Origin of the sequence: Sphingomonas sp. (genome assembly GCF_041661885.1) — a bacterium.
GTDB lineage: Bacteria > Pseudomonadota > Alphaproteobacteria > Sphingomonadales > Sphingomonadaceae > Sphingomonas.
The window spans coordinates 285055-511064 of record NZ_JBAZTL010000001.1 but is presented as its reverse complement, the minus strand read 5'-3'; the positions used below and the strand labels follow the sequence as shown (position 1 = coordinate 511064).

Genomic DNA, 226010 nt, shown 5'->3' with positions numbered 1-226010 from the left:
TTCCGGTCGGGCGACGACCGATTCCGGCGCTTACCGCACGTTGCAGCAGCGCACCGACACGCTCCGGCTCGATGGGACGATCGGGTCTCCGCTCGGGAAGAAGCTGGATGGGTCGCTCAATCTCTCGCTCCAGACCGATCGCAATGCCGGGCTGAACGGGCTGGCCTCGGGCGTATTGCAGGTGCCGGGCGGCACGCCGGCGCTGCCCTTCCCGGGGCCAACGCTCGTCTATCGCGCCTTTCCGGGCGCGGTGCTGCATCAAAAGAGCAGCGCGCTGACGGCCCATGCCGGCCTGACGCTCCAGGGTAGCGTCAGGCGCTGGGCCTGGAATGTCACTACCGGCTACGACCGCATCCTCAACCGGACGCAATCCGAAAATGGCGTTCCGCTGGAAGCGCTCCAGGCGGCGATCACCGGCGGTGGCGATCCTTTGACGCCGCTCGATCCGGCAAGCGCCGGACAGCGTACGACCAACAACAGCCGCACCGTGACCAACACGGTTGCCACCAAAGCCGTGGTCAACGGGCCGCTGGCCCGCCTGCCCGCGGGCGATGCGCAGCTCGTCGTGTCGGCGGACTATAGCCGATCAAGCAGCGGCGTGCGTGGCAGCGGCGCACCGACCGTCCCCGGTGCGCTCGCGCGGTCGATCGGCGGGGCCAGCGTCAACACCGTTATCCCCATCGCATCGGCGCAGGATGGGGTATTGCCCTTTTTGGGGCAGCTTTCGGTAAACGGCATGGTCGGCGTATCGAACGTATCACGATACGGGCGGCTGGTTAGCGCCAATTACGGCTTCGCCTGGTCTCCCGCGCGCGCCGTTCAGCTCACCGGCTCGATTACCGAAACGCGGTCGCCACCGGCGATCGCGCTGTTGGTCAGCCCGACCTTTACGACGCCGAACACGCCGTTTTTCGATTTTACGGCGGGCACCAGCGTGCTCGTCTCCACGTTGGTCGGCGGCAATCCCGCCTTGATGCCGGAACGGCGGCGGACCACGACGTTGGGCGTGGCGGTACAACCTTTCAAAAACAAGGAATTCCGCCTGAGTGTCGACTATCTCGACACCAAGATCGACGATCAATCCGCATTGCTGGGGAGCCTGACACCGGCCTTCCAGGCGGCGTTTTCGGGCTTGTTCGTTCGCGACGCGGCGGGATTGCTGGTCAGCGTCGACCTCCGCCCGGTCAATCTGGCAAGGGAAAGCGAGCGCAAGCTGCGGATGACGCTCAACCTGCAAGGCCCGATCGGTCGCGCTCCGCCGCCCCCGCCGCCACCGGCCAAAGACGCTCCTCCACCGCGAGCGCCCAAGCCGCGCCCGTTCCTGTTCGTCAGCTTAACCACCAATTATCGGCTTCAGGACCGGTTGGTCTTGCGGAACGGGTCGCCGTCGCTCGATCTGCTGGACGGTGCCACGATCGATGGCACCGGCGGACGTCCACGGTGGGATGTCGATGGAACGATCGGCGGGAGTTATGGGCCGCTCAACCTGGGGGTTTACAGCAGGCTGCAAGGGCCCACGCGTATCCGCAGCGAGCTTGCCACCTCCGATTTGCGGTTCTCCGCGAGAACCTGGCTCGTATTTTACAGCTCCCTCGATATCGGCAAAATTTCGCAGCGCCCGTGGGCCAAACAAATGTCGGCGCAATTCACGGTGGAAAATGTGCTGAACAACCGTATTCAGGTACGCGACCGGACTGGGGCCACGCCCAATCGTTTTCAATCCGCTTACCTTGATCCGCTCGGGCGGTCGGTGCGGTTGGGGCTTCGCAAATTGTTCTGACGCATTTTCAGGATGCGCCACAGCAGCGCAAAACGCGGGATACGCCGCTCGTTATTGCGGCATCGCGCGCGCCGTCGGGAATCCCGCCTCTTTCCATCCATCGAGACCATCGGCGAACCAGCGAACGTCCCGCAATCCGGCGCGGTGCAGGCGCAACGCCGCATTCCAGCTCATCCAGCAATCGGCTTGGCAAAAAACGACGATCGGCCGGTGCGACTTGACCTTGGCCAGACGCCGCACCCCACGCAGAAAGGTTGCCGTCATCGCCTCCGCCATGTCGCCGCGCCCGCTTTCGGCGAACCAATATGCGCCCGGGATCGAATCATGCGGCTCGGCGAGCAGCCAGCGCCCGCTCCGTGCATCGCGGACTGCGCCCGGCGCGGGATTGACGTCGAGAAAGAGCGCGCGCTTGCGCCACAAAGCCCGCGCCGCACCGGCATCAATCCGCACGACACCCTCTGGCGGAGCGTGGATAACGCCGCGATAGTGCGCCAGGCGATAGCCGGTAACCGGATCGAGCAGCGGCGCTTCCGGCGCCGGCGCTTCCGCCTGTGCAAGGGCGACCGTCGGCATTTGCAGCAACAGTGCCGCTACGATCGCCCTTCGCATATACTGTGCGCTCCACCTTGATCCAAAGTCGCATGGTAGCAGGCAACGCCGTGCTGCTAAGATGTGCTTTGGGAGAAGATGATGAAACTGCGCGCCGTATCCGTGGCCGTTGCGTGTTTGCTGGCGTGGCTGCCCGCCGCTGCCGTAGCGAAGCTGCCGGTCGATCCGCTGGCGTCACCGATGTGGCAGCCGCTTGGTGCGATCTTTTTTGGCGACGACGTCGTCCGCTTTGATGACCGCGTTCGCGTCATCTTCCCGGCCATTGCCGAGGATCAGCACAGTTTCCCCGTGACGATCGACGCGCGCGGGATCAAGGGCGTCAAACGCATTTTGCTGTTCGCCGATCTCAACCCGATTCCGCTCGCCATCGACTATACGCCCGATGCCGCCCAGCCCTTCCTCGCCACCCGTATCAAGCTCGACCAGCGCACGCCGGTGCGCGGCGCGGTGCAGCTTGAGGATGGCAGTTGGCTGGTCAGCGGTGGCTGGATCGACGCAGCCGGTGGCGGATGCTCTGCTCCCCCGGCAAGCCGGGTGAAAGGCGATTGGGCCGAACATTTGGGCCAAGTGCGCGGTGTCGCACTGCGCCAGGCGGACGGCACGCATGTCCGGCTGGCGTTCCGGCATCCGATGGACACGGGCTTTGTCGCGAACATCCCCACTTATAACCTCGATGAGGTCTCGCTGAGCGGGGCGAACGGCAAAAGCTATGGGACCATGCACGTCGAGGCATCGGTTTCGGAAGACCCGGCAATCGCCATCATTACCGATGCGACGGCGGGCGAGACGATCGTGCTGCGCGGCGGTGACACCAATGGCATCCGTTATGACGGATCGCTCGCGGTGCGCGATGGGGCCGCCAATGCCGCGCTTGCCGCGCGCTAAATGATCCATCGTCGCCATGCGCTCGCCGGGATGCTCGGCGCCCTGGCCGTGCCCGCCTGGGCGCAGGCACTGACCTATCGCATCATGCCCGAGCCGGTGGGCGATGGCATCTGGGTCGTGCGCGGTGCCGACGGGCCCATCGCCCAGGATAATGGCGGGGCGATCGCCAACATCACCATCATCGCCACCTCCGCTGGCACGGTGCTGGTCGATTGTGGCCCCTCGCTGCGCTACGGCACCGCGCTCAAAAGCGCCGCCGAAGCGTTGACCGGCCAGCCTGTGGTGCGCGTCTATCTGACGCATTTGCATCCCGATCACATTTATGGCGCCGGGGCGTTCGCGCCGGGCGTGGTCGCGGCGACACCGCAACTGGCATCCCTGCTCAAAAGCGAGGGGGCCGGATTTTCGGACGGTATGTACCGCTTGCTCGGGGATTGGATGCGCGGCACCGAATTTACGCCGCCAAGCGTACTGCTGACCGCCCCGCAGGAAACATTCGGCACGCGGCGGCTGCGCCTGCTGCCGCTCGCCGGGCATAGCGCGGCGGATCTCGCGATTCTCGATGAGACGACCGGCACACTGATCGCGGGGGACCTTGTCTTCCATAACCGCGCGCCCGCCACCCCACATGCCAATCTGGCCACATGGCAGGCCTCGCTCGCAACGCTCCGCGCGCTACCACATCGCCGCGTGATACCGGGGCATGGCCCGCTCGACCCGACACCCACCACCGCCATCGACCAGACGCGCGACTGGCTTGGCTGGATCGCGCAGGCGTTGCGCGATGCGGTTCTGGCGGGCGACGACAATGTTGCGGCAGGCAACATGCCGATCCCGCCACGCTTCGCCAGCATGAAGGCGGCGCGCTATGAGCTGCAGCGGACAGTCTCGCACCTTTATCCGGGGCTGGAGGCGGACCTCCTGCCCCGGATCGACACCAAGCGTTAACCGATACGGTGGGCGATCAAATCGTCCACCACCGAGGGATCGGCGAGCGTGCTCGTGTCGCCCAGCGACGAGAAGTCGCCCTCGGCAATTTTGCGCAGGATACGACGCATGATCTTGCCCGAACGCGTCTTGGGCAGGCCGGGCGTGAACTGAATCGCGTCGGGCGTCGCAATCGGCCCGATTTCACTGCGAACCCATGCAACCAGCTCCTTGCGCAGCGCATCGCTGGCAATATCGCCCGTATTCAGCGTTACATAGGCGTAAATGCCCTGCCCTTTGATTTCATGCGGGAACCCCACGACGGCGGCCTCTGCCACGTTGCGGTGCAGCACCAGCGCCGATTCCACCTCGGCCGTGCCCATGCGGTGGCCGGAGACATTGATGACGTCATCGACGCGGCCCGTGATCCACCAATAGCCATCAGAATCGCGCCGTGCGCCATCGCCGGTGAAATAATAGCCGGGATAGGTTGAAAAATAAGTCTGGAAGAAGCGCTCATGATCGCCCCAGACGGTGCGCATCTGCCCCGGCCAACTCCGCGCGATGACGAGATTGCCTTCGTTCGCCCCCTCAAGCTCCTGCCCATCGGCGTTGAGCAATTTGGGTTCGACACCAAAGAACGGGACCGTCGCCGAACCGGGTTTGAGCGCGGTCGCGCCGGGCAAGGGCGTAATCATGTGCCCGCCGGTTTCGGTCTGCCACCAGGTATCGACGATCGGGCAGCGCCCCTCGCCGACCACGTCATGATACCAGCGCCAGGCCTCGGGATTGATCGGTTCCCCGACCGAGCCGAGCAAGCGCAGCGATGCGCGGCTGGTCCCCGTCACATGCGCGTCGCCCTCCCGCATCAGCGCGCGCAGCGCGGTTGGCGCGGTGTAGAGTTGTGTCACCTGGTGGCGATCCACCACTTCCCAAATGCGCGCCGGGCTGGGCCAATTGGGTACGCCCTCGAACATCAACGTGGTCACGCCATTGGCGAGCGGGCCATAGACGATATAGCTGTGTCCGGTGACCCAGCCGACATCCGCCGCGCACCAATAAGTATCGCCCTCGCGGCAATCGAACACACAGGCATGGGTGTAGCTGGCCCATAACAGATAGCCGCCGGTCGTATGCAGCACGCCCTTGGGCTTGCCGGTGCTGCCCGAGGTGTAGAGCAGGAACAACGGGTCTTCCGCCTGCATCGGTTCGGGTGCGCACGCATCGTCCACGGTGGCGACGGCCGCATCGTACCAGATGTCACGACCGTCTTGCATGGCGACGTCGGCACCGGTTACCCGCACGACGATAACGGTTTCGAGGCAGGTTGTCAGCTTGGCGGCGGCATCGACATTGGCCTTGAGCGGCACGCATTTGCCACCGCGACGGCCTTCATCGGCGGTAACCAGCACGCGGCTGTCGCAATCGGTGATCCGGCCCGCCAGCGCATCCGCCGAAAAGCCCGCGAACACGATCGAATGGATCGCCCCAATGCGCGCGCACGCCAGCATCGCAATCGCCGCGTCGGGGATCATCGGCAGATACAGCGTGACACGGTCGCCTTTGCGCACGCCCTGCGCCTTCAACACATTGGCGAAGCGACACACCGCGACGTGCAGCTCGGCATAGGTGATGCGCTGCGGTTCGGCGTCGGGGGCGTCGGGTTCCCACACGATGGCGACCTGATCCGCGCGCGTCGGCAAGTGCCGGTCGATGCAATTGACCGACACGTTCAGCACACCGTCGCCAAACCAGCGGATGCCGAACGAGGCTTCCTCAAAGCTCGATTCGCTCGCCACCGTCGGGGGTGTAATCCAGTCGAGCCGCGCCGCTTGTTCGAGCCAGAAGCGATCGGCATCGTCAAGCGAACGGGCATGGTCCGCCGCGTAGCGATCCGCCGTGATCGTTGCCGTCGTCGCCCATGCGTCCGGCACCGGATAAAGCTCATCAGCCATAAAATGTCCCCATCATTTCAATCGCACGCCAATCCACAGCGTGCGCGGTGTGCCAAGATCGATCGACCCGCCGGCATTGCGCGTGATAACCGTCTGGTCGAACAGATTTTCCGCCCGCCCAATGATCGTTACGTGCTTGCCGATGGGAACTCTTGCGACCGCATCCACCGTCGTCACTGCGGGCAGGACATCGGTTTGCAGGTCGTCTTCATATTGCTTGCCGACATAGCGTGCGGTCAGCGACGCGCCGAAGCCATGCGCATCCCATGCCAGTGTTGCACTGGCGCTATGCCGCGGGCTCTGCGCCGGGCTGAAACCGTTGAGCTGCGCCGAAGTGCCCGAGGCGTGTACCGTGCTGTCGCTAAAGGCATAGGAGCCGTCGAACGAAACCGCGCCGTGCGTCGCGTGCGCTGTCACCTCCACTCCCTTGGCGACGATCGCATCGACATTCTGACGCTGGCGCAGGTTGGTGGCGATGGTGACGTTGGCAATTGCCCCTTCAAGCCGGTTGTAGAAGCCGGTCACCCCAAGGCGAACGCCCTCGATCGGGCTAAGGTCGATACCGCCCTCCACGCCGCGCAAACGCTCCAGCCCGAGCGCGGCATTGGCCTGTGTCGTGATCGGGAAGACAACGAACGGTCGATAGAGTTCGTTGAGCGTCGGCAGGCGGAAACCGGTATAACCGGCCACGCGCAACGCAACGGCGTTGCTGGCATGAAACAGCGCACCCGCGCGGCCCGTTGCTTCAAACCCGTCACGATTGGCATAGCGCGTATCGGTCGTGATCCGCCCGGTCGCATTCGCTTCACGCAGAAAACCGCTGGTGATCGTCCAGCGATCGCCCCGCACCCCCGCCGTCAACACCAGCCGACCGAGCGTCCAGTCATCTTCCACGAACACGCCCGTCGTGCTGGTATGGCCGCCCGCCGTGCGGCGCGTAGTCACCAGCCCGGACGCGGCATAGGCATCTTCGTACAATTGCCCGTCGCCCAACCGCGCATCGACGCCAACGCGCAGGACATGGTCGGGCCCGACCGGTGGCCGCAACTCGATCTTGCCGCCAAGCCCGGTGGCGGGGGTATTGCGCTGGTCGAGCGTCAGCTTCAGCGTGGTGGCGCTGATGACGCGATTGGTGAAGTTGCGGGCCTGCACATAAGCCAGCACATCAAACGCCCATCCGCCGCGATGCACCAGCCGAACGCTCGCATCCTCCCCTTCCGAACTGCTGTCGGCGCCACGGAAGCGCAGGGTACGGTTGTCGCGGAACAGCACGCCGCGCGCCTGGATTTCGGTCTCGGCATCGACGGGAACGACCGCGCGCACATTGCCCGACCAATCGCGATACCGCGCCGGAACCGTGGCTGCGGTAAATTGAGCGGCGGGCGTGGTGTAGAAACCATCGCCGCGTTCGAATTTGCCCGACAGGCTGACATAGCCGCCGCCGACATCGGGTGTGACGCTCGCCGAGGTTTCGACCGCATTGCGGCTGCCATAGAACAGCTCGCCCGCCGCGCCGGGCAAATCCGCCCGCGTTGCGCTGGCCAGCTCAATCGTACCGGCGACGGCGCCGGCACCGAACGCCCCCGCGCCGCCACCACGCGTCACCCGCACCCCGGCCAACCGATCCGGGGCCAGTGCGTTGAACGGGATATAGCCAAAAAACGGGTCGGCCAGCGGCACGCCGTCGAGCAACACCAGCGCCCGGCTGGAGGCATTGCCGCCCAGCGCGCGCAGCGTGACGCCCTGCGCGCTCGGATTGGCCGAGCGACTGTCCGAGCGGCGAAATTGTTGAAACCCGGCGACGTCGGCGAGAACATCCTCAACCCGCCCCGAAGCATCGTTGGTCAGCCGCGCACGGTCGATCGTCACCGCCGCATAAGCCGGCACCCCCGGCGGCAACGGCAGCGGCGTGCCGAGCACGACGATGTCCCCCTCCTCCGAAGGCGGAGTGATGGCAACTTGCGTCCGGCTCTGTTGGGCCTGCGCAGGAAGCGGCGCGGCCAGCGCGATCAGCGGGACGAAGCGGAAACGGTGCATATACGGACGTGTGCTTTCGAAAAGTGAGCAACAACGGGGCGGCTGGAACCGGGCCGCCCCGTTGTCATTGCCGTATCTGTCTTAGAAGAAAAGGATCGATCCGATCGCCAGGGTATTGGACGCCGCAGAATTCGGTCCCTGCGCCTCAGCCTTGGTGTGCGTATATTCTCCCAACAACGTCACCCAGCTCGTCAGACCATAGCGCGCCTGCCCGACCCAACTGCTGTTCTTGCGCAACAGCGTGGGGTTGATCTCGCCCCGCGCCAGCTTCAGGCTGCTTTCGCCATAGCTGCCGGCAAGGGTGAACTTGTTGAACGTCACGCTGGCCTGGCCGTAAAAGCCGTTGCTATCGCGCTTGCGGCCAAGCGCATCGGTCGAGAAGACGAACAACCCGGTCGTACCAATCCCCGATCCGTCATAATAATAACCAAGGACGCTGAGCGGGCCATAGGTCAGCTTGCTGCCGATATCGAACCCGCTGCCGGTATAGCTTGGCGTTCCCCCAAACCCGTCATGCTTTTGCGAAATGCCCGACAGCCAGGCGTGTCCGGAGAATTTGTCCACGGTAAAGTCATAAGTCACCTTGCCCTGGAAACCCGGCGTACCGTTGACTTCGGCCCCGCCGGTCAGCGTGCCAAGCGGCTGGAAGATACCGAACGACGCTTGCAACCCGGCGAACTTCGGCGTGGTATAGGTGATCTGCGGCTGGAAATCGGTGTAAACATACCCAATGCCGATGCGGCCAAGCGACGTGTTGGACGGCCCGGCATTGCTGCCCGGCGAACCGACCGAAAGCAGGGTAATGTCGTTCAGGATCGCATCGGACCCGAACAGCCCGATATCGCGACCGAGCTTCAGCGTCCCCAGATGCGGTTTGCCAAAAGTGAGGTAGGTCTGGCGTGCATCGATACCCGACGTGGCCAGCGCCACCGGCGCACCGGGCGCATTGGCGCCGTTGCCGCTATAGGAATTGCTGTTCACGCCCGGATAGAAGCCGAAATGCGCCGCCACGTCCCAGCCGCCCTGGTTGGTCGACACATCGACGCCGAAGATGCCCGGCAGCAAGCCGTTCCGGATGGCTGAGGTATTCTGCGTTCCTACATTGGCCAGCCCGCCAACCACCGTTGTTCCGGTGGTGCGCTTGTCAGGCGAGTCATGCGTGTAGAAAGCATTGACCGATCCCGAAAACTTCACCGTGACACCGGCAAACTCCATACCGACGCCGCTGCTGGTCATCCGCACGAGCCGCTTGTCGTCAAGCTGGCTGGCCGCAGCCGCCTGTGGTTCGGTGCCCGGATTGGTCGCGACCGAGGCAGGCTGCGCCGCCGGGGCGGGTGCCGCCGCTGGCGGTGCCTTGCGGGCGATGAGGTCGTTATATTCGGCTTCGGTCAGGATTCCCTTTTCCTTCAGCCGCAACAGCAGCGCACTGGTCGTATCCTCTTGTGCGAAGGCCGGTGTCGCCCCCGCCAGCAATGCGACGACGCACGCCCCCTGCAACAATTTCGTGATGCCCCTCATAGCTATCCTCCCCGCTCACGGCCCGCCTTTTGCGGTGCCTTGCGATACAGAGGCTGGAACCAGCAGACTTTTTGGGGAATTGGACTTTGGTGGTGTTGAATGCGTGCCTTATCAGGGCGCGATGACGACGCCCCAAGGCGCACGCCCCGCAGGAATGGTCGCAATCACCTTTTGCGAGGGCAGATCGACCACCGAGACATTGTCCGAAAGTCCATTGGCCGAAAAGACACGCGTGCCCGCTGCGTTGATCGCCGTATGCCATACGCGGCGCCCGACCGGGACATAGGCCAGCACCGTTGCGCTTGCGACATCGACGATCGCGAGATGGTCGGCGCGGCCAAGCGCCACCACCGCCTGCTTGCGATCGGGCGTAAAGCGGATGCCGACCGGCATGATCTTGTCCTTGAAAACGCCAGGCGGGGCAAATTCGATCGTCTTGGTTACCTTATGGGTGGCGGTGTCGATGATTTGCACGCCGCCACCAATTTCCGAACTGACCCACAACGCCGCCCCGTCGGCGGTGAATTCGGCATGGCGTGGCCGCATCCCCACCGCCGTTTGCGCAATGTCTATATGCGTCGTGCTATCGATCCAATGGACCGCGTCGTCCGTCTCCGAGGTCGAGACCACGGTCTTGCCGTCCGGGCTGACCGCCATCCCCTCCGGTTCGACCCCGACATCGACTTGCCACGCGACGACATGTTTGGCGACATCGATCGCGGTGACCGCGGCATCGCGCTCATTCGCCGCGAACAGTATCGTGCCATCGGGCGACAAGGCGAACTGCTCGGGGTCTTCGCCCGAAGGCAAATCGGCGACGACCTTGCCGGTCGCGCGGTCGATCACCTGCACGGCATTGTCGTCGCTTGCACAAACGTAGAGATATTTGCCGTCATGCGACAGCACGATCCCACGCGGACGTTTGCCGATTGGCCAGGTCGCGGTGACGCTCAGCGTCGCGGCGTCGATCACCGTGATGCTGTTGCCTTTTTCGTTGGAAACATAAACGGTTTCGGCCCGAGCCATTGCCGGAACAGCCACCGCTGCCGCAGAGCCGAGAAGAACCGAGAGTTCGGTGAAAAAAGCGCGCATGAACAGTGTCTAACCCAAGCGGCGACGGGCGCATGCTGTACCTAAGTGCAATAGGGAAAACCGGCCCCAACCGCCTACACCTTGGTCCAATCGCGCCCGTTGCGAAATAAATGCCGTGGAGAGTATGCACATGAAATCACCTCGCCTGTCGACCCTTGCTTGTCTTGCTGCGGCGGGAATTGCTGGCGTCTCGATCGGCAATGCCGTCTTCGCACATGGCAATGTTCTCCCGCAGCCCGTCGACACGTCGGCGCTTCCCGATATCGGCGAGGCGTGGCTGACCAAAAACCCGTATCGCGGCAATGCGGTCGCCATCAAGATCGGCGAATCGGCCTATGGCCAGAACTGCGCGCGCTGCCACGGACTGGAGGCGATTTCGGGCGGAATCGCACCCGATTTACGGTATCTCGATGTGGGCGAAGCCGGCGATGAGTGGTTTGCCGATCGTTACCAACACGGCTCCGCGCGCGACGGCAAGGTCTATATGCCGCCGCTGGGCGAAGTGCTCGGACAAAAGGCAGGCTGGGCAATCCGGTCCTGGCTCGACACCAAGCATCAGGATTGAGCGGATGACCGGAGGCCGCTTCACGCGTCGCGCGGTGCTGGCCGGGATCGGTGCGGCGGCGGTGTTGCCGGCGGTTCCGGCACGCGCGCTGTCGCTCGAAAAAATCCACGCCACGGGTATTTTGCGCATCGCGGTCTATCGCGATTTTGAACCCTGGGCCTGGTATGAAGGCACCACACTGCGCGGGATCGACGTCGATCTGGGCGCTGCGATCGCGCAAAAACTTGGCGTGAAAGCGGAGTTCCGGGATTTCCTGGCCGGTGACGATGTCGACGACGATTTGCGCAACATGGTGTGGAAGGGCCCCGCCACCGGCGGCACGCTCTCCGACATCATGATGCACGCGCCGTTCGACCGTGCTTTCGCGCTGCGCAACGACCGGGTGGTGATCGTCGCGCCATATTATCGCGAAGGTTTTGCGCTCGGTTGCAGCCGCGCCACGGTCGATTGCGAAGCCCCGCCCGTACAATTCAAGGGCCACCACATCGCGGTCGAGCTCAACAGCATTCCCGACATCTATATGAGCGGATCGTTTGGCGGTGCGCTGCGCAGCGATGTCGAGCATGTGACGAGCGGCATGGCCGCGCTCGACGCCGTGCGCGCGGGCAAGAGCGAGGTCGCGATGGCGACCCGCGCGCAGGTTGAACATGCCCTCGCCAAGGGTGGCGAAACATTGATCGCCCGCAAGGGGCCGATCCCGGCGCTGACCAGCCCGGGCTGGGATATCGGTCTTGCCGTAAAGGATGACAGCCGCGACCTTGGCGACCGACTCGACACGCTCATTCCCGAAATGGTCGCCGACAAAACGATCCCGGCGATCTTTGAGCGGTACGGCGTGACGCTGCGCGCGCCGCTCGCTTCCTGAACGGGGCCTCCAGCTAGGTCGAAGGTCCAATTGGCGCGACCGATGGTGCTGCTACCTTGGCGCAACCGCACGGCTTCTGTGACGGTCATCGATCACAGCGCGTGCTCGTAAAGAATAATCAGGGGAGAAGATGATGAAGCGCTTTCTGCGACACACGTCAATTTTCGCAATGGGGAGCGCGCTTATCGCGACTCCGCTCGTCGCGGCGCCCGATGGTGGGCAAGCTGCGCCCGCCGCGCCTGCGGCAGCCGGTCCTACCGACGCCGATTTGATGAACGACGCCGACACCCCGGGCGACGTGCTTACCTATGGCATGGGCCCGCGCGCGCAGCGCTTCAGCTCGATCACGCAGATCAACGCCGACAATGTGTCGAAGCTCGTCCCCGCATTTTCCTCCTCGCTCGGCGGAGAAAAGCAGCGCGGCCAGGAAGCGCAACCGCTCGTGTATGACGGCACGATCTACGTGACCGGCTCTTATTCGCGCCTGTTCGCGTTCGACGCCCGGACCGGTGAAGAAAAGTGGCAATATGATGCCCGCCTGCCCGACGCGATCGTGCCGTGCTGCGACGTCGTCAATCGCGGTGCCGCGATTTATGGCGACAAGATCATCTTCGGTACGCTCGACGCGCGGCTCGTTGCGCTCAACCGCAAGACCGGCAAGGTCATCTGGAACAAGATGATCGCCGACTACAAATCGGGCTACAGCTTCACCGCCGCCCCCATGATCGTCCACGGCAAGATCATCGTCGGCAACTCCGGCGGCGAGTTCGGCGTGATCGGCGAGATTCAGGCGCGCGACGTCAACACCGGCGAACTGATCTGGACGCGCCCGACGATCGAAGGGAACATGGGCACCCTCAACGGCAAGGACAACGGCATTACCGGCAAGCTGAACGCCACCTGGCAGGGCGATCAGTATAAGCAGGGTGGCGGCGCGACCTGGCTGGGCGGCACGTATGACCCCGATACCAACCTGATCTATATGGGCACCGGCAACCCGGCCCCGTGGAACAGCCATCTGCGCCCCGGTGACAATCTCTACACCGCCTCGACGCTGGGTATCGACCCCGACACCGGCCAGATCAAATGGCATTATCAGACCACGCCGCATGACGGCTGGGACTTTGACGGCGTCAACGAACTGATCCCGTTCGATGCGATGCGTGGCGGCAAGATGATGAAGCTCGGCGCCAAGGCCGATCGCAATGGCTATTTCTTCATCCTCGACCGCACCAATGGCAAGATGCTGCAAGCGACCCCGTTCGTGTCGAAGACGACCTGGACGACCGGTTTCAACCTGAAGACGGGTCGACCCAATTATGTCGACGCCAACCGCCCCGGCCCGCCCACTGCGGAAAAGGGCAGCACGGTGTTCGCGGCTCCTGCCTTCCTCGGCGCCAAAAACTGGATGCCGATGTCGTACAGCCAGCAGACCGGCCTGTTCTACGTGCCCAGCAACGAATGGGGCATGGACATCTGGAACGAACCGATCGCCTATAAGAAGGGTGCCGCCTATCTCGGTGCCGGCTTCACGATCAAGCCGCTCTATGAAGATCATATCGGCGTGCTCCGCGCGATCGATCCGGCGACCGGCAAGATCATGTGGGAATATAACAACAAGGCACCGCTGTGGGGCGGCGTGTTGAGCACCGCCGGTAACCTGGTCTTCACCGGCACGCCTGAGGGGTATCTGAAAGCGTTCGACGCGAAAACCGGCAAGGAACTGTGGAAGTTCAATACCGGGTCGGGCGTGGTGGGCACGCCGATCACCTGGGAGCAGGATGGCGAACAATATGTTGCCGTCATGTCCGGCTGGGGCGGCGCGGTGCCGCTTTGGGGTGGCGAAGTCGCAAAGGCGGTGCAGCATATCAACCAGGGCGGAGCGCTCTGGGTGTTCAAGCTTCCCAAATCCTGATGCAACCGGCGCGTCCCGCAATCACGGGCAGCCAGATGGCGGGGGCGGCGGTTGCCGCCCCCGTTTCCGTATCACGCCAATTCGGCGTACGCTTGGGGAGCGGAACCGTCCAACAGGGAGACCGGGACTACGTGGAGCGGGTACTGATTGCCGATGACCATCCAATGGTCCGCGATGGCCTGCGCACCGTCATCGCGGTGGCGTTCGACCAATGCGAATTGTTCGAAGCCTCCTCGCTCGACGAGGTGACCGCCGTGATCGAACGCGAAGGCGATTTCGATCTGGTGCTGCTCGACCTCCATATGCCGGGCGCGGTTGGTTTTTCAGGGCTGATCGAGCTGCGCGAACGTTTTCCGTCCGTGCCGGTGGTGATCGTTTCGGCCGCGCAGGAACGCGGCCTCGCTCGCGCCGCGCTCGCCGCCGGCGCGGCCGGGTTCATCCCCAAATCGCTGCGCCGGAGCGTGATCGTCGATGCGATCAAGACGGTGCTGGCCGGCGATTTCTACGCGCCCGAGATGGATGAGCTTGAAGCGGCGGAAACGATCGAGGATGCCGATATCCAGCGCCGCATCGACAGCCTGACACCGCAACAAAAGGTCGTGTTGCGGCTCGTCATCGCGGGTAAGCTCAACAAGCAGATCGCTTACGAACTCGACGTTTCGATGACGACCGTGAAAGCGCACGTCTCGGCAATTTTGAGCAAGCTGAACGTGTTTAGCCGCACGCAAGCGGTCATTCTGGTTAACAAGGTCAAATTCGGCAGCAAGGACTGAGCGCGCTTACTTTGTCAGCCGCGAGATCAACGCGCGCAATTGCGCGGGCTTGACCGGTTTTTGCAGGATGTGGAACCCGGCCTGCACCAGCCCTTCGCGCAATTCGGGCGTGCGGTCGGCGGTGATGACGATGGCGGGGATCTCGATACCAGCCGCCGCGCGCACCGCGCCGATCGCAGCGACACCGGTTTTTCCGTCATCCAGGTGATAATCGGCGATGATGATATCGGGCGCGTGCTCGCCGCACGGGATGATACCCTGTGCCGCGTCCCGCGCGCACAACACGGTACACCCCCACCCCTCCAGCAGCGCGCGCATACCCTCCAGAATCGACGCCTCATTGTCGATCACCAGCACGATCTGATCGTCCAGCCGCCCGCGCCGCGAGGGTTGCGCGACATAGTCGGTGCGTATCGTCGCCGTGCCCAGCGGCACACACACGCCAAAGCGCGAGCCCTCGCCCAGCGCCGATTGCAGGGTCAAGGCGTGCCCGAGCATACGCCCGGCGCGCTGCACAATCGCAAGGCCCAGCCCCATGCCACGGTCGCGACCATGTTCGCCCACCCGCCGGAACTCTTCGAAAATCTCGAGATGGTGTTCGGGCGCAATGCCGGGGCCGGTATCGATGACTTCGAGGTGCAGCACATCCCCCTCGGTTCGCGTCGAAACCGCGACCGAACCGACCTGGGTATATCGCAGCGCATTCCCGATCAGATTTTGCAAAATGCGCCGCAGCAAGCGCGGGTCGGACCGGACCCATAGCCCGGATTCCTCGATCCGCAGGGTAAGGCCCCGCTCGCGCGCCACCGGTGCGAATTCAGCCTTCATGCTGCGCAACATTTCATCGATCGCGAAGTCGACCGGTTCGACGACGATCGCGCCCGCATCGAGCCGTGAAATCTCGAGCAACGCTTCGAGCAGATCCTCAACCGAATCGAGTGCGGACCCGGCCTGTCGCACCAACGCGCGCGTCGGCAAGGCCAGCCGACGATCCCCAAGCGCCGCGACGAACAGGCGCGCCGCATTGAGCGGCTGCAGCAAATCGTGGCTGGCCGCCGCCAGAAAGCGGGTCTTGGAAATGTTGGCTTGCTCGGCCGCAGTCTTGGCGTCGCGCAGTGCAGCCTCGACCGCGAGACGCTCGGCATTCTCCCGGCTCAATTGACGGTTGACGGCGTTGATCGCGGCGGTGCGTTCCTCAACCCGGCGTTCCAGCGTCTCGTTGGTCTCGCGCAACGCATCCGCGGCGCGCAGGCTCTCGGTGATGTCGCCGAAGCTCATCACCATTCCGCCATCGGGCATACGCGCGCGGTGGACCTCGACGATTTTGCCATTGCGGTGCTGGCGCCGGGATACCGCGTCCCCGACGCCATCGTCGAGCCAGGCAAGCGGTGCGTCGGGCTGCATCGGTCCATTCAGGTGTTCGCACGCCGCGACCAACCCGTCATGCGTCGCGATGCTGGAGAGCCCGTCTCTCGGCAATCCGATGACAGTGAGCAGTGGGCCATTCCACGCCACCAGCCTGCGCTCAGCATCATACACGCACACGCCCTGCGCAATGGTATCGAGTGTCGCCTGCAGGATGGCGCTTTTTTCCGCCATTTCACGCGCACGCAGGCGCGCATCCTCCGCCTTGACCTCGGTAATGTCGGTATAGACGCCAACGATGCCGCCTTCGCTGGTCCGCAATTCGTTGATCTGAATCCAGCGACCGTCCGCCAGGGCATGAACATGCCCTCCACTTGCGACCATCCGCTGAGCCAAGCGTTCGGATACCCAACGGTCCCGCGCGACCATCGCGCCGAGCATCGAGCCATCCTTGCCGATCATGTCGGCAATTTCCGAAAAGGCGATCCCAGGCACGATCCGGTCGGCAATCTTTGGCCACAAACCGAGATAAGTCTGGTTGCACAACACCAGCCGATCATCGGCATCGAAGATCGCAAACCCCTCGTTGATACTCTCGATCGCGTCGCGCAGGCGCCGTTGCGCATCGTCCGCGACTTCCTTCGCCACCGCCAGCGCGGCATTGCTCTGCGCGAGAGCGCCCAGCGCCTGTTCAAGATCGGCGGTCCGTTCGCGAATTTTCCCCTCAAGCGAAATCGCGGTTTCGAACAGGGAAAATGCGTTACCCTGCAAATCCGTCGCGCGCTCGACCCGGTCGATCAACGCCGCATTGATACGTTTGAGTTTGGTGTTCTCTGCTTCAAGCGCGGCGATACGCACGGAATCGTCGTCGAAACGGGGAATGCTGCGCGTGGCCACTACCCCCTCCCCCAACCGATCGCGAGGCCGCTGAACGTCTGGTTTACATGCAAGGCGTGGAACTGCTCACCATAGGTGTTGAAGCCGGTTACCCGATTTTTCACAAAGATTCTGGAGACCTGGCGCGTCAACTGGCGCTGCTCCGCCTCGATCTTGTTGAGCACGCAATCGAAGCCGAGGATGTGGTCGATTCCCCCCACGCTGTGCTCAAGATCGGCGAACAGCGTCCCGAGCCCCTCCAGAATGTTACGCGCCTCTCCCAATGTCAGGACGACGCCCTCATCGATTGCGCAGTAGAAGGTTAGGCTGCCATCGGGGTTGGCCGACTGGATCGATCGGACATAATATTCGCCGCCGGCGCGCACCATCGGCGGGTGCGACGCAAAGACACTGGGGCCGAGTTCGCCGATCGCGGTCCCGGTCAGCCTGGCATATTCCTCGGCCGCCGGTTCAGCATTGATTTCGGAGACGACGCGCCCGACCGGATCGGCGCCCGTAATCACCATCTTGATCTTGCCCGGCGCGTAGTGCTGCGATCGGAATACCTTCATTGGCCGTGACGAGCACAACACTGCCACCACCGCAGCGTCGCGCCGAAACGCGCCACCTTCAAAGATAAACGTCTCTTTGAAATCGAGCCCATCGCCGGACGATCCACCGATCAACGGGATGTCGCCCAGCGCATCCTGTACCGTAACGGTCAACATTTCCTCGCGATGGGACAGGCCATCGACCAGAAAAATGGCGACGCGCGACACGGTTTCGCCCAAACCGCGCGACCCCTCGACCGCATCGGCGACGAGACCCCGGACCACGCTTTGCGCCTGGCTCGCGTCAAACTGGTCGAGATGATCGAAGCGCACGCCGTGCAACGTGAAATCGCTCGCCGGAAAGCCGATTGCGGTGATCGTCCCCTCGGAGCTTCCTTCGGTGCTAATTTCGCCGGATGACGTGCATCCGACGACGCACAGTCCCTCGCTCCGCTGGCGGATTGCCGCCGCGAGCGCGTCAAGATCATAGCAACTCGAACAAAAGATGATGACCCCGGCAAGGGTAAGCGGGTCAAGTTCGCCGAACAGGGCCTGCACCGCAGCATCGGGGTCCGCGATCCGCGTCGTGGCGGTGCGGACGGGCGTGTCGAGGCGGGTGGCCGGGCGTTCGTCGATCATGACTTGCATCATGTCACGCCCTTGCCTTGCCGTCGATCACTCCAAATCACGCAGCCCCCCGTTCGGGCTCTCCCGCGGCTTCCAGGGCATCGACTTCGTCATCGGTGAACACGCGGCTCCGCACGATGAACCGCAACCCCTCGGGCCCTTCCAGCGAAAATCCCGCCCCACGCCCGGGGACGGCATCGATCGTGACTTGCGTATGCCGCCAATAATCGAATTGCGCGGCACCGATCCACACCGGCACATCGTCGCCAATCCGGCCGAGCAAAATGTCCTGCGTGCCGACAAGAAATTCCCCGGCGGGGTAACACATCGGGGCGGACCCATCGCAACAACCGCCCGATTGATGAAACATCACCGGACCATGTTGATGCTGCAACCGCTCGACCAGCGAAACGGCGGCCTCGGTTGCAAGAATACGCGCTGGCACTTCCATCATGATTTTCCTGAAGCAGAAATTGCAGCAGCCATTGTAATCCGCTGCCCGCTCGACGGCGCGCGTTGGGCCGCGCGCCGCCGGATCCGGCCTCGGATCAGAAGAAGCCCATCGGCTTCGGGCTGTAGCTGACCAGCAGGTTCTTGGTCTGCTGATAGTGATCGAGCATCATGCGGTGGTTTTCACGACCGATGCCCGACTGCTTATAGCCACCGAACGCCGCATGGGCGGGATACAGATGGTAGCAATTGGTCCACACGCGCCCGGCCTGAATGCCGCGACCCATGCGATAGGCACGCGTGCCGTCGCGCGTCCATACGCCCGCGCCAAGGCCGTACAGCGTGTCATTGGCGATCGCGAGCGCGTCGGCATCGTCCTTGAACGGAGTCACCGCAACAACCGGTCCGAAAATCTCTTCCTGGAACACCCGCATCGAGTTGTTGCCCGAAATGATCGTCGGCTCGACATAATAGCCCCCGCCGAGCTCGTCGGGGTGCTGCGCGCGCTTGCCACCGGTCAATATCTTCGCCCCTTCGCCATTCGCGATGTCGAAATAGGACAGGATCTTCTCGAGCTGATCGTTCGATGCCTGCGCGCCGATCATCGTGCTCGGGTCGAGCGGGTTGCCCATCTTGATCTTCTCGACGCGAGCGATCGCCTTTTCCATGAAGCGATCGTAGATGCTTTCATGGACCAAAGCGCGGCTCGGGCACGTGCAGACTTCACCCTGGTTGAGCGCGAACATGGCAAAGCCTTCGAGCGCCTTGTCGAGGAAATCGTCGTCCTGGTCCATCACATCGGCAAAGAAGATGTTGGGCGATTTGCCGCCGAGTTCGAGCGTGACGGGGATCAGGTTCTCGGTCGCATATTGCATAATCAACCGGCCGGTGGTCGTTTCCCCGGTGAACGCGATTTTCGCAATGCGCGGGCTCTGAGCGAGCGGCTTGCCAGCCTCGACGCCGAAGCCGTTGACGATATTCAATACGCCCGGCGGCAACAGATCCCCGATCACGTCCATCAGCACCATGATCGACATCGGCGTCTGCTCAGCCGGCTTCAGCACCACGCAGTTGCCCGCCGCAAGCGCCGGGGCCAGCTTCCACACCGCCATCAGGATCGGGAAATTCCACGGAATGATCTGCCCGACGACACCCAGCGGCTCGTGATAGTGATACGCCACCGTATCATGGTCGATCTCGGAAATGCCGCCTTCCTGCGCGCGGATGCAGCCCGCAAAGTAGCGGAAATGGTCGATGGCGAGCGGAAGGTCCGCCGCTGTCGTCTCGCGGATCGGCTTGCCGTTATCGATCGTCTCGACCATCGCCAGCAGAGGCAATTTCGCTTCCATCCGGTCCGCGATCTTGTTCAGGATGTTGGCGCGCTCTGCATAAGAGGCGCGGCCCCAGGCATCCTTGGCCTTGTGCGCTGCATCCAGCGCCAGGTCGATGTCTTCCTTGGTTGAGCGCGCAATTTGGCAAACGCTCTGCCCGGTGACCGGCGACACATTGTCGAAATACCGCCCCTGCACCGGCGCGACCCACTGCCCACCAATGAAGTTATCATATTTCGGACGAATGGCGATGTTACCCGCCAACCCTTCTAGCGCCTGATGAAGCATGTCGACATCTCCTGAAATGCTGGGGCCCATCACCGGTTGTGGCGTGGACCTTCAGCGTGCATTCTGCCGATTGCTGGCGGTTACGCCATTGCACCAAAGGGTAATTGGCTGGGATGGCGTCGAACGGCATGATCGGCAGACGCGATCATATCGTCGAAGACTCCGGGGTGACGCACCGCTTGGCGTGGCTCCGGCGTCGGGGCGGAAATAACAGATAAAATCAGGAGAGAGCCATGTCCCGAAAAATCGCAATCTGCCTGTTCGCGGCGATGGTCGGCGCCACCGCCCTGGCCACGACGCTACCGTTGACCGCGTCGGTCGCAGCCAAGGCCGCCCCGGCCAAGACGATCGTTGTCGAAATGAAGGACAGCGGTCCAGAAGGCGCGATGGTGTTCGTCCCTTCCTTCATCAAGGCGATGCCGGGGGACACCATTCGCTTCGTGCCCACCAACCCGGTCCACAATGCCGAATTGATTCCGACGATGGTCCCAGTCGGCGTGGGGCCCGCCAAAGGGGCGATCGGCAAGCAGTTCGATCTCGTCGTCACGGCGCCTGGCGTTTACGGGATCAAATGCGCGCCTCATTATTCTTTGGGAATGGTTGCGCTGGTCCAGGTGGGTAACGGCCCGTCCGCGAACCTGGCTGCGGCACGCACGGTCAAGCTCGCGCCATTCGCTATGAAGCGTATGACCTCCTATCTTGCCAAGGCGAAATGATATGACCACCCTGCTCGTCACTTATCCCTCGCGCGACAATGCAACGTTTGATGTCGCCTATTACCTTGCCGAGCACATGCCGCTCGTGCGGGCGCAATGGACGCAATATGGCCTGACCAGCGCCAAGGCCCTGATCCCGCAGGAACCGACCCCAGCCTATGCGGCGGTGGCGGTGCTCGAATTCACCGATGACGCAGCGCTCGACACCGCGCTCGGTTCGCCCGAGGCAAAGCTGGTGTTCGACGATGTCGCCAGGTTCACCGACATCGCCTCCGTCGCGCTGCGGTGCGAGGCACGCTAATCAGCCAACAGCACCGTTATTGTTCCCGCATCGGCTTGATGGCGGTGCGGTTGGAAACGTGTGTGGCCGCTAACCGAGAACGATAGGGCACATCGATATGACACTCGATATAACGGGCGCGCGTTGGCTGGCGGGGGTCGCGCTTGCGGCTGTGGTGTTACCGAACGCCGCACAAGGACAGGCACTGCAAGCCGAGCAAACCGGGCCTGATATCGTCGTAACCGCCGCCACGCCGCTGCTCGACATCGGCGAAGGATCACTGCGCGCGCCTGCTCAATCGGTGAGCGACGAGGATCTTCAGCGCATCCATGCGACCGACCTGACCGACTATCTCAAGCGAATCGCCGGGGGTGTCTTCGTCAACGATACGCAGAACAATCCGCTGCAACCCGACATCAACTATCGCGGTTTCACCGCGTCGCCGCTGCTGGGCACGCCGCAGGGCCTGTCGGTGTATATGGACGGCGTCCGGCTCAACCAGCCGTTCGGCGATGTCGTCAGTTGGGATCTCATCCCGAAATCGGCGATTCGCTCGATCAGCCTGGTTCCTGCGTCCAACCCCTTGTTCGGGCGCAACTCCCTGGGTGGCGCATTGTCAATCCGGACCAAGGACGGGTTATCCGATCCTGGCTATCAGTTGGCGGCAAGCGTCGGCTCTTTCCGCCGCCATACCGTTGAAGCGCAGGCGGGTGGTGCAATTGGGCACGGCTTCCACTGGTTTGCGAGCGGCAATTATTTCAACGAACGCGGCTGGCGCGCGTTTTCGCCCTCCACCGCCTATCAGGGCTTCGCCAAATTCGGCTGGTCCGATGCGACGACGAGCGTTGCGCTGTCCACCAGCTATGCCGACACCGATTTGAACGGCAACGGGTTGCAGGAACAGCGCTTGCTCGCGGCCGACCGCAGCAGTGTCTATACCCAGCCCGACACCACGCGAAACCGCGCCGGGCTGGTCAATTTGACCGCGCGCTACCACCCCACGAACGACCTGTCCTTTTCCGGCAACGTCTATTGGCGGCGGATCAAGACGCGAACCTATAATGGCGACGTCAATGATGCCGCGCTCGGGGAGAGTTTGTACCAGCCCAATGCCGCCGAGCGTGCCGCACTCACCGCCGCCGGGATCACCGGTTTTCCGCTGAGCGGCGAAACCCAGGCCAACACCCCCTTCCCGCGCTTTCGCTGCATCGCCAACGCCTTGCTGAACAGCGAACCCAATGAGAAGTGTAACGGGCTTATCAATCGCTCCTCGACCGATCAGGACGAATGGGGCGCGACGCTGGAAGGCACGCTGGCATCCGTGGTCGCCGGGGTGCACAATACGCTGACGCTCGGCCTCAGCCTGTCCGACAGCCGTGCCGATTTCCAGCAATCCGCCCAATTCGGGTATCTCACGCCCAATCGCGGGGTGGTTGGCGTAAGCGGCCCCGGTGCCTTCGCCGATGGATCGCAAGATTCGGAAAATGCCTTCGATGCCCGCGTCGACCTTCACGGCCGCACCACGAGCTTCAGCGCTTACGGCACCGATTCGCTTGAGATTAGCCCGACATTACGCGCCGATATCTCCGCAAGATTCGATCATACAACGATCCATAATCGCGACCGGATCAGCCCGGGCGGCGGCACCGGATCGCTTGATGGCGATCACCATTTCAGCGCGTTCAACCCTGCGGTGGCGATTGCGTGGACGCCCTCCAAGGCGCTGGGTTTCGATGCCGCCATCGCGCAAACCAGCCGCGCGCCCTCGGCGATCGAACTCGGCTGCTCCGATCCGGCCAGCCCGTGTCGCCTGCCCAACGCGCTTGCCGGTGATCCGCCGCTCGACCAAGTGCTCGCCACCACCTTCGAAGCCGGGGTGCATGGCGGATCGAGCCAGCATTTCGGCTGGCGCGTCGGCGCCTTCCGCACCGACAGCCGCCACGACATTCTGTTCGTGTCCGACACCGCCTCGGGCTTCGGCTATTTCCGCAACTTCGGTCGCACACGGCGGCAGGGCGTCGAAGTCGATGCCAATGCGACCTTTGGCCGGGTCCACCTGTCCGGCCACTATACCTGGCTCGATGCGACCTATCGCAGCGCCGAGACGGTCGGCGGATCGGGCAATAGCAGCAATGACGGTGTCGCCCCCGGTTTCGACGGTGCGATCGCAATTCGCGCCGGCAACCATATTCCGCTGATCCCGCGCAACATCTTCAAGGCCGCGCTCGACTGGACACCGATCAACCTGCTGGCCTTCAACCTCGACATGATTGCGGTCTCGGGGGCCTATGCGCGCGGCAATGAGAACAATGCGCACCGCCCGGACGGGGTTTATTATCTCGGCGAAGGCAGCACGCGGCCTTATGCGGTCGTCAATTTCGGTATGGAACTTCATCCCGACAAACGCGTGACGGTGGCGCTACAAATTAACAATCTGCTCGACAAACGTTATTCGACCGCCGCGCAATTGGCGGCCACCGCTTTCGATGGCAACGGCAATTACGTCGCGCGCCCCTTTGCGGGACCCATCATCGACGGGGAACGTCCGCTCCTTTCGTCCACCTTCTACGCCCCCGGCGCTCCGCGATCGGTCGAATTCAGCGTGCGGCTGCGACTGTAACGCGGGCCAGGCTCGGTGCGGTTCGACTGCACCGCCCCGGCATTCTCGACGCGAAAGCAGACCCTTGGCGAAATGGGGCCCCGCATAATTCCGTGATCCGAAAAATTGGCGGGTGATTTTTCCCAAGTCTGCCGATGGATTTTCTTTGCACCGCAGCGCGGCATGATCTGCCATTGTCTCCTATCGGGCACGCGACATGTCGCGCCGTGACGTCAAAAAAATATCGAAACGATAAAGGGACCGCACCATGAACACCCCAAGGGTTCTTCTCTCGATTGCCGCCTCTACGCTGGCGCTCGCTTCGGCTTCCGCCGGTTTTGCGCAGGCAGCCCCCGATACCACGGCGGCGGAATCGCAAGCACAACCCACGGATATCGTCGTCACCGGCACACGCACCGCCGGTCGCTCGCGGCTCGACAGTACTTCGCCAATCGACGTGCTGAGCGCGACGACGCTGCAGCGGCAGGGAACGACCGAACTCGCCACCGCGCTTGCCAATGTCGTGCCGTCGATCGATTTTCCGCGCTCATCCGCCGTTGACGGGACCGACTCGGTGCGCCCGGCAACATTACGCGGCCTATCGCCCGATCAGACGCTGGTTCTCATCAACGGCGTGCGTGCGCACACATCGGCTTTGGTCAACACCAACGGCTCGGTCGGACGTGGCTCGGCTTCGGTCGATCTCAACACGATTCCCTCGGTCGCGCTCGACCGGATCGAAGTTCTGCGCGACGGTGCCGCCGCGCAATATGGTTCCGATGCCATCGCAGGCGTCGTCAACCTGCGCCTGCGTGAAGCCCGCAGCGGAGGCGGCGCCACGGTGACGTATGGTGAGTATATTACCGACGTGAATACCGCGCGCGGTTCGCGCAGCGAGCGTGATGGCGAAACGGTGACGGTTGCCGGCTGGCAAGGCCTTGAGCTTGGATCGGACGGGTTTCTCACCGTCTCCGCCGAATATCTCAACCGCAACCCGACCAGTCGCGGGGACTTTGATCCGCGCAAGACGCCGATCCGCGTTCGCTCGCGCTTTGGCGACCCCGATGTCGAACAATATAGCATCTACCTCAACGCCGGTAAGCCACTCGGCGACACCGGTTGGACGCTTTATGGCTTCGGCGGCTACCAGCACCGCGACAGCACGAGTGCGGCCACCCCGCGCATCGCCGGCGGCCTGCCCGGCAGCGTCAATGCCAGCGCCGATGCGCTCGCCGCGTTGTATCCGGATGGTTTTACACCGCTGATCGCGGTCAAATCGGACGATCTCACCGCAACCGGCGGCCTGCGCGGCGAAGTTTCGGGGTGGAAGGTCGATCTAAACCTGTCCTACGGTCGCAACCAGCTCGCTTTCTATACGCGCAGATCGGGCAACGCGACCTATGGCGCAGCCTCGCAGACCAATTTCTACGACGGCAAATTGACCTATGACCAGCTCGTCAGCGGCGTGGACGTGTCGAAGGAACTGCCCATCGGCGGCGGCACGATCAACGTCGCCTGGGGCGGTGAATATCGTCGTGAGGGCTTTCAGATCGCGGCGGGTGAGCTGACCTCCTATAACCGCCTTACCGGTGCCGCTTCGTCGCTCGGCTCGGGCGCGCAGGGGTTTCCGGGCTTTCAGCCCTCGAACGTGGTCGACAAGCATCGCGACAACGTGTCGGGCTATATCGATCTTGAGGCGAAACCGCTCGAGGGCTTGACGCTTGGCGCGGCGGGCCGGGTCGAGCATTATTCGGACTTCGGCACCACCGCGAACGGCAAACTGTCCGCACGGTTCGATTTTGCCCCGTGGATCGCGCTGCGTGGCACGGCGTCCACGGGTTTCCGCGCGCCCTCGCTGCAACAGCAGTATTTCACCTCCACCGCCTCGGTGCTGACCAATGGCGCTATCGTGGAAACCGGCCTGTTCCCCTCGACCAGCCCCGTCGGGATTGCGCTCGGCGGCAAGCCATTGCGAGCGGAAAAGGCAACCAACCTTTCGGCGGGTATCGTGTTGCGCCACGGCGGGTTCGATTTGTCGGTCGATGCCTATAGCATTCGCGTTCGCGATCAGATCGCGCTGTCCGAAAATCTGAGCGGCACCGTGGTCGCCGCCTTGCTCGCCGCCAATCCCACCACCGCGACGGTCACTGCGGGACGGTATTTCCTCAACGGTATTCGCTCGACCACCCGGGGTATCGACGTGGTTGCGCACTATCGCAAAGCGACGCCGAGCCTGGGCACCGTGGACCTGACGGTTGCCGCCAACTTCAACGATATCAAGGTGACCAGGGCCCCCGATCCCGCCACGATTACCGCCGTTGTCAACGGAACCTCGACGAGCGTCACGCTGCCGATCTTCAGCCGTCAGCGCATCATCTCGTTCCAGGAAGGCACCCCGCGTGAGAAGGTGGTCGGCACGATCGACTGGTCGCTGGACAAACTCGGCGTTACCGCTCGTGGCTCTTATTATGGCGACGTTACCCAGCCGAGCGGCAACGGTTTTGCCGCCGACGATATCCACACCGGTCGACGCACCATTTTCGATCTCGAGGCGCGCTACAAGGTTGTCCGCAACATCAATGTTGCGGTCGGCGCGAACAATCTGTTCGATACCTATCCGCGTGCCGTGCCCCTGACTTCGTCACGCGGCACGACGCTCAACGGGACGGGCCTTGTCGCCTTCCCGTATTACTCGCCCTTCGGCTTCAACGGCCGGTATGTTTATGGCCGTATCGGGGTGAGCTGGTAAGGTGTTGCGGCGGGGGGCTGCTCGACAGCTCCCCGCCACCCGGCATCACGCGGTGCCCATCACCTGCGCGGCAAAGCGCTCCATTTCTTCCGCCTGCGGGCTCATTTGCAGCAACAGCAGATCGAGCCCCGCCCCTTCATAATCGGCGATACGTTGCCGGATCTGTTCGGGTGTGCCCACAAGATTGGGGCGCAGCCCCCGGTTGGACACCGAATATTCCTGAATCTTCAGCTCGCGCTCCAACTGCGTTCCCGACAACCACTGGTCGAAATTGTCGTAACCGGCCGGCAAATCCGTCACGGCGGTGATCCGCTCCAGCTCCCGTCGCGCTTCCGCTTCGCTGTCGCGGACGATGGCATAAGCCGCCATTCCGAAGTGCATCGGCGTTCCCCCGGCTGCCGCGCGCCGCGCCTGCATGTCGGCGATCTTGGGCGCGATCGCGGTAACGGGATCGCCGTGCATGACATAGGCATCGCACTGCGCGGCGATCATCGTCTTGGCCTTCTCGCTCTCCCCGCCAGCATAGACGGTCGGCCGCTTGGTTGGCTTGGGCGCGCAAATCGCGTCCTTGGTGCTGTAGAATTGCCCGGTGAAGTTGAACCGTTCCTCGCTCCACAGCCCATCCACGACCTGCAACCATTCCTCGGTGCGCGCATAGCGATCGTCATGCTCGTCAAACTGCAGGCCATATTGTGTCGCCTCGTCCGCCCACCACGACGACACGACGTTGAGCGCCAATCTGCCGCCCGCGATGCGATCGATATTGGCGGCGGCCTTGGCGAACAGTGCCGGATGATGGAAATTCGGGCGCACCGCGACCATCAGCTCGATCGTCTCGGTCACGGCGGCGAGTGCGGCGGCGGTCGACCACGCATCCAGCGCAGGCTGTTCGATGCCCTTGATGTCATTGAGGTTAAGCTCGGCGATCAGGGTCAGGTCATAGCCGAGCCGCTCGGCCCGCTGGGTCAGCCGCTTGGTATAATCCCAGCTCGCCTCCATGCCCTCATCCGGCACGTTGCGGAGCCAGCCGCCAAATACCGGAGTCCAATAGCCATACCGCATCAGCGTGTTTCCTCGAGAATGTGGATCAAATAGTCGACCAGGCGATCGTGCGGATCCCAGCCCAACACATCGAGCGGCTTTGCCACGAAATTGGACAGGGCATTGATGTCGTAAAAGCGCGCAACGCCGTCGCGATCGTCGATCATCACTTCAATCCCCCCGACATCAAGGCCGACCGCACGCGCAATGGCCTCTGCCGCTTCGCGCAACGCCGTATCTGGGGTGCTGGCGACCATTGGAATCGGCGCGCCCGGTATCTGACAGGCATCCGCCGGGCAAAGGTCGAACGCCCCGCCACCGGCAATGTCGAGCGCATAGAGATAGGCCCGGTCGAGCGTTTCGATCCGGGTGATGGTGCCGTTACGCGCCGGCACATAATCCTGCACCAGCAGAACGCCGTCGACGCTGGTGGGCAAGAAGCGATCCGCAATCGCGGCGCGCAATTGCTCCATAGAATCGTAGCGCGCGATCCCCGCGCCCGACCCGCCGATATTTGCCTTTACCACCAGCGGGAAAGCCAGCGTCGCGGCAGCGGCTTCGATATCGGCAATGCGATGCACCACCCGCGTCGCCGGAATCGCGAGACCGAGGCCGGCAATCAGCGACAATTGGCGCGCCTTGGACGAATCGATCGCCAGCACTTCAGGCCCGTTGAGAACGCGCGCACCCGCACGCCGCCAGTGATCGAGCAGCGCAACGCCGTGGAAAATCGGATGCTCATCGCTGCGCAGGAAGCTCGACATCGCAATCCGGTTGAACACCACACGGGCAGGCGGAGTAAAATCTGCCGGATCGAAATGGCCGTCGGGCCTGCGCGCGATGTAATCGACACCGCGGCGCTCAAGCGCTTCGAACAGCGGCTTGAACCACGCGGGATGTTCATAAAGCAAAGCGAGGTCGGTCATGCCATCTCTTTCAAAAAAGGCCGCATTCCGGCACTTTCCCACGCTGGGTAGCGAAGGACCCGGCCCTGTCGCAAGTGCGTGAGAGCCTATGCAACCATCGGGAGCGCCCCTCATCACGCAATCGCGGTCCCTTATCGAACCGATATGACCGCGCGATCAAACGCGGCCTGTTCCAGGATCATGCCACGCTTTGGTACGGACGTCGGCAAACACAGGCTTGCGGCACTCGAAGCATTTCTTTTATTTCATACTCAAAGAGTAGGATATCCTGGCGACAGGAGGCCCGGTGACCACTCTTTTTTCCAACACGCGCCACGACAACGACGTTCCAACCCTACCGCCGCGCACCGTTGGCGACGCCATCGCCGATTTGCGCCACGCGCGCGCGGAATGGCGGTCGCGGCAGGACGAGGCCCGCGACGTGGAAAGCTTCCCATCGCGCGACGCACTGGAACGCATCGTGTCGCTGCTGGCCGCCGCATTGTATCCACGACGCCTTGGCCATTTTCGCGGGCCCGCAGTGGAAGAAGACACGTTCGTCGTCGCCAAGCTACTCGCCGCGCTGACCGAGCTGGAGTGGGAAATCGGCCACGAACTCGGCTATTGGCAGCGCGAAGCCGGTGCCTTCGAAGCCGATCACGCGGCCACCATCGTGCGTTTGTTCACCGCCACACTCGGCGATATCCGGCGGTTGATCGACAGCGATGTCGAGGCCGCTTTCCTCGGCGACCCCGCCGCGCACAGCGTGGACGAGATCCTGGTCTGCTATCCCGGCGCGATCGCCAGCCTGCACCACCGCATCGCACACGAACTCAACAACCTGGGTGCCCCGATCGTCGCGCGGCTCATTTCGGAAATCGCTAACGAGCGCACTGGCATCGATATCCACCCTGGCGCGCAGATCGGCCCGCGCTTCTTCATCGATCACGGAACCGGAGTGGTGATCGGCGAGACTGCGATCATCGGTGCGCGGGTGCGGCTTTACCAGCATGTCACGCTCGGTGCGCGCAGCCCTGTCGGGGCGACACGCGACGACGTGCGCCACCGCCATGCCCGCCACCCGATCATCGGGGACGATGTCGTCATCTATGCCGGTGCCACGATTTTGGGTCGGGTGACGATCGGCGCGCGATCGACCATTGGCGGCAATGTCTGGCTGCTGTCAGACGTGCCCGAGGACAGTGTGCTGGTGCAACCCGAGGCGATGCGGCTGGATCGCAGCGCCGGGCTCGACCTGCGCGATACACTGCTCGGGCAATCGACATGACGGTGGCGGCGCGCCCGGTCATCGGCGTCCTGTGCTGCAACGAAACGCTGGGGCGGCCCGTGCAGACGGTCGCCACCCGTTTTGTCGCACCGCTCGCGCGCTTTTCGGACAGTACGGTAATGCTGGTGCCCGCCGTGCGCGATGCGGTCGATATCACCGTGCTCGCCACGCTGCTCGATGGTGTGTTGTTGACAGGGTCGCGCTCCAACGTCGCGCCCGAACGCTATGGCGGCGCCATACTCCCCACGGGCCAACAGATCGATCACGAGCGCGATGAGGTGGCGCTCGCTTTGGCGGGGCGGATGATCGAAGCGGGCAAGCCCGTGTTCGGCATCTGCCGCGGCCTTCAGGAGATCAACGTGCTGTTTGGCGGCACCTTGTCGACCGATTCATGCCGCGGTCGACATCATCGCGGATCGTGGGATGGGTGTTTCGACACGCTGTTCGGCCACCGCCACGATGTCGAGCTCAACGATGGCGGCCTGCTCGCCTCCGCGACCGGACGTCGGCGGATGTCGGTCAACTCGGTCCATGAACAGGGCATCGACCGGCTTGGCAGCGGACTGTCGGTCGAGGCGGTTGCCGCCGATGATGGCCTGATCGAGGCGATCCGTGCCCAACCGTGCGGGGCCGAGGTGCTGGCGGTGCAATGGCATCCGGAATGGGATGTCGACCATTCTCCGGAAAGCCGCGCCTTCTTCGCCGTGGTCGGCCATTCGCTGCGCGCGGCTGCCGACGCGCGATAGCCGATGCACCGCGCCATATCATGGGCTCCATGTCGATCCGGCGCGAGCAGGATGCGTTCTGGCGCAGTCCCATTGCCTAGTACAGAGATAGGAATAGCTTGCGAGGCCGGAAACGTAATCCGACTCGATGTCGGTGAAGGGTACGCAAGCGACCACCAAGCGTTGAGAGGAGAGCAGTCATGGTCTTTGTTACCGACGTGCTGACCGAGAATCCGCTACCCATTCTGGTCTCGGTACGGGGCGAATCGCCGTTGTCGATACCGATCGCTCAAGTCGAACTCGACCTTTCGAAATTCCACAATGGCCGCTGGGCGGTGCAACTCGACGCCACCTTTTCGCGCCGCGATGCGCCCGTGGTGATCGTGGCGCGGGGTGTTGCCTGCCTCGCAATCTCATGGTGGGCGCAGCTTTCACCGCGCAGTTACTTGCGGTCAGTGCGCGGTGCGGTGTTCGATTCGCCGCTTGCCGTCGAGATCGGCCAGGTCGCGGTCGCGGCTGCGATCAGGACCGGGCCGACCTATCGCCTCCCCTTCCCCTCGCTTGTCGTCAGCGATGCGTCGTTCCGCATCGAAGAGGTGCTGAAACTCGCCGACAAATGGGGCAGCCGCTTTGTCGAAAAGGGCGCGTCACAAACTGGCCAACCCAGTAACCGGCATGGCCCCTTTTCCGACGCCGAGGGCGCCTTGCTGGCATATTTGAACCTGCTCGACCGGGACCGGGTTGCTCCGCAATCGCACGCGGCGGAGCATGTCGAAGCCCCTGTCCTCGTCCCGCAAGAGTAATGGTCGCTGGGCTGCGCCAGGTTCCGGTCCCGGAATAGATCCAGGGACCGGAAGCTCAAACTGGCCTGTCAGCCGCCTTTGCGGCCTGATCCGCCAACAAGCGGCGGTTGCGGCGCAGCGGGAGCGGTCCATGTGTTCATCCAGCCGAGCACTTGCGCATACCATTGCCGGCTTTCGCGTGGCTTCACCACCCAGTGGCTGCCGCCCGGGAACACCACCAGCCGCGACGGAATCTCGCGCCGCTGGAGCGCGGTGAAGGCGGCGATGCCCTGCGTATAGGGAATGCGGTAATCGCCTTCGCTGGTAAGGACGAGCTGCGGCGTCTTCCACGCGGTGACGTGATTGACCGGGTTCCATTTCTCGAAAGCGGCGGGGTCCTCATAATAAGGGTGTCCGCCATGCTCCCATTCGTCGAACCACAGTTCCTCGGTTTCATAGGCCATCGCACGGGCATCGAACACGCCGTCATGCTGCACGATGCACTTGAAGCGATCGGGCCAATTGCCCTCGATCCAGTTCATCATATAGCCGCCATAAGAGGCACCCAACGCGCAGGCATTGTCGGCGTCGAGCCACGCGAACTTGTCGGTTGCGGCCTTCAGCCCGGTTTTCAGATCCTCCAGCGGCCAGCCGCCCCAATTGTTACGGATCGCATCGGTAAAGCCCTGCCCGTATCCAGTCGAGCCGTGGAAATCGACCGCGACCAGGCCATAGCCCGCGCCTGCAAACACCGCCGGATTCCAGCGATACGACCAGCTATTGTTGCTCGACCCTTGCGGCCCGCCATGCACCATGAACGCGATCGGCACCTTGCCGGTGCTGCCCGCAGGCTTCACCGCATAGCCCCATACCGTGTCGTTATTGGCGCCGGTGAAGCTGAACTTGGTGACGTTCGGCATCTCGACACCGGCCAGCTTTGCGGCGTTGACCGAGGTCAGCCGCACCGCGCTCTTGCCAATCAAGCGATAGAAATCGTCGGGCGCAGTCAGCGAATTCATCGCATAGACCAGCCCGGTTGGCGTCGGCACGACCGCCGACACGCTGCCTTCCCCGGTCAACCGTGCAACCGTGCCGGTCACCGGCGAGACCGACCAAATCGGCGTTTCCTGTGTATCTTCGGCGGTGACGAAGATCGTCTTGCTGTCCGGGCTCCACGCGATCGACGCGACCGAGCGATCCCAACCTTCGGTCAGCGCGCGCACCGCGCCGCTTTTCAGGTCACGCAGCATCAACACTTGCCGATCGGCCTCATAGCCGGGCCGCTTCATCGCGAACCAGGCGAGATATTTGCCGTCGGGCGATGCCGTCGGGAGGTTGTCCATCCCGTCATTGGCTTGCGTGAGATTGACCGGCGCGGTCGATCCGTCCGCAGGTGCCGCGAAGATATCGAGATTGGTCGAAAGCGATTCGATCCGGCCCGCCTCGCGCAGCGCGAAGTAGATGGTCTTGCCATCGGCGCTCCACGACACTTCCTCACCACCGCCAAGCGGTTTGGAAGGTGCGTCGCCAATCAGCGCAGCTTCGATCGGCACGCCACTGCCCGTCGCGCCCGCTGCGGTCAGCGGCAGGACGAACAATTGCGAGCGCGTGCCATCGGCCCAGCTTGCCCAATGCCGCACGAACATCTGGTCATAAACGCGCCCGTTGCCAGCATTGGCATCCTTCTTGACCATCGCCGGTTCGAGGCTGGGCGCACCCGGCAAGCGATCCGCCCATACCAGCAGCTTGTCGTCCTGTGGCGAAACCTTGAAGCCGCCCATCCCGCCGGTGAAATGGGTCACTTGCAGCGGCGCGCCGCCAGCGATGCCGATCGACCAGACCGCGTCCTCGCCGCCTTTGTCGGACTGGAAATACACGGTTTTGCCATCGTGCGAGAATTGCGGCGCGGTTTCGTTGACATCCGCCTCGGCAATCAGCTTTTCCGGGGTGGCACCTTTGCGCGTCAAGTCGAGCCGCCAGAGGTCGAACCGCCCACCGTCGATGGTCAGGTCGGTTTCGCGCTGCTGCCACACCAGCCAATGCCCATCGGGCGAAACGGCGGGCGCAGCGACGCGCGACAGCGTCGAAACATCGTCGATCGTCAGTTGGCGGGCGACCGCAGGCGCGGCGACGAAAGCGGCCGTCAGGGCGGTCGCGGCAAGCAATGTTTTCATGAACGCAGGTTACAGCAGAACCACGCCGTTGCCGCAATCGCCCCCGCCCCGGTTATTTGCCGGTAATGCGCTCGATTTCCTTGGCAACCATCGCCTCGACGATCGCGGGCAAATTAGCATCGAGCCAGTCGCGCAACATCGGGCGCAGCATATCGCGGACCATGCCTTCCAGCGTATCCGCCCCACTCACCTCAGGCTTCACCACCAGCCGCGACAAAACATCCAGCGGCCCGCGCGATGCTTCGGCGGTGCGCGGCGAAACAATCGAATCGGGTGCCGCCGCTTCCTGTTCCGGTTTCGCAGCGACAGGGGCCGGTGCGCGAACGGGCTCGGGTGCCGGTTCTTCGCGCGCCGCCACCGCGCGTGCGATCCGCGGCGATTGCGGCTGAGGTTCGGGCTGCGGGCGACGATCAAGCTCGGGCGCCGGCTGGCTCAGCTCCAGAATTTCGTCGTCACTATAAGGGGTTGGCTCTGACCGCGCAGGCAAGGCGCGCGCAGGCCGTTTGGCACGCGCCGGGGCCGCGTCATTCTCTTCCGCGATGATCCGCTTGATCGATGAAAGGATGTCCTCCATCGATGGCTCCGCGCTCAAATCCCCCATCGACAACCCCTGAAAAGTGCGTCGACCCGCCGATTAGCGGTTCTTCGTTGCTTCACCTGCGGTAATTGGGGCACTTCTGTCAACTGGCGCGTCCAGAATTGGGTCCAGCGGGCGCGTGACTTGTGCGCCTTGCGGGCGGGTCGCCGTAGTGCGGGTGCCGGTAACCGGCGGGTCCGCATCGAAGGAGAGATCCCAGATCCGCCCGCGCACGCTCTTGTAATGCACCATCGGATCATACAGCGCACCGCCGTCAAGCCCGAGATCGCGCGCCTCCGCCCGCCCCATCGCCGCCAACAACGCGAAGCCCGCAACATAGGCATCGCGCCGCGCGGTTACCAAGGTGACCTGCGAATTGAGCAATTCCTGCTCGGCGTTGAGAATGTCGAGAATGGTACGGTTACCGACGCTGTTCTCGGCGCGGACGCCCTCCAGCGACAATTTGTTGGCGTTGACCGCCACTTCGCTCGACGCAATCACTTCGAGCGAGGATTTCCACACGGCATAAGCCGACCGCGCCTGTGCGATCACGCCGCGCTCGGTTTCGGTTACGCGTTCGATCGCTTGCAGCCGCGCATCCTGCGCCTGCCGGACTTGCGCCGCCGGACGCCCACCCTGATAGAGCGGCACTGTCAGCCCCAGGCTAACCGTGGACGACTTTCCCGACTGCCCAACCGCGAAGCCCGTGCCCGAGCCAAGCGACCCCAGATAATTGTAATAATTGCCACCGACATTGACGCTTACCTTGGGCAATACGTTCGATCGCGCAACGCCGATGTCATAGCCTGCCGCATCGCGCGCTTTGGCTGCGGCAAGCAGGGTCGGATTGTCCTTCAACGCGACGTCGACCGCCGTATCGGGATCTGCGGGAAGATTGGGCAGTTCCGGCGGCGGCTCCAACGCGTCGGGCGCACTCCCGACAAAGCGGATATAGCTTTCCCGGCTTGAAATCAGCCGTGCTTGCGCCGTCTGGAGTTGCCCGCGAGCCAGCGCCAATCGCGCTTCGGATTGCGCAACGTCGGTGCGCGTCAGGTCCCCGACCTGGAAGCGATCGCGGCTGGCCTGCAAATTGACCTCGAGCACCTTCACATTCTGTGTGTTGAGCCCGACGATCGCCTCATCGCGGATAACATCCATATAGGCGCCGACGACGGTCGTGAACAAATCGGCCTCGGTTCCGCGCAGGCTCAACCGGCCGCCTTCGACCCGTGTCTCCGCAGCGCGCACGCCGTTGCGAACCCCACCGCCCGCATAGATCGGCACCGACAGCGTCGCGCTCGCCGTGGCACTACGGTCCGGCGATACAAAGCTGTTGGAGGATTTGACGACATCCTCGGTATAGGCGCTTTGCAGATTGACGGCGGGAAGACCCTGCGAGCGCGCGATCGGCACGTTCTCGTCATTGGCGCGCACATTGGCGCGCTGCGCGGCGAGCGTCGGGTTGGTGTTATACGCCTTGGCCAGCGCCTCGCGCAGCGTCTCCGCCGAAAGCGGGGTCGCCGCGAGCCCAAGCAGCGCAACGCCGGCCAGAAGGTGTATCGATCGCATGGGTCGCGGGTCTTTTCTGCTCAGAACGTGAAAGTGCGCGGCTGCGCAAAACCGGGAAGCGGCACGCATTCGATATCGGCAAAGGCGAGCAAGCCGAACCCGCCCGCGCTGCGCCGTCCGGCGGCAAGCCGCGTGATGCCACGGTCGATGATCCCGCCAACCGCGCGTCCGCCAATCGCGACTTGCTCGACCAACGCATCGGACACGCCTTCGACCGCGCCATCGATGACGAGCACGTCATAGGGCCCACCAGCGGCGTGCCCCTTTTCCAGCGGCCCTTCGACCAGCGTGACATTGGCGATCCCGGTCAACGCGGACCGGGCATGGGCGGCAAGCGCCGGGTCGCACTCGACCGCGACAACCGACGCCGCCAATTCGGCGAGAACCGCAGCGGTGTAGCCGCCCGCCGCGCCGATCAGCAGCACGCGGTCGGTCGGGAGCAATTCGGCCTGCGTCAGCAGGCGGCCTGTGGCGATCGGTACGTTTTGCGCACGGCCATGCCCAAGCGGCACCGCCGTATCGCGATAGGCAAGCGCCGCCGCCTCGCCGGGCAGGAACGCCTCACGCGGGACCGAGTCCATCGCCGCCACGACGCGCGCGTCGCTCACGGCGTTGGTGCGAAGCTGGCTTGCCACCATTGCGTGGCGCATCGCGAGCATATCCGAATCGTGCGTATTCAAGTTCATCGTGCCACCCTTGTCGGACACCCGGTTTTGCACAACTGTTGTAGTTGCACAATACACTAGTTGAGAGGCACCACCTCTATCGTGGCGAACCGGGTTCGCCAAGCGACGCGTATCGGCATTTTTGCAAGCGCGTGGTTGACAGCGAGCGCAGACGCTTGCATCTGCGCCGCTCTTCGGCCCGATGGCGGAGTGGTGACGCAGAGGACTGCAAATCCTTGCACCCGGGTTCGATTCCCGGTCGGGCCTCCACTCTTTGCGGAAAAACGGTAATTTTCAGCCGGTTTCCGTAGAGAGAGTGTCTAACCTTGAAGGTTAGGCGGGACTTTTCGCGGACGCGCGCCGGGAACATCGATCCGATAGGGGCATTTTGCCCGGGTGACATCGTGAAATACCGCGCATAAGCATCAATTGTGCAACGCGTCCGCAATCATATCCAGCGACATGGCGCCCTCGCGGCGTGGTTATTGGCGCTTACACTGTTGCTGAAGATCGCCGTCCCCAATGGCTACATGCTCGACACCAGCGGGGGTGCGATTCGCATCACAATCTGTCCAGCTATGGGCCCGATGACGACGATGGCGATGCCCGGCATGGCCGATTCCGCGTCACACAATCATCACAAGGGCAGCGAAAAAGCCGACCAGCCCTGCGCCTTTGCCGGCCTGAACGCGCATTCGGTCGCGGCGACCGACCCGGTCCTCCTCGCGCTCGCCATTGTTTTTGTGATGGCGCTCATCTCCCGACGGATCGCGCCGCCGCTGATCGGACTGCGCCTCCATCTCCGCCCCCCGCTCCGCGGACCACCTGCCACGCTGTAACGATCGCCAGAGCCGCAACGCGCTGATCCAGCGCAGTCGCAGAGGCCCGCACGGCTCCCGCCGCTCTTGCCGCCGCGTCGGTGCTGATAAGCACGACCGGATCTTGCGCGCGGGCCAGCCGCATACCGTCCATGTCGGCCTTAAGGGCCGCGTTCAAGGAGGCTGTAATGGCCAACCCCATTCGCCCGCAATTCAGCTACAACGCCGTCTGGCGCTGGCATTTTTATGCCGGCCTGTTCTGTGTACCCTTCGTGATCTGGCTGGCGCTGACTGGCTCCCTCTATCTGTGGAAACCGCAGATAGAGGCGTGGCTCGACCAGCCCTATACCCATTTGGCGACCACTGGTCCGACGGCATCGCCCGATGCGCAAGTTGCGGCGGCGCTGCGCGCGGTGCCCGGATCGACGCTCCACAAATATGTGCTGCCCGAACAGCCCGACGAAGCCGTGCGCATCCTGGTCACCAAGGGCCATCAGGACCGGCGCGTTTATGTCGATCCGCGCTCGCTCGCCATCCTCGCCATCGTCAACGAGGAGCGGCGCCCGATGCGGCTGATTTTCCATCTGCACGGTGAATTGCTGGCGGGTGCGTTCGGCAGTTACATGGTGGAAATCGCCGCCTGCTGGACGATCGTGATGCTGCTGACCGGCCTGTATTTGTGGTGGCCGCGCGGACGCTCCGGCCTTGCCGGGGTGTTGTATCCGCGCCTCCGGGGCGGAAGCCGGGTGTTCTGGCGCGATCTCCACGCGGTTTCCGGCATCTGGGTGTCGCTGTTCGCGCTCGCGCTGATCGTCACCGGGCTGCCCTGGGCCAAGGGTTGGGGCAATTACCTCATTGAAATCCGTCAAATCACCGGCACGGCGCGCGGGCCGGTCGACTGGACAATCGGCGGGAAGGCCCCGCAGGCGGATGCCCTGTTGGGGGACCATGCCGGGCATGGCGGCATGGCGATGCCGTCCGCCCCGCTTGCACCGGGCGAGCTCGCCCGCGTCATCGCCACCGCGCGTCCGCTGGCGGTTGCGCCACCGGTGCTGATTTCACCGCCGAAGCGGCCCGGTGACCCGTGGTCGGTCACATCCGATGCCGCCAATCGCCCGTTGCGCAGCGACCTGAAAATCGACGGCAGGACCGGCAGGCTGGTTAGCCGCATCGACTTTGCGCAGCGTCACTGGATCGACCGGACGATCGGCTATGGCGTCGCCGGACATGAAGGTGCCCTGTTCGGGCTTGCCAATCAGATACTGGGCACCGCGACGGCGCTGCTTCTGGTCGTTCTCGCGGTATCGGGCGTGGTGATGTGGTGGCGGCGGCGTCGGATCGGGCTGGGCGCGCCGCTCGCGCTTTCGCGACCGCGCCTTGGGGCGGGGTTGGTCGCCGCGATCCTCGCGCTGGCGCTCTATCTGCCGTTGTTCGGCGTGACGCTGGCACTGGTGGCCGTGGCGGAGGCAGGGGTACGGCGCTGGATGCCGGGGGCCGCGCTATGGCTGGGATTGCGGCCGCAGACAGCATATTGATCGGCAAGGCAAAGGACGCAGGCGCGAATGCGTCTGCGTCACCCCGCGCGCAATGCCGCTTCCAGCGCCGCGATGAAGGGCAAATCGGCGGGCGGCATCTCCAGCCCCTGCAAGGCGGTGGGGGTGTGCCAGGCGAGCGCGCTCGCATCCAGCGCTTGCGGCTCGCCCTGCCAAGCATGGCACAAATACAGCAACAACAGCAGATGCCGGTCCGCCAACGGTTCGCTGGCAAAGGTTACCGGCGCAAGCGCGGCAGGTGCCACCGCGATACCCAGTTCCTCCTCCAGTTCGCGCACCAGCGCCGCTTCGGGCGTTTCCCCCGATTCGACCTTGCCGCCCGGAAATTCCCATAGCCCGGCCAATGCCTTGCCCAGCGGGCGGCGCTGCACCAGCACGCGCCCGGCGGCATCCACCAATGCGGCGGCGACCACCAGCATCACCGGGTTTCGACCCTGCCGGGCCGCGCGCAACCGCGTTGGTCGATGACGGCTTTAGCCATATATTAAGGCTCCTGCTGCAGAGATGGGGAAACCAGCCACTCTTCCGGTAGCCCGAGCCCTTATGATCGTTGAAACGCTGAAACGACTGTGGGGCAACCAAAAAGGCGGCACCGCGATCGAATATGGCCTGATCGCGGCGCTGGTTATCATCACCATGATCGGCGCCTTCATCCAGGTTGCCAACTCCACCACCGCGATGTGGGGCAACGTCAACAGCAAGGTGTCCGCCGCGACGGCGGGCAATTAAAAGGCGCAACGCCGCGAAAAGTTGCGGCTGACTTAAACCTTTCTCAACCCTGCCTCCCTAGAATCACCAGTGTTGGTCCGGTTTCTCCGGTCCGACCGGGTACTGAAGCATTCACCAACGGAGACCGGAACCATGAAGACCATCCGCAATTTCATCAAGAATTCCAAGGGCGCGACCGCCATCGAATACGGCCTGATCGCAGCGCTGATCGCGGTTGCAGCCATTGCAGCGATGCAGGGCCTGGGCAACCAGCTCAAGACCACGTTCCAGAACGTGTCGTCGAACATGAAGGCTTCGTAATTTAATACGAACCCTTTCTTACCGGGGCGGCAAGAACCGATCTTGCCGCCCTTTTTCTTGACCGGGAACATAAAATGCTCAAGAAAATGGTAACCTTGCTGCGTCACAGCCGCGGTGCAACCGCGATTGAATATGGTTTGATCGCCGCATTGATTGCGGTTGCGGCCATTGCTGCGATGCAAGGACTTGGCAACAAGATGAAAACGACGTTTACCAACATCTCCAGCAATATGAAGGCGACCTGAGCGGCTTAAAGCCGCCCCATCGCCAAAAATTTCTCGCGGCGTGCGCGGCGCAGTTCGGTGGACGGGCTACCGGCCAGCTTCGCCAGCGCCGCTTCGATCGCATCGCCAAGCGTGGCGATCGCCGCCGCAGGAGCGCGATGCGCGCCACCCAGCGGCTCCGGCACGATCGTGTCGATTACGCCCAGCCCTTTCAGGTCCTGCGCGGTGACTTTCATCGCCTCGGCGGCATCTGCCGCCTTGTCTGCCGTGCGCCACAGGATGGACGCACAGCCTTCGGGTGAAATCACCGAATAGACGGCATGTTCGAACATCAGCACGATGTTTCCCGCCGCCAACGCAATCGCGCCGCCCGATCCGCCTTCACCCACCACCGCCGCGACCATCGGCACGCCGAGCGACAGGCACATTTCGGTCGATCGTGCGATCGCCTCGGCCTGACCGCGTTCTTCGGCCTGCACGCCCGGAAACGCACCCGATGTGTCAACCAGCGTCACCACCGGCAGGCCGAAGCGGTCGGCCAATTGCATCAGGCGAATCGCCTTGCGATAGCCCTCGGGCTTCCCCATGCCGAAATTGTGGCGCAGTCGGCTGGCGGTATCGTCGCCCTTTTCATGGCCGATCACCAGCACGCGCCGCCCGCGCAACGTGGCGAAACCGCCCAGGATCGCCTGATCGTCGCCAAAGGCACGATCACCCGCCAGCGGGATGAAATCCTCGAACAGCCCGGCGACATAATCCTTGAAATGCGGCCGCTCGCCGTGGCGCGCGACCTGCGTTTTTTGCCACGGCGTCAATTTGGCATAGGTGTCGCGCAACAGCTTGTCGGATTTGGCCTGCAGCCGCCCGACCTCCGCGTCGATATCGACCGTGCCTTCAGCCGCAGTTTCACGCAATTCATCGATCCGCGCTTGCAGTTCGGCGATCGGTTTTTCGAAATCGAGGAAAGTTGCCATAGGTTGGGCCGGTTAAGCCCCACGCTTCCTTGCGTCAACGCGTGCCGTGGCTTCGGCGAGCGGATGACGCGCGTTGACCAGCTCGACCAGTCGGCTGGCATCGACATGGGTATAGATTTCGGTCGTCGCGATATCGGCATGGCCGAGCATTGCCTGCAACGCGCGCAAATCGGCACCTCCCGCCAGCAAATGCGTGGCAAAGGCGTGCCGCAGCACGTGCGGGCTCACACGATCGGGCGGAATCCCCGCCTCCGCCGCCAGCGCCTTCAAAATCTGGTAAAGCCGGATGCGGCTCAAATGCCCTTTGCCGGAAGGGAACAGCCACACGCTGTCCTCGGGTACATGCAGCCGCCACAGCGCAACGGCGGCGCGCGCGCGATCGGATAGCGGCACCAGTCGTTCCTTGTCGCCCTTGCCGCGCAGGATAAGGTAGGGCCGGTCAGGCGCAATCGCGCGACGCGGCAGCGACACCAATTCGGTCGCGCGCAACCCCGATCCGTAGAGCAGCTCGACCAACGCCGCCATGCGCAGGTCGTTGGGGTCGGCGGGGACACGTGCGATCCGCTCGGCGATCGCGGCGAACAAGCGGTCGATATCAGTATGGTCGAGCACCTTGGGCAAGCCACGCGATGCGCCCGGACGCGGCAAGGCACCGCCGGGATCATCCGCCCGCAACCCCTCATCTGCCAGAAACGCGAAGAAGCGCCGCAGCGCCGCCGATTTACGCGCCACGCTTGCCTTGGACAGCGTAAGCCATTCACCGCCCAGCCGGGCAAGATCATCGGGCGTGGCGCTGCTCAACCGTCCGCCAAGCACGTCCGACGCCAGCCCCAGATCGCTGCGATACGCGGCAATGGTGTTCTTCGCTGCCCCGGCTTCCGCCGCCAGCATTTCGAGAAAGCGATCGATCAACGCGCGATCCTCGCGCGGTGCATCGGGCGCGGTGGTGCGCTCGGTCAAAGCCGCGAGATCGCCTCGACGGCGATCATCCGCGCCTCGCCCGCCATGCCGACCGCGTGCAGCGCCGCCGTAATGTGATAAACCGTCTCGGGCGAGACGCCGTGCCACTGCCGCGTCTGCATACCGATTGCGGCAAGCAGCACCACCGTGCCGGGTTCATGGTCGCGCGCCGCCTTGGCGATCGCACGCGTCCAGCTATTTTCCTGCGCAATCCGCAGCCCCAGCGCCTGCGCGCCACGCTGCACCTCGCCCCCAGACATCCGCCCCAGCCCCGCCATTGCCGCAAAGAACATCCGACGCTTCAGCCCCTCGGCATCGTTTGCGCCGGAATACGCGCTGATGTCGCCATAACTCAGCACGGGCATCGCCGGATCGACCAGCGCCAGCATCGCCCAGGCGTTGCTGCCGCGCGACGCCTTGTCGCGCCAGCGCAGCGCCGGAACATCGAGCCCCGCACTCAACATCGCAGCGACCAGCCGATCGATATCGGGCTGTTCCAGCGTGGTCGGAATGCGCGCGGCGGCACCGGCGGTCAGCACCAAGCGGGCATAACGCCCTTCGCCAGTCTTGGGTTCATCCCACAACCGTGCCAGCGCATCGGCGCGCGTCTTGGCGTCAGGCCCGTCATAGGCTGCACGCAAATCGCGCGCGATCCCGGCCTCGGCACCGGTCTGATCGTCCCCGGCATCGATCGCGCTATACAGATCGACCAGCGCCGCGCTCGACAGAATGCCACGTGCCGCAGCCAGTTCGGCAACGGCTGCGCGCGCGCGCGGATCGAGCGTCGGCGACAAGGCGCGCCAGCCCTGCACGGCGGGCGATGCATTCACCAGCAGCGACTCGGGGATCTCGACCCCGGTTGCCGTGGCCATGCCGTACCGCCACGCGGTCAGGTGATCGACACTGTCCCACTCGATCGTCACCGCCTGCCGCCCGCTTTGCCCGGCACCCGCCACCTTTTGCGCCAGCAAAAAGTCAATGCCGCCGGCAACCCCGGTCCGGCGCGCCTGCGCCAATAACGGCTGCGCGCGCGCGGGCGTGCCCGACAGCCCCGCGCAAATCGCCCGCGCCATGATCCAGCCGCGTTCCCGGCCAAGCTCGGCTCCGGCCTCCGCCGCCGGGCACAGAGCCGCCGCATCGCCGGTCGCGAGCGCGGCCTGCATCGCGGCCTCGAACATCTTGGGCGTATAATCTTCGGTGTCCACCGCTTGCGCCATCGCGCGTGCCGCCGTCGATTCGCCCATGCGCGTCAGCAACCACGATCGTTCCGCCGCAAAATCGGCGCCGCCAACGCCGCGCGGCGTATCGACCCGCGCCAGCAGTGCGCGGCGCAGCACGATCGACACCCACCGCGACGCGACCGGCGCGTTCAGCCGCTGCATCAGCACTTCGAGGAAGCGCCCGTCGGCGCGGCCAAAGGCGCTCGGGCCCATTGCGCCCTCAGGCGGGCCAGCGACACCAACCCGCGCCAGCGACCGGCGCGCGTAAACGGGCATGTCGGCGCGCACGAAGGCGGCAAAGTTCGTCGGGGCCGGAGGCGTGACCGTCGGGCTCGGCGCGGTCGTCGGCGTCGCGTCGGGCGCGGCAAGCCCCGCCGGTGCGAGCGATGGAGCCTGCGTTGGCGGTGGCACCGCCTGGCTTGGCTGCGCGGGTGCCTGCTGCACGGGCTTGGGCCGCGCCGCCGCCGGGGATGGCGCGGGCGTTGGGTCGCCAAAGCCGGGCGGCAGAATCGATTCGGGGCGTTGCTGCCCCAGCGCCGGGATCGCCAGCACCACCGCGAGCGCAGTGCCGATGCGCAGCGCCACGGTCAGCTTGCGCGCGGTCGCGCCGGACACCCCGCTACTTCTGGAGATTCGCAAGCGGGACGGCCTTTTCGACATGCTTCAGCGGCTTTTCGCGCGCAATCGAGGAGAGTCCGAACAGGACACCCACCACTACGACCACGATGACGAGGAGGATTACGAGCGAGCGGGACATGGGCCAGGACCTGTGACAGAACAATTTGGGCTGCGCCCGCAAGGCCTTTTGCCCGAGACGCCCGTGCGCTGTATAGCCCTCGCTTCGATGTTGCAAAGCCCAGCCCCCACTCCACCCCAACCGCCGAAATGGACCGGCCAGCCCATCGTGCTGGTCGGGCTGATGGGCGCTGGCAAATCCACCGTTGGCCGCCGCCTGGCGGTGCGCCTTGGCCTGCCCTTTGTCGATGCCGATACCGAGATTGAAACGGCGGCCGGCATGTCGATCCCCGATATTTTCGATCGCTTCGGCGAAGCCTATTTTCGCGATGGCGAACGCCGCGTGATCGCGCGGTTGATGGAGGGTGAAAACCGCGTCATCGCCACGGGCGGCGGCGCGTTCGTCGATCCGCAGACGCGCGCGGCGATCCTCGATCGCGGTTATGCGATCTGGCTCGATGCCAAGCCATCGGTGCTGGTCGAGCGCGTCTCGCGCCGTGACACCCGCCCGCTGCTGCGCGGACGCGATCCGCTCACCGTGCTCGAAGAACTGGCGCGCGTCCGCAACCCGTTCTACGCGACCGCGCATCTCCGCGTCTCCAGCCACCGCGCGCCGCACGACGCGACCGTCAACGCCATTCTGAAAGCGCTCAACCAACCATGACGACCATTCCCGTTGCGCTCGGCGCGCGCAGTTACGATGTGGTGATCGAGGCCGGGCTGCTCGCGCGCGCTGCCGACTGGCTCGCGCCGCTGTCGCGCGGGCGGCGGATGGCGATCGTCACCGACGAGAATGTCCTGCCGCATCTGGCGACCGTTCAGGCGTCGCTGACCGCAGCAGGCGTGGCGAGCGAGGCGGCCGTGCTGCCGCCGGGCGAGGCGACCAAGAGCTGGGCGATGCTCGAAGAGTTGACCGATCGCTTGCTCGATCTCGGCGTCGAGCGTGGCGACCATGTCGTGGCGCTGGGCGGCGGGGTGATCGGCGATCTTGTCGGCTTTGCGTGCAGCATCCTCAAGCGCGGTTGTGGCTTCGTGCAGATCCCGACGACCTTGCTGGCGCAAGTCGATTCGTCGGTGGGTGGCAAAACCGCGATCAATTCCAGGGCCGGCAAGAATTTGATCGGCGCGTTCCATCAGCCGGCGCTGGTGCTGATCGATCCTGACGTGCTCGATACGCTGCCCGAGCGCCATGTCCGCGCAGGTTATGCCGAGGTGGTGAAATACGGCTTGATCGACGATCCCGACTTCTTCGCGTGGTGCGAGGAGAACGCCGCCGCACTGATCGCGGGTGATGCCGACGCCCGGCTCTATGCAATCGCGCATTCCGTCGCCGCCAAGGCGCGCATCGTCGCCGAGGACGAACGCGAGACCACCGGCGCAAGAGCGCTGCTCAACCTCGGCCATACCTTTGGCCATGCACTGGAGGCCGAAGCGGGCTTTTCCGACCGGCTACTGCACGGCGAAGGCGTCGCGGCGGGAATGGCGTTGGCGTATGGCTATTCGGCAGCGCGCGGCCTTGCCGCACAGGGCGATGCCGACCGCGTCGCGACGCACCTCCGCGCGATCGGCCTTCCGGATGGCGTGGCGGCGGCGGGGATCACCGCCAATGGCGAAACGCTGGTCGCGCACATGCTGCACGACAAGAAGATGGACGCCGGCACCCTGCCCTTTCTGCTCGCGCGCGGGATTGGCGGCACCTTCCTCGACAAATCGGTCGATCTGGCGGACGTGCGTGCGTTTCTGGACCACGCGACCGCCTGAATGCCGAGCGGCGTCGCCAAGGCCAACCTGCCCGAAAAGACCTGCCCGGTCTGCCAACGGCCATTCGCCTGGCGCAAGAAATGGGCGCGCGACTGGGACAGCGTCGTTTATTGTTCCGAACGCTGCAAGCGCACGCGGATCAGCGCCACTTGAAGCGTCATCGCAATCCTGCGACCGCTCAATGGCCGGAACCGCCATCCTCATAGATGACCCGCCGGAACTTGCCGATCAGGGTCCGCATATGCGCCTGGACCGCATCGAACTCCGCACTGCCATCCAGCACCTTATTGTCGGCGGCGCGGGAAGCTGCGTCGGGATAATCGCATTCCCAGACGACATCGGCGAAATCATCACGCCCGCCATCCTCCAGCCCGCGCTTGATCTTCAAGACACGGCCCGGACGCAAGCCCAGTTTCACGCGCACATCGCTGGCATGGAGCCGCCATCGATAGACTTCCTCGGCCTTGCCGGGCAGCGCGTAATAGAAATTCTGCACGACGATATGCTGAACCGGCTCCGCCGATGCCGCATCGCCGGCCTGCGCGACACATCCCAGGGCGAGCATCAGGCAAAGGATATAACTGCGCGCGCGCGTGGCGATCATGCGGGGGATCCTTAAGCCGATATTTCCCATATGAAACTCGCTCGACCGAGTCTGCCGCCGGACGATACCGTGTTCCGCATAGTGGCGGAAGAACCCTGGCTTGCCGCCGGTTCGATGGACACCGGGATAAGGTGGTTCACCTATTGCAGGTCATCAATGCAGAGCAGGAAGTTCCCCCACGCGTTCAAGCTTGAGGCGGTGCGATTGGTCCGCGAGCGTGGCGGACGCGGCGCGCGCTTGCCCTTGGTCCGGCTGGTCAAATGAAACGCCCCGCAGCGATCGCAACGATAGGGCCGCAACACAAGCCCGCTCGCCTGTGCCCGCACCAGTGCATCCGCTTCCGATCCGAACCGCATTTTTCGGCGACAGACGCTCAGTTTGGTGCGCGGCACGCAACAGCTCCCAGCGCGAGCGTTACGCCGCGCGCGCCGCCACCCAGGCCAGCCACAACCACCCGGCGATCAACAACACGCCCCCGATTGGCGTCACCGCGCCCAGCCAGCGGGGCGCGCCCAGCGCCATCAGATACAGCGTGCCGGCGAATATCGCACCGCCACCGATGAACAACCAGGCCGGCCCGCGCGCCGCCATCCGCCATGCCACCAGCGCCACGACCGCGTGGATCAACTGATAGTGCGCGCCGGTCTTCAGCCATTCGGCGGCCTGACCACTTGCGCCATGCGCGCCGAACGCGCCCGCTCCAACCGCAATCGCGCCCGACAGCGCCGCCAGAAGGGCGATCCAGTTCATCCTGCCTGCTCCTCGCTTAGCCCGGTGCGTTGATCTTGCGTAATCATGATACCGCGCGCCGCACGAATATCGCCTGACTCATACTGCACGCGCAGGCGTTCCTTGTCATTGCGGCGATAAATATCCTCGGTACGGTCGATCTCGGCATGGTCCACGCCGATGCTCTCCAGCGCCATGCGCCCCATCTTCACCGCCGATTCGAGCACTTCGCGCACCACGCCATCGACCGGGGAGCCCTTCAGCTTGATCACCGCGCGGCGATCGAACGCGCGCACATAGATCGACGCTTTGGGAAAGGCGTTGTGGACGCCTGCCACGAGATCGGGCGAAATCTGGTCACCATCCATGCAAAACAGGATCAGCTCCGCCTCGCCCGCGCCCGCCTGGCGCAGCAAATCCAGCCGCGTGCCATCGCCATAATAGACCTTGGCGCCAAACTCGCTGGCAACATCGATCATCTCGATATCGGTATCGATCAGCGTGACCGGCACGCCTTGCGCGATCAGCATTTGCGCCACCGTCTGGCCGAAGCGGCCATAGCCGACGATCAGCGCATTGGCGCCGTCGGCCTTGGGGCCGTCGCGTTCGCCCGCAACAATCGGCTCTTCGCGGATGCGCTGCGTAATCCTCATCAGGAACGGCGTCGTCGCCATTGAGAGCGTGACGATCGCACCGAACAGGCTCGCCGCCTCGGGCGCGATCAGGAAAGCGCGTTGCGCCTGCGCGAACAGCACGAAGCCGAACTCGCCGCCCTGGCTGAGCAGCAAGCCGAGCGCGAGCGCGGCGCGCCACTTCATGCGGAACGCCATGCCGATACCGAAGATAATCACCGCCTTGGTCGCAATCAGCGCCAGCGCCATGCCGATCACGAACAACGGCCGCTCGGCGATCGCGTGCAAGTCGAGCATCATGCCCACCGCGAGGAAGAACAGGCCGAGCAGGATCGAGCGGAACGGCTCGACATCGGCCTCCAGCTCATGGCGATACGGGCTGTCCGCCAGCATCACGCCGGCGACGAACGCGCCAAGCGCGGTCGACAGGCCCAGCGCTTCCATGATCGCAGCCGCCGCCACCACCGTGAACAAGGCGGCGAACACGAACATCTCGCGCTCCCCCAGATTGCCGATGATGCGGAACAGCGGCCGCAGCAGGAAGCGACCCGCCAGCACCAGCCCGGCCACCGCCAGCACGGTCGACAGGAACAATTGCCAGCCCGGGGGCCCATGCGTATCCGCCGGATTGCGCGACAGCACCGTCACCAACGTGATGAGCGGCACGATCGACAAATCCTGGAACAACAGGATCGAAAAGGCGCGTTCGCCAAAGGGCGTGCGCAGGCGCCCCGCCGATTGCAGCATCGGCAGCACCTGCGCGGTCGAGGATAAGGCCAGCGGCAGACCGAGAACCAGCGCCGCCGACCAGGAGAAATGCACCGCCGCGACGAGGCCGGTCACCGCCAGCCCGCACAGCACCACCTGCAACAGCCCGAGCCCGAAGATTTCCTTCTTGAGCGCCCACAACCGCGACGGATTGAGCTCCAGCCCGACGATGAACAGCAGCAGCGTGATGCCGAGTTCCGCAACGCCGATCTTGGATTCGGCATTGCCGACCAGATGCAGCACTTGCGGGCCCGCGACCGCGCCGGCGACGAGATAGCCAAGCGTCGCGCCGAGGCCGAAACGGCGGAAGATCAGGACGAAAACGAGCGCAAAGCCACCGAGGATGACGCCATCGAGCAGCAGCGATTCGTTCATGCCCGGGCCTTTGCGGCGGCAGCGGTTGCGTCGGCGGCAGCTTCGAAGGCCAGCCGGATCGAGGCATGACGCGCGCTGTGCGGCAGCGCGGGCGTGAACAGTTCGAAACCGGGCCAATCGGGCAATGGCCCCTGCCCTGCCAGCCACGCGGCCAGCGCATCGCGCGCCACGGCGATCTCGGCGGCGGACTTGCCGATCACCGCCGCGCCCATCAGCGACGACGACGCCTGCCCCAGCGCACAGGCGCGCACCAGCAGACCAAGCTCGGATACGCGCGCCTCAGCATCGACATTGACATCGACCGTCACCCGGCTCCCGCAGATCGGTGAGCGCTTTTCCGAGGTGCCCATCGGCTCCGCCAAGCGTTGATGATGCGGGATCGTCGCGGCGAGCCGCAAGATCTCGGTGTTGTAGAGCGGCGCGTTCATGCAGTGGATGTAGGATATGCCGGGGGATTCGTCACCCCGACGTTGGTGTGTTCCGCGCGGCTTTGCTAGGCCCCTAGCAACGGAATGCGCTATTCGCCCGTGCGATCCGCCTCGTTCGCGTTCGCGCCATGCCCAAACACCGGCTCGCCCTTGCGGCGGCGATCGACGAAATCGGCGATGCTGGCGCTGGTGCTGTTGAGCAGCGGATAGACCTTGGCCGAGGTCAGCCATTCCGGACGATGCGCGGGGCCGCCGCTGACGGTGTCGGTCATCAGCACCACCAGCAAGAACGCCAGGCTGGCAAGGATCAGGCCCTTCAGCGCGCCAAAGCCAAAACCGAGCGCGCGATCGACCGGCCCCAGCACCGAATCGCGCGTCCGCGCGCCAATCGCCCGTGCGACCATGCGCCCGCCATAATACATGCCCCCGGCGAGGATCGCGAAGGCCAGCACCGCCGCGCCCGTTGTCGTGCCAACCACGCCGGTCAGCGCGTGCGTCAGCGGCACATGGAACAGCTTGATCGCAAACACGATTCCAACCCAGGCAAAGAGCGAAAGCACTTCGGTGACGAAGCCGCGTGTGATGCCGAGCGTGGCGGACCCGCCAACCGCGAGCAGAACCAGAATATCAAGGGCAGTAAGATGCATGGTACGCGTCTTACAGGCGTGGGACGGTGGAAGTCGAGGGGGTGGGCGCGGGGTTGGCGGGGGTTTACGGAGTGCGGGCCTCGCCTGCGACTCTATTCTTGCCCGTATGACTTCCCCCTCTTTTCCTTCCCCGGCGAAGGCCGGGGCCCAGGAGTAGAAGGTTTGCTTGAGGGCCAATCGCCTGCTTGCCCCTGTCATCACGACCAGGCCCCGGCCTTCGCCGGGGAAGGAAGAATGGGAAGCAGATAAGGAGAACTCACCGCCCCAGCATATGCTCCACGAAGCTCGCCAGCGTGCCGAACCCGGTCAGCTTCAACCCGCTCTTGTCATCCGTCACCGCAGCCGGCAGCAGCGCGCGTTCGAAGCCAAGCTTGCCCGCCTCTTTTAATCGCAATGCCCCGTGCGCGACCGGGCGAATCTCGCCCGACAAAGCCAGTTCCCCGAACACCACCGCATCGGCGGGCACCGGTCGCTCCGACAGCGCCGAGACCAACGCCGCCGCGACCGCCAGATCAGCCGCCGGGTCCTGCACGCGGTAGCCGCCCGCAATGTTGAGATAGACTTCGCTCGACGAGAAACTGAGCCCGCAGCGCGCCTCCAGCACCGCCAGCACCATCGCGAGGCGCCCGCTGTCCCAGCCGACCACCGCGCGTCGTGGCGTCGCCCCGCTCGCCAACCGCACCACCAGCGCCTGGATTTCGACCAACACCGGTCGCGTTCCCTCCAGCGCGGGGAAGACGGTGGTGCCGGTCACACCTTCCTCGCGCTGCGTCAAAAACAAGGCGCTCGGATTGCCGACTTCCGCCAGCCCTTCCGCCACCATCGCGAACACGCCGATTTCGTCGGTGCCGCCAAAGCGGTTCTTGATCGCGCGCAGGATGCGATATTGATGGCTGCGCTCGCCTTCAAAGCTCAGCACCGTATCGACCATATGTTCGAGCACGCGCGGGCCCGCGATGCTGCCATCCTTGGTGACATGGCCGACCAACACCACCGCCGTGCCGCGTTCCTTGGCGAAGCGAATCAGCTCCTGCGCCGAGGCGCGCACCTGGCTGACCGTGCCCGGCGCGCCCTCGATCAAATCGCTGTGCATTGTCTGGATCGAATCGATCACGAGCAAAGCGGGCGGCGTCGCCTGCCCAAGCGTGGTGAGAATATCGCGCGTCGAAGACGCCGCCGCCAGCATCACCGGCGCATGGCCCAGCCCCAGCCGCCGCGCGCGCAAGCGCACCTGATCCGCCGCTTCCTCGCCCGATACATAAGCGACCGGGAGGCCGGCCAGCGCCATCTTCGCCGCCGCTTGCAACAACAGCGTCGATTTGCCGATGCCGGGATCGCCACCGATCAGCGTCGCGGACCCTTCGACAAACCCGCCGCCGAGCGCGCGATCGAGCTCGGCAATGCCCGAGGCAAGCCGGTCGGGCAGCGTAATTTCGGCATCAAGGCTGACAAGCTGAAACGCCCGCCCGCCACCTTGCAAATTGTGCTTGGCCTGAAACGGGGTGACGGTGGCGGGAGCCTCCTCGACCAGCGTGTTCCATTCCGCACAATCGGCACACTGCCCTTGCCAGCGGTGCGACACCGATCCACAGGACTGACAGACATAGCGCTTCTGGGGTTTTGCCATAGGCGATCTAATAGACCGCGAACGAATGCAGAACAATATGGCTTGCGGAAACTATGCTGGACGAACGGCTCGCCCAGCATGGTTCCAAGTTTTGCAGGCTATCCGCGCGCCGGAATCGCCAGGCCGCGCTGCACCGCCGGGCGGGCAAGGCCACGCTCCAGCCACGCCTGCACATGGGGAAACCGGTCGAACTCGACCAACTCGCCCGCGCCGTAGAAATCGACCAGACCCCGCACCCAGCCAAGCATCGAGATATCGGCGATGGTATAATCGTCGCCCAGAAACCAGGTCTTGCCGGCCAGCACGCCATCCATCACGGCCAGAAGGCGCTTGACCTCGGTGAGGTAGCGGTCGCGCGGGCGCTTGTCCTCAAAGTCCTTGCCAGCGAACTTCACGAAAAAGCCAAGCTGGCCGAACATCGGGCCGACGCCCCCCATCTGAAACATCACCCACTGGATCGCGTGCCACCGTGCGGCTGGATCACTCGGCAGGAATTTTCCGGTCTTCTCGGCGAGATACAACAGGATCGCGCCCGATTCGAACAGGGCAAGTGGCTTCCCGCCCGGGCCATCTGGGTCGAGGATCGCCGGGATCTTGCCATTGGGGTTGAGCGATTCGAAGGCGGGCGTGTGCTGGTCGTCCTTGGCGAAATCGACGAGGTGTGGTTCGTAAGCGAGCCCCGTTTCCTCCAGCATGATCGACACTTTCACGCCGTTGGGCGTGGGCAGCGAATAGAGCTGCAGCCGGTCGGGATGGGCAGCGGGCCAACGCGTGGTGATGGAAAAAGCGGAAAGATCGGTCATAGGTGCAAAACTCCTTCGTCGCGGGAGATAGTCATCCGCGTACACCTTCGCTATGGCCCCGCATGATGGAAGCTTCCGATCTCCGTGTGGCCCTGTTCAGCGGCAATTATAACTATACGCGCGATGGCGCGAACCAGACCCTCAACCTGCTTGTCGGCCATCTGCTCGGTCGGGGGGTGAAGGTGCGAATCTACGCGCCCACCAGCCGCACGCCCGCCTTCCCGCCAACGGGCGATCTGGTCAGCGCGCCCTCGATCAAGATCCCCTTGCGCGGTGAATATAAGCTCACGCGCGGCATGGGAAACCGCGTGCGGCGCGATCTCGATGCCTTCGCGCCCAACATGATCCACGTCTCGGCACCCGACAGGCTGGGCCACAAGGCGCTCAATTATGCCGAAAAGCATAACATTGCCCGCGTCGCGTCCTACCATACGCGCTTCGAGACCTATATGAGCTATTATGGCCTGGGTTTCCTGGTGCCGCCGATGATCGGCATCCAGAAACGCTTCTACAGCCGGGTCGACGAAGTGCTCGCCCCCAGCCAGATCATGGGGGAAATCCTTCATGACTGGGGTGTGCCGACACCGGTGACGCGCTGGTCGCGCGGGGTCAATCACGATCGCTTCAATCCGGCCAAGCGCGATCTTGCCTGGCGCCGCAGCCTAGGGATCGGCGATGACGAGATTGCGGTCGGCTTCCTCGGGCGGCTGGTCAAGGAAAAGGGCCTCGACGTGTTCGCCTCCGCGCTGCGTGCGCTCGAGGCGCGCGGCGTGAAGCACAAGACGCTGGTGATCGGAGAGGGCCCCGCACGCGACTGGTTCGCCAAGGAGGTGCCCGATGCGGTGTTCGCCGGGTTCCAGTCGGGCGACGATCTTGGCCGCGCGGTTGCCTCTATGGATGTGTTCTTCAACCCCAGCCTGACCGAAACCTTCGGCAACGTCACGCTGGAGGCGATGGCGGCGGGCGTGCCCGTCGTTGCCGCCCGCGCCAGTGGTGCCGTTGGCCTGATCGCCGACGGCGTTACCGGGTTGATTGTCCCTCCGACCGATATCGAGGGCTATGCCGATGCCTTGCAGCGTTTCTGCGAAGACGATGCGTTCCGCCGCAGCGCGGGGGCGGCCGGCCACGCCGAGGCGGCCACCTATCAATGGGACCGCATCAATCAGGTCGTGCTCGATACCTATCTGAAGGTGCTCGCCCGGCGCGCGGCCACCCTTCCCGCGGGAGAGGGGCAAGGCGCTTAAAGCGCCGCACCGCCAGTCATACGTCAGCGGGCCTTCGCGAAAGGCGAAGGAATGGCAAGGCACCGGCGCAAAAGCTGGAGCCGTGTCATGGCTACAGTCGCTCGATCTTCTGCGCGGCCTGATCGATCAACGCGACCACCTCGTGCAGTGTTTCCTGTGCCAGATCTTCACTGCGGAGCTTGTGCAGCAGGACCTCGCGCAAGTTTCCCATCGCGCGCCGTACCGACGCGCTGTCGGTCCGCGCGCGTTCGGCCCCGACCTCGGCCAGCCGCGCGAACAGCGCCTCGACCAATGCGGCATTCTCGGCGAGATGCGTGGTGCCAGCCTCGGTCGCCGCGAACAGCTTTTTTGCGCCCTCGGCCTGATGCGCCTCGATCAGCCCCATGTCGTCGAGCAGCGTCAGCGTTGGATAGATAACCCCCGGGCTCGGCGCATAGGCCCCGCCCGTCAATTCCTCGATCGAGCGGATCAGGTCGTAGCCGTGGCGCGCTTCATCCGCGATCAGCTTGAGCAGCACCAGCCGCAGTTCGCCACTGTCGAACATTCGCCGACCGCGCGGCCCACCGCGCCCTTCGCCATCGCCCCGGCCATGCCCGTGACCACGCCCGAAACCGCCGCCAAAGCGTCCGCCCAACCCCATGCCCATTCGGCCTGGATGGCGGCCATGCGCGCCGCGCTCCCCGCAGCCGCCCCGTTCTACAAATACAAACATATCGCTTCTTTCTTATAACAAGATAGCACTAAGATATATCTTTATCGCATCGATGCAAGGGGCGGGATGGAAATTCCTTGTGATGGGTATGACACTGCGATCCCGCGCGGTCGGCGCGCGACTTTCCTCCGCCCGACACGCCGCCGAGCGAGACCGGTTTTACGCCTAACTCTTCCCTAACGGCCCAAGGCTGAGCCTGGGCTGCTCAACCCTCGCGAAACCCTGCGGCCAGAAACCGTTCCGGCAACGGCGCCTTGGCGACGATCGGCTCCTTGCCCGCGCGCGGCACGGTCAGCTCGGCGGCGTGGAGCAGGGTCGCGCCCACGCCCTTGCCGTAAATCGGGTCGCCCATCACCGGCGCGCCCAGCGCCTCGGCGGCATGAACGCGGATCTGGTGCGTGCGCCCGGTTTCGGGAATGAACTCGACGAAACTGCGCCCGTCCCTCACTTCGATCACCCGCCACGCGGTCCGCGAGGGCTTGCTGCCTTTGGCACCCAGCGGATCGCCAACCATCCGCCAACCCGTCTCGATCGTGCTGACCTTGGCCAGCGCCAGGTCGATCAACCCGCTCTCGCCCCCGACGACGCCATCGAGCACCGCGAGATAGCGTTTGCGCACCAGCCCCTGTTCGAAGGCCTGTTGCAGCTTGGCATGGGCCTTCGGGTTGCGCGACAGCAGCAGGCAGCCGGAAGTATCACGGTCGAGCCGATGTACCGGCACCGGCCAGCGCTTGAACCCGAAGGTCAGGCCGTCAAGATGGTTTTCGAGGGACAGCGACCCGTCGCGCGGACGGTCGACCGGGAGGCCGGCGGGCTTGTCGATGACAAGCGCTTCGCCGTCGAGGAAAAGAACATGATTTGCGAGCATGTGCGCCTCTTGCCACCGCGAGCGCCGACATGCCAGACATTGTGCCGATGGTGAGTGGCGGGATATCGGGGATTCAGCTCGCAGCGCGGAGGCGTGTCCTGCTGCCCGCGCTTACATTCATCGCCACCGCCGCCCCGGCCAGCGACCTTCCCCCACCAATGCCCGATGGGCGAATGCTCGGCCACTTGCCTTATTCCGAAGCGGCGCGGATCGATCTGGTCGCAACACCGCCGGGTTTCGCGCTTGGGCTGCCGTGCCTGGTGCATCGCGACGTTGCGCCTGACCTTGCCCGCCTGTTGACAGCAGCTTCCCTTGCCCCCGGGGTCGGCAAGGCGTTGCGCGGAGTGTCGTGCTTCCGCGCCATCGCGCACCAACGCTCGGTCTTCTGTCGCAATGCCCTGCCTGGTGTGTGCGGTGATCCGCCGCAGCGCGCGCGCTTTGTCGGGCCGCCGGGCTATAGCGAACACGCCACCGGCTATGCGATCGACTTTGGCGTCCGCCCCTCATCGCCCGGCTGCGCGGACGTGGATGCCTGCGTCTCGGCGACGGCGGCGGGCCGTTGGTTGCTGGCCCATGCCGCCGACTATGGCTTCGAACTGTCCTTCCCCTATGGCAATGCACAGGGTGTGACGTGGGAACCCTGGCACTGGCGCTGGGTCGGCGCGCACGTCAATGTGCCGGGGGCCGCGCGTGCGCGCCTCGCTTTCGCGCGCGCACGCGCGTCGTATCCGGCAAGTCCGGGTGTGATGGACGTCTCCGATGCGTGGCTCACCGCCTCGGCACCGACAGCGCGCCCCGCCATCGCCGAAAAATTCCCCGCGATGCCGCCAGCGCCGCTTCTCGGCCCGGCAGCATCACGGGGAACAGAGCTCACGCGCTGAGTTTGGCGGCTGTTTCGGCGATGCGCTTACCCTGATAGCGCGCGCCGGCCAGTTCTTCCGCTTCGGGCTGGCGGTTGCCGTCACCTGCCGAGATCGTGGTTGCGCCATAAGGCGACCCACCGCGAACCTTGTCGACGCCCATCTGATCCTGGAAGCCATAGTCAAGGCCGACGATGGTCATGCCGTGGTGCAGCAGGTTGGTGATGATCGAGAACAGCGTCGTTTCCTGTCCGCCATGCTGGCTGGCGGTCGAGGTGAAGGCACCACCGACCTTGCCGATCAGCTTGCCCTGGAACCACACGCCGCCGGTGGTATCCAGGAACGAGGCCATCTGACTCGGCATCCGGCCAAAGCGCGTCGGTGCGCCAACGACGATCGCGTCATAGTCGGCGAGCGCCTCCGGGCCCTCAATTACCGGATACGCGCTATCGGTCTTGAAATGGGCGGCTTCGATCACCGCCTGCGGGGCGGTTTCGGGTACGCGGCGGATGTCCACCTCTGCCCCACCCGAGCGCGCGCCTTCGGCGACAGCCTCCGCCATCTGTTCGATATGGCCGTAGGACGAATAATAGAGAACGAGAACCTTGGTCATTGAGCAGTCCTTCTTGGTTAGTCCCCTCCCGCGTGCGGGAAGAGCTGGGGAGAGAGAAATCGGTTATTCCGAATCGACGAGCACCAGTTCCGCATCTTCGAGCGCGGTGATCGTCACCGTCTGGCCGCCATTCATTGCGGCACCGTCGCGGGCCTTGAAGGCTTCGCCATTGATCTCGATCGATCCGGTCGCGGGCACCAGATAAGCGTGCCGGCCAGGCAGAACCTCGTGCGTGACGCTCTCGCCTGCCCGTACCATCGCGGCGAGCACGCGGGCGTCGGCGCGGATCGGCAATGCCTCAACATCCTCGGCAAAACCGCTGGCGAGCGTCACGAACCTGCCCGACCGGTCATCCTTCGGGAACGGCTTTGCCCCCCAACTGGGTGCCCCCCCGGTCCGCGTCGGCTCAATCCAGATCTGGAACAGCGTCGTCGTTTCGTGTTCGAGGTTATATTCAGCGTGGCGCACGCCCGTACCCGCGCTCATCACCTGCACGTCGCCCGCACCGGTGCGCCCCTGATTGCCCATCGAATCCTGATGCGTAATCGCGCCCGTGCGAACATAGGTCACAATTTCCATGTCGCGGTGCGGGTGCGGCGGAAAGCCGCTGTTCGCGGCGATTTCATCGTCATTCCATACCCGGATCGCACCCCAGCTCATGCGGGCAGGATCATAATAATCGGCAAAGGAAAAATGGTGGTGTGCATTGAGCCAGCCATGATCGGCATGGCCCAGACTCTCGAAAGATCGCTTCTCGATCATGACCGGTCTCCAGCGGAGGAAGGATGTTGCGGCCAAGATAGGGCCTGCGATCGATCGGTAAATGGAAACGCTGGAAACCTATCGTTTCACCACCTAGGTTATGGCGCGCCGCTTTGGAGGGATTTCACATGCGCCTGCCCGACCTCGAAGCCTGGGCGATCTTCGCCAGCGTCGTCGAGCATCGCTCCTTCAGCGGCGCAGCAGATGCGATCGGCGTGTCCAAGGCAACCGTGTCCAAGGCGGTGACACGGCTCGAAACGCATCTTGGCCAGTCCTTGTTTCACCGCACCTCGCGCCGCCTTTCGCTTACCGAAAATGGCAAGGCGCTGGCCGAACATGCCGCCCGTATCCTGGCCGAAGCCAATGCCGCCGAAGAAGCCGCGCACGCCGCCGCCACTGCGCCGACCGGCCTGGTCCGCGTCGCCGCGCCGATGTCGCTCGGCCTGATCGCCATTGCGCCTGTGATTGCCGACTTTCTCGTGCTGCATCCCGGCATCACGATCGACCTGCACCTGTCGGATGCACGCGTCGATATTGTTGCGGAAGGCATCGACATTGCCCTGCGCATCGCCTCCCTGCCCGACAGTTCGCTGCGCGCGCGCAAGCTGGCCGATATCCGGATCAACCTTGTCGCGGCCCCCGCTTATCTCGCCGAACATGGCCGACCGACGCACCCTGGTCAGCTCGGCGAGCATCGCTGCTTTGCCTATACCAACGTCACCGCGCCGTGGCGCTTCGTTGGCCCGGACGGGACCGAGGTGTCGGTGCGTCTGCAAGGTCCGCTCGCCACCAATAGCGGCGAGGCCATGCTTCCGGCGCTACGGCGTGGCCTGGGTATCGCGATGCTGCCCGACTTCATCGTCGATGAAGACATCGCGACCGGTCGGCTTGAAACGATCCTGGAAGACTGGACACCCAATGGCGGCGCACTCCACCTGATGACGCCGCCCGGCACGTTGCGTCCGGCCCGGGTCGAGGTGCTGATCGCCTATCTGACCGAGCATTTGAAGACGCTGTGTTCCGTAAAATCCCGTAAGTGATTCCCCACGACTCGTGGATTAAGGCCGCTTAATGTGAAATTAACCTTTTGCCTTCATCACTGATGAGGTTAATGGATTGTGAGGCAAGTCGGACCGCAGGGGGTGCCGAACGCCTGACGAAAAACGGGGAACGCCCAGATGCGCGTATTGCTGATCGAGGACGAGCCGACGACCGCCTTGGCGATTGAGCTCATGCTGACCACCGAAGGTTTCAACGTCTATAAGACGGATCTGGGCGAAGAAGGCCTCGATCTCGGCAAGCTGTATGATTACGACATCATCCTGCTCGACCTCAATTTGCCCGACATGCACGGCTATGACGTGCTCAAGAAGCTGCGCGTCGCCCGGGTGCAGACCCCGGTGCTGATCCTGTCTGGGATCAACGAGATGGACTCGAAGGTGCGCAGCTTCGGCTTCGGTGCCGATGATTACGTAACCAAGCCGTTCCACCGCGAAGAGCTGACCGCGCGCATCCACGCCGTCGTTCGCCGCTCAAAGGGCCATAGCCAGTCGGTCATCCGTACCGGCAAGCTCGCGGTCAATCTCGACGCGAAGACGGTCGAAGTCGATGGCGCGCGCGTGCATTTGACCGGCAAGGAATATGCGATGCTCGAGCTGCTGAGCCTGCGCAAGGGCACCACGCTGACCAAGGAAATGTTCCTCAACCACCTGTATGGCGGCATGGACGAGCCCGAACTCAAGATTATCGACGTGTTCATCTGCAAGCTGCGCAAGAAGCTGTCGATGGCGTGCGACGGTGAAAATTACATCGAAACCGTCTGGGGTCGCGGCTACGTCCTGCGCGAACCCGAAGACATGCTGACCTCTGCCGAAGTCGCCTGATTTCGAAAGCTTTCCCGGCTTGTCCGGGAAACGGGCCGCGACATTGGGGGTGTCGCGGCCTTTTTATTGATCTCACCCGGACCAGCCAAGACCGCGGCGCGTCACTTCCGCACCCACACTTTCTCCCCGCCGACCCAGGTCTGCTCGACCTTGGTCGCCCGCAATTCACTCGGCGAAGCGAGCAAGGGATCGCGGTCGACGATAATGAAATCGGCGCGCTGCCCAACGCCCAGACGCCCGAACTTGTCCTCGGCAAACCCGGCATAAGCTGCCGCGCCGGTAAACGCCCACCAGGCCTGTTCGCGCGTAACCCGTTCCTCCGGGCGCCAGCCGCCGAATGGCTGACCATCGCCATCCTGCCGGGTAAACGCCGCTGCCCAGCCCGCGAACGGATCGGGCTTTTCAACCGGATAATCCGACCCAAAGGCGAGCGGCGCGCCATTCTTCAGCATCGAGGCCCAGGCATAAGCCCCCGTCAGCCGGTCGGAACCCAGCCGCGCTTCGGCCATCGTGCGGTCGCTCGTCTGATGGATCGGCTGCATCGAGGCGATGATGCCGTTTTTGCCGAAGCGCGAAAGATCGGCCGGATCGACAATCTGCGCATGTTCGATCCGCCAGCGTCGATCGCCCTTATAGGTCCCGACCAAGTCGTCGATCGCGTCCAAGACTTCGGCATTGGCACGATCGCCAATCGCATGGACCGCGACCTGATAATGGTCGAGCGCGGCGCGGCTCATGTAATTGCGCAGCACGTCGTCGGACAGGAAGCCCGCGCCCGATTGGCCCGGCGCGTCGCTATACGGCTTTTTCAGCCATGCCCCGCGCGACCCGAGCGCGCCATCGGCATAGAGCTTCACCCCGCCCATGTGCAGCTTGTCGCCATAAAGCCACGGCGTCGGCCCGGTGCCGCCAATCCGCACCGCCGTATCCACCCCCATCGCATAGCTCATGACGCGGACGCGCAAATTCCCCGCGTCACCCGTGCGACGATAGGCAAGCCAGTCATCCAGACTGCTGCCCATGTCGGCGGTCGCGGTAATGCCGTAGCTCAGCAGAATTTCCTGCGCTTTCAGGAACGCGAAATCGCGGTCCTTGGGCGAAGGCTGTGGCACCACCTTTTCGACCAGCGCCTGCGCCGCATCGACGAACACGCCGTTGGGCTGGATGCCGGTTTTCTCGATCCGCCCACCGGGAGGTGCGACCGATTTGGCGGAGATGCCCGCCGCCTTCAGCGCCGCACTGTTCCCCCAACTGGCGTGACCATCGGCACGCTCAAGCCATACCGGGCGATCGCTAACCACCGAGTCGAGATCAGTCGCGGTCGGGAAGCGGCCAAGGTTCCACACTTCCTGATTCCATCCGCCACCGATGATCCATTTCTTGTCCGGATTGGCCGCAGCATAGGCCGCAATCTGCGCCTTCGCCTCGTCGAGCGACTTGGTTTCCGATAAATCCAGCTCAAGCGCACGGAAGCCCAGGTCCACCACATGCCCGTGTGCATCGACGAAACCGGGCAACAACACCTTGCCATGTTCGTCGGCGCGCCAGTCGAGCTTCACCGGTCGCTTCTCATTTTCCGCCAGCAGTTTGACGACCCTGCCATCGGGCGAAATCACGAGCCCGGTAAAGCGCACAACCTTCCCATCCTGGTCGAGCGTGATTCCGTTGACATTGTCGACCAGCGCATCGGCAAACGCCGTCGTCGGCAGCGAAAAAGCGGCGAGAAGAAGCACCGCACGGCGGGAGAAGGATAAGCTTTGCATGGACAAAGCGATAAGCAATGTTCCTTCGTCGCGCCAGATGGTCTAGGCGCGCTGCCAACTCCAATCGTGCCGCGCGGATTGCGGCGCCGTCATTCGCATGACGCGGAGCAAAGCAGATCAGCCCGTGGACACCTCCAGGGCAAACGGAAGATAGAATGGCCACGCACACTCGCCCCGCGCCCGAAACCCTCCCCGTCACGCTGGCCGATGTTCAGGCCGCCCATGCGCGCATTGCCGACCAGATCGTGCGCACGCCGACCTTCATCAGCAAGACGCTGTCGGAGCTGACCGGTGCGACGGTGTATCTGAAGTTCGAGAATTTGCAGTTCACCGCGGCTTATAAAGAACGCGGCGCACTCAACACGCTGCTGCAATTGCCGGCTGGAACCAGCGGTGTCATCGCCGCCTCGGCTGGCAATCATGCGCAGGGCCTGGCCTATCATGCCAACCGGCTCGGCATCCCCGCCACCATCGTGATGCCGACCAACACGCCGACGGTAAAGGTGACGCAGACCGAAGGGCACGGCGCCACCGTCGTGCTGTTCGGCGATACCTTCGACGCCGCTTATGCCCATGCCCGCGAGCTGGAGGTGGCGCGCGGGCTTACCTTCGTCCACCCGTTTGACGATGCGCGCGTCATTGCGGGGCAAGGCACCGTCGCCATCGAAATGCTGCACGATGTGCCCGTCATCGACACCTTTCTCACCCCGATTGGCGGTGGCGGGCTGATTTCGGGCATGGCCGTTGTGGCTGCCGCCGCCGATCATCCGGTCGAGGTCATCGGCGTCGAGGCGGAACTGTTTCCGTCAATGTACAACCGCATCAACGGCACCGACATGCCCTGCGCGGGCGACACTCTGGCCGAGGGCATCGCGGTGAAGGAACCCGGCGCGATCACCTCCAATATGGTGCGCGCGCTGGTCGATGACATCGTGTTGGTCAGCGAACGCAGCCTGGAGCAAGCCGTCAGCCTGTTGCTGCAAATCGAAAAGACCGTGGTCGAAGGCGCGGGCGCTGCGGGGCTTGCCGCCTTGTTGCAACACCCCGAGCGGTTCGCGGGCAAGACCGTGGGCGTTGTGCTCTGTGGTGGGAATATCGACACCCGTCTGCTGGCGAACGTGTTGCTGCGCGACCTGGCGCGGTCCGGGCGGCTGGCACGGCTGCGGATTCGGTTGCAGGATCAACCCGGCGCATTGTTCAACGTCGCGCGGATTTTCGATGCAGAACGCGTCAACATCATCGAAATCTATCATCAGCGCGTGTTCACCACCCTGCCCGCCAAGGGCCTGATTACCGATGTCGAATGCGAAACGCGCGACCGTGCGCATCTCGACCGGTTGATCGCAGCATTGCAGGCCGGCGGTTATGAAGTGAGCCCGGTCGAACTGGCGTGACGAAGTGAATCGGGCGTGCGACCAACCGCACGCCCCGGTCTTCCGGAATGGATTGCAACGCTGCATTATAGATGGATCGTGAACGATCCGTCGTTTTCGGCGTCGCGTTAACCACCAATGTTGGTAAAGCGGCTTTTCATCACGTTCCATCCGATTCATAACAGGGCCACGAGCCGCCACAGCGACGGCGCACTCCAAGGTTCAAGGAACGATACGCGGTGACAGCGCCATTTCGCTTTCCAAGGTTCTTCGTAACAAGTCCGTCGCCATGCCCGTATTTGCCGGATCGGCAGGAGCGGAAGGTGTTTACGGAATTGCGCGGCGAGCAGGCCAGCGACTTGAACGACGCGCTCGGTCGCATCGGCTTTCGCCGCAGCCAGTCGGTCGCTTACCGGCCAAGCTGTGCTGGATGTTCGGCGTGCGTGTCGGTCCGTGTCGTAGCCGCCGATTTCGTGCCCAATGCCACGCAGCGCAAACAAGTCCGCAAGAATGCCGATCTGGAAGTATCCGCTTGCCGCCCCTGGGCGACCGACGAACAGTTCCAGTTGCTCCGCCGCTATCTCGCCGCGCGTCATCCGGGCGGCGGCATGGCGGACATGGACGAGGGCGATTATGCCGACATGGTCGAACATTCCCCGGTCAACAGCTTCATCGTTGAATATCGCGAACCCTCGCGGCACGGCGAGCGCGGCAAACTGGTCGGCGCCTGCCTGACCGACCAGCAAGCCGACGGCCTGTCGATGATCTACAGCTTTTTCGATTCCGAGCACGCCGAGCGTCCGGGGCTCGGCAACATCATCATCATGGACCATATTCTGCGCGCCCGCGCGGTCGGCCTGCCTTATGTCTATCTCGGCTATTGGGTGAAGGGCTCCCCGCGCATGGCCTATAAGGTCCGCTATCGCCCGATCGAGGCACTGGGGCCAACCGGCTGGGCATTGCTGGTCGATGAGGATGCAAGTTACAGCCCACCGACCGAAAAATATGAGGTGGTTGCCGAGCAGATGGTCAGCCTGCGCTAACCCACTCGCTTGCGTGTTGTGCCGTTATTGCCCCGAACGATCGACGTGAAGGTCGACGTCGAGCATCTCCTCCCCCTCCCCGAGCCGGGATCCGGCAACGGGGGCTGCCCCCGCCGAATCGAGCGCCACCGCAACGCGGACATAGGCTTCGTCCGCGCTTAGTCCGGTGCAAGGGTCGAACGCCACCCAGCCGAGCCCGGCAACGTGCGCCTCGGCCCAGCCATGCGGCGCGGGGCGGCCGTCCCCCACGACGCAAGCGGGGCTGTACCCGGAAATATAGCGCGCGGGCACGCGCAGCGAGCGCGCTGCCGCGATGAAGACCTGCGCCATATCGCGCGCGCTGGCCGCCCCTTGGGAAAAGGCCCCGACCGCAGTCCGCCCCGCTACCGCGCGCCCGCGGTCGAGCGCAAACCGGCGATGCACCGCAAGATTGAGCGCATGGAGCCGCGCGATCAGATCGCTTTCCGTAACGGCGCGCGCGAAGCTTGCAATCTCGGCATCCGCCGCCGTCAAGGGCGTGTCGCGCAGGAATATCTCGGGCGGCAACGGCTCCTGCGCGCCGTGGACGATGCCGTTGGACGGATTGGTCAACACCTCGCCCGACACCGCGATTTCGATGCTCTGGATCGGCCCCTCGACATAGAGCATCGTGGTTCGGTTGCCGAAGCCATCGCGACTATGCCGCAATCGCGCATCACAATCGACGTGCAGGTTCCAGCTCGCCACCGATTGATCGTGCGTCCCATCGGGGATCAATCGCAGCAATTGCGTCAGCCGCGCCTGCGGGCTGGAAAAGCGATAGGTCGTGCGGTGATCGATCGACAGCCGCATCAGGTGAACTTGAACTGGCGACCGACCGCCATGTGCAATTGGTCGTTTTCGGCGATGAACCCCTGCAGAAACTGGTGCAGCCCCTGTGCGATCACGTCGCCCGAGCGCAGCCGCTGCAAGCGCTGCTGCCGCGCCCGCGCCATGCGATCAGCCTCGCCATGCAGGCCGGTGCGTTTGGCAAGCAGATTGAGAATCTCCACTGCCTCCTCGACCGAAGCGGCCAGGCTGCGGGGCAATTCGGGGCGCGCGATCAGCAAATCGATGACGTTCGCTGGCCGCAATCCTTCGGAATAGAGCCAGCGATAAGCGGTGACAGCCGACACGGTCTGCAAAATCGTGGTCCATTGGTCGCGATCGACCACACCGCCCACGCGTTCGCCCTCGGGCAGCAGGATGTGATACTTCACATCGAGCAGGCGCGCCGTATTGTCGGCACGCTCGATCGCCTGCCCGAGACGAATGAACCAGGTCGTCTGGTTGCGCAGCATACGGTGAACCGCGCCTTCAAACCCCCGCGTCTCCGCCTTGATGGCCTCGACCAGGTTAAGCGTCGCCATCGCGCCACCCGGGCTGGCGCGGTTATCGAAGATCAACCAGGCGCGGTTGATCCCAGTCCATGCTTCCTTGGTCAGGGCGGTCCGCACCGCGCGAGCGTTGTTGCGCGCCATGTCGATCGATCGCACCATCGAGCCGGGATGGCTCGAATCAAGCGTGAGGAAGCGCGCGACATGGCTTTGCGTGATCGATTGCCCGGTCTGGGCAAAGGCAGTGTCGGTTTCGGTCACCGCCAGTGCGGAGGCCCAGGCGGCTTCCCCCGCAGGACGCGGCGAGAGCACGTCAAGCCGAACGGTCGCTTCGACCAGCCGCGCAATGAAATCCGTCCGCTCGACATAACGACCGAGCCAATAGAGCGAAGACGCGGTGCGGCTCAGCATCCGATCGCTCCGTACTGGAAGACGGGAAGCGCTCCGCTCACGACACTTGCCCCTGGGATTGCTGCTGCGGCTGCGCTGGCAGGGCCCCGTTGTCCATCAGCACGAAACTGTCCTTCGTCCCGCCGCCTTGCGAGGAATTTACCACCAGCGAACCCTCTTTCAACGCCACCCGCGTCAGCCCGCCTGGCACCACTTGCACCCCCTTCGACCCTGTCAAAACGAACGGGCGGAAATCGACATGGCGCGGTGCGAGCCCGGCCTCGGTCAAGGTCGGCACCGTCGACAGCGCCAGCGTCGGTTGCGCGATATAGCGATGCGGCTCCGCGATCAGCGCGGCGCGAAACGCTTCGATCTCGGCCTTGGTCGCGGTCGGCCCAACCAACATGCCATAGCCGCCTGACCCATCGACCAGTTTGACCACCAGATCCGGCAGATTATCGAGCACATATTTCAGCGCTTGCGGCTCGCGACATCGCCAGGTCTCGACATTAGGCAGCTTTGGCGCGCCACCCGAATAGAATTTCACGATCTCCGGCATGTACGAATAGATCGCCTTGTCATCGGCAATGCCGTTGCCCGGCGCGTTGAGAATAGCGACATTCCCTGCAGCATAAGCCGCAATCAGCCCCGGCACGCCGAGCATCGAATCCGGACGGAACACCAGCGGGTCCAGATAATCATCGTCGATCCGGCGATAGATGACATCGACCTTAACCCGCCCCGCGATCGTGCGCATCCACACCACATCGTCATCGACGACAAGATCGGCTGCCTCGACCAATTCGACCCCCATCGAATCGGCGAGGAAACTGTGTTCGTAATAGGCCGAATTGTAATGGCCGGGGGTCAGCACGACGCACACCGGCGCGGAGACGCCGACCGGCGCGACCGACTTCATCGTTTCGAGCAGGCGATCCGGATAGGAATCGACCGCCGCCACCCGAAAATCGCGGAACAATTCTGGGCACAGTCGCAACATCGCCTCGCGATTTTCCAGCATATAGCTGACGCCCGATGGCGTGCGGGCATTATCCTCCAGCACGAAGAAATCGTCCGGCCCCGTCCGCACCAGATCGATCCCGCAAATATGCGCCCAGATGTCGTGTGGCGGCCGTATTCCGGCGATTTCGGGCCGGAATTGCGGATTTCCAAAGATCAGGTCGGGTGGCAACACACCCTCGGCAAGAATGCGGCGTTCGCCGTAAATGTCGTGCAAAAACGCGTTGATCGCCTCGACCCGCTGCACCAGCCCTTCCGAAAGACGAGTCCACTCATCCGCCAGGAAGATACGCGGAACAATGTCGAACGGGATGATGCGTTCGCTCGCGTCACTGTCGCCATAGACGGCAAAGGTAATACCGAGTTGCCGAAAGGTGGCCTCCGCCGAATGCTGCCGACGGCGCAATTCTGCATCCGGCGTGCTTTCGATCCATGTCCCCAGCGCGGCCAATGCGGGGCGCGGTGTCACCGAACCCGCCTCACCCATGATTTCGTCAAACGCCGGTCGTGTCCCCATCGAATAGTAAAACCCCAAAAACTCTGCGGGTTCCATGCTGCGACGGATTGCTGCGCCGCACAAGGGGCCAAAACGACGGCAATCTCGATTGCATCCCCCCTTCGGCATGGTCGTCCAAATTGAGTATAACGAACCTCATGCTAAATTTAGTTTTTCATGTTAATTAGCACAATAACGACATGAGGTAACAATGCCTCGTCATTTGGGTCAGCGACAACGGTGCCAGATGTGATGTTTTTCGATGAACAGCGCCGATTTGATGATCGGTCAAATTCTCTTGAAGACACGTCTCCGAAAAAGGGGCGTTCTGCGCTCGAACAACGATTCGATGACATCGCATATATGGCGGTTACTTTACTTGACTGTAGCTTGGCGATGATCGCAGACGCCGCCCCAGAAAAACGGGTAATTGCACTCGCGACGCAGGGCCATCCAGATAAGCGCGTTTCCATCGAAGAAATGCCGCACCGAATGCTGGACCCCATCGAAGCCGAACGACTCGGCCTGCTCTTCTATTGCGGTTTTCCGTTACGCGATTCGACCGGCAGGAATATCGGTCATCTGGGTGTTTATGATGTCGCGCACCGCAAGGTGGCGCAAATTGAGCTCGACATGATGTTACGGCTTTCTCGGATCACCGCCGCGCTGCTGGAAGCGAGAAGTTAATCAGGCCGATTAACAGCCAACCTTGTCGATCAATCCCAGAAGATGCTGGCCGCGACGCGTAATCAATGCCCCAATAACACGCGGCTCCGGCTCAACGCCCAATAACATCGCATCATACGAAATGAAGCCGTGATCGTTCAGATATTGTACCGTATGAACAAAATCTCTGTCGGTTACTCTATCCGCCAAATGCGTAAGTCCGGTCGGCAACAAGATCGCGGATTCGGGCCATTGCAGCGTTAACGTACTCAGAACCTCCCGCGCATAGGGCGCGTCATCATGAATTGATGTCAGGTCCCCGGTCACGCTAAAACCTCAAACCTCCCGCCTTTGTCGGAGCAATACGACCGATCAAACTCCGTAAAAATGCGGCGAAAGAGTTAACAAATGGTTAATTTATCGTAAATTGAAGATCGTTATCTCTGCTCCAGACTAGATCTATACGTAACTTGCAAAGTGAATTGCGGCGATGCAAAATAACCTACAAAATAATAGGAAAAATACGACCAAGTCATTTCGCAAGTGCGTAAGGCTACTTGCCCGCAAACTCAGCCAAAAGGCCCGGGGTTAAAACCTGCGGGAGGACGTTTGGCTCCGCCATCCCAGGTACATAGTATAAATATAGCGGCACACCGGCACGGTTATGCGCCTCGATAAAGCGGCCCATCACCGGATCGCCATTGGTCCAATCCCCGATCAGCACGGCCACATTGTGCGCAGCGAAGGCTGCGCGGGTTGCGTCAGTTTCGATCGCGGCGCGTTCATTGACCTTGCAAGTCAGGCACCAGTCGGCCGTAAAATACACAAAAACGGGCCGTCCTGATTTACGCAAACTTTGCAGCCGCGCTTCGCTAAACGGTTCGGCACCGCCCGACTCTGCCGCGATATTCGCGACGTGGTCCGGATGGCGCCCCGCGACCGACCACATTCCTGCCCCGGCGATGACCAGCAATGCTATGCCCACGACCAATCCAAGGCCGAGCCCCGCACGCTGACGCTGCCCCGCCACCCACAGCACAATCGCCAGCGCGAGCGCTGCGACAAGCCCGAGCGTAAGCCCGTCGACCCCGGCCTCCTTGCCCAATACCCACGCCAGCGCGATCGCGGTCAGCCACATCGGGATCGACAGGATACGACGGAACGTCTCCATCCACACGCCCGGCTTGGGCAACCGCTTGCGCAGCGCAGGCACGAAGCCGAGTGCCAGAAACGGCACCGCCAGCCCCAGACCAAGCCCGGCAAAAACCGCGAGGGCGGCAGGCCACGGCAAGACCAATGCCGCCCCCAATGCCGCACCCATGAACGGCCCGGTACACGGTGTGGCAATAAACGCAGCCAATGCCCCCGTGGCAAACGCTCCCCCCGCTCCACCGCTACGATTGACGAAGGCGGGCGTCGGAATTTCAAACATGCCGCCCAGATTGAGCGACAGCGCCACGGTGAGCAGCAGCAGCAAAACGATCGCGCGTGGGTCCTGTAGCTGGAACGCCCAGCCAACAGCGGTGCCGCCGGCCCGCAAGGCCAGGATCGCCGCCCCCAAACCGACGCACACCGCAACCACACCGGCGGTATAGGCCAGCGCCTCCCGCCGCGCCGCACCTTCATCCAAATGCCCGCGCGCGAGGCTCAGGGCCTTCAAACTGAGGATGGGAAACACGCACGGCATGATATTGAGGATCAGGCCACCCAGCATCGCGCCGGCAAAAGCGATCAGGGTCGCCATCAAAACGCCGTCGCCTGGCAAAGGCGATGCGTTACCCGCAGGCGCAACGATGCCTGCCGCCGCCGTCACCAACAGGCCCTGCTGCTCGCCAATCTGCAGCACGCCCTGCAACGACCCGACACCACCAGCGCCGCCTGCCTTGGTTTCCACCACGAGCCGATCGCCATCGCGTGCGACGGTCTGCGGTTGGGCATAGTCGACCACGCCGGTGGTGATGGGGTAAAAATACGCAGCCTTCGGCATCGCAGCGCCCGCCGGATACGGAATCGCGATGCGAATCTTGCCGTCCTTGATCTGGAATGTCCCCTTGCCATCAAGAGAACGTGGCACTGCGCGACGCCACGCATCGAAGCGGGCCTGCGAATCCGGAGCAATCGCCCCGTCGCCGACAGTCAGGTCCACCGCCAGATCCGCCGTTTCCGGCACACATACCGTCGCCGAACACACCAGGTAATTGATGTGCAGCTTCACCGGCAATGCCGTGCCTGCAGGCAACCCCGCAGGCACGTTGAGCGTCACCAGCGGCGCATAGGGCTTGTCGAACACATAGTTCATCAAATCCGCGACGACGAGCCGCCCCGGCACCGGGTAGGCCGGGGCGCCGGCTCGCACGCCCTTGGGCAGGGTCCAGTCCAGCTTCGCCGGGAAGCCCGCGTCCCCGGGATTCTCCCAATACCCATGCCAGCCCGGTTGCGGCACCGTTGCCAGCGCCAGCGTGACGTTCGATCCAGCGGCAGGGTGCTGTGTCTCCGCCGCCAGCGTTATCGAGAGATGCCGCCCCGCTCCGCCCGCATCGGGCGAAACCGATTCCGCGCGCGCCACGCCGCCCAGCAGCAGCGCCAACACCGTCACCATCCCGTAATGAAACCAGCGCATCGACCATCCTTGTAGCTCGCGCGCACCAAGGCCATAGCAGCGGGCGCGGTCAAGCCTGTCGACAGCGGAGATTATCATGAAACGGTTCGTATCAAGCCTTGCCCTGTCGATCGCGCTGCTCAGCGCACCAGTCACAGCCCAGGACGCACCATCGACCCCGAAAGCGACCAGCGCCGCCGCGCCCAAGCTGATCGTCGTCATCTCGGTCGACCAGTTTTCGGCCGATCTGTTCGGAGAATATCGCGCCTCCTTCACCGGCGGGCTCGCTCGCTTGCAGCAGGGCGGCGTGTTCCCCAGCGGCTATCAAAGCCATGCCGCGACCGAAACATGCCCGGGCCATTCGACGATTCTCACCGGTTTCCGCCCCGAACATACCGGTATCATCGCCAATAACTGGACCGACCTGTCGGTCACCCGCGCCGACAAGCAAGTCTATTGCGCCGAAGACGAGACGGCTCCCGGTTCAACCTCAGCAAATTATACCGTGTCCGACAAACACCTTCTCGTCCCAACGCTTGGTGAGCGCATGAAGGCCGCCAACCCCGCCGTGCGCGTCGTCTCGGTTGCGGGCAAGGACCGTGCGGCGGTGATGATGGGCGGCCACAATGTCGATGAGCTGTGGTGGTGGAACGGCAAGGCGTTTGTCAGCTATGCCGGTCGCGCCACGCCCGCCGTCGTCGCGCGCGCCAATGCAGCGACCGCCGCCAATATCGCGGCACCGCAGGCCGCGCTGGACGTGCCAGAGGTTTGCAAGGCGCATGACCGCGCCATCCCCATTGGTGCAGGGAAAACCGTTGGCGCCGGCCATTTCGAGCGGGCCGCAGGGAGTGCGGGCGCCTTCCGCGCCTCGCCCGCTTTTGACGGGGCGATCGTGGCGCTCGCCGCGGGGCTGGTGCAGGACATGAAGCTCGGTCAGGGGTCAACCACCGACATTATCGACGTCGGCGCTTCTGCCACCGATTATATCGGGCACACCTATGGCACCGAGGGCGCGGAAATGTGCATCCAGCTCCAGCAGCTCGATGCGACGCTCGGCTCGTTCTTCTCGCTGCTCGATTCGACCGGGGTCGATTATGAGGTGGTGCTGACTGCCGACCACGGCGGCAACGACATTCCCGAGCGTGAGGTCGACGCTGGCCTGCCCAATGCGGGTCGCGCGACCGTCGCGCTTGCTCCTGCTGTCGTCGGCAAGGAGATTGCTACCAAGCTCGGCATCGCCAAGCCGGTGCTGTTGGGCGACATCCCCAATGGCGATATCTATATCGCGCAGGACATTACCCCAGCCGAGCGTAGTGCGGTTCAGAAGGCGGCGATCGCCTATTACAAGGCCAACCCGCAAGTGGCCGAAGTGTTCACCGCCGCCCAGATCCTCGCCGTGCCCAGCCCCAAGGGGCCGCCCGAAAAATGGACGATGCTCGAACGCGCGCGCGCCTCGTATAAGGCCGGTCGCTCGGGCGACCTGATCGTGTTCCTGAAGCCACGCATCACCCCGATCCCCGATCCGACCAAGGGCTATGTCGCGACCCACGGCAGCCCGTATGACTATGATCGCCGCGTGCCGATCCTGTTCTGGCGCAAGGGCATGGCCGGTTTTGAACAACCGACCGGGATCGAGACCGTCGATATTATGCCAACGCTCGCGCACCAGATCGGCCTGAGGCTGACCGGTGCCAAGATCGACGGGAAATGTCTCGATCTGACAAAGGGTGGAGTGCCCTGCCGCTGATGGAAAGCTACGGCCCTTTGCTGACGACGGTCCGCGATCTCGAAACCTTTTGGGCACAAGCGACCTTTCGCACGCCCAAAAGGTTGCCCGATATGCAGGCGCGGATTCTGCTCGATGTGCTTGGCCTCGGCCTTGAGCAGACCACCGGCTATCTCAGCGCGCGGCCCGATTATGAGACCTTCCAGGCGTGGATCGTGGCAGTGGCGGGGTTGCCCGATCCCGAAAAAGTGGCGCGCTATCACGCATGGCTCGACCGGGCGCCGCCGCCGCCCGCGACCGCGCGGCGCCTGGCCGAGATTACCGCTGCACCAGATGTGCTCGACACCGCCGACCTCGCGCAGTGGGAGGAGCACGGCTTCGTGATCCTGCGCGGCGCGATTACCCCCGCCGAGGCGAAGGCGTGCGAAGTGTTGTTGTGGCAACAAGCCAATGCCACGCCAGACGACCCCTCAACCTGGTACACGCGCCGCAAGAACGGCATCATGGTACAGTATTTCCAGCATCCCTCGCTGGAAGTCGCGCGCACTTCGCCGCGTATCCACAAGGCCTTCGCGCAACTTTGGGGCACCGCCGACCTGTGGATGACGGTCGACCGGATGAGCTTCAATCCGCCCGAACGCCCCGACTATCGCTTTCCCGGCCCCGATTTGCATTGGGACGTCAGCCTGGCCCAGCCGATCCCCTTCGCGACGCAAGGCATTCTGTATCTGACCGACACAAGGGCCGATCAGGGCGCGTTGCAACTGGTGCCGGGCTTCCATCACCGCTTGTCCGCTTGGCTCGATATGCTGGGGGATGCCGATCCGCGGCAGATCGACCTCCACGGCGAAGCGATCACGATTCCGGCGGGCGCAGGCGACCTCGTGATCTGGCGGCAGGATCTGCCGCACGGTGCCAGCCCCAATGCGAGCGACCGCCCGCGCATGGCGCATTATGTGAACATGTATTCGCCGGAGCTCACCGCGCATCCCGTGTGGCGCTGAGCGCAGGGGTTCAGCGCACCTCGTAGAGCCGGATGCCCGTCCCCAGCCGGTTGGCGCCCACTGCAAGCTGCTCGCCACTCATGTTCGCGACGAAGGCGGGGTTGGCCGGGGCCCTCGGCGCCAGGCTTGCATCATTATCCTCCACCCGCAGGCCTGCCGAACGATAGGTCCTGGCCTCCGCCGACACCACAATCAGCCCCGAATGGTTCTCCTTGTTCGGCCCCTGGACGAAGGTGTTGCGGGTGATGAGCCCGGTCGCGCCCTCGGGCAGGTCGATCATGTAATTGGTCTTGCGACCCTGCGTATCGTCAAAGCTGTTGTCGGTGATGGTAACCTTGGGCACGCGCAATTTGACATAATGCCCGCCCGTGCCGCGTTCGAAGCGCGAATTGGTGACCACCACCGATCCCTGATTGGCGAGATAGATGCTGTGCGAACAGCTCGGGCTCTCATCGCATTGGCCGAGCCCGGCAAAGGTCGAATGGTCGATCGAAATCTTCTGCGCGGTCGGCTCCCCGCCGAGAATGCCCTCCTGGCTGTCGAGGAACATCGCATTGCGCACCACCAGATCACCCAATTCGGTGCGGATGCCCGCGCCATTGCCGTCGGCCACGCGCATCCCGCGAAACACGATGCCATCGACGGTCGAGCCCTGCCCGCGTAGCACGAACGCCGCCTTGCCCTCGCACGTCGTGCCCTCGAAGATCGCGGTGCCCGGCGTCACCGCCTTGAAGGTGATATGCCCGCCCGCCTGCACGGTGCATTGGTGATAGACGCCTGGCGCGATCAGGATCGTCGCCGTCCCCATCCGCACCGATTGCACCGCCTCGTCGATCGTCTGGAAACCCTGCCCGGTCTCGGCAATGGTAAACGGCGCGCGCGCCTGTTGCGCTGCGGCGGGGGCCGCGAGGGCGATGGCGACGAGCGGAAGAATGCGGCGCATGAGGCAAGGCTCCTTTGCGGGGTGGGATGCCCGCCGGCCCGCCGCAGGGGAAGGTATATTGAGGGTTAACCAGCGAGAGAGGACTGGTTTCCGTCGGGCTGGTGAGGAAACCCGGTTTGACGCCCCTATAGCTAGATCAATCCAGATTAGGCCGCAGCCAGCGCGTTGCGGTCGCCAGATCCACCCCGCGCCGCTCGGCATAGTCCTCCAACTGATCCGGCCCGACGCGCGCCACACCGAAATATTCGGCTTGCGGGTGCCCGAAATAGAAGCCCGACACCGCCGCCGTCGGCAGCATGGCAAAGCTGTCGGTCAGCGTGATGCCCGTGGCCTCGGTCGCGCCGAGAAGCTCGAACAGCATCGGCTTTTCGCTATGGTCGGGGCAGGCCGGATAACCCGGTGCCGGACGGATGCCGCGATATTGCTCGCGGATCAGCGCTTCATTGGTCAATTGCTCGCCCTCGGCATAGCCCCATAAAGTGGTGCGGACATGCTGGTGCATGCGCTCGGCAAAGGCCTCGGCCAGGCGGTCGGCCAGCGCCTTTAGCAGGATGTCCGAATAATCGTCATTGTCGGCCTTGAAGCGCTTGAGGTGCGCCTCGATGCCGTGGCCTGTGGTGACCGCGAAACCGCCGATCCAGTCGCCTGCGGGGTCGATGAAATCGGCCAGGCACATATTGGCACGCCCCTCGCGCTTGGCGATCTGCTGGCGCAGGAAGGGCATACGCACAGCTTCTCCCCTCCCGCTTGCGGGAGGGGTTGGGGGAGGGGCTGATGTGCCATCGGACGGCCCGTTCGCGGACAGCCCCTCCCCTAGCCCCTCCCGCAAGCGGGAGGGGAACACAATAACATCATCGCCCTCGCGCCGGCACGGCCACAGCCCCGCCACGCCCTTCGCCGTCAGCCATTTCTCGGCAATGATCTGGTCGAGCATCTTCTGCGCATCCTCGAACAGGTTGCGCGCGCTTTCGCCCACAATCTCATCATCGAGGATCGCTGGATAATTGCCCGCCAATTCCCAAGCGCGGAAGAACGGCGTCCAGTCGATCAGCGCGCGCAGGTCGGCCAAATCCCAATCCTCGAACACATGCACGCCGGGCTGCTTGGGCGCCCCCGGTTTCAACGTCATGTCCGCGACAAAGCCATTCGCGCGCGCGGTCTCGATCGGGATCAGCTCGCTCTGCCCCTTATTGGCGCGCGCGATGCGGACGGCTTCATATTCGTCCGAGGTCTTCTGCACGAATTCATCGCGGATCGTGTCGCTGACCAAGGTCGAGGCGACGCCGACCGCACGGCTCGCGTCGAGCACGTGCACCACTGGCCCCTTATAGGCAGGCGCGATGCGCAGCGCGGTGTGCACCTTGGAGGTGGTCGCCCCGCCGATCAGCAGCGGCATCGTCATGCCAGCGCGCTGCATTTCCTCCGCCACCGTCACCATTTCGTCCAGCGACGGCGTGATCAGCCCCGACAGGCCGATCATATCGGCATCATTCTCGTTCGCGGCCTTAAGGATGTCCGACCAGGGCACCATCACGCCCATATCGACCACGTCGAAGCCGTTGCACTGCAACACCACCCCGACGATGTTCTTGCCGATGTCATGCACGTCGCCCTTGACGGTCGCCATGATGATCTTGCCCTTGCCGCGCGCGCCGGGCTCTTTCGCCGCCTCGATGAAGGGCAGCAGATGCGCCACCGCCTTCTTCATCACGCGGGCCGATTTCACCACTTGCGGCAGGAACATCTTACCCGAACCGAACAGGTCGCCGACGACGTTCATCCCGTCCATCAGCGGCCCTTCGATCACCTCGATCGGGCGCGCGAAACCCTGGCGGGCTTCCTCGGTATCCTCGACCACATGCAAGTCGATGCCCTTGACCAGCGCATATTCGAGCCGCTTGTTCACCGGCAGGCCACGCCACTCCGCCGCCGCTTTCTCGGCCACCGCATCGGTGCCCTTGAAGCTTTCCGCCATCGCGATCAGCCGCTCGGTCGCGCCCTCGTCGCGGTTGAGGATGACATCCTCGCACGCTTCGCGCAGCTTGGGGTCGATCGCGTCGTAAATGTCGAGTTGCCCGGCATTGACGATCGCCATGTCGAGCCCGGCGGGAATCGCATAATAGAGGAACACCGAGTGCATCGCGCGGCGCACCGGCTCATTGCCACGGAAGCTGAACGACAGGTTGGAGAGGCCACCCGAGATATGCGCGTGCGGGCAGCGCGCCTTGATGTCGCGACACGCCTCGATGAAGTCGACCGCGTAATTATTATGCTCCTCAATCCCCGTCGCCACCGCGAAGATGTTGGGATCGAAGATGATGTCCTCCGGTGGGAAGCCGATGCCCATCAGCAAATCATAGGCCCGCGCGCAAATCTCGAGCTTGCGCGCGCGCGTATCGGCCTGGCCGACGGTGTCAAACGCCATGACGACGACGGCGGCACCGTATTGCATGACCTTCTTGGCCTGGGCGAGGAACTGCTCTTCCCCCTCCTTCATGCTGATCGAATTGACGATCGGCTTGCCGCTGACGCACTTCAACCCGGCCTCGATCACCGACCATTTCGAGCTGTCGACCATGAATGGGATGCGCGCAATGTCGGGCTCGGCGGCGATCAGCTTGAGGAAGGTGACCATCGCATATTCGGCGTCGAGCAGGCCCTCGTCCATGTTGATGTCGAGCACCTGCGCGCCGCTCTCGACCTGCTGCCGCGCGACTTCCACCGCCGCCGGATAATCCCCCGCCATGATAAGCTTCTTGAAGCGCGCCGAGCCGGTAACGTTGGTGCGCTCGCCAATGTTGACGAACTGGGCGGTGGAGGTGGTGGTCATTGTGCTTCTTTTCCCCCCTCCCGCTTGCGGGAGGGGTTGGGGGAGGGACTGTTCAACAAACCGGGCGGGCGCGGGAGGAAAACCCCTCCCCCAGCCCCTCCCGCAAGCGGGAGGGGAGTTATGCCGCCATCGTCATCGGCTCCAGCCCGGCCAGCCGGGTCACCACCGGCGGCACCGGCAGTACGCGCGGCGTCAACCCACGCACACCCTCGGCAATCGCCTTGATATGCGCCGGCGTCGATCCGCAGCAACCGCCCAGGATATTGACTTGCCCGGCGCTCGCCCATTCGCCGACCAGCCCCGCCGTCGTCTCCGGCATTTCGTCATATTCGCCGAGTTCGTTGGGCAGCCCGGCATTGGGATAGACCATGATGAGCGTGTCGGCGATGCCCGCCAGCGTGCGCACATGCGGGCGCAACTGCTCCGCGCCGAACGAGCAATTGAGCCCGATCGTCACCGGCCGCGCGTGCCGCACCGCATGCCAGAACGCCTCGACCGTATGCCCAGACAAATTGCGGCCAGACAGGTCGGTCAGCGTCATCGACAGCATGATCGGCACGTCGCGCCCCAGCGCCTCGCCCGCTTCCAGCGCCGCCATGATCGCGGCCTTGGCGTTGAGCGTGTCGAACACCGTCTCGACCAGGATGAAGTCCGCCCCGCCCTCGATCAGCGCATCGGTCTGTTCGCGGTAGACGTCCTTCAAATAATCGAAGTCGATCTCGCGAAAGCCCGGGTCGTTGACATCGGGGCTGAGCGACAGCGTCTTGTTGGTGGGCCCAACGGCCCCTGCAACAAAGCGCGGGCGGCCATCCTTGGCCTGATATTCATCCGCCAGCCGCCGCGCGAGCCGCGCGCTCTCGACATTGATCTCGCGCACCAGATGCTCGGCGGCGTAATCGGCTTGGCTGATGCGGTTGGCCGAGAAGGTGTTGGTCTCGGCAATGTCCGCGCCTGCCTCGAAATAGGCGCGGTGGATCGCCTCGGGCACCGCCGGCTTGGTCAGCGCGAGGATGTCGTTATTGCCCTTCTGGTCCTTGGTCAGGCCCAGGTCGCCGGCATAATCCGCCTCGGACAGCTTCCAATTCTGGATCTCGGTGCCGAACGCGCCATCGGTGATGAGGATGCGCTTGGCCGCTTCGGCCAACAGGGTTTCTCGTGCCGTCATCTTCTAATCCTTCTCCCCTCCCGCTTGCGGGAGGGGAATGTGTTACGCCGCCGCAGCCGCCGCCACGGGCTTAGCGCGCAGGCCCAGCAAGTGACAGATCGCAAAGCTGAGTTCGGCGCGGTTGAGCGTGTAGAAATGGAAATTGCGTACATCGCCCGCATACAGCTTGCGGCACAATTCGGCGGCGAGCGTCGCGGCGATCAACTGGCGGCTGGCGGGATGATCGTCGAGCCCCTCGAACAGGCGCCCCATCCAGGCCGGCACCACCGTGCCGCACATCCCCGCCATCCGCACGATGCTCTGGAAATTGGTGACGGGCATGATGCCGGGCACCATCTCCGCTGAAATCCCCGCAGCCGCCGCGCGATCGCGGAAGCGGAAGAAGGTTTCGGGCTCGAAGAAGAATTGCGTGATCCCGCGCGTTGCGCCTGCATCCAGCTTGCGCTTGAGATTGTCGAGATCATCGGCCTGATCGCGCGAATCCGGGTGGCATTCGGGGTAAGCCGCGACGGAAATCTCGAACGGATGGAGGCGCTTCAACCCGGCGACCAGATCGGCGGCATTGGTATAGCCCTCGGGATGCGGGACAAAGCCCCCTGCCCCCGGCGCATCGCCGCGAAGTGCCACGATATGGCGCACGCCCGCCGCCCAATAGTGTTCGGCAATCTCGTCAATTTCGGCGCGCGAGGCTTCAACGCACGTCAGGTGCGCCGCCGCGGCCATGCTCGTTTCACGCTGGATGCGGGCAACGGTGGCGTGCGTACGGTCGCGCGTGGTGCCGCCCGCACCGTAGGTGACCGACACGAAGCTCGGGCCGAACGGTTCGAGCGTGCGCACCGTTTCCCACAGCGCCTCCTCCATCTTCTCGGTCTTGGGCGGGAAGAATTCGAACGACACCGCCGCATCGCCCGCCAGATCCGCAAACAGCGGGGCCTCGAGCGCGCGGCGCGCCTCCTCAAGCTGGTTCACCGAAATCGTCATGCCGCCATCGCCTTGTGTATCCCGGAACGCTCGGCATCGCGTTTACGCGCGAGCCATAATTTTACCGTCAGTTCGCCGCCTTCGAGCCGCTCGGTCCTCTCGGGCGCGAGATCGGCGGCGGCGAACCATGTCGCCATCTGTTCATCGGCAAAGCCCAGGCGGGTATGCCCGTCCTTCGTCCGCAATTCTTCACGGTCGTGCGCCGCAAAATCGGCGATCAGCAATCGCCCGCCCGCCTTCAGCACCCGCGCCGCCTCGGCGATCGCGGCACCCGGCTGCTGCGCGAAGTGCAGCACATGGTGTACGATCGCCACGTCCGCCGCACCGTCGGCCAAAGGAAGCGCGTACAGATCGGCCTGGCGCAATTCGGTATTGAGCAGCCCGCGTTCGGACAGTTTCACGCGCGCCAGCCGAAGCATTTCGGACGAACGATCGATCCCAAGTGCTTGCTCGGCACGCCCCGCAAACAATTCCAGCATCCGCCCGGTGCCCGTGCCGATGTCGATCAACTGCCCGATCGGCGCATCGCCCAGCACCGCCGAAATCGCCGCCTCGACCTCGCTTTCGGCGATGTGGAGCGATCGGATCGCGTCCCATTGCCCGGCATTCGCTTCGAACCACAGCGCCGCCGACGCGGCCCGGTCAGCCCGCACCGCCGCCAACCGCGCGGCATCGGCCACCGCCCAATGGTCGGGCTGCAAAACGGCCCAGGCATCCAGTGCCGCCAGCACCGGGCCGACGGTCGTGCCGCCGCCCAACGCAACGAATACCCAACTGCCCTCCTTGCGGCGCTCGGCGAGACCAGCGTCGCAGAGAATCTTTACATGCCGACTGACGCGCGGCTGGCTTTGCCCGAGCACCTGCGCCAATTCCCCAACCGACAGCTCCATCGAGCGCAGCAGCGCCACGATGCGCAGTCGCGTCGCATCGGCAAGCGCGCGAAAAATGTCGAGGGCGATGGTCATGTTCGGTCAACATATAAAGATATCTTTATATGAGGTCAACGCGCTTCGCGTCTCGTCGAGACCCTTTGCGTCCAAACATGATCGCCGCGTGCAACAAGATACGGCTGGCGGAGTTGAAGGCGACACCCCCATCCTCTACCCTTCGCCGGTATCTTTCCCAAAGCCAAGGATCGTCCAAATGACCAAATCGCTCGCCATCGTGCCGCTGACCGTCCTTGTGGCACTTGGGCTTTGCGCCTGCACCCCCAAGGCACAAAATGAAGTGTCCGAAGCCGCCAATGCCGTTGCCGCCGATGCGAACGCAACCGCAGCACAGGCGGTCGATGATACTGATGCCGCGCTTGGGGCCGCGGAATCGCGGATCGACAATGCCGGTGCCGTGCTCGGCGACAAGGCCGACCGCATCACCGACAAGACCGGTGCCGCGCTGAAGGACGTCGGCAACGAGATTGAAGACTGATGCGCGCCACGGCCCTCCTTGCACTCCTGCTGCTGGCGGCCTGCTCGGGGAAATCGCCTTCGGGGGCCTCGGTGAGCGAGGACAAGGCGCTCGACTCCGCCGCTGCCTCGCTCGAGGCCAATAGCGCCGACGCCAATGCCGCGATCATCGTCGACGATGATGAAGGCGGCAACGAATCCGATTCCGGAGAACAGTGACCATGACCACTCTACGCCGCCTTGGCGCGACGGACCTCCACATCGCGCCGTTGGTGCTGGGCGGAAACGTGTTCGGCTGGACTGCCGACCAGGACACCAGCTTTGCGGTGCTCGACGCCTTTATCGCCGGCGGCGGCACGATGATCGACACCGCCGATGTCTATTCCGCCTGGGTTCCCGGCCACAAAGGCGGAGAATCCGAAAGCGTGATCGGCGCCTGGCTCAAGACCAGCGGCAAGCGCGACCAGGTTCAAATTGCGACCAAGGTCGGCATGTTGCCGGGCGAAGGCGGCGAAAAACTCGCGCCAGCACGCATCGCCGCGGCCTGTGACGCGTCGTTGAAACGGCTGGGCGTCGACACGATCGACCTGTATTTCGCGCATCAGGATGACGATGCCGTCGCGCAAGAGGACGCACTGGCCGCATTTGCCAAGCTGATCGACGCGGGCAAGGTGCGCGCGCTCGGGGCCTCCAACTTCCACGCGGCTCGGCTGAAGTCAGCTAACGACGCCGCCACTGCACAGGGCTTGCCGCATTATCATGTGTTGCAACCCGAATATAATCTGGTCAGCCGCCATAAGTTCGAAGGGCAGCTCCAGGATTATTGCGTCGAACATAATATCGGCGTGGTGCCTTATTACGGCCTCGCATCGGGCTATCTCACCGGAAAATATCGCAGCGCCGCCGATTTCGGCAAAAGCGTGCGCGGCGGGCGGATGCAGGCGTTCATCGACGGCACCGGCCCTGCCGTGCTCGCTGCGATGGACGCAATTGCCGAGGAAACGGGGGCCTCGCTCGCGCAAATCGCGCTGGCGTGGCTGGCCGCGCAGCCCGGCATCACCGCACCAATCGCGAGCGCGACCAGCGTCGCGCAAGTCGAGGAGCTGATCGGGGCGATGGGGCTGCGGCTCAGCACCGATCAAATCAACCGGCTGACCAACGCCGGGGCGTGACGCCAACCCTCCACCCGCTTCGGCCAAGAACGCGGGTGGAGGCGGAGTTCGCCGCGGCAAAGCCGCGTCGTCGGTCGGGGCTGCTAGCCCCGCCGCCCGCGCTTGATGCGGGCGCGGCGGAGCTTTCGCTCCGCCTGCTGCATCAAGCGGCGAACTGGTTCATCGTATTGTGCGCGCCACCGGCCTTCAGCGCCGCTTCGCCCGCGAAATACTCCTTGTGATCGTCGCCAATGTCACTGCCCGACATGTTCTGGTGCTTCACACAAGCGATGCCTTCGCGGATTTCCTTGCGCTGCACGCCCTTCACATAGCCGAGCATCCCCGCTTCGCCGAAATACTCCTTGGCGAGATTGTCGGTCGACAGCGCCGCCGTGTGATAGGTCGGCAACGTGATGAGGTGGTGGAAGATCCCGGCACGCGCCGCCGCATCCTTCTGGAAGGTGCGAATGCGCTCATCGGCTTCATCGGCCAGCGGCGTGCCGTCATAATCAACCGACATCAGCTTCGCGCGGTCATACGCCGACACATCCTTGCCCTCACCCGCCCAGGCATCGAACACTTGCTGGCGGAAGTTGAGCGTCCAGTTGAACGACGGCGAATTGTTATAGACCAGCTTGGCATTGGGCACGACTTCACGGATGCGGTCGACCATGCCCGCAATCTGCGCGATGTGCGGCTTCTCGGTCTCGATCCACAACAAATCGGCACCATGCTGGAGCGAGGTGATGCAGTCGAGCACGCAGCGGTCTTCGCCGGTTCCGGCGCGGAACTGGAACAGGTTGGACGGCAGACGCTTCGGTCGCAGCAGCTTGCCATCGCGGTTGAGGATGACGTCGCCATTGCGCGCAGTGGCGGGGTCGATCTCCTCGCAATCGAGGAAGCTGTTATACAGGTCGCCAAGGTCGCCCGGCTCCTTCGACACCGCGATTTGCTTGGTCAGGCCTGCACCGAGCGAGTCGGTGCGCGTGACGATGATGCCATCCTCAACGCCGAGTTCGAGAAAGGCATACCGGCAGGCGCGGACCTTGGCGAGGAAGTCCTCATGCGGCACCGTGACCTTGCCGTCCTGATGGCCGCACTGCTTTTCGTCCGAAACCTGATTTTCGATCTGCAGCGCGCAGGCCCCCGCCTCGATCATCTTCTTGGCGAGCAGGTAGGTCGCCTCGGCATTGCCGAAGCCCGCGTCGATGTCGGCGATGATCGGCACGACATGCGTCTGATAGCCGTCGATCGCGTTGAGCAAACGATGCTCGTTGACTTCGTCCCCGGCGGCGCGTGCCGCATCAAGTTCACGGAACATCATGCCCAATTCACGCGCATCGGCCTGGCGCAGAAAGGTGTACAGTTCCTCGATCAGCGCCGGAACGCTGGTCTTTTCATGCATCGACTGGTCAGGCAGCGGCCCGAATTCGCTGCGCAATGCGGCAACCATCCAGCCCGAGAGATACAGATAGCGACGCTCGGTCGATCCAAAATGCTTCTTGATGCTGATCATCTTCTGCTGGCCGATGAAGCCATGCCAGCAGCCGAGCGATTGCGTGTAATTGGCCGGATCAGCATCATAAGCCGCCATGTCGCGGCGCATGATCGCGGCGGTGTAGCGCGCAATGTCGAGCCCGGTCTGGAAACGGTTCTGCACCCGCATCCGCGCGACGCTCTCGGCATCGATGCCATCCCAGGTGCCATTCTGGCTCTGGATGAGTTTGGCGGTTTCGGCGATGGCGGTCTGGTAGGTCACGGCAAACATCCTTATCGGCTACGATGCTTGCAATGTAGGCAAGTTTACAGATAACTTCGACGTATATCCGTCATAAATTGGGGTTTCCTTGTTAATTGTCGCCCATTAATTTTGTAATTATGAAATATATTTACAATTCTGCCGGACGATTGGCGCGAAGGCTCTAAACCTGTCGAAATCGCCATCAAACGCCCACAGCCCCGCCATGACGTTGCGGGAGAGAGCCCCCCCTCAGTCTCCGCCAAAGGTGAAGGCACTCACGCCGCGCTCGCGTTCGTTGATGGCGAGCGCGCGGCCAACCGGGGGCAAGGACCGCTGCGGACAGCCACTGCGCCCACACGCCCGGCACCCAAGCCCGATTGGCGCCGCCTCCGCTTTCAGGTCCAGCCCGCGCGCCACTGCCAGCGTGCCCGCATGTTCCGCCGCCACGCCGAGCCCGACTGCGAACTCCGCCGGCACCGCGCCGTGGCGCCGCCCTTGCGGGGTAACCGTGCGCGCCATCGTCAACCAGCGTGCGCCACCTTCCAGTTCCACCAATTGCACCGCCAGGGCCCCCGGACGATCAAACGCCGCGTGCAACCGCCACAACGGACACCGGCCATCGGCCTCCGCTAACGGCGAACCGCTTGCCCCGGAAAAGCGTTTCGACGCCTGACCTGCGCGATCGATCCGTACCAGGAAGAACGGCAAGCCGCGCGCGCCGATCCGCTGCAGCGTAGTCAGCCGATGCGCCACCTGCTCAAACCCCGCGCCAAAGCGCCGCTGCAACAGCTCGATGTCATAGCCGGTTGCCTCGCACGCCCGCAGGAAGCGCGCATAGGGCATCATCAACGCCGCCGCGAAATAACTGGCGAGATGGCGACGATACAACCGTTCTGCATCGCGGTCGGTAAAGCCCGCGCCCTTGGCAAGGCCATCGATCTCCCCGCGCGCCTCGATCTGCGCGAGTTGATATGCGGCCCCGAACACGCGTGAGGCCGGGTCGAGCATTTCGGACAATTGCAATTGGCGGGCGTGCAAATCGGTCCGTCGCAGCAGATCGGGCATGACATCGACCGGCAGCACGCGAATGGTCAGTTGGTGTTTCACCCGCAACCGCTCGGCAATTGCGCCATAAAGATCACCCGCCCCCAGCCGCAATTCATCGGCCAGTCCCTCGGCCAGAGCATCAAGGTCGGCGAAGTGACCGCGCCACCGCTCGATCTCGCGCCGAACCTCGGCAATCGGGTCCGCAGCCCCGGCCTCGGCCGCGCCGCCCGCCCCGATCCGATCGAAAGCGCGTGCAAACGCCTCCGCCCCGCCCGGCGCACCCGCGAGCCACTCCTCGATTTCGTTGCGGTCGATTTCGAGATCGGCGAACATCGGATCGGCAAGCCGCCGCCGCAACGCCGCCTCCCCGCCCCCCGGCTCCCCCGCCGCCAGCGCCCGCGGATCGAAATCGAAACTCTCGGCCAGTTTGACGATCAGCGACGCCGACAGGGGGCGCTGATTCTTTTCGACCAGATTGAGATAGCTCGGGCTGATCGTCAGCGCCTCCGCCATCGCCGCCTGGGTCAGCCCCGCCTGCCGCCGCAAGCGACGAATGGCGTGCCCGGCGAACAGTTTGCGATCGGCCATGCGGTTGCGTCCTTAGATGTTGCGCGGTGCCCGGAGCGAATCGCGATACCCGTCATGCCGTATCCTGTCACATCTTTACAAGGCCACGATCAATCTACGCAGATAAGTAACGCCTTTACCGAATGGCAAGCTCATGCCCCCTGTTCGGGTCGACCGTTTCGTCCCTATTGCGCCGTCAACGGATGGGTCGCTTGTCGAAAAGCTCGACCGTTCGCAAAGGCTTTGAAGGTTTCCTGGGGAGGAAAGGATGCCCGCCACGCACATGCGTGGCGGGCATTTCCTTATTCTACGCGTTCACCGAACGGAGCGACCGAAACGTGCAAGCGCGCCCTCGCTCCGCCCGCCACCTATGCGGTGGGGCCTTTCCCGCTTCCAAAAGGGAATGAGGAACTGCGCCAAAGCCGCCACAGCGTAACAATGCCAATCGTCGCCCAGGCGACGTTGAGCGTGGTCGAGGGCCACGCGCCGTGCCAGCCGCTGTTCAAAACAAATCCGGCCGCGCCGACGACGTTCATCCATTGGAACGCCGCCGACTGGCCGGACAATTTACCCGTTGAAACCAGCAGATAGGAAGCGAGGATGAGCAGCGCCGCTGCCCATCCAATCGCCTCGATCGCCATCGTCAAGACAGCATCGGCATTACGCCGCGAGCTTGCGCAGCACGTACTGCAGGATGCCGCCGTTGAGGAAATATTCCAGCTCGTTGACGGTATCGATGCGGCAGCGCGTCAGGAAGGTTTCAACCGTGCCGTCGGCGCGAGTCATCACGACTTCAACATCCTGGCGCGGGCGGATTCCGGCGACCTTCATGATGGTGAAGCTTTCCGAACCGTCGAGCTTCAGGGTCTTGCGATCGACACCTTCGGCGAACTGCAACGGCAGCACGCCCATGCCGACCAGGTTCGAGCGGTGGATGCGCTCGAAGCTCTCGGTAATGACGACACGCACGCCGAGCAGATTGGTGCCCTTCGCCGCCCAGTCGCGCGACGAGCCGGTGCCATATTCCTTGCCCGCGATGACGATCAACGGAACGCCGTCGGCCTTGAAGCGCATCGCCGCGTCATAGATCGGCATCGTCTCGCCCTTGTACGAGGACATGCCGCCCTCGATGCCCGGGACCATCTCGTTCTTGATGCGGATGTTGGCGAAGGTGCCGCGCACCATGACATTGTCGTTGCCGCGACGTGCGCCATAGGAGTTGAAGTCGGCACGCGCGACCTGACGCTCCATCAGCCATGCACCAGCGGGGCTATCAGCCTTGATCGACCCTGCCGGCGAAATGTGGTCGGTGGTGATCGAGTCGCCCAGGATCGCGAGCGGACGCGCCTCGACAATGTCCTGCACCGGTGCCGGGGTCATCGACATGCCCTCGAAATACGGCGGGTTGGCGATGTAGGTCGAGGCGGGCGGCCACGCATAGGTGTCCGAACCAACCACGTCGATCGCCTGCCACTTCTTGTCGCCAAGGAACACGCTGGCATAGCGCGACTGGAACATGCCACGATCGATGTTGGCGTCCATCACTTCGCGGACTTCGGCGTTGGTCGGCCAGATGTCCTTGAGGTAAACGTCGGTGCCGTCGGTCGCCTGGCCGATCGGGGTGGTGGTGAAGTCCTCGGTCACCGTGCCCTTGAGCGCATAGGCCACGACCAGCGGCGGCGAGGCGAGGAAGTTGGCGCGCACGTCGGGCGAAACGCGACCCTCGAAGTTGCGGTTGCCCGACAGCACCGAGGCAGCGACGATGTCATTGCCGTTGATCGCCGCCGAAATCGGCGCGGCGAGCGGGCCCGAATTGCCGATGCAGGTGGTGCAGCCATAGCCGACGAGGTTGAAGCCGACCGCGTTGAGGTCCTCGGTCAAGCCAGCCTTGTCGAGATAGTCGGTCACGACCTGCGAGCCAGGTGCCAGCGAGGTCTTCACCCACGGCTTGGGCTTGAGACCGAAGGCATTCGCCTTGCGCGCGACCAGACCGGCGGCGACCAGCACCGACGGGTTGGAGGTGTTGGTGCAGCTCGTAATCGCGGCGATCACCACGTCGCCATCGCCGATGTCATGGTCACGGCCTTCGACCGGAACGCGCTTGGCGGTGGCGTGGCTGTAGACCTTGGCGAGATCGGCGTTGAAGGTATCATCGACCTCGGTGAGGATAACCTTGTCCTGCGGGCGCTTGGGGCCGGCGAGCGACGGCACGACGCTCGACATGTCGAGTTCGAGCGTGTCGGTAAACACCGGGTCGGGCGCGTCGGCCAGACGCCACATGCCCTGCGCCTTGGCATAGGCCTCTACCAGCGCGATCTGTTCATCGCTGCGGCCGGTCAGGCGCAGATAGGTGAGCGTCGCGTCATCGACCGGGAAGAAGCCGCAAGTCGCGCCATATTCCGGTGCCATGTTGGCGATCGTCGCGCGATCGGCGAGCGACAACGCATCGAGGCCGGGGCCATAAAATTCGACGAAACGACCGACCACACCCTTGGCACGCAGCATCTGCGTTACGGTGAGCACGAGATCGGTCGCGGTGATGCCCTCGGCGAGGCCGCCGTGGAGCTTGAAGCCGACGACTTCCGGAATCAGCATCGAAACAGGCTGGCCGAGCATCGCGGCTTCCGCCTCGATCCCGCCAACGCCCCAACCGAGCACGCCGAGGCCGTTGACCATCGTCGTGTGGCTGTCGGTGCCAACGCAAGTGTCGGGATAAGCGATCGTCTTGCCGTCGGGCGAGACCGACGACCACACCGCCTGCGCGATGTTTTCCAAATTCACCTGGTGGCAGATGCCGGTGCCGGGGGGTACGACCTTGAAGTTATCAAGCGCCTTGGAACCCCATTTCAGGAACTCATAGCGCTCGTTATTGCGCTGATATTCGAGCTCGACGTTATCCTCGAACGCCTTGGGCGTGCCGAATTCGTCGACCATCACCGAGTGATCGATCACCAGATGCACCGGCACCAGCGGGTTGATCTTCGCCGCATCCCCACCAAGCTTGGTGATCGCATCGCGCATCGCCGCGAGATCGACGACGCACGGAACGCCGGTGAAATCCTGCATCAGCACGCGCGCCGGGCGATACTGGACTTCGCGGTCGGACTTGCGTTCCTGCTGCCAGTCGATGATCGCCTGCAGGTCTTCAGTGGTGACGGTGACGCCGTCTTCGAAGCGCAGCAGGTTTTCGAGCAGCACCTTCATCGAGAAGGGCAAGCGGCTGATGTCGCCTAGTTTCGCCGCAGCGGTCGCGAGGCTGAAATAATCATACTGCGTACCGTTCACGTCGAGCGTGGTGCGAGTGCCGAGGGTATCCTGGCCAATGGCGGTCATATGCAGCGGGTCCTTCCCTATGGGGCCTAACGGGGCGCGGCGGGGAGGCGGCGAAAAGCCGCGCGGGCGCGCCCTATATGGGCGAATGCAAGAGTCGAATGGGGCGATAGCAGCGAGGGGAAGCTTGGGAAAGGGCGCGAGGCCGATATCACGGGCGAAAAGGGCACAACACGTACCGCGAATCAACGACGGTGCGCCATCTGGCGTGCCGAATGGTCTTATGATGAATCATGGCCCCACCCCTATTTTGCTGGTAGGGACTCGTGTGCGAAACAAGCACATCGGTGTGCCTGGATCGAGAGTGGGGTAAAGGTGTGACAGAGGATTTTCTCGTCATAGGCGATCACGCACCTCCATCCGATAATCCGCCCGAAATCACCAAGGCTGCCGCGCTTTCGAGCACTTCGATGGCAGCACTCGCGGCGACGCTGACGCTGGCGGGATGCGGCGATGGCGGCGGCGGCGGGGCGACCGGCGGTTCCCCGACCCCCTCGCCTTCCACGCCCACACCGATTGCCGCGGCGGCTGCCAGCCGGTTCCTCGGCCAGGCAACGCTGGGCGCGACCAAAGCGGAAATCGCGAATGTACAGGCGCTCAGCTATGATGGCTGGATAAGCCAGCAATTCGCCTTGCCGCGCACGACCAGCCATTGGGACTGGCTGGTCGCCAATGGCTATTCGGCCGCAAGCTTCATCAATGCGCTGTCGGGCTTCGACCAGACGATCTGGCGGCAAATGATTGTCGAGCCGGATCAATTGCGCCAACGCGTCGGCATCGCCTTGTCCGAGATGCTGGTGATCGGGGTCGACGGCCTCAACCTCAACTGGAGGCAGTTTGCGGGTGCCGCCTATTTCGACCTGCTGCTCGACAATGCCTTCGGCAATTTCCGCACACTGATGGGCACCATCACCACCAACGCCGCGATGGCGACCTTCCTGACCTTCCTTGCAACCGGAAGGCCAATCCCACCACGGGCGCGCAGCCAGACGAGAATTATGCGCGCGAACTGATGCAATTGTTCACGCTCGGCCTGTATCAGCTCAACCCCGACGGATCGATCAAGACCAACGCGGGCACGCCGCTCGAAACCTATGGCCCGACGGATGTATCCGGGTTGGCGCGGGTGTTTACGGGGCTCAACCTAGCATCCTCGGTCAGCACCACGCCGGATCGCTACCGCGTACCGCTGGTGATGACGGCGTCGCAGCACGAAAGCGGCGCCTCGACCTTCCTCGGCACGACGATCCCCGCCGGAACCGAAGGGATGGCCGCGATCAACCTCGCGCTCGATGCGATTTTCGCGCACCCTAACGTGCCGCCCTTCATCTCCAAACAGTTGATCCAGCGGCTGGTGACCTCCAACCCCTCGCCAGCCTATATCGGGCGCGTATCCGCGGTATTTGCCAATAACGGTGCCGGGGTACGCGGCGATATGAAGGCGGTCATCCGCGCGATTCTGCTCGATACCGAAGCGCGCGATACCGCTGCACTCACCAGCACCACAGCGGGCAAGTTGCGCGAACCGGTGGCCCGGCTGGTCGGCTGGGCACGCGCCTTTTCGGCAACATCGCCCTCCAATGCGTGGGCGATTGGGGACACATCGAGTTCCAGTTCCCGGCTCGCGCAATCGATTGGACACAGCGCAACGGTCTTCAATTTCTTTCGTCCGGGCTATGCGCCGCCCAACACCGCCATCGCCAATGCCGGGCTGGTCGCGCCGGAATTCCAGATCACCAATGAACTGAGCGTTGTCGCCTATATCAATTACATGCAGGCACTGATCGCCAACGGCACCGGCGACTTCAAGGCCGATTATACCACGATCCTGACGCTCGCGGCGGACAGCCAGGCGTTGATCGACGAAATCAACCTCGTGCTCGCGAACGGGCAATTGAGCAGCGCCACCGTCGCGGCGATCAAGGCGGCGGTCGACAGTATCGCCAATACCGGGGCAAGCGGACCCAGCAACCGCGTGATGACCGCGATTTTGCTGACAATGGCCTCACCCGATTATCTGACCTTCAAGTGAGGATCGCGTCATGACCAGCGACCAATCCCGCCGCGCCTTCCTCAAACGCTCCGCCGCGCTCGGTCTGGCGGGCAGCGCGATGCCGTTCGTCACCAGCCTTGCCGCGATCGGCGAAGCGGCGGCGGCGGTTACCAGCGATTACAAGGCGCTGGTCTGCGTGTTCCTGTATGGCGGCAACGATTACGCCAACACGCTGCCGCCCTATGACCAGGCGAGCCATGCGCTCTATCAGGCCGCGCGCAGCAACATCGCGCTCGATCGCGCGGCACTCGCGGCAACCGTGCTGAACCCTGCGACCGCGCTGGCCGGCGGCAGGCAATATGCGCTGGCTCCGACGCTGTCGCCGCTGCTGCCGCTGTTCAACGCGGGGAAGATGGCGGTCGCGCTGAATGTCGGCACGCTGGTCCAGCCGACGACCAAGGCGCAATATAGCGCCAACTCGGTTCCGCTGCCGCCCAAGCTGTTCAGCCACAATGACCAGCAAAGCTATTGGCAGGCCTCCAGTCCCGAAGGCGCCACCTCGGGCTGGGGCGGACGGATCGGCGACCTGTTCCAGAGCGGCAACGGATCGGCCACGCTGACCTGCATCAACGCCACCGGCAATACCGTGTTCCTGACCGGCAAGACCGCGATCCAATATGCGGTTGGCACCGGCGGCCCGATCGCCTTGTTGAACAACGCCTCGACGCTGTTCGGGTCGAGCACGGGCGCGAGCACACTGCGCACGCTGATCGCCGCATCGCAAACCAACATTTTCCAGGACGAGCACGCCAAGATCAGCAAGCGCGCGCTCGACACCTATGCCCAGGTCAACACCGCGCTCGCCAGCGCGCCTGCCGCCAATTTCCCGCTTTTTCCCACGCCCAACAGCCTTGCCGATCAGCTCAAGATCGTCGCGCGGCTCATTTCGGTGTCATCACAACTGGGCGCGCGGCGGCAAGTGTTCTTCGTGTCGCTCGGCGGATGGGACATGCACGACGCGCTGGTCGCCAACCATCCAACCCAGACCGCGCTGCTCGCCAATGCGATGCGCGCCTTTTACGATACCACGGTCGCGATGGGCGTTGCCGACAAGGTCACCACCTTCACCGCTTCCGATTTCGGGCGAACCCTCCAGTCGAATGACGACGGGTCCGATCATGGCTGGGGCAGTATGCACTTCGTGATGGGCGATGCGGTGCGCGGCCAGCGCTTTTATGGGACCCCGCCTGCGATCGGCAACGGCACACCCGACGATGTCGGCCAGGGTCGCCTGTTACCGACGATCGCGGTCGACCAATATGCCGCGACGCTCGCCAATTGGTTCGGCGTTTCCGCCACCGACATGCGCACGGTGTTGCCCAATATCGGCAATTACAATGCCTCGACCTGGAACCTGGGCTTCGTTTGACGGATGCCGAAGCGTTGACCAGAGGACGAACACAAGGCACCGCTTGCGCGTTGGGTGAGGAGCGCGCAGCAACGGCGCGGCGGCAATAGGAGATTCCCATGCGCACATTCGTGATCGCGGCAACCGCATTGACGACGTTGGGCCTCACCGGCTGCGACACACAAAAGACGGTTGCGGTCGGCGCGCCAGTGGCGGAGGGCGCGCACGCGGTTGCGCAAATCCGCACGCCGGATGGCGCCGATGTCGGCCGCGCGACCGCAACCGAGGTGACGGGCGGCCTGCGGCTAACCCTCGACCTACACGATCTCACCCCTGGCACGCACGGCGCGCATGTCCACACCGTCGGACGCTGCGATGCGCCCGATTTTGCGAGTGCCGGTGGCCATTGGAACCCGGCTGGCACCAAACACGGGTCGATGAACCCGCAAGGCCCGCATGGGGGCGATCTGCCCAATCTCATCGTCAGCGCTGGTGGGCGCGGGACGATCGGCATCCTGCTGCCCGGCGCGACAATGGCGGCGCTGCTCGACACCGATGGTGCCGCCATCGTCGTCCATGCCAAGCCCGACGATCTGATGACCGATCCGTCGGGCAATAGCGGGGCGCGGATCGCCTGCGGGGTGTTCGGCGCGGGCTGAGCCCGGCGCGTTCAGGCGATCGTTTCCCCGGCAGCACGCGCCCGCGCCTCGCGATTGGCCTCGGCACGCGGCACCAGGCGATAGGCTGCGATGGCCGCCGCGATCGTGACCGGCGCGGTGAGCAGCAGCGAAAGCACGCCGGTGGTGAGGCTGCCCGAGACGGTCGAGACGCGCCCGGCGATGTATGGCCCCATCGCAAGGCCGAGCAACGTCGTGCCAATGAAGAAAGCGCCCGTCGCGGTGCCGCGCATCCGCGGCAGCACGAGATCCTGCATTGTTGCCCCGGCAGCGCCCAGCGCCGTGCTCGCGCAGGTCGCCGCCACCAGTAACGACGAGACGAACACCGACACGTCACCACTGCGAAACGCGATGACGATGAACGGCAAAGGCACGATCGCGCCGAACAGGATGACCATGATCCGCCCCGCCGCAAAGCGCCGCCGCAGCCGGTCCGCGACAATACCGCCGACCGTCACCCCGACAAAACCACCAAAGGCCAGCGTCCCACCAATCCATCCGCCCGCCTGCTGGATCGTCACCCCCAGCGTGCGCATCGCATAGGGTGCCGCCCACAAGCTGACGCCGTAGCTGACAAACGCATTCAGGCCATAAGCCACGACGACGCAGAGAAACGCCGGATTGGCGATTACGAGCGTATAGGTCGGCAAATCACGGCGTTTCAGCGCGCTGGCCCAGGAAAACACCGCATAAGCCCCCAGCCCGACTGCGGTCCATTGCGGCCACGGTTCGCCAAAATGGCGCAACAGCGCGACTGCCCCCGCCACCACACCAAGTGCAAGAAGGTTGACTGCCAACGCCCGAACCCCGCCGCGCGCCGCGCCAATCAGCGTGAAGGGCGGCACGATCGTGAGCAGATCCGCCAGAAGGGCGCGGAACGGTGCCGGATGCCGCTCGGGTGCGGGCAGGCCTTCCACTGCACCCCGAACGGGCTCGCGCAGTGTCGCGACCAACAGCGCAATCAACAATCCCGGCAGCCCGACGGCAATGAACGCCGCCTGCCATCCATGCAGGCCCAGCGGCCCACCGTTCGGATAGGCCATGTTCCAGCGATGCACGACCAGGCCCGCAATGCTGAGCGAAATTCCACCGCCAACATACAGGCCGGACGAATAAATCGCGAGCGCGGTCGCCCGCAGCTTTTTAGGGAAATAGTCCGAAATCAGGGAATAAGCCGACGGACTTGCCGTCGCTTCCCCGATACCCACCCCGATCCGCGCACCGACCAGCATCCCACCGGAGCGCGCAAAGCCGGAAAGCGCGGTCATGCTCGACCACAGCACCAGGCCCGCCGTCATTAACCGTACCCGGTGCCAATTGTCGGCGAGCCGACCAAGCGGGATTCCGAACAGCGAATAGAACACCCCGAACGCGGTGCCATAAAGGAAACCGAGATCCTCATCTTTCAAATGCAGATCGCGCTTAATGTCCTCGGCGAGGATCGAAATGATCTGCCGGTCGACGAAGTTGAGCACATATACGAGGAACAGAACCCCTAAAACGTACCATGCATAAGCAGAAGCACGCGGCGGCGCGGTGCCCAAAGGGGTCGCCATTCGATCAATCCTCTCGGCAGTTTCTGCTCTGGCACCGAGCCTAGCAGAGCATACCGAAATTACGAAAGCGATTTTACCGCCGCATCGCCGTTCGGTTCAGCCCCCTCCCCTTCAGGCTCGCGGGTCCATTGGCGTCGGTGGAGTGGATTGGGTCAGATCGACCGAAAAATACTGCTTGCGCCCGCGCGAACGCGCCCGCTTGCGACGTCTCACAGAGGCGTACACGGCCACGGCCCCGCCTATTATAACGATTGCAACCACCACCACCGTCATCGGTTGCTCCCTTTTTGCCAATCGCAAACGTATGCTGCAGTGCCGTAAGCGTGCCAAATTGACCAGTGAAAACGATGTCATGTCAACCACTGCATCAACCGACATTCTTTTTTGCCCGGCGAGCGAGCATCCGACAGAAAGCGGATTCGCTTGAAAACCGGTTCAATCACGCCGATATTAAGGGGTAACCGGCACTCGGCCGGTCTTTAGGAGCTTTTCGCAATGGCAAACTGGTCTGATCCCCGTCCGAATGCCTCGGCGTTCCCGGCGGCAGGGTCCGTCGGCACGGCGACGTTCGATGCCGGGCTGCGCAGTTATATGCTCTCGGTTTACAACTATATGCTCTCGGGCATTTTGCTGACTGGCCTTGTCGCGATGTTCTTTTCGTGGGGCGGGCTCGATTCGCCCGCCGCGCACATCCTCGGCGGGGGCGGTCCGCTCGCCTGGATCATCACGCTCGCCCCGTTGGGCTTCGTCTTCGGCATGAGCTTTGGCGCCGCACGCATGGCGCCGGGCACGCTGCAGGCGATGTTCTGGGGCTTCGCGGTCGCGATGGGCCTGTCGTTGTCGACGGTGTTTCTGCGTTATACCGGCAGCTCGGTTGCGCAGGCTTTCTTTGCAACCTCGGCGGCGTTCGCGGGTCTCAGCCTGTACGGCTACACCACCAAGCGCGACCTGTCGGCGTTCGGCACGTTCCTGATTATGGGCTTGGTCGGCTTGATCGTTGCAAGCCTGCTCAACCTGTTCTTCCAGTCCGGTCCGCTCACGCTGGTAATCAGCTTCGTCGGCGTTCTGTTGTTCGCTGGCCTCACCGCCTATGACACGCAACGGACCAAGAGCATCTATGCCCATGTCGCCGGGACGGAAGACGAACCGCGCATGGTCATCATGTCGGCACTCAACCTCTATCTCGACTTCATCAACATGTTCCTGTTCATCCTGCGGATTTTCGGCAACCGCAACTGATCGGCACGAGACGCTACACACCGGATCTTTCCGGTCTGGGCCCGATAGAATCTCTATCGGGCCCTTTCTTTTGTCCAAAGGACGACGATGCGCCTCTCGATCGATGTGATGCTGGACTATGCGATCGACGGTACAGCCGATGTGCTGTTGCTGATCGAAGCCGCCAAGGGCGCCGACCAAATACTCTTGCTGCAAGACCTGAAAGTCTGGAGCAACTCGCCCTTGCGCGCGGTGCCAGGCGAAGACGGTATCGGCCAGCGATGCTGGGCACGCGGCGAAGGATCCATCCACGCCGAATATCGCGCGACCGTCGAAATCCAGCGCCAAGCCCATGATTTTGCGAAGCTGGGCAACACCCCGATCCGCTCGATGCCGCCCGAAACAATCCCGTATTTGTTACCCAGCCGCTATTGCGAGTCCGATCGCCTCGAAGGTTTTGTCGAACAGAAGTTTGGGGGGATGGCAGCGGGACCGCTGGCCAGCGCGCTGGTCGACTGGGTGGCAAACCACCTCACTTATGCCAGCGGCACCTCCAGCGGCACCACGACCGCGTTGATGACCTTTGCCGAGCGGCGCGGCGTGTGCCGCGATTATGCTCATCTGCTGGTCGCACTCGCGCGCGCAGGCGGCATCCCCGCACGCTGTGTATCGGCCTATGCACCAGGCGTTGATCCGCCCGATTTCCATGCCGTGGCCGAATTGTGGATCGACGGCGATTGGCACTTGATCGACGCCACGCACATGGCGTCCAGCGCGGAACTCGTGCGCGTGGCCGTCGGGCGTGATGCCACCGATATCGCTTTCATGACCGTATTCGGCAGCGCCACGCTGAACCAGCAGCGCGTCAGCGTCACCCGCCTCCCCTAAACGGAACACTGTACGCGCTTTGCTCGTTCTATGGTCGCTACAGCCAGGAGAGCAATGATGTCGCAGGATACCAAGCCGATCGACGAAATGGCGCTCGACAGCCAGTCGGTCACCCCCGGCAGCCCCGAAGAGAATGAACAAATCCACCACCCGCGCCAAAACGCAGGACAGGACGAATCGATCGCCAAGCGGCTGGAGCGAGACCCGACAAGCCCGGACGCGGTTCTGGACAATGCGCTCGATGAATCGATGGACGCGTCCGATCCGCCCGCGGCGACGCAACCGGGCGACAGCACGAAACCGCCCAAATCATCCGGGTATGACCAGGATGCCGAGGCTGCGATCACCGCCAATCGTAAATAGTACCACGTCCGGCGATCGCGTCATGTTGCGCGATCGCCGCACCCTTCGAAATATTCCATCACGCCGCAAAATTCACCGCGCATGATGTTGCGTTGCAGCAAAATCTGTGGTCGCTTGCTACTATTGGACGATCGCGCGTTAACCATAGGGTAAGCCACCAAGCGCATGATCGCCCAACTGCACTTTGAGCGCGGGGTGATGTAATGGGTTCTCGTATGAAGCCGGCCAATGGCGCCATGACATTGGCGGAAATGAAAGAGTTTGCGGGCTTCTCGTCGGCGACGCAGCGCTATGTGCGGCGGTCGCTCGATATCGGGCTTGACCGTGACGACGCAATGGCGCGCTGGTCGCGCGACGTGGTCGAGGCTGCCAGCATTCGTGCCCAGGTGCGTATTTACGCCCGCCTGCCCGACATCCGGGCCATGATACCCGACGATAGTGGGCTGGATTCGGTCGAACCGCTGTTCGCTCCATTGGTGACGATCACGGCATTCGATCTTGGCCAGGGTCGGCTGACGACCTTTTCCGCCTATCGCTTCCTGTATGAACGCCTGGTCGGGGCGGGCATTCGTCCGTGGCTTCCCGCCGCTTTCTGCGCTGCGGCGGCGCTGCCGCACCTGCATCCCGATTTGCGGCGCAAATTGCTGCAGTCGATCAGCGAAGCCGCCGCAACGGCGTCGGGCTGGTCCAACCGCCAGCCCGCCTTCTTTCCGAAATGGGTTGAGAAGGTCGAATCCACCGCACTTCCGAATTGATGACCGGCGCGGTCCTTGGTGGACCGCGCCGCAACATCGATCACTTATAGGCGGTTACGCGGCCCTTCTGGTCGAGCACATACAGCGTGTTGTCGGCGACGACCGGCGGCAAGGTGAAGGGCGCTTTCGCTTCAATCACCGTACCGACCTTGCCATTTTCGACCGAAGCGGAAACGATCTGCCCCAGCGAGTTGGTCAACACCAGCCGCCCGCCAGCCAGAACCGGGCCGAACCAGGTGATCGGATTGGCCTTTTTGCCGTCCTTGATCGTGCCGTCCTTCTTGATCTTCTCACTCTTGAAGTGGCGCAATTGGCTGATCCAGCGGACCTTGCCTGTGGCGCGCGCCAGGCACACCAGGCGCGCATCGTCGGTGACCAGGAACACCCATTCCCCGGCGACCCACGGCGTGGAGATGCCGGCGAAATTCTGTTCCCACATGCGCTGGCCCGACACGATTTCGAGCGCGACCATGCGGCCACCCTGCCCAACCGCAAACACCGCTCCACGGTCAATGACCGGATCGGCATCGATATCGGCAAGCGACGACACCGAGGTCGAAATGGTCGAACGCGACAGCGCATCCTGCCACAGCGTACGACCGTTTTCGTACCGATAGGCGTTGAGTTCGCCCGAGGAGAAACCGGCGACGACGGTGCCCTGGCTTACCGCCGGTGCCGCAACGCCGAACACACCCTGCGTTTCGATCGATCCCGACTGGCTCCACACCACCGTGCCATCGGCCTGCGACAAAGCGTAAAGCTGGTTGTCCTGGCTCAGGATATACACCTGGCCATTGGCGACGGTCGGCGCGCCGCGCAGCGGTGCGCCCGGCTTGACATGCCACAACACCTTGCCCGTGGCGGCTTCGAGCGCGACGACGTCGCCCAAACCATCGGTCGCAAACACCTTGCCATCGTCAAAGCTGACACCGCCGCCAAAGCGCGCGCCACGCGTTTTCTTGTCGATCTTGCTCTTGTCGGTCTTGGCGATGTTGGTCGTCCAAACCGCGGCACCCGTGGTGGCCGAAAAGGCGTGGATCATCGCATCCACGTCGATCGCATAAACGCGTCCATCGGCAATGACCGGGGCAGCACCCAGCCGTTGCCGGTTGCTGCCACCATTGATCGACGCGCTCCACACGCGCGACAACGACGTCCCCAGGCTCAACTGGCCGAGTGACTTGGCCGCGCTTCCGCCGGGCTGGGCCCAACTGTCATTGGTGGTGGCGGGCGGTACAAGCACCTCGACGCCCGCGATCGTCTTGTCGGCAAGCACGTCGCGCTCACCAGCCAAAATCGCGATGCGTTGGCCAAGGACCGGCGTCTTCTTCTTGCTCTTCAGCGAAGCGCAGCCGCTGAGCGCGACGGCGGTCACAGCCACGACGAGAAAGCGGTTGGTCATCTTCATTGCGATTTCTGTTCCTTAGCCTCGGTGGCAGCATCCACACCCAATACGCCCGCCATCTGAACCGCGCGTGGCCGCAGCGTCTCTGCCATGTCGGGCTCACGCGCGATCTGGCTATAGAGCACGCCCGCCAAATCACGACGATTTTGGCGCAAATACGAAATGGCGACCAGTTCGCCGGCACTCCCGAACCACGGATTGCCCTTGACCGCGATGCCGCGCAGCCGTGCAATCACCACTTCGGGCTTCAGCGTGTCAAACTCGGCGGTGGTCTGACGAACCAAGGCCAAATCGCGAAGCGGCTGGCCAATCGAGGCATCGCCCGCGACTTGCGCAAATTTTGCGGCGGCACCGCGCGTATCCTGCTTCTTCAACAGCAGGTCGGCCTGGCTCATCAGCGCCAGCGCGCGATAGCCGCCGATGTTGGATGCGGCCAGCGTGGCAAGCTTGGCATTAGCCGATTCGGGCTTGGCGCCGCCCATGTCTTCAAAGGCCTTGGACAGCAACTCGCCCTGTTCGCCCGCGACCGACTGCTCATGCCACTGCCAGATCAACCACCCGCCAAAACCAAGCACCACAAGCAGCACCAGCCCGGCGACAACGGCACCGTAGCGTTTCGCCGCCTTGGCGAGTTGGTCGCGGCGCAGTTCCTCGTCGACTTCGCGCAGGAATGCGGCATCGGTATTCGGCGGCACAGCCAAGGGGGAAACTCCATCGGATCAGGGCGGGAAAGGCGCGGACCTTAGCCGCGCCGGAGCACAAACAAAAGCGCTCAAAAAATCGGGCGAAACTCCTGCGCGGCATCAGTCCTTCGGGGCGTAGATCTGCCCGGCACCGGGGAAGGCGCGCGAGCGGACATCCGCCGCATAGGTTTCAACCGCGGCGGAAATACGGCCTGCGAGATCGTCGAATTTCTTCACGAACCGCGCGGTGCGATCGAACAGGCCGAGCATATCTTCTGCCACCAGCACTTGCCCATCGCACTGCGCCGAGGCGCCGATGCCGATGGTCGGGCAATCGATCGTACGGGTCAGCTCAATCGCGATCGGTTCAACCACGCCTTCGATCACCAGCGCAAAGGCCCCTGCTGCGGCAATCGCCTGGCCATCGTCGATGATTTTCGACGCCTCCTCCTGCGTCCGCCCGCGCGCACCATAGCCGCCAAGCGTGTTGACCGCCTGCGGGGTGAGCCCGACATGGCCCATCACCGGAATGCCGCGTTCGGACAGGAACTTGACCGTAGGTGCCATCGCGCGGCCACCTTCGAGCTTTACCGCCGCAGCGCCGGTCTGCTTGAGCAGCCACGCCGCACTTTCGAACGCCTTTTCAGGAGAAGCTTCGTAGCTGCCGAACGGCATGTCGACCACCACCACCGCATGATAGCTGCCGCGTACCACCGCCGCGCCATGTGCCGCCATCATCTCCAGCGTGACCGGTACGGTGGAGGGCAGGCCGTACACCACTTGCCCCAAACTGTCCCCCACCAGCAGCATGTCGCAATGCGGATCGAGCAATTGCGCGGTGCGCACGGTGTAGGCGGTCAGCATCACCAACGGCTCGCCCCCCTTGCGTGCGCGGATCGACGGCACAGTGAGGCGTTTCATCGGCGCGGGGGTCGGGTTGGCGCGACTGGTCGCGGTGTCGAGGGTGAAGGTTGTGGACATGCACGCCCGAATAGCCGCTTCGGATGCGCCGGGCTAGGCCCGCCCCTTATTCGACCGTAACGCCCTTCCAGAAGGCGATGCGATCCTTGATCTCCGCCGCCTTGGGCTTGGGGTCGAGGTAGAACCACGCCGCATCGGCGTTGCACTTGCCATCGACGACCAGCGACTTGTAGCTCGCCTCGCCCTTCCACGGGCAAAAGGAGTGCGTGTCGCTGGCTTCGAAATAGTCGGCGACGATGCTGTCGGCGGGGAAATAATGGTTGCCCTCGACCACGACGGTATCCTCGGACCGGGCGATCACCGCCCCGTTCCAGCGTGCAGTCGGCATGGCGGTCGCTCCTTTAAGGCCTCAGAGCCGCTAGATAGGTATCGGGCTTGAACCCTGCCAGCAGCACCCCGTCCTTTTCGGAGCCCGATTCCAGAATCGGGCGTTTGATCGCCGAGGGCTTGGCGAGCATGATCGCGATCGCCTTCTCGGCATCGAGATCGGTCTTGTCGCCCTCGGGCAGCGCGCGGAAGGTCTGGCCCGCACGGTTGAGCACCACCTCCCAGCCGAGCCGATCGACCCAGCGCCGCAGGGCCACCGCATCGACGCCCTGCTTCTTATAATCGTGAAACGCATAGTCCACGCCATGCTCGGCGAGCCAGGTCCGCGCCTTCTTGACCGTGTCGCAATTGGGGATTCCGTAAACACGAACAGACATGGTTTTCTCAACGCCATATTAAAGAAGGCCGTCTTAGCGAACGATACAGCGAATGGCAGCCCAATTTGGCGTGTGTAATGTTATCAGGCGCGGCCACACCGGCCTGACTACGCCTCATCGCCATCCGCCAGAAACCGCCCCAGCACCACGACATCCTGCCGCGCCAGCCCGAGCGTTTCGTAAAAGCCGAGCGCATCGGTATTGTCGCCGCGGACCATCAATTGCAGCTTGGGCGCGCCATGCGCGCGCAGCCAGCGTTCCGCCGCCGTCATCAGCGCGCGACCGAGGCCGGAGCGGCGCGCTGCGGGGGCGACCGCGAGATAATAGATCCAGCCGCGATGGCCGTCGAAGCCGACCATCACGCTGCCGGTGACGCCGCCCTCCCCGCGTGCGACCAGCACCGTCGACACTGCACCGCCAAGCGCGAGCGCAAAGTCGGTGGCAGGGTCGTTCCACGGGCGGGTAAGGCCGCACGCGTGCCACAAGGCAATGACGGCGGGGGCATCGGCGGCGGTTGCGGGTTCGATTTCGGGTGTCATATCGACGTTCATGCGCGGTGCCGGCGCTGCGTCAAGCATTGGGCCGTGGCGCGCGCTGAGAGGGGTGCTTCGACAAGCTCAGCACGAACGGGTGGGGGCGGCGCGAACGGTCGGGCGCAATCCCCCCTGTGTGACACTCCCCTCCCCGTTCGCCCTGAGCCTGTCGAAGGGTCCTCACCCCACGCGCAGACCGTCATTATGGCTGGCGGTGCTTCGACAGGCTCAGCACGAACGGATGGAGAAGCACAGGCGACGCTCCTCACCCAGCCCGGCGCACCACATCGATGATCGGCCCTTGCGCGCCCGCCAGCATCCGCGCTTCGATCCCATAAGCGGTGCGCAACACAGCAGGCGTCAGCGCATCGACCGGCGCACCGTCGGCCAGCACCGCGCCCGCCGCCAGCACCACCACGCGGTCGGCGAGGCGCAGCGCCATCGTCAGATCGTGCAGCGTCACCACCACCCCCGCCCCGGCCAGCGCCATCACGCGGAACAGCCCCGCCACATCGAGCTGATGCGCCGGATCGAGCCCCGACAGTGGCTCATCGGCCAGCAGCCATTCGGGCTCCCCCGCGAGTGCGCGGGCGATGAGCACGCGGGCGCGTTCGCCGCCCGACAGGCTCGTCACCACGCGGCCTGCAAAGTCGCTGACCCCGGCCAGCTCCATCGCCTGCGCCACCGCCGCCGCATCGGCACTGCCGCCGCCGCGCGCGCCGAGGAACGGGATGCGCCCAAGCCCAACCAAAGTCCGCGCATCGACCGCCCAGGCGATTTCCGGCGTCTGCGGCAGAAAGGCGAGCCGCTGGGCGAGCGCGCGCGGCGGCATGGCGGTGACGGGCCGGTCGTCGAGATGCGCCGCGCCGCTGTCGGGCGTGCGCAGCCCGGCGAGGCAAGCGAGCAAGGTCGATTTGCCCGCGCCATTCGGCCCGACGATCGCGGTCACCTGTCCCGCCGCGAGCGTCAGGTCGATGCCCGCCAGCACGCCGCGCCCGCCCAGCGTCACGCGCACATCCTGGCACGACAGCACGCTCATGCGATCCTCCGCCGGAGCGTGAGCAACAGCGCCAGGAAGAACGGCCCGCCCAACGCCGCCATCGCCACGCCGAGCTTCACTTCACCCGCCGCCGGCGTCACGCGCACAAGGATATCCGCCGCCAGCACCAGCACCGCGCCGCCGAGCGCGCTGGGGGCGAGCAATGCCCCCGGCCGCGCGCCGACCAGCGGGCGCAGCACATGCGGCACCACCAGCCCGACAAAGCCGATTACCCCGCTCACCGCCACCGCCGCGCCGGTGGCAAGCCCCACGCCCAGCGCCAGCGTCCAGCGTGTCTGCCTAAGCGAAATGCCGAGCGAGCGAGCGCCTGCCTCGCCCAGCGTCAGCGCATCGAGTGCGCGGCCCGTCGTCAGCAGCAGCGCGGCACCTGCCAGGATGAAGGGGGCGGCCAGCCGCACTTCATCGACGCTGCGATCCTGCAGCGATCCCATCAGCCAGTCGACGATCTCGCCCACCGCCCACGGGCTCGGCGCGAGGCTGAGCGCGAGCGAGATGCCAGCACTCGCCACGATATTGAGGATCGCGCCCGCCAGCACGAAGGTGACGAGGCTCGACCGGCTGCCCGAGAGCAAAAGCAGCAGCGCCACGCCGATCAACGCGCCGAGCATCGCCGCGCCGGGCAGCACCCAGATGCTGGCGAGCGTCGCGCCATAATAGAGCGTCAGCACCGCGCCCAGCGCCGCCATCGCCGACACGCCGAGCACGCCGGGATCGGCCAGCGGATTGCGCGTATAGCCCTGCAGCACCGCGCCGGAGAGACCGAGCGCAGCGCCGATCAGGATGCCAAGGATGGTGCGCGGCACCCGCAGATCGGCGATGATCGCCCAGCGCGGATCGCTGCTGGCGAGGTGCCAGGCCGACAGCGGCACCCACACCCGCCCGGCGATCAGGCTCAGCGCCGACAGCAAGGCGAGCAACGCCAACAAGCCCGCATAAAGCGCGATCCGCCGCAGGATCATGCGCCGGTCACGCTTTGGCGCGCGCGGACGAGCGTGGCGAGCGTCTGGATCATCACCGGGCCGCCGCAGTTGAGCAAGCGCTGCGGGAACACCGCGCGCTGCATTCGGTTGGCGACATGCGCGAGCGCTGGATGCTGCGTCACGCGCTGCGCCCAACCGGGCGCGCCCGCGCTCGTTTCGCCCGACAGCAGCAATTGCGGCGGATCGGCGACCAGCACTTCGAGTGGGACGTTGCGCGACTGGGTGAAGCCATAGCGCGTGATCGCGTTGCTGAGCCCCGCGCGGCGCATCAGTTCGTCCATCAGCGTCCCCCGCCCCGAGGCGAAACCGCCGCCCATAAACACCAGCGCCGAGACGGGTGCCGTACCCCGTGGCGGCGCGGCGGCGCGGAGCGCGGCCTCGATCCGCGCGACGATGCGTTCGCCGCGCGCGCTTTCACCGACCGCGCGCGCCACGTCGCGGACTTGCGCGATGCTGGCGGCGATGGTTTCCGGCACATCGAACAAGGCGGTGTTCAAGCCACCGCGCGCCAGCGCCTGCCGCGTCGCCACCGGCATCAGCTTTGCGCCCAGCACCAGATCGGGTGCGAGCGCGATCACTTCCTCGGCGCTCTCATAGGTTTTGGGCAGCGTGCGCGCGAGGGACGCGATGGTCGAGCCATTGGCCTCGCTTGCCCAATGGCTGAGCGCGGCGATGCGGCGACGATCGACCAATTGCACGAGGATGACATCGAGGCAGGGGTTGAGCGAGACGATGCGTTGCGGGCGTGCCGACGCAGGTGCAGCGGCGCACAGCGTTGCGGCACACAGGCCGGTGACGACCGCGCGGCGCGAGGGGGCGAGCGGCGATGAACCCGGCCACGCCTTCAAACCGCCCTTCGTCATCAAGCGCCCCACCTCCCGTTCACACTCAAGCACCTCCACGAAGGCACTTCCCCGGCGAAGGCCGGGGCCCAGTCGTGGGCGGCCAGAAAGCGGGCACAGCGCGCGCCACCACCACCTTCCCGACTGGGCCCCGGCCTTCGCCGGGGAAGTGCCTTCGTGGAGGCTCGCTCTAGCGCACACGCCGTTTCACGCAAGCGAGCGAGGCGACCTCAATAGGGCGGTGCCACCACCGCGCGCTGCCGCGCCGCCGCATCCGCCCACCAGCTCAAATCATCGGCGAAGCGGTCGAACCCGCGCTCCAGCGCCGCGCCGCCACCCCCGATCGGTTGCGCGTCGGCGTCGAGCGTCGCGCCGATCGGGCCGACCGAAATGGTGCTCGACACCACCACCATCCCCATTTCCGCCAAGGTCGGATGCCAGGCTTGTGCCGCGCGCACCCCGGACAAGCGCCCCGCCGAATAGCTGGCGATCGCGGCGGGCCGCCAGAACCATTCCTCCAGGAAATGGTCGGTCAGGTTCTTCAACCCCGGCTGCACGCCCCAATTATATTCGCCGGTGACGAACAGAAAGGCGTCGGCAGCGCGGATCTTGCCCGCCAGCGTCTCCATCGCGGGTGGTGCCTCGCCGGGCGCATATTCCTTATACATGCGATCGAGCATCGGCAGGCCAATCGCCTTGGCGTCGATCAATTCGGCATCGACGCCGCGTGCCTGAAAACGCCGGACGAGATAGTCGGCAAGGCGGATGCCCATGCGGTCGGACCGGTAGGAACCGTAGAGGACGAGCAGTTTCTGCATGGCCACGCTCAATCGAAGCGCGGCACGGCGGGGGGATCGCTGGCGGGAAAGCTTTCCTCCAGCCCTTCGTCGATCAGGTCTTCCTCATGATCCTCGGCAGGCGCATCGGGCGTGGGGTTCGGGTCGGGCATCGAGGTTCCTTTCGCGGCAACCATAGCCGCACAATGCGCGACGATCCTGGATGGATGCAACATCGGCGTACGAAAAGACCGGACAGGTTGCCCCGTCCGGTCCTTGTCCGCCTGCGAAGGATCGTCGTTCAACGACGGGCGTCGAGGCTCCAGGCACCGCCACCCAGCGCGACGACGTTGAGCAGACCACCGGCAATGGCAATGTTTTTGAAGAAATGGATGAACTGGTTCTGGTCGCCCAGCGCGCTGTGAAAGGTGAGCGCGGTCGCGATCGAGAACACCGCCAGCACCGAAGCAACCAGCCGGGTGCGATAACCGAGGATAAGCGCCACGCCGCCGAGCAGTTCAACAATCAGCGCGATCGCAAAGCCCATTTGCGGCACGGGCAAGCCGACCGACTGAATATAGCCGATCGTCGCCGCAGGGGCGGCGAGCTTGGACAAACCGCTCAGGACGAAGATCGCGGCAATCGCGGTGCGGCCGATCAGCGGCAACGCGGCGACGCTGGTCGAAACGGGGGCGGTCGTCGGCAAGGGAAGAGAAGTCATGATGTGTCTCCGGTCGAGCGGGGCACTCCCCCGCCGTCGTCGCCAAGATGGTTCAACCACGCTTATGCGAAAACCCGGATAATTTTGCAGAAAACGTTCTAAAATATCGAACAAAGACTCACGCCTTGCGAATGTCGTGCTCGATTGGTGTTGGTCGCATCATGGCTGCGCAAGGACGGCACATGCTCACACGTCGGGAACGCCTGGAACCTCCGCATCCTCGCGGCCCTGCGTGACGAATTGGTCGAGCAACCAGGATGCCGCCGGGCCGGGCGGCACGTCGCGCCGCCAGATGCCGGAGAAGCGATAAATACCGCCCGGCTGTTCGGGCATGGAGAGCCGCACCAACGTCCCCGCCACCAGATCCCCCGCGATCAGCGACAGCGGCATGTTGCCCCAGCCGATCCCCTCGCGCAGCAACGCGTGTTTCGCGCCGAGATCGGCCAGCCGCCAGGTGCGCGGGCTCATCACCGCAAAGTCGCGCCCCTCGGTCAAGGGCGAGCGATCGGTCAGCACGAGTTGCACGAAATCGCGCCCTGCGCCGGGCGGGATCGGCATCATCCGCGCGAGCGGATGGTCGGGCGCGGCGACGGGCACCATCTGCACCGATCCCGCCGTCACCGATTCGATCCCCACACGCCCGGTGGCGAGCGGCCCGGAAATGCCGACCACCGCTTGCGCCTCCTGCACCAAAGCGACCACCGCGCCCAGCGCCTCAACATGCAGGCGCAGCGTGACCGTGGGGTAGGCCGCCGCGAAGGCGCGCAGCACCTTGCCCAGCCGCTGCGCGGGCAGCATCACGTCCACCGCGAGATGCACCTCCGCCTCCAGCCCGTCGAGCAGCCCCTTCACCTTGGCGCGCAGCCCATCGATGCCCTGCGCCACATGGCGCACCTCGGCGAGCACCGCCCGCCCCGCCTCGGTCAGCTTGGGCTTGCGCGTGCCCTCGCGGTCGAACAGCAGCACGCCTAATTGCGCCTCAAGGTTGGCGATGCCGTAGCTGATGACCGACACTGCGCGGTTGAGCTTGCGCCCGGCGGCGGCAAAGCTGCCGGTATCGACCACCGCCAGAAACACGCGAAGCTGATCGAGGGTCGGCGTACCGGGATTGTGCATATCAACTTTCTCGAACGTTTCGATATGTTTTATCCGACTGAGCAGCGAAGTCGAGCCGCTCTATATCCCGGTCATCGACGGACGGACCGGCACCCTGCCAGTCCACCGCAGCACAGGAGTTTGCGCCATGATCGACCTTCGCCCTTATGCCAGCCTTGGCGGTGCCAATCACGGTTGGCTCGATGCCAAGCATCATTTCTCCTTCGCCAATTACTACGACCCGGCGCGTACCAATTGGGGCAATTTGCGGGTGTGGAATGATGACACGATCGCACCGCAAACGGGCTTCCCGCCGCATCCGCACCGCGACATGGAGATCATCACCTATGTCCGCGAAGGCGCGATCACGCATCAGGACAATCTCGGCAATCTCGGCCGCACCGAGGCGGGCGACGTGCAAGTAATGAGTGCCGGCACGGGCATCACCCACTCCGAATATAATAAGGAGGATATTACCACCCGGATCTTCCAGATCTGGATCCAGCCGACACGCAGCGGCGAAAAGCCAGGCTGGGGTGCCCGCCCCTTCCCGAAGGGCGATCGCGCCGGACAGTTCGTGGTGCTGGCGAGCGGCTTTGCCGAGGATGGCGATACGCTGCCGATCCGCACCGACGCCCGCGTTGTCGGTGCCACGCTGAAGGCGGGCGAGACCGCCGAATATCCGCTCGGCAAAGACCGGCGCGGCTATCTCGTGCCCGCCACGGGTGCGATCGAGATTGACGGCGTGCGCGTCAATGCTCGCGACGGTGCCGCCATTCGCGATGAAGCGGTGCTGCGGGTAACCGCGATCGAAGACAGCGAAATCGTGCTGGTCGACGCTGCCTGAGCAACGATGGCCGCCGGGGTTGCTGCCCCGGCGGCCATTATGCCGTTAGAATCCGGCGGAAACGCTGAACAGCACCGTGCCGCCCGCAATCGAGGAGCCGTTCTTGGTCGAGGCGAAGTTCGGCAGCAGATAGGCCGATTTCGCGCGGCTGATGTCAGTATCGACATAGGCGACACCCAGCGTCACCGGGCCGACCACATAATCGACCCCCAGCAGCCAATCCCAATAGCTCCCCGTTGGGGCCACGCTGGTGCCATTCGGTCCCAACCCCGGATTGCCCTTGGAATAGCCGATATGCGCCTTGGCGGTGACGGGGGTGCCGGGAACGCCCGCGCTGCCATCGCCCCACAGATAGAGATTGTCCTCGCTCTGCCCGCGGCTTTGCGGGGTGTTGGAGAAATTGCCGAGCGCCTTCTGCTTGGGCGCATAAGCGACGCCCGCCAGCAACGTCGCCGGGCCGAGCGTGCCACTCACTTTGACATAGGGTTCGGCAAAATCGGTCAGGGCGGCGCCACCGGGATACATGTACCAGGTCAAGCCGACATCGATCGTCCCGCCAGCGAGCGGGCGCTTATAGCCGCCGACCAGATCGAGCTCGAGATTGGCACCGCCAAAGGTGCCCCAGCCTGCGAGATTGGAGGCCCAGGTGCTGGCGTAAAACCCGCTTTCATGCGTGACGGTGATGCCGCCCTGTAGCGCGATTTGTTTGTCCGATTGAGAGACGCCACGGAAGCGGTAGTCGGAAACGAACGCGACGCTGCCCGATACCTTGAACGGCGGCGGCGGCGCGGTCTCGCCGCCCCTATCCTGCGCGATAGCGGGGCTGGCGATCAGCGCGAGCGCGGCGGCGAACGTAAATCGATACATGGGATCCCCCTTTGATGTGGTGGTGGGTTCCCGCCTGCGGTCCGGCGCCGCCGCTCCTCTCATCACCGGGGGAGCGATGGGGAGCGGTCGACCTCGGGAGTTTTGGTGTAGCGTCGCGGTGGTGCCGCGATCTTGCCGCTTTGTAACGAAGCGTTGCTCGCTACGCCGTCATCGCGGCGAGCTTGTAGGACGCGCCGGTCAATTCGACCGGATGCCCGGCCGCACGCCGCCGCGCGAGCCACTCCTTGAGCAATTCGGCGCACGTATGGTCGACCTTGGTCAACCGCGACACGTCGAGCCGGGTCGGCCCGTCCATCGGCAGCGCATCCAGTGTGTCCGACAATTTGGGCAGGGTGACGAAGGTCGCACTGCCCGCCAGCGCCAAGCAGCGCCCATCTGTTTCATCCGGCATTTCGACGTGCAGGCGTAGACGGCGCAGATGCGGCACCAGTTCGAGCAGCGAGAGCGCGATGCCGACCAGCACGCCGGTCAACAGATCCTCGGCCACCACCACCACGAGCGTCACCGCCCAGATCAGCGCTGGCAACACGCCATAGCTGTGGAACAGGTGACGGACATGCGCGAGACTGACCAGCCGAACCCCGGTCACCACCAGAATCGCGCCCAAGGCGGCCATCGGGATTTCGCGCAGCAGCCACGGCAGCAACGCGACGAAGCCCAGGATCCAGATGCCGTGCAGCATCGTCGAGAGCCGCGTCGTCGCGCCCGCCTGCACATTGGCCGAGCTGCGCACGATCACCCCCGTCATCGGCAAGGCACCCGCCACGCCGCACAGCAAATTGCCGATGCCCTGCGCGCGCAGCTCCTTATTGTAATCGGTGCGCACGCCATCGTGCATCCGGTCGACCGCCGCCGCCGACAACAGCGTTTCCGCGCTGGCGATGAAGGCGATGGCGAGGGCTGCAACGAGGATCGACGGGTCGATCCACTTGGCCAGGAAGTCCGGCGCGGGGAGCGCGACGGCGGCAACGATCGATTGCGGCACATCGACGCGGTCGATCGTGAGGCCGATGCTGAACGCGGTCAGCGTACCGACCATGACGCCGACCAGAGCGGCAGGCACCTGCTTCAGCGCCGCCGGGCGGAAGCGTTCCCACCCCAGCATCGCCGCGATCGTCAACAGGCCGATCATGAACGCCTGTTCGACGCCCGAGACGTTGGTCGCGGACAAGCCGAACAAACGGCCGGGAATGGCGAGCAGATTCTGGATGCCGCTCGGCAGCGGGCGTGCATCGAACAGCACATGAAACTGGCCGACGACGATCAGCACGCCGATCCCGGCGAGCATCCCGTGGACGACAGCGGGCGAAATCGCGCGGAACCAGCCGCCGATCTTCAGAATACCAGCGATGAGCTGGATCAGCCCGGCAAGAATCAGGATCGGCCCCAGCGCCGACAGGCCCTTGTCGCGAACCAACTCGAACACCACGACGGCCAGGCCTGCGGCGGGCCCGCTGACCTGCAAGGGGGAACCCGCGAGCGCCCCCACGACGATGCCGCCGATGATGCCGGTGATGAGTCCTTTTTCAGGCGGCACGCCCGAGGCGATGGCGATGCCCATGCACAAGGGCATCGCCACCAGAAACACGACGATCGACGCGGTAAAATCCCGCGACGCGACTGCCAGCGTCGGCAATTTGAAACCGGCGAAGCTCATTCGGCCGCCTCCAGATAAGACACGCCCGACGCCAGGCGCTGCTGCGCGGGCAAGGCGACCGGCATCGGGCGATCGTCGCGGATCTGCTCGAACCGCCCGGTGCCGCCGTCGAGCGCGAACACCGCACCCTGATGAATGTCGAAGAACCAGCCGTGCAGCGCCAGTTCGCCGCGCGCGATGCCCGAGGCGACCGCCGGATGCGTGCGCAGATGCGCGATCTGCACCACGACATTTTCAAGCGCCGCCGCGCGCACCTGCTCAGGCCCGTCGAGATCGGGATAGGCATCGCTCACCACCGAATGCGCCGCATGGCTGTGGCGCAACCACGCCGCGACATTGGGCATGGTTTCCAGCGACGACGGGTTCATCAGCGCCTTCATCGCGCCGCAATCGGAATGGCCGCAGACGATGATGTCGCGCACCCCCAGCGCCATTACCGCATATTCGACGGTCGAGGTGACGCCACCATTGGCGTTGCTGAACGGGGGAACGATGTTGCCGGCATTGCGGCAGACGAACAGATCACCGGGGGCGGCCTGCAGAATTTCTTCGGGCACCACGCGCGAATCCGCGCACGACACGATCAGCGCCTTGGGACGCTGCCCGTTGACGGCGAGGTTCGCATAGAGCGCACTTTGAGGGGGGAACACCGACTTCTGAAAATCGAAGACGCGACCGATGAGCTCGTTCATGAACCTGGCTCCTGCTTGCGCCGCGCGGGGGCTGCGCGGGCTTCACAGAATCAGATACGAAGTGCGTTTTGCTGCAACGCGGCACTTTTGTAAGGAAGCGTTTCCGGTCAGCGTGGCAGGCGGATTTCCGCGCGCAAGCCGCCTTCGGGCAGATTGGCGAGGCGCAACGCGCCGCCTTCGAAATCGACCAGCCGCACGACGATCGCCAGCCCCAACCCCAACCCCAGCGTATCGCGCCGTCGGGCGGTATCGAGCCGCACGAACGGCTCCAGCACGCTCTGCAAGGCCTCTTCGGGGATGCCCGGCCCGTCATCCTCGACCCGTAAAATCACTTCGTTCGGGGTGGCGGAGAGCGCGATCGTCACCACCGATCCGTGATGCAGGCCGTTTTCGACCAGATTGGTGAGCGCGCGCTTCATGCCGAGCGGGCGGAAGCAATGGTCGAGATGCGAGGGGCCGACATAATGGACCTCGCGCCCGTGATCCGCAGCATCGTCGGCCAGCGTCGCGCACAATACGGCGAGATCGGCCAGCACGGGCTTTTCGGGATCGTCCTCGCCGCCGAGGAACGCCAGCAACGATGCGACCATCGCGTCCATCTCGGCTACGTCTTCCAGGATTTCCTCGCGCAGCGGCTCGGCCGAGATACCCTCCGCACGCAACCGCAACCGCGCCAGCGGGGTACGGATGTCGTGCCCCACCGCCGCCAGCGCCTGCGTGCGATCCTCGATCAATTGCTGGATGCGCGCCTGCATCCGGTTGAACGCGGTGATAACGCGGCGCACCTCGCCCGGCCCTTCCTCGACCAAGGGGAGCGGCTCGGCGGTGCCGAAGCGGTCCGCTGCATCCGCCAATTGCCGCATCGGGCGCAGCGTCCGCCCGATCAGCGCACCGCCCAGCACCATCACGCCGCCCGCAATGGCGAAAGCGATCAGGATACGGCTATACGATTCGTCCAGGCTGTCGATCGGCTCAACCGTGCGGAAGTGCAGCCAACTGCCATCGGGCAGCGCACTCGCCCCGGCGACATAGGCATCCTCGCCAATCGTATCGAGATGCAGCCGCAAATCGCCCGAGCGCAGCACCGGCTCCCAACTGAGCACGCGCGCGCGCATCTGTGCGAGCGCGGGGTCGGTCGGCGCGGGCGCAGCGGCGCTCCACGCCATCGTGTAATGCGGGGTCGACAGGCGGCGCGCCATCGCCGGGCGCTCGGCCACTGGCGTGTCCACCGTCAGGCGTCGCGCGATGACGAGATGCTCTGCCAGCCGCCGCCCGACATCGTCGCGCACCGAAAACTGGCTGGCGCGCTCATACAGCATGGCATTCATGGTAAATTCGACGAGCATCGCGAGCAGCAGGATCGCCACGACTCGCCCGATCAAGCCGAGCGAGGGATGCACGAAACGCCTCAAGAACGCTCGACCGTGGTGTTGAACATATAGCCGACGCCGCGCACCGTCACGATCGGTGGCGCGCTGCCTTCGGTGGTGAGCTTGCGGCGCAAGCGGCTGACCAGCACATCCACGCTGCGATCGGTGCTGTCGCCCATGCGTGTGCGCGACAGTTCGATCAGCCGTTCGCGCGCGATCACGCGGCCCGCATGGTCGAGCAGGCTGACCAACAGGTCGAATTCCGCGCCGGTCAGATCGACCACCGCGCCGCTCGGCGCCTGCAATTCGCGGCGCGGCAAGCTGACGGTCCAGCCGTCGAAGCGGCGCACCCCTTCCTCGCGATCCTGCGTGTCGCGCGGAGCCTCGGTCCGGCGCAGGACGGCGCGGATGCGCGCGGTGAGCTCGCGCGTGCCGAACGGCTTGGCGAGATAATCGTCGGCACCCAGTTCCAGGCCGACGACACGGTCGGTCTCGCTGGCGCGCGCGCTGACGAAGATGATCGGTACATTGCTCTTCTGCCGCAGCCGCCGACACAGTTCGATGCCGTCGGTGCCCGGCAACATGATGTCGAGCAGCACCAGATCGACCGGGCCCGCATCCATCGCCAGCCACATTTCGGGGGCGGACGCGGCGGGGCGAACAGTATAGCCATGCTCTTGCAGCGCCCGCGTGGTCAGCGTGCGCAGCGCGGGGTCGTCCTCGACCAGGACGATAGTGGGGGCAGTCGTCATCGGCGTGAGATCAGGCAATGTTTCATGTGTCCGTTTCGGTAAGGACGCGTTTCAGCAGCGTCAACGCACACAGCGGCCAGAGTGATCCAACCCCGATCCCCGCAACATTTCCTCACACAGCAGCCAAAATCTGGCACGATTGCGACCGCGCCCGCGATAGGCCGCCCCCCGGTTGCGCCGGGGAGCGGTCGTCATTTTCACGCGGTTGCGTGGACCTTGGCGACGCTCGGCACCAGCGCAAGACCGATCGGACCTTCGCCGGCATACATCATCGTGCCGTTCAGGTTCGCACCGTCGCCCTTGGTGCTGATCGCGACAACGCCCTGCTTGCCGCGGCAGCCGAGCACCCATTCACCGCCCGGATGCCACGGGGCATCATTGCCGCCCCATTGGTTCACCACGCTATAGGTGTTGGCCATCGTGCGCGTGCCGCGGAAGCCGATCGGACCCTCGCCCTTATAGGTCATCGTGCCCGTCAGCGTCTTGCCATTGTCGTGGCTCGACACTTCGAGACCGACCACCGGCTGGTCCGGCCGGCACCCGATCACCCACTGGCCGCCCTGATGCCAGGGAGCCCCGCTGCCGCCCCATTGATTGGTGGCGTTAAAGGCGAGACCGGGGGATTTGGCACCTTTGACGCCGATCGGGCCTTCCCCCGCATAGGTCATTGTGCCCGTCACGGTCTGACCGTCCTTGGACGTCAGATCGAACGCCACCGCATTCTGGCCATCGCGCGCGCCGAGCAGGAACAGGCCCGCATCGTGCCAGGGAGCATCATTGCCACCCCATTGGTTTTCGGCGTGATAGCAATTTTCGGTCACGCGGGTCGCGCGCAGGCCGATCGGGCCCTCGCCCTGATACGTCATCGTACCGGTAAAGCTCAGTCCGCCATCGCCGGATTGAATATGGAGCGCGATCGGCAGTTGATCTGCGCGATTGCCGATGTTGAGCACTCCACCATCGTGCCACGGCGCGGAACTACCGCCCCATTGATTTTGGATATTGTACACGGTCATTGCCGTATCCTTTCCTGAAATTATGGATCAAATGCGATGATTTCTCGCAAGAATTACAAAAGCCACGCACACACGCCCCGGCCATGCACATAGCCGGGGGGACATCAAATATACTCTATTTGAAGCGGACTGGCCCGACGACAGCACGAGTCGTTCAGGCATTATTCAAATACACCTTATTGGTATTTCACTCAAGTATATTGTCTTGTCTACGTATGGACATGCCGCGAAATGCGCAAAATATGACAATACCACAACCACGCCAATCTGGCCCATTGTGATCCATCATTAGGCAATCGCGGCTTGCGATTAGACGATATTTTAAGATTGGATAAAACAGCACCGTGACATCGCGATTGCACCGCATCCGATCCGGGGGGTGAACGAGCCGCCTCACGCGCGCACCCCTTCTACACATTGGTGGTACGAACCAAAGATCGGTGAAATCGACGACGGAAGGTCCAGCCCGAACCGATACCCCGCCACGGATTCCAGTGTATTATATATATGGCACACTTCTCGCATGGAAAACCGTGCGATCGACGACAGATCCATGTCGCGACCGCATGGAGATCCGCCATGAGCCTGTCCGCCCACCTGATCACCCTTACCATCGCCGCCGTGGCGGCATCGCCGCAAAGCGCACCAACCCGACGCACCATCACCGAAACCTACCGCGTCACCTACAAGGCGGACCAGGATGTTTACTGTATCCGCGCCTTCGCCGATCCGTCGCCCGCCGATCCGCATCCGGGCACCCCGCCCGACCCGTGCCGCACCCGCGCGGACTGGGCAAAGGACGGCGTTCAAATCACCGATCCGCAGCGCGCCATCGCCCCGTCTTAAGACGGGGCCGGGACTATGGTGCGGCGGGTTCGCCTCGCAGGGCCAAACCGCCGCACCGCCCCCAACCTTTGCGTGTCTCGCCAGACGCAGCGCCGCCAACGCGCCGAAGCACACCAATTGTGCCGCCAGCACCGCCAGCGCGCCGATCGTGGTGCGGCCCGCCCACACCCCGGCAAAGGCGCGCGCCGCAAGCCCTGCTCGCGCACGTTCCGCTGGCGCAGCACATCAAGCGCATCCTCGACGAACGCGCCGGCCACGCCGCCCCCGCGCGCCGCTTCCGCGACGAACTCGAAGACCATATGTCGCCCGATTATGCCGAGGAAACGCTGCGCACCGTCACCCTGTGGGGCCGCTATGCCGAAGTCTTCGCCTATGACGAGGATGACGACCGCTTCTCGCTGGATGACGCGGTGTAAGGGGGTGGCGGGAGCCAGTTGGGACTTATCGCAGGGAGCGCGCTGCGCAGCCACCTCGATAAGGCGAATCGCGCCTTCGGCTAGCGACTGGTCAGTTTCGATGAACTTTCGGTGATGGTGGGAGCAGCCGATTTGGCCGGTCAACTCAGACGATCCGCAATGCAACCTACCGCGCTCGGCTGAAAACTTTAGTTGTTCGGGAACGCGAATGCGGGCAAGAAGAACAACTGAGGAACGAATTCCACGCGCTTCTGGAACGCCGAGGGGGATGAATGCACGCAATTGAGCTATTCGCCGGTGCTGGCGGATTAGGTCTTGGCGTCAGCCGGGCGGGGTTCACGCCAGTTAAGGTTGTCGAATGGGATCGCTGGTGCTGCGACACTATTCGCGAGAACCAATCGCGCGGCCTGCGCGAGGTAGTGGGTTGGCCGTTGGTCGAAGGCGACGTTCGCGCGGTCGATTTTCGTGCCTACGAGAACGTGATCGATTTAGTGACCGGTGGTCCGCCCTGTCAGCCTTTTTCGCTGGGCGGCTTGCATCGGGCGCATGATGACGCACGGGACATGTGGCCCGAGGCGGTGCGTGCCGTACGCGAGACACGGCCAAAAGCGTTTATCTTTGAAAACGTGAAGGGGCTTACGCGCGCGGCCTTTGCGAGTTATGTCGCGTACATCGTGCACCAACTCACTTATCCTGATCTCAGGCGTCGCGATGGTGAGAAATGGTTTGAACATCTGGAGCGATTAGAGCGCCATCACACCTCCGGGCGCGGTGAAACCTCTTTCAGCTACCGCGTCATTTATCGCGTTCTTAACGCCGCCGACCACGGGGTGCCACAACGACGCGAGCGCGTGGTCTTTGTCGGGTTTAGGCGGGATCTGGAAATCGAGTGGAATTTCCCCGTGCCAACACATTCGCTTGATGCTCTTCTCTGGGAGCAGCGTCCCAACGGGGACTATTGGGAACGACATCATGTATCCCGTAAGTATCGGATCATCGCACCACGTCTGGCGGCACGCGCCGCCAAGCTGCGGAAAAAGCCTGCTGGGCTTGCCTGGCGCACCACCCGCGATGCGATCCACGATTTGCCTGATCCCGAACTCTCGCCACGTGCGGCCGCGCTGGTGCCGAATCATCGCTTCCAGGCCGGTGCGAGGTCGTATCCGGGGCATACCGGCAGCCCGTTGGACGAGCCAGCGAAGACACTGAAAGCGGGCGTGCATGGCGTACCCGGTGGCGAAAATATGCTCGCGCGACCTGATGGAACCGTTCGATACTTTTCCATACGTGAGAGCGCCAGGCTACAGACCTTTCCTGACGATTATCAATTTCACGGCTCCTGGTCGGAAACAATGCGCCAGCTTGGTAATGCCGTTCCGGTGAAATTGGCGGAGGTGGTGGCGCGAGATGTGCGCGCGCATCTTAACCGTACGGAGATGGGAAGCTGTCAGTGACCGTAGGTTATCGCGATTTCGAGTTCGATTTGCCGGGCGCGCTGTTGGTACGCCTGGTTGAGGTCCTGGACGGCATGGAAGCCGCACCACTCGATGGCGAGGGGTTGGCGAGCATTCCAGAGGCACAGGGCGTATATCAGCTCTTCTTGGACGGCCAACTCACCTATATCGGAAAGACAGACGCGGAGGCGGGCCTGGCTAAGCGACTGCTTCGCCATTCTCGCAAAATCCTGCATCGGCAAGGACTTGCCCCTAGAAGGGTAACATTCAAGGCAGTGCGCATCTTTGTGTTCACTGCGATTGATCTCGAGACCCAGCTTATTCGGCATTATACCGGTAAGGACGGCACACCGTGGAATGGCAGCGGCTTCGGTGCAAACGATCCTGGGCGCGAACGTGACACCAGTAAGCCAGGGAGCTTTGATAGCGATTTCCCGATTGATATCGACCGGCCCCTTGAAATCGATTTGCTCGGAACAGCAACGGCAGCCGAGGTCGCGCTACGACTTAAGGCCGCTCTACCGTACACTCTTCGGTTTCAAAGTGCGGGCAAGGGTAGTCGAAAACCACATCCTGAGTTAGCGCAAACAGTTGTCACCATGAGCCCCGCCGCTATTACCGCTCGTTCGGCGTTGATGGAGTTGACGAGGCAATTGCCTTCGGGATGGCAGACCACAATGCTTTCGGCGTTACTGATCATGTACAAGGAAGATCGCGACACTTACCCGAGTGCAATCATCCTGGCGCGATCCTGAGCGTTCGTCATCAGTTCAAGATGGCCGCGCATTGTCTAGAATGGTTATCAATTTCCTAACTCGTTCGATACAATAGTCGTCCAACCGCCGCCGCGTCTAGGCCAACGAGGCACGCCCCCCACCCCCACCCCACCAACAAAATCCCACACCCCGCTCGTGCGTCCGCCCACAGCTTCGCTATAGCGCCCCCGATGACTCTCCTCGAAACGCATCTGAACGACTTGAAGGCGCTCGACTCCGCCGCGCGGCTCCGCCGCCTGCAACCGCGCACCGGGCTGGATTTCTCGTCCAACGACTATCTCGGCCTCGCCCGCGCTGAGCGGCTGCGGGGTGCCGTGGCGGCGGCGCTGGCGCGCGGGGTGGCGATCGGGTCGGGCGGGTCGCGGCTGCTGCGCGGCAACGATCCCGAGCATGAAGCGCTCGAAGCCGAAGCCGCCGCCTTTTTCGGCAGCGAAGCGGCGCTGTCCTTCTCCAGCGGCTATGCCGCCAATGCTGCCTTGCTGTCCACGCTGCCGCAGCGTGGCGATCTGATCGTCCATGATGCGTTGATCCATGCCAGCGCGCATGAAGGAATGCGCCTCGCCCGCGCCGAAAGCGTCGCGACGCCGCATAATGACGCGACCGCGGTCGATCAGGCGATTGCCGACTGGCGGCGGCGCGGCGGCACGGGTCGCGCGTGGATCGCGGTCGAGAGCCTCTACAGCATGGATGGCGACCGCGCCCCGCTCGCCGATCTGGCGGCGGTGGCGGCGCGACACGCGGCGATGCTGCTGATCGACGAGGCGCACGCAACCGGCGTGTTCGGCCCCGACGGACGCGGCCTCGCCGCCGATCTGGAGGGGGCCGAAAACGTCATCACCTTGCGCACCTGCGGCAAGGCCTTGGGCTGTGAGGGCGCCTTGCTGTGCGGCCCGCGCACGATGCGTGATTTTCTGGTCAATCGTGGGCGCGCCTTCATCTTCTCGACCGCGCCCTCCCCGCTGATGGCAAGCGCGGTGCGCGAGAGCCTGCGCATCCTCGCCGACGAGCCTGAGCGTCGCGACCGGCTGAGCGCGCTCACCGCCTTTGCCGAGCGCACGCTCGCGCCGTGCGGCGTCACCCCGACCGGATCGCAGATCCTGCCACTCATCATCGGCGCGGACGCCCCCACCATGCGGCTTGCGGCGGCGCTGCAGGCCGCCGGTTTCGATATTCGCGGCATCCGCCCGCCGACAGTGCCGCCCGGCACCGCGCGGCTGCGCGTGTCGCTCACGCTCAACGTCGGCGAAGCGGAGATTGCCGCGCTGGCGGAGATGCTGTTGGAGTTGCGCGCACGTGAACTCTGAAACAATCGTCATCACCGGCACCGACACCGATGTCGGCAAGACGGTGTTCGCCGCCGCGCTGACGGCGGCGCTGAACGCGCATTATTGGAAGCCGGTGCAGGCCGGGCTCGACCCCAGCGCCGATCGCGACAGCGTCGCCACGCTCTCGGGCTTGCCCGCGTCGCACATCCTGCCCGAGGCGTATCGCCTCGCCACCCCCTGCTCGCCCCACCGCGCCGCCGAGATTGACGGCGTGACGATCGACCCGCTGCGGCTGACCCCGCCCGAGGTCAACGGCCCGCTGGTGGTGGAGGGGGCCGGCGGCGTGATGGTGCCGGTGACGCGCGAGCTTGTGTTTGCCGATCTGTTCGCACGCTGGGGCTACCCGGTGGTGCTGGTCGCGCGCACCACGCTCGGCACGATCAACCACAGCCTGTTGTCGATCGAGGCGCTGCGCCAGCGCGGCGTGCCCATCCTCGGCATCGCCTTTGTCGGCGACGAGAATGCCGATAGCGAAGCGACCATCGTGCATCTGGGGCGCGTGAAGCGGCTGGGGCGCTTACCCCGGCTCGATCCGCTCGATGCGAGCACGCTTGCCGCGGCCTTTGCCGCGCATTTCAACGTGGCCGATTTCCAATGAGCAGTTCCCCAATCTGGCACCCCTTCACCCAGCACGGCCTTGGCGAACCGATCCCGCTCGTCACCCACAGCGAAGGCGCGGCGCTGTTCACCCAGGACGGCCGCCGCATCATCGACGGCATCTCGTCCTGGTGGGTGACGACGCACGGCCATTGCCACCCGCGCATCATCGCCGCGATTGCCGAGCAAGCGAGCAAGCTCGACCAGATCATCTTTGCCGGCTGGACGCACGAACCCGCCGAAACGCTCGCGCGCGCACTGCTGGAGATCATGCCGCCTGCGCTCACCCGCATCTTCTTCTCGGATTCGGGCTCGACCAGTGTCGAGGTCGCGCTGAAGATGGCGCTCGGCTTCTGGGCCAATCGCGGCCAGCCCCGCCACCGCATCCTGGTGATGGAGCATAGCTATCATGGCGACACGATCGGCGCGATGTCGGTCGGCGCGCGCGGCGTGTTCAACGCGCCTTATGCGCCGCTGCTGTTCGACGTCGGCACCATCCCCTACCCCGCCTCGGGCCGCGAGCAAGCCACGCTCGATGCGCTGGAGGCCGCCTGCCGCTCCGCCCCCGCCGCCTTCATCGTCGAGCCCTTGGTGCTGGGCGCGGGCGGAATGCTGTTCTACCCCGCCTGGGTGCTGGCCGAGATGCGCGCGATCTGCGCGCGTCACGACGTTTTGTTCATCGCCGATGAAGTGATGACCGGCTGGGGCCGCACCGGCACGTTGCTGGCGTGCGAACAGGCGGGTGTCGTTCCCGACATCCTCTGCCTGTCCAAGGGCCTGACCGGCGGCGCGGTGCCGCTCGCGGTGACGATGGCGAGCGAGGGCGTCTACGACGCGCATCTCTCGCAGGACCGCGCGCGGATGTTCTTCCATTCCTCCAGCTACACCGCCAACCCGATCGCCTGCGCCGCCGCCAACGCCAACCTCGCCATCTGGCGCGAGGAACCCGTGCGCGATCGCATCGCCGCGCTCGCCGTGCGGCAACGCCAGCGTCTGGACGCGCTGTCGGGACAATCCGGGTTCACCAACCCGCGCACGCTCGGCACCATCGCGGCGGTGGATATCGAGGACGGCGAGCCCGGCGGCTATCTCTCACATCGCGCCCCCGCCCTGCTTTCGCATTTCCGCGAGAACGACCTGCTACTGCGCCCACTTGGCAACACCGTGTACGTGATGCCGCCTTATTGCATTGACGAAGCCGATCTCGACCGGCTCTACGCAGGGATCGCGGAGGCGGCGGAGGCAAGCGCACACTCGCGATAAGCGCCTCCCTCACAAGGCCCGGCGACGCGGCTGGCCCAATTCGCCGCGAGTGCCGCGAGATCATCCGAGCGCGCGCCTCGGCGATGGGCATCTCCAGGCCGATCCGCTAATCTGGCAGGGTGATCCACCTGTCGGATCAAGCAAATCGGATGAAACGCCATGACCGTTCGTTTTCTAAAGTGTGCCGCCGTGATCGCCAGCCTCGCCGTCCCGCCAGTCGCTTATGCCCAGAACGTCGCCTCCGCGCCGGTCACGGCTCCGGCGGATTTCTACAAGATGAAGCTCGGCAGCTTTACCATCGTCGCGCTGTCCGATGGCATCATCTCGCTGCCAGCCGATCAATTGCTGGTCGAGCGGACACCCGGCGAAGTGAAGGCGATCCTGGCAGCGGCGAACGCGCCCACGCTCGAACCGACCTCGGTCAACGCCTATTTGATCGACACGGGCGCGCGCCGCATTCTCGTCGATAGCGGCAGCGGCAGTTATTTCGGCCCGACGCTCGGACGCGCGATCACCGCGCTGAAGGCCGCAGGTTATAAGCCCGAGGATATTGACGAGGTGCTCATCACACACCTCCACCCCGACCATGTCGGCGGTCTTTCGGTCGATGGCGCGCGCGTGTTTCCCAACGCGACGATCCGCATGGCGCAGCCGGAGCAGGATTTCTGGCTCGACAAGGCCAACCTCGCCAAGGTCGATGCCTCGGTACAATCGTCCTTCGACGCCGCCGCCGCCTCACTCGCGCCGTATAGCGCGGCGGGGCGAGTCAAGCCATTCCAGCCAGGCGAGACGATCGACGCTGGCGTGACGGCAGTGTCGCTGCCCGGACACACGGCAGGGCACACCGGTTACCGTGTCGAGAGCGGTGGCAAGACGCTGCTCATCTGGGGCGACGTGATGCACGTGGCGGTGGTGCAGTTGAAGGACCCTGCGGTGACCATCAAGTTCGACCTATCGCAAGCCGAGGCATCCCGCTCGCGCGCCACGATCATGGCCGATGCGGCGAAGCGTCACTATCTGGTCGCGGCGGCGCACCTGCAATTCCCCGGCATCGGTACGCTCAACAAGGCGGCGCAGGGTTGGCAATGGACGCCGGTCCCCACGCCCCCCGCCAGCGCGCAATAACCCGCGCGCGGCGGCACTGGTCGATTACATTTCCCCCAGCGCAACGGTGGCAATCTCCTGGGAAGCCACCGTCTCGCCTCATCAATGGAGACTATCATGGCTTATGTAACCAGCACGGATGGCACCCAGATCTATTATAAGGACTGGGGGCCCAGGGACGCCCAGCCGATCGTCTTCCACCACGGCTGGCCGCTGTCGTCGGACGATTGGGACGCGCAGATGCTGTTCTTCCTGGCCAATGGCTACCGTGTCGTCGCGCATGATCGTCGCGGGCATGGCCGGTCCGAGCAAGCGGTCGGTGGCCATGACATGGACCATTATGCCGCCGATGCCTCCGCCGTGGTCGAGCATCTCGATCTCAAAAATGCGGTGCATATCGGCCATTCGACCGGCGGTGGCGAAGTCGCGCGCTATGTCGCGAAATTCGGCCAGCCGCAGGGCCGCGTGGCCAAAGCGGTGCTGGTCGCTGCGATTCCACCGCTGATGCTGAAGACCGATGCCAATCCCGGCGGCACGCCGATGGAAGTGTTCGACAGCTTCCGCAGCGCGCTCGCCGCGAACCGCGCGGCCTTCTTCCGCGATGTCGCGGCAGGCCCCTTCTATGGCTTCAACCGCGCCCACGAAGCGACGATCCCTGCCGTGATCGACAATTGGTGGCGTCAGGGCATGATGGGCAGCGCACAGGCGCATTATGAAGGCATCAAGGCCTTTTCCGAGACCGACCAGACCGAGGACCTGAAGGCGATCACCGTCCCCACGCTGGTGCTGCAGGGGGATGACGATCAGGTCGTGCCCTATACCGACGCCGCGCTGCTACAGGTCAAGCTGCTGCAGAACGCTACGCTGAAAATCTATGAGGGCTATTCGCACGGGATGTTGACCACCCATGCCGATGTCATCAACCCCGACCTGCTCGCCTTCGTGCGCGGCTGACCTCGGAGGTTTGATCGCGCGGGGAGACGATCGCCGATCGTCCCCCCGCCCTATTCTTTACCGCGTTTATGCCTTCGATTTCAGATAGGTAACCATACCGATCACATCCTCTGCCACCAACCGGCCAATCGGCCCGCTTGCGTAAACCGCGTTGAGAACCCGGCCCTCAGGGTCCAGCAAGAACCCGGTCGTCTGCAGATAATGCGGCTCGGCATTGGTATAGGCGCCCGTGGCCGCCGCCACCGCGTCGGCATCGGCGCTGTGCCCCACTGGAAAGCCGAGCTTAAATTTTTCGATCGTGCCGAGGGTCGTCACTTCATCATCGACCGACAAGGCGACGACTTTGATACCAGTTTCGGCAAGCTTTTCGCTGACGCGCTGGAAGCCAGCAAGCTGTACCTGGCAGAACGGACACCACGCCCCACGATAGATCAGAACCACGCCGTAAGAGCCTTGCAGGGATTGTGGAATCTGGAGCGCACCGCCGCCCGCAACCGAAAGCTCAAGAGATGGAAAAATCTCGCCGTTTTGCAGATGTGTCATGGAAAACTCCAAAAAGTGGACTAACCAGTCCACTAAGACACGCCAAAACTGGACCGTCAAGTCCAAATGACCTATATCGACGAAATGACGCGAACGCCCCGCTCCGGACCCCGCTCACTCACGGCTCGTGGCGCGGCCACGCGCGCGCGCATCGTCGATGCAGCCGCCGATTTGATCTATGCGCACGGCGTTGACCGGACGAGCCTGGACGAGGTGATGGCGCGGAGCGGTGTGAGCAAGTCGCAACTCTACCATTATTTCAAAGACAAGGACGCGCTGGTTCTTGACGTGATTGCGGTGCAGACCGACCGCGTCATCGGCGCGCAGCAGCCGCATCTCGGCGCGCTGGATTCGCTGGACGCCTTGCGGGCGTGGCGCCAGGCGATCCTCGACCTCAACCAGACCGTCGATGTCGGCGGGTGCCCGTTGGGGTCCTTGGCCAATGAAATGGCGAACAATTCCGAAGACGCACGCGCGCGCCTCGCCAGCAGTTTTGCGCGGTGGGCCGACGCGATCGAACAAGGGCTGGCGACGATGCAGGCGCGCGGCGATCTTGCCGCCTCCGCCGATCCGCACACCTTGGCGACCGGGCTGCTCAGCGCGGTTCAGGGCGGGCTCCTTTTGGCGAAAACCGAACAATCGAATCGCCCGCTCGAAATCGCGATCGACATGGCCCTCGCCCATATCGCCAGCCACAGCACGAACGCCGCGCCATAGCGCGAGCCGGAGGTGTTGCGTCGGCACGGGCGATGGCGCTTCGCTGCCCCGCAACCGGATCAAACCCCGCTGGGCGGAGATTTGTCCCGGTCACGCGACAGGACCGCTGCGCCAACGCTGGCGATCTCTCCACACGTAATCGCAGGCAGGACTGCCCGGCGTTTACGGGACCAGGACGACTTTCCCGCGCGTTTGCCGCGATTCCAGCGCGCGATGCGCTTCGCCCGCCTGTTCCAGCGGGAAGACGCCGCCAATGGTGACCTTAAGCTCGCCCGAGGCCGCCATCGTGAACAAGTGCGTCAACCCGTCCCGCAGGCTCTGCGGCGTAAGCAGGGGCACGGTGGCGAACCCGGTAACGCTCTGGTTCTGGAAGATCATTCCGAGCAGGTCAGGCACGCCGAGGTTGAAATCGAGAATGTTGAGCGAGCCGAAGATGACCAGTTCCCCCAGTGGTGCGAGCGCCTTCAGGCTTTCACGCGTCACCGCGCCGCCGACCGATTCGTAAATCACGTCGGCACCCGCGCCGCCGGTCAGGTCGCGCACGGCCTGCGACCAGCCGTCGGCGGTGTAATCGACAGCCGAATCGGCACCGAGCGAACAGGCGAATGCGCGCTTGTCCTCGGTGCTGGCCGCCGCGATCACCTGCCCCGCGCCGCTGCGCTTGGCGAGTTGCACGAGCAAGCTGCCGACACCGCCCGCCGCCGCCGACACAAGAACCTGCTTGCCCACCGCCGGTGCCCGTTCAAGGAGGTAGAAAGCGGTCAATCCCTGTACCATCAACGCGACCGCGTGTTCGAACGAGAGGTCAGCGGGAACAGGGGTCACGAAGTCGACATCGCAGACCATGTATTCGGCATAGCCACCAAAGAATTGCCCCGCCGCAAAGGCCGAGCCCGCCACGCGATCACCGATAGCGACCCCCTCGACCTCCGCGCCGACCGCTTCGACGATACCCGCAACTTCGGAGCCGAGGATGCTCGGCAATGGCGGCGTCATCGCATAGCGATTCTGCCGCATCGCCGTTTCGGCGAAGTTCACGCCCGATGCCTTGACCCGGATCAGCACCTCGCGCGGGCCGACCTCGGGCGTGGGCACATCCACCACGACGAGGGTTTCCGGCCCGCCAAAGCCCACCAATTGTACCGCTTTCATCACATTCTCCAGTCCATAACCAGGAAGCAACAGGGGCGTGAGCGCCAGTTGCCGTTGGCGGCGATTCTGTGTCATATGGGTCAAGTAACGGACTACAGAGAAATTGGTCATATACTAACTTAGAGGTAAGTATGGCGGCAGTGATGAAAAACCTCCCGCCCCTGCCGGCGGAACGGGCGCTTCGGGTGATTTCGGGCCGTTGGAAACCGATGGTCCTCTATCATCTGCTATTGGGGCCGCAGCGCCTGTCCGAATTGAACCGGCTGATGCCCGCCATCAGCCAGAAGGTCTTGATCCAGCAATTGCGCGAGATGGAGGCGCACGGCATCGTCAGCCGCACGGTGTTCCCGCAAGTCCCGCCAAGAGTGGATTACGAAGCGACGCCGCTCGGCCAAAGCCTGAGGCCGGTTCTGCTTGCCCTGTGCGAATGGGGCCGCCGCCACGCCGCCGAGCTCGATGAACTCGATACCCTCGGCGACTGCGGGAAACTGTCGCTGCCCGCCTAAACCGGCCGGAAGGATACGGCCGGTTTAGGCGCTTCTCTACTTCGCCTGAGGCAGCAGGCGCGCGCCGTGCGGGTTGTCGATCACCATTTTCCACGATCCGTCCGCTTGGCGCCGCAACACTGCGACCGACAGCCCAGACTGCCGGATCTCCTGTCCGTCCGGCGTGTGTGCCACCATCTGCCACGGTGCAATGTGAACAGCGGTATCGCCGCTTACCACCACTTCGTGGCCCGAATAGGTGAAAACCGGCTTGGCGGCTGCCATGCCACCGAACATCTGCCGCAACTGCTGTTCGTTCGTAACTGGCTGGCCCGGTTCGAACACCACAGCGGCGCCGGGTTCATAGGCGTTCATCACCGCATCGATATTGTTCTTCTCGAATGCCGAGGTCATCTGGGCGACGGCGGCCTGAACCTCTGCTTCATCTTTCTTCATATCATGGTCTCCAATTTGGCTTGATTGTGGGAGTGTCGGTTTCAATTCTTTGGCGTGGCCGATTTGTACCGAGGCCAGGCAAAACAATAGCGTGCACGCAAAAGCGTGTTTCATGTCGTCTCTCCTTGTTGAATTGATGGTGTCGTCAGCCGGGTGGGTCGACCAAACTCAATATTTTTGCGGCAAAATCTTCGGGCGCGCGCAACGGTCCGGTCGCCCGTTGAAGCTCAACGGCGGCAAGCCCGGAGTTGATTGTACCGGCCATCGCTTTTGCTGCCGCATAGCTGGGCGCTTCGCCGAAGGCGGCATATGGTCCTGAACCGAGCCGTCCGCAGTTAAGCGCCGCAGGTAACCGCCTTGGGCACGAGCAGGGAGCGGCCGGATTCGCCAAACCGCAATGGCCAGCGGTAAATTCTTGAACCCTGGCGCGTGCGCGTGAGAGTTGTTGACGAAATGCCGCCGGTTCGACGCCCAATATCGATGCCGCCTCGGCATGGTCCATCTCAAAAACTTCGCCCAGCACGTAGGTCGCGCGGTGCTTGCGATCAAGGCACATGAGCATCGCCATAGTGCAGCGCAGCCGCAGATCGTTCAACATGGCGTGATCCTCAGGCGAGGCTAATTCCTCATCGACGAGACCGTCGATGAGATCCTGGCCAAAGGCCTCGAATGACAGGCCGGGATCGCGCGCAATGACCTTGCGGGCCGTGAGGAGGTAGTTCACCGCGACTTTGTGGACCCAAGTCTCGAAGCGGCTCTCGCCCTTGAATGTCGACAGCTTGGTTATGACCCGAATCAGAATTTCCTGCGTGGCATCTTGCGCCGCTTCGGGATCAGCCAGCATACGTATCGACAGCCGGAACACCCTGTCCTGGGCGCCGCTCACCAACTCCGAAAGGGCGGCCGCATCACCGTCCTTTGCCCGCCGGACGAGAATGTCCTGGTCATCAACCACTGGAAACCTCCACGAAACTACCTCGCTAATTCATTAGACATTGGCGGAGGGTAAAGTGTGACACCGAATGCGATTTATATTGCGATTGCACATTGCCCCAATCAGTGCGGTCTGGGTCGGCGGGCATATCGCGCTGATCGGGGTGCTCCCTCGGATCGATCCGGATTGCCACTAGGCGACACTTGGAGGACGAGCGGATCCCGTGGTATTCTACCCTCGTGATCGGCTCGGCTGAACCGGTATCGAAATGGGCAAATTGCAAACGAGGAATGTGCGTGAACCTCCCCGCCTCCATCCCGTTCCCGTCGGACAGCGCCCTCTATCAGGACTTGGCGCGCGCTGATTTTGCGGATGCCTATCGCACACCGTTGCGCGACCGCACCGCCACGCCTGTTGAGATTTTCCTCCAGGCGACGCGCGCCACTCCAGAATGGGTCAACACGCTCATGGCATTGCGAAACGTCGTGGCCCGGGCAATCGGGATCAAGGACGTGGGGATCATGGGCGCCAACGCCTCCCGCCCAGCCGACAGCTATGCATCGGGCGATCGGCTGGGCATTTTCACCGTCATCGAGTCAGGGGCACATGAATTGCTTCTGGGCATCGACGACAGCCATCTCGACGTTCGCGTTTCGGTGCTAAAATCCGATGCAGCAGACGGGCCAACCTGCACGATTTCGACGCTGGTTCGGATCAAGAATTTGCTCGGGCATCTCTATATGCTCCCGGTCGGGCGCATCCATCCGCACGTGGTGCGGGCCATGATGCGACGCGGCCTCGCGTAAACACGCCCGGCTGCGTTGACGAACATCGCCAATGCTGGGCGATCAGCGCATCGTCATGCCAAAAGTCCGCCCGCTATACCGCGACTGCCGCGATCTCGCCCGATCGGGCGCGGTCGACGTCGGGGCTGCGATATGATTCTTCGGGAACTTGCGCGAGCCGGGAGGCAAGAAGCTCGCCATCTGCCAGGCTGTAGAATTTCTGGAAGCTCATAATCAGCGGCCGCCATTTGTCGGGATCGATCCGGTTGGAGGAGTCCTCAAATTTGGCAGGCGCTCCACTCGACTAGCCTTCTGCAACGGGCCGCCGCACTCCGGTTCTTGCCGTCAAATTACGACACAATTGGACGGCAAGAACCGGAGTGGAGGGCGATGCGACCGGCGGTGAACCATTGCTGCAGATCGATAGGGATATGGCCAGCAGTTGGCTTGCCATGACAGGTGCCAAACGCATCGAACCAGCTAGCGGTTCAGGTCACTACATCCCGCGATCGGTCGGTCGCGCTGGCCGAAGTGATTATTGAGATCGCGAGACCATAGCGTGTTGGCTGGTCGGCGACCTCCGTTGTTTGGCCGCCGTCACCGAAACGTCTTGGACAGAATGACCAAAGTCGGGTCGCCTTCCATAGGTTCGGGCGTAAAGCCCTTTTCGCGCTCCAGCTCGATCGCCGCGTGGTTGTCACGCGCCTCGATCGAGATGACCCTCCGCACGCCGCGCGCCGCCGCTTCGGTGGCAAGGATATCAAGTGCTGCCCAACCGACGCCCTTGCCGCGATAATCGCTACGCACCGAGACGGCGATCTCGCCGGTGTCGAGCGCCGCATCGCAGGCGAGCAGCGCCGATGCAACGAGTTCGCCCGAGGCTTGGTCGAAGGCGAGATAGCTCTCGCTGCGGAAATGGTCGGCATGGAGCAGCGGGTCTAGCTGGTTGTGGCTGACATGCTCGGACGCGGCGAAAAAGCGGAAACGACGGTCGACGTCGCTGACGTGGTCGAAAAAGTTCTCCAACTGCGCCTGATCCTCGGGGACTGCCGGGCGGATGCTGAGGTCGAGGCCCGAGCGGGTCTTGATGCGCGTTTGAGCATTGGTGGTCATCGCGGCTCTCCGTTGAAAGTGTGGCGCGGACTTGCCCCGGGCCATCGCGCCGCGCCTTGACCCAAGCCAAAGCGCGGCGGATTGCGGGTCATGTCAGCCGTCAATACTGCGGCGATAGGTTTCGGGCAGGAAGATCAGCCCGATCACCACGGTCGCCGCCGCCACCACCACGGGATACCAGAAGCCGTAGTAGATGTTGCCATTGGCCGCGACCATCGCGAAGCCGATTGCCGGAAGCAGCCCTCCCAGCCAGCCATTGCCGATATGATAAGGCAAGGACATCGAGGTGTAGCGGATCCGGCTGGGAAACAATTCCACCAGCATCGCCGCAATCGGGCCGTAGACCATCGTGACCAGCAGCACGAGATAGAACAGCAAGGCGACGACCAGCGGTTTGTTGATCGCTGCGGGATCCGCCTTGGCGGGATAACCGACCTGGACGAGCTCCCCTACTACAGCGGGCTTGGCCGCGACCGCTGGCTTATCACCCTCGGCCGGCTTGGCGACGACTGCGGGCGCGCCGGCGACTTCAGCCGTGAAGGCCGCGATTGCCTTTTTGCGGTCGTCACCCGTTACCTTGGACGGATCGGGCGCGATGAAGGTCTTGGTACCGATCGCGATCGAAGCGATCGTCCCGGCGGGCGCGGACACATTGGTGTAGTTGACGGCTGCCTTGGCGAGTGCGTTCTTGACAATGTCGCAGCTCGTCGTGTCGAACTTGTTCTGCCCGACCGGGTCGAATTGCGACGAACATTCCGCCGGGTTGGCGGTCACCGAGACCGGCGCCGTCGCTTGCGCCTTGGCGAGCGCCGGGTTTGCCGCATCGGTCAACGCATGGAACACCGGGAATAAGGTCGCCGCCGCCAGCGCGCAACCGCCGAGGATGATCGGCTTGCGCCCAACCTTGTCCGATAGCCAGCCAAAGAACAAGAAGAACGGGGTTGCCAGCAACAGGGCCGTGATGGTCAGCGTGTTGGCGGTGAGCCCCTCGACCTTCAGCATCTTTTCGAGGAAGTACATCGCATAAAGCTGCCCGGTGTACCACACCACTGCCTGCCCGGCGATTGCGCCGAAGAAGGCGATCAGCACGAACTTCAGATTATCCCACTTACCAAAGGCCTCGGTCAGCGGTGCCTTCGACGCGGTCCCTTCGTCCTTCATCTTCTGGAACACGGGTGATTCCGCGAGCTTCAGCCGCAACCACAACCCGATCGTCAGGAACAAGCCCGAAGCTAGATACGGAATACGCCAGCCCCACGCTTTGAACGCCTCCTCACCAACCCCGGTGACGGGCGAGCGGACGACGATGACGATCAGCAGTGCCATCGCAAGGCCCGCCGTCGCGGTGATCTGGATCCAACTGGTATAGAGGCCACGCTTGTTGTCGGGCGCGTGCTCGGCGACATAGGTGGCGGCACCACCATATTCGCCGCCCAGCGCCAGCCCCTGCAGCATGCGCAGCGCCACTAGCATGATCGGCGCCGCGACGCCCGCCGTCTTATACGTCGGCAGGCAGCCAACCAGGAAGGTCGAAACGCCCATGACTGACAACGTGATGATGAAGGTATAGCGTCGGCCGAACATATCGCCGATCCGTCCGAACACCAAGGCACCGAATGGCCGCACAACGAAGCCCGCCGCAAAGACCAGCAAGGCCATGATGAACGCAGTCGTCGCATTCAGCCCGGTGAGGAACTGCGCCGCAATGATTGCGGTCAGCAGCCCGTAGAGATAGAAATCATACCATTCGAACACGGTGCCGAGCGAACTGGCGGTAATCACCAATTTCTCGCTTCGCGTAGTCTGATGGTGCTTGGGCAAGACGTCGATATCCGTGGCCATGCCACATTCTCCCCTGTTTTCGATTAGAAACCATATTTCGCGGCAAGCTCGACGCGGTCGAGCTGTCCAGACACTCCGTTCACCAGTTCGCGCTTGCCGTGGCGATACTCGACCCCGAGGTCGAAGCCCTTGGCGGGCGTCCAGAACACATTACCGGCAAGGCTCCACGCGCGGTGGTTGAACGTCACGAAATTGCCCACGGGGAAGCCGTCTGGATAATCGGCAGTCTGGAAACTGCCCATCACGGTCGAGCGGATGTTCGGCGTCCAGGGCCAGCGCACCGCGGCAAAGGCGGCGAGGTTCTTGACCTTGCTGAGCTTGCCGGTGGCAGCGGTCAGGATTGCATCGGGCGCGAAGTTAAGTCCGAGATAGCGCCCGGCCCCCTGGCCATAGGTGGCCATGAAGCGGAAGTCGGCAAGCTTATTGGGCCCGAACGGCACCTTACCCGCCGCACTCACGCCCCAGCCGAGCACCTCGTCCTTCTGCGCGCCGTTCTGCACGCGGAGCGGCGCGACCAAACCGGCGAGCGACAGTTCACCAAAGCTCGCCGCATAGTTCAGCCTCGCGGCGAAATCGGGCACGTGATTGTCGTCATTTTCGACCAGGGCCGGGTTGTTGCCGGTCGCAGTCGCCGCCTGCGGGTTCTCCGCCGACACGCTCAAAGTTGCCGCCTTGCTCAGGTGGAAGGAATACCGCACCTGCGGCTGACGAGCGAAGACGGTGCCCTCGGTCGGGCCGATATAGTCGGTTGTCTCAGGGAGCGCCGCGACATATTGGAAGTTGCTCCACTCCTGCCCGATCAGCAGATCGTCGAACTGCACATAAGCGCGACGCAATGCGAGATTATAGCCGTTGGTGGTGCGCTCGCTGCCTTGCGTGCCGCTCGCCACCTGGAAATCGGTTTCGACATAGCCCTTCAGCGTGTGCCCCTTCACGTCAGTCGAAAGCGCGAGGAACAGGCGCGATTGCTTGGCGGAGAATTCGTCATTGGTGGAACCGCGCGGACCACCCACCGGGATTTGCTGCGGCAGATAGAAATCGCGCCCGAGCGCCAGTGGCGCGACCTCGCCGCCGCTATAGCGGCTGATGCTGGCGACGGTCTTGATATAGCCGCCGATCTTGAAGGTCACCGCGCCCGAGCGGAAGCCCTCGCTGATTTGCGCCGGCTTGCCTTCCATCGCGGCGACGCGCACCTCGGTCGCCTTGGCCGCCTGCGCTTGCGCGTCGAGGTGGGCGGTGGTGGCGGCACTCTGTTCACGCGCTGCGGCGAGGTCGGCGCGCAGTTGCGTCACCTCTGCCTCCAGCCGGTCGAGCCGCGCAAGCAGCGCGGCGCTCGCCGAATCCGGCGCCGTGTCCTTGGCCAACGCCACGCCCGGCGCGCACAGGGCGGTCGCGCCGAGCAGCAGGAAAATGGCGTGATATCGATAAGTCCGCATGAATCCCCTCCCCATGTTCTGGACCTGTTTTTGTTGACGTCCATTGTCCGCCCGCCCCGGCAGGCCCGCCATCCCGACCATGGTCGATGCGACTACGACCTTGGTCCCGGGCGCATGGGCAACGGCGGCGCGTTATGTCCCCCGGACATGGGCGCAAGGCCCGTACATCGACCTATCTTTGGGGAGGCTGCCATGGCTGACACTGTCTATCCGGTTCCCGCCGCCTGGGCCGAAGGGGCCCTGATCGACGCGGCGCGCTACGACGCGATGTATGCTCGCTCGATCGCCGAGCCCGACGCCTTCTGGCGTGAAGAGGCGCGCCGGGTCGATTGGATCAGGCCCTTCACCAAGGTGCGAACAACCTCCTTCCACGCCGCCGATTTCGGGATCCGCTGGTTTGAGGATGGCACGCTCAACCTCTCGACCAATTGCCTCGACCGGCATCTGGCTGAACGCGGCGACACGACGGCAATCCTGTGGGAAGCCGACGACCCCGCCGAACCGGCACGCCGCATCACCTATCGCGCGCTGCATGAAGAGGTCTGCCGTTGCGCCAATTTACTCAGGGCTCGTGGCGTGAAGCGCGGCGACCGCGTCACGATCTATCTGCCGATGGTGCCCGAGGCGGCGGTCGCGATGCTGGCCTGTGCGCGAATCGGGGCAATCCATTCGATCGTTTTCGCCGGCTTCTCGCCCGACGCGCTGGCCGGGCGCATCCTCGATTGCGGGTCGACCTTGGTCATCACCGCCGACGAAGGCCTGCGCGGCGGGCGCAAGGTGCCCCTGAAGGCCAATGCCGATGAGGCGCTGGAACAATGTCCCGATGTCACCACCGTTATCGTGCTGCGCCGAACGGGCGCGGATTTGCCAGTCACGCCCGGCCGCGATGTCGATTGGAGCGAAGGCCTCGCCGCGCAATCGCCGGACTGCCCGCCTGAGGAGATGAACGCCGAGGAGCCGTTGTTTATCCTCTATACCTCGGGCTCGACCGGCAAGCCCAAGGGCGTGCTGCATACCACCGGCGGCTATGCCGTATGGGTGTCGATGACGCACCAATATGTCTTCGATTATCGCCCCGGGCAGATCTTCTGGTGCGCCGCCGATGTCGGCTGGGTCACCGGGCACAGCTATGTCGTGTACGGCCCGTTGCTCAACGGCGGCACGACGGTCATGTTCGAAGGCGTGCCCAACTGGCCCGATCCTTCACGGTTCTGGCAGGTGGTCGACAAGTTCCAGGTCGAAATCTTCTATGGCGCGCCGACTGCCTTGCGCGCGCTGATGCGCGAGGGCGATAATTGGGTGACGCGTACCGACCGTTCCTCGCTGCGCCTGCTCGGCTCGGTCGGCGAGCCGATCAACCCCGAGGCGTGGGAATGGTATCACCGGGTCGTGGGCGAAGGGCACTGCCCGATCGTCGATACCTGGTGGCAGACCGAGACTGGCGGCACGATGATCACACCCTTGCCCGGCGCGACCCCGCTTAAGCCCGGTTCGGCCAGCCGCCCAATGTTCGGCGTGCAACCCCGACTGCTGGACAATGACGGCCGTACGGTGGAAGGCGCGGGCGAAGGCTGTCTCGTCATCACCGGCAGTTGGCCCGGACAGATGCGCACCGTGTGGGGCGATGACGAGCGCTTCTTCCAGACCTATTTCACCACCTTCCCCGGTGTCTATTTCACCGGAGACGGCTGCCGCCGCGATGCCGATGGCTATTACTGGATCACCGGGCGGATCGACGATGTGATCAACGTCAGCGGCCACCGCATGGGCACTGCGGAGATCGAAAGCGCCCTGGTCGCGCACGCCAAGGTGGCCGAGGCGGCGGTGGTCGGGATGCCACACGCGATCAAAGGCCAGGGCATCTATGCTTTCGTCACCACCAATGCCGAAGTCGAGCCCGATGAGACGCTGCGGCGCGAACTGGTGCAATGGGTGCGTCACGAAATCGGTCCGATCGCCACGCCCGACATAATCCAGTTCGCGCCCGCGCTCCCCAAGACGCGCAGCGGCAAGATCATGCGACGCATCCTGCGCAAGATCGCCGAGAACGACGTCGATAGCCTTGGTGATATCTCCACCCTTGCCGATCCGTCGGTGGTGGAGCATCTAGTGGCGAACAGGCCAATCTTGGCTGAGGCATGACAGAGACGATCCTCATCGCGGACGATCACCCGCTGTTTCGCCAGGCGCTCGCGCTGGCGGTAGCACGGGTGCGGCCTGCGGCGGGGATCATCGAAGCCGGGACGCTCGCCGCTGCCGCGCGTGCGGCGGGGGATGCCGACGACCTTGCGCTGGTCATCCTCGACCTGAAAATGCCCGGCGCGGTCGGCTATTCCGGCATCGCTTTGCTTCATGCCGAGCGCCCCAATGTGCCGATCCTGGTCGTCTCCAGCGCTGAAGGCGCGTCGGCGGCGGACGAAGCGCGCAACTACGGCGCAATCGGCTTTCTGCGCAAGGACAGCGATCTTGCCACGATCGAGGCGGCGATCGAACGGGCGTTGACCAGTGACAGTACCCGCGCCGTGTCACCGTCCCGGGTCGGAGAGGCGGTGGCAATCGGGGAGGTGCGCCACGAAGTGACCGATCTCACCCCGACGCAATTGAAGGTACTGCTCGCTGTCATCGACGGGCAGCTCAACAAACAGATCGCGCATAGCCTTGCGATGAGCGAGGCGACGGTTAAGGCCCATATGACCGCGATCATGCGCAAACTCGACGTGCAGAACCGCACCCAGGCGGCGTTGGTCGCGCGTTCGCTGGGGCTTGACCTCAGACATTGACGCGCGCGAGGAACCGCTCGATCGCGCTGGCCGCGACCGGCTTGGCGAAGACCTCGACCCCCAGCGCCGCCGCCTGACGCCGGATCTCCGGAGTCGCCTCGGCGGTGATGAGCGCTGCGGGCAGGCCGGGCCGGACAAGGCGCAAGTCCCGCAATAGCGTCAGGCCGTCCTCCGCGTCGCTCAGTCGATAATCGATGAGCACCGCGTCGGCAGCGGTGCCGTGCGCCAGCGCCTCGGTCGCGTTCGCGGCAACGAGCGTGCGGTGGCCCAGGCGGGTGAGCAAGGCGAAGCTCGCCTCCACGATGCGCGGGTCGTCATCGACCACCAGAACGGTGCGCGCGCGTGTCTGTGTCGGCGCCCGATCGGGGGTGCTAGGAGAGGCGCTCGCAAGCGCCGGCCCCTCAAGCGCGGGAAGCGTCAGGCTGAACCGGCTCCCCCGCCCGGGCGTAGAGCGCACCTCGATCGTCCCGCCGAGCAGCCGCACGATCCGCTCGGCCAAGGCAAGGCCCAGGCCAAGCCCCTCCACCTCCACCTCCCCGAGCCGGGTGAACTCCCCGAAAATCGCCTCGATCTGGTCGGGTGCGATGCCGACGCCGCTATCGACCACGTCAATCCGCACCGCGTCGCCGCGCCGCCGCACGCCCAGCAAGACGCCGCCTTCCGGCGTATAGCGTACCGCATTCGCAAGGAAATTCTGAATCACCGAGCGTAGCAGCCCGGCATCGGTGAGCACCGCTCCCGAGAGCGGACCGATACGCAGGCGCAGCCCCTTGGCAGAGGCGCTCGGCCGGAAGCTGTCGGCCAGGTTCGCTAGAAAAGGTCGGAGTGCGAGCGGGGCGAGATCGGGCTTCACCCCGCCCGCATCGATCCGGCTGATGTCGAGCAGCGCGCGCAGCAGCCCCTCAGCCGCGACGATCGCGCTGTCCACCCGCCCGACCAGCGCGCGCGTGTCCTCCGCAACATCGCGATCGAGCGCGGCCGTGAACAGCCGCGCGGCGTGCAGTGGCTGCAGCAGGTCGTGGCTTGCCGCCGCCAGAAAGCGCGTCTTGTCCTGCGTTGCGCGTGCGAGCTGATGGTTGGCGTCGCTCAGTGCCCGGGTACGGTCGGCGACGCGCTGTTCGAGTTCCTCGAGCGTGCGACGCAGGTCGGCGCGCGCCTGCGCCTCGGCGGTAATGTCGGTAAAGCTCATAACATAGCCGCCGCCCGGCATCGGTCCGCCCACCGTCTTGATCACGCGCCCGTCCGGGCGGACGCGCTCGAAACTGTGCTGCAACCGCGCGCGCAAATGGCCCAGCCGCTTGGCGACGTGGAGCTCGACATCGCCCGCGCCGAAATCGCCGCGCAGTGCATTGTGGCGGATAAGCTCGGCGACGGGCACGCCGACGCGCGCCAGCCCGGGCGGATACGGGAAGAGCTCGAGATAGCGGCTGTTCCACGCCTGCAGGTTCAATTCGGCGTCAATCACGCTGATCCCGGCGTCGAGATTCTCGAAGGTAGCGGCGAGCAATTGGCGCGAGAAGCGCAGCGACTGGCCGCCCTCGTCAAGCAAGCGGGTGACGTCGCCGAGGCTCATCTGCCCGCCCGCCAGCGCCGATGCGACCAGCGCCCTGGCCGAGGAGGCACCGACCACCCCCGCAATCAACTGCTGCGCGCGCGTGGCGGAACGACCATCGACCGGCGTACCGGGGGGCGATGCGGCAAATTCCAGTTCAGCGCGCTGCTGGCCGACGAAGCTGGCGGTCAGATGCACCAGTTCAACCATATCGGTCACCCGCCGATTGGAGCGGAGCAGGCGCGGCAGCGGGCTGGCAGGCGCGTTGCGCGCGGCGATCGTGGCGAGCACCAGCAAGTTTGCACCGAGACTCCATAACACGCCATGCACGACCGGCGATGCATGGCCGATGCCAAAGAGCCGCAGCGGGTCGAGCGGGCCCAGCGCAAGCACGTGCAGCCAGGCTCGCGGGAGCACAGGCGGCAAGCCGAGCGTATAGAGCCACAACACCAGCCCCACCGACAGGCTGGCGCGCGCCGCGATCGGATCGCGCCCGGTATCGATCGTCGCTAGAATGAGATGTGGGGTGAACTGCGCCATCGCGGCGAAAGCCACGACGCCGATCGACGCCAGCGAGTCGTTGGGCGATATCAACAGCGCCCAGGCGAGCGCCAGCGCGATGATCGCGACAATCGACCCGGCGCGGACCTGCAACATGCGTCGGCCGAGTGCGCCCGCCGCCTCGCCCCCGCCACTCCGCAACACCGCAGCGAACACGAGATCGTTCGACACCATCGTCGCCAGCGCGACGGAATCGACGATGACCATCGACGCCGACGCGCTGATCCCACCGAGCAGCGCCATCACGACCAGCCAGCCGCCACCGCGCATGGCGCCGGGCAGCAATAACGGATAGAGATCCGCGGTCCCCCCGCCGGGCAACATCAGCGTTCCCGCGAGCGCGATCGGCACGACGAGCAACGCCATCACGGCGAGATACGCCGCAAAACCGAAGCGCGCGCGCGGCAGATCGTCGGGTTCGTGCGACTGGGTAAGCCCCATATAGAATTGGCGGGGCAGCGAGAGGATGGCCATGGCAGAAATCAGGCACAGCACCACGAACTCGAGCGACAGGCGAGCGGGTGCAAAGCGTCCGGAAAACGCGGTTACCGCGTCGGCAAGGGGTACGGTCGGCGCACCGGCAAGCAGAACGAGTGCCAAGCCGGCGATCAGCACGAGCGCGACGATCTTGAACAGCGATTCGAACGCGATCGCGAACAGCAAGCCTTCGTGCCGCCCCGCCATCTCGAACCGTCGCGCGCCAAACACGATGGCGAACAGCGCCAACAAAATCGCCGCCCCGATCATCACCGGGGTGGTCGCCGCCGCGTTCGAAACCGTCGCGATCGCGTTGCCGATCGACCGCAATTGCAGCGCGATATAGGGCACGGTACCGAGCAGCGCGATGATCGTCACCAGCCGCGCGACGACGGCATCATGGCCGAAGCGCGCGGCGATGAAATCCGACACGGTCATTGCTTTTTCCTCGGCCACCGCGTGCGACAGCCGCGACAGGAAACGGGGTGCCGCGAGCAGGACCATTATCGGCGCGAGGTAGATCGGGAGATACGCCCAGCCCTCGCGCACCGCGCTCCCGACCGCGCCGTAGAAGGTCCAGCTCGAACAATAGACGCCAAGCGCCAGCGTATAGGCAATGCGGCGTACGCGCGGATTGCCCGCCAGCAACGTTCCGCGCGCCTCTACCCCAGCCGCCACCACGAACAGCAGCGCGATCGCCGCCAGCGCCAGCACGGCGGCCTGATTGAGCGTCATGCGCCCCCCTCCCTTAGGCCAACGTCTACCACGTGCTACGGGCCCGACATAGAGGCGAGCGGGCACAGCCCCAGCCAGGCGATCTCCCGCAGGTCTCACCTCTTCGTCGGGGACGCCGGCTGCGTACAATTTCAGTCGCGTGGGAGCCCTTGTACCGCCCGCGCACGAATTTTTGTTGCTGGTAATCGGCGCACGAAAGCGGGCTGGCGGCCTTTCGCGCGAAACGCCGAACACCGATAAGCAAGCATATGTCGGCTTTCGGGTTCCGCCGCCGGCCATCTGAGTGACGACAATAGGGACGCAAAACAGACCCGCGTTTGTGCACGCCATGCTGCGCCAGAGCACACTTGTCCATCAAAGCGGTCTTATACCGTTATGAGGGTACGTGCAGATCGATCCCGTGAGACAGAAATGGAGCGGGTAAGCCGAGCGCGAGTAAAAAACGGATGCTGTCGACAATAACGATACCGAGAATCACCGCCAAACCCACGCTATCCCCACCGTTTGTATCCGTCACTCCCACTCAATCGTGCCGGGCGGCTTGCTCGTATAGTCATAGGTGACGCGGTTGATGCCCTTCACCTCGTTGACGATCCGCGTCGCCACGCGCGGCAGGAAGTCACCCGGGAATTGGAACGCCTCGGCGGTCATGCCGTCGGTTGAGGTGACCGCGCGCAGGGCGAGCACATTATCATAAGTGCGCCCGTCGCCCATCACGCCGACGCTGCGCACCGGCAACAGCACCGCGAATGCCTGCCAGATCGTGTCGTACAGCCCCGCCGCGCGGATTTCCTCGAGATAGATCGCATCGGCCTTGCGCAGGATATCGCAGCGTTCCTTGGTCACTTCGCCCGGAATGCGGATCGCAAGGCCCGGCCCGGGGAAGGGATGCCGCCCGACAAACGCCTCGGTCAGCCCGAGTTCGCGGCCCAGCGCGCGCACTTCGTCCTTGAACAGTTCGCGCAGCGGCTCCACCAACTGCATGTTCATCCGCTCGGGCAAGCCGCCAACATTGTGGTGGCTCTTGATCGTCACCGACGGGCCGCCAGTGAAGCTGACGCTTTCGATCACGTCGGGGTACAGCGTGCCTTGCGCCAGGAAATCCGCCCCACCGATGTTCTTGGCCTCCGCCTCGAAGATGTCGATGAAGGTCTTGCCGATGAATTTGCGCTTCGCCTCGGGGTCGGTGACGCCAGCCAGGCCGCCCATGAACAGGTCCTGCGCATCCACATGCACCAGGGGAATGTTATAGTGCCCACGGAACAGGCTGACGACCTGTTCGGCCTCCCCTGCCCGCAGGATTCCGCCATCGACGAACACGCAGGTGAGCTGATCGCCAATCGCCTCATGGATCAACACCGCCGCCACCGCGCTATCGACACCACCCGAGAGACCGCAAATCACGCGGCCCTTGTCGACTTGGGCACGGATTTCGGCGATCTTGGCCGCGCGGAACTCGGCCATCGTCCACTCACCGGTCAGGCCGCAGACGTGCCGCGCGAAATTGGCGATCAGCTTGGCGCCATCGGGCGTGTGCGCCACTTCCATGTGGAATTGCGTGGCGTAATATTTGCGCGCTTCGTCGGCGACCACCGCGATCGGCGAACCGGGGCTGACCGCGACCGGGCGGAAGCCGGGAGCCAGTGCGGTCACCTTGTCGCCGTGGCTCATCCACACCGTGTGCTTCTCGCCCGGCTGCCACACCCCGTCGAACAGCGCACAATGGTCGGTCACTTCGATCACCGCATGGCCGAACTCGCCGCTTTCGCCAAGCGTTACGCTGCCGCCCAATTGGTGCATCAGCACTTGCTGGCCATAGCAGATACCCATGATTGGCACGCCGCTGTCGAGGATCGCCTGCGGGATGCGCGGCGATCCGTCGTCGAGCACCGAGGCCGGGCTGCCCGAGAGGATCACGCCCTTGGGGTTCATCCGCGCGAACGCCACTTCGGCGGTGGTGAACGGCGCGATCTCACTGTAGACGCCAGCCTCACGCACGCGCCGTGCGATCAATTGCGTTACTTGGCTGCCGAAATCGACGATGAGGATGGAGTCGGTCTGATGGGTCATGCGGCCAGATAGCAGATACAAGCGGCGGGGGAAGAGCTTTGGGGACGGCATGAACGACAAGCGGGATATGAAAGCGATCGCGCGCGCCGGTTTCGAACCGATGGTGGAGGCCGCCGGGAAGGACGGACGCAAACTCGCGGCACTCGCAGGCCTCGCGTCGAAGATCGGTTTGCGCGGACGGGTGTATCCCCTGGCAACCGAAGCCCGCGCCCTCGCGCCCGACGACGTGGAGGTTACCGCGCGCGCGCAACATCTGATCGGGCAAAGCGTGCCGCGCTGGCATTTCAACATGCTACGCGACGAACCGCGCAACGCCGCCTTCGATGCCGCGATCCGGCGCGCGGTGACGCCGGGCACGCATGTGCTCGACATCGGCGCGGGCAGCGGCCTGCTGTCGATGATGGCGGCGCGCGCAGGGGCGGGCCGTGTCGTTGCCTGCGAGGAAAATCCCGCGATCGCCGATGCCGCAACACGCATCGTCGCCGCCAATGGCTATGCCGATCGCATTCGCATCGTCACCGGCAATTCGACCGAGCTTGATCTGGAGGCCGATCTCGAAGGGCCGGCCGATGTCATCGTGTCCGAAATCGTCTCGAACAATCTGCTGGCCGAAGGTGTGCTGAGAACGCTGGCCGACGCGGCATCGCGGCTGTTGGCTCCCGGCGGGCAGATGATCCCGATGGGCGGGGCGGTGATGGTCGCGCTGGCCAATTGGGGGGGCGCCGCGCAGAACCATATGGGAGAGGTTGCCGGGTTCGATCTCGATGGCTTCAACGCACTGGCGCAGGTGCCGCGCAATGTGGCGGTCAACGACGCCACGCTCACCCTGCACAGCGCCGCCACCGCTTTGCTGGCGTTCGATTTCACCGCAAAAACCACGCGCGAGCAGCACCGCGCAGAAACGACGCTGGTCAGCGAGGGCGGATCGATCGGCGGGATCGTGCAGTGGATCCGGCTCGATCTCGACGCCGAAGGCACCTATGAAAATCGCCCCGGCCCCGACGTCGCATCACATTGGGGCGCGCAATTCTACCCGTTCGAGGTGCCGCTCGATCTTCCAGCAGGCACCCCGGTACGGATCGCCGGGGTGCATGACGGGCATCAATTGCTGGTGTGGCGGGAGGATTCGTTACCCGAGGTCTGAGCCGCCGTCTTCGTGTCGCTTCCCCGGCGAAGGCCGGGGCCCAGACCGAAAGGTGGAAGTCGCCACGCGGAACCGCCCGATCTCTCCCGTCTCGCTGCTGGAACCCGGCCTCCGCCGGGGAAGCAAGGGGATAGCGGCGCGCTACTCCACCGGCTTAACCGTGAGCCCCGTCCACTTCGCCGCGAAGGCCCAGGCGTCGGCGGTTTCGGCGATTACCTTGTCGGTTGGCTTGCCCGAACCGTGGCCCGCGCGCGTCTCGATCCGCACCAGACGCGGCTTCGGCCCGAGGTCGAGCGATTGCAGCATCGCGGTATATTTGAAGGTGTGCCCGGGCACGACGCGGTCGTCCGTATCGGCGGTCTCGGCCAGGATCGCCGGATAGGCCTTGCCCGCGCGGATATTGTGATAGGGCGAATAGGCATAGAGCGTCCTGAAATCGGCTTCCTTCGACGGATAGCCATAATCATCGACCCAATAGCGCCCGGCGGTGAAGCGGTCGAAGCGCAGCATGTCCATCACCCCGACCGCAGGCAAGGCCGCCGCAAACAGGTCAGGCCGCTGGTTGGTCACCGCGCCCACCAGCAAGCCGCCGTTTGACCCGCCCTGGATAACGAGCTGGTCCGCGCCGGTAATGCCCTTTGCCTTCAGATATTCGCCCGCCGCGATGAAATCGTCGAACACGTTCTGCTTGTTGGCCAGGCGCCCGCCATCGTGCCACGCCTTGCCATATTCGCCACCGCCGCGAATGTTGGCGACCGCCAACACCCCGCCCTGCTCCAGCCACGCCAGCCGCGTTGCCGAAAAACCGGGCGTAACCGAGATGTTGAAGCCGCCATAAGCGTAGAGCAACGTCGGTGCGGGTCCGGAAACATCTTTACGGTGGACGACGAACATCGGCACCTGCGTGCCGTCCTTCGAGGCATAAAAGCGCTGCTCAACCTGATAGCGCGCCGGGTCGAACGCCACCTTCGGCGCGGCCCACGGCGTCGCCTGCCCGGTCTTCACGTCATAGCGATAGATCGTCGTCGGCGTGGCAAAGCTGGTGAAGGCAAAGAAGGTTTCGGGGTCGCCCGCCTCCCCGCCAAAGCCCCCCGCTGCGCCGATACCGGGCAGCGGCACCACGCCATCGGGCTTACCCTCCAGCGTATAGCGGCGGACTTCGCTCTTCACATCGGCGAGACACGAAACCAGCAGACGGTCGCCAACCAGGCTGGCCCCTTCGATCACGTCCTTGCCCTGCGCAACGACTTCCTGCTCGGGAACTTCGGCCGAGCGCGCGTAAAGATTGGTCGCGACGATCCGCCCGCGCGGCGCGTCCTTATTGGTCACCCAATAGAAATTGCCGCCGACATTACCTGCCAGGCTCCACTCATAATTCAGGCCCTTGAAGATCGTGCGCGGTACCGGCTTGGGCGCGGTCAGGTCGATCACGGTGATCTGATAGCGGTTATCGGTGCCCTCATGTGTGGTAATAACCAGCCATTTGCCGTCATCGGTCACTTGCGCAGTGTGGCCGAGCTTGGGGCTCTCGGGTGTGGCATAGATTAGCGTGTCGGCTGCCTGCGCGGTGCCGAGCTTGTGAAAATAGACTTGCTGATTCTCGTTGAGCGCCTGGAACTTGGCCCCGGCAGCAGGGGCGGCGAAGCGCGAATAATAGAAACCCGAACCATCCTTTGCCCAGGCGAGGCCCGAGAATTTCACCCATTCGATCGTGTCCGACACCGCGCCCGTGGCCACATCGAGCACCTTGACCGAGCGCCAATCCGTGCCGCCATCCTGCACCGCGTAAGCGAGCTTTTTGCCATCATCGGACGGGCTCCATTCGGCGAGCGCGGTTGCCCCGTCCTTCGACCAGCCATTGGGGTCGATCAGCACTCGCCCCGCGCCATCGACGCTGTCGCGCACATACAACACCGATTGATTTTGTAACCCGGCATTGCGGCTGTAAAAATAGCGACCGCCCTTCTTCACCGGCGTGCCGAAGCGTTCATAATTGAGCAATTGCTTCAACCGCGCCGCAAAGATGTCGCGCCCCGGCAACGTTGCCAGATAGGCGTTGGTAACGGCATTCTCGTCCGCCACCCATTTCGCGACCTCGGCATCGGTCCGCACGTCGTTTTCCAGCCAGCGATACGGATCGGCGACCTTCACGCCAAACTGTTCGTCGACTTGGGTTACGCGGCGGGTTTCGGGATATTTCATGGTTTGGGCCTGTAGTTGCGCGGGAGCCGCGAGAACGAGAGCAATCAGCGGCAGGGTCAAACGCATGTAAGGCTCCAAAACGAAAAAAGGAGCCGCACTCTACCGAGTACGGCTCCTTTCTCAACCTTGTAAAGCGTTGCGATTATGCCGCTTCGTCATATTCCCCATCGGTCTGCACCGGGCCCGAATCCTGGCCCTTGGCGCTGACGTCGCGGTCGACGAATTCGATGATCGCCATCGGCGACGCGTCCGACAAGCGGATGCCCGCCTTGATGATACGGGTGTAGCCACCATTACGATCGGCATAGCGCGATGCCAGCACGTCGAACAGCTTGACCAACTGCGCATCGTCGAGCAGCCGGGCGTGCGCCAGGCGACGGTTGGACAGGCCACCCTTCTTCGCCAGCGTGATGAGCTTTTCGACGTAAGGACGCAGTTCCTTCGCCTTGGCGACGGTGGTGGTGATCTGTTCGTGCTTGATGAGCGCTGCCGACATGTTGCGGAACAACGCAATGCGATGTGCCGAGGTCCGCTGCAGTTTACGACCGCCTACGCGATGACGCATGGTATTTTCCTTCGTTCGTTATGGGGCCGTTTGACGGAACCCCAGACCAGGTGGCTGTTGCGGCTGCCACCAATCGCCGTTGTGATCCCCGGCGCAGGCCGGGGTCCAGTTCCTCAAACAGCGCCGCGGCAAAGCCGCGTCATCGACCGCGCGCGGCGCGTCGGCCGAGGTGATCGCCGCGACACGGATTAGCCTGAGGCTAATCCGCTGCGATCACCCCATAATTTCCTGCTCAAGCTTCTTGGCCATCTCTTCGATGTTTTCAGGCGGCCAACCTGGAATTTCCATGCCGAGGCGGAGCCCCATCGAGGAGAGCACTTCCTTGATCTCGTTGAGCGACTTGCGACCGAAATTCGGCGTGCGCAGCATCTCGGCTTCGGTCTTCTGGACCAAATCGCCGATATAGATGATGTTGTCGTTCTTGAGGCAGTTGGCGCTGCGCACCGACAGTTCGAGCTCGTCGACCTTCTTGAGCAGATAACGATTGATCTGCTGCGTGTCGCCAGCGACTTCCCCACCGGTTGCCGCCGGAGCAGCATGGCCGATTGGCGCCGAACGCGTGACCGACGAATCGTCGAAATGCACGAACAAAGCGAGCTGGTCCTGCAGGATGCGCCCCGCATAACCAACGGCGTCCTCCGGCGTGATCGTGCCGTCGGTCTCGACCGTCAGCGTCAGCTTGTCATAATCGAGTTCCTGCCCGACGCGGGTGTTCTCGACCTTGTAGCTGACCTGCTTGACCGGCGAATACAGCGCGTCGACCGGGATCAGGCCAATCGGTGCATCGGCCGGACGGTTGGCCACCGCTGCGACATAGCCCTTACCGACATCGGCGGTCAGTTCCATGTTCAGTGTCGCGCCATCGTCAAGGTGACACAGCACCAGCGCCGGGTTCATCACTTCGATGTCACCCGAAACCGCGATGTCGCCGGCCTTGACCGGACCCGGGCCCGTTGCCGAAAGCTGGAGACGCTTCGGCCCCTCGCCCTGCATCCGCAGCGCGATTTGCTTCACGTTCAGCACGATGTCGGTCACGTCCTCGCGAACGCCCGCGAGCGAGGAGAATTCATGCAGAACGTTCTCGATCTTGATCGAGGTAACGGCCGCACCTTGCAGCGAGGAAAGCAGCACGCGCCGCAGCGCGTTGCCGAGCGTCAAGCCAAAGCCACGCTCCAGCGGCTCGGCGATGAAGGTCGCCTTGCGCTTGCCGTCACCGCCGGGCTTCTTTTCGAGGCCGGACGGCTTCTTCAATTCCTGCCAGTTCTTTGCATTGACGGACATAGGCTATCCCTTGGTTTTGGGCCGGAATGGGGCAATCCCGGCCATATAGGAATCGAACCGTGCAGCGCGATCAACCGCGCACGGTCGAGACGAAGTCAGACGCGGCGACGCTTGGACGGACGCACGCCGTTGTGCGGGATCGAAGTCACATCGCGAATCGAGGTGATCTGGAAACCGACCGCCTGCAGCGCGCGCAGCGCCGATTCACGACCCGAACCCGGGCCCTTCACTTCGACTTCGAGCGTGCGAACGCCGTGCTCGGCGGCCTTCTTGCCCGCGTCTTCCGCTGCGACCTGCGCCGCATACGGGGTCGATTTGCGCGAGCCCTTGAAGCCCATTGCGCCAGCCGACGACCATGAGATCGCGTTGCCCTGGGCATCGGTGATCGTGATCATGGTGTTGTTGAAGCTTGCGTTCACATGGGCAACGCCCGAGGTGATGTTCTTACGTTCGCGGCGCTTAATGCGCTGTGGTTCACGTGCCATTGTCTGTCCCTAATCCTTCGTCGAGGAGCGAGCCGCGGTCACCCGCGGCTCAAGCTCACTTCTTCTTGCCGGCGATCGGCTTGGCCTTGCCCTTGCGAGTGCGCGCATTGGTATGCGTGCGCTGGCCACGAACCGGCAGGCCCTTGCGATGACGCAGGCCGCGATAGCAGGCCAGATCCATCAGGCGCTTGATGTTCATCGCCACCTGGCGGCGAAGATCACCCTCGACAGTGTAGTCGGCGTCGATGGTTTCGCGGATGTGGAGGACTTCCTGGTCGGTCAGGTCCTGCACGCGCGCGGTCATCGGGATGCCGAGCTTGGTGACGATTTCCTTGGCCTTGGTGTCGCCAATGCCGTGAATGTAGGTGAGCGCAATAACAACGCGCTTGTTGGTCGGGATGTTGACCCCGGCGATACGTGCCATGAACTTGTTCTCCTGCTCCACAGGGCCCGCATGGCTGCGCACCCCATCTCATCGCGTTGCCTACCGTAACGCACGACACCGGCGAGCGCAAACATGCGCCGCCGGAGACCGGTGTTTCGGAATAATGGTGCGTTAAGACCCGACTCACCCGGTGTCAAGCGCACGATCGCGATCACGCCGTCAGCGGGATTACGATCGCCACGATCAGGCCGGGCGCATGGTCGCCCAGTTCCAGGCGCCCGCCGTGCAGCCGTGCTACGGCCTCGACCAGCGCCATGCCGAGCCCAGCTCCGGGCACACTGCGCGCGACATCCAGCCGCCCGAACCGCCGCAGCGCCTGTGCACGGTCGGCCTCGGCAATTCCCGGGCCGCGATCGGCAACCTGAAAACGCGCCGCGTCGTGGCCGATGACCAACCCAAGCCGAATCTCCCCACCCTGCGCGGCATGGCGCAGCGCATTGTCGATCAAATTGGCAATCGCCTGCGTCATCAACTCACGGTGCAACACAATGTGCGGCGGATGCGCGTCGATCACCACCTCGAACCGCATTCCGGCATCCTCGACCACCGGGCCGTAAAGCTCGGCAATCTCCTCCATCAACACCGCCGGGTCGATCGGTGCCAGGCGATCACGCGGGACCGATTCGGCGCGCGTGATCTCGATCATCGTCGACAGTATCCGCATCACCAGATCGGTCTCGATCAGCAGCCCGCCCAGCGCCGCCTCGCGTTGCACCGGATCGGCCTGCAGTACCGCGACCTCGGCCTTGGCGCGCAGCCGGGCGAGCGGAGAGCGCAAATCATGCGCCAGGCCATCGGTGACGATGCGCAATTCGGTCATCAGCCGCTCGGTCTTGTCGAGCATCGCGTTCAACCGCGTCGCCAGTCGGTCGAACGCGTCGCCACCGCCCGGATGGCCCGCCGCCGGATTGAGTACGCGGCGCGCCAAATCCCCGCTGGCCACTCCCTCGATCACATCGGCAACCCGGTCGAGCCGTCGCCCGACATAGCGCGTGACGATCAGCCCACCACCTATCCCAAGCGCCAGCGACAACAGCATCGCCGCGGCGAGCGCGCGCTCGATCCCCCGTTGCTCCTGCTCCCAATCGTCGAGCAGGCGCCCGCTGACCAGCCGATACGGGCCAACCTCGCGCACGGCATATCCTGCCTCGCGCTCCAGCCACGGGCTCGAATCCCCCAAGCGCCCGATGCGGAAGACGGTTGGTGTCGGCGCCCCGCTACCGACGATTGCCGGGCCGAGCCCCGCTACGCGGCGTCCATCGGCAGCGATGACCGCGACGATGCGCGAGCGATCCCCCGTCGCACGCCCCTCGTCGATCGTCCGCGCCAGTGCGGGGAGCCCGCCAGCGCGATAAATCGCCGCCAGCCCTTTCGATTCCTCGACGGTATCGCGACGCAACTCGTCAATCGCCTCGTCACGGACGAGCTTCCACACGAACGCGACCAGCACGACATTGGAAGTCAGCCCCAGCAGGATTGCCAGCAGCGCAATCCGCGCGGTTACCGACAGGCGCGACGAGAAGGAAATGGCTATGGCTCGACCGACAGCCGATAGCCGGCACCCCGCACGGTGTGCAGGATTGGCGCGGCAAAGCCCTCTTCAAGCTTGCGGCGCAACCGCCCGATATGGACATCGACCACGTTCGATCCCGGATCGAAATGATAGTTCCAGATCTTCTCCAGCATCATCGTACGGGTAACGACTTGCCCGGCATGGCGCGCCAGATATTCGAGCAGGTTGAATTCGCGCGCACCAAGCTGAATCGACCGCCCCGCGCGTGCGACGGTGCGTGCGAGCAAGTCGATCTCCAGATCGCCGACCGACAATCGCGTCGCCTGCCCCTCCCCCGATCCGCGATCGACACGGCGGAAGATCGCGTCGATGCGCGCGGTCAGCTCGGCAAAGGAGAACGGCTTCACCAGATAATCGTCGGCACCCGCGTTCAGTCCGTCGATGCGGTCGTCGACCGTGCCCAGTGCCGACAGGATCAAGGTTGGCGTGCGCACTCCTGCCGCCCGAATCGCGCCGAGCATTGCGATGCCGTTCAGCCCCGGCAACATGCGGTCGGCGATGATGAGATCAAAAATGCCCTCGCTTGCCAGAAACAGCCCGTCGCGTCCGTCCGAGCACGATTCAACCGCGAAGCCCGCCTCGCTCAACCCCTTGGCGAGATAGGTGGAGGTGGAACTATCGTCCTCGACGATCAGGATCTTGCGGGTCACAGGCGGCATTCCGGGCGGTTTCCTTGTGCCTAGAATGAAATGAGGCCGACGGAAAGCGTGCCTTCCGCCGGCCAACGACACTCCCGGGAGTGCGAGTGTCGATCTCGTAAATTCATTTCCGGCCAGCGTGCGGGGCCTGCCCGGTTTATGCGCCGACCACGCATCCACCGCGATGACACCGGCGTGACGAAAATGTCATTCACTCCCGACGCGCAACCATTTGGTCAGCGCGAGCCTGCATTGTCCTTTGGTGCAACGTCCACCCCTGCCTCGGCAGCGGCCTTCAGCCCGATCAATTGCGTCGCGAGAACTTCATCGACCTTGGGTGCCAGCGTATCGGCCCCCGCGCGCACGTAACCGCCCACGACATAGTCCAGCGTGACACGCGTGGTGGTTTTGGTTTCGGGGTCGAGCCGGAAGGTGAGCGTCCCCGTCACCGCCTCGGCCTGGAGCGGCCCGAGCGCGCCGACCAGACGAAGCATCCGGGGCGGTTGAATATAGACGACGCGCGCATGTTCGACCGTGCCCTTGCTCGCCGGAATGCGTTCGCAAAAACAGCCTGTCGCCTGCGGATCGAGATAGAGGTTGGCGCTTTCGTCCGAATAGGTGTGCTCGTGGTCCCACCATTTCTGCGGGACCATCAGCGCGCCCCAAGTCCGCGCGACCGATGCCTCGACCGTGACGACCTGCTTGATCTCGAAACTGGCGGGCGTCGCCTGCACTACCTCCGCCGCCGTCGGCGCACCCGCGCCACCCAACAGCGCCAGCGCCGCAACCGTTGCGATAATTTTCATCCCCATCTCCCCCCCCGAAGTGTTTCGGCGGGGAGCATAAGGACGCGATCAGCCAGCGTCGAGGATTGCCGCGATCGCGCGAGTCACGTCGCCAATATCGCCCATGCCATCGACGCGCGCGAGCAACCCGCGCGCCTGGTAGATCGGGATGATCGGTTCGGTCTTGGCGCGATATTCGGCCATGCGCGTGCGCACGGTTTCCTCATTGTCGTCCGGACGCCGCTTGAACTCATGCCCGCCGCACACATCGCAGGTGCCCGCAATCCTGGGCTGCTTGAAGCTGTCGTGATAGCCCGCACCACAGGTGGCGCAAGTATAGCGGCCAACGATTCGCGCGACGAGCTTGTCTTCGTTCACCTCAAGCTCGATCACCTTGTCGAGCGTCCGTCCGCGACCGGCGAGAATGGTATCGAGCTGCTCGGCCTGCGCCGCGGTGCGCGGATAGCCGTCGAAAATCACGCCTTGCGCAGGATCGAGCGATGCCAGCTTTTCGTCGATCAGCGCCGAGACGATCGCGTCCGACACCAATTCACCCGCCTCCATGACCGCCTTGGCCTGCAACCCGACCGGGCTCCCCGACTTGACCGCAGCACGCAGCATGTCGCCGGTCGAAAGCTGGACCATATCCCGATCCGCCTCCAGGTGGCTCGCCTGCGTGCCCTTGCCGGCTCCGGGCGGTCCCAAAAGGATGATGTTCAACACGCTCTCCCCAATCGCCCTGGCGACCTGCGCCCCGTTCTTAACGGAGACGCCCGCCCTTCAGCTTCGCCTTCTTGATCAGATCGCCATATTGATGCGCAAGCAAATGGCTCTGAATCTGCGTCACCGTATCCATTGTTACGTTGACCACGATCAGCAAGCTAGTGCCACCAAGGTAGAAGGGAATCGACAGCGCCGACACCAGATATTCCGGCAACAGGCAGATGATCGCCAGATACCCGGCACCAATCACGGTGATACGCGTCAGCACATAATCGAAATAGGCTTCGGTGTTTTTGCCCGGACGGATGCCGGGGATGAAGCCGCCATAGCGCTTCAGATTGTCGGCGGTCTCTTCCGGGTTGAACACCACAGCGGTGTAGAAGAACGAGAAGAACACGATGCCCGCCCCGTAGAGCAGCATATACACCAGCGACCCATGCTGCAGATATTGGTTGAGCCCGATGACGACATCGCCCCACCAGGTTTCCTTGCCGCCGGTCGGCTGTTTGCCGGCAAGCTGCATCACCGTCAGCGGCATCAGCAGCAGCGACGAGGCGAAAATCGGCGGAATCACGCCTGCCGTGTTGATCTTGAGCGGCAAATGGCTGCGATCGGCCTGCATCCCGCGCTGCGTCTGGCGCTTGGGATATTGGATCAGGATGCGGCGCTGTGCGCGCTCCATGAAGCAGATGAACAGGATCAGACCTGCCACCGCGACGATGATGCCGAGGATCTTGAAGCCATCGAGGTTCCCCGCGCGGCCGCCCTCGGCCAGCGTGTAGAGCGTCGTCGGCAGATTGGCGACGATACCGGCCATGATGATGAGCGACATGCCGTTACCGATGCCGCGGCTGGTGATCTGCTCACCGATCCACATCAGGAACATGGTGCCGCCAACCAGGCTGACGATCGAGCCCGCGATGAACATTGGCCCCGGATTCACGACGACGCCCTGGCTCTCAAAGCCGAGCGTCAGGAAATACCCTTGGATAATGGTCAGCGCGACGGTGCCGTAGCGCGTATATTGGTTGAGCCGCTTGCGCCCGCTTTCGCCTTCCTTCTTGATCGCAGCGAGCGTCGGCGACAGCGAGGTCGCGAGCTGCACCACGATTGAGGCAGTGATGTAGGGCGTAACGCCCAACGCGATCAGGCTGGCGCGCTTCAGCGACCCGCCCGAAAAGGCATTGAAGAAATCGAGCACGCCACCGCTGGTGCGGCTGGCGAGTTCGGTCAGCGCGGTCGGATCGATGCCGGGCAGCGGCACGTAGCTGAGCAGGCGGAAAACGATCAAGGCGCCGATGGTAAACCACAGCCGCTTCTTGAGGTCGGTCGCCTGTGCGAATTTCGACAGGCTGAGGTTGGAAGCCATCTGGTCGGCTGCGGATGCCATGTGCGTCTATCGTCCTGGATGCAGTAGCGGCGGAAACAAAAAAGGCGGGAACGTGTTACCGCCCCGCCGCTCATATAGGGGCCCAAGCGGGCTTGTCTAATGGGTTGCGGTCCGCCGCCCCCGAAATGACTCGTCACCCCGGGCTTGTCCCGGGGCCCACCGTTGTCAAAAACCCTCGGCAGCAGGACCTGCGGCACGGTGGACCCCGGGACGAGCCCGGGGTGACGGTGGGGAAGAAGGTCGCCGAGCAAAGGCTCGGCGCAAGGCTTACGCCTTGAACGATTCCTTGTGCGCCTTGCGCTCGCGATACTTGACGCCCTTTTTGGCGGCAGCCTTCTCGGCGGCAGGAACGACGTGAATCACCTCGACCGAACCACCGGCCTTCTCGACCGCTTCAATCGCGCCCTTCGACGCGCCAGCAACCGTGAACGACAGCTTGGTGGTCAGTTCGCCCTTGCCGAGCAGACGGACGCCGTCCTTGCCACCGCGCGCGAGGCCAGCGGCCTTCAGCGCGTTGTGATCGAGCGTCGCGCCAGCTTCGATCTTGCCTGCGTCAACCGCAACCTGGATCGCACCGAGGTTCACTTCGGCATAATCCTTGGCGAAGATGTTGTTGAAGCCACGCTTCGGCAACCGCATGTGCAGCGGCATCTGGCCGCCTTCGAAGCCGGCAATGGAAACGCCCTCGCGGCTCTTTTGGCCCTTCTGGCCGCGGCCTGCGGTCTTGCCCTTGCCCGAACCGATGCCACGGCCGACACGCATTTTGGACTTACGCGCACCGGCGTTGTCACGGAGATCATTGAGTTTCATGTGTGCACTCGCTTTCGCTTTTGTCGCGCTGGATAAATGAGGAAGGGGGCCGTTAGCCCCCTGCCCCGGATTTGTCTATATCTTGTCCCTCTCCCCCTGTCGGGAGAGGGGCGATAGCTTACGCCTCGATCTTCACCATGTGCGCGACCTTGCGGATCATGCCACGAACTTCGGGCGTGTCCTGCAGCTCGCGCGTGCGGTGCATCTTGTTGAGGCCGAGACCGATCAGCGTTGCGCGCTGGTCCTTCTCGCGGCGGATCGGCGAACCGGTCTGCGTGATCTTGATGGTTGCCATGATCGTTTACTCCACGATCGCTTCGGCTTCAGCCTGGGGTGCTTCCGCACCACCACGGCCGAGCAGATCGGCGATCTTCTTGCCACGACGCTGCGCAACCGACTTCGGGCTCACCTGGCTGGTCAGCGCCTCGAAGGTCGCACGGATCATGTTGTACGGGTTGGACGTACCGACCGACTTGGTCACCACGTCGGCAACGCCGAGCGATTCGAACACGGCGCGCATCGGGCCACCGGCAATGATGCCCGTTCCCTGCGGTGCCGAGCGCAGCGTGACGAGACCGGCACCGAAGTGACCGTTACCGTCATGATGCAGCGTGCGACCTTCCTTCAGCGGAACGCGGACCATTGCCTTCTTGGCAGCAGCCGTCGCCTTGGAAATGGCTTCCGGCACTTCGCGTGCCTTGCCATGACCGAAGCCGACACGGCCCTTGCCGTCGCCCACGACGACCAAAGCTGCAAAGCCGAAGCGCTTACCGCCCTTGACCGTCTTCGAGACGCGGTTGATGTGAACCAGCTTCTCGATCAGCTCTTCGCCGCCGTCATCGGCACCGGGTCCGCCACGACCGCGATTGTCGCGACCGCCACGGTTGTCACGGCCACCACGATTGTCGCGACCACCGCCGGGACCACCGCGACCACGACCGCCGCGCGGACCCCGCGCGTCGGGAGCAGCAGCACCTTCGGGAGCTGCCGAAGCTTCGGTTGGGATGTTGTCGTCAGCCATAATTAGAACTCCAATCCGGCTTCACGCGCGGCAGTCGCCAACGCCTTGACGCGACCGTGGAACAGGAAGCCACCGCGATCGAACACGACCTGCGTGACGCCAGCAGCCTTGCAGGCCTCGGCGATGCGGGTGCCGACAGCCGTCGCAGCGTCGATGTTGGCGCCGGACGTGTCGCGCACGTCCTTTTCCAGCGTCGAAGCGGCGGCGATCGTCACGCCCTGCGCGTCGTCGATGATCTGCGCATAGATGTGGCGGCCCGAGCGATGGATCGACAGCCGCGGACGGCCCGATCCACGCGCACGGAGCGCGGTGCGGTTGCGGCGGCGCCGCTTCTCGAAGAGAGACATACCCTTGGTCGACATTACTTCTTCTTCCCTTCCTTGCGGAAGATGAACTCGCCGTCGTACTTGATGCCCTTGCCCTTATACGGCTCGGGCTTGCGCCAGCGACGGATTTCAGCGGCCAACTGGCCGACCTTCTGCTTGTCGGAACCCGAAATCTCGACCGTCGTGTTGTCCGGGGTCTTGACTTCAATCCCTTCCGGCACGTCGATGTTGACGTCGTGGCTGTAGCCGAGCTTGAGGTTCAGCGTCTTGCCCTGAATTGCAGCGCGGTAGCCCACGCCGTTGATCAGCAGCTTCTTGGTGAAGCCGTCCGACACGCCGGTGATGAGGTTCTGCACCAGCGTACGCTGCATGCCCCAGAACGCGCGAGCGCGCTTGGTCTCATTGGCCGGGTTGACGGCGATGCCGCCCTCTTCAAGCACATAGCTGATCTCTTCGCGCAGCGGCATGGCGAGGGTGCCCTTGGGCCCCTTCACGCTGAGCTGCTGGTCTTCGATCGTCGCGGTCACGCCGCTCGGGATCGTGACCGGCTTTTTACCGATGCGGCTCATCAGAACACCTCCGCGAGGACTTCGCCGCCGACATTCTGTTCGCGCGCTTCGGCGTCGGACAGAACGCCGCGAGGCGTGGAGACGATCGTGATGCCAAGGCCATTCATGACGCGCGGCAGTTCGGTCGAAGCCGAATAGACGCGACGGCCAGGCTTGGACACGCGCGCGACGTGCTTGATCGCGGGCTGGCCTTCGAAATACTTCAGCTCGATGCGGATGCCGGCCGCAGGGCCCATCTGCTCTTCGGTGTAGCCACGAATGTAGCCCTCGCGCTGGAGCACGTCGAGCACGCGGGCCCGCAGCTTGGAGCCCGGCGTCAGGACGGAGTCCTTGCGCGCGCGCTGGCCGTTGCGGATGCGGGTGAGCATATCACCCAGGGGATCGGTCAATGCCATCTGTTGATCCTTACCAGCTCGACTTCGTAACGCCCGGGATCAGGCCCTTGTTGGCCAGATCGCGAAGCTGAATACGGCAGAGGCGGAACTTGCGATAATATGCGCGCGGACGACCGGTCAGCTCGCAGCGGTTGCGGATGCGCGTCGGGTTCCCGTTGCGGGGGATCTCGGCCATCTTCAGACGGGCTTCGATCCGCTCACCGTCGCTGAGCGTCGTGTCGGCGGCAATCGCCTTCAGTGCCGCGTACTTGGGCGCATACTTCTTGACCAGCATCTTGCGACGCTCGTTCTTGTTGACAGAACTTACCTTCGCCATCTTATGCCGCCTTCTTTTCGGTGTCAGCGTCTTCGATCGGGAACGGGAAGCCGAACAGACGGAGCAACTCGCGCGCTTCGTCGTCGGTCTTCGCCGTGGTCGCCACGATCACGTCCAGGCCGCGGATCTTGTCGATCCGGTCATAGCTGATTTCCGGGAACACCAATTGCTCCTTCAGGCCGCAGGCATAGTTGCCGCGTCCGTCGAACGATTTGGGGTTGAGCCCGCGGAAATCGCGAACGCGGGGAAGCGCGATCGTGATGAAACGGTCCAGGAATTCGTACATGCGCTCACGGCGAAGGGTAACCTTCACACCGATCGGCATACCCTCGCGCAGCTTGAACTGTGCGATCGACTTCTTGGCCTTGGTCACGACGGGCTTCTGCCCTGCGATCAATTCCATTTCGCCAAAGGCCTGGTCGACCTTCTTCTTGTCCTGCGTGGCTTCGCCAACGCCCATGTTCAGCACGATCTTGTCGATGCGCGGAACTTCCATTGCGTTCTTGTAGCCGAACTTCTCGGTCATCGCTGCGACGACCTTGTCGTCGTAGATGCCCTTCATCCGGGGCTTGTAAGCTGCATCAGCCATCGATCTTGTCTCCGGTCTTGACCGCAACACGGACCTTCTTGCCGTCCTGGGTCTCGAAACGAACGCGCGTAGGCTTGCCGTCGGCGGTCACGTGCGCGACCTTGGAGACGTGCAGCGGCGCTTCGGCGCGCTTCAGGCCACCCTGCGGGTCACCCTGGCTCGGCTTGGTGTGACGGACCGCCACGTTGACGCCCGCAACGACGACCTTGCCGTCTTTGGGGAGTGCCAGCGTAACTTCACCGGTCTTGCCCTTGTCCTTGCCGGACAGAACGATGACGCGGTCGCCCTTCTTGATCTTTGCGGTCGCCATTACAGCACCTCCGGCGCGAGACTGATGATCTTCATGTGCTTCTTGCCGCGCAGTTCGCGAACCACTGGGCCAAAGATACGGGTGCCGATCGGCTCCTCATTCTTGTTGACCAGCACGGCTGCGTTCGAATCGAAGCGGATCACCGAACCATCGGCCCGGCGAATGTCCTTCGCCGTACGCACGATGACGGCGCGGTGCACGTCGCCCTTCTTCACGCGGCCGCGCGGTGCGGCCTCCTTCACGCTGACGACGATGATGTCGCCAACGCCTGCAACACGACGCTTGGACCCGCCAAGCACCTTGATGCACATAACCCGCTTCGCGCCGCTGTTGTCAGCGACCTCGAGATTGGATTGCATCTGGATCATAGATCCGCTTCCTTCTCATCTGGGGCCGATACCGACCGGACCCCGCCTCTAACTATCAAGCCAACCCGTTCGGGCTGAGCCTGTCGAAGCCCCTTCCCCGCTTGCGACCCGGTCGCCTGCGGAAACCACCCTTCGACAAGCTCAGGGTGAACGGGGAAATTTCCGACGCTCTTATGCGTCGACGTCGACCCGGTCGGGCGTCGCGTGGGTGTTGACCCGATCGATCACCTTCCAGGTCTTCAGCTTGGAAATCGGCGCGGTCTCTTCGATCCGCACGGTCTCACCCTGCTTGAACTCATTGCCCTCATCATGGGCATGATACTTCTTCGTACGGCGGATGATCTTGCCATAGAGCGCGTGCTTGACCTTACGCTCCACGTTCACGACCACCGTCTTGTCGCCCTTGTCGGAGACGATCAGCCCCGTCAGCACGCGCTTTGGCATGTCTAAATCCTTACTTTGCCGCAGTGTCGCGCGAACGCGCGGACTGCAGGGTCTTGATGCGAGCGATGTCGCGACGGACTTCCTTGACCCGGCTCGGCTTTTCGAGCTGGTTGGTCGCGGCCTGGAAACGGAGGTTGAACGCCTCGCGCTTCAGGTTGCCGAGCTCCTCGCCCAACTGGTCCTCGGTTTTCGCCTTGAGATCGGAGCGACGCGTGTCGATCTTCGCCATGTTATGCAACTCCCAGATGCGAGGTGTCGCCGAGACGGGCAACGACCTTCACCTTGATCGGCAGCTTCATCGCTGCACGGCTGAACGCCATTGCCGCGATGTCGCCAGGAACGCCGTCCAGTTCGAACAGGATGCGGCCGGGCTTGACGCGGGCTGCCCAATATTCCGGCGACCCCTTGCCCTTACCCATGCGGACTTCAGCGGGCTTGCCCGAGACGGGAACGTCCGGGAAAACGCGGATCCACAAACGGCCCTGGCGCTTGATGTGTCGCGTGATCGCGCGGCGAGCCGCCTCGATCTGGCGTGCGGTGAGACGATCCGGCTCCATCGCCTTCAGGCCATAGGACCCAAAGTTGAGCGTGGTGCCACCCTTGGCGTCGCCGTGGATGCGGCCCTTGAAGGCCTTGCGGAACTTGGTCTTTTTCGGTTGCAGCATGATCTATTCCTTAGCGGCGCGGATCAGGCCGGACGCCGGAAGTCTGTGCTTCCATCATCAGCCGGTCGGTCGCCATCGGGTCATGACCCAGGATTTCGCCCTTGAAGATCCAGACCTTCACGCCGCACACGCCATAAGCCGTGTGTGCAGTCGCTTCAGCGTAATCAACGTTGGCGCGCAGCGTGTGGAGCGGCACGCGACCTTCGCGATACCATTCCGACCGTGCGATCTCGGCGCCGCCAAGACGGCCACCGCAGTTGATCCGGATGCCCTCGGCGCCCAGACGCATCGCCGACTGCACCGCACGCTTCATGGCGCGGCGGAAAGCGATACGACGCTCGAGCTGATCGGCGATGCCCTGTGCAACCAGCTTGCTGTCGACTTCCGGCTTGCGGATTTCGACGATGTTCAGGCTGACGTCGGACGTCGTCATCTTGCCGAGCGTACGGCGCAGCTTTTCGATGTCCGCACCCTTCTTGCCGATGATGACACCGGGACGGGCCGCGAAGATCGAAACGCGGCACAGCTTGGCCGGACGGTCGATGACCACCTTGGAGATCGCAGCCTGCGGCAGCGTCTTCAGGATGTACGCACGCATCTTGAGATCTTCGAGCAGAAGACGGCCGTAATCGGCGCCCTCGGCATACCAGCGGCTATCCCAGGTGCGGTTGATCTGCAGGCGCAGACCGATCGGGTTCGATTTCTGACCCATTATGCTTCTTCCTGCTCGCGCACGACGATGCGCAGACGGCTGAACGGCTTGAGGATGCGCGTCGACTTGCCACGACCGCGGGTCGCGAAGCGCTTCATCACGATCGACTTGCCAACCGAAGCTTCTGCGACGACGAGCGAGTCGACGTCGAGATTGTGGTTGTTCTCGGCGTTGGCGATGGCGGACGCCAGCACCTTGCGCGCGTCAACCGCCATGCCCTTGGTCGAGAACTGCAGGATGTTCATCGCATCGCCGACCTTCTTGCCACGGATCAATGCCGCGACGAGGCCGAGCTTCTGCGCGGAACCACGGATCTGCGTGCCGACCGACAGCGCCTCGTTATCCGCCACGCGGCGGGGAGCTTTTGCCTTAGCCATTAGCGCTTGCCCTTCTTGTCCGCGGCATGGCCGGGGAAATAGCGCGTCGGCGCGAACTCGCCGAGCTTCATGCCCACCATGTCCTCGTTGACAGAAACCGGCACGAACTTGCGGCCGTTATAGACGCTGAAGGTCAGGCCAACGAACTGCGGCAGGATCGTCGAGCGGCGCGACCAGGTCTTGATCGCACCACGCGCGTTGGTTTCCTGCGCGGTTTCTGCCTTCTTCAGCAGGTGAAGGTCCACGAACGGACCCTTCCAGACGGAACGAGCCATCGTTTAGCCCTTCTTCTTGGCGTGACGGCTGCGGATAATCATCTTGTCCGTCGCCTTGTTATGACGGGTGCGCGCACCCTTGGTCGGCTTGCCCCACGGGGTAACCGGATGACGGCCGCCCGAGGTCCGGCCTTCACCACCGCCGTGCGGATGGTCGACCGGGTTCTTGGCGACGCCGCGCGTCAGCGGGCGGATGCCCAACCAGCGATTGCGACCCGCCTTGGCGAGGTTGGTGTTGCCGTTGTCGGGGTTCGAAACCGCGCCAACCGTCGCCATGCAATTGGCGTGGATGTAACGCTGCTCGCCCGAGTTGAGGCGGACCATGACCATGCCCTTGTCGCGACCGACGACCTGCACATAGGTGCCGGCCGACCGTGCGAGCTGACCGCCCTTGCCCGGCTTCATCTCGACGTTGTGGACGATCGTGCCAACCGGCATCTGGCCCAGCTCCATCGCATTGCCCGGCTTCACGTCGGTCTTCTTGTCCGCGATCACCTTGTCGCCAACGGCGAGGCGCTGCGGCGCGATGATGTAGGCCAGGTTTTCCTTGCCATCGGCGGTCTGACCATAATTGATCAGCGCGATGAAGGCGGTGCGATTGGGATCGTATTCGATACGCTCGACCACGCCATCGACGCCCCAGTTACGGCGCTTGAAGTCGATGATGCGGTAGCGCTGCTTGTGGCCGCCGGCGATGCCGCGCGAGGTCACGTGGCCCTTGTTGTTGCGCCCACCGGTCTTGCGCTTGCCTTCGGTCAGCGCCTTGACGGGGCCGCCCTTGTGCAGGCCGGAACGGTCGACGAGGATGAGACCGCGTCGTGCCGGGCTGGTCGGATTATAATGCTTCAATGCCATCGGATCAGATCCCCGTCGTCACGTCGATGGACTGGCCGTCCTTCAACGTCACGATCGCCTTCTTGATGTCGGAGCGGGTGTAGGGCGCGCCCTTCCACTTCTTGGTCTTGCCCTTCTGGACGATCGTGTTGACGCCCAGGACGGTCACGTCGAACAGCGCCTCGACCGCAGCCTTGATCTGCGGCTTGGTCGCGTCGTTGGTGACCTTGAAGACGACCGCGTTATGCTCGCTGAGCAAAGTGGCCTTTTCGGTGATGTGCGGTGCGACGATCACGTCATAATGACGCGCGTCGATCGCGACTTTCTGCTTAGCCATTGAAGCGCGCCTCCAGCATTTCGACGGCAGCGCGGGTCAGGACCAGCGTGTCGTGCTTAAGGATGTCATAGACGTTGGCACCGGCAGCCGGCATCACGTTGATCGTGTGCAGGTTGCCCGCTGCCAGCGCGAAGCTGGTCTCGACCGCTGCGCCGTCAATGACGAGCGCGGTCTTGCCCGTACCTAGCTTTGCCCAGTCCGCGATCAGCGTCTTGGTCTTGCTCTCGGCGACCGTCAGGCTGTCCATGACAACCAGCGTGCCCGCCTGAGCGTGGCTCGACAGCGCCATCTTCAGACCGAGCGCGCGAACCTTCTTGTTCAGACCCGGATTGAAGTCGCGGGTGCGCTGACCGTGCGCCTTACCACCGCCGACGAAGATCGGAGCGCGGCGATCGCCGTGACGTGCCGTACCGCCGCCCTTCTGGCGACCGAACTTCTTGCCGGTACGAGCAACGTCAGCACGCTCACGCGTGCCGCTCGCGGTCGCGCGACGCTTTTCGAGCTGCCAGGTGACAACGCGGTGCAGAATGTCGGCGCGCGGATCGAGGCCGAAGACCTCATCGTTGAGCTCAATGTCCGCAGCAGCGGTGTCGGCGAAGGATTGAACCTTGACCTTCATGTTCAGCCCTCCTGGCCGTCGGTCGCGTCCACGGTCGCGACGTCAACAGGCGTCTCGGCGGGAGCGGTGTCGTTGTTGTTGGCGACCTGCTTCAGGCCGGCGGGATATGGCGCATCGGCGTGACGCGCGACCTTCACCGAATCCTTGACGAGCAGCCAGCCACCCTTCGAGCCAGGGACCGAACCCTTGACGAAGATCAGGCCACGCTCGACGTCGGTCGAAACGATTTCGAGATTTTGCTGGGTGCGGTTCTTGTCGCCCATGTGCCCGGCCATCTTCTTGTTCTTGAAGACCTTGCCCGGATCCTGGCGCTGACCGGTCGAACCCAGCGAACGGTGCGAGACCGAAACGCCGTGCGTCGCGCGCAGACCGCCGAAGCCCCAACGCTTCATACCGCCCTGGAAGCCCTTACCCTGGGTCACACCCTGGATATCGACGATCTGGCCAGCGACATAATGGTCGGCCGAGATGGTTGCGCCGACTTCGAGCAGCGCATCTTCGCTCACGCGGAATTCGGCGAGCTTCGCCTTGGGCTCAACTTCGGCCTTGCCGAAATGGCCACGCTGCGGCTTGGCAACGTTCTTTGCTTTTGCGGCACCCGCGCCCAACTGGACTGCGACATACCCATCACGATCGGCCTCGCGAACGGCCACAACTTGCAGATTTTCCAGCGCCAGGACGGTGACGGGCACATGGCGCCCGTCTTCCTGGAACCAGCGGGTCATCCCCATCTTTTTCGCGATCACGCCAGTGCGCATGATCAATGCTCCATTCAATGCAGAGGCACCCCTCGGACCATTCCGAAGGGTGCGTACGTGGGCCCCGCCAAAGTATTACTTTGGCGGGAACCCGGTCAGCCCAAACACGTATTTTATACTGCCGCCCCGACCCGGGCTGGTGCTCCCCGCGTTGGCGGTGGAGCGTGTCGGGGGACGCAGACCCGGGCAAGCCCGGCGGTATCCCGTCTATTTGGTGGCACCCGAAGGCCTCACCGAATCTCGTGGAGGCGCGCTATTACGCGAGCTTGATCTCGACGTCAACGCCTGCGGCGAGGTCGAGCTTCATCAGCGCATCGACCGTTTGCGGGGTCGGCTGCACGATGTCGAGCATACGCTTGTACGTGCGGACTTCGAACTGCTCGCGCGACTTCTTGTCGATGTGCGGGCCGCGGTTCACGGTGAACTTCTCGATGCGCGTCGGCAACGGAATGGGACCACGGATGAGAGCGCCGGTGCGGCGCGCGGTGTCGGCGATGTCGCCGGTCGCCTGATCGAGCACGCGATGATCGAACGCCTTGAGGCGGATGCGGATATTGCTGTCCATAGTCCCTACCGATGCGAAAGAGCGGGCCCCGTGGTGGGGCTCTTGCTGTTTGAAATCAAAACTGGAGGAGCGCCCGTACAGGGGCCTCCATAAAATAGCAACAGCCCGCGCCTCCCTTTGGAGACGCGGGCCGCACTTTTCTTGGAGCGCTTAGGCCGAAATGCCCGAGACGATGCCCGAACCAACGGTACGACCGCCTTCGCGGATCGTGAAGCGCTGACCAACGTCCATAGCGATCGGTGCGATCAGCTTCACGCCAAGCGCGATGTTGTCGCCAGGCATGACCATTTCGGTGCCCTCAGGCAGCTCGACGGTGCCGGTAACGTCCGTGGTACGGAAGTAGAACTGCGGACGATAGTTGGCGAAGAACGGCGTGTGACGGCCACCTTCGTCCTTCGACAGCACGTACACTTCCGACTGGAAGTCGGTGTGCGGCTTGATCGAGCCGGGCTTGCAGAGAACCTGGCCACGCTCAACTTCTTCACGGCCAACGCCGCGGATCAGCGCGCCGATGTTGTCGCCTGCCTGGCCCTGGTCGAGCAGCTTGCGGAACATTTCGACGCCCGTGACGGTGGTCTTGCGAGTGTCGTTGATGCCGACGATCTCGACTTCTTCGCCAACCTTGACGACGCCGGTCTCGACGCGACCGGTAACGACCGTACCACGACCCGAGATCGAGAACACGTCTTCGATCGGCATCATGAACGGCTTGTCGAGCGGACGCTCGGGCTGCGGCAGGTACGTGTCGACGGCTTCCATCAGCTTGAGGACGGCATCATGGCCGATCTCAGGCGTGACGTCGTTGAGCGCCGCAACAGCCGAACCCTGGATGACCGGGATGTTGTCGCCGTCGAAGTCATACGACGAGAGCAGTTCGCGGATTTCCAGCTCGACGAGTTCGAGGATCTCGGCGTCGTCGACCAGATCGACCTTGTTCATGAACACGACCATCGTCGGCACGCCGACCTGGCGTGCGAGCAGGATGTGCTCGCGGGTCTGCGGCATCGGGCCGTCGGTTGCCGAAACAACGAGGATCGCGCCGTCCATCTGCGCCGCGCCGGTGATCATGTTCTTCACATAGTCGGCGTGGCCCGGGCAATCGACGTGCGCATAGTGGCGTGCCAGCGTCTCATACTCGACGTGTGCGGTCGAGATGGTGATGCCGCGCTCGCGCTCTTCGGGAGCCTTGTCGATGTTGGCATAGCTGGTGAACGTCGCACCGCCGGTTTCCGCGAGCACCTTGGTGATCGCAGCCGTGAGCGAGGTCTTGCCGTGATCGACGTGGCCGATCGTGCCGATGTTGAGGTGCGGCTTGGTCCGCTCGAACTTTGCTTTTGCCATTTTTCCTACCTTATTGATCGTTTTCGGTTCGCCACAGCGCCACGCGAAGGGGGCCCCATAGCGGGAGTTTTCAGGTTACGCCAGCCCTAGCGCCGATCACCGACACCAGGTTTCGCGTCTTAGGCCAGCTTCGCCTTCACTTCGTCGGCAACGTTGGCAGGCACTTCTTCGTAATGCGAGAACTGCATCGAGTAGTTCGCGCGGCCCTGGGTGAACGAGCGCAGCGCGTTCACATAGCCGAACATGTTCGCCAGCGGGACCATTGCGTCCACCGACTGCGCGTTGCCGCGCGTGTCGGTGCCCTGGATCTGGCCACGACGGCTGTTCATGTCGCCAATCACGTCCCCCAGATAATCCTCAGGCGTGATGACCTCGACCTTCATGATCGGCTCGAGCAGCTTGATGCCGGCCTTCTGCGCGACTTCACGCATTGCGCCACGGGCACAGATTTCAAACGCCAGCGCCGACGAGTCGACGTCATGGTAGGAACCGTCATAAACGAGGATTTCGAAATCGATGATCGGGAAACCGACCAGCGAGCCGGTAGCTGCCGTCTCACGGAAGCCCTTTTCGATCGCCGGGATATATTCCTTCGGAATATTACCGCCCTTGATCTCGTCCTTGAAGATGATGCCCGAACCGCGCTCACCCGGCGTGACCTTGACCTTCACGCGACCGAACTGGCCCGTACCACCCGACTGCTTCTTGTGCGTATAATCCACGTCGACCGGCTTGGCGAGATATTCGCGATACGCCACCTGCGGCGCGCCGACATTGGCCTCGACCTTGAATTCGCGCTTCATGCGATCGACCAGAATTTCGAGATGGAGCTCGCCCATGCCCTTGATGATGGTCTGGCCCGATTCGGCGTCCGACGAAACGCGGAACGACGGATCTTCGCGTGCGAGGCGATTGAGCGCAACGCCCATCTTCTCCTGGTCGGCCTTGGTTTTGGGTTCCACCGACAGCTCGATCACGGGCTCGGGGAATTCCATCCGCTCGAGGATGATCGGAGCGTTCAGCGCGCACAGCGTGTCGCCGGTCGTGGTGTCCTTGAGGCCTGCGAGAGCGACGATGTCGCCTGCATAGGCCACCTGGATGTCCTCACGCTCGTTCGCATGCATCAGCAGCATACGACCGACCTTTTCCTTCTTGTCCTTGACCGAGTTCATAACCTGCGACGCGGTTTCGAGCTTGCCCGAATAGATGCGCGCGAAGGTCAGCGTGCCGACGAACGGATCGTTCATGATCTTGAACGCCAGCGCCGAGAACGGCACTTCGTCCGAAGACGGACGCTCGTCCGGGGTCACGCCATCGACCTTGAGGCCCTGAATGGCGGGAACGTCGAGCGGCGACGGCAGATAGTCGACGACGGCGTCGAGCAGGGGCTGAACGCCCTTGTTCTTGAACGCCGAACCGCAAACGACCGGCACGAACGAGAAGTTGAGCGTGCCCTTGCGGATCAGCTTCTTGAGGTCGGCCGTGCTCGGCTCGTTGCCCTCAAGATACGCCTCCATCAGGGCGTCGTCCTGCTCGACCGCCATTTCGATCAGGTCGCTGCGATACTTCGCGGCCTTTTCGGCGAGGTCCGCCGGAATGTCGGTATAGGTGAACTTCGCGCCCAGGCTCTCTTCGAGCCAGATGATCGCGCGGTTCTCGACCAGGTCGACCAGACCCTTGAAGTCGCCTTCCATGCCGATCGGCAAATACAGCACGGCCGGACGCGCACCCAGACGATCGATGATCGACTGAACGCAGAAATAGAAATCGGCGCCGGTGCGATCGAGCTTGTTGACGAAGCACATGCGCGGCACTTTGTACTTTTCAGCCTGGCGCCAGACGGTTTCCGACTGCGGCTCCACGCCGGCAACGCCGTCGAAGCACGCAACCGCGCCATCGAGCACGCGCAGCGAACGCTCGACTTCGATCGTGAAGTCGACGTGCCCGGGGGTGTCGATGATGTTGATGAGGTGCTCTTCGCCCTTGCCTTCGCTGGCGCGCCACTTGCACGTCGTAGCAGCCGACGTGATCGTGATCCCGCGCTCCTGCTCCTGCTCCATCCAGTCCATCGTCGCGGTGCCTTCATGCACTTCGCCGATCTTGTAGGACTTGCCGGTGTAATAAAGAATGCGCTCGGTCGTCGTCGTCTTGCCGGCGTCGATGTGCGCCATGATGCCGATGTTGCGATAGCGTTCGAGCGGATGGCTGCGGGCCATGTCAGTGCTTCCTTAGCGATGTGGGGAGCCGGTTGGTCCAGCTCCCCACGATATAGGTTACGATTGCAGCGAGCGCCAGCTTACCAGCGGTAGTGCGAGAAGGCGCGGTTGGCCTCGGCCATGCGGTGCGTGTCTTCGCGCTTCTTGACGGCGTTGCCGCGGTTGTTGGCGGCATCCATCAGCTCGCCCGACAGGCGTGCCGACATGGTGTTCTCCGAGCGCGCACGCGCAGCGGCGATCAGCCAGCGGATCGCCAGCGCCTGGGCGCGCTCGGGGCGCACTTCGACCGGGACCTGATAGGTCGCACCGCCGACGCGGCGGCTGCGGACTTCGATGCCGGGCTTCACGTTGGTGAGCGCGTCATGGAACACCGCGACGGGATCCTTCTTCGCACGGGCTTCGACGGTTTCCATCGCGCCGTACACGATCAGTTCCGCGACGGACTTTTTGCCGTCAAGCATCACCGAATTCATGAACTTCGAGAGGACCTCATCACCGTACTTAGGATCGGGGAGGATGATACGCTTTTCTGGGCGACGACGACGTGCCATTTCGGAATTCCTTTTACTCTTCAGCCTGGTCCGGAACCCGTCCGGGGCTTACTTTTGATTCTGGATCCCGGCGGTTAGCCGGGATGATCGGGCGAATGCCCGATCACTTCGGACGCTTGGCGCCGTACTTGGAACGCGACTGGCGACGGTCCTTCACACCCTGTGTATCGAGCACGCCGCGCAGAACGTGGTAGCGCACACCGGGAAGATCGCGAACGCGACCGCCGCGGATCAGCACGACCGAGTGCTCCTGCAGGTTATGGCCCTCACCGGGGATGTAGCTGATGACTTCGCGGCTGTTGGTCAGGCGGACCTTGGCCACCTTGCGCAGTGCGGAGTTCGGCTTCTTCGGGGTCGTCGTATAGACGCGGGTGCAAACGCCACGCTTCTGCGGGTTCTGCTCCATAGCAGGGACCTTGGACTTGGCCTTCTGCGGATCGCGGCCCTTGCGGACCAACTGGTTGATCGTCGGCATTGAATCTCTTCACCTTGACTGTTGGTTACTTTGCTGGAGCCATCACGCCCCCCCGGAACAAAATGGGGAATACAAAAAGGGCCATTGGGCGTGAAACCACCCCCTGGGCCCTGGAATGCATCCAGCAATGTTCAAGCACTGTCCCGGAGCAAGCCCCGGTCAAGCGGAGGTGCGCATACAGTGGGTTCGCGGCGGGGTCAACTGAGTCGCGAGGGTGGCGTGTGGGTGTGGACAGCCAAGGTCGCTCGGTCCGGTCATCGCTCCCGCCCTCCCCGCCCGTTTCGCGAAATTTTTCGCAACCGCGTAGCCGCCACCAACCGCCCCGCAAACCCGGTCGCATCCGCCGCGCGAGTGCGATACAGGACAGCGGTGACATACGATCTCCTCATCGTCGGCGGCGGTATCAACGGCTGCGCGATCGCGCGCGAGGCCAGCCTGCTCGGCCTCAAAATCCTCCTGGTCGAGCGCGACGATCTCGCGGCGCACACCTCCTCGGCCTCGACCAAGCTGATCCACGGCGGGCTGCGCTATCTCGAATATTACGAGTTCAAGCTCGTCGCCGAGGCGCTGCGCGAGCGCGAGCGGTTGGTGAAGGCCGCGCCGCACATCATCCATCCGCTGCGCTTCGTCCTGCCGCACGAGAATGCGCTGCGGCCGTGGTGGATGGTGCGGCTCGGCCTCTATCTCTATGATTTTCTTGGCGGCAGGATGACGCTGGCGCGCTCGCGCGGCCTGCGGCGGAGCGACACCGCCTTCACCGCGCCGCTCAAGGGTGCGGACAAGGGCTTCGTCTATTCGGATGCGTTCGTGGACGATTCGCGCCTGACCGTGCTCAACGCGGTCGATGCCGCCGCCAATGGCGCCGAGATCGCGGTCGGCACCGCGCTCGAGTCGGCGCGGCGCGCGGGCGATGTCTGGCACGCCACGTTATCCGACGGGCGCGCTGTTACCGCCCGCGCGCTGGTCAATGCCGCCGGGCCGTGGGTGCATCAGTTGCTCGGGCGGCTCGGCGTCAACGCTGCCTCGGGCGTGCGGCTGGTCAAGGGTAGCCACATCGTCGTGCCGCGCCTGTTCGAGGGCGACCACGCCTATATCCTGCAACAGCCCGATGGCCGCATCGTCTTCGCCATCCCCTATCAGGGGGCCTTTACCGAGATCGGCACCACCGACATTCCGGTCGATGCCCCCGAAGACGCGCAGATCGACGCGGATGAGATCGCTTATCTCTGCGAGGCGGTGAACCGCCATTTCGTCCGGCAGATCAGCCCCGCCGACGTCACCTCGACCTGGTCGGGCGTGCGCCCGCTTTATGATGACGGCGCGAACGAGGCGAAAGCCGTCACGCGCGATTACGTGCTCGAACTCGACACCAACGGCCCGACCTTGCTCTCCATTTTCGGCGGCAAGATCACCACCGCGCGCCATCTCGCCGAAGAGGCGTTGGGCAAGCTCGCCGCGCCGATGGGCTTCACCGCGCATCCGGTGACGCGGACGCGGGTATTTCCCGGCGGCGCGATCCCCGACTTCGCGCAATTCCTGGCGCAAGTCCGCGCGAGGTGGCCGTTTCTGGGCGACGCGCGGTCGGAGCGGATGGCCCACGCTTACGGGTCGCGCCTGACCGAAATGCTCGACCGCATCGACAGCGAGGCTGCGCTCGGAGCCGATCTCGGCGGCGGGCTCACCGAGGTTGAGGCGCGCTGGCTGCACGACCGCGAATGGGCGCGCAGCACCGACGACGTCCTGCTCCGCCGCACCAAATTGGGGCTGCATCTGACCGAGGTCGAGCGCGCGCAGGTCGAGCGCTGGTGGACGGCAACTTTCCCGGCCGCAGGCGGGAACGATAGAGCGCCGTGAAGTATCGCTTCGCCATCGACATGCAGTCGCTCAAGACGGCGTAAAACGCCCCGCCCTTCCGTTCGGGCTGAGCTTGTCGAAGCCCTCTGCTCGCGCTCGAGCGCTTGTGGTGAGAGTTCTTCGACCGGCCCAAGGCGAACGGAGGGGCGGTTTCCCTCGTCGATGAAACCTTTTAGAGGGGCGGCGTCATGACACATGCCCTCCCCCCCATCACCGTCGCCGCGCTCTACCGCTTCGCCCGCTTCCCCGATCCCGCTGCCATCCGCGCGCCGCTGCTCGCTTTGTGCGAGGCGCAAGCGATCAAGGGTACGTTGCTGCTCGCGCGCGAGGGCATCAACGGTACGATCGCCGGGTCCGAAACGGGCATCGCCGCCGTCATCGCGCACATCCGCACGCTGCCCGATTGCGCCGAAATCGTCGTCAAATACAGCCATGCCGAGACGATGCCGTTCCACCGCCTGAAGGTCCGCCTCAAGCGCGAGATCGTGACGATGGGGGAACCCGATGTCGATCCGCTGGCAGGCGTCGGCCATTATGTGAAACCTGCCGACTGGAACGCGCTGATCGATGATCCCGATACGGTGGTGATCGACACGCGCAACGCCTATGAGGTGAAGGTCGGCACCTTCGCCCGCGCGATCGACCCGGCGACCGAGAGCTTCCGCGATTTCCCCGCCTGGGTGCGCGAACACCGCGCCGAACTGGAGGGCAAGAAGGTCGCAATGTTCTGCACCGGCGGCATTCGCTGCGAAAAATCGACCGCCTTCCTCAAGGCCGAGGGGCTGGACGACGTTTTCCACCTCGAAGGCGGCATCCTGAAATATCTCGAAGAGGTGCCGCAAGCCGAAAGCCGCTGGCACGGCGAATGCTTCGTGTTCGACGAGCGTGTCGCGGTCGGCCACGGCCTTGCGCTCGGCACCCATGAACTGTGCCGCGCCTGCCGTATGCCGGTCAGCCCAGCCGATCGCGCCTCACCGCTGTACGAGGAAGGCGTCGCCTGCCCCGCTTGCCACGCCACGCGCGATGCACAGGCGCGCGCCAGCTATGCCGAGCGCCACCGCCAGGTAAAACTCGCCGAGGCGCGCGGGCAAGCGCATGTCGGTGCGCGTTTCGCGCCCGGCCTTACCAAAGACTGAAATTTACCGACCTGGCGCGGTTGGCATTCCCGTCAATCCAGGCCGCCAAGCCGCTGCGTGCGCAGCGGCTTCCCGCCCCTCACCAAACGGTGCCGACCAGCTCGTGATAGACGGCCCCGCAGCGTTCGCGCAATTCCTCTTGCTCCGCCTTTGGCAAACGCGCGCGCCAGTCCCCCGCCATCGCTGCGGAATTGCGCACCAGCGCATGGATGGTCTCCATCGGCGGCGTGACGACATCACCCCGCGTCGCGCGCGACACTTCGTCCTGCATAGGTTCGCTATATGTGATCCCAAGCGCCTGGGTTAGTTGCGCCATTTCACGATCAGGATCGGCGCAGAACCGTTCATGCGACCAAATCGACACATTTTCCGGAAGATCCCGCGCGGTCGCCAGCGCATGGCGATTGACCACATTCCATAGCAGCGCTGCTTGCGATACCGGGTCCTGCGCTGCATCGCGTTGTGCGGCGTCAATCACCCCTTGCTCGACCAGATCATCGAGCGGCACCGTCCGATCCCACCCGACCCGCCGCAGCGACAACAAAAAAGCCGCAGGGTGCTTGACGGCAAACACCACCTGAAAATGGTGTCGACGCACGAGATACTGCGCCGAAAGCGACAGAAACGGATCCTTGATAACCAGGCGGGCGGGTGGTTTCCGCTGAACCGCAGCATATTCGCGGGAGCGCGGAGTTCCCTTGAAACGCGCCCATAACGAAGGCCGAACACCATCCCGCGAAGCAAAAGCAATCGCACTGCCCGAGATGAGCCGATCGATAAACGGGTTCCAGCGCTCGCCGGACTTATCCGCCGCGATATACCATCTATCGACCCCTTCCACCCCGACCAGCGGTTGAAAAGGCTCGGTCAATTGCAGGCTTTCTCGATCCGCACCCAATAAGTGCCCGAGCAACGTCGTCCCGCTCCGGTGCGCACCACAAACCAAGATTCTTTGGCCGGGGGCTATCCCGCCCTTACGAATCCGCCGCAGTCCCAACCCGCGGTTCTCAAAACTAAACATTGGACCTCATAAAAAGGCCCCCCGACCTCCAATCCCTCTCTTACCGACAATCTGACGATTTGAAAGGGAGGAATCCAATATCATGCCGCGTTAACGATATTTTGGGCAAAGGTTGCAACCGCGCCGTCTCGGCAGCCTGCGCCCAGACTTGCGTTGAGAGCATTCAGGACATCGAAAACTAACGAACGAGACCTGCCGTGACGCGCGCTAATAAGCCCGACCGATCAGTACGCGTTCGACGGCTTGCGCGCCTGTGAACACGCACACGCCGTCCAGTGCCGTCTGTGCCATCGGTGCATTGCGGATGGTGAGCTTGAGCGCTTTGAGCCGTTCAACCACCGCATCAAGTGCGTCACCCGTCGGCCGCGACCATTGCACTTCCAGCCAACCAGGGTTCTTAACCCCCTCCCCGAAATGCGCCTCGATTGCCGCAAAATCCGCAGCCGGCACAATGCTCGCCTCCAGGCGCGCGCGCGCTTCGCTATGCAGCCCGGCCTGAATATCCTCCAGCAGTGCGGCGGCTTCGCTGACGAAATCGGCCCGCGCCACCACCGCGCTGTCAAGCTTCCCGTCGTCACGGTACAGCCGGTCGCGGCGGATCACCGAAACATTGCCGCCAGCCACATCGCGCCCACCGACCTCGATCACGATCGGTGCGCCCTTCTTGACCCAGCCCCAACGCTTCGTGGCCGCCTTGCCGAATTTGAGGTCGAGCAGCGCGCGTACCGGCTCGCCCAGCGCTGATTGGCTGGCCAGTTCGGCCTGCAACGCCTTGCAATACTCGACGATCGCCGCATCCTCGGGCTGGTCGCGCAGCATCGGTACGATCACGATCTGCCACGGCGCGATGCGCGGCGGCACGCGCAGGCCATCATCATCGCCGTGGACCATGATGACGCCGCCGATCATCCGCGTCGATACGCCCCAGCTTGTCGTATTGGCGAGGACAAATTCACCCTGGTCGTTCTGGAAGCGGATGTTCTGCGCCGACGCGAAATTGGTGCCGAGGAAATGGCTCGTGCCCGCCTGCAGCGCCTTGCCGTCCTGCATCATCGCTTCGATGCTGTAGGTCGCGACCGCACCGGGGAAACGCTCGTTCTCGGGCTTTTCCCCTGCGACCACCGGCAGCGCAAGGCAATCCTCCGAAAAGGAACGATAGACCTCAAGCATCTTGAGCGTTTCCTCGCGCGCCTCTTCAGCCGAGGCGTGCGCAGTATGGCCTTCCTGCCACAGAAATTCGCTGGTGCGCAGGAACATGCGTGTGCGCATTTCCCAGCGAACCACATTGGCCCATTGGTTGATGAGCACCGGCAAATCGCGCCACGATTGCACCCAGCGGGCAAAGGCTGCGCCGATCACCATTTCAGAGGTCGGGCGCACGACGAGCGGTTCCTCGAGCTTCGCCTCGGGATCGGGGATCAACCCACCCTTGCCATCCGCCTTCAACCGGTGATGCGTGACGACCGCCATTTCCTTGGCGAAACCTTCGACATGCTCCGCTTCCTTCTCGAAATAAGAAAGCGGGATGAACAGCGGGAAATAGCAATTCTCATGGCCCGTCGCCTTGATGCGATCGTCGAGCAAACGCTGGATCCGCTCCCAAATGCCATAGCCCCACGGCCGGATGACCATGCAGCCGCGCACACCCGATTCCTCGGCAAGGTCGGCTTCTGCGATGACGGACTGATACCAGGCCGAGAAATCGGCCTCACGGGTGACGGGGAGTGCGCGTTTTATCATGGCCGTGCGGATAGCGACTGGCGAAGCGCGCGTCACCCCCACGCTTGTGTCATGGGACGCGCGACGCCATGAACCGATCCGCAATCAGGAGACAAACGATCGCCGAAGCCGCCGCCCCGCCCCCCGTCGAAACAGCATCAGACCATATCCATGAGCGCGTCATGCTCGGCCTCGCCCTGCGGTTGATCGCCGTTGCTGGCCTTGCGACGATGAGCGCGCTGATCAAACTCGCCGAAAATCGCGGGGCGAACCTCGTCGAAACGATGTTCTTCCGTCAGGCATGGGCGGCGGTGCTGATTTTCGGAATCGTGCTGACCGGCCCCGGCGTTTCGTCGCTGCGGACGCTGCGATTCGGGGCGCATGTGCGGCGGACCGCCGTTGGCCTTGTCGGCATGGTCGCCACCTTCGGCGCGGTGCTGCTGTTACCGCTGGCCGATGCGACCACGTTGCAGTTTACCGTGCCCATCTTCGGCACGCTCCTCGGTGCCCTGGTCCTCGGCGAGCACGTCGGCATCCACCGCTGGGCGGCGGTCATCGTAGGCTTTATCGGGGTGTTGATCGTCACCCAGCCGGGTACGGGCGCATTGCCGCTTGGCGGCGCGGTGGTCGGCCTTGTTGCGGCGATGTTCGTTGCGCTGGTCGCGATCCTGCTGCGCCAGATCGGACGTACCGAAAGCGCGCTCACGACGGTGTTCTGGTTCTCGGTGCTATCGATTCCGCCGCTCGGCATCGCTTATCTTCTCAACTTTCAACAGCACGACGCGTTGACCTGGGCCATTCTGGTTGGCGTCGGGCTGATTGGCGGGCTTGCGCAACTGGCGCTGACCGCCGCGGTACGCCACGCGCCGGTGTCGACCGTGATTCCGATGGATTATTCGAGCCTGTTTTGGGGCACGCTCTATGGCTGGCTCTTGTTCGGTACATTGCCCGGCTGGGGCACCGTCATCGGCGCGCCGGTCATCGTGGCGAGCGGGCTCTACATCGTCTGGCGCGAACAGGTGCGGCGGCGCCCGGTGACCACCGAAGCGGTGAGCGCCTAACGCCGGCGAAACACCAGCAACAGGTTGTTGGCGGGCATGGGCGCGCACTGCTCAAGCGTGAAGAGCGTCGCTGCCGATGCGACGGCCTCGACCGATCGCAGGCCCCAGCGCGAATCGCGCGCTTTCAACGTTTCGTCGAAGGTCAGGTTGCTCGGCGCGGTCGGCACATCCGCTTGCACAAACGGGCCGTACAGGATCAGCGCCCCACCCGCCGGTAACAGCCCCGCCGCGCCCGACAACAAGCCGAGCGTCGCATCCCACGGGCTGATATGGACCATGTTGATGCACAGCACGGCATCGGCGCGGGTGATCGGCCATGCGCTTGCCGCCGCGTCGAGTGCGAGCGGCGACAGGACATTGTCGATTCCCTCGCACCATGCCGTGATCGAGCGGCGCGCATCCGCGTCTGGGTCGCTTGGTTGCCACCGCAGTGCCGGAAATTCCTGCGCGAAATAGGCGGCATGTTCACCCGATCCGCTCGCCACCTCCAGCACGATGCCGACAGGCGGCAGCGTTTGGCGCAGCATATCGGCGATCGCCACGCGGTTGCGCAGCGTCGCCGGGGCATGTCGCCGCGTTTCGCCGTCCGCCTCGCCCGGAATCCACAATTTGGGGGCGGTCACGCGCGCGCAGCCGCCAACAAGCGCGCGGCGCGCAAGGCGAACACGACGAGGAAGGTCGCAATCGGGACCGCATATTGCAAAATCCCGTGCGATTGCGTGTCGTGTAGCGGCATGAAATTACCCCGTTATTCCGCTGCTTGAGCGAGTCCCGGCTCCTTCCATACCAGCACCGGCTTGCGCGCCGCCAGTGTTTCATCAAGGCGGCTGCGCGGCGCGAAATGCGGCGCGCTCTTGAGGCTGATGTCGCCCGCCTTGGCGCGCTCGGCGACCGAGCGCAAAGCGGCGATGAACTGATCTAGCGCGGCCTTCGATTCGGTCTCGGTCGGCTCGATCAGCATCGCACCGTGGACGACCAGCGGGAAGTACATCGTCATCGGGTGGAAACCCTCGTCGATCAGCCCCTTGGCAACGTCGATCGTCGAGAAGCCGTCGGCAAGGCCTTCGTCAGAGAACAACGCCTCGTGCATACAGGGTCCCGACGACCCGAAGGGCGCCTCCAGCGTCTGTTCAAGGCTACGCAGGATGTAATTGGCGTTGAGCACGGCATCCTCCGCCACCTGTCGCAACCCGTCCGCGCCGTGGCTGAGGATATAGGTCAGCGCGCGGGTGAACATGCCCATCTGACCGTGAAACGCGGTCATGCGCCCGAAGGTGTGTGGGTGTTCGTCGCCCGCCGTTTCTTCCTCGATCAGCGCGATATGGCCATCGGCGTAGCGCGCGGTGAAGGGCAACGGACCGAAGGGAGCCAACGCTTCCGACAGCACCACCGGGCCCGAGCCGGGGCCACCGCCGCCATGCGGGGTGGAGAAGGTCTTGTGCAAATTGATGTGCATCGCGTCGATGCCAAGGTCACCCGGCCGCACGCGACCGACGATCGCGTTGAAATTGGCCCCGTCGCAATAAACATAGGCGCCGACGCCGTGGACCGCGTCCGAAATCGCTTTCATGTCGCGTTCGAACAGGCCGCAGGTGTTGGGGTTGGTAATCATCACCGCCGCGACATCGGGGCCTAACCGTGCCTTGAGTGCCGCCGTATCGACGCGCCCTTCGGCGGTGGCGGGGATATCCTCCACCGTGAAGCCCGCGAAAGCCGCCGTCGCCGGGTTGGTGCCGTGGGCGCTCTCGGGCACAAGCACGACCTTGCGGTGCCCCTCGCCGCGCGCCTCCAGCGCCGCCTTGATGCACAAGATGCCGCACAGTTCGCCGTGGGCGCCCGCCTTGGGGCTCATCGCTATGCCATACATGCCGGTCAGCTTGATGAGCCACACCGCCAGTTCATTGATGACGCCCAGCGCCCCCTGCACGGTATCGACCGGCTGGAGCGGATGGATGTCGGCAAAGCCGGGCAGCCGCGCCATCTTCTCGTTAAGGCGCGGATTGTGCTTCATCGTGCACGAACCGAGCGGGAAAAAACCGAGGTCGATGCCGTAATTCTGGCGGCTGAGGCGCGTGTAATGGCGCACCGCTTCGGGCTCCGACAGGCCGGGCAGACCGATTGCGGCATCGCGGAACAGGCCGGCGAGCTTGTTTTCCTGCGAAAGCAGGAAGCCAGAGTTACCCGCGTCGTCCCCGGAACCCTGGGCTCCTGCCTGCGCTGGAGCACCAACACCCGTGAAATCAACCCCCGTGGTCTCGCAATCGCCGATCTCGAAGATCAGCGCCTCTTCCAGCATCAATCCCTTGTTGCCGGTGACGGTCGGCGATGCCTTGCCCCCGGCGACGGGCGCTTCGGGGCGCCATCCGCTTGCGTTGATGCTCATGCCAGGATCTCCTCAAGCGCGGCGGCCAGCGTTTCCACATCCTCTGCCGACGTCGTCTCGGTCACCGCGACGACCAGCCCGTTGGCGAGGCCTTGCTCGCCCGGATACAATCGCCCGAGCGATACCCCGGCCAGGATCCCACGATCGGCAAGCATGCGCACGACCGGACGTGCCTCGACCGGCAGTTTCAGCGTAAATTCATTGAAGAAGGCGGTGGTGACCAGTTCGACGCCCGGCACCCTTGCGAGCCGCTCGGCGGCGGCAACTGCACCATGATGGTTGACGCTCGCCAGCGTCCGCAGCCCCTTTTCGCCCAGCAGCGTCATGTGGATCGAGAAGGCCAGCGCACACAGGCCGGAATTGGTGCAGATGTTCGACGTCGCCTTTTCGCGGCGGATATGCTGCTCGCGCGTCGACAGCGTCAGCACGAAGCCGCGGCGGCCATCGGCATCGAGCGTCTCGCCGCACAACCGCCCCGGCATCTGGCGCACGTACTTTTCCTTGCAGCCGAACAGGCCGACATAGGGCCCGCCAAACTGAAGCCCGACGCCAAGCGACTGCCCCTCGCCCACGACGATATCGGCATCCATTTCGCCGGGAGACTTGATCGCGCCCAGTGCGACCGGCTCGGTCACCACCGCGATCAGCAGCGCCTTGTTGGCGTGGCACGCGTCCGCCAGCGGCTTCAGATCGGCGATGCGCCCGAGAATGTCGGGATATTGCACGACGACGCACGACGTGTCCTTGTCGATCGCCCCGATCAGCGATTCGAGATCGGTATCCGCTGTGAGTGTCGGGCTGGCGGTCTCGAGCACATCGCCGGTGTACTTCGCCATCGTCTTGGCGACGGAAACATAATGCGGGTGCAGCCCCGACGACAGGATCGCCTTGCCGCGCTTGGTGATGCGCCGGGCCATGCCGATCGCTTCCCAGCACGCGGTCGAGCCGTCATACATCGACGCGTTCGCCACATCGGTGCCGAGCAGCCGCGCAACCTGCGTCTGAAACTCGAACAGCATTTGCAGCGTGCCCTGCGCGATTTCGGGCTGGTACGGCGTGTAGGCCGTCAGGAACTCGCCGCGCTGGATCAAGTGATCGACCGAGGCCGGCACATGGTGGCGATAGGCCCCGCAGCCGAGGAAAAAGGGCACTTCCCCCGCCGTCAGATTCTTTCGCGCTAACGCGCTCATGTGGCGTTCGACCGCCATTTCGCTGGCGTGCATCGGCAAATCGTGGATCGGCCCGTCGAGGCGAGCGGCTTCGGGCACGTCGACGAACAGATCGTCGATCGAGGCGGCACCGATCACGCCGAGCATCGCCTCGCGGTCGGACTGAGTCAGGGGTAGGTAACGCATTTCGAAATCTCCCCCCTCCCGCGTGCGGGAGGGGTTGGGGGAGGGAATGACAAAGCTTGGCGGTGAGCAAAACGCCCTCCCCCAGCCCCTCCCGCACGGCGGGAGGGGAGAAGGAGATCACAGCTTCGAGACGAATGCCTGATAGGCGACTTCATCCATCAGCTCGTTCAGCTCATCGGTGTCGCTCAGCGTCAGCTTGAAGAACCAGCCATCGCCCTCGGGGTCTTCATTGACGAGGCCCGGCGTGTCGGCGAGCGCGGCGTTGCCGTCGATCACCGTGCCCGACACGGGCGAATAGACATCCGACGCAGCCTTGACCGATTCGACGACCGCGGCTTCATCGCCCTTGGCCAATTCCTTGCCCTCTTCGGGTACATCGACGAACACGATGTCGCCAAGCTGGCTCTGCGCATATTCGGTAATGCCAACGATGCCGATATCGCCATCGACATCAACCCATTCATGATCTTCGGTAAAATAACGGCTCATCACTTGCCTCCTGTGCGGACGTAGCGGTGGGGAATAAACGGCATCGCGGTTACGGTCGCTTGATGGACCTTGCCGCGTTGCGCGAGTTGGATCGTCGTGCCGGGAACCGCAAGCGCGGTCGGCACATAAGCCATTGCGATCGGCGCACCGACGCTCGGCGCGAATCCGCCCGAGGTGACGCGACCGACTTCGGAACCCTGCGCATCGAGCACAGCAGCACCTTCGCGCACCGGCTGGCGGCCGCCAACCATCAGCCCGACGCGCTTGATGATCGCGCCGTTTTCGCGCTCGGCCAGGATGCGTGCTGCCCCCATGAAGTCGCCCGCCTCGCGGCGGCGCTTCGATAGCGCAAAGCCGAGATCGGCCTGGATTGGCGTCGTTTCGGGGTCAAGGTCATGGCCGTAAAGCGGCAAGCCGGCCTCAAGCCGCAGCGAATCGCGCGCGCCAAGGCCGATCGGCTTGACTTCGGGCTCGGCGGTCAGCGCATCGGCCAACGCCTCGACATTCTCGGCGGGCACCGAAATCTCGAAGCCATCCTCGCCGGTATAGCCCGAACGGCTGATCCACAAAGGAACGCCATTCCACTCGAACGCTCCCGCCGTCATGAACACCAAAGCTTCGACGCCCGGCACCAGCCGCGCCAGCGCATCGACCGCCTTGGGCCCCTGTAGCGCGAGCAGTGCCTGATCTTCCATGTGGTTGAGCGCGATGTCGTCGGGCAGATATTCGAGCAGATGCGCGATATCGTCGATCTTGGTCGCGCCGTTGACGACCATGTAATAGCCCTGAATGTCGAACGGATTGGCCTCGGGCAGCCGGGTGACCATCAGATCGTCAAGGATGCCGCCATCTTCGGCCAGCAGCAGCGAATAACGCTGCTTGCCCTCGCCCAGCCCGGCAATGTCGGCGGGCAACACCGCTTCGAGCGCCGCGACCAGATCAGCCCCTTCGTCGGAGCGGAACAGCAACTGGCCCATATGGCTGACGTCGAACAACCCAGCCGATTCGCGCACCCACAGATGCTCGGCCATGATGCCTTCATATTGCACCGGCATCTCATAGCCCGCGAACGGCACCATCCGCCCGCCATGCGCGCGGTGCCAGGCATCGAGCGGCAACGTCTCGATCGCGATTTCGTCCAGCGTTTCAGTGTCGCTCATGTCGGCCTTCCGTGCGAGGTCTACGGCATAGCATGACGCCGTAGCGTCTGTGATCCGCCGCCCCCTCTGTCACGGATACCTGAGAGCTTTGACTTGCCGCAGATGCCGCAAGCTTACCCCTTCGGTGGCACGCCGCCCAAGGCGAGTGCGCTTTCCAGAGTGTCGACAAGCCCGCGCGGTCCGGTTGCCTGAGAGATTCCGGGGCGGTTGCTCCTTCGGCGGTCCAGGCTACCGCAAAACGGCATCCCGGACGCTCTCCCGCGCGTGCCTATCGCGGTTGCCCGCGATCGACCTGTTCGGTTTGACGCGGCGCAGCAAGCGAGTCAACGACCCTTTGCCACAACCGCCTCCACAATCAGCGTGTGGCGTTATATTTCAACTGCTCGTTGGTGAGCTGAAAGCCAACCAGCGCCTCAAAGGTTGAGCGCAACACTGCCTGGCGGACCTCGGGACGGCTGAGCGGATCGACCGCAGCATCTTCCCCTCCGGCCCGACGCTTCTCCAGCAACTTCTTGCGCACATCATCAGGGAGAGTCGCCGCAGCGCGCGAAACCGTGGCAGACCCGGTGCCCTGCGCGGCGGCGCGCGGCTGGCCCGGCTCGAAATGCAAGGTGACGTGGCCGATACGCTTGGCGATAACGGCACTGCCGCCCTGCAACACGGTGACAAAATAGGGCAAGGTCACATCGCGCGCGCCATCGGTGCGCAGTCGCCGCGCTTCGACCGAGAAGGTGACCGTCGTAAGAATGTCGTCTCCGGCGTCGGCGCAGGTCGAGCGAACCTTGGTCAGCACCGCCGTCACGTCGAGCGCGGTCGCGTCATGGCTGGTCGCGGGGTCGAACAAGGTGATGTCGCCCGTGTCCGCCGGAATCGCCACGCTGGGGCAAGCGGTCCGCACAGCCGTGATGCCGCCGGTTTCGTCAAGGTCCCCGGTGTGCCGACATCCGCCGAGCAAGACCGCCGCGAACACGGGAAGCGAGAGAGCGGCGATGGCTGATTTCCGGAATGTCACGGGGTCACGCACCTTATCATGCAAAAGGGACCGCCTGCGTTAGGATTTATCGCGCAGGCGCGGCGGCACCATAGGAACCGGCTATCGCCCGCGCAAGCAATCGCGTAGGCTTCCAGCGAGATGTTGACCGCTCCAAAGCCAAAACTCGACCTTATCATCGCCGCCCCGCGCGGCTTCTGCGCCGGGGTCGACCGTGCCATTCAGATCGTGGAGCTGGCGATCGCCAAATATGGCGCGCCAGTCTATGTCCGGCACGAAATCGTCCACAACCGCTTCGTCGTCGACATGTTGCGCGACAAGGGGGCCGTGTTCGCCGAGGAACTCGATGACGTGCCCGATGGTGTGCCCGTCGTCTTTTCCGCGCATGGCGTGCCCAAAGCGGTGCCGAACAAGGCGGCGGAACGGGGCCTCGCCTTTTTCGATGCGACCTGCCCGCTGGTGTCCAAGGTTCACCGTCAGGCCGAACGTCTGGTCGAACTCGGACGGCATATCGTGTTCGTTGGCCATGTCGGGCATCCCGAGGTGATCGGCACTTTCGGACAAGTGCCCGAAGGGGCGATGTCGTTGGTCGAAACCGTCGCGGATGCCGAAGCTTATATGCCGGCGAACCCGGACAATCTGGCATTCCTGACCCAGACCACGCTGTCGCTGGATGACACTGCCGAGGTTGTCGCCACGTTGCGGCGTCGTTTCCCCTCGATTCAGGGGCCGCGTGGCGAGGACATTTGCTACGCCACTGCCAACCGGCAGGGCGCGGTCAAGGCGATTGCCCATGCGTGCGATGCGCTGCTGGTGATCGGCGCGCCAAACTCCTCCAATTCTGTGCGCCTGGTCGAAGTGGCCGAACGCGAGGGCACGCCCGCCCGCCTCATCCAGCGCGCGGCAGAACTCGACTGGGCGTTTCTCGACGGCGTCAACACGCTTGGCATTACCGCAGGCGCATCCGCGCCCGAAGTGCTGGTCCGCGAACTGGTCGAGCGGCTTGGCGAGCGATTCGCGGTGACCGAGCGAGAAGTGGAAACGAAGCGCGAGACGATCTCGTTCAAACTGCCTCGCGGCCTCGAAGTTCCGGTCTGAACGATGGCCGTGTACACCCCTGTATCGGCCGAAGTACTGGCCGGCTTCCTAGCGCGCTATGACGTGGGCGAGCTGGTGTCCGCCAAGGGAATCGCGGAAGGCGTCGAAAACACCAACTACCTGGTCGATACGACCACCGGCCGCTTCATCCTCACGCTGTACGAAAAGCGCGTCGATAGCGGCGATTTGCCCTATTTCATGGCGCTGCTCGATCATCTCGCGGCGCACGGCAACCCCGTACCGCCCGCGATCAAGGACCGTAGCGGCACTGCCATTCAAATACTCGAAGGGCGCCCCGCCTGCCTCATCAAATTCCTGTCGGGCGTGTCGGTATCGCATCCGACCGCAGCACAAGCGCACGCCGCAGGTACGGCGATGGCCGACATGCACGCCGCCCTTGCCGACTTCCCCCAGACTCGCGCCAATTCGATGGGGGTCGATAGCTGGGCTCCGCTGTTCGAGCGTTGCGGGCGCAGCCTCGATGACATCGCGCCTGGATTGTATGACGATCTTGGCTACGCAATCGACCGGGTGGTTGGCGCGTGGCCCCGGGCGACGCTCGACACGGTAACGATCCATGCCGATCTTTTCCCCGACAATGTGCTGATGCGCGGCGACGCCGTATCCGGGCTGATCGATTTCTATTTCGCCTGTACCGACCTGCGCGTGTACGATCTCGCGATCATGCACAGCGCCTGGGCGTTCGATGCCAGCGGCGCGCAGTACGACCCTGCCATCGGCGACGCGCTGATCGCTGGCTATGCGCAGCGCTTTCCGTTGTCATCGGTTGAGCAGGCGGTGTTCCCGACGCTTGCCAGCGGGGCCTGCATCCGCTTCGCGCTTTCGCGCGCGTGGGACTGGCTCAACACCCCCGCCGACGCGCTCGTCACGCGCAAGGACCCGCTCGCTTATGTCCGGCGACTCTCGCATTATGCGCCGGAGCTGATTAAGCGGACGCGATGACCGCGACCGTAAAAGAGCTTACCAAAGTCGAAATCGCCACCGATGGTGCCTGCAAGGGCAATCCCGGCCCGGGTGGCTGGGGCGCGCTGATTCGCGCAGGCGGCACCGAGAAAGAGCTGTCGGGCGGTGAAGCGCTGACCACCAACAACCGCATGGAATTGATGGCGGCGATCGAGGGGCTGAACGCGCTGAAGCGCCCCTGCCATGTCATGCTGTCAACCGACAGTCGCTATGTGATGGACGGGCTGACCAAGTGGATCAAAGGCTGGCAAAAGAACGGCTGGAAGACCGCCGCGCGCCAGCCGGTGAAGAATGCCGATCTGTGGCAGGCGCTGCTCGACGCGGCGAAACCGCACCGTGTCGAATGGACGTGGGTCAAAGGCCATGCCGGCCACCCCGACAACGAACGCGCAGACCGGCTGGCGAGCGATGCCGCGATGGCCGCTGGCAGGCGCGTTTAAGCCTCTTCGACAGGCGCGCCCGGACCGTTCTTCAGCACCGATTCGATCGCGTTCCTGGCGCCAGCCTTGCTCGAATAGCCCTCGGTCCACCAGATCAGGTCACTATTGTATTTGAACTTGGCGACATATTCGCCAGCCTTATTCTGTTCGATCACGAATTTATGGGCCATTCGAACCTCCCGGGTTTGTCGGTGCCGCAACGATAGCGGCCACGATTTCGTTACGCCAGCACCGCGAAGCGGCTGGGTGCATAGCGGGTAGGGTCAATCGCGGCGACGCTGGCATCGGCCGCGCGACCAAGCAGGATCGATGCGGCCAGCGCGGCGGCGGCGGGCGCGGTCTGAATGCCGAAGCCGCCCTGCCCCGCACACCAGAAGAAGCCCGGCGAATCGGGCGCAAAACCATAAACCGGCAAGCGATCCGGCGCGAAGCTGCGCAGGCCCGCCCAACGCCGTTCAACGCGCGTTATCTGCCAATCGACGACGTGTTCGAACCGGTCGATCGCGATCGCGACATCGATTTCCTCGGGCTGGGCATCGCCGGGCGTGGCCGGAGTCTCGTCGTGCGGGCTGAGCCACAACCGCCCCCCGGCCTCGGGCTTGAAATAGAATTGCCCCGAAATGTCGGCGATATGCGGCAGCGCATCGGGGGCCGTCGGGTTGGTCGCGAGTTGCACGACGGTGCGACGATAGGCAGCGATGCCGATCGGCGCGACCCCTGCCATTTCCGCAACCGCATCGGCCCAGGCACCCGCGGCATTGACCAGAATCGTCGCCGACACCGGCCCCGCGCCTGTCTCCATTTGCCAGCGACCACCGGTGTGGGCCGCGCGCTGCAGCGGCGCGGACAGCAACAGCTTCACCCCGCTTTGCCGCGCTTGTGCGAGATAGTGCGCGTGGAGCGCCGCGACGTCGATATAGGTGCTGCTCGCCTCCAGCACGCCCAGCGTCCAGTCGGGCCGCAAGCCCGGAATATAGGCGCGCGGATCGACCCGTTGCAGCGCCACGCTGCTGCCTGCAAATTCCTCCAGGAAACCGTCGATCCGGTCCGCATCCTCGGCACGCCCGATATGGAGCGAACCGAGATCGGCCAGAAAGCCGCCTTCGCGCAACACAGTGCCCGAAGCGGTGGTCAACGGTTGCACACCGGGGCCACCATAGGTTTCCGACCAGAACGCTGCCGAGCGCCCGGTGGCGTGGTAGCCGGGCAGGTCCTCCGCCTCCAGCATCACCACCGAAGCGTGGGGCGCAATCGCGGCGGCAAGGCTTGCGCCCGCAATCCCGGCACCGACGATCGCCACGTCATAGTGCGTCACGGCGTTACCTCTGCGCCCGCGACGACAGGAAGATGTCAATCTCGCCAATCGCGCGATTGCGCACCGCATCCGCCTCGCGCAGAATCTCGTGTGCCGATTCCTTGCCGAAGCGCACCACCCGCGCATCCGGCAGCTTTGCCGCGATTTTCAGCGCGGCCTTGGGATCGACCAATTTGTCGTCGTCGGCGACGACGAACAGCAGCGGCACGTCGAGCGTTTTCAAACGCGGATCGACGCTCAGCCGCCGCGTCGAAGCGAAGGCCTCGATCACCCAGCGCCAGCTCGGCGGCCCCAATAGCAATTCGGGCTTGCTCGTTTGCCAGAAGATTTCGTCCTCGTAGCGATCCTGGTCCTTGGTGAGCAGTGCCTGACGCGTTTCGGTGGTGGCCGGGCGCTCATTCCCGCGCCACGCTGGCCGTGCCGCATTGCCGACGCCGCCGAGCACCCGCGCGAGCCGTTCGCCGAGCGTCGCACCAAGCGGACTGTGCAGCCCCAGCATCGGCGCGATCAGGATTGCGGCATCGGGTCGCGCCGCGCCCTCGACCAGCGCCCTGAGCAGCAGGTGGCCGCCCATCGAATGGCCGAATGCGACATGCGGTCCGCCGTCCCGCCCCGCATCTTCCGCGACCCAATCGGCCCAGAAGGCGCGAAAATCGTCGATATATTGCTGAAAATCCTCGACATGGCCAACGTGCGGATCGGGCGACAACCGCCCCGACCCGCCCTGCCCGCGCCAATCGAACGACGTGATCGACCAGCCCTGCGAATGCCAATGCGCGAACGCTTCGAGATACTTCTCGAAAATGTCGCCGCGCCCGCCCTGGAACAGCATCCGGCCACGCGACCGCCCCTCCGCTTTCCAGTCGAAACGGCGCAGCGCCCACCCGTCGGGAGCGGACCAATGTGTGATCCGCGCAGCCGCAGGAATCGCACGACGATAAAGCTGAGGGGAAACCATGTGCGATGGTTACGGTTTCGAAAGGCCTGCCGTCTAGGCTTTTCCCTCATGGGTGGGTTCAATCTGTCGACGATGCTGCTGCTGGTGCTGGCGGCGCTCCTGGTTTCGGCTGGGATCCAGGACGCACGCACGCGCGAGATCGCCAATTGGAAGAACGCCGCAATCGCGCTGCTCGCGCCATTATGGTGGTGGGCGAATAGTCTCGGTTGGCTGGCAATGGCCGAACAGCTCGGCATCGCCCTGCTGGTATTCGCCGTGTTCGTCGCCGCCTTTCATTTCGGCTGGATGGGCGGCGGCGACGTCAAGATGATCGGCGCGCTTGCCCTTTGGATGCTCGATCCGATCGCGTTGATATGGATGTTGATCGTGATGTCGCTGGTCGGTGGTGCGCTCACCGCGATCCTGCTGGTCGAACGCGCGCTACGCCGGCGAACGGCGCAAATCGAGGTTCCCTACGGCGTCGCGATCGCGATTGCCGCCCTTTTGGCGCTGCGTGAACCGCTTTTTAACCACTTTGGTGTGAATGCTTAACGCGGGCTCAATGGCCCGCGTCCGAAAGGTCTGAGATGGATAGTCGCAAGGTCATTTTGCTGATGGGTGCGCTGATCGTTGCCGCGATCACGGCGTTCATGGCACGATCGTTGATTGTCGGCAGCCCGGCACCGCAAGCCAATGCCGTCGCGATGGCACCGGTGGTGAATGGCCCCGATGTGCTGGTCGCGACCAAGGCGCTCCCGGTCGGCACGATCCTCGACGCGACTTCGCTGAAATACCAGCCCTGGCCAAAGGAACTGGTCGAGAACGCCTATTTCATCAAGAAGGGTGGCTTCGATCCGCGCTCGCTGGTCGGCACCGTGGTGCGCAATGCAATCACCGCGGGCCAGCCGCTCACGCAGGGTGCTTTGGTCAAGCCGGGCGACCGCGGCTTTCTTGCCGCCGCACTCGGCCCGGGAATGCGCGCGGTGACCGTGCCGGTGCAGACGCAGACCAGCGTCGCCGGCTTCGTTTTCCCCGGTGACCGCATCGACCTAATCTTGACGCAGACGGTGCCAGGCGGCGGCGATGGCCCACCGCTCAAGGCCGCCGAAACGATCATGCGCAACCTGCGCGTGCTCGCCACCGATCAACGCACCGACAATGGTGTCGGGGAAGACGGCAAGGCCGTCGTGCGCACGTTTTCCAACGTGACGATCGAAGCGACGCCGAAGATCGCCGAGCAAATCGCGGTGGCGCAGACGCTCGGCTCGCTCTCGCTGTCGCTGCGCTCGATCGCCGACAATAGCAGCGAGCTCGAACAGGCGATCGCCAGCGGCGACGTCTCGATGCCCGACGATCCCAAAGCCGAAAAGGCGATGCTGACCCGCATCGCTGGCGCACCGGCATCGGGCGGCGGGACAATGGTAACGGGGGCGGACGTATCGCGTTTTCAACGCAGTACCGTCCCTGGCAAAGCAGCCGAAGGCCCAACGGCTGGCGGCGCGCCGGGTGCAGGCGGATTTCCCGGAGCCGCGTCCGGGCCGGTGATCCGCGTTGCGCGGGGAAATGCGGTGACGGATGTCGCCGTTGAGGGGAAGAAATAAATGCGTAGCGTGTCCATCTCGCTTGGCTGGTCGCTGGCGGTCGCGCTTGCGGCTTCGACCGTTGCAGCCGTACCCGCCGCGGCACCGGCACAGACCGTCAGTTCCGGCACCGTGGTGCAACTCAGCACCGGACGTGGTCGCCTCATCACCCTGCCGCGGCCAATGAGCGACGTGTTTGTCGCGGACGACAAAATTGCCGATGTGCAGGTCCGCTCGCCAACGCAGCTTTATATTTTTGGCAAGGCCGGTGGGGAAACGACCCTGTCGGTCACCAACAAAGCGGGGGCGGTCGTCTATGCGGCAACCGTTCGCGTCGGCAACAATTTCGATTCGATCCAGCAGATGCTGGCGCTGGCCATGCCCAACGCCCACATCGTGGCCACGCCGATGAACGGGCTGGTTTTGCTGACAGGCACCGTCGCCAATCCCGAGGATGGCGCGGAAGCGACTCGCCTCGTCCAGGCGTTTGTCGGCGACGCGACCAAGGTGCTTTCGCGCCTGGGCAATGCAACGCCGCTGCAGGTCAATCTGCAAGTCCGCATCGCCGAGGTCAGCCGCAGCTTCGTCAAGAATATCGGCGTAAATCTTACAACCTATGACAAGACCAGCGGCTTCAAATTCGGGATCGGGCAAGGAAGTTCTGCCACGCAGTATACGCCCAACGGTGGCCTTTTCGTTGGCGGCACCACCGCCTCGACCGGGACGAGCCTCATCACCACCGCCACCAACGCCACGACACTCGGAGCGGCTGGCCGCGTGCTGGGGCTCGATCTCATCTCGTCGCTGGATCTGGGCGAGCGTGACGGGCAGGTTTCGACCCTCGCCAACCCCAATATCACGGTGATTTCGGGCGAAACTGGCTCCTTTCTTGCCGGTGGCGAGTTTCCAATTCCCGTGGCCCAAGGGCTCGGCGCAGTTTCGATCGAGTTCAAGGAATATGGCGTCAGCCTGTCCTACACGCCGACCGTGCTCGCCGACGGTCGCATTTCGCTGCGGGTGCGCCCCGAAGTTTCGCAACTCTCGTCCCAGGGTTCGGTCACGGTCTCGGGCACCGTCATCCCCGGGCTGACCACGCGACGCGTGGAGACATCGGTGGAACTGGGCTCCGGCCAGAGCATGATGATCGCCGGGTTGCTGTCGAACGATCATAACAACTCGATCACCAAGGCCCCGGGCCTTGGTGACGTGCCGATCGTCGGCTCCCTGTTCCGGTCCAACGGCTTCCAGCGCAACGAAACCGAGTTGGTGATCGTCATCACGCCGTATCTGGTCAAGCCGGTCAACGCCAACGACATCGTCCTGCCGACCGATGGTTATAAGGCCCCGACCGACCTTGGACGGGTGTTCTTGGGGCAATTGGGCGGCGGGCAGACCGGCGGTGACCGTCCCAAGCCGAGTGTCGCACCGGCAGGCAACCCGCAGCCGACGCTTGGCGCGGCGGCACCGGCGCCAATTCTGCCGACGCCCGCGCCATCGGCCCCGGCGGACCGGCGTCGCGAGGAGCCGGCCACCGTTCCGGCACCGTCTGCCAAACCCAAGAAGGGCGCGAGCGCCGCACCCGGCTTCAGCATCAACTAAGGGCCTGAGGGACATGAACATGTACAAACGCGTCCGTGTGATCGCGATCGGCCTGCTCCCGGCCTTGGCACTGAGCGCCTGTGGAGGAACCGAAAATCGCGGGCTGGAGTCGGTTCACCAACCGGTGGTCAGCCGCACTGATTACGCAATCGATGTGGCGACCAGCCCCAACGGGCTGGCACCAGGCGAGGCGCAGCGCCTTGCGGGGTGGATGGCATCGCTGCGGCTCGGTTATGGCGATCAGGTCGCGATCGAGGATGCCAGCACCAATAGCGGCGCGGTACGCGACGATGTCGCGCGCGAAGTCTCGCACTATGGCCTGCTCGTTTCCGACGACACCCCGCTGACCGGCGCGCCCGTTGCGGCGGGTATGGCGCGCGTCGTAATCAGCCGGATGAAGGCAACCGTGCCGGGCTGCCCCGATTTCAGCCGCAGCGGCGCGAGCGAATTTGAAAGCAATACTTCGTCCAACCACGGTTGCGCGATCAATGCCAATCTCGCCGCGATGGTCGCCAACCCCGCCGACCTTGTGCGTGGACAAACGAGCAGCGGCGTGGGGGATCAGGCAACGTCGGGCAAGGCGATCGACAGCTATCGCAAGGCGAGCCCGACCGGCGGCGGCGGCACCGTCTTGAAAACCGAAAAAGCGGGAGCCGGCAAGCAATGAACGCGCCCTTCAACCCGGCACGGATCGGCCTGCGCGATCCGTTTGCGGCCTATGTTTGCGACGAAACCGCCGCCGAAACGCTGCGCCCAATCGCGGTCGAAATGGGTTGGGCCCCCGAAAAGGTCAACAAAGGCGGCCTGCGCAACGCGGTGCAATCGCTGTCGGTTTCGGCCAGCCCGCAAATCCTGTTCGTCGATTTGTCGGAGAGCGGCGATCCGCTTAACGACATCAATGCGCTGGCGGAGGTGTGCGAGCCCGGCACGGTCGTGATTGCGGCAGGCCAGGTCAATGACGTGCGCCTGTACCGCGACCTGATCGTTAGCGGCATTCAGGATTATCTGCTCAAACCGCTCAACCCCGACATGCTGCGCGACGCCTTCACCCACGCCCAGGCGATTCTCAATGCGCCGAAGGCAGTGGAGACCGGCACCGAGCGCCCGCATATCTCGACCGCCTTTATCGGCGCGCGCGGTGGTGTCGGTGCCTCGAGCATCGCCACGGCGGTGGCCTGGGTGCTGAGCGAAAAAGGTGCGCGCACGACCGCGATGCTCGATCTCGACGTCCATTTCGGGACCGGCGCGCTCTCGCTCGACCTCGAGCCCGGACGCGGCCTGACCGACGCGATCGAAAACCCCAGCCGCATCGACGGGCTGTTCATCGAACGCGCAATGGTCAAATCGAGCGAGACGCTCTCCGTGCTGTCAGCCGAAGCACCGATCAATTCCCCGATTCTCACCGACGGTGGCGCATTCTACCAACTGCAGGAAGAAATGCGCGCCGCGTTCGAATGCACCGTGGTGGATTTGCCGCGCAACATGCTGGTGCTGCATCCGCATCTCATATCGGACATTCAGGTGGCCGTTATCGTTACCGAACTGACGCTTGCCGCGGCGCGCGACACGATCCGCATCCTGTCCTGGATGAAGTCGAACGCACCGCAGACGCAAGTGGTGGTCGTCGCCAATCGCGTTCAACCGGCTGCCCAGCTCGAAATTAGCCGAAAGGATTTCGAAGGCTCGATCGAGCGCAAGATCGATTTTCTGGTGCCCTTCGACCAAAAGCTTGCCGCGCAATCGGCCAAGCTCGGCAAACCGCTGACCGAAGCCGGCAAGGGTTCCAAGACGATCGCACCGATCGTCGAACTCGCGACGAAACTGATGGCGGTGGGCGACTCAGCCGAACCGATCGACAGTGCGGTGAAAAAGAAAGCCGCCGGCAAGGGCGCGTCCTTGATGGGCAAATTCGATTTCAAGGCAATGATTTCGCGATCGGCAAAAAAGAAATGATCCCCGAAAAATCCCTGCAAACCCCGACCGCGTAAACGCCGTCGTAACGAAGCGGAGCGCTTGATAGGCTTCATGGAACTGATGCCGGTCCTTTCGCTGGGCGTAGGTGCGCTGGTCGTGCTGATGCTGACGGCCTTTGCCTTTGCCGGGCCCAATGCCGAGCGGGCGCGCACCCGGCGTATGGGAGCATTACGCGCGCGCCATAGCGAAGCCGCCAACGTCCTGGTCGATGCACAGATGCGGCGCATCGCGGCGGCGCGCAGCAATCGGATGGATGCAGCCGCAATGCGCTTCATCCCGCGCCCCGCTTTGCTCAAGCAGCGCCTGGCGATGACGGGCAAGAGCTGGACCGTCGGACAATATGGCATGGTGACGCTGGGGATCATCGGCGGTGTCGCCTTGTTGCTGATGATTATCGGCCTCCCGATCCTGCTCGCCTTGCTGCTCGGCCTTGTTGTCGGTGCGGGCATCCCACACATGGTGGTCGGCTTCTTCATCAAGCGCCGCATCGCCAAGTTTACCGCAAAATTTCCCGACGCGATCGAATTGTTGGTGCGTGGCCTGCGTTCGGGCTTGCCGATTACCGAAACGATTGGGGTCGTCGGTCAGGAAGTGGATGGGCCAGTCGGCGTCGAGTTCAAAACCATCACCGACAAGATGAAGATCGGGCGGACCTTGGACGCGGCGCTTCAGGAGACCGCAGATCGGCTCGGCACGCCCGAATTCCAGTTTTTCTGCATTACGATCGCAATCCAGCGCGAAACCGGCGGCAACCTTGCGGAAACGCTCGCCAACCTCGCAACCGTCCTGCGGATGCGCGGGCAGATGAAGCTCAAGATCAAGGCGATGTCGTCCGAATCCAAGGCATCCGCTTATATCGTCGGCTCGCTGCCGTTCATCGTGTTCGGCATGATCTGGATGATCAACGGCAGCTACATGCAGAACTTCTTCGTCGATCAGCGCCTCATGGTCGCCGGCGGCGGCGGGTTGATCTGGATGGGTATCGGCGCGTTCATCATGAGCCGTATGGTCAATTTCGAGATCTGATGCGATGAACTTCAACGGCCCCAACGGCCCGGTCATCCTGGGCGTCGACGTTTATTCGGTCGCCACCTTGCTGGCGGCTATCGCCGCGCTCATGGTGGTGCTGGCGCTCTACGCGGTCACCACCTCGCGCGACCCGATGACCAAACGGGTCAAGGCGCTCAACGACCGTCGCGAACAGTTGAAGGCGGGCATCACCGCCTCGACCAAGCGCCGTGCGAAACTCGTCACCAAGAACGAGACGACCGACCGCATCAAGGCGCTGCTCTCCTCGCTCAAAGTCTTGCAGGACAGCCAGGTCAAAGCCGCACAGATCAAGCTGATGCAGGCGGGTATCCGCTCCAAGGAATATGCGGTCGCGGTCATTTTCGGGCGGCTCGTCCTGCCGCTGACCTGGGGCGTGTTTGGCGTGTACCTGGTCTATGGCACCGAGATGTTTTCGGATTGGACGCCGTTCAAGGCTTACGGCCTGGTCGCGGTCAACTTCATCCTCTCGTACAAGGCCCCCGACCTGTATCTGAACAACAAGATCACCAAACGCTCGCAAGCGATCCAGAAGGGCCTGCCCGATGCGCTCGATCTGCTGGTCATCTGTGCCGAAGCGGGACTGACCGTCGATGCCGCATTCAACCGCGTCGCGCGCGAACTGGGCAAGGCCTATCCCGAGCTTGGCGACGAATTCACGCTGACGGCAATCGAACTGGGCTTCCTTGCCGAGCGGCGTCAGGCCTTCGAAAACCTGGCGCAACGCGTCAAGCTCGATGCCGTGAAGGGGGTCGTCACCACGATGGTGCAGACCGAGAAATACGGCACACCGCTCGCGTCTGCGCTGCGCGTGCTATCCGCCGAGTTCCGCAACGAACGCATGATGCGCGCGGAAGAGAAAGCGGCCCGCCTGCCCGCGATCATGACGATCCCGCTGATCCTGTTCATTCTGCCGACCCTGTTCGTGGTGATTTTGGGGCCAGCCGCCTGCTCGATTTCGGACGCCTTCAAGCACTGAGGCGGCGGTGGTGAGGACGCTTGCTCCAAAGCGTGGTTAACGGCAGGATCGCCCCCGATACGAATCTTTCGGGGGGCCAACGTCATGCTGTTCACACAACCGGAACAGTTCATCGTCCTTGCAGCGTTGCTCCTTGGCGGGTGGCTGCTGGGCTATGTCAGTGCGCCGAGCCCCAAAAAGTGGAAGCGCCGGGTGCGCGAGCAATCGGAGAGCTTCACCGCTTATCATGACGAGGCCGAGGATCGCTTGCGCGCCGCCCATGCTCGCGCTGCAAACCTGACCGCCGATCTCGAAGCGTTGCGCGCCGACCATCAGGAGGCGGAACAAACCATCGCCGGGCTCCGCGCCGCCGCTGTGCCGCCCCCGCTGCCTGCTCCAACCCCGGTCGTGACGCCGGTCGAGGCAGTCGCCCCCGCCCCCGCGCCGGTCCCCCTGCCCCCGCCGCCAGAACCGCTTGACGAGATTGCTGCGGCTGCCCCGGCGGCGCCCGTTCCCGAAGCGGCTGCCGAGCCCGAGGAAGCGCTCGAAGCTCCGGTCATCGCTGCGGCTGAAGCCCCAACGCTGGAACCAGAAGCGCCGAGCGTTCCTGAGGAGGAGGTTGCTCCCGCTCCAGCCGCAGCTCTCGCCGCGACGGTTGCTGCGGAAACCGCGATCGAGTCCGAGGCGGAAACCCATGCGGAAGTGGCGCATGTGCCCGATCCGCAGGCGGAAAATGAACCCCATCCAACGGTCGAACAATCCCTGCCGATGACTCCGGCACCGGCCATTGCCGAACCCGCCCCGATTGGAGCCGCCACACCCGAGATTGCCGTTACGGGTTGGCTGGGCAGCCCCGAACGCGACGAATTGACGCGCATTCGCGGGATCGATGCCCCCTTGCGGACTCGCCTGGCGGAACTTGGCGTGGTTCGATTCGGGGATCTGGAAAAACTATCGGCAGAAGACGAGATGGCGCTCGAGCAGCGACTCGCACTGCCCGTTGGCTATATTGCGCGGGAGCAGTGGCGCCCGCAGGCCGCGCTGCTACGGGCGGGCCAGGATGCCGAGCACAAGGCGCATTTTGTCCCGGTACCTCCTGTAGAAGCGGTGGAGCCCGTGATCGCCTAACGCTGTTCGCACACCGTTGCGCGGCGCGTCGCATCCAGCCGTGGGAAGCCGGTACGATCTGCGACAAGAATGCGGACCAACGCAATCCCGCGATCCCCGCTAACCTCGACCCGTTGATAGCCTGGCGGCACCGAACGGCCAGAGTGGGTGACGGCAACCGCAAACGGCTTACCCCGGGCCTCATCGCCATTGCGCACGAACACCGCGTTGGTGCGCGAATCGAAGATCGATAACGACCAATACGGCGCCGCCACCGGTGCCGCGTAGATCAGAAGGGACCCCCGCGAAATATCATAAGGACAGGCCGAATAGGCAAGATCGGGGCTGGGGCGCACGATCTGGCGACTGGCCGCCGTGGCGAGCGGCGCATGGGTGAAGCGGTTGAAGCCGCCCGCCGCCACACGACGGACCGCTGCCCCCATCAACAGGTCAGGCGTGTAGGCGATCGCGAGATAACACGTGGCCACCGCGACGAGTGCGCCGGTGACAAGCGGCCCGGTCCAGCGTGCCATCAGCAAGCCTCCCGCGTGATCTTGGGCAGGATGTCCGCGCCGGGATTGCCCGATCCGCCGTCGCTGGGCAGATAGGTGCGCAAGGTCAGCTCGACACGCGCAATCCCTCCGCTCGGCAACCATGCCGCCGTCTCCGTCGGCGGTGGCGCAGTCGGGGCGAGCAGGATCGTCCAGCCCGCTTTGCCGCTATCGGGGAACGCAGCCCCCGCGACCGAATAACGCCCGGCGGCATTGGGGACGAGATAACCGTCGGGGTCATAAGCGGTGAGGCTCCACCACGCCGCCGGCAGCGCCGCGCCGGTAATGCGGTAACGGCACCGCCCCTCGAGCGGTGCGCCCGCACTATCGCGCGCCGCCGTGTAATAGCGCGCCTCCTGCGCGGGCAAAGCGAGCAGGCCCTTCAACGCGACCACCGCGCGCGTATAGGGATCGGCAGCCGCAGACCCGAAGGTCCGCCCGGTCGCCCACGGCCCGATCACGATATTGTTGCCGAGCGCAGCGTTGCGCAGCACATAGGCCGTAGCACCAAGGCCGAGCGCGACCCCTGCCACCCCGCAGACCAGATAGCGCGCCCAAGCCCTCATGCGATGCCCCTCACCTCATGCCGCTGGCTTTGCTGCAAGGGCGGCCTGCGCCGCTGCCAGTCGTGCGATCGGCACACGATAGGGCGAGGCACTGACATAATCGAGCCCCACCGTCTCGCAAAACGCGATCGATGCCGGATCGCCGCCATGTTCGCCGCAAATGCCGAGCTTGATGCCCGGCCGAGTCGCCCGCCCGCGCTCCGCCGCCATGCCGATCAACTGCCCGACGCCCTCGACATCGAGGCTGACGAACGGATCGCGCGCATAGATGCCGCGCTCGACATAGGTGGTGAGGAAGCGCGCGGCATCGTCGCGGCTGACGCCCAACGTGGTCTGCGTCAGATCGTTGGTGCCGAAGGAGAAGAATTCACCCACCTCGGCAATCTCGCCCGCCATCAAACAGGCGCGCGGCAGTTCGATCATCGTGCCGACATGATAAGTGATCGTCGTGCCGGTATCGGCGAACACCGCTTGAGCGGCCTTGTCGACCACCGCCTTCATCAATTCCAGCTCGCGGCGCGTGCCGACCAGCGGGATCATCACTTCGGGGATCGGTGCCGCGCCCGATTTCTGCGCGACCAGCACCGCCGCCTCGAAGATGGCGCGCGCCTGCATCTCGTAGATTTCGGGATAGGTCACGCCCAACCGGCAGCCGCGATGCCCCAGCATCGGGTTGAATTCATGCAGGTCAGCGGCGCGGCGCTTGAGCACGTCCACCGCGACGCCCGCCGCGGCCGCGACATCGGCAAATTCGCTTTCCTCATGCGGCAGGAATTCGTGCAGCGGCGGATCGAGCAGGCGGATCGTCACCGGCAAGCCCGCCATCACCTCGAACAATTGCACGAAATCGCTGCGCTGTTCGGGCAGCAATTTGTCGAGCGCGGCGCGGCGGCCCGCTTCGTCCTCGGCCAGGATCATCTGGCGGACGTTGGTGATGCGCTCGGCATCGAAGAACATATGTTCGGTGCGGCACAGGCCGATGCCCTCTGCGCCAAAGTCGCGCGCGACCTTGGCGTCGAGCGGGGTCTCGGCATTAGCGCGCACGCGTAGACGACGAACGCCATCGGCCCACACCATCAGCGTCGCGAAATCGCCCGAAAGTTCGGGCTGCACCGTCGGCACTTCGCCTGCCATCACTTCGCCGGTGGTGCCGTCGATGGTGATGGTGTCGCCCGCCTTGACCGTGCGCGCCCCGGCCCCGAGGCCAACGCGCATCACGCCCGCCTTGGCGTCGATCGAAATGCCGCCCGCACCCGACACGCACGGACGCCCCATGCCGCGCGCCACCACGGCGGCGTGGCTGGTCATGCCGCCGCGCGCGGTGAGGATGCCCTTGGCCGCGTGCATCCCGTGAATGTCTTCGGGGCTGGTTTCGGTGCGGATCAGGATCACCGCCTCGCCTGCTGCCGCGCGCTTCTCGGCGGTATCGCTGTCGAACACGGCAAAGCCCGAGGCCGCGCCGGGCGAGGCGGGCAGGCCCTTGGTCAACACGTCGCGCACCGCCTTGGGGTCGAGCGTCGGGTGCAGCAATTGATCGAGCGCTGCCGGATCGACGCGGGCGACCGCTTCCTCGCGGGTGATGAGGCCTTCCTCCGCCATATCGACCGCAATCTTGAGCGCGGCCTTGGCGGTGCGCTTGCCATTGCGCGTCTGCAGCATCCACAATTTGCCCTGCTGCACCGTGAATTCGATGTCCTGCATGTCGCGGTAATGCGTTTCGAGCAGGTCGAACACCTTGGCGAGTTCGGCGAACACCACCGGCATCGCTTCTTCCATCGATGCGGGCTTGGCATTGGCCGCCTCGCGCGCGGCGCGCGTCAGATATTGCGGAGTGCGGATGCCGGCGACGACGTCCTCGCCCTGCGCGTTGATGAGGAATTCGCCATAATAGGCCTTGGTGCCGATCGCCGGATCGCGCGTGAAGGCCACGCCCGTCGCCGAGGTGTCGCCCATATTGCCGAACACCATCGCCTGCACGTTGACGGCGGTGCCCCAGCTTGCCGGAATGTCGTTGAGGCGGCGATAGACCTTGGCGCGTTCCGACTGCCACGATCCGAACACCGCGCCGACCGCGCCCCACAATTGGTCGTGCACGTCCTGCGGGAAGGGCTTGCCCCACAGCTTCGCGACCAGCCCCTTATATTCGGCGACGAGGCCGCGCAGGTCATCGGCGGTGAGATCGGTATCGAGGAAATAGCCGCGATCTTCCTTGGCGATTTCCAGCGCTTCCTCGAACGCATCATGATCGAGTTCGAGCACCACGTCAGAATACATCTGGATGAAGCGGCGATAGCTGTCCCACGCGAAGCGCGCGTCGCCGCTGGTGGCGGCAAGACCCTCGACGGTCTGGTCGTTGAGGCCGAGGTTGAGCACCGTGTCCATCATGCCGGGCATCGATGCGCGCGCGCCCGAGCGCACCGAAACCAGCAGCGGGTCCGCCGGGTTGCCGAAGCGTTTGCCCGTCACGCCTTCGATATGGGCGATGCCGGTGGCGACTTCATCGCGCAGGCTCTTCGGGAATTGGCCGCCTTCATCATAATAGACCGCGCAGAATTCGGTCGAGATGGTGAAGCCGGGTGGCACCGGCAGGCCAATCGCCGCCATTTCGGCCAGGTTCGCGCCCTTGCCGCCGAGGAGGTTGCGGTCCCCCTTGCCCCCGTCCGAAACACCGCCGCCGAACCGATACACGTATTGCGTCATGGGTCTTCCCTCTAAGTACCTGTATTCGCTGGGGAGGCGTTTCGAAGGTTAGGGCAAAATGCGCGTTCGTTCAGCCCTCGATCTTGGAAAAGTCTGCAACATTGTGCACCGCAGCACGAACGCGATCAAGCAAGGCGAGCCGCGCGGCGCGCTTTTCGGGCACGGGATCGTTGACGATCACGCCTTCGTCAAAGAACCTATCGATCGGCGCACGCAATGTGGCGAGCGCTGCCATTGCCGCTTCAAATTCCTCGCGGGCCACCGCGGCAGCGGCGGCGGGTTCGGCCGAATCGAGCGCCAGCGCGAGCGCAGCCTCTGCCGGTTCGGGGGTGTATGCGCCTCCCCTCCCTGGAAGGGAGGGGTCGGGGGTGGGTTGCTCTGAAACGGGCACCCCGCTCGCCACGGACCGACCCACCCCCAGCCCCTCCCTTCCAGGGAGGGGAGCCGCGATGACGCCCTCTTTCTTCAAAATATTCGCCGCCCGCTTATAGCCCGCGAGCAAATTCGCGCCGTCAGCGGTGCCGATAAACGCCTGCAACGCATGGACGCGCGCGAGCAAGCGGACGAGATCATCCTCACCCCCGAGCGCGAACACCGCGTCGATCAAATCGTGGCGGACACCGGCTTCGCGTTGCTGGACTTTGAGGCGGTCGGCGAGAAAATCCGCTACTTTTTGCGGAGCCGCCATAACTGTTTCGTATAGAGCCGCGATCTCCGCGCTTTGATCCGGGTTTTGTCGACCAATCGCTTCGTCGTACTGCGTCTTAAGTGCCTCAGCACTTAAATACCTATGCGCGCCTAATTCGTTTAGAGCACGCTGGATCTGTTCCGATCGCAGCCGCCCCATTGCAACGCCCAACTCAGAAATTGCCGGAAACATTACCCGAAAATACGGCATCCTCAGGTTATTTCGTGTTAAAAGCGAAATGATACCGATCGCAGCGCGTCGTAGCGCGAAAGGATCGCGAGAACCTGTCGGGGTCTCCCCAATGGCAAAAAAGCCAAACAACGTATCCAGCTTATCCGCCAGCGACACCGCCACCGTCACCGGATCGGTCGGCACGTCATCGCCCTGCCCGACCGGCTTGTAGTGATCGCGGATCGCGGCGGCGACGCGGGGGGCTTCGCCCAAAGCCTTGCCCTGCGCGGCGGCGTAATAGCCGCCCATCAGGCCCTGCAATTCGGGAAACTCGCCGACCATGCCGGTGACGAGATCGGCCTTGCAGAGGCGTGCGGCGTCGAACGCCATTTGGGCAATCCTTCCCCGGCGAAGGCCGGGGCCCAGTTGCGCAGGTGGCTGCGACGAAGGACTGTCCGCGACTAGCTCTGCCATCTCGACTGGACCCCGGCCTTCGCCGGGGAAGGCATCATCGTCGACACACACGCCCGTGGGAGGAACGATTCCCTCCTCGACCAACCACCGCGCCAGCTTCGCAATACGCGCGACCTTGTCCGCGACGGTGCCCAATTTCTCGTGGAACACGATCCGGTCGAGCTTGGCCGCCTGCTCTTCCAGCGGCACCTTCAAATCGGTTTCGTAGAAGAACTTCGCGTCGGACAGGCGCGCCGCCAGCACCTTGCGGTTGCCCTCGACGATCTTCGCGCCGCCATCCGCCGCATCGATATTGGCGGTGCAGACGAACGCATTCGCCAGCGCGCCCGACGCATCGCGGCACACGAAATACTTCTGGTTCACGCGCGCGGTGAGCTGGATCACTTCCGGCGGCACGCTGAGGAACCCTTCGTCGAAGCGCCCGAGCAGCGGCACCGGCCATTCGGTGAGGCCGGCATTCTCGGTCAACAGGCCTTCGTCCTGCACCAGTTCCAGCCCCGCCTTGCGCGCCGCCATCGTCGCGCCGAGCGCGATGATCTGGCGGCGTTCGGCCTGGTCGACGATGACATGGCACGCACGCAGCTTCTCGACATAATCGTCCGCCGATCCGATCGTGATGACGCCGGGATGGTGGAAGCGATGGCCGACGGTGGCGGCGCCTGCCTGTACGCCAGCGATCTCGACGGGCACGACCGTATCGCCGAACAAAGCGACGATGCCTTGCAGCGGGCGCACCCAGCGCAGCGATTCCATCGTGGTCGAGCTGGCACCCCAGCGCATCGCCTTGGGCCAGGGGAAGGCGCGAATGATCGCGGGGATCGCTTCAGCCAGCACCGCCGTGGTCGCACGGCCCGGCTTATCCACCACCGCGAACAGCACGCCGTCGCGCTCGACCAGTTGCTCGCGCGTGAGGCCGGTCTTGCGCAGGAAGCCTTCGAGCGCTTGCGGCGGGGCGGAGGCCTTGGGGCCTTTGGTCTCTTCCGACACCGCCGCCGTCTCGACCGGCAGGGCGCGCGCGATCAGCGTCAGGCGGCGGGGCGTAGCGTAAGTGACGATCTCGCTGGCGGTGAGGCCGCTCTTGGCGATCTCGGCGGTGAACAGTTTGGCCAGATCCTCGCGCGCACGATCCTGCATCCGCGCGGGGATTTCCTCGGAGCGCAGCTCAAGCAAAAAGTCGGTCATGCGCGCGCCCCGTTAGCGACCAAAACGCAACGGCTTCGCGTCTTCGCGTCTTCGCGTGAGAAAGAACGTTGGTTCACGCGAAGGCGCGAAGACACGAAGAGAGTCATCTCCGCGTCCTCTGCGCCTCTGCGCGCAAAAAGAAGATTGGTTCGCGCGGAGGCGCGGAGGACGCGGAGAAGAAGAGGAAGAAGGGCAGTTATGCCTGCGGCGCTGCTCATGCCGCCCACCCCGGGAAGCGCGCTTCCCATTTGGCGGTGTTGTGCGCGATCCACGCGCCGCACGCGCCCTTCGCCAGATCGCGGACGCGGCCCATATAAGCCTGGCGCTCCGCCACCGAGATGACGCCGCGCGCCTGCAACAGGTTGAAGATATGGCTGGCCTTGATCGCCTGCTCGTAAGCGGGAATCGGCAACTGCTTGCCGAGGCAATTCTCGCATTCGGCGACATGCTTTTTGAACTGGTCGAACAGGCTGTCGGTATCGGCCACTTCGAAATTCCAGGTCGACATTTCGACCTCATTCTCATGGAACACGTCGCCATAGCTGACGCCCGCGTCGTTGAACGCCAGATCGTACACGCTGTCCTTGTTCTGGATATACATGGCAAGGCGTTCGAGCCCGTAGGTCAGTTCGCCCGCAACGGGCTTCATGTCATAGCCGCCCATTTGCTGGAAATAGGTGAACTGCGTCACTTCCATGCCGTCGCACCACACTTCCCAGCCCAGGCCCCAGGCGCCGAGCGTCGGGCTTTCCCAATCATCCTCGACGAAGCGGATGTCGTGGACGAGCGGATCGATGCCGATCGCGGCGAGGCTGCCGAGATAGAGCGCCTGCAGATCAGGCGGGCTCGGCTTCAGGATCACCTGATATTGGTAATAATGCTGCAGCCGGTTGGGGTTCTCGCCATAACGGCCATCGGTCGGGCGGCGGCACGGCTGGACGAAGGCGGCGTTCCACGTCTCGGGGCCGAGCGCGCGCAGCGTCGTCGCGGGGTGAAAGGTGCCTGCCCCCATCTCCATGTCATAAGGCTGCAGAATCAGGCAGCCGTGCTGGCTCCAATAATCATGGAGCGTAAGGATCATGCGTTGGAAGCTGAGCGGGTGTGTCACGCCCGGCGCTTTGGCGCAGCGCGGCGGGAGAATCAACCAAACGATGGCCCGGTTCGGCCACGAACGATGAATGCGGGCGCAGGCATTCTCGCAGAGGCGATATCGCGATATGGGGATTGCCGCGCGCTTGGCGACACTGTTTGGGGATGTGCATGAAGACGATCAAGACCGTATCCGCCCTGCTGGCGCTGCTGCTGGCGACACCCGCAATCGCGCAGACCCCCGCCCCGGCACCCGCTGCCCCCACCATCCCCGCCGATCCCGCCTTGTGGGTGGTGAAGGACAAGGACACGACGATCTATCTGTTCGGCACGATCCACGCGCTGAAGCCGCAGCTTAGCTGGTTCGATTCGGCGGTGCGCAAGGCGTTCGATGCGAGCGAGCAATTGGTGCTCGAAATTCCGTTGCCCAGCCCCGAACAGGCCAAAGCGGTGATCGGGCCGCTGGCGGTCGATGCGACGGGCAAGCCACTGACGCAGAAACTGAGCGCGGAGGATCGCAAGGTCTATGCCACCGCAATGGCCAAGCTCGGCATCCCTGAAACCGCGTTCGACACGTTCGAGCCGTGGTTCGCCGCGGTCACGCTCGCGCAGATCGAGCTGCAAAAATCCGGGTTCAATGCCGCCGAGGGCGTGGAAGTCGCGCTGAACGCCGCAGCCAAGGCCTCGGGCAAGCCAGTCGCGGGGTTGGAAACGCTGGAGCAGCAGCTCGGCTATTTCCACAATTTGCCGCAAACCGACCAGATCGCGTTTCTCATCTCCAGCGCGAAGGACATCGACACGTTCGATTCGACGATCAACGCCATGCTCGATCGCTGGAAGGCGGGCGATGCCGAGGGCCTGAGCAAGCTGATGAACGACGATCTCACCAGCCAGCCCAACCTCTACAAAGTGCTGCTGGCCGATCGCAATGCGCGCTGGGCCGATTGGATCGACACCCGGCTGAAGACGCCGGGCACCGTGTTCATCGCGGTCGGCGCGGGGCATTTGGCGGGCAAGGACAGCGTGCAGGCCTATCTCACCAAACATCATCTGGTGGCCAAACGAGTCCGTTATTGATCGCGCGGTGGTGCGCGCTCGGGCTGGCGCTGGCCCTGAGCGGGTGCGCGCGAGCGCCCGAAACCAAGGCGCATCCGGCGCTGTGGCGCGTGGGCGATGCGGACACCACGATCTGGTTGTTCGGGACGATCCACGCGCTGCCGCCCGGCGTTGACTGGCAAACGCCCGCCGTTGCGCGCGCAATCGCGGCGGCGGATACGCTGATCGTGGAGGTGCCGCCCGCCGATCCTGCGGCGGCGCGCGCGCAATTCGTTGCACTGGCGGAGCAGCCAGGCTTGCCGCCAATTGCGTCGCGCGTGTCCGTTGGGGATCGTCCGACGCTGGCACGCGGCATGGCGGCGGCGGGGCAATCGGCGGCGGACCTCGATGGGCTCAAAACCTGGGCGGCGGCGCTGACGATCACCGCAGGCGCGGGACACGCCGAGCAAGCGAGCGCCGCCGAGGGCGTGGAGCCCGTGCTCACCCACCGCTTCGCGGGCAAGGCGATTGGCGCGCTGGAGACGCGCGACGGGCAATTGCGGCTGTTCGATCGTCTGCCGGGCACCGCGCAGCGCGAGCTGCTGGTACAGGCAGCGATCGATGCGCAGGATGCCGCGCGCGGCTATGCACAGGTGTTCAAGGCGTGGGCGGCGGGCGATGAAGCTGCGCTCGCCGCTACGGTCGCCCCGCTGCGGCGCAATCCGGCGATCGGCAAAACGCTGCTCACCGACCGCAATGCGCGCTGGGCGAGCGTGATCGTGCGACGGATGGCGAAGCCGGGCCGGGTTTTCCTGGCGGTGGGTGCCGGGCATCTGGTCGGGCCGGGATCGGTGGTGGAATTGCTGCGCAAGCGCGGGCTGAAGGTCGAGCGGGTGGAGTAAATCCTTCTCCCAAAGGGAGAGGGAGACGGCATCTGCCATATTGCACTTTACCCTGCCCTCCCCTATAGCCCCGCGCTTCGGTCAGGGTCATCCCTGGAGGCTTGGCCGAAGACCACACACACGCATATCGGAGTAATGCAATGAGCGACCAATTGGAGCTCGCAGCCGAGACGCGCGAACAGGTTGGCAAGGGAGCCTCCCGTTTGCTTCGTCGCGAAGGCCGCGTCCCCGCCGTAATCTACGGCAACAAGCAAGATCCCCAGTCGATCCACGTCGAGGAAAAGGCGCTGATGCGTCTCCTGATGACGGGTCACTTCATGAATTCGGTCGTCCTGATCGAGGTTGACGGCCAGCAGGTTCGCACGCTGCCGAAGGACGTCGCCTTCGACGCCGTCACCGAGCGTCCGGTCCATGCCGACTTCCTGCGCATCGGTGCGCACACCACCGTTCATGTCAGCGTGCCTGTCGTGTTCACCGATGAGGACGCAGCCCCCGGCATCAAGACCGGCAAGGGCGTGCTCAACATCATCCAGCACGAGCTGGAACTGGTGTGCGATTCGGCAGAGATCCCCGACGACATCACCATCTCGCTGGCAGGCCGCGAGATCGGCGATTCGATCCACATCTCGAACGTGACGCTGCCCAAGGGCGTGACCCCGGCGATCACCGACCGCGACTTCACCATCGCGACGATCGTCCCGCCGACGGTGCCGACCGCGACCGAAGAGGCAGAAGACGCCGCTGCGGCCGATACTGCAGCGTAAAAGCATCTCCCTCTCCCCTTCAGGGGAGAGGGTCGGGGAGAGGGGCAGTGAACCACGCCAGCGTGCGAGTGACTGCCCCTCTCCCGCGCTTCGCTGCGCTCGCTTCCCAGTTCGGGGTAAACATTGCCCCGCAATGTTTAGACCATGCCGGGGGCATGGTCGGCACCGAACTCCCCGCGAGCGGGGAGAGGGAATAAACCATGCAAATCTGGGTCGGCCTGGGCAATCCCGGAGCGCACTATGCGCTCAACCGCCACAATGTCGGCTTCATGGCGGTGGACACCATCGCCGAGCTGCACAGCTTCGGCCCGGTCAAAAAGGCGTTTCAGGGCTGGACGCAGGAGGGCCGGATCGGTCCTGAAAAAATCCTGCTGCTCAAACCCGCCACCTTCATGAACGAGAGCGGTCGCAGCGTCGGCGAAGCGATGCGCTTCTACAAGCTCGACGTTGGCGACGTCACCATCTTCCATGACGAGCTCGACCTCGACCCGTTCCGCGTCAAGGTGAAGACCGGCGGCGGCACCGCCGGGCATAATGGCTTGCGCTCGACCGAAGCGCATATCGGCAACGCATTCCGCCGTGTGCGCATCGGCATCGGCCACCCCGGCCACAAAGACAAAGTCAGCCCCTATGTGCTCGGCAATTACGCCAAGGCCGAGATGGAGCCGCTGGCCGATCTGCTCGGCGCGATTGGCGCGGAAGCCCCGTGGCTGGCCAAGGGCGATGATGGCCGCTTCATGAGCGATGTCGCACTGCGACTGGGAGAAACGAAATGACCGTGCGCACGCTGTTCGCGACGCCGTTTTACGAAGGCAAGTTGAAGAACGCCGCTCTGGTCGCCGATCTCGACCGCTCGTGCCAGGCGCTGGCCGAGGATGACCGCGCCGGGCGCGCCTGGTCCAAGGCGCATGGCTATCGCGGTTACACCTCCTACGCCTCGCTCAACGATTTGCCGATGCGCGACCCGGCCTTTGCCGATCTGGTCAAGCTGCTCAACAAGCATGTCGCAAAGTTCGCCGAGGAATGCGCGTTCGACCTGAACGACCGCAAGCTGAAGCTCGACAGCCTGTGGGTGAATGTCCTGAAACCCGGCGGGATGCATTCGGGCCACATCCACCCGCACAGCGTGATTTCGGGCACGGTCTATATCGTCGTGCCGGAGGGGGCGGGTTCGCTCAAGCTGGAAGACCCGCGCCTGCCGATGATGATGGCCGCGCCAACGCGGCGCGACGATGCCCCCGAAATACTGAAACCCTTCATCTATGCCGAGCCGCAAGCGGGCTGCGTCTTCCTATGGGAAAGCTGGCTGCGGCATGAGGTGATGCCCGGCACCGCCAAGAGCGAACGCGTCAGCGTCAGCTTCAATTATCGCTGGTAACACTCAAAACGCACAGGCCAGCGTAACGTCGACCACAGGATTGAAGAGCGCACGCGAATCGCGCAGCGGCCCGACCGATGCGACGGGCCGATCGATGAACGGATAGAGCGTGACCGCACGCCCCATCATCGCGCCGACATCGACCCCCGCGACCAGCCGCGTGCCGACCGGATGGCTGTACCCGACCATCGCGATTGGCGCGAAGCGTTCGAACCCGTCGCGCAGCGCGATCGCGCCACTTGGCCGCCGCGGATCGAAGGTCAGCGCAATCCGGGTATCGGGCGAGAAGGTCGATGGATCATAGCCGACGTTGAAACGGGTTCCGCCCGACAGATGCAGGCCAACCCCTTGCAACGGATAAAAATCGGCGATCGCCCGGCCATAACGCACCTGCGTGCGCGACAACAGCCAATCGAAAGAATCGCGCGTTGGGCGCGCCGTCGCGGTATGGACCGTCCGTGGCCGCAGCGCAGGCGTCGCCGGAACGGGATCGGGCAATTGCGAGGCGCGGACCGGCAAAATAATCTCGGGGATAGCGCCCTGCGCCGCGACCGGCGCCACGACGCTCGCCACCGCCATCGCCGCCAGCACCCTGCCCTGCGTCCGCCTGCGCCACATCGCCTCGAAGCCCCCCAGCTCGACACTTCCGCGCCTATAGGTACACGCCACGCCTTTGCGCGCAATGGTCGCAATACCCGTAATCCGAAAGACGCGATGCTCTGGCGTTCCCGCGCGGGACGCCGTATCGGCAACGCATCATAAAAGTCGTGCTTCAAGGATCATCATGGGTTTTCGCTGTGGAATCGTCGGGCTGCCCAATGTCGGCAAGTCCACCCTGTTTAATGCGCTGACGCAAACGGCGGCGGCGCAGGCGGCGAACTATCCGTTCTGCACGATCGAGCCGAACGTCGGCAACGTCGCGGTGCCCGACCCCCGGCTCGACAAGCTCGCCGCGGTCGCGGGATCGGGCAAGATCATCGAAACGCAATTAGGCTTTGTCGATATCGCCGGGCTGGTACGCGGTGCTTCCAAGGGCGAGGGGCTCGGCAACCAGTTTCTCGGCAATATCCGCGAAGTCGATGCGATCGTGCATGTGCTGCGCTGCTTTGAGGATGACGACGTTACCCATGTCGAGGGCAAGGTGGATCCGATCGCCGATGCCGAGACGGTCGAAACCGAATTGATGCTGTCCGATCTGGAGAGCCTCGAAAAGCGCGTCCCCAATTTGCTGAAAAAGGCGACGCAGGGCGACAAGGACGCCAAGGTCGCGGCTTCGGTGCTGGGTCAAGCGCTCGACCTGTTGCGCGCAGGCAAGCCCGCGCGGCTGACCGTGCCCAAGGACGAGGACGAAGCCCGCGCCTTCACCCAGGCGCAATTGCTGACCGCCAAGCCCGTCCTCTATGTCTGCAATGTCGAGGAAGCGAGTGCCGCCAACGGCAATGCGCAATCCGCGCGCGTGTTCGAAAAGGCCAAGGCGGAGGGCGCAGAAGCCGTCGTCGTCTCCGCCGCGATCGAGGCAGAAATTGCCACGATGGAGCCGGAAGAGCGTGGCGAATTTCTCGCCGAGCTCGGCCTGACCGAAACCGGTCTGTCGCGCGTGATCGTCGCGGGTTACCGGCTGCTCAAGCTGCTGACCTTCTTCACCGTTGGCCCCAAGGAAGCCCGTGCCTGGACCGTCCATGCCGGTGCCAAGGCCCCGCAGGCAGCGGGCGAGATCCACACCGATTTCGAGCGCGGCTTCATCCGCGCCGAAACGATCGCCTATGACGATTATGTCACGCTCGGCGGCGAAACGGGCGCGCGCGATGCCGGCAAGCTGCGCCAGGAGGGCAAGGAGTATGTCGTCCATGACGGCGACGTGCTCAATTTCCGCTTCAACGTCTGATCTTGTCGGCGGGCGATGCGCGGCCTAGGGTTGCCGCGATGTTCGTCCGCCTGATCCTTGCGCTGCTGCTCGCGGCCTTTGCCGTACCGGCGGTGGCGCATGGCCAGTCCTGCCATGAAACGACGGTGGCCGCGCCGATGGCGCACGGCGCGCACCACATGCCACCCCGGGACGATCACGCCACCGTCCCGCACATTTGCATCGGCTGCATTCCGCCCGCCAGCCTCGCCTCACGCGGCGTGGATATGCCGGGCGTGATGGCGGCGACGCCGCGCCGCATCGTGGCGACGGCCTTCGCCCCGGACGCCGGAACGCCACCAGCACTTCCTCCTCCACGCCGGACCGCGTGACCCGGCGGGCCTGTGCGCCCGCCCTCATGCTTTCCCCGTTGAGGATTTTCCGATGACCCGATCGATGTTGATCGCGGGCTGCGCGCTTGTCGTGCTGCTGCCCGCGCCTGCCTTTGCGCAAAGAATGCCCGGTATGACGATGGACATGCCGATACCCGCCAAACCCCAGCCGAAGACCAAGCCGGTGGTAAAACACGCGCATCCGGCGGTGCACCCGCCTGCCGCACAATCCACGCCCCCTTCTCCCCAACTACCTTCCCCGGCGCAGGCCGGGGCCCAGGAGCGAGCGGCCGATAAGGAAGCGCTGCCTTCGCCTACCACCACCTCCGCAACTGGGCCCCGGCCTGCGCCGGGGAAGCGGCAACAGGATGCCCCGCACTCCATGCCCAACATGCAAGGCATGACGATGGGCCCGGCCGACCACGCCTATGCCGACGGTTCGGGCACCTCGCGCAACCCCGGTAATGACGGCGCGATGAAGGGCGTGCATGTCGCGACGGGTGACTGGATGGTGATGCTCCACGGTTATGCGCTCGGCGTTTATACCAATCAGGGCGGTCCACGCGGCGACAGGCAAGCGTTCGTCGGATCGATGGCGATGCTCACCGGAACCCGCGATTTCGGCGGCGCCCGCTTGCAATTGCGTTCGATGCTGAGTCTAGAACCCGCAATGGGGGCCAGGGGCTATCCCAACCTCTTCGCCACCGGCGAAACCGCCGATGGTGCCGCGCAATTGACCGATCGCCAGCACCCGCATGACCTGTTCATGGAACTGGCAGCACGGATCGATATCGACACCGCCAAGGGCAGCCTGTTCCTCTATGGCGGCCCCGTCGCCGAACCCGCGCTCGGTCCATCGGCGTTCATGCACCGCGCCTCCGCGCAATATCAGCCGCTCAGCCCGATCACGCACCATTGGTTCGACAGCACGCATATTAGCTATGGCGTGGTGACGGGCGGCTATGCCACGGCGCATTGGCAGATCGAGGCATCGGGCTTCCGCGGGCGCGAGCCCGACCAATATCGCTGGAACATCGAACGCCCGAGCCTCGATTCGTGGAGCGTGCGCGCGACGTGGACACCCTCCCCCGTCTGGGCGGTGCAAGTCAGCCACGGGCGGCTGAAGAGCCCGGAACAACTCGAAGCGGCTCGCGACGAAGCGCGCACCACCGCAAGCGTGCAATATGCCGCGCATGGCGTCTCGGCGCTGTTCGCTTTCTCCAACAAGCACATATTGCCCGGGCGCGTGCTGACGGCATGGCTGGCCGAGGCGAATTGGGATGTGGACCGGCACCACACGCTGTTCGCCCGCGCCGAGAATGTGGCGAATGACGAGCTGTTTCCGAACCCGCTCGATCCGCTGCACGATCGCAAGGTCCGCGTCGGCAAGCTGGAGGGGGGCTATGCCTATCGCCTGCGCTTTGTCGGGCCGTTCGATTTGGCGTTGGGAGGCGCGCTGGGAGTCTATGCCAAGCCTGCCATCCTTGATGCCGCTTATGGGCATTTCCCGGTGAGCTTCAGCCTGTTCGCCAAGGTCTCGCTCGGGCATTGAACGAACGGCGGCACCGGAAAGCCTCGCTCTCCGGTGCCGCAATGCGCTGCGGTTACGGCAAGTTCTGGTCAGTCGACCGCCTGCTGCCGCTCAGGACGGTCGGCACTCGCGAGCACCCTGGCGCAGCCCTTGGATGCTTGCGGTGGCGGGGCAAGGTGGGTCTTGCCCGACAAGTGGATCGGGGTGGTGCGCTGCTCACAGCCACGCTTGATCGGATGATAGGTCACCGCTGGAATCTTCCCGACCGGTGCCCACCGCATTTCATGCGTATCGGAAAGCGATTGCGCGGTGGCCGGAGCGGCGGCCAGCGCCATCGCAAGCGCGGCATATTTCAGCAAAGACATGGTACGTTCCTCAAACCATCGGTCGGATGAGAAAATATATAGGCCGCAGATCTTGCCGCGCCCTGTCCGCATTGTGACGAAGCATGTCCAAGGCGGGCCTGTCCCGCGATGCGACGCTCTGTCATAGCCCCGACGCAATTCTACCGCAGGAGACGCACATGCGCTGGACAACCCGGATCTTCGCCGCCGCCTTGTGCGCCGCCCTGCAAGCGTGCGTTACCGCACCCATTTCCGGCCCCACGCCCGCCCCGGTCGCGCAAACCGAAACGCGCGCGCCGGTCACCATTCTCGTTTCGATCGACGGTTTCCGCGCCGATTATCGTTCGCGCGGGGTTACGCCCAATCTTGACGCACTGGCGGCAAGCGGGATCAGCGCGGCGATGCGCCCGTCTTTCCCGTCCAAGACCTTCCCCAATCACTGGACGCTCGTCACCGGGCTGCGGCCCGACCGCAACGGCATCGTGTCCAATGCGATGGAAGACGCAGGCCGACCGGGCGTGACCTTCACGATGGAAAATTCCAAGGACCCGTTCTGGTGGAGCGAGGCCGAGCCATTGTGGGTCACCGCCGCGCGTGGCGGGGTGCGGAGCGCGACCTTGTTCTGGCCGGGCTCGAACGTCGCCTGGGGCGGCGCGATGAAGGGCGGGCACGGCGAGCCGACCGGTGGCGTACGACCGGCGGATTGGTGGCCGTTCGACATGGCCGTGCCCGGTGAACAACGCGTGGCCGGCGTGCTCGACTGGCTGCGTCGCCCGGCGGCAACGCGTCCGCGCTTCCTGACGCTCTATTTCGATACCGTCGATAGTGCGGGGCACAGCTACGGCCCGGATGCCGCCGAAACGATTGCTGCGGTTGCAGAGATCGATGCCCAGATCGGTACGCTGGTCGCCGGGCTGAGAGCGCTTGGTCAGCCCGCCAACCTCGTTATCGTCGCGGATCACGGCATGGCCGGAACCAGTGCGAAACGCACCATCGCGATGGATAACGTCGCCAACCCCGCCGATTATCGCCAATTCGAGGCTGGCCCCTTCGCCAGTTTCTATCCCGTGCCCGGCCATGAGGCTGCGCTCGAAAAGGCACTGCTTGGCCACCACGCCCATTATGATTGCTGGCGCAAAAGCGAGATTCCGGCGCGGCTGCATTACGGCACAAACCCGCGCGTCCCGCCCTATTTCTGCCTGGCGGAGATGGGCTGGCTGCTCAACAAGACCGCACCGACCAAGGATGCCGCTGATGGCGGTACGCACGGTTATGACAATGCAGCCCCCGAAATGGCGGCGCTGTTTATTGCCAGTGGCCCGGCGATCATGCCGCTAGGGGGCCTGCCCGCATTCGACAATGTCGATATTGCGCCGCTGATTCGCGATTTGCTCGGGCTTCCCGCGGGGGCTGCCCTCGACGGGGATGACGCACCATTTCGCGCGGCGATACGACCGTCTCACCCTAAGTAGGGGCTTGCCTTCCCCTGCCGCGCACTAGACATTGTTGCCATGCAATATTTCGAAGACATTGTCGTCGGTAGCAGGGCGTCGTTCGGTCGATACGAAGTCACGCGTGAAGAGGTTACCGCCTTTGCCAAGGCCTATGACCCGCAACCCTTTCACCTCTCCGACGAGGCAGCCGCCGAGACCCATTTCGGGCGGTTGTCGGCCAGCGGCTGGCATACCTGCGCGATGACGATGGCGATGGTCGTCGAAAATTTAAAAGCGAACGATCAGGCCGGTTTAGGATCGCCCGGCATCGACGCCTTACGCTGGTTGAAACCGGTTTATCCCGGCGACACGCTACGTTGCGAGACCGAAATTGTCGAAAAGCGCGCGTCGCAAAGCCGCCCTGAAATGGGCAGTTTTCACAGCAAAATGACCGTATTTAACCAGCATGACGTGGCGGTGATGACCTTTACCTCGATCGGGCTGATTCGAACACGCCCGAGCGCGTAGCGTTTGCGCAAACATCGGCGGGACCAATCGGGGTTGGTTCCCCGCCGACCTTTAATGGCCCGGAAAACCGATCAGCGAATCGACCGCAAGGCCATCGGCGCGTAACGCGTCCGCCCCGCCAAGGTCTGGCAAATCGACCAGAAACTGCGTTTGCTCGACGATGGCCCCCGCCTTGCGCAGCAGGCGTACCGCCGCGCGTGCGGTGCCACCCGTCGCGATCAGATCATCGATCAGCAGCACGCGTTGCCCCGGCACGAGCGCGTCTTCGTGCATCGCGATACGGTCGGTGCCATATTCGAGCGCGTAATCCTCGCCGATGGTTGCGCCGGGCAACTTGCCATCCTTGCGGATCAGCAACACCCCCGCGTTGAGCGGTGCGGCGAGGGCCGCTGCAAAAATAAAGCCGCGCGCCTCGATCCCGGCAACCAAATCGACGGGCCCGCGGGTCGCGCCCGCCATCCGCGTAATCGCGCTGGCAAAGCCCTGCGCATCGAGCAACAGCGTGGTGATGTCGCGAAACTGGATGCCGGGCTTGGGGAAATCCGGGATCGTGCGGATCAGCGCCTTCAGGTCGTCATTCTCGGCCATAAAATCCTCGTCGCCCCGGCGCAGGCCGGGGCCGGTCGGCGATAAGGGAAGCCTTCGCCCCGCCCTCGGCCAAGCCACCCCGACCCGCGCCGGGGTGGCGGCTGTGTCTCAATGCTTCAGGTCGCGCCAGATATTCTGATACGCGCCATAAGCCAGGATGCAGAAGAACAGCAGGAAGGCGAGCACCGCTAGACCATAAGCATGGCGGGTTGGCAGGTTGGGCTCGGCGGCCCAGGTCAGGAAAGCTGCGACGTCCTTGGCATTCTGGTCAACCGTCGATTTGGTGCCGTCGAGATAGGTGACCTGGCCATCCTGCGACAGCGGCGGCGGCATCGCGATGTTGAGGTTGGCGAAATACGGGTTGAAATACAGCCCGTCCGGCACCTTAGCATCGGGGAACTTCTTCAGCAACGCTGCTGGTTGATCGGTATAACCGGTCAGCAGCGAATAGATGTAAGCCGGGCCTTCATGCCGCGCCTTCGTAATCAGCGAGAGGTCTGGCGGATTGCCGGTGCCGGGATAATAAACGGCTGGGAAATAATCCGACGGCAGGTTCGCCCGCTCGGTGGTGTCGCCTGATTTCGGGTCGAACTGCTTGGCCTTGACCGACCAGTCCGCCGCAAACTTCTTCACTTGCGCAGCCGTGTAGCCAAGCTGGGTGAGATCGCGGAAGGCGACATGCTTGAGCGAATGGCAGTTGGCACAGACTTCCTTGTACACCTGCAGCCCGCGCTGAAGCTGGCGCTGGTCATAAGTGCCAAACAAGCCATTCGACGCGAGATCGACTTCCTTGGGAAGGAGATGGAATTCATCGACCGCCGTCGGGGCCGGGGGATCGGTGATGACCCCCTGAACCGACCAGAACAGTGCCCAGGACAGCACGGCGACAAAGCCGGCACCGATGAAGATTGCGATTGCGCGAACCATTGCTCGTAATGCCCCTTATTCGGCCGGGACCGCGCTACCGCTGAGTGCGGTATGCGCCGGTGACGTGCCACCCTTCTTCGCCAGCACCGCCTCGGTGATCGAGTTTGGCAGCGGCGTCGGGCGTTCTGCCCGCGAGATGATAGGGATGATGATGAGGAAGTGCGCGAAATAATAGGCCGCGCTGATCTGGCTGATGATGACATAAAACGGCGTCGCAGGCGAACCGCCACACCAGCCGAGCACCAGCACGTCGATGCACAGGATGACGAAGAAGATGCGGAACAGCGGCCGATAATTGGCCGAGCGCACCGGTGACGAATCCAGCCAAGGCAGGAAGAACAACAGCAGGATCGAGCCGAACATCGCCAGCACGCCGAGCAGCTTTGCCGGGATGAAGACGAAATCGACCGTGAAGGCGCGCAGGATCGCGTAGAACGGCCAGAAATACCATTCCGGCACGATATGCGCCGGGGTCTGCAGCGCGTTGGCCGGGATGTAATTGTCCGGGTGGCCAAGGCTGTTGGGCGCGAAGAACAGGAGTGCGGCAAAGATGAACAGGAACACGCCGAGCCCGAAGCCGTCCTTGGCGGTGTAATACGGATGGAACGGAACGGTGTCCTGTTCGCCCTTCACGTCCACGCCGGTCGGGTTGCTCGAACCCGGAATATGCAGCGCCCAGATGTGCAGGATGATGACCGCGGCAATCACGAACGGCAGCAGATAGTGCAGTGAGAAGAAGCGGTTGAGCGCTGCATCGTCGGGCGCATATCCCCCCAGCAGCCAGATGCGGATGGAATCACCGATCCACGGAATTGCCGAGAAGAAACCGGTGATGACCTGCGCACCCCAGAAGCTCATCTGCCCCCAGGGGAGCACATAGCCCATGAACGCCGTCGCCATCATCAGCAGGAAGATGACCACACCGAGCAGCCAGATCATCTCGCGCGGGGCCTTGTACGATCCGTAAAACAACCCACGGAAGATGTGGATATAAACCACGATGAAGAACATCGAGGCGCCGTTGGCGTGCGCATACCGCAGGAGCCAGCCGCCATTCACGTCGCGCATGATATGTTCGACCGAATCAAACGCCACGCCGCCATTCGCCGCATAGTGCATCGCCAGCACGATGCCGGTGACAATCTGGATCGCGAGCGCCGCGCCGGCGAGCACGCCGAAATTCCAGAAATAATTAAGGTTGCGCGGCACGGGATACCCCGCACCAACCGCGCCATATACGAACCGGGGAAGCGGCAGCCGCTCATCGATCCATTTGGTGAACGCCGATTTCGGCTCGTACTGCTTGGCCCAGGGGAAGCTCATATCTCTATCCTCAACCCACCGTAACCGTCGTTGGCGACGTGAATGTATAGTCTGGCACCGACAGGTTCTTCGGTGCCGGGCCTTTGCGGATGCGCGCCGCCGTATCGTATTGCGAGCCGTGGCACGGGCAGAAATAGCCGCCATACTGGCCGCGATCCTCCCCGCTGGTGATGCCCTGCGGAATACAACCGAGATGTGTGCAGACGCCCAGCGTAATCAGCCAGTTCTTCTGGCCGCGCGTGCGCTGCGCGAGCGTTTCCGGGTCGCGCAGTGTCTTGATGTCGACCTTGTCGGCCTCGGCGATTTCGGCCGGGGTCAAGTTGCGGACGAACAAAGGCTGCTTGCGGAAAGAGGTGACGATGCCCTGCCCCGCTTCGATCTTCGACAGATCGACGTCGGTGGTCGATTGCGCCAGCACATCCGCCGAGGGGTTCATCTGGTTGATGAGCGGCACCACGATCGCGATCCCGCCGACGCCTGCAGCCGTAACAGCCGCAATGTTCAGGAAATCGCGACGGCGCGGCTCGCCGTCATGATGGGGTTCATCCTGCCGGGGAACTTCCAGGGTGTTTCCGCTTGCCATTCACTTGCCCTTGTACTTCGCGCGCCGCCCAGAAATGCGACACGGCGAAAATTCCGACAACGCCACCCTCACAATAACGACGTGCGGGTCACGCCTGAACGCCTTCCCTCTTGCGGAGAAGCTTGACGGTTCTGTTAGACGGCGTTGTGGCCTTTTGCCAACAGCAATTTCTACGTATTGACCCGCTTATGCGCATCGCCCTGTTCCAACCCGAAATTGCCGGCAATGTCGGCGCCATTTTGCGTCTCGGCGCGTGTCTCGGCACTTCCATCGACATCATTGAACCGACGGGCTTTACCTGGAGCGAGAAGGCGCTCGCCCGCTCCGGCATGGATTATGCCGATGTGGTGGACGTACACCGCCACGCCGACTGGGCCGCATTTGAACAACAGGTGCCGGGCCGGATCGTCCTGCTGACCACACGCGGCGGCGTGCGGCTGGACGAGGCCGTGTTCCACGCAAACGACGTGCTGTTGATGGGATCAGAAGGCAGCGGCGTGCCCGATGCGGTCCATGCTCGCGCCGAATTGGCGGTTCGTATCCCGCTGGCCGAGGGGATGCGGTCGCTGAACATCGCGGTCGCGACGGGCATCGCGCTCAGCGAGGCCTTGCGCCAGACCGGGGGCTGGCCCGCATAACGCCGCGGTTCCTTGTTCCCGAGCAACAAAGGGACCTCGACTTGGCCGTGTTCCCTCGCCAAAACGGTGCCATGAACCTGGACCAAGAACAAACCACCGCTCGCCACTGGTTCGAACATCTGCGCGACCTGATCTGCGCCGAGTTCGTCGCGATCGAACGCGAAGCAGGGTCGGACGCAACCTTCGACTATACGCAGTGGGACCGCGCCGACCCGAGCGGCGGAGACGGCGGCGGCGGCGTGCGCGGCGTGATGAAGGGCAAGGTGTTCGAAAAGGTCGGGGTCAACGTCTCCACCGTCGGCGGGACGTTCGAAGGGGATTTCGCCAAGTCGATCCACGGCGCCGCCGAAGACCCCCGTTTTTTCGCCACCGGCATCAGCCTGGTCGCGCACATGGCGAACCCGCATGTGCCCGCCGTCCACATGAACACGCGCTTTCTTGTTACCACAAAACGCTGGTTCGGCGGCGGGGCCGATCTCAACCCGCCGATTCCCTATGCCGAGGACACCGCAGAGTTTCATGCGGCGATGCGCGCGGCGTGCGATCCGCATGGCGACGATTATTATGCGCGCTATTCGAAATGGGCCGAGGAGTATTTCTATATCCCGCATCGCCAGGTGCATCGCGGGGTCGGCGGTATTTTCTGCGACCATCTGGAGGGCGATTTCGCCGCGAATTTTGCGTTCATTCAGGATATCGGTCGCGCCTTTCTCGACGTGTACCCACAGATCGTGCGGCGGCGGATGAACACGCCCTTCAACACCGCCAACACCGCGCAGATGCTGGAGTGGCGCGGGCGCTATGCCGAATTCAATCTGGTCTATGATCGCGGCACGCTGTTCGGCCTTAAAACCGGCGGTAATATCGATGCGATCCTGATGAGCTTGCCGCCGGTGGCGACCTGGTCCTGATTTCGGGGCATTGAGATGGGCTTGATCCCGGTTCGCGACGATGAAGTGGCGACAATCGTCACCACGCTGGAAATGCGTCAGCGCCCGCCGCTGCGCGCGCTGCCCGCATCCCCGATGCGGCTGGTGGCGTGGGAAGCGCCGAGCATCGCGGCATATCGCACGCTGTTCCGGCGCGTGGGGGCGCCGTGGTTGTGGTTTTCACGGCTGGTGATGGAGGATAGCGCGCTCGCCGCAATTCTCGCCAATCCCAACGTGGCGATTCATGCCGTGGTCGATCGCGCAGGGATCGAAGTCGGGATGCTCGAACTCGATTTTCGTGAAGCCGGCCAATGCGAAATTTCCTATTTCGCGCTGGTGCCCGAACTGGCGGGCAAGGGGCTTGGCCGCTGGCTGATGGCGGAGGCGCTCACGCGCGCCTGGCGTAAGGGAATCGATCGCGTGTGGGTCCATACCTGCACGCTCGACCATCCGTCAGCGCTCAACTTCTACCGCGCGCAGGGGTTCGTTGCGATCAAGCGGACGATCGAAACCTTCCCCGATCCGCGCATCACCGGGCATCTGCCGCCCGATTGCGCGCCTCAAATTCCGTTGCTGAGCCGCCGATAAAGCGCGATTTCGATCAGCACCGCCGCGACGGTGCCGATCGTGTGTCCACCGGCCATGCCCGCATCCAGCAACGCCGCCATCACCGGATTGGCCATCGGTGCCCCGTCGAGCGCCTTGCCGAGCAACGCGAACGGCAATGCGATCAGCCTGCCGCCGAGTAACGGCACGAAGGCCAGCCCCATCAGCACCAGGCCATTGCCGCGCGTCAGCGCAAAGCTGCGATGCCACGCCGCAAACACCCCGATTGGCCGCTCGGCAACGAAGACCGGTGCGACCGGCATCAGCCGCCCTTTCAGATACAGGCCAGGAAAGACAAGAACCGCCCCGATGCTGACAGGCACCGTGACGATCAGCGCCAGTAGCAGATAATGCGGCAACAACGCCCCCCCCCGCGCAAGCGCACCCGCCACGGTCGGTCGTGCGCGATCGGCATAAAGCAGGAACAGCGCCAGCGTGCCGAACAGCGAGAGCAGACCAAGCACAATCACGAGCAGTTCATAGTGCTGTGACCAGATCCCGATTTGCTTGAGCCAAAGATCGGCGGCGGCCTCGTCCCCGAAATCGGGCAAATCCGGCGGCAAGGCGACGTACATTGCCTGTGCCAGATCGGGCACGAACAGGAACAGGCCCGCCACGCCGACCAGCACCTCCACATCGCGCTTCGCCATCGCCCAGGCGTCGCGAAGGACGCCTGCTACATCCAGTTTCATGAGGCCTCGACGATCGCCTCACGCGCGTCGCGCACCGCAAGATACAGCTTGGCGATAAACGCCACCGCCAACACCGAAAAGATCGTCGAAACGCCCGCAGCGGCGATCTGCGTCAATACGGTGGTCAGCGTGAGCGGCCCTTCGCCGCCGATCAACAACGAAAACACCGTGCCGAACACCAGCTTCGCCGCCGCCGACGCGACCCACGACACACCGGCATATAAGACCAGCACGCCCATCACCTTCCAGGCGATGCGGCGAGTAAGTACGAAGGAGCGCGCGTAAACGCCAAGCCCACGCCGCTCCATGATCATGATCGGCGTGACAAGCACGAGGAACCGCGCATAACCCCAGAACAGAACCAGCGCGAGCGACACCGCGTAGAGCGCGCTGAACGCCAGGGCACCGTTGGCTGTGTCCCCAGCAGGGGACTTACCCGCCGCAAGCGCCTCCAGATCAACCCCGCTCATTGCCAGGGCGATCGGAACCGGTGCCATGAGTATCAGCACGATCAGCAGGGTAACCAGCCCGATCCCCAGCACCGGCAGCAAACGGCGGTTTGCGGTCTGCACCGCCGGTGCGCGTCCCGCCGCTGGATCGAACGCAAGCGCGGTGATCGCAAGGCTCGCCCAGCTCGTCACCAGGGAAAGCGCGAGGACCAGGAGCCCGAGCGTGATGTCGCCAGCCTGACCGCTTGCCCCCATCAGCGGCATCAGGCTGCCGAGCAGGGTCAACGGCACAAAGATACCAAGCAATACGAGCGGGGTGAGCGCAGCCAGATTGTCGCTGAGAAATTCGGCCGTACGGTCCCACACCGTGCTCATCGTCGCGATCACGTCTCTCGTCTCCCCCCGCGTTCAGTGCCGCGATATTGCCGGGATCGCGCGACAGCGCAATGGCTGCCGATCGCCCTTCCCTTGCGCAGCGCGCCCCGCTGCGCCATTTCGCACGGCGTGACGAATATGACCGACGACATCGAATGGCGCATCGCGCCGGGCCCCGTGCCTTATGAAGATGCGATTGCCGAAATGGAGGTGCGCGCCGCCGCCATTGCCGCAGGCACCGCGCGCGAGATGATCTGGCTGCTCGAACATCCCCCCATCTACACCGGCGGCACCAGCGCCGACCCCGCCGAACTGCGCGATCCGCATTTTCCGGTTGTGCAGACGGGGCGCGGTGGCCGCTACACCTATCACGGCCCGGGGCAGCGGATCGGCTATGTCCTGCTCGATCTTAACCGGCGCGGGCGTGACGTGCGGCGCTTCGTCCACGCATTGGAAGGTTGGGTCATCGAGACGCTGGGCGACCTTGGCATTGTTGCGTTCCGCGCGCCCGGTCGGGTTGGAATCTGGACCAACATCCCCGATTTGGCGATTCCCGGCGGTGTCGCAGAGGCGAAAATCGGTGCGATCGGTGTCCGCGTGCGTCGCTGGGTTACGTTGCACGGCTTTTCGGTGAATCTGTCGCCAAACCTCGCCCATTTCGGCGGAATTGTCCCGTGCGGCCTCGCCGACTATGCGGTGACGAGTGCGGAAATGTTGGGTTGCACGACCGATTTTGCAACCTTTGACGCGGCGCTGGCGTCACGATTCGGGGCGTTTTTGCAAACTCATTCTTCGGGGCAAGAAAACTAGGCTTGAGGGCCGGAGCGATCCGGACTAATGTCCACCCCGGTTTGGGTATTAAAGGTCTCGAGGCCAACCAAATCCATTATCTAGGGAGCTTTCCAATGCGTGCATTCATTTCCAAGGTCGCTGCTGGTTCGATGATCGCTGTTGCTGCGATCGCCATTTCGGCTTGCACCCCCAAGACCGAGACGACGACGACCGACAACACGATGGTCACCGACATGAACTCGACCGACACGATGAACTCGACCGACACGATGACGTCGACCGACGGCGCGATGGCTAACGACGGTGCGATGATGTCGAACGACACCATGAGCGCCAACGCCATGTCGACCTCGAACAAGATGTAATCTTTCCCTTTCGGGAACGATTGTATCGAGGGCCGTCCGGGCAACCGGGCGGCCCTTTCGATTCGGCCTGCGGTCCGCCCACCCCCTCCTTCCGCGCAGCAAATGGATGCGCGATTAGGGGTTGGGTCCTACGGAAAAACCCCGTAATCGCGACGTGCTTGAACGAGAGGCTGCGAATGACTGTGTTGCGTAATCTGGCCGTGGTCGCCGCTGTCGCGGGTTCCGCGCTTGCTGCCCCTGCCTCTGCACAATTTTATTTTCAGTCGCACGACATGAGTGGCCCACCGGCGCGCGGAGACGAACCGGGCCTACCGTCCTTGCCGGGTGCCAATGAGGATGAGATTCGCGCCAATCTGGTGTGGAATCTGCGCTCCGCGCTCAACGTCGCCGCGCTGCAATGCAAATTCGAACCGTCGCTGCTGACGTTGCAAAACTACAATATCGTGCTCGAAAACCATAAGGACGAGCTGAAGCGCGCGTATGACATGATGAACAAGTATTTCATCCGTACCGCCAAGGGCATCAAGCCCGGCCTGTCCGCGATGGATCGTTATGGCACACGGACCTATTCGGCCTTTACGACGGTGGGGGCGCAATACGGGTTTTGCCAGACGGCAGCCACAACCTTGACCCATGCGGTCTATGCCCCGCGCGGCACGCTCTACAAGGTCGCGGTGGCCGAGATGAGCGCGTTGCGTAATGCGCTGACGCCGTGGGGCGAGGAGCGTTTTTTGCGCCGCATTCGCGTCGACACGCGCGTGGCATTACCACGGCTTGACTCGATTTGCTGGTCAAAGCGCAATGAATGGGTTGCCAAGAAGTGCGGCGCGTTCGAGCTGACGTACCGCTAGGACACGATCCGATGCTGGGTCAGCGCAAACCCAGCGTCTTGTGCGCTTGCAACGTCAACCGCCATTTGGGCCGCTGCAGTACCAGATCAATCGCGGCGGCGTGAGTGTCCGCCGCATCGACGCTGTCGAGCGGCTGAACCAGATGATGCGCAAAGTTCCATTGCTCAAGTTCGACCGGGTCGCTGCCCGTTTGGGGCCAGACCAGCTTAAGTTCGTCCCCGCTGCGCTGCACGACGATGCTGCCTGCCTTGGGGCTGATGCACACCCAGTCGATGCCCGGATGCACCGGCAAGGTTCCGTTGCTTTCGATCGCAATCTCGAAACCGGCGGCGTGCAGTGCCTCGACCAACGCGCCGTCGACCTGGAGCATGGGTTCGCCCCCGGTCAGCACCACGAAGCGTCTGGAAGCACCGTCACCCCAGAAACGCTGCGCAGCCTCCGCCAAGGCTGCGGCATCGGCGAATTTTCCGCCGCCCGCGCCATCAGTGCCGACAAAATCGGTGTCGCAGAAGCGGCACACGGCGCTCGCACGATCCTGTTCGCGCCCCGTCCACAGATTGCATCCGGCGAAACGCACGAAGACCGCACGCCGCCCGGCCTGCACGCCCTCCCCCTGTAGCGTCAGGAACATTTCCTTGACGGCATAGACCATCGCGTCAGACCGCGTAGTGGGTCGGGTCGGGCAAGCCTGCTTCCTCAAACCCCTTTTTGCGCAGTCGGCAGCTATCGCACACCCCGCAATGCAGCCCGCCGGGCGCCGGATCGTAGCATGACCAGCTCAACCCCGCATCGAGCCCAAGCCGGGCCGCCTCGCGTACGATATCGGCCTTGGTCAAATGTTGCAGCGGTGCGTGGATGCGGAACGGGCTGCCTTCCACGCCTGCCTTGGTGGCAAGCTCGGCGAGCCCCTCAAACGCCGCGATGAATTCCGGACGACAGTCGGGATAGCCCGAATAATCCAGCGCATTGACCCCGATATACAGGTCACGCGCGCCCGCCGCCTCTGCCCAGCCGAGCGCGAGGCTGAGAAAAATCGTGTTGCGCGCGGGCACGTAAGTGATCGGAATCCCGGGCTGCACGCCCTCCTTGGGCACGTCGATATCATCGGTCAGCGCCGATCCACCGAACGCGGCGAGATCGAGCGGCAGCACCACCTGCCGGACGGCACCCAGTTCGTGCGCGATGCGCCGTGCCGAGGCCAATTCCATGCGGTGCCGCTGGTTATAATCGACCGAAAGCGCCAGCAGGCGAAAGCCGTCCTCGCGCGCGCGCGCCGCCGCCACCATCGAATCGAGGCCCCCCGACACCAGCACGACTGCCAGCGGGGCGACCGAAGAGGTCTGTTCCAATGTCATGATGCAGGAGAGTTAGACACCCGACCCCCATTGCGCAAGCGCGACCCAAAAAAACGGGCCGCCCGAAAGCGACCCAGGGTTGCCCGGATCCGGGCGCATTGGGAGAAACGCGTGCCGTCCAAAAACGCACGCGCGATGTGTATCGGAAAACTCTAAACCCCGGCTTAACGCGCCGTGCTGGCACCGGGCGGGCACGCCCCGATGCGGCGCGCTTCGTAATGATAGTCGAATGGCGCGCCGCTGACGATACCCTGCGTATCCAAATTGAAGGCACGCGGCGTCGCCACCTTGAAGGTGGTGCGGCCATGCCCGTTGCCGGGGCACGTATAGTGAACCGTCGCGATGTCGGGCTCGTTTTCGATGATGAAACGCTGGCATTGGACAGCGCTATGCCCGTATTGGATCAAACTCGACGGATCGGCGACGCACAATGTCCGTGCGCCCGAATCGCTGCCCATTTCCTTGATCTGCCATTGGCCGGGTTCAATCCGCGCGACCGCGATGAGTGCTGGCCCGCTCGCTGGCCCCGCCGCGGCCAATCCGGCAACCGTCAGTGCCGCAACCGCACCTGCGCGCGCCAACTTCGCTATCCGCATCCCATCAAACCCCACTCGGTCGCAGGCATAATCTCGCCCACGCGCCCCGCTGCCGCCCTATAATTTGGGGCGTCGCGCGCCACTTTCAATGCGGCTACGGAACGATTTCGGTGGCGGCCTGCACTGGAAATTTGCGCGCACAAAAGGCGCAATCGACCAGGATCGTGCCGGTTGCATCGGCCATTGCACGCTGTTCCTCGGGCGGGAACTTGCCCAGCACTTGCGCGATATAATCGGGTGAACAGCGGCAACCGCGCACGATTGCGGTCTCGCCGTAAAGGCGAACCCCTTCCTCTTCGTTGAACAGGCGCCATACCAGTGTCTCCAGCGGCAGCGCCGGGTCGGACAGCTCCTCACCACCCATCGTCTGCCCAAGGATCGCGACATGCTCCCACTCGGGATGATCGAGTCGCGTGTGCAGCCGATCACGCCCGACTTCGCCCTCCGGCAGATGCTGCAGCAGCAAGCCACCGGCAAAGCGCTTGCCGTCCTTCCCTTTGCCCGTGCAATCGACACCGACGCGGATGAGCGTGGGGATTTGTTCGGACTGCAGGAAATAATGCTCCGCCGCCGCACTCAGCGAATCGCCGTCGAGCGGGACGATGCCCTGATAGCGCTCGCCCGTCGTTGCCTGATCGAAAGTGATGGCGAGATACCCCGCACCGAACAGCGCGAACAGGCTGGGGTTCTCGGGCGCCGTCGCCAGGCGTTCGGCGTCAAACTGGACGTAACCGCGCAGCTCCCCGCCCTTATAGTCGCACACCAGCAACGTAACGATGCCCGACTGGGTCTGCGCCTGCATGGTAAGCTGCCCGTTGGCATCCTTGAGCGTCGATCCGATCAACCCGGCCAGCGTCAATGCCTCGGCCAGCAACGCCTCGATCGGTGCGGGATACGCATGGGCGTCGAGAATCGTGTCGAGCACCGGCCCCAGCCGTACGATGCGGCCACGGGCGTGGCGCGCCGGAATGGTAAAGCCGAGCGCGCGGTCGGAGTCAGTGTCGGTGGTCGAGGATGTCATACGTAAACCGTTCGGGCTGAGCCTGTCGAAGCCCTGCCCTTCCTTCCAGCCGCGAAAGAAAGAACAGCCCTTCGACAAGCTCAGGGCGAACGGGTTCTTGTTAATTCCTAAATAGGGCTGGGCTCGTCGCGATCAACCGATCTGGCCGAAGCACCAGCGCAGCACCGATTTCTGCGCGTGCAGCCGGTTCTCCGCCTCGGGCCAGATCAGCGATTGCGGGCCGTCGATCACCTCTGCGGTCACTTCCTCGCCGCGATGCGCCGGCAGGCAATGCAGGAACCTCGCATCGGGCTTCGCGGTCGCCATCAGCGCGGCATCGACCTGATAGGGCAGCATCGCCTGCAGCTTGGTTTCGGCATGGGCCTGGCCCATCGAGATCCAGGTATCGGTGACGACGATATCGGCGCCCTCCACCGCTTCGCGCGCGGTGCCGACCACGCGCGCGCGGCCCTTGCCCAGCGCGACATCGCTCTCGGGCGGCATAAAGCCTTGCGGGCACGCCGCGACAACGTCGAACTGCATCAATCCGGCCGCCTCCATGATCGAGGCGAGCACGTTATTGCCATCGCCAAGCCACGCGACCTTGAGGCCCGGCAAGGCCTTGCCCGCTTCGATGATCGTCAGCAGATCCGCCATGATCTGGCAGGGATGCGAATGGTCGGTCAGGCCGTTGATGACGGGTACGGTCGCATAATGCGCCATTTCCTCGACCTTGGCATGGTCGTCGGTGCGCAGCATGATCGCGTCGCAATAGCCCGACAGCACATGCGCGGTATCGGCAACGGTCTCCCCGCGGCCAAGCTGCGTGGTCCCGGCGTCGAGCACGACGCTGGAGCCGCCGAGCTGACGAATCGCCATGTCGAACGACACGCGCGTGCGCGTCGAATTCTTTTCGAACACCATCGCCAGCACATGCCCGGCGAGCGGGGCGTCGGCATCGACCTTTCCCTTGGGCCAGCCGCTACGCGCCGCCTTGCGATCGAGCGCATCGGCGAGAATCGCAGCGATCCCGTCCGGGCCTGCATCGGAGAGCGAAAGGAAGTTGTGCATCTCAAATTCTTCCAGGCACGGGAAGGGATTTAGCCCCATTCATGCCGCCGCCACCGCATAATCCCGCGCGCCGTCGCTCAGCTTCTGCACGAACTCGGCGATGTGGCTTTCCTCGATCACCAGCGGCGGCAGCACGCGCACGACATTCTCGCCCGCCGCGACCGTCAACAGGCCATGATGATCGCGCAAATGCCCGACGAAATCGCGCGCGACCGCTTCGTCCTTCAGCTTGATGCCGAGCATCAGGCCCATGCCGCGCACGCTATCGAACAAATGGTCATGATTGGGGATCATCTGCTCGATCGAGGCGCGTAACCGGTCGCCCATCGCCGTTACATGTTCGAAAAAGCCCGGCTCGAGCATCACGTCGAGCACCGCCTCGCCCGCCGCCATCGCCAGCGGATTGCCGCCATAGGTCGATCCGTGCGTGCCGAACACCATGCCCTTGGCCGCCTCCGCCGTCGCCAGACACGCGCCGAGCGGAAAGCCGCCGCCAATGCCCTTGGCCGAGGACAGGATGTCGGGGGTGATGCCGTAATGCTCATAGGCCCACATCTTGCCGGTACGCCCATAACCGCACTGGACCTCGTCCAGCACCAGCAACAGGCCGTGCTCGTCGCACGCCTTGCGCAGACCCTGGATGAACGCCTGCGTGCCAGCCGAAACGCCACCTTCGCCCTGGATCGTCTCGACCATGAAGCCCGCTGTGGTGTCGTCGATCAGCGCAAGCGCCGCGTCGAGATCATTAAACGGCGCATATTTGAAGCCGGGCAGAAGCGGCTCGAACCCGTCGCGCATCTTGGGCTGGTTGGTCGCCGAAATCGCGCCCATCGTCCGCCCGTGAAACGCGTTGTTGAAGGTAATCAGCGTCGTGCGCTGCGGGTTGCCATTGGCATAATGGTAACGCCGCGCGGTCTTGATCGCGCATTCCACCGCTTCGGTGCCCGAATTGGTGAAGAACACCGTGTCGGCAAAGGAGGTGTCGACGATGCGCTGCGCCAGATGCTCGCCCTGCGGGCTGCCATAGAGGTTCGACACGTGCATCAGCGTCGCCGCCTGATCGGCAATCGCCTGGACCAATTTGGGATGGCCGTGGCCGAGCGCGTTGACCGCGATCCCCGCCGCGAAATCGAGATAGCGCTCGCCTTGCTCGCCAATCAGGTAGCAGCCCTCGCCGCGCACCGGGCGCACGCCGCAACGCGGGTACACGGGCATCAAAGCGGGGGTCGACACGGGCTGTCTCCTCAAAAGCAAAGGGCGACCCACACGGTCGCCCGAAACGCGTTTTACGGTGCCGAACGCGCGAGCGCAACACCGCGCGAATCGCGCGGCGCCCGCCTTCTATTGCGGGCCGATCGCGGTAATTTTCAGGCGGCTCGCGAAGCGCGCTGCGCGTACCCGCGGTGCATCAATTCTTGATCTTCCAGCCCGAGCGCAGCAGCGCGTAGCACGCCACCGCCAGCACCACGTCGATCCCTAGTACCACGATGCTGCCGATCAGGATCGGCGAATCGGCGGTGCCAAGGAAGCCGTAGCGGAAGCCCGAGATGATGTAGAAAAACGGGTTGGCATGGCTAACCGCGCGAAAAGCAGGCGCCAGCTTGTCCACCGAATAGAAGGTGCCCGACAGCAAACCGAGCGGGGTCACGATGAAATTGGACACTGCGGCTGCATTGTCGAACTTGTCGGCCCAGATCGAGGTCAGCACGCCGAGCAGCGCGAGAAACATCGTGCCGAGCAGCCCGAACCAGGCAACCGCCCAGAAATGCACGGGAATCAGGTGGATGCCGTAGAGCAGCATCGCCAGCCACACCCCCACCCCGACCAGCAGACCGCGCGTCATCGCGCCCGCCACCAGCCCGGTCAGCAATTCCAGCGTCGACAGCGGCGGCTGCAGATAATCGACGATCGTGCCCTGAATCTTGCCGACCATCAGCGAAAAGCTCGCATTGGCGAAGGCTGGGCCCATCATGCCCTGGCTAATGATAAGTCCCGGCGCGATAAAATCACCGAAGGGAATGTCGATTCCGCCAACCGCGACTGGCCGCTTTGCGCCCGTCGCGACCGTGAAAACCACCAGAAACAGCAAGGTCTGGATCGCGGGTGCCCAGATCGTCTGAAGCTGCACCTTGAAGAAACGGCGCACCTCCTTGATATAGAGCGTTCGAAGGCCGCCCCAATTGACGTTCCGGAAGACCGGAACGCCCGGAGCGTTCATCATTGTGGAAATTTCGCCGATTGGGGGCTGGCTGCTCATGGTGCTGTCGCTAAAGACTGCCGCCGCCGCCCGCAACCCGTTATGGAAACGGTCGGCATGACAATTGGGAAGATTGAATGAGCTGGACCGACGAACGCATCGATACGCTGCGCAAGATGTGGGAAGCGGGGCAGACCGCAAGCCAGATCGCCGAGGAACTGGGCGGTGTCAGCCGCAATGCCGTGATCGGCAAGGCGCATCGCCTGGGGCTGCAGTCGCGCCCGTCGCCGGTAAAGCCCAACGAACCCGCCGCTGCTTCCGCACCAAAAGCCGCCGCGCCCAAGCCGACGCCGCCTGCGCCACGTCCGCCGGTTGAGCGAGTCGCGCCGCCGGTCGTGGCTGCGCCAGTTGCCAAGCCCGAGCCGGAAGTCGTTGAAGCCATCGAACTCGATGCCGAAGCGGACGCAGACGACGAAATCGAGGCACCTGCTGCGGTCGCCCGCCCAGCCCCGCCGATCCTGCGCTCGGTCGGCCCCGGCGGCTTCCTGCGTCAGGCCCCTGGCGAACAACAAGCGCCGATCACGCCCGCCCCGCCGCGCCGCCTCGTCCCCGCCAAGCCCTCGCCCGAAATGGCGGGCAAGACCACGCTACTCGAT

At 63.9% G+C, this 226010-nt stretch carries 230 protein-coding genes, 1 tRNA gene and 1 riboswitch (2 of these 232 only partly in view); of the genes, 90 read left to right on the top strand and 141 right to left on the bottom strand.

Features of this window, described 5'->3' with window-relative positions:
* On the top strand, window positions 1-1780 hold the 3' portion of the coding sequence (locus tag WC704_RS02555) for a TonB-dependent receptor (RefSeq protein WP_372888409.1). Its footprint begins 794 nt before the window's first position; 1780 of the gene's 2574 nt are visible here — the last part of the coding sequence; the start codon falls outside the window, past its left edge; its stop codon occupies window positions 1778-1780.
* A 51-nt stretch (window positions 1781-1831) separates the two neighbouring features.
* Here WC704_RS02555 and WC704_RS02550 read toward each other — a convergent pair whose 3' ends face one another.
* A complete protein-coding gene (locus WC704_RS02550; protein WP_372888408.1) occupies window positions 1832-2389 on the bottom strand; it encodes a rhodanese-like domain-containing protein in 558 nt (185 codons plus the stop codon).
* Between the two features lie 81 nt (window positions 2390-2470).
* Here WC704_RS02550 and WC704_RS02545 point away from each other — a divergent pair, with 81 nt between their 5' ends.
* The gene (locus tag WC704_RS02545; RefSeq protein ID WP_372888407.1) at window positions 2471-3274 is read left to right on the top strand and encodes a quinoprotein dehydrogenase-associated SoxYZ-like carrier; all 804 of its coding nucleotides are present in this window, start codon (window positions 2471-2473) and stop codon (window positions 3272-3274) included.
* Window positions 3275-4222, top strand: coding sequence for a quinoprotein relay system zinc metallohydrolase 1 (locus WC704_RS02540; protein WP_372888406.1), 948 nt, complete (start codon window positions 3275-3277; stop codon window positions 4220-4222).
* On the opposite strand, the gene acs (WC704_RS02535) is transcribed toward WC704_RS02540, so the two are convergent.
* From acs (WC704_RS02535) to WC704_RS02520, 4 genes are all read right to left on the bottom strand, one after another.
* Entirely contained in the window at window positions 4219-6156 is a 1938-nt protein-coding gene (acs, locus tag WC704_RS02535; RefSeq protein WP_372888405.1) for an acetate--CoA ligase, read from the bottom strand. The two genes, WC704_RS02540 and acs (WC704_RS02535), sit on opposite strands and share 4 nt — an antisense overlap.
* A gap of 12 nt (window positions 6157-6168) precedes the next feature.
* The gene (locus WC704_RS02530; protein WP_372888404.1) at window positions 6169-8193 is read right to left on the bottom strand and encodes a TonB-dependent receptor; all 2025 of its coding nucleotides are present in this window, start codon (window positions 8191-8193) and stop codon (window positions 6169-6171) included.
* 81 nt (window positions 8194-8274) lie between these two features.
* The gene (locus WC704_RS02525; RefSeq protein WP_372888403.1) at window positions 8275-9711 is read right to left on the bottom strand and encodes a porin; all 1437 of its coding nucleotides are present in this window, start codon (window positions 9709-9711) and stop codon (window positions 8275-8277) included.
* 111 nt (window positions 9712-9822) lie between these two features.
* Window positions 9823-10803 carry a PQQ-dependent catabolism-associated beta-propeller protein gene (locus WC704_RS02520; protein WP_372888402.1) on the bottom strand — a complete coding sequence of 327 codons (981 nt, stop codon included), beginning with the start codon at window positions 10801-10803 and terminating at the stop codon, window positions 9823-9825.
* A gap of 130 nt (window positions 10804-10933) precedes the next feature.
* On the opposite strand from WC704_RS02520, the gene pedF reads away from it, so the two are divergent.
* From pedF to WC704_RS02500, 4 genes are all read left to right on the top strand, one after another.
* Window positions 10934-11368, top strand: coding sequence for a cytochrome c-550 PedF (gene pedF, locus WC704_RS02515; RefSeq protein ID WP_372888401.1), 435 nt, complete (start codon window positions 10934-10936; stop codon window positions 11366-11368).
* A 4-nt stretch (window positions 11369-11372) separates the two neighbouring features.
* Window positions 11373-12233: a substrate-binding periplasmic protein gene (locus tag WC704_RS02510; RefSeq protein ID WP_372888400.1), complete on the top strand. Its 861-nt coding sequence runs from the start codon at window positions 11373-11375 to the stop codon at window positions 12231-12233.
* Between the two features lie 130 nt (window positions 12234-12363).
* A complete protein-coding gene (locus WC704_RS02505) occupies window positions 12364-14148 on the top strand; it encodes a methanol/ethanol family PQQ-dependent dehydrogenase (protein ID WP_372888399.1) in 1785 nt (594 codons plus the stop codon).
* A gap of 131 nt (window positions 14149-14279) precedes the next feature.
* Window positions 14280-14921 (top strand): response regulator transcription factor, encoded by a 642-nt coding sequence (locus tag WC704_RS02500; protein ID WP_372888398.1) that lies wholly within the window; start codon window positions 14280-14282, stop codon window positions 14919-14921.
* Window positions 14922-14927: 6 nt separating this feature from the next.
* Here WC704_RS02500 and WC704_RS02495 read toward each other — a convergent pair whose 3' ends face one another.
* From WC704_RS02495 to adh, 4 genes are all read right to left on the bottom strand, one after another.
* Window positions 14928-17183 (bottom strand): NahK/ErcS family hybrid sensor histidine kinase/response regulator, encoded by a 2256-nt coding sequence (locus tag WC704_RS02495; protein WP_372888397.1) that lies wholly within the window; start codon window positions 17181-17183, stop codon window positions 14928-14930.
* The gene (locus WC704_RS02490) at window positions 17183-18364 is read right to left on the bottom strand and encodes an FIST N-terminal domain-containing protein (protein WP_372888396.1); all 1182 of its coding nucleotides are present in this window, start codon (window positions 18362-18364) and stop codon (window positions 17183-17185) included. Before WC704_RS02490 ends, WC704_RS02495 begins: the two co-directional genes overlap by 1 nt.
* Window positions 18365-18398: 34 nt before the next feature.
* Window positions 18399-18791: a DUF779 domain-containing protein gene (locus tag WC704_RS02485; RefSeq protein ID WP_372888395.1), complete on the bottom strand. Its 393-nt coding sequence runs from the start codon at window positions 18789-18791 to the stop codon at window positions 18399-18401.
* A 97-nt stretch (window positions 18792-18888) separates the two neighbouring features.
* Window positions 18889-20409 (bottom strand): aldehyde dehydrogenase, encoded by a 1521-nt coding sequence (gene adh / locus WC704_RS02480; protein WP_372888394.1) that lies wholly within the window; start codon window positions 20407-20409, stop codon window positions 18889-18891.
* Between the two features lie 233 nt (window positions 20410-20642).
* Between adh and WC704_RS02475 the strand changes: the two genes are divergently transcribed.
* The 4 genes from WC704_RS02475 to WC704_RS02460 all read left to right on the top strand — a co-directional run bounded on the left by WC704_RS02475 (window position 20643) and on the right by WC704_RS02460 (window position 26753).
* The gene (locus WC704_RS02475; protein WP_372888393.1) at window positions 20643-21125 is read left to right on the top strand and encodes a pseudoazurin; all 483 of its coding nucleotides are present in this window, start codon (window positions 20643-20645) and stop codon (window positions 21123-21125) included.
* A gap of 1 nt (window position 21126) precedes the next feature.
* A complete protein-coding gene (locus WC704_RS02470; RefSeq protein ID WP_372888392.1) occupies window positions 21127-21426 on the top strand; it encodes an EthD family reductase in 300 nt (99 codons plus the stop codon).
* Between the two features lie 97 nt (window positions 21427-21523).
* The gene (locus tag WC704_RS02465) at window positions 21524-24025 is read left to right on the top strand and encodes a TonB-dependent receptor (protein ID WP_372888391.1); all 2502 of its coding nucleotides are present in this window, start codon (window positions 21524-21526) and stop codon (window positions 24023-24025) included.
* A gap of 247 nt (window positions 24026-24272) precedes the next feature.
* Complete coding sequence (locus WC704_RS02460; RefSeq protein WP_372888390.1) at window positions 24273-26753, top strand: TonB-dependent receptor plug domain-containing protein; 2481 nt, start codon at window positions 24273-24275, stop codon at window positions 26751-26753.
* Window positions 26754-26798: 45 nt separating this feature from the next.
* Here WC704_RS02460 and WC704_RS02455 read toward each other — a convergent pair whose 3' ends face one another.
* Together WC704_RS02455 and WC704_RS02450 are read right to left on the bottom strand one after the other, a co-directional pair.
* Complete coding sequence (locus WC704_RS02455; protein ID WP_372888389.1) at window positions 26799-27815, bottom strand: LLM class flavin-dependent oxidoreductase; 1017 nt, start codon at window positions 27813-27815, stop codon at window positions 26799-26801.
* A complete protein-coding gene (locus WC704_RS02450; RefSeq protein WP_372888388.1) occupies window positions 27815-28720 on the bottom strand; it encodes a RimK family alpha-L-glutamate ligase in 906 nt (301 codons plus the stop codon). Before WC704_RS02450 ends, WC704_RS02455 begins: the two co-directional genes overlap by 1 nt.
* Window positions 28721-29006: 286 nt before the next feature.
* Here WC704_RS02450 and epsC point away from each other — a divergent pair, with 286 nt between their 5' ends.
* The 3 genes from epsC to WC704_RS02435 all read left to right on the top strand — a co-directional run bounded on the left by epsC (window position 29007) and on the right by WC704_RS02435 (window position 31515).
* Window positions 29007-29987 (top strand): serine O-acetyltransferase EpsC, encoded by a 981-nt coding sequence (gene epsC / locus WC704_RS02445; protein ID WP_372888387.1) that lies wholly within the window; start codon window positions 29007-29009, stop codon window positions 29985-29987.
* Window positions 29984-30733, top strand: coding sequence for a gamma-glutamyl-gamma-aminobutyrate hydrolase family protein (locus WC704_RS02440; protein WP_372888386.1), 750 nt, complete (start codon window positions 29984-29986; stop codon window positions 30731-30733). Before epsC ends, WC704_RS02440 begins: the two co-directional genes overlap by 4 nt.
* 179 nt (window positions 30734-30912) lie before the next feature.
* Window positions 30913-31515 (top strand): alpha/beta hydrolase, encoded by a 603-nt coding sequence (locus tag WC704_RS02435; protein ID WP_372888385.1) that lies wholly within the window; start codon window positions 30913-30915, stop codon window positions 31513-31515.
* A gap of 68 nt (window positions 31516-31583) precedes the next feature.
* On the opposite strand, the gene WC704_RS02430 is transcribed toward WC704_RS02435, so the two are convergent.
* From WC704_RS02430 to WC704_RS02415, 4 genes are read right to left on the bottom strand one after another with little or no spacing between them, the layout of a single operon-like run.
* On the bottom strand, window positions 31584-33668 hold the full coding sequence (locus WC704_RS02430) for a prolyl oligopeptidase family serine peptidase (RefSeq protein ID WP_372888384.1): 2085 nt from the start codon (window positions 33666-33668) through the stop codon (window positions 31584-31586).
* Window positions 33669-33720: 52 nt separating this feature from the next.
* Window positions 33721-34242 (bottom strand): DUF2497 domain-containing protein, encoded by a 522-nt coding sequence (locus WC704_RS02425; protein WP_372888383.1) that lies wholly within the window; start codon window positions 34240-34242, stop codon window positions 33721-33723.
* Window positions 34243-34302: 60 nt separating this feature from the next.
* Complete coding sequence (locus WC704_RS02420; RefSeq protein ID WP_372888382.1) at window positions 34303-35814, bottom strand: TolC family outer membrane protein; 1512 nt, start codon at window positions 35812-35814, stop codon at window positions 34303-34305.
* Window positions 35815-35834: 20 nt separating this feature from the next.
* Window positions 35835-36500, bottom strand: coding sequence for a protein-L-isoaspartate O-methyltransferase (locus tag WC704_RS02415; protein WP_372888381.1), 666 nt, complete (start codon window positions 36498-36500; stop codon window positions 35835-35837).
* A 175-nt stretch (window positions 36501-36675) separates the two neighbouring features.
* Between WC704_RS02415 and WC704_RS02410 the strand changes: the two genes are divergently transcribed.
* The 3 genes from WC704_RS02410 (at window position 36676) to WC704_RS02400 (ending at window position 38832) form a co-directional block, all read left to right on the top strand.
* Window positions 36676-36749 (top strand) — tRNA-Cys (locus WC704_RS02410).
* 161 nt (window positions 36750-36910) lie between these two features.
* Window positions 36911-37318 carry a DUF2946 family protein gene (locus WC704_RS02405; RefSeq protein WP_372888380.1) on the top strand — a complete coding sequence of 136 codons (408 nt, stop codon included), beginning with the start codon at window positions 36911-36913 and terminating at the stop codon, window positions 37316-37318.
* 167 nt (window positions 37319-37485) lie between these two features.
* Window positions 37486-38832 (top strand): PepSY-associated TM helix domain-containing protein, encoded by a 1347-nt coding sequence (locus WC704_RS02400; protein WP_372888379.1) that lies wholly within the window; start codon window positions 37486-37488, stop codon window positions 38830-38832.
* Between the two features lie 38 nt (window positions 38833-38870).
* Here WC704_RS02400 and WC704_RS02395 read toward each other — a convergent pair whose 3' ends face one another.
* Window positions 38871-39269: a (deoxy)nucleoside triphosphate pyrophosphohydrolase gene (locus WC704_RS02395; RefSeq protein ID WP_372888714.1), complete on the bottom strand. Its 399-nt coding sequence runs from the start codon at window positions 39267-39269 to the stop codon at window positions 38871-38873.
* Window positions 39270-39393: 124 nt separating this feature from the next.
* Here WC704_RS02395 and WC704_RS02390 point away from each other — a divergent pair, with 124 nt between their 5' ends.
* The 3 genes from WC704_RS02390 to WC704_RS02380 all read left to right on the top strand — a co-directional run bounded on the left by WC704_RS02390 (window position 39394) and on the right by WC704_RS02380 (window position 40124).
* Window positions 39394-39579, top strand: coding sequence for a Flp family type IVb pilin (locus tag WC704_RS02390; RefSeq protein WP_372888378.1), 186 nt, complete (start codon window positions 39394-39396; stop codon window positions 39577-39579).
* A gap of 132 nt (window positions 39580-39711) precedes the next feature.
* Entirely contained in the window at window positions 39712-39879 is a 168-nt protein-coding gene (locus tag WC704_RS02385; protein ID WP_372888377.1) for a Flp family type IVb pilin, read from the top strand.
* A 74-nt stretch (window positions 39880-39953) separates the two neighbouring features.
* Complete coding sequence (locus WC704_RS02380) at window positions 39954-40124, top strand: Flp family type IVb pilin (RefSeq protein ID WP_372888376.1); 171 nt, start codon at window positions 39954-39956, stop codon at window positions 40122-40124.
* 5 nt (window positions 40125-40129) lie between these two features.
* On the opposite strand, the gene WC704_RS02375 is transcribed toward WC704_RS02380, so the two are convergent.
* Genes WC704_RS02375 through WC704_RS02360 form a run of 4 tightly spaced genes read right to left on the bottom strand, consistent with a single transcriptional unit; the run spans window position 40130 to window position 44014 of the window.
* The gene (locus tag WC704_RS02375) at window positions 40130-41077 is read right to left on the bottom strand and encodes an acetyl-CoA carboxylase carboxyltransferase subunit alpha (protein ID WP_372888375.1); all 948 of its coding nucleotides are present in this window, start codon (window positions 41075-41077) and stop codon (window positions 40130-40132) included.
* 12 nt (window positions 41078-41089) lie between these two features.
* A complete protein-coding gene (locus WC704_RS02370) occupies window positions 41090-42037 on the bottom strand; it encodes a tyrosine-type recombinase/integrase (protein ID WP_372888374.1) in 948 nt (315 codons plus the stop codon).
* Complete coding sequence (locus WC704_RS02365) at window positions 42034-43872, bottom strand: hypothetical protein (protein WP_372888373.1); 1839 nt, start codon at window positions 43870-43872, stop codon at window positions 42034-42036. Before WC704_RS02365 ends, WC704_RS02370 begins: the two co-directional genes overlap by 4 nt.
* A gap of 4 nt (window positions 43873-43876) precedes the next feature.
* Window positions 43877-44014: a hypothetical protein gene (locus WC704_RS02360; protein ID WP_169313315.1), complete on the bottom strand. Its 138-nt coding sequence runs from the start codon at window positions 44012-44014 to the stop codon at window positions 43877-43879.
* 87 nt (window positions 44015-44101) lie between these two features.
* Here WC704_RS02360 and WC704_RS02355 point away from each other — a divergent pair, with 87 nt between their 5' ends.
* The 3 genes from WC704_RS02355 to WC704_RS02345 are packed head-to-tail and all read left to right on the top strand — an operon-like array spanning window position 44102 to window position 45906.
* The gene (locus tag WC704_RS02355; RefSeq protein WP_372888713.1) at window positions 44102-44656 is read left to right on the top strand and encodes a shikimate kinase; all 555 of its coding nucleotides are present in this window, start codon (window positions 44102-44104) and stop codon (window positions 44654-44656) included.
* The gene (gene aroB / locus WC704_RS02350; protein WP_372888372.1) at window positions 44653-45753 is read left to right on the top strand and encodes a 3-dehydroquinate synthase; all 1101 of its coding nucleotides are present in this window, start codon (window positions 44653-44655) and stop codon (window positions 45751-45753) included. Before WC704_RS02355 ends, aroB begins: the two co-directional genes overlap by 4 nt.
* Window positions 45754-45906, top strand: coding sequence for a DUF2256 domain-containing protein (locus tag WC704_RS02345; RefSeq protein WP_372888371.1), 153 nt, complete (start codon window positions 45754-45756; stop codon window positions 45904-45906).
* 25 nt (window positions 45907-45931) lie between these two features.
* Here WC704_RS02345 and WC704_RS02340 read toward each other — a convergent pair whose 3' ends face one another.
* The 7 genes from WC704_RS02340 to WC704_RS02310 all read right to left on the bottom strand — a co-directional run bounded on the left by WC704_RS02340 (window position 45932) and on the right by WC704_RS02310 (window position 52366).
* Window positions 45932-46357 carry a hypothetical protein gene (locus WC704_RS02340; protein WP_372888370.1) on the bottom strand — a complete coding sequence of 142 codons (426 nt, stop codon included), beginning with the start codon at window positions 46355-46357 and terminating at the stop codon, window positions 45932-45934.
* A gap of 414 nt (window positions 46358-46771) precedes the next feature.
* A complete protein-coding gene (locus tag WC704_RS02335; protein ID WP_372888369.1) occupies window positions 46772-47107 on the bottom strand; it encodes a DUF423 domain-containing protein in 336 nt (111 codons plus the stop codon).
* A complete protein-coding gene (locus WC704_RS02330) occupies window positions 47104-48861 on the bottom strand; it encodes a cation:proton antiporter (protein WP_372888368.1) in 1758 nt (585 codons plus the stop codon). The genes WC704_RS02335 and WC704_RS02330 overlap by 4 nt, the downstream gene beginning before the upstream one ends.
* Window positions 48858-49289: an iron-sulfur cluster assembly scaffold protein gene (locus WC704_RS02325; protein ID WP_372888367.1), complete on the bottom strand. Its 432-nt coding sequence runs from the start codon at window positions 49287-49289 to the stop codon at window positions 48858-48860. The genes WC704_RS02330 and WC704_RS02325 overlap by 4 nt, the downstream gene beginning before the upstream one ends.
* A gap of 89 nt (window positions 49290-49378) precedes the next feature.
* Entirely contained in the window at window positions 49379-49936 is a 558-nt protein-coding gene (locus tag WC704_RS02320) for a CvpA family protein (protein ID WP_372888366.1), read from the bottom strand.
* 256 nt (window positions 49937-50192) lie between these two features.
* Window positions 50193-51563, bottom strand: coding sequence for a DNA repair protein RadA (radA, locus tag WC704_RS02315; protein WP_372888365.1), 1371 nt, complete (start codon window positions 51561-51563; stop codon window positions 50193-50195).
* Window positions 51564-51661: 98 nt separating this feature from the next.
* Window positions 51662-52366 (bottom strand): glutathione binding-like protein, encoded by a 705-nt coding sequence (locus WC704_RS02310; RefSeq protein WP_372888364.1) that lies wholly within the window; start codon window positions 52364-52366, stop codon window positions 51662-51664.
* 65 nt (window positions 52367-52431) lie between these two features.
* Between WC704_RS02310 and WC704_RS02305 the strand changes: the two genes are divergently transcribed.
* Complete coding sequence (locus WC704_RS02305) at window positions 52432-53610, top strand: glycosyltransferase family 4 protein (protein ID WP_372888712.1); 1179 nt, start codon at window positions 52432-52434, stop codon at window positions 53608-53610.
* A 91-nt stretch (window positions 53611-53701) separates the two neighbouring features.
* On the opposite strand, the gene WC704_RS02300 is transcribed toward WC704_RS02305, so the two are convergent.
* A complete protein-coding gene (locus tag WC704_RS02300; protein ID WP_372888711.1) occupies window positions 53702-54256 on the bottom strand; it encodes a PadR family transcriptional regulator in 555 nt (184 codons plus the stop codon).
* Between the two features lie 271 nt (window positions 54257-54527).
* Window positions 54528-55190 carry an RluA family pseudouridine synthase gene (locus WC704_RS02295; protein ID WP_372888363.1) on the bottom strand — a complete coding sequence of 221 codons (663 nt, stop codon included), beginning with the start codon at window positions 55188-55190 and terminating at the stop codon, window positions 54528-54530.
* A gap of 29 nt (window positions 55191-55219) precedes the next feature.
* Here WC704_RS02295 and WC704_RS02290 point away from each other — a divergent pair, with 29 nt between their 5' ends.
* The gene (locus WC704_RS02290) at window positions 55220-56071 is read left to right on the top strand and encodes a M15 family metallopeptidase (protein WP_372888362.1); all 852 of its coding nucleotides are present in this window, start codon (window positions 55220-55222) and stop codon (window positions 56069-56071) included.
* On the opposite strand, the gene wrbA is transcribed toward WC704_RS02290, so the two are convergent.
* The gene (gene wrbA, locus WC704_RS02285; protein ID WP_372888361.1) at window positions 56061-56663 is read right to left on the bottom strand and encodes an NAD(P)H:quinone oxidoreductase; all 603 of its coding nucleotides are present in this window, start codon (window positions 56661-56663) and stop codon (window positions 56061-56063) included. The genes WC704_RS02290 and wrbA overlap by 11 nt on opposite strands.
* 63 nt (window positions 56664-56726) lie before the next feature.
* Window positions 56727-57425, bottom strand: coding sequence for a pirin family protein (locus tag WC704_RS02280; RefSeq protein ID WP_372888360.1), 699 nt, complete (start codon window positions 57423-57425; stop codon window positions 56727-56729).
* Between the two features lie 128 nt (window positions 57426-57553).
* Here WC704_RS02280 and WC704_RS02275 point away from each other — a divergent pair, with 128 nt between their 5' ends.
* A complete protein-coding gene (locus WC704_RS02275) occupies window positions 57554-58465 on the top strand; it encodes a LysR family transcriptional regulator (RefSeq protein WP_372888359.1) in 912 nt (303 codons plus the stop codon).
* A gap of 138 nt (window positions 58466-58603) precedes the next feature.
* The gene (gene ctrA / locus WC704_RS02270) at window positions 58604-59308 is read left to right on the top strand and encodes a response regulator transcription factor CtrA (RefSeq protein ID WP_372888358.1); all 705 of its coding nucleotides are present in this window, start codon (window positions 58604-58606) and stop codon (window positions 59306-59308) included.
* 101 nt (window positions 59309-59409) lie between these two features.
* Here ctrA and WC704_RS02265 read toward each other — a convergent pair whose 3' ends face one another.
* Window positions 59410-61071, bottom strand: coding sequence for an amidohydrolase (locus WC704_RS02265; protein ID WP_372888357.1), 1662 nt, complete (start codon window positions 61069-61071; stop codon window positions 59410-59412).
* Window positions 61072-61226: 155 nt separating this feature from the next.
* Here WC704_RS02265 and WC704_RS02260 point away from each other — a divergent pair, with 155 nt between their 5' ends.
* A complete protein-coding gene (locus WC704_RS02260; RefSeq protein WP_372888356.1) occupies window positions 61227-62465 on the top strand; it encodes a threonine ammonia-lyase in 1239 nt (412 codons plus the stop codon).
* 218 nt (window positions 62466-62683) lie between these two features.
* Entirely contained in the window at window positions 62684-63487 is an 804-nt protein-coding gene (locus WC704_RS02255; protein WP_372888355.1) for an arginyltransferase, read from the top strand.
* 24 nt (window positions 63488-63511) lie between these two features.
* Here WC704_RS02255 and WC704_RS02250 read toward each other — a convergent pair whose 3' ends face one another.
* From WC704_RS02250 to WC704_RS02240, 3 genes are read right to left on the bottom strand one after another with little or no spacing between them, the layout of a single operon-like run.
* Entirely contained in the window at window positions 63512-64318 is an 807-nt protein-coding gene (locus WC704_RS02250; protein ID WP_372888354.1) for a transglutaminase N-terminal domain-containing protein, read from the bottom strand.
* A complete protein-coding gene (locus WC704_RS02245; RefSeq protein WP_372888353.1) occupies window positions 64318-65253 on the bottom strand; it encodes an alpha-E domain-containing protein in 936 nt (311 codons plus the stop codon). Before WC704_RS02245 ends, WC704_RS02250 begins: the two co-directional genes overlap by 1 nt.
* 37 nt (window positions 65254-65290) lie before the next feature.
* Window positions 65291-66769, bottom strand: coding sequence for a circularly permuted type 2 ATP-grasp protein (locus WC704_RS02240; protein WP_372888352.1), 1479 nt, complete (start codon window positions 66767-66769; stop codon window positions 65291-65293).
* A 228-nt stretch (window positions 66770-66997) separates the two neighbouring features.
* Here WC704_RS02240 and WC704_RS02235 point away from each other — a divergent pair, with 228 nt between their 5' ends.
* Window positions 66998-67435, top strand: coding sequence for a hypothetical protein (locus tag WC704_RS02235; RefSeq protein ID WP_372888351.1), 438 nt, complete (start codon window positions 66998-67000; stop codon window positions 67433-67435).
* Window positions 67436-67444: 9 nt separating this feature from the next.
* Here the strand turns inward: WC704_RS02235 and WC704_RS02230 are convergent, their stop codons facing one another.
* Together WC704_RS02230 and WC704_RS02225 are read right to left on the bottom strand one after the other, a co-directional pair.
* Window positions 67445-67741, bottom strand: a complete 297-nt coding sequence (locus tag WC704_RS02230; protein ID WP_372888350.1) for a hypothetical protein — start codon at window positions 67739-67741, stop codon at window positions 67445-67447.
* A gap of 226 nt (window positions 67742-67967) precedes the next feature.
* Window positions 67968-70034 (bottom strand): protein-disulfide reductase DsbD family protein, encoded by a 2067-nt coding sequence (locus tag WC704_RS02225; RefSeq protein ID WP_372888710.1) that lies wholly within the window; start codon window positions 70032-70034, stop codon window positions 67968-67970.
* A 76-nt stretch (window positions 70035-70110) separates the two neighbouring features.
* On the opposite strand from WC704_RS02225, the gene WC704_RS02220 reads away from it, so the two are divergent.
* Window positions 70111-71760: an alkaline phosphatase family protein gene (locus WC704_RS02220; RefSeq protein ID WP_372888349.1), complete on the top strand. Its 1650-nt coding sequence runs from the start codon at window positions 70111-70113 to the stop codon at window positions 71758-71760.
* On the top strand, window positions 71721-72743 hold the full coding sequence (locus tag WC704_RS02215; RefSeq protein WP_372888348.1) for a phytanoyl-CoA dioxygenase family protein: 1023 nt from the start codon (window positions 71721-71723) through the stop codon (window positions 72741-72743). The genes WC704_RS02220 and WC704_RS02215 overlap by 40 nt, the downstream gene beginning before the upstream one ends.
* Before the next feature lie 10 nt (window positions 72744-72753).
* On the opposite strand, the gene WC704_RS02210 is transcribed toward WC704_RS02215, so the two are convergent.
* The 5 genes from WC704_RS02210 to WC704_RS02190 form a co-directional block, all read right to left on the bottom strand.
* Window positions 72754-73686, bottom strand: a complete 933-nt coding sequence (locus WC704_RS02210) for a right-handed parallel beta-helix repeat-containing protein (RefSeq protein ID WP_372888347.1) — start codon at window positions 73684-73686, stop codon at window positions 72754-72756.
* A gap of 136 nt (window positions 73687-73822) precedes the next feature.
* Window positions 73823-76516: a methionine synthase gene (gene metH, locus WC704_RS02205; RefSeq protein ID WP_372888346.1), complete on the bottom strand. Its 2694-nt coding sequence runs from the start codon at window positions 76514-76516 to the stop codon at window positions 73823-73825.
* A 118-nt stretch (window positions 76517-76634) separates the two neighbouring features.
* Window positions 76635-77681 (bottom strand): homocysteine S-methyltransferase family protein, encoded by a 1047-nt coding sequence (locus tag WC704_RS02200; RefSeq protein ID WP_372888345.1) that lies wholly within the window; start codon window positions 77679-77681, stop codon window positions 76635-76637.
* A gap of 42 nt (window positions 77682-77723) precedes the next feature.
* Complete coding sequence (metF, locus tag WC704_RS02195) at window positions 77724-78662, bottom strand: methylenetetrahydrofolate reductase [NAD(P)H] (protein WP_372888344.1); 939 nt, start codon at window positions 78660-78662, stop codon at window positions 77724-77726.
* The gene (locus WC704_RS02190; protein WP_372888343.1) at window positions 78659-79627 is read right to left on the bottom strand and encodes an ArsR/SmtB family transcription factor; all 969 of its coding nucleotides are present in this window, start codon (window positions 79625-79627) and stop codon (window positions 78659-78661) included. Before WC704_RS02190 ends, metF begins: the two co-directional genes overlap by 4 nt.
* A gap of 178 nt (window positions 79628-79805) precedes the next feature.
* On the opposite strand from WC704_RS02190, the gene WC704_RS02185 reads away from it, so the two are divergent.
* Genes WC704_RS02185 through WC704_RS02175 form a run of 3 tightly spaced genes read left to right on the top strand, consistent with a single transcriptional unit; the run spans window position 79806 to window position 81237 of the window.
* On the top strand, window positions 79806-80087 hold the full coding sequence (locus tag WC704_RS02185) for a hypothetical protein (RefSeq protein ID WP_372888342.1): 282 nt from the start codon (window positions 79806-79808) through the stop codon (window positions 80085-80087).
* Window positions 80087-80284, top strand: coding sequence for a hypothetical protein (locus WC704_RS02180; RefSeq protein ID WP_372888341.1), 198 nt, complete (start codon window positions 80087-80089; stop codon window positions 80282-80284). Before WC704_RS02185 ends, WC704_RS02180 begins: the two co-directional genes overlap by 1 nt.
* 2 nt (window positions 80285-80286) lie before the next feature.
* A complete protein-coding gene (locus tag WC704_RS02175; protein ID WP_372888340.1) occupies window positions 80287-81237 on the top strand; it encodes an aldo/keto reductase in 951 nt (316 codons plus the stop codon).
* A gap of 142 nt (window positions 81238-81379) precedes the next feature.
* Here WC704_RS02175 and WC704_RS02170 read toward each other — a convergent pair whose 3' ends face one another.
* From WC704_RS02170 to acnA, 4 genes are all read right to left on the bottom strand, one after another.
* The gene (locus WC704_RS02170; RefSeq protein WP_372888339.1) at window positions 81380-82975 is read right to left on the bottom strand and encodes an isocitrate lyase; all 1596 of its coding nucleotides are present in this window, start codon (window positions 82973-82975) and stop codon (window positions 81380-81382) included.
* A 231-nt stretch (window positions 82976-83206) separates the two neighbouring features.
* Window positions 83207-84592: a short-chain fatty acyl-CoA regulator family protein gene (locus tag WC704_RS02165; RefSeq protein WP_372888338.1), complete on the bottom strand. Its 1386-nt coding sequence runs from the start codon at window positions 84590-84592 to the stop codon at window positions 83207-83209.
* Window positions 84593-84939: 347 nt separating this feature from the next.
* Entirely contained in the window at window positions 84940-85212 is a 273-nt protein-coding gene (locus WC704_RS02160; RefSeq protein WP_372888337.1) for a hypothetical protein, read from the bottom strand.
* 19 nt (window positions 85213-85231) lie between these two features.
* Entirely contained in the window at window positions 85232-87904 is a 2673-nt protein-coding gene (gene acnA, locus WC704_RS02155) for an aconitate hydratase AcnA (RefSeq protein WP_372888336.1), read from the bottom strand.
* Window positions 87905-88311: 407 nt separating this feature from the next.
* On the opposite strand from acnA, the gene WC704_RS02150 reads away from it, so the two are divergent.
* The 4 genes from WC704_RS02150 to WC704_RS02135 all read left to right on the top strand — a co-directional run bounded on the left by WC704_RS02150 (window position 88312) and on the right by WC704_RS02135 (window position 91961).
* Entirely contained in the window at window positions 88312-88914 is a 603-nt protein-coding gene (locus WC704_RS02150) for a DUF1800 family protein (RefSeq protein WP_372888335.1), read from the top strand.
* Window positions 88914-89933 carry a DUF1800 family protein gene (locus tag WC704_RS02145; RefSeq protein ID WP_372888334.1) on the top strand — a complete coding sequence of 340 codons (1020 nt, stop codon included), beginning with the start codon at window positions 88914-88916 and terminating at the stop codon, window positions 89931-89933. The genes WC704_RS02150 and WC704_RS02145 overlap by 1 nt, the downstream gene beginning before the upstream one ends.
* 10 nt (window positions 89934-89943) lie before the next feature.
* Window positions 89944-91323 carry a DUF1501 domain-containing protein gene (locus tag WC704_RS02140; protein ID WP_372888333.1) on the top strand — a complete coding sequence of 460 codons (1380 nt, stop codon included), beginning with the start codon at window positions 89944-89946 and terminating at the stop codon, window positions 91321-91323.
* Between the two features lie 98 nt (window positions 91324-91421).
* Window positions 91422-91961: a superoxide dismutase family protein gene (locus tag WC704_RS02135; RefSeq protein WP_372888332.1), complete on the top strand. Its 540-nt coding sequence runs from the start codon at window positions 91422-91424 to the stop codon at window positions 91959-91961.
* Window positions 91962-91972: 11 nt separating this feature from the next.
* Here the strand turns inward: WC704_RS02135 and WC704_RS02130 are convergent, their stop codons facing one another.
* A complete protein-coding gene (locus WC704_RS02130; protein ID WP_372888331.1) occupies window positions 91973-93535 on the bottom strand; it encodes a spinster family MFS transporter in 1563 nt (520 codons plus the stop codon).
* A 495-nt stretch (window positions 93536-94030) separates the two neighbouring features.
* Here WC704_RS02130 and WC704_RS02125 point away from each other — a divergent pair, with 495 nt between their 5' ends.
* The 4 genes from WC704_RS02125 (at window position 94031) to WC704_RS02110 (ending at window position 96759) form a co-directional block, all read left to right on the top strand.
* Window positions 94031-94774, top strand: a complete 744-nt coding sequence (locus tag WC704_RS02125; protein ID WP_372888330.1) for a Bax inhibitor-1/YccA family protein — start codon at window positions 94031-94033, stop codon at window positions 94772-94774.
* A gap of 87 nt (window positions 94775-94861) precedes the next feature.
* The gene (locus tag WC704_RS02120) at window positions 94862-95641 is read left to right on the top strand and encodes a transglutaminase family protein (protein WP_372888329.1); all 780 of its coding nucleotides are present in this window, start codon (window positions 94862-94864) and stop codon (window positions 95639-95641) included.
* Window positions 95642-95698: 57 nt separating this feature from the next.
* On the top strand, window positions 95699-96004 hold the full coding sequence (locus WC704_RS02115) for a hypothetical protein (protein WP_372888328.1): 306 nt from the start codon (window positions 95699-95701) through the stop codon (window positions 96002-96004).
* A 203-nt stretch (window positions 96005-96207) separates the two neighbouring features.
* Complete coding sequence (locus WC704_RS02110; RefSeq protein ID WP_372888327.1) at window positions 96208-96759, top strand: hypothetical protein; 552 nt, start codon at window positions 96208-96210, stop codon at window positions 96757-96759.
* A gap of 40 nt (window positions 96760-96799) precedes the next feature.
* Here the strand turns inward: WC704_RS02110 and WC704_RS02105 are convergent, their stop codons facing one another.
* From WC704_RS02105 to WC704_RS02045, 13 genes are all read right to left on the bottom strand, one after another.
* Window positions 96800-98167 (bottom strand): PQQ-binding-like beta-propeller repeat protein, encoded by a 1368-nt coding sequence (locus tag WC704_RS02105; RefSeq protein ID WP_372888326.1) that lies wholly within the window; start codon window positions 98165-98167, stop codon window positions 96800-96802.
* Window positions 98164-98859 carry a tetratricopeptide repeat protein gene (locus WC704_RS02100; RefSeq protein ID WP_372888709.1) on the bottom strand — a complete coding sequence of 232 codons (696 nt, stop codon included), beginning with the start codon at window positions 98857-98859 and terminating at the stop codon, window positions 98164-98166. The genes WC704_RS02105 and WC704_RS02100 overlap by 4 nt, the downstream gene beginning before the upstream one ends.
* 108 nt (window positions 98860-98967) lie before the next feature.
* Entirely contained in the window at window positions 98968-99828 is an 861-nt protein-coding gene (gene panB / locus WC704_RS02095) for a 3-methyl-2-oxobutanoate hydroxymethyltransferase (protein WP_372888325.1), read from the bottom strand.
* Window positions 99829-99874: 46 nt separating this feature from the next.
* Entirely contained in the window at window positions 99875-100156 is a 282-nt protein-coding gene (locus WC704_RS02090; protein WP_372888324.1) for a DUF427 domain-containing protein, read from the bottom strand.
* 13 nt (window positions 100157-100169) lie between these two features.
* Window positions 100170-100532 carry an arsenate reductase gene (locus tag WC704_RS02085; RefSeq protein ID WP_372888323.1) on the bottom strand — a complete coding sequence of 121 codons (363 nt, stop codon included), beginning with the start codon at window positions 100530-100532 and terminating at the stop codon, window positions 100170-100172.
* A 107-nt stretch (window positions 100533-100639) separates the two neighbouring features.
* Complete coding sequence (locus tag WC704_RS02080) at window positions 100640-101083, bottom strand: GNAT family acetyltransferase (RefSeq protein ID WP_372888322.1); 444 nt, start codon at window positions 101081-101083, stop codon at window positions 100640-100642.
* A gap of 247 nt (window positions 101084-101330) precedes the next feature.
* Complete coding sequence (locus WC704_RS02075) at window positions 101331-102104, bottom strand: ABC transporter ATP-binding protein (RefSeq protein WP_372888321.1); 774 nt, start codon at window positions 102102-102104, stop codon at window positions 101331-101333.
* Window positions 102101-103084, bottom strand: coding sequence for a FecCD family ABC transporter permease (locus tag WC704_RS02070; RefSeq protein ID WP_372888320.1), 984 nt, complete (start codon window positions 103082-103084; stop codon window positions 102101-102103). The genes WC704_RS02075 and WC704_RS02070 overlap by 4 nt, the downstream gene beginning before the upstream one ends.
* Window positions 103081-103968: an ABC transporter substrate-binding protein gene (locus tag WC704_RS02065; RefSeq protein ID WP_372888319.1), complete on the bottom strand. Its 888-nt coding sequence runs from the start codon at window positions 103966-103968 to the stop codon at window positions 103081-103083. The genes WC704_RS02070 and WC704_RS02065 overlap by 4 nt, the downstream gene beginning before the upstream one ends.
* A 209-nt stretch (window positions 103969-104177) precedes the next feature.
* Window positions 104178-104765, bottom strand: a complete 588-nt coding sequence (locus WC704_RS02060; RefSeq protein WP_372888318.1) for an NADPH-dependent FMN reductase — start codon at window positions 104763-104765, stop codon at window positions 104178-104180.
* A gap of 8 nt (window positions 104766-104773) precedes the next feature.
* Window positions 104774-104896: a hypothetical protein gene (locus tag WC704_RS02055; RefSeq protein WP_372888317.1), complete on the bottom strand. Its 123-nt coding sequence runs from the start codon at window positions 104894-104896 to the stop codon at window positions 104774-104776.
* Window positions 104897-105024: 128 nt separating this feature from the next.
* On the bottom strand, window positions 105025-105444 hold the full coding sequence (locus tag WC704_RS02050; RefSeq protein WP_372888316.1) for a DoxX family protein: 420 nt from the start codon (window positions 105442-105444) through the stop codon (window positions 105025-105027).
* Window positions 105445-105630: 186 nt separating this feature from the next.
* Window positions 105631-106560 carry a LysR family transcriptional regulator gene (locus WC704_RS02045; RefSeq protein ID WP_372888315.1) on the bottom strand — a complete coding sequence of 310 codons (930 nt, stop codon included), beginning with the start codon at window positions 106558-106560 and terminating at the stop codon, window positions 105631-105633.
* 127 nt (window positions 106561-106687) lie between these two features.
* Here WC704_RS02045 and WC704_RS02040 point away from each other — a divergent pair, with 127 nt between their 5' ends.
* Entirely contained in the window at window positions 106688-107386 is a 699-nt protein-coding gene (locus WC704_RS02040) for a pirin family protein (protein ID WP_372888314.1), read from the top strand.
* Window positions 107387-107431: 45 nt separating this feature from the next.
* Here the strand turns inward: WC704_RS02040 and WC704_RS02035 are convergent, their stop codons facing one another.
* From WC704_RS02035 to WC704_RS02010, 6 genes are all read right to left on the bottom strand, one after another.
* Window positions 107432-108253, bottom strand: coding sequence for a TorF family putative porin (locus WC704_RS02035; protein WP_372888313.1), 822 nt, complete (start codon window positions 108251-108253; stop codon window positions 107432-107434).
* Between the two features lie 160 nt (window positions 108254-108413).
* A complete protein-coding gene (locus tag WC704_RS02030; RefSeq protein WP_372888312.1) occupies window positions 108414-109931 on the bottom strand; it encodes a SulP family inorganic anion transporter in 1518 nt (505 codons plus the stop codon).
* Complete coding sequence (locus tag WC704_RS02025) at window positions 109928-110623, bottom strand: carbonic anhydrase (protein WP_372888311.1); 696 nt, start codon at window positions 110621-110623, stop codon at window positions 109928-109930. Before WC704_RS02025 ends, WC704_RS02030 begins: the two co-directional genes overlap by 4 nt.
* A gap of 107 nt (window positions 110624-110730) precedes the next feature.
* Window positions 110731-112035 (bottom strand): ATP-binding protein, encoded by a 1305-nt coding sequence (locus WC704_RS02020; protein WP_372888310.1) that lies wholly within the window; start codon window positions 112033-112035, stop codon window positions 110731-110733.
* Window positions 112032-112745: a response regulator gene (locus tag WC704_RS02015; protein WP_372888309.1), complete on the bottom strand. Its 714-nt coding sequence runs from the start codon at window positions 112743-112745 to the stop codon at window positions 112032-112034. Before WC704_RS02015 ends, WC704_RS02020 begins: the two co-directional genes overlap by 4 nt.
* 197 nt (window positions 112746-112942) lie before the next feature.
* A complete protein-coding gene (locus WC704_RS02010; RefSeq protein ID WP_372888308.1) occupies window positions 112943-113761 on the bottom strand; it encodes a lectin ESA-2 in 819 nt (272 codons plus the stop codon).
* 579 nt (window positions 113762-114340) lie between these two features.
* Here WC704_RS02010 and WC704_RS02005 point away from each other — a divergent pair.
* The 9 genes from WC704_RS02005 (at window position 114341) to WC704_RS01965 (ending at window position 122496) form a co-directional block, all read left to right on the top strand.
* The gene (locus tag WC704_RS02005; RefSeq protein ID WP_372888307.1) at window positions 114341-114607 is read left to right on the top strand and encodes a hypothetical protein; all 267 of its coding nucleotides are present in this window, start codon (window positions 114341-114343) and stop codon (window positions 114605-114607) included.
* Window positions 114608-114726: 119 nt separating this feature from the next.
* Entirely contained in the window at window positions 114727-115023 is a 297-nt protein-coding gene (locus WC704_RS02000; RefSeq protein ID WP_372888306.1) for an AAA-associated domain-containing protein, read from the top strand.
* 272 nt (window positions 115024-115295) lie between these two features.
* Complete coding sequence (locus WC704_RS01995; RefSeq protein ID WP_372888305.1) at window positions 115296-116477, top strand: DNA cytosine methyltransferase; 1182 nt, start codon at window positions 115296-115298, stop codon at window positions 116475-116477.
* Window positions 116474-117232 (top strand): GIY-YIG nuclease family protein, encoded by a 759-nt coding sequence (locus tag WC704_RS01990; protein ID WP_372888304.1) that lies wholly within the window; start codon window positions 116474-116476, stop codon window positions 117230-117232. Before WC704_RS01995 ends, WC704_RS01990 begins: the two co-directional genes overlap by 4 nt.
* A gap of 191 nt (window positions 117233-117423) precedes the next feature.
* A complete protein-coding gene (locus WC704_RS01985; RefSeq protein WP_372888303.1) occupies window positions 117424-118557 on the top strand; it encodes an 8-amino-7-oxononanoate synthase in 1134 nt (377 codons plus the stop codon).
* The gene (bioD, locus tag WC704_RS01980) at window positions 118547-119176 is read left to right on the top strand and encodes a dethiobiotin synthase (protein ID WP_372888302.1); all 630 of its coding nucleotides are present in this window, start codon (window positions 118547-118549) and stop codon (window positions 119174-119176) included. The genes WC704_RS01985 and bioD overlap by 11 nt, the downstream gene beginning before the upstream one ends.
* A complete protein-coding gene (locus tag WC704_RS01975) occupies window positions 119173-120438 on the top strand; it encodes an adenosylmethionine--8-amino-7-oxononanoate transaminase (RefSeq protein WP_372888301.1) in 1266 nt (421 codons plus the stop codon). The genes bioD and WC704_RS01975 overlap by 4 nt, the downstream gene beginning before the upstream one ends.
* Before the next feature lie 159 nt (window positions 120439-120597).
* The gene (locus tag WC704_RS01970; RefSeq protein ID WP_372888300.1) at window positions 120598-121563 is read left to right on the top strand and encodes an MBL fold metallo-hydrolase; all 966 of its coding nucleotides are present in this window, start codon (window positions 120598-120600) and stop codon (window positions 121561-121563) included.
* 96 nt (window positions 121564-121659) lie between these two features.
* A complete protein-coding gene (locus WC704_RS01965) occupies window positions 121660-122496 on the top strand; it encodes an alpha/beta fold hydrolase (RefSeq protein ID WP_372888299.1) in 837 nt (278 codons plus the stop codon).
* A 66-nt stretch (window positions 122497-122562) separates the two neighbouring features.
* Here the strand turns inward: WC704_RS01965 and WC704_RS01960 are convergent, their stop codons facing one another.
* Entirely contained in the window at window positions 122563-123039 is a 477-nt protein-coding gene (locus WC704_RS01960; RefSeq protein ID WP_372888298.1) for a redoxin domain-containing protein, read from the bottom strand.
* A 66-nt stretch (window positions 123040-123105) separates the two neighbouring features.
* Here WC704_RS01960 and WC704_RS01955 point away from each other — a divergent pair, with 66 nt between their 5' ends.
* A complete protein-coding gene (locus tag WC704_RS01955; RefSeq protein WP_372888297.1) occupies window positions 123106-123756 on the top strand; it encodes a TetR/AcrR family transcriptional regulator in 651 nt (216 codons plus the stop codon).
* Between the two features lie 162 nt (window positions 123757-123918).
* On the opposite strand, the gene WC704_RS01950 is transcribed toward WC704_RS01955, so the two are convergent.
* Complete coding sequence (locus WC704_RS01950) at window positions 123919-124908, bottom strand: zinc-binding alcohol dehydrogenase family protein (protein ID WP_372888296.1); 990 nt, start codon at window positions 124906-124908, stop codon at window positions 123919-123921.
* Window positions 124909-125051: 143 nt separating this feature from the next.
* Here WC704_RS01950 and WC704_RS01945 point away from each other — a divergent pair, with 143 nt between their 5' ends.
* On the top strand, window positions 125052-125414 hold the full coding sequence (locus tag WC704_RS01945) for a winged helix-turn-helix transcriptional regulator (RefSeq protein WP_372888295.1): 363 nt from the start codon (window positions 125052-125054) through the stop codon (window positions 125412-125414).
* A 36-nt stretch (window positions 125415-125450) separates the two neighbouring features.
* Here the strand turns inward: WC704_RS01945 and WC704_RS01940 are convergent, their stop codons facing one another.
* Both WC704_RS01940 and WC704_RS01935 read right to left on the bottom strand, forming a co-directional pair.
* Complete coding sequence (locus WC704_RS01940) at window positions 125451-125963, bottom strand: SgcJ/EcaC family oxidoreductase (RefSeq protein WP_372888294.1); 513 nt, start codon at window positions 125961-125963, stop codon at window positions 125451-125453.
* A gap of 31 nt (window positions 125964-125994) precedes the next feature.
* Window positions 125995-126804, bottom strand: a complete 810-nt coding sequence (locus tag WC704_RS01935; protein ID WP_372888293.1) for an RNA polymerase sigma factor — start codon at window positions 126802-126804, stop codon at window positions 125995-125997.
* A gap of 182 nt (window positions 126805-126986) precedes the next feature.
* On the opposite strand from WC704_RS01935, the gene WC704_RS01930 reads away from it, so the two are divergent.
* Window positions 126987-127589, top strand: a complete 603-nt coding sequence (locus WC704_RS01930; RefSeq protein ID WP_372888292.1) for a DUF2867 domain-containing protein — start codon at window positions 126987-126989, stop codon at window positions 127587-127589.
* A 576-nt stretch (window positions 127590-128165) separates the two neighbouring features.
* On the opposite strand, the gene WC704_RS01925 is transcribed toward WC704_RS01930, so the two are convergent.
* The 3 genes from WC704_RS01925 to WC704_RS01915 all read right to left on the bottom strand — a co-directional run bounded on the left by WC704_RS01925 (window position 128166) and on the right by WC704_RS01915 (window position 131959).
* On the bottom strand, window positions 128166-128681 hold the full coding sequence (locus WC704_RS01925; RefSeq protein ID WP_372888291.1) for an N-acetyltransferase family protein: 516 nt from the start codon (window positions 128679-128681) through the stop codon (window positions 128166-128168).
* Between the two features lie 93 nt (window positions 128682-128774).
* Window positions 128775-130523, bottom strand: a complete 1749-nt coding sequence (locus WC704_RS01920; protein ID WP_372888290.1) for an MFS transporter — start codon at window positions 130521-130523, stop codon at window positions 128775-128777.
* A gap of 23 nt (window positions 130524-130546) precedes the next feature.
* Window positions 130547-131959, bottom strand: a complete 1413-nt coding sequence (locus WC704_RS01915; protein ID WP_372888289.1) for a DcaP family trimeric outer membrane transporter — start codon at window positions 131957-131959, stop codon at window positions 130547-130549.
* 192 nt (window positions 131960-132151) lie between these two features.
* Here WC704_RS01915 and acs (WC704_RS01910) point away from each other — a divergent pair, with 192 nt between their 5' ends.
* Both acs (WC704_RS01910) and WC704_RS01905 read left to right on the top strand, forming a co-directional pair.
* Window positions 132152-134101 carry an acetate--CoA ligase gene (gene acs / locus WC704_RS01910; protein WP_372888288.1) on the top strand — a complete coding sequence of 650 codons (1950 nt, stop codon included), beginning with the start codon at window positions 132152-132154 and terminating at the stop codon, window positions 134099-134101.
* Window positions 134098-134739: a LuxR C-terminal-related transcriptional regulator gene (locus tag WC704_RS01905; RefSeq protein ID WP_372888287.1), complete on the top strand. Its 642-nt coding sequence runs from the start codon at window positions 134098-134100 to the stop codon at window positions 134737-134739. The genes acs (WC704_RS01910) and WC704_RS01905 overlap by 4 nt, the downstream gene beginning before the upstream one ends.
* Here the strand turns inward: WC704_RS01905 and WC704_RS01900 are convergent.
* Both WC704_RS01900 and guaA read right to left on the bottom strand, forming a co-directional pair.
* The gene (locus tag WC704_RS01900) at window positions 134729-138064 is read right to left on the bottom strand and encodes a PAS-domain containing protein (RefSeq protein WP_372888286.1); all 3336 of its coding nucleotides are present in this window, start codon (window positions 138062-138064) and stop codon (window positions 134729-134731) included. The two genes, WC704_RS01905 and WC704_RS01900, sit on opposite strands and share 11 nt — an antisense overlap.
* Before the next feature lie 513 nt (window positions 138065-138577).
* Window positions 138578-140134, bottom strand: coding sequence for a glutamine-hydrolyzing GMP synthase (gene guaA / locus WC704_RS01895; protein ID WP_372888285.1), 1557 nt, complete (start codon window positions 140132-140134; stop codon window positions 138578-138580).
* Between the two features lie 49 nt (window positions 140135-140183).
* On the opposite strand from guaA, the gene WC704_RS01890 reads away from it, so the two are divergent.
* On the top strand, window positions 140184-141278 hold the full coding sequence (locus WC704_RS01890) for a 50S ribosomal protein L11 methyltransferase (protein ID WP_372888284.1): 1095 nt from the start codon (window positions 140184-140186) through the stop codon (window positions 141276-141278).
* Window positions 141279-141419: 141 nt separating this feature from the next.
* On the opposite strand, the gene WC704_RS01885 is transcribed toward WC704_RS01890, so the two are convergent.
* From WC704_RS01885 to rpsL, 35 genes are all read right to left on the bottom strand, one after another.
* Window positions 141420-143546, bottom strand: coding sequence for a prolyl oligopeptidase family protein (locus WC704_RS01885; RefSeq protein WP_372888283.1), 2127 nt, complete (start codon window positions 143544-143546; stop codon window positions 141420-141422).
* Window positions 143547-143622: 76 nt separating this feature from the next.
* The gene (rplQ, locus tag WC704_RS01880) at window positions 143623-144045 is read right to left on the bottom strand and encodes a 50S ribosomal protein L17 (protein ID WP_372888282.1); all 423 of its coding nucleotides are present in this window, start codon (window positions 144043-144045) and stop codon (window positions 143623-143625) included.
* A 213-nt stretch (window positions 144046-144258) separates the two neighbouring features.
* The gene (locus WC704_RS01875) at window positions 144259-145326 is read right to left on the bottom strand and encodes a DNA-directed RNA polymerase subunit alpha (RefSeq protein ID WP_372888281.1); all 1068 of its coding nucleotides are present in this window, start codon (window positions 145324-145326) and stop codon (window positions 144259-144261) included.
* A gap of 95 nt (window positions 145327-145421) precedes the next feature.
* Complete coding sequence (gene rpsK / locus WC704_RS01870; RefSeq protein WP_010164557.1) at window positions 145422-145811, bottom strand: 30S ribosomal protein S11; 390 nt, start codon at window positions 145809-145811, stop codon at window positions 145422-145424.
* A gap of 55 nt (window positions 145812-145866) precedes the next feature.
* Entirely contained in the window at window positions 145867-146235 is a 369-nt protein-coding gene (rpsM, locus tag WC704_RS01865; protein ID WP_010403705.1) for a 30S ribosomal protein S13, read from the bottom strand.
* A gap of 172 nt (window positions 146236-146407) precedes the next feature.
* Entirely contained in the window at window positions 146408-147706 is a 1299-nt protein-coding gene (locus tag WC704_RS01860) for an ATP-binding protein (protein ID WP_372888280.1), read from the bottom strand.
* Between the two features lie 80 nt (window positions 147707-147786).
* Window positions 147787-148479, bottom strand: a complete 693-nt coding sequence (locus WC704_RS01855; protein WP_372888708.1) for a response regulator transcription factor — start codon at window positions 148477-148479, stop codon at window positions 147787-147789.
* 224 nt (window positions 148480-148703) lie between these two features.
* Window positions 148704-149273 (bottom strand): ATPase, encoded by a 570-nt coding sequence (locus WC704_RS01850; RefSeq protein WP_372888279.1) that lies wholly within the window; start codon window positions 149271-149273, stop codon window positions 148704-148706.
* A gap of 48 nt (window positions 149274-149321) precedes the next feature.
* Complete coding sequence (locus WC704_RS01845) at window positions 149322-149972, bottom strand: adenylate kinase (RefSeq protein ID WP_372888278.1); 651 nt, start codon at window positions 149970-149972, stop codon at window positions 149322-149324.
* Between the two features lie 40 nt (window positions 149973-150012).
* Entirely contained in the window at window positions 150013-151365 is a 1353-nt protein-coding gene (gene secY / locus WC704_RS01840; protein WP_372888277.1) for a preprotein translocase subunit SecY, read from the bottom strand.
* A 267-nt stretch (window positions 151366-151632) separates the two neighbouring features.
* Window positions 151633-152175, bottom strand: coding sequence for a 50S ribosomal protein L15 (rplO, locus tag WC704_RS01835; protein WP_372888276.1), 543 nt, complete (start codon window positions 152173-152175; stop codon window positions 151633-151635).
* Window positions 152176-152293: 118 nt separating this feature from the next.
* Window positions 152294-152470, bottom strand: coding sequence for a 50S ribosomal protein L30 (rpmD, locus tag WC704_RS01830; protein WP_010403711.1), 177 nt, complete (start codon window positions 152468-152470; stop codon window positions 152294-152296).
* Between the two features lie 6 nt (window positions 152471-152476).
* Window positions 152477-153196: a 30S ribosomal protein S5 gene (rpsE, locus tag WC704_RS01825; protein ID WP_372888275.1), complete on the bottom strand. Its 720-nt coding sequence runs from the start codon at window positions 153194-153196 to the stop codon at window positions 152477-152479.
* 2 nt (window positions 153197-153198) lie between these two features.
* The gene (gene rplR / locus WC704_RS01820; RefSeq protein ID WP_010403713.1) at window positions 153199-153558 is read right to left on the bottom strand and encodes a 50S ribosomal protein L18; all 360 of its coding nucleotides are present in this window, start codon (window positions 153556-153558) and stop codon (window positions 153199-153201) included.
* Window positions 153558-154091, bottom strand: coding sequence for a 50S ribosomal protein L6 (gene rplF / locus WC704_RS01815; protein ID WP_372888274.1), 534 nt, complete (start codon window positions 154089-154091; stop codon window positions 153558-153560). The genes rplR and rplF overlap by 1 nt, the downstream gene beginning before the upstream one ends.
* A complete protein-coding gene (gene rpsH, locus WC704_RS01810) occupies window positions 154091-154486 on the bottom strand; it encodes a 30S ribosomal protein S8 (protein WP_033964930.1) in 396 nt (131 codons plus the stop codon). The genes rplF and rpsH overlap by 1 nt, the downstream gene beginning before the upstream one ends.
* Window positions 154487-154496: 10 nt before the next feature.
* On the bottom strand, window positions 154497-154802 hold the full coding sequence (rpsN, locus tag WC704_RS01805) for a 30S ribosomal protein S14 (RefSeq protein ID WP_033964931.1): 306 nt from the start codon (window positions 154800-154802) through the stop codon (window positions 154497-154499).
* Window position 154803: 1 nt separating this feature from the next.
* A complete protein-coding gene (gene rplE, locus WC704_RS01800) occupies window positions 154804-155391 on the bottom strand; it encodes a 50S ribosomal protein L5 (protein WP_372888273.1) in 588 nt (195 codons plus the stop codon).
* On the bottom strand, window positions 155384-155701 hold the full coding sequence (gene rplX, locus WC704_RS01795) for a 50S ribosomal protein L24 (RefSeq protein ID WP_372888272.1): 318 nt from the start codon (window positions 155699-155701) through the stop codon (window positions 155384-155386). The genes rplE and rplX overlap by 8 nt, the downstream gene beginning before the upstream one ends.
* A complete protein-coding gene (gene rplN / locus WC704_RS01790; protein ID WP_010403723.1) occupies window positions 155701-156069 on the bottom strand; it encodes a 50S ribosomal protein L14 in 369 nt (122 codons plus the stop codon). The genes rplX and rplN overlap by 1 nt, the downstream gene beginning before the upstream one ends.
* 171 nt (window positions 156070-156240) lie before the next feature.
* The gene (gene rpsQ, locus WC704_RS01785) at window positions 156241-156513 is read right to left on the bottom strand and encodes a 30S ribosomal protein S17 (protein ID WP_010403725.1); all 273 of its coding nucleotides are present in this window, start codon (window positions 156511-156513) and stop codon (window positions 156241-156243) included.
* A 10-nt stretch (window positions 156514-156523) separates the two neighbouring features.
* Window positions 156524-156742 (bottom strand): 50S ribosomal protein L29, encoded by a 219-nt coding sequence (rpmC, locus tag WC704_RS01780; RefSeq protein WP_010403727.1) that lies wholly within the window; start codon window positions 156740-156742, stop codon window positions 156524-156526.
* 1 nt (window position 156743) lies between these two features.
* Window positions 156744-157178, bottom strand: coding sequence for a 50S ribosomal protein L16 (rplP, locus tag WC704_RS01775; RefSeq protein WP_010164579.1), 435 nt, complete (start codon window positions 157176-157178; stop codon window positions 156744-156746).
* 10 nt (window positions 157179-157188) lie between these two features.
* Window positions 157189-157890 (bottom strand): 30S ribosomal protein S3, encoded by a 702-nt coding sequence (rpsC, locus tag WC704_RS01770; RefSeq protein WP_010403730.1) that lies wholly within the window; start codon window positions 157888-157890, stop codon window positions 157189-157191.
* Window positions 157890-158267, bottom strand: coding sequence for a 50S ribosomal protein L22 (gene rplV / locus WC704_RS01765; RefSeq protein WP_010403732.1), 378 nt, complete (start codon window positions 158265-158267; stop codon window positions 157890-157892). The genes rpsC and rplV overlap by 1 nt, the downstream gene beginning before the upstream one ends.
* Window positions 158267-158542, bottom strand: a complete 276-nt coding sequence (gene rpsS / locus WC704_RS01760) for a 30S ribosomal protein S19 (RefSeq protein ID WP_010164582.1) — start codon at window positions 158540-158542, stop codon at window positions 158267-158269. The genes rplV and rpsS overlap by 1 nt, the downstream gene beginning before the upstream one ends.
* A gap of 3 nt (window positions 158543-158545) precedes the next feature.
* Window positions 158546-159397 (bottom strand): 50S ribosomal protein L2, encoded by an 852-nt coding sequence (gene rplB / locus WC704_RS01755; RefSeq protein ID WP_372888271.1) that lies wholly within the window; start codon window positions 159395-159397, stop codon window positions 158546-158548.
* A gap of 4 nt (window positions 159398-159401) precedes the next feature.
* The gene (locus WC704_RS01750) at window positions 159402-159713 is read right to left on the bottom strand and encodes a 50S ribosomal protein L23 (protein ID WP_372888270.1); all 312 of its coding nucleotides are present in this window, start codon (window positions 159711-159713) and stop codon (window positions 159402-159404) included.
* Complete coding sequence (rplD, locus tag WC704_RS01745; protein ID WP_372888269.1) at window positions 159706-160332, bottom strand: 50S ribosomal protein L4; 627 nt, start codon at window positions 160330-160332, stop codon at window positions 159706-159708. The genes WC704_RS01750 and rplD overlap by 8 nt, the downstream gene beginning before the upstream one ends.
* Before the next feature lie 2 nt (window positions 160333-160334).
* On the bottom strand, window positions 160335-161090 hold the full coding sequence (gene rplC, locus WC704_RS01740) for a 50S ribosomal protein L3 (protein ID WP_372888268.1): 756 nt from the start codon (window positions 161088-161090) through the stop codon (window positions 160335-160337).
* Between the two features lie 256 nt (window positions 161091-161346).
* Entirely contained in the window at window positions 161347-161655 is a 309-nt protein-coding gene (rpsJ, locus tag WC704_RS01735; RefSeq protein ID WP_007406109.1) for a 30S ribosomal protein S10, read from the bottom strand.
* Between the two features lie 150 nt (window positions 161656-161805).
* Window positions 161806-162996 carry an elongation factor Tu gene (gene tuf, locus WC704_RS01730; RefSeq protein WP_372888267.1) on the bottom strand — a complete coding sequence of 397 codons (1191 nt, stop codon included), beginning with the start codon at window positions 162994-162996 and terminating at the stop codon, window positions 161806-161808.
* Window positions 162997-163115: 119 nt separating this feature from the next.
* Entirely contained in the window at window positions 163116-165212 is a 2097-nt protein-coding gene (fusA, locus tag WC704_RS01725) for an elongation factor G (protein WP_372888266.1), read from the bottom strand.
* A gap of 80 nt (window positions 165213-165292) precedes the next feature.
* Window positions 165293-165763, bottom strand: coding sequence for a 30S ribosomal protein S7 (rpsG, locus tag WC704_RS01720; protein ID WP_010403744.1), 471 nt, complete (start codon window positions 165761-165763; stop codon window positions 165293-165295).
* A gap of 103 nt (window positions 165764-165866) precedes the next feature.
* A complete protein-coding gene (rpsL, locus tag WC704_RS01715; protein ID WP_010185487.1) occupies window positions 165867-166238 on the bottom strand; it encodes a 30S ribosomal protein S12 in 372 nt (123 codons plus the stop codon).
* A 369-nt stretch (window positions 166239-166607) separates the two neighbouring features.
* On the opposite strand from rpsL, the gene glpD reads away from it, so the two are divergent.
* Together glpD and WC704_RS01705 are read left to right on the top strand one after the other, a co-directional pair.
* Window positions 166608-168092, top strand: a complete 1485-nt coding sequence (gene glpD, locus WC704_RS01710) for a glycerol-3-phosphate dehydrogenase (RefSeq protein ID WP_372888265.1) — start codon at window positions 166608-166610, stop codon at window positions 168090-168092.
* A gap of 188 nt (window positions 168093-168280) precedes the next feature.
* Window positions 168281-169228 (top strand): rhodanese-related sulfurtransferase, encoded by a 948-nt coding sequence (locus tag WC704_RS01705; RefSeq protein WP_372888264.1) that lies wholly within the window; start codon window positions 168281-168283, stop codon window positions 169226-169228.
* A gap of 79 nt (window positions 169229-169307) precedes the next feature.
* On the opposite strand, the gene WC704_RS01700 is transcribed toward WC704_RS01705, so the two are convergent.
* Both WC704_RS01700 and WC704_RS01695 read right to left on the bottom strand, forming a co-directional pair.
* Window positions 169308-170249, bottom strand: coding sequence for a sulfotransferase (locus WC704_RS01700; protein WP_372888263.1), 942 nt, complete (start codon window positions 170247-170249; stop codon window positions 169308-169310).
* 207 nt (window positions 170250-170456) lie between these two features.
* Complete coding sequence (locus WC704_RS01695) at window positions 170457-171989, bottom strand: aminoacyl--tRNA ligase-related protein (RefSeq protein ID WP_372888262.1); 1533 nt, start codon at window positions 171987-171989, stop codon at window positions 170457-170459.
* Window positions 171990-172150: 161 nt separating this feature from the next.
* On the opposite strand from WC704_RS01695, the gene WC704_RS01690 reads away from it, so the two are divergent.
* The gene (locus tag WC704_RS01690; RefSeq protein ID WP_372888707.1) at window positions 172151-173029 is read left to right on the top strand and encodes a DMT family transporter; all 879 of its coding nucleotides are present in this window, start codon (window positions 172151-172153) and stop codon (window positions 173027-173029) included.
* On the opposite strand, the gene WC704_RS01685 is transcribed toward WC704_RS01690, so the two are convergent.
* The 6 genes from WC704_RS01685 to WC704_RS01660 all read right to left on the bottom strand — a co-directional run bounded on the left by WC704_RS01685 (window position 173026) and on the right by WC704_RS01660 (window position 179428).
* Entirely contained in the window at window positions 173026-173652 is a 627-nt protein-coding gene (locus tag WC704_RS01685) for a DUF938 domain-containing protein (RefSeq protein ID WP_372888261.1), read from the bottom strand. The two genes, WC704_RS01690 and WC704_RS01685, sit on opposite strands and share 4 nt — an antisense overlap.
* A 125-nt stretch (window positions 173653-173777) precedes the next feature.
* Window positions 173778-175412, bottom strand: a complete 1635-nt coding sequence (gene gcvPB, locus WC704_RS01680; RefSeq protein ID WP_372888260.1) for an aminomethyl-transferring glycine dehydrogenase subunit GcvPB — start codon at window positions 175410-175412, stop codon at window positions 173778-173780.
* Window positions 175409-176767, bottom strand: coding sequence for an aminomethyl-transferring glycine dehydrogenase subunit GcvPA (gene gcvPA / locus WC704_RS01675; RefSeq protein WP_372888259.1), 1359 nt, complete (start codon window positions 176765-176767; stop codon window positions 175409-175411). Before gcvPA ends, gcvPB begins: the two co-directional genes overlap by 4 nt.
* A gap of 117 nt (window positions 176768-176884) precedes the next feature.
* Window positions 176885-177256, bottom strand: a complete 372-nt coding sequence (gene gcvH / locus WC704_RS01670; protein ID WP_372888258.1) for a glycine cleavage system protein GcvH — start codon at window positions 177254-177256, stop codon at window positions 176885-176887.
* Entirely contained in the window at window positions 177256-178416 is a 1161-nt protein-coding gene (gene gcvT, locus WC704_RS01665) for a glycine cleavage system aminomethyltransferase GcvT (RefSeq protein ID WP_372888257.1), read from the bottom strand. Before gcvT ends, gcvH begins: the two co-directional genes overlap by 1 nt.
* A 166-nt stretch (window positions 178417-178582) precedes the next feature.
* Window positions 178583-178687: riboswitch (glycine riboswitch) on the bottom strand.
* Window positions 178688-178771: 84 nt separating this feature from the next.
* Window positions 178772-179428, bottom strand: a complete 657-nt coding sequence (locus WC704_RS01660) for a hypothetical protein (protein ID WP_372888256.1) — start codon at window positions 179426-179428, stop codon at window positions 178772-178774.
* Window positions 179429-179548: 120 nt separating this feature from the next.
* Here WC704_RS01660 and ispH point away from each other — a divergent pair, with 120 nt between their 5' ends.
* The 3 genes from ispH to rnhA are packed head-to-tail and all read left to right on the top strand — an operon-like array spanning window position 179549 to window position 181929.
* Window positions 179549-180505 (top strand): 4-hydroxy-3-methylbut-2-enyl diphosphate reductase, encoded by a 957-nt coding sequence (ispH, locus tag WC704_RS01655; protein WP_372888255.1) that lies wholly within the window; start codon window positions 179549-179551, stop codon window positions 180503-180505.
* 3 nt (window positions 180506-180508) lie between these two features.
* Window positions 180509-181468 (top strand): homoserine kinase, encoded by a 960-nt coding sequence (gene thrB / locus WC704_RS01650; RefSeq protein WP_372888254.1) that lies wholly within the window; start codon window positions 180509-180511, stop codon window positions 181466-181468.
* Entirely contained in the window at window positions 181465-181929 is a 465-nt protein-coding gene (gene rnhA / locus WC704_RS01645; protein ID WP_372888253.1) for a ribonuclease HI, read from the top strand. Before thrB ends, rnhA begins: the two co-directional genes overlap by 4 nt.
* Here rnhA and WC704_RS01640 read toward each other — a convergent pair.
* Genes WC704_RS01640 through WC704_RS01630 form a run of 3 tightly spaced genes read right to left on the bottom strand, consistent with a single transcriptional unit; the run spans window position 181926 to window position 184202 of the window.
* Window positions 181926-182099, bottom strand: a complete 174-nt coding sequence (locus WC704_RS01640) for a YegP family protein (RefSeq protein WP_372888252.1) — start codon at window positions 182097-182099, stop codon at window positions 181926-181928. The two genes, rnhA and WC704_RS01640, sit on opposite strands and share 4 nt — an antisense overlap.
* 50 nt (window positions 182100-182149) lie before the next feature.
* Window positions 182150-183244, bottom strand: a complete 1095-nt coding sequence (locus WC704_RS01635; RefSeq protein WP_372888251.1) for an NAD(P)/FAD-dependent oxidoreductase — start codon at window positions 183242-183244, stop codon at window positions 182150-182152.
* Between the two features lie 4 nt (window positions 183245-183248).
* Complete coding sequence (locus WC704_RS01630; RefSeq protein WP_372888250.1) at window positions 183249-184202, bottom strand: alpha/beta fold hydrolase; 954 nt, start codon at window positions 184200-184202, stop codon at window positions 183249-183251.
* A gap of 48 nt (window positions 184203-184250) precedes the next feature.
* On the opposite strand from WC704_RS01630, the gene WC704_RS01625 reads away from it, so the two are divergent.
* The 8 genes from WC704_RS01625 to WC704_RS01590 all read left to right on the top strand — a co-directional run bounded on the left by WC704_RS01625 (window position 184251) and on the right by WC704_RS01590 (window position 192467).
* Complete coding sequence (locus tag WC704_RS01625) at window positions 184251-184733, top strand: prepilin peptidase (RefSeq protein WP_372888249.1); 483 nt, start codon at window positions 184251-184253, stop codon at window positions 184731-184733.
* Window positions 184734-184768: 35 nt separating this feature from the next.
* Window positions 184769-185782, top strand: coding sequence for a Flp pilus assembly protein CpaB (cpaB, locus tag WC704_RS01620; protein ID WP_372888248.1), 1014 nt, complete (start codon window positions 184769-184771; stop codon window positions 185780-185782).
* Window positions 185783-187360, top strand: a complete 1578-nt coding sequence (locus WC704_RS01615) for a pilus assembly protein N-terminal domain-containing protein (RefSeq protein ID WP_372888247.1) — start codon at window positions 185783-185785, stop codon at window positions 187358-187360.
* Between the two features lie 13 nt (window positions 187361-187373).
* On the top strand, window positions 187374-188027 hold the full coding sequence (locus WC704_RS01610; RefSeq protein ID WP_372888246.1) for a CpaD family pilus assembly protein: 654 nt from the start codon (window positions 187374-187376) through the stop codon (window positions 188025-188027).
* The gene (locus WC704_RS01605) at window positions 188024-189313 is read left to right on the top strand and encodes a CpaE family protein (protein WP_372888245.1); all 1290 of its coding nucleotides are present in this window, start codon (window positions 188024-188026) and stop codon (window positions 189311-189313) included. Before WC704_RS01610 ends, WC704_RS01605 begins: the two co-directional genes overlap by 4 nt.
* Window positions 189314-189385: 72 nt before the next feature.
* Window positions 189386-190360: a type II secretion system F family protein gene (locus tag WC704_RS01600; RefSeq protein ID WP_372888244.1), complete on the top strand. Its 975-nt coding sequence runs from the start codon at window positions 189386-189388 to the stop codon at window positions 190358-190360.
* A 4-nt stretch (window positions 190361-190364) separates the two neighbouring features.
* The gene (locus tag WC704_RS01595) at window positions 190365-191360 is read left to right on the top strand and encodes a type II secretion system F family protein (RefSeq protein WP_372888243.1); all 996 of its coding nucleotides are present in this window, start codon (window positions 190365-190367) and stop codon (window positions 191358-191360) included.
* Window positions 191361-191444: 84 nt separating this feature from the next.
* Window positions 191445-192467: a hypothetical protein gene (locus tag WC704_RS01590; protein WP_372888242.1), complete on the top strand. Its 1023-nt coding sequence runs from the start codon at window positions 191445-191447 to the stop codon at window positions 192465-192467.
* Here WC704_RS01590 and WC704_RS01585 read toward each other — a convergent pair.
* From WC704_RS01585 to WC704_RS01565, 5 genes are all read right to left on the bottom strand, one after another.
* The gene (locus WC704_RS01585) at window positions 192464-192979 is read right to left on the bottom strand and encodes a DUF1254 domain-containing protein (RefSeq protein ID WP_372888241.1); all 516 of its coding nucleotides are present in this window, start codon (window positions 192977-192979) and stop codon (window positions 192464-192466) included. The two genes, WC704_RS01590 and WC704_RS01585, sit on opposite strands and share 4 nt — an antisense overlap.
* A complete protein-coding gene (locus WC704_RS01580; RefSeq protein WP_372888240.1) occupies window positions 192979-193563 on the bottom strand; it encodes a DUF1214 domain-containing protein in 585 nt (194 codons plus the stop codon). The genes WC704_RS01585 and WC704_RS01580 overlap by 1 nt, the downstream gene beginning before the upstream one ends.
* Before the next feature lie 15 nt (window positions 193564-193578).
* Window positions 193579-196263: a pyruvate, phosphate dikinase gene (gene ppdK / locus WC704_RS01575; protein ID WP_372888239.1), complete on the bottom strand. Its 2685-nt coding sequence runs from the start codon at window positions 196261-196263 to the stop codon at window positions 193579-193581.
* A 70-nt stretch (window positions 196264-196333) separates the two neighbouring features.
* Window positions 196334-198778: a glycine--tRNA ligase subunit beta gene (gene glyS, locus WC704_RS01570; protein WP_372888238.1), complete on the bottom strand. Its 2445-nt coding sequence runs from the start codon at window positions 198776-198778 to the stop codon at window positions 196334-196336.
* Window positions 198779-198992: 214 nt separating this feature from the next.
* Window positions 198993-199859, bottom strand: a complete 867-nt coding sequence (locus tag WC704_RS01565) for a glycine--tRNA ligase subunit alpha (protein WP_372888706.1) — start codon at window positions 199857-199859, stop codon at window positions 198993-198995.
* A gap of 179 nt (window positions 199860-200038) precedes the next feature.
* On the opposite strand from WC704_RS01565, the gene WC704_RS01560 reads away from it, so the two are divergent.
* The 5 genes from WC704_RS01560 (at window position 200039) to WC704_RS01540 (ending at window position 203946) form a co-directional block, all read left to right on the top strand.
* The gene (locus WC704_RS01560; protein ID WP_372888237.1) at window positions 200039-200944 is read left to right on the top strand and encodes a TraB/GumN family protein; all 906 of its coding nucleotides are present in this window, start codon (window positions 200039-200041) and stop codon (window positions 200942-200944) included.
* Entirely contained in the window at window positions 200941-201804 is an 864-nt protein-coding gene (locus WC704_RS01555) for a TraB/GumN family protein (protein ID WP_372888236.1), read from the top strand. Before WC704_RS01560 ends, WC704_RS01555 begins: the two co-directional genes overlap by 4 nt.
* A gap of 140 nt (window positions 201805-201944) precedes the next feature.
* A complete protein-coding gene (locus tag WC704_RS01550; RefSeq protein WP_372888235.1) occupies window positions 201945-202568 on the top strand; it encodes a 50S ribosomal protein L25/general stress protein Ctc in 624 nt (207 codons plus the stop codon).
* 200 nt (window positions 202569-202768) lie between these two features.
* Window positions 202769-203344: an aminoacyl-tRNA hydrolase gene (gene pth, locus WC704_RS01545; RefSeq protein ID WP_372888234.1), complete on the top strand. Its 576-nt coding sequence runs from the start codon at window positions 202769-202771 to the stop codon at window positions 203342-203344.
* Window positions 203341-203946 (top strand): TIGR02466 family protein, encoded by a 606-nt coding sequence (locus WC704_RS01540; RefSeq protein WP_372888233.1) that lies wholly within the window; start codon window positions 203341-203343, stop codon window positions 203944-203946. The genes pth and WC704_RS01540 overlap by 4 nt, the downstream gene beginning before the upstream one ends.
* A gap of 3 nt (window positions 203947-203949) precedes the next feature.
* On the opposite strand, the gene WC704_RS01535 is transcribed toward WC704_RS01540, so the two are convergent.
* On the bottom strand, window positions 203950-204615 hold the full coding sequence (locus tag WC704_RS01535; RefSeq protein WP_372888232.1) for a hypothetical protein: 666 nt from the start codon (window positions 204613-204615) through the stop codon (window positions 203950-203952).
* A 115-nt stretch (window positions 204616-204730) separates the two neighbouring features.
* Here WC704_RS01535 and ychF point away from each other — a divergent pair, with 115 nt between their 5' ends.
* The 3 genes from ychF to WC704_RS01520 all read left to right on the top strand — a co-directional run bounded on the left by ychF (window position 204731) and on the right by WC704_RS01520 (window position 207733).
* Window positions 204731-205831, top strand: coding sequence for a redox-regulated ATPase YchF (gene ychF / locus WC704_RS01530; protein WP_372888231.1), 1101 nt, complete (start codon window positions 204731-204733; stop codon window positions 205829-205831).
* A 38-nt stretch (window positions 205832-205869) separates the two neighbouring features.
* Window positions 205870-206181 carry a hypothetical protein gene (locus tag WC704_RS01525; RefSeq protein ID WP_372888230.1) on the top strand — a complete coding sequence of 104 codons (312 nt, stop codon included), beginning with the start codon at window positions 205870-205872 and terminating at the stop codon, window positions 206179-206181.
* Between the two features lie 382 nt (window positions 206182-206563).
* Complete coding sequence (locus WC704_RS01520; protein WP_372888229.1) at window positions 206564-207733, top strand: hypothetical protein; 1170 nt, start codon at window positions 206564-206566, stop codon at window positions 207731-207733.
* A 68-nt stretch (window positions 207734-207801) separates the two neighbouring features.
* Here the strand turns inward: WC704_RS01520 and WC704_RS01515 are convergent, their stop codons facing one another.
* Complete coding sequence (locus WC704_RS01515) at window positions 207802-208077, bottom strand: hypothetical protein (protein ID WP_372888228.1); 276 nt, start codon at window positions 208075-208077, stop codon at window positions 207802-207804.
* Window positions 208078-208235: 158 nt separating this feature from the next.
* On the opposite strand from WC704_RS01515, the gene WC704_RS01510 reads away from it, so the two are divergent.
* The gene (locus tag WC704_RS01510; RefSeq protein WP_372888227.1) at window positions 208236-209528 is read left to right on the top strand and encodes an ectonucleotide pyrophosphatase/phosphodiesterase; all 1293 of its coding nucleotides are present in this window, start codon (window positions 208236-208238) and stop codon (window positions 209526-209528) included.
* A gap of 39 nt (window positions 209529-209567) precedes the next feature.
* Window positions 209568-210017 (top strand): MaoC family dehydratase, encoded by a 450-nt coding sequence (locus WC704_RS01505; protein WP_372888226.1) that lies wholly within the window; start codon window positions 209568-209570, stop codon window positions 210015-210017.
* Between the two features lie 51 nt (window positions 210018-210068).
* On the opposite strand, the gene WC704_RS01500 is transcribed toward WC704_RS01505, so the two are convergent.
* The 4 genes from WC704_RS01500 to petA form a co-directional block, all read right to left on the bottom strand.
* Complete coding sequence (locus tag WC704_RS01500; protein ID WP_372888225.1) at window positions 210069-210605, bottom strand: adenine phosphoribosyltransferase; 537 nt, start codon at window positions 210603-210605, stop codon at window positions 210069-210071.
* A gap of 108 nt (window positions 210606-210713) precedes the next feature.
* On the bottom strand, window positions 210714-211532 hold the full coding sequence (locus WC704_RS01495) for a cytochrome c1 (RefSeq protein WP_372888224.1): 819 nt from the start codon (window positions 211530-211532) through the stop codon (window positions 210714-210716).
* Between the two features lie 15 nt (window positions 211533-211547).
* The gene (locus WC704_RS01490) at window positions 211548-212855 is read right to left on the bottom strand and encodes a cytochrome bc complex cytochrome b subunit (RefSeq protein ID WP_372888223.1); all 1308 of its coding nucleotides are present in this window, start codon (window positions 212853-212855) and stop codon (window positions 211548-211550) included.
* A 10-nt stretch (window positions 212856-212865) separates the two neighbouring features.
* On the bottom strand, window positions 212866-213438 hold the full coding sequence (petA, locus tag WC704_RS01485) for a ubiquinol-cytochrome c reductase iron-sulfur subunit (protein WP_372888222.1): 573 nt from the start codon (window positions 213436-213438) through the stop codon (window positions 212866-212868).
* A 188-nt stretch (window positions 213439-213626) separates the two neighbouring features.
* Here petA and WC704_RS01480 point away from each other — a divergent pair, with 188 nt between their 5' ends.
* The 3 genes from WC704_RS01480 (at window position 213627) to WC704_RS01470 (ending at window position 215593) form a co-directional block, all read left to right on the top strand.
* Window positions 213627-214076 (top strand): tRNA (cytidine(34)-2'-O)-methyltransferase, encoded by a 450-nt coding sequence (locus tag WC704_RS01480; protein WP_372888221.1) that lies wholly within the window; start codon window positions 213627-213629, stop codon window positions 214074-214076.
* Window positions 214077-214147: 71 nt separating this feature from the next.
* Complete coding sequence (gene hemF, locus WC704_RS01475; RefSeq protein ID WP_372888220.1) at window positions 214148-214987, top strand: oxygen-dependent coproporphyrinogen oxidase; 840 nt, start codon at window positions 214148-214150, stop codon at window positions 214985-214987.
* 15 nt (window positions 214988-215002) lie between these two features.
* The gene (locus WC704_RS01470; RefSeq protein WP_372888219.1) at window positions 215003-215593 is read left to right on the top strand and encodes a GNAT family N-acetyltransferase; all 591 of its coding nucleotides are present in this window, start codon (window positions 215003-215005) and stop codon (window positions 215591-215593) included.
* Here the strand turns inward: WC704_RS01470 and WC704_RS01465 are convergent.
* Complete coding sequence (locus WC704_RS01465; protein ID WP_372888218.1) at window positions 215566-216303, bottom strand: hypothetical protein; 738 nt, start codon at window positions 216301-216303, stop codon at window positions 215566-215568. The genes WC704_RS01470 and WC704_RS01465 overlap by 28 nt on opposite strands.
* Complete coding sequence (locus WC704_RS01460; protein ID WP_372888217.1) at window positions 216300-217139, bottom strand: hypothetical protein; 840 nt, start codon at window positions 217137-217139, stop codon at window positions 216300-216302. Before WC704_RS01460 ends, WC704_RS01465 begins: the two co-directional genes overlap by 4 nt.
* 126 nt (window positions 217140-217265) lie before the next feature.
* Here WC704_RS01460 and lipB point away from each other — a divergent pair, with 126 nt between their 5' ends.
* The 3 genes from lipB (at window position 217266) to WC704_RS01445 (ending at window position 219135) form a co-directional block, all read left to right on the top strand.
* The gene (gene lipB / locus WC704_RS01455) at window positions 217266-217937 is read left to right on the top strand and encodes a lipoyl(octanoyl) transferase LipB (RefSeq protein WP_372888216.1); all 672 of its coding nucleotides are present in this window, start codon (window positions 217266-217268) and stop codon (window positions 217935-217937) included.
* 95 nt (window positions 217938-218032) lie between these two features.
* On the top strand, window positions 218033-218284 hold the full coding sequence (locus WC704_RS01450) for a hypothetical protein (RefSeq protein ID WP_372888215.1): 252 nt from the start codon (window positions 218033-218035) through the stop codon (window positions 218282-218284).
* Window positions 218285-218460: 176 nt separating this feature from the next.
* The gene (locus WC704_RS01445; protein ID WP_372888214.1) at window positions 218461-219135 is read left to right on the top strand and encodes a hypothetical protein; all 675 of its coding nucleotides are present in this window, start codon (window positions 218461-218463) and stop codon (window positions 219133-219135) included.
* 19 nt (window positions 219136-219154) lie between these two features.
* Here the strand turns inward: WC704_RS01445 and queE are convergent, their stop codons facing one another.
* The 7 genes from queE to WC704_RS01410 form a co-directional block, all read right to left on the bottom strand.
* On the bottom strand, window positions 219155-219787 hold the full coding sequence (gene queE, locus WC704_RS01440) for a 7-carboxy-7-deazaguanine synthase (protein WP_372888213.1): 633 nt from the start codon (window positions 219785-219787) through the stop codon (window positions 219155-219157).
* Between the two features lie 4 nt (window positions 219788-219791).
* Window positions 219792-220490 (bottom strand): 7-cyano-7-deazaguanine synthase QueC, encoded by a 699-nt coding sequence (gene queC, locus WC704_RS01435; RefSeq protein ID WP_372888212.1) that lies wholly within the window; start codon window positions 220488-220490, stop codon window positions 219792-219794.
* A 164-nt stretch (window positions 220491-220654) separates the two neighbouring features.
* Window positions 220655-221086 carry a DUF3617 domain-containing protein gene (locus tag WC704_RS01430; RefSeq protein ID WP_372888211.1) on the bottom strand — a complete coding sequence of 144 codons (432 nt, stop codon included), beginning with the start codon at window positions 221084-221086 and terminating at the stop codon, window positions 220655-220657.
* A gap of 94 nt (window positions 221087-221180) precedes the next feature.
* Window positions 221181-222107 carry an Hsp33 family molecular chaperone HslO gene (locus WC704_RS01425; protein ID WP_372888210.1) on the bottom strand — a complete coding sequence of 309 codons (927 nt, stop codon included), beginning with the start codon at window positions 222105-222107 and terminating at the stop codon, window positions 221181-221183.
* 132 nt (window positions 222108-222239) lie between these two features.
* Window positions 222240-223157, bottom strand: a complete 918-nt coding sequence (gene argF, locus WC704_RS01420) for an ornithine carbamoyltransferase (RefSeq protein WP_372888209.1) — start codon at window positions 223155-223157, stop codon at window positions 222240-222242.
* A gap of 39 nt (window positions 223158-223196) precedes the next feature.
* Window positions 223197-224390, bottom strand: a complete 1194-nt coding sequence (locus tag WC704_RS01415; protein WP_372888208.1) for an aspartate aminotransferase family protein — start codon at window positions 224388-224390, stop codon at window positions 223197-223199.
* 175 nt (window positions 224391-224565) lie between these two features.
* On the bottom strand, window positions 224566-225414 hold the full coding sequence (locus WC704_RS01410) for an ABC transporter permease (RefSeq protein ID WP_372888207.1): 849 nt from the start codon (window positions 225412-225414) through the stop codon (window positions 224566-224568).
* Window positions 225415-225491: 77 nt separating this feature from the next.
* Here WC704_RS01410 and WC704_RS01405 point away from each other — a divergent pair, with 77 nt between their 5' ends.
* Window positions 225492-226010, top strand: the 5' portion of a protein-coding gene (locus WC704_RS01405; protein ID WP_372888206.1) for a GcrA family cell cycle regulator. It continues 192 nt past the right edge of the window; only the first 519 of its 711 coding nucleotides appear in the window; the start codon lies at window positions 225492-225494; its stop codon lies off the right edge, out of view.

Bases quoted from the DNA above. Each gene is read 5' to 3' on its own strand.
- WC704_RS02550 (WP_372888408.1), bottom strand. From the start codon at position 2,389: ATGCGAAGGGCGATCGTAGCGGCACTGTTGCTGCAAATGCCGACGGTC.
- WC704_RS02545 (WP_372888407.1), top strand. From the start codon at position 2,471: ATGAAACTGCGCGCCGTATCCGTGGCCGTTGCGTGTTTGCTGGCGTGG.
- WC704_RS02540 (WP_372888406.1), top strand. From the start codon at position 3,275: ATGATCCATCGTCGCCATGCGCTCGCCGGGATGCTCGGCGCCCTGGCC.
- acs (WP_372888405.1), bottom strand. From the start codon at position 6,156: ATGGCTGATGAGCTTTATCCGGTGCCGGACGCATGGGCGACGACGGCA.
- WC704_RS02530 (WP_372888404.1), bottom strand. From the start codon at position 8,193: ATGCACCGTTTCCGCTTCGTCCCGCTGATCGCGCTGGCCGCGCCGCTT.
- WC704_RS02525 (WP_372888403.1), bottom strand. From the start codon at position 9,711: ATGAGGGGCATCACGAAATTGTTGCAGGGGGCGTGCGTCGTCGCATTG.
- WC704_RS02520 (WP_372888402.1), bottom strand. From the start codon at position 10,803: ATGCGCGCTTTTTTCACCGAACTCTCGGTTCTTCTCGGCTCTGCGGCA.
- pedF (WP_372888401.1), top strand. From the start codon at position 10,934: ATGAAATCACCTCGCCTGTCGACCCTTGCTTGTCTTGCTGCGGCGGGA.
- WC704_RS02510 (WP_372888400.1), top strand. From the start codon at position 11,373: ATGACCGGAGGCCGCTTCACGCGTCGCGCGGTGCTGGCCGGGATCGGT.
- WC704_RS02505 (WP_372888399.1), top strand. From the start codon at position 12,364: ATGATGAAGCGCTTTCTGCGACACACGTCAATTTTCGCAATGGGGAGC.
- WC704_RS02490 (WP_372888396.1), bottom strand. From the start codon at position 18,364: ATGATGCAAGTCATGATCGACGAACGCCCGGCCACCCGCCTCGACACG.
- WC704_RS02485 (WP_372888395.1), bottom strand. From the start codon at position 18,791: ATGGAAGTGCCAGCGCGTATTCTTGCAACCGAGGCCGCCGTTTCGCTG.
- adh (WP_372888394.1), bottom strand. From the start codon at position 20,409: ATGCTTCATCAGGCGCTAGAAGGGTTGGCGGGTAACATCGCCATTCGT.
- WC704_RS02475 (WP_372888393.1), top strand. From the start codon at position 20,643: ATGTCCCGAAAAATCGCAATCTGCCTGTTCGCGGCGATGGTCGGCGCC.
- WC704_RS02470 (WP_372888392.1), top strand. From the start codon at position 21,127: ATGACCACCCTGCTCGTCACTTATCCCTCGCGCGACAATGCAACGTTT.
- WC704_RS02465 (WP_372888391.1), top strand. From the start codon at position 21,524: ATGACACTCGATATAACGGGCGCGCGTTGGCTGGCGGGGGTCGCGCTT.
- WC704_RS02460 (WP_372888390.1), top strand. From the start codon at position 24,273: ATGAACACCCCAAGGGTTCTTCTCTCGATTGCCGCCTCTACGCTGGCG.
- WC704_RS02455 (WP_372888389.1), bottom strand. From the start codon at position 27,815: ATGCGGTATGGCTATTGGACTCCGGTATTTGGCGGCTGGCTCCGCAAC.
- WC704_RS02450 (WP_372888388.1), bottom strand. From the start codon at position 28,720: ATGACCGACCTCGCTTTGCTTTATGAACATCCCGCGTGGTTCAAGCCG.
- WC704_RS02440 (WP_372888386.1), top strand. From the start codon at position 29,984: ATGACGGTGGCGGCGCGCCCGGTCATCGGCGTCCTGTGCTGCAACGAA.
- WC704_RS02435 (WP_372888385.1), top strand. From the start codon at position 30,913: ATGGTCTTTGTTACCGACGTGCTGACCGAGAATCCGCTACCCATTCTG.
- WC704_RS02430 (WP_372888384.1), bottom strand. From the start codon at position 33,668: ATGAAAACATTGCTTGCCGCGACCGCCCTGACGGCCGCTTTCGTCGCC.
- WC704_RS02425 (WP_372888383.1), bottom strand. From the start codon at position 34,242: ATGGAGGACATCCTTTCATCGATCAAGCGGATCATCGCGGAAGAGAAT.
- WC704_RS02420 (WP_372888382.1), bottom strand. From the start codon at position 35,814: ATGCGATCGATACACCTTCTGGCCGGCGTTGCGCTGCTTGGGCTCGCG.
- WC704_RS02415 (WP_372888381.1), bottom strand. From the start codon at position 36,500: ATGAACTTGAATACGCACGATTCGGATATGCTCGCGATGCGCCACGCA.
- WC704_RS02400 (WP_372888379.1), top strand. From the start codon at position 37,486: ATGGCCAACCCCATTCGCCCGCAATTCAGCTACAACGCCGTCTGGCGC.
- WC704_RS02395 (WP_372888714.1), bottom strand. From the start codon at position 39,269: ATGCTGGTGGTCGCCGCCGCATTGGTGGATGCCGCCGGGCGCGTGCTG.
- WC704_RS02390 (WP_372888378.1), top strand. From the start codon at position 39,394: ATGATCGTTGAAACGCTGAAACGACTGTGGGGCAACCAAAAAGGCGGC.
- WC704_RS02385 (WP_372888377.1), top strand. From the start codon at position 39,712: ATGAAGACCATCCGCAATTTCATCAAGAATTCCAAGGGCGCGACCGCC.
- WC704_RS02380 (WP_372888376.1), top strand. From the start codon at position 39,954: ATGCTCAAGAAAATGGTAACCTTGCTGCGTCACAGCCGCGGTGCAACC.
- WC704_RS02375 (WP_372888375.1), bottom strand. From the start codon at position 41,077: ATGGCAACTTTCCTCGATTTCGAAAAACCGATCGCCGAACTGCAAGCG.
- WC704_RS02360 (WP_169313315.1), bottom strand. From the start codon at position 44,014: ATGTCCCGCTCGCTCGTAATCCTCCTCGTCATCGTGGTCGTAGTGGTG.
- WC704_RS02355 (WP_372888713.1), top strand. From the start codon at position 44,102: ATGTTGCAAAGCCCAGCCCCCACTCCACCCCAACCGCCGAAATGGACC.
- aroB (WP_372888372.1), top strand. From the start codon at position 44,653: ATGACGACCATTCCCGTTGCGCTCGGCGCGCGCAGTTACGATGTGGTG.
- WC704_RS02345 (WP_372888371.1), top strand. From the start codon at position 45,754: ATGCCGAGCGGCGTCGCCAAGGCCAACCTGCCCGAAAAGACCTGCCCG.
- WC704_RS02340 (WP_372888370.1), bottom strand. From the start codon at position 46,357: ATGATCGCCACGCGCGCGCGCAGTTATATCCTTTGCCTGATGCTCGCC.
- WC704_RS02335 (WP_372888369.1), bottom strand. From the start codon at position 47,107: ATGAACTGGATCGCCCTTCTGGCGGCGCTGTCGGGCGCGATTGCGGTT.
- WC704_RS02330 (WP_372888368.1), bottom strand. From the start codon at position 48,861: ATGAACGAATCGCTGCTGCTCGATGGCGTCATCCTCGGTGGCTTTGCG.
- WC704_RS02325 (WP_372888367.1), bottom strand. From the start codon at position 49,289: ATGAACGCGCCGCTCTACAACACCGAGATCTTGCGGCTCGCCGCGACG.
- WC704_RS02320 (WP_372888366.1), bottom strand. From the start codon at position 49,936: ATGCATCTTACTGCCCTTGATATTCTGGTTCTGCTCGCGGTTGGCGGG.
- radA (WP_372888365.1), bottom strand. From the start codon at position 51,563: ATGGCAAAACCCCAGAAGCGCTATGTCTGTCAGTCCTGTGGATCGGTG.
- WC704_RS02310 (WP_372888364.1), bottom strand. From the start codon at position 52,366: ATGACCGATCTTTCCGCTTTTTCCATCACCACGCGTTGGCCCGCTGCC.
- WC704_RS02305 (WP_372888712.1), top strand. From the start codon at position 52,432: ATGGAAGCTTCCGATCTCCGTGTGGCCCTGTTCAGCGGCAATTATAAC.
- WC704_RS02300 (WP_372888711.1), bottom strand. From the start codon at position 54,256: ATGGGCATGGGGTTGGGCGGACGCTTTGGCGGCGGTTTCGGGCGTGGT.
- WC704_RS02295 (WP_372888363.1), bottom strand. From the start codon at position 55,190: ATGCTCGCAAATCATGTTCTTTTCCTCGACGGCGAAGCGCTTGTCATC.
- WC704_RS02290 (WP_372888362.1), top strand. From the start codon at position 55,220: ATGCCAGACATTGTGCCGATGGTGAGTGGCGGGATATCGGGGATTCAG.
- wrbA (WP_372888361.1), bottom strand. From the start codon at position 56,663: ATGACCAAGGTTCTCGTTCTCTATTATTCGTCCTACGGCCATATCGAA.
- WC704_RS02280 (WP_372888360.1), bottom strand. From the start codon at position 57,425: ATGATCGAGAAGCGATCTTTCGAGAGTCTGGGCCATGCCGATCATGGC.
- WC704_RS02275 (WP_372888359.1), top strand. From the start codon at position 57,554: ATGCGCCTGCCCGACCTCGAAGCCTGGGCGATCTTCGCCAGCGTCGTC.
- ctrA (WP_372888358.1), top strand. From the start codon at position 58,604: ATGCGCGTATTGCTGATCGAGGACGAGCCGACGACCGCCTTGGCGATT.
- WC704_RS02265 (WP_372888357.1), bottom strand. From the start codon at position 61,071: ATGCAAAGCTTATCCTTCTCCCGCCGTGCGGTGCTTCTTCTCGCCGCT.
- WC704_RS02260 (WP_372888356.1), top strand. From the start codon at position 61,227: ATGGCCACGCACACTCGCCCCGCGCCCGAAACCCTCCCCGTCACGCTG.
- WC704_RS02250 (WP_372888354.1), bottom strand. From the start codon at position 64,318: ATGCGGCTGTCGATCGATCACCGCACGACCTATCGCTTTTCCAGCCCG.
- WC704_RS02245 (WP_372888353.1), bottom strand. From the start codon at position 65,253: ATGCTGAGCCGCACCGCGTCTTCGCTCTATTGGCTCGGTCGTTATGTC.
- WC704_RS02240 (WP_372888352.1), bottom strand. From the start codon at position 66,769: ATGGGGACACGACCGGCGTTTGACGAAATCATGGGTGAGGCGGGTTCG.
- WC704_RS02225 (WP_372888710.1), bottom strand. From the start codon at position 70,034: ATGCGCTGGTTTCATTACGGGATGGTGACGGTGTTGGCGCTGCTGCTG.
- WC704_RS02220 (WP_372888349.1), top strand. From the start codon at position 70,111: ATGAAACGGTTCGTATCAAGCCTTGCCCTGTCGATCGCGCTGCTCAGC.
- WC704_RS02215 (WP_372888348.1), top strand. From the start codon at position 71,721: ATGTCTCGATCTGACAAAGGGTGGAGTGCCCTGCCGCTGATGGAAAGC.
- WC704_RS02210 (WP_372888347.1), bottom strand. From the start codon at position 73,686: ATGCGCCGCATTCTTCCGCTCGTCGCCATCGCCCTCGCGGCCCCCGCC.
- metH (WP_372888346.1), bottom strand. From the start codon at position 76,516: ATGACCACCACCTCCACCGCCCAGTTCGTCAACATTGGCGAGCGCACC.
- WC704_RS02200 (WP_372888345.1), bottom strand. From the start codon at position 77,681: ATGACGGCACGAGAAACCCTGTTGGCCGAAGCGGCCAAGCGCATCCTC.
- metF (WP_372888344.1), bottom strand. From the start codon at position 78,662: ATGACGATTTCGGTGAACCAGCTTGAGGAGGCGCGCCGCGCGCTCGAG.
- WC704_RS02190 (WP_372888343.1), bottom strand. From the start codon at position 79,627: ATGACCATCGCCCTCGACATTTTTCGCGCGCTTGCCGATGCGACGCGA.
- WC704_RS02185 (WP_372888342.1), top strand. From the start codon at position 79,806: ATGACCAAATCGCTCGCCATCGTGCCGCTGACCGTCCTTGTGGCACTT.
- WC704_RS02180 (WP_372888341.1), top strand. From the start codon at position 80,087: ATGCGCGCCACGGCCCTCCTTGCACTCCTGCTGCTGGCGGCCTGCTCG.
- WC704_RS02175 (WP_372888340.1), top strand. From the start codon at position 80,287: ATGACCACTCTACGCCGCCTTGGCGCGACGGACCTCCACATCGCGCCG.
- WC704_RS02165 (WP_372888338.1), bottom strand. From the start codon at position 84,592: ATGGCCGATCGCAAACTGTTCGCCGGGCACGCCATTCGTCGCTTGCGG.
- WC704_RS02160 (WP_372888337.1), bottom strand. From the start codon at position 85,212: ATGGCGATCGAGGCGATTGGATGGGCAGCGGCGCTGCTCATCCTCGCT.
- acnA (WP_372888336.1), bottom strand. From the start codon at position 87,904: ATGACCGCCATTGGCCAGGATACCCTCGGCACTCGCACCACGCTCGAC.
- WC704_RS02150 (WP_372888335.1), top strand. From the start codon at position 88,312: ATGGCAGCACTCGCGGCGACGCTGACGCTGGCGGGATGCGGCGATGGC.
- WC704_RS02145 (WP_372888334.1), top strand. From the start codon at position 88,914: ATGCAATTGTTCACGCTCGGCCTGTATCAGCTCAACCCCGACGGATCG.
- WC704_RS02140 (WP_372888333.1), top strand. From the start codon at position 89,944: ATGACCAGCGACCAATCCCGCCGCGCCTTCCTCAAACGCTCCGCCGCG.
- WC704_RS02135 (WP_372888332.1), top strand. From the start codon at position 91,422: ATGCGCACATTCGTGATCGCGGCAACCGCATTGACGACGTTGGGCCTC.
- WC704_RS02130 (WP_372888331.1), bottom strand. From the start codon at position 93,535: ATGGCGACCCCTTTGGGCACCGCGCCGCCGCGTGCTTCTGCTTATGCA.
- WC704_RS02125 (WP_372888330.1), top strand. From the start codon at position 94,031: ATGGCAAACTGGTCTGATCCCCGTCCGAATGCCTCGGCGTTCCCGGCG.
- WC704_RS02120 (WP_372888329.1), top strand. From the start codon at position 94,862: ATGCGCCTCTCGATCGATGTGATGCTGGACTATGCGATCGACGGTACA.
- WC704_RS02115 (WP_372888328.1), top strand. From the start codon at position 95,699: ATGTCGCAGGATACCAAGCCGATCGACGAAATGGCGCTCGACAGCCAG.
- WC704_RS02110 (WP_372888327.1), top strand. From the start codon at position 96,208: ATGGGTTCTCGTATGAAGCCGGCCAATGGCGCCATGACATTGGCGGAA.
- WC704_RS02105 (WP_372888326.1), bottom strand. From the start codon at position 98,167: ATGAAGATGACCAACCGCTTTCTCGTCGTGGCTGTGACCGCCGTCGCG.
- panB (WP_372888325.1), bottom strand. From the start codon at position 99,828: ATGTCCACAACCTTCACCCTCGACACCGCGACCAGTCGCGCCAACCCG.
- WC704_RS02090 (WP_372888324.1), bottom strand. From the start codon at position 100,156: ATGCCGACTGCACGCTGGAACGGGGCGGTGATCGCCCGGTCCGAGGAT.
- WC704_RS02085 (WP_372888323.1), bottom strand. From the start codon at position 100,532: ATGTCTGTTCGTGTTTACGGAATCCCCAATTGCGACACGGTCAAGAAG.
- WC704_RS02080 (WP_372888322.1), bottom strand. From the start codon at position 101,083: ATGAACGTCGATATGACACCCGAAATCGAACCCGCAACCGCCGCCGAT.
- WC704_RS02075 (WP_372888321.1), bottom strand. From the start codon at position 102,104: ATGAGCGTGCTGTCGTGCCAGGATGTGCGCGTGACGCTGGGCGGGCGC.
- WC704_RS02070 (WP_372888320.1), bottom strand. From the start codon at position 103,084: ATGATCCTGCGGCGGATCGCGCTTTATGCGGGCTTGTTGGCGTTGCTC.
- WC704_RS02065 (WP_372888319.1), bottom strand. From the start codon at position 103,968: ATGACGAAGGGCGGTTTGAAGGCGTGGCCGGGTTCATCGCCGCTCGCC.
- WC704_RS02060 (WP_372888318.1), bottom strand. From the start codon at position 104,765: ATGCAGAAACTGCTCGTCCTCTACGGTTCCTACCGGTCCGACCGCATG.
- WC704_RS02055 (WP_372888317.1), bottom strand. From the start codon at position 104,896: ATGCCCGACCCGAACCCCACGCCCGATGCGCCTGCCGAGGATCATGAG.
- WC704_RS02050 (WP_372888316.1), bottom strand. From the start codon at position 105,444: ATGACTTCTCTTCCCTTGCCGACGACCGCCCCCGTTTCGACCAGCGTC.
- WC704_RS02045 (WP_372888315.1), bottom strand. From the start codon at position 106,560: ATGCACAATCCCGGTACGCCGACCCTCGATCAGCTTCGCGTGTTTCTG.
- WC704_RS02040 (WP_372888314.1), top strand. From the start codon at position 106,688: ATGATCGACCTTCGCCCTTATGCCAGCCTTGGCGGTGCCAATCACGGT.
- WC704_RS02035 (WP_372888313.1), bottom strand. From the start codon at position 108,253: ATGTATCGATTTACGTTCGCCGCCGCGCTCGCGCTGATCGCCAGCCCC.
- WC704_RS02030 (WP_372888312.1), bottom strand. From the start codon at position 109,931: ATGAGCTTCGCCGGTTTCAAATTGCCGACGCTGGCAGTCGCGTCGCGG.
- WC704_RS02025 (WP_372888311.1), bottom strand. From the start codon at position 110,623: ATGAACGAGCTCATCGGTCGCGTCTTCGATTTTCAGAAGTCGGTGTTC.
- WC704_RS02015 (WP_372888309.1), bottom strand. From the start codon at position 112,745: ATGACGACTGCCCCCACTATCGTCCTGGTCGAGGACGACCCCGCGCTG.
- WC704_RS02010 (WP_372888308.1), bottom strand. From the start codon at position 113,761: ATGACCGTGTACAATATCCAAAATCAATGGGGCGGTAGTTCCGCGCCG.
- WC704_RS02005 (WP_372888307.1), top strand. From the start codon at position 114,341: ATGAGCCTGTCCGCCCACCTGATCACCCTTACCATCGCCGCCGTGGCG.
- WC704_RS01995 (WP_372888305.1), top strand. From the start codon at position 115,296: ATGCACGCAATTGAGCTATTCGCCGGTGCTGGCGGATTAGGTCTTGGC.
- WC704_RS01985 (WP_372888303.1), top strand. From the start codon at position 117,424: ATGACTCTCCTCGAAACGCATCTGAACGACTTGAAGGCGCTCGACTCC.
- WC704_RS01975 (WP_372888301.1), top strand. From the start codon at position 119,173: ATGAGCAGTTCCCCAATCTGGCACCCCTTCACCCAGCACGGCCTTGGC.
- WC704_RS01970 (WP_372888300.1), top strand. From the start codon at position 120,598: ATGACCGTTCGTTTTCTAAAGTGTGCCGCCGTGATCGCCAGCCTCGCC.
- WC704_RS01965 (WP_372888299.1), top strand. From the start codon at position 121,660: ATGGCTTATGTAACCAGCACGGATGGCACCCAGATCTATTATAAGGAC.
- WC704_RS01960 (WP_372888298.1), bottom strand. From the start codon at position 123,039: ATGACACATCTGCAAAACGGCGAGATTTTTCCATCTCTTGAGCTTTCG.
- WC704_RS01955 (WP_372888297.1), top strand. From the start codon at position 123,106: ATGACCTATATCGACGAAATGACGCGAACGCCCCGCTCCGGACCCCGC.
- WC704_RS01950 (WP_372888296.1), bottom strand. From the start codon at position 124,908: ATGAAAGCGGTACAATTGGTGGGCTTTGGCGGGCCGGAAACCCTCGTC.
- WC704_RS01945 (WP_372888295.1), top strand. From the start codon at position 125,052: ATGAAAAACCTCCCGCCCCTGCCGGCGGAACGGGCGCTTCGGGTGATT.
- WC704_RS01940 (WP_372888294.1), bottom strand. From the start codon at position 125,963: ATGAAACACGCTTTTGCGTGCACGCTATTGTTTTGCCTGGCCTCGGTA.
- WC704_RS01925 (WP_372888291.1), bottom strand. From the start codon at position 128,681: ATGACCACCAATGCTCAAACGCGCATCAAGACCCGCTCGGGCCTCGAC.
- WC704_RS01920 (WP_372888290.1), bottom strand. From the start codon at position 130,523: ATGGCCACGGATATCGACGTCTTGCCCAAGCACCATCAGACTACGCGA.
- WC704_RS01915 (WP_372888289.1), bottom strand. From the start codon at position 131,959: ATGCGGACTTATCGATATCACGCCATTTTCCTGCTGCTCGGCGCGACC.
- acs (WP_372888288.1), top strand. From the start codon at position 132,152: ATGGCTGACACTGTCTATCCGGTTCCCGCCGCCTGGGCCGAAGGGGCC.
- WC704_RS01905 (WP_372888287.1), top strand. From the start codon at position 134,098: ATGACAGAGACGATCCTCATCGCGGACGATCACCCGCTGTTTCGCCAG.
- WC704_RS01900 (WP_372888286.1), bottom strand. From the start codon at position 138,064: ATGACGCTCAATCAGGCCGCCGTGCTGGCGCTGGCGGCGATCGCGCTG.
- guaA (WP_372888285.1), bottom strand. From the start codon at position 140,134: ATGACCCATCAGACCGACTCCATCCTCATCGTCGATTTCGGCAGCCAA.
- WC704_RS01890 (WP_372888284.1), top strand. From the start codon at position 140,184: ATGAACGACAAGCGGGATATGAAAGCGATCGCGCGCGCCGGTTTCGAA.
- WC704_RS01885 (WP_372888283.1), bottom strand. From the start codon at position 143,546: ATGCGTTTGACCCTGCCGCTGATTGCTCTCGTTCTCGCGGCTCCCGCG.
- rplQ (WP_372888282.1), bottom strand. From the start codon at position 144,045: ATGCGTCATCGCGTAGGCGGTCGTAAACTGCAGCGGACCTCGGCACAT.
- WC704_RS01875 (WP_372888281.1), bottom strand. From the start codon at position 145,326: ATGTCCGTCAATGCAAAGAACTGGCAGGAATTGAAGAAGCCGTCCGGC.
- rpsK (WP_010164557.1), bottom strand. From the start codon at position 145,811: ATGGCACGTGAACCACAGCGCATTAAGCGCCGCGAACGTAAGAACATC.
- rpsM (WP_010403705.1), bottom strand. From the start codon at position 146,235: ATGGCACGTATCGCCGGGGTCAACATCCCGACCAACAAGCGCGTTGTT.
- WC704_RS01850 (WP_372888279.1), bottom strand. From the start codon at position 149,273: ATGAAAATTATCGCAACGGTTGCGGCGCTGGCGCTGTTGGGTGGCGCG.
- secY (WP_372888277.1), bottom strand. From the start codon at position 151,365: ATGGCATCCGCAGCCGACCAGATGGCTTCCAACCTCAGCCTGTCGAAA.
- rplO (WP_372888276.1), bottom strand. From the start codon at position 152,175: ATGAAACTCAATGATCTCCGTGACAACGCCGGTGCGCGTAAGTCCAAA.
- rpmD (WP_010403711.1), bottom strand. From the start codon at position 152,470: ATGGCAACCATCAAGATCACGCAGACCGGTTCGCCGATCCGCCGCGAG.
- rpsE (WP_372888275.1), bottom strand. From the start codon at position 153,196: ATGGCTGACGACAACATCCCAACCGAAGCTTCGGCAGCTCCCGAAGGT.
- rplR (WP_010403713.1), bottom strand. From the start codon at position 153,558: ATGTCGACCAAGGGTATGTCTCTCTTCGAGAAGCGGCGCCGCCGCAAC.
- rplF (WP_372888274.1), bottom strand. From the start codon at position 154,091: ATGAGCCGCATCGGTAAAAAGCCGGTCACGATCCCGAGCGGCGTGACC.
- rpsH (WP_033964930.1), bottom strand. From the start codon at position 154,486: ATGGCATTGACCGATCCCCTGGGTGATATGCTCACCCGCATCCGCAAC.
- rpsN (WP_033964931.1), bottom strand. From the start codon at position 154,802: ATGGCGAAGGTAAGTTCTGTCAACAAGAACGAGCGTCGCAAGATGCTG.
- rplE (WP_372888273.1), bottom strand. From the start codon at position 155,391: ATGGCTGATGCAGCTTACAAGCCCCGGATGAAGGGCATCTACGACGAC.
- rplX (WP_372888272.1), bottom strand. From the start codon at position 155,701: ATGGCGACCGCAAAGATCAAGAAGGGCGACCGCGTCATCGTTCTGTCC.
- rplN (WP_010403723.1), bottom strand. From the start codon at position 156,069: ATGATCCAGATGCAATCCAATCTCGAGGTCGCTGACAACAGCGGCGCG.
- rpsQ (WP_010403725.1), bottom strand. From the start codon at position 156,513: ATGCCAAAGCGCGTGCTGACGGGGCTGATCGTCTCCGACAAGGGCGAC.
- rpmC (WP_010403727.1), bottom strand. From the start codon at position 156,742: ATGGCGAAGATCGACACGCGTCGCTCCGATCTCAAGGCGAAAACCGAG.
- rplP (WP_010164579.1), bottom strand. From the start codon at position 157,178: ATGCTGCAACCGAAAAAGACCAAGTTCCGCAAGGCCTTCAAGGGCCGC.
- rpsC (WP_010403730.1), bottom strand. From the start codon at position 157,890: ATGGGTCAGAAATCGAACCCGATCGGTCTGCGCCTGCAGATCAACCGC.
- rplV (WP_010403732.1), bottom strand. From the start codon at position 158,267: ATGGCTAAGGCAAAAGCTCCCCGCCGCGTGGCGGATAACGAGGCGCTG.
- rpsS (WP_010164582.1), bottom strand. From the start codon at position 158,542: ATGGCTCGTTCCGTCTGGAAGGGTCCGTTCGTGGACCTTCACCTGCTG.
- rplB (WP_372888271.1), bottom strand. From the start codon at position 159,397: ATGGCATTGAAGCATTATAATCCGACCAGCCCGGCACGACGCGGTCTC.
- WC704_RS01750 (WP_372888270.1), bottom strand. From the start codon at position 159,713: ATGGCTAAGCAGAAAGTCGCGATCGACGCGCGTCATTATGACGTGATC.
- rplD (WP_372888269.1), bottom strand. From the start codon at position 160,332: ATGAAGGTCAAGGTTCAATCCTTCGCCGACACCGCTGCTGCGGACATT.
- rplC (WP_372888268.1), bottom strand. From the start codon at position 161,090: ATGCGCACTGGCGTGATCGCGAAAAAGATGGGGATGACCCGCTGGTTC.
- rpsJ (WP_007406109.1), bottom strand. From the start codon at position 161,655: ATGGACAGCAATATCCGCATCCGCCTCAAGGCGTTCGATCATCGCGTG.
- tuf (WP_372888267.1), bottom strand. From the start codon at position 162,996: ATGGCAAAAGCAAAGTTCGAGCGGACCAAGCCGCACCTCAACATCGGC.
- fusA (WP_372888266.1), bottom strand. From the start codon at position 165,212: ATGGCCCGCAGCCATCCGCTCGAACGCTATCGCAACATCGGCATCATG.
- rpsG (WP_010403744.1), bottom strand. From the start codon at position 165,763: ATGGCACGTCGTCGTCGCCCAGAAAAGCGTATCATCCTCCCCGATCCT.
- rpsL (WP_010185487.1), bottom strand. From the start codon at position 166,238: ATGCCGACGATCAACCAGTTGGTCCGCAAGGGCCGCGATCCGCAGAAG.
- WC704_RS01705 (WP_372888264.1), top strand. From the start codon at position 168,281: ATGACACATGCCCTCCCCCCCATCACCGTCGCCGCGCTCTACCGCTTC.
- WC704_RS01700 (WP_372888263.1), bottom strand. From the start codon at position 170,249: ATGTTTAGTTTTGAGAACCGCGGGTTGGGACTGCGGCGGATTCGTAAG.
- WC704_RS01695 (WP_372888262.1), bottom strand. From the start codon at position 171,989: ATGATAAAACGCGCACTCCCCGTCACCCGTGAGGCCGATTTCTCGGCC.
- WC704_RS01690 (WP_372888707.1), top strand. From the start codon at position 172,151: ATGCTCGGCCTCGCCCTGCGGTTGATCGCCGTTGCTGGCCTTGCGACG.
- gcvPB (WP_372888260.1), bottom strand. From the start codon at position 175,412: ATGAGCATCAACGCAAGCGGATGGCGCCCCGAAGCGCCCGTCGCCGGG.
- gcvPA (WP_372888259.1), bottom strand. From the start codon at position 176,767: ATGCGTTACCTACCCCTGACTCAGTCCGACCGCGAGGCGATGCTCGGC.
- gcvH (WP_372888258.1), bottom strand. From the start codon at position 177,256: ATGAGCCGTTATTTTACCGAAGATCATGAATGGGTTGATGTCGATGGC.
- gcvT (WP_372888257.1), bottom strand. From the start codon at position 178,416: ATGAGCGACACTGAAACGCTGGACGAAATCGCGATCGAGACGTTGCCG.
- ispH (WP_372888255.1), top strand. From the start codon at position 179,549: ATGTTGACCGCTCCAAAGCCAAAACTCGACCTTATCATCGCCGCCCCG.
- thrB (WP_372888254.1), top strand. From the start codon at position 180,509: ATGGCCGTGTACACCCCTGTATCGGCCGAAGTACTGGCCGGCTTCCTA.
- rnhA (WP_372888253.1), top strand. From the start codon at position 181,465: ATGACCGCGACCGTAAAAGAGCTTACCAAAGTCGAAATCGCCACCGAT.
- WC704_RS01640 (WP_372888252.1), bottom strand. From the start codon at position 182,099: ATGGCCCATAAATTCGTGATCGAACAGAATAAGGCTGGCGAATATGTC.
- WC704_RS01630 (WP_372888250.1), bottom strand. From the start codon at position 184,202: ATGGTTTCCCCTCAGCTTTATCGTCGTGCGATTCCTGCGGCTGCGCGG.
- WC704_RS01625 (WP_372888249.1), top strand. From the start codon at position 184,251: ATGGGTGGGTTCAATCTGTCGACGATGCTGCTGCTGGTGCTGGCGGCG.
- cpaB (WP_372888248.1), top strand. From the start codon at position 184,769: ATGGATAGTCGCAAGGTCATTTTGCTGATGGGTGCGCTGATCGTTGCC.
- WC704_RS01615 (WP_372888247.1), top strand. From the start codon at position 185,783: ATGCGTAGCGTGTCCATCTCGCTTGGCTGGTCGCTGGCGGTCGCGCTT.
- WC704_RS01610 (WP_372888246.1), top strand. From the start codon at position 187,374: ATGAACATGTACAAACGCGTCCGTGTGATCGCGATCGGCCTGCTCCCG.
- WC704_RS01605 (WP_372888245.1), top strand. From the start codon at position 188,024: ATGAACGCGCCCTTCAACCCGGCACGGATCGGCCTGCGCGATCCGTTT.
- WC704_RS01600 (WP_372888244.1), top strand. From the start codon at position 189,386: ATGGAACTGATGCCGGTCCTTTCGCTGGGCGTAGGTGCGCTGGTCGTG.
- WC704_RS01595 (WP_372888243.1), top strand. From the start codon at position 190,365: ATGAACTTCAACGGCCCCAACGGCCCGGTCATCCTGGGCGTCGACGTT.
- WC704_RS01590 (WP_372888242.1), top strand. From the start codon at position 191,445: ATGCTGTTCACACAACCGGAACAGTTCATCGTCCTTGCAGCGTTGCTC.
- WC704_RS01585 (WP_372888241.1), bottom strand. From the start codon at position 192,979: ATGGCACGCTGGACCGGGCCGCTTGTCACCGGCGCACTCGTCGCGGTG.
- WC704_RS01580 (WP_372888240.1), bottom strand. From the start codon at position 193,563: ATGAGGGCTTGGGCGCGCTATCTGGTCTGCGGGGTGGCAGGGGTCGCG.
- ppdK (WP_372888239.1), bottom strand. From the start codon at position 196,263: ATGACGCAATACGTGTATCGGTTCGGCGGCGGTGTTTCGGACGGGGGC.
- glyS (WP_372888238.1), bottom strand. From the start codon at position 198,778: ATGACCGACTTTTTGCTTGAGCTGCGCTCCGAGGAAATCCCCGCGCGG.
- WC704_RS01565 (WP_372888706.1), bottom strand. From the start codon at position 199,859: ATGATCCTTACGCTCCATGATTATTGGAGCCAGCACGGCTGCCTGATT.
- WC704_RS01560 (WP_372888237.1), top strand. From the start codon at position 200,039: ATGAAGACGATCAAGACCGTATCCGCCCTGCTGGCGCTGCTGCTGGCG.
- WC704_RS01550 (WP_372888235.1), top strand. From the start codon at position 201,945: ATGAGCGACCAATTGGAGCTCGCAGCCGAGACGCGCGAACAGGTTGGC.
- pth (WP_372888234.1), top strand. From the start codon at position 202,769: ATGCAAATCTGGGTCGGCCTGGGCAATCCCGGAGCGCACTATGCGCTC.
- WC704_RS01540 (WP_372888233.1), top strand. From the start codon at position 203,341: ATGACCGTGCGCACGCTGTTCGCGACGCCGTTTTACGAAGGCAAGTTG.
- ychF (WP_372888231.1), top strand. From the start codon at position 204,731: ATGGGTTTTCGCTGTGGAATCGTCGGGCTGCCCAATGTCGGCAAGTCC.
- WC704_RS01525 (WP_372888230.1), top strand. From the start codon at position 205,870: ATGTTCGTCCGCCTGATCCTTGCGCTGCTGCTCGCGGCCTTTGCCGTA.
- WC704_RS01520 (WP_372888229.1), top strand. From the start codon at position 206,564: ATGCCCAACATGCAAGGCATGACGATGGGCCCGGCCGACCACGCCTAT.
- WC704_RS01515 (WP_372888228.1), bottom strand. From the start codon at position 208,077: ATGTCTTTGCTGAAATATGCCGCGCTTGCGATGGCGCTGGCCGCCGCT.
- WC704_RS01510 (WP_372888227.1), top strand. From the start codon at position 208,236: ATGCGCTGGACAACCCGGATCTTCGCCGCCGCCTTGTGCGCCGCCCTG.
- WC704_RS01505 (WP_372888226.1), top strand. From the start codon at position 209,568: ATGCAATATTTCGAAGACATTGTCGTCGGTAGCAGGGCGTCGTTCGGT.
- WC704_RS01500 (WP_372888225.1), bottom strand. From the start codon at position 210,605: ATGGCCGAGAATGACGACCTGAAGGCGCTGATCCGCACGATCCCGGAT.
- WC704_RS01495 (WP_372888224.1), bottom strand. From the start codon at position 211,532: ATGGTTCGCGCAATCGCAATCTTCATCGGTGCCGGCTTTGTCGCCGTG.
- WC704_RS01490 (WP_372888223.1), bottom strand. From the start codon at position 212,855: ATGAGCTTCCCCTGGGCCAAGCAGTACGAGCCGAAATCGGCGTTCACC.
- petA (WP_372888222.1), bottom strand. From the start codon at position 213,438: ATGGCAAGCGGAAACACCCTGGAAGTTCCCCGGCAGGATGAACCCCAT.
- WC704_RS01480 (WP_372888221.1), top strand. From the start codon at position 213,627: ATGCGCATCGCCCTGTTCCAACCCGAAATTGCCGGCAATGTCGGCGCC.
- hemF (WP_372888220.1), top strand. From the start codon at position 214,148: ATGAACCTGGACCAAGAACAAACCACCGCTCGCCACTGGTTCGAACAT.
- WC704_RS01470 (WP_372888219.1), top strand. From the start codon at position 215,003: ATGGGCTTGATCCCGGTTCGCGACGATGAAGTGGCGACAATCGTCACC.
- WC704_RS01465 (WP_372888218.1), bottom strand. From the start codon at position 216,303: ATGAAACTGGATGTAGCAGGCGTCCTTCGCGACGCCTGGGCGATGGCG.
- lipB (WP_372888216.1), top strand. From the start codon at position 217,266: ATGACCGACGACATCGAATGGCGCATCGCGCCGGGCCCCGTGCCTTAT.
- WC704_RS01450 (WP_372888215.1), top strand. From the start codon at position 218,033: ATGCGTGCATTCATTTCCAAGGTCGCTGCTGGTTCGATGATCGCTGTT.
- WC704_RS01445 (WP_372888214.1), top strand. From the start codon at position 218,461: ATGACTGTGTTGCGTAATCTGGCCGTGGTCGCCGCTGTCGCGGGTTCC.
- queE (WP_372888213.1), bottom strand. From the start codon at position 219,787: ATGGTCTATGCCGTCAAGGAAATGTTCCTGACGCTACAGGGGGAGGGC.
- queC (WP_372888212.1), bottom strand. From the start codon at position 220,490: ATGACATTGGAACAGACCTCTTCGGTCGCCCCGCTGGCAGTCGTGCTG.
- WC704_RS01430 (WP_372888211.1), bottom strand. From the start codon at position 221,086: ATGCGGATAGCGAAGTTGGCGCGCGCAGGTGCGGTTGCGGCACTGACG.
- WC704_RS01425 (WP_372888210.1), bottom strand. From the start codon at position 222,107: ATGACATCCTCGACCACCGACACTGACTCCGACCGCGCGCTCGGCTTT.
- argF (WP_372888209.1), bottom strand. From the start codon at position 223,157: ATGCACAACTTCCTTTCGCTCTCCGATGCAGGCCCGGACGGGATCGCT.
- WC704_RS01410 (WP_372888207.1), bottom strand. From the start codon at position 225,414: ATGAGCAGCCAGCCCCCAATCGGCGAAATTTCCACAATGATGAACGCT.